The organism is Streptomyces sp. NPDC024555, from assembly GCF_055559335.1.
In genome coordinates, this window is sequence record NZ_JBVHKV010000010.1 from 113,130 (window position 1) to 335,030 (window position 221,901).

General features: G+C 72.7%; 194 protein-coding genes and 10 pseudogenes (1 of these 204 cut by a window edge). 100 read left to right on the forward strand and 104 right to left on the reverse strand.

Annotated features, from left to right (window positions below; genetic code table 11):
* The 3 genes in view from ACZ4FH_RS18865 to ACZ4FH_RS18875 are tightly spaced (at most 51 nt apart) and all read left to right on the forward strand, a layout consistent with a single transcriptional unit that may run on beyond the window.
* Positions 1–1,036: the 3' portion of an NAD(P)H-dependent flavin oxidoreductase gene (locus tag ACZ4FH_RS18865; RefSeq protein ID WP_467305952.1), read on the forward strand. It extends 74 nt beyond the left edge of the window; only the last 1,036 of its 1,110 coding nucleotides appear in the window; its start codon lies beyond the left edge, outside the window; the stop codon is at positions 1,034–1,036.
* Positions 1,033–2,574 (forward strand): acyl-CoA synthetase, encoded by a 1,542-nt coding sequence (locus ACZ4FH_RS18870; protein WP_467305954.1) that lies wholly within the window; start codon positions 1,033–1,035, stop codon positions 2,572–2,574. Before ACZ4FH_RS18865 ends, ACZ4FH_RS18870 begins: the two co-directional genes overlap by 4 nt.
* A gap of 51 nt (positions 2,575–2,625) precedes the next feature.
* On the forward strand, positions 2,626–3,732 hold the full coding sequence (locus ACZ4FH_RS18875) for a calcium:cation antiporter (protein ID WP_467305956.1): 1,107 nt from the start codon (positions 2,626–2,628) through the stop codon (positions 3,730–3,732).
* A gap of 36 nt (positions 3,733–3,768) precedes the next feature.
* Here ACZ4FH_RS18875 and ACZ4FH_RS18880 read toward each other — a convergent pair whose 3' ends face one another.
* Complete coding sequence (locus ACZ4FH_RS18880) at positions 3,769–6,189, reverse strand: penicillin acylase family protein (RefSeq protein WP_467305957.1); 2,421 nt, start codon at positions 6,187–6,189, stop codon at positions 3,769–3,771.
* A gap of 150 nt (positions 6,190–6,339) precedes the next feature.
* Here ACZ4FH_RS18880 and ACZ4FH_RS18885 point away from each other — a divergent pair, with 150 nt between their 5' ends.
* Positions 6,340–7,839, forward strand: coding sequence for an acyl-CoA synthetase (locus tag ACZ4FH_RS18885; protein WP_467305959.1), 1,500 nt, complete (start codon positions 6,340–6,342; stop codon positions 7,837–7,839).
* A gap of 47 nt (positions 7,840–7,886) precedes the next feature.
* Here the strand turns inward: ACZ4FH_RS18885 and paaK are convergent, their stop codons facing one another.
* Positions 7,887–9,182 (reverse strand): phenylacetate--CoA ligase PaaK, encoded by a 1,296-nt coding sequence (paaK, locus tag ACZ4FH_RS18890; RefSeq protein ID WP_467305960.1) that lies wholly within the window; start codon positions 9,180–9,182, stop codon positions 7,887–7,889.
* A 208-nt stretch (positions 9,183–9,390) separates the two neighbouring features.
* Between paaK and ACZ4FH_RS18895 the strand changes: the two genes are divergently transcribed.
* The gene (locus ACZ4FH_RS18895; protein WP_467305961.1) at positions 9,391–10,911 is read left to right on the forward strand and encodes an alpha/beta fold hydrolase; all 1,521 of its coding nucleotides are present in this window, start codon (positions 9,391–9,393) and stop codon (positions 10,909–10,911) included.
* Positions 10,912–10,929: 18 nt separating this feature from the next.
* On the opposite strand, the gene ACZ4FH_RS18900 is transcribed toward ACZ4FH_RS18895, so the two are convergent.
* Positions 10,930–12,564 (reverse strand): FAD-dependent oxidoreductase, encoded by a 1,635-nt coding sequence (locus ACZ4FH_RS18900; RefSeq protein ID WP_467305962.1) that lies wholly within the window; start codon positions 12,562–12,564, stop codon positions 10,930–10,932.
* A gap of 235 nt (positions 12,565–12,799) precedes the next feature.
* Between ACZ4FH_RS18900 and ACZ4FH_RS18905 the strand changes: the two genes are divergently transcribed.
* The 7 genes from ACZ4FH_RS18905 (at position 12,800) to ACZ4FH_RS18935 (ending at position 18,109) form a co-directional block, all read left to right on the forward strand.
* Positions 12,800–13,921: a SchA/CurD-like domain-containing protein gene (locus ACZ4FH_RS18905; protein ID WP_467305963.1), complete on the forward strand. Its 1,122-nt coding sequence runs from the start codon at positions 12,800–12,802 to the stop codon at positions 13,919–13,921.
* Between the two features lie 77 nt (positions 13,922–13,998).
* Positions 13,999–14,433 carry a cupin domain-containing protein gene (locus tag ACZ4FH_RS18910; protein ID WP_383633959.1) on the forward strand — a complete coding sequence of 145 codons (435 nt, stop codon included), beginning with the start codon at positions 13,999–14,001 and terminating at the stop codon, positions 14,431–14,433.
* Positions 14,430–15,698 carry a beta-ketoacyl-[acyl-carrier-protein] synthase family protein gene (locus tag ACZ4FH_RS18915; RefSeq protein WP_467305964.1) on the forward strand — a complete coding sequence of 423 codons (1,269 nt, stop codon included), beginning with the start codon at positions 14,430–14,432 and terminating at the stop codon, positions 15,696–15,698. The genes ACZ4FH_RS18910 and ACZ4FH_RS18915 overlap by 4 nt, the downstream gene beginning before the upstream one ends.
* Positions 15,695–16,933, forward strand: a complete 1,239-nt coding sequence (locus ACZ4FH_RS18920; RefSeq protein WP_467305965.1) for a beta-ketoacyl synthase N-terminal-like domain-containing protein — start codon at positions 15,695–15,697, stop codon at positions 16,931–16,933. Before ACZ4FH_RS18915 ends, ACZ4FH_RS18920 begins: the two co-directional genes overlap by 4 nt.
* Positions 16,934–16,972: 39 nt before the next feature.
* Positions 16,973–17,230, forward strand: coding sequence for an acyl carrier protein (locus ACZ4FH_RS18925; RefSeq protein WP_467305966.1), 258 nt, complete (start codon positions 16,973–16,975; stop codon positions 17,228–17,230).
* Positions 17,231–17,232: 2 nt separating this feature from the next.
* Positions 17,233–17,712: an SRPBCC family protein gene (locus tag ACZ4FH_RS18930; RefSeq protein WP_383633951.1), complete on the forward strand. Its 480-nt coding sequence runs from the start codon at positions 17,233–17,235 to the stop codon at positions 17,710–17,712.
* Between the two features lie 73 nt (positions 17,713–17,785).
* Positions 17,786–18,109, forward strand: coding sequence for a TcmI family type II polyketide cyclase (locus ACZ4FH_RS18935; RefSeq protein ID WP_383633949.1), 324 nt, complete (start codon positions 17,786–17,788; stop codon positions 18,107–18,109).
* A gap of 77 nt (positions 18,110–18,186) precedes the next feature.
* Here the strand turns inward: ACZ4FH_RS18935 and ACZ4FH_RS18940 are convergent, their stop codons facing one another.
* The 3 genes from ACZ4FH_RS18940 to ACZ4FH_RS18950 all read right to left on the reverse strand — a co-directional run bounded on the left by ACZ4FH_RS18940 (position 18,187) and on the right by ACZ4FH_RS18950 (position 22,143).
* On the reverse strand, positions 18,187–19,245 hold the full coding sequence (locus tag ACZ4FH_RS18940; protein ID WP_467305969.1) for a methyltransferase: 1,059 nt from the start codon (positions 19,243–19,245) through the stop codon (positions 18,187–18,189).
* 52 nt (positions 19,246–19,297) lie between these two features.
* Positions 19,298–20,371 carry a right-handed parallel beta-helix repeat-containing protein gene (locus ACZ4FH_RS18945; protein WP_467305971.1) on the reverse strand — a complete coding sequence of 358 codons (1,074 nt, stop codon included), beginning with the start codon at positions 20,369–20,371 and terminating at the stop codon, positions 19,298–19,300.
* 152 nt (positions 20,372–20,523) lie between these two features.
* Positions 20,524–22,143 (reverse strand): acyl-CoA synthetase, encoded by a 1,620-nt coding sequence (locus ACZ4FH_RS18950; RefSeq protein WP_467305974.1) that lies wholly within the window; start codon positions 22,141–22,143, stop codon positions 20,524–20,526.
* Between the two features lie 167 nt (positions 22,144–22,310).
* Here ACZ4FH_RS18950 and ACZ4FH_RS18955 point away from each other — a divergent pair, with 167 nt between their 5' ends.
* The 6 genes from ACZ4FH_RS18955 to ACZ4FH_RS18980 all read left to right on the forward strand — a co-directional run bounded on the left by ACZ4FH_RS18955 (position 22,311) and on the right by ACZ4FH_RS18980 (position 27,363).
* Positions 22,311–23,111: a crotonase/enoyl-CoA hydratase family protein gene (locus ACZ4FH_RS18955; RefSeq protein WP_467305976.1), complete on the forward strand. Its 801-nt coding sequence runs from the start codon at positions 22,311–22,313 to the stop codon at positions 23,109–23,111.
* Positions 23,112–23,163: 52 nt separating this feature from the next.
* Positions 23,164–24,108 (forward strand): Zn-ribbon domain-containing OB-fold protein, encoded by a 945-nt coding sequence (locus tag ACZ4FH_RS18960; protein WP_467305977.1) that lies wholly within the window; start codon positions 23,164–23,166, stop codon positions 24,106–24,108.
* Positions 24,109–25,161, forward strand: coding sequence for a thiolase domain-containing protein (locus ACZ4FH_RS18965; protein WP_467305979.1), 1,053 nt, complete (start codon positions 24,109–24,111; stop codon positions 25,159–25,161).
* Positions 25,154–26,320, forward strand: coding sequence for a thiolase domain-containing protein (locus ACZ4FH_RS18970; protein WP_467305981.1), 1,167 nt, complete (start codon positions 25,154–25,156; stop codon positions 26,318–26,320). The genes ACZ4FH_RS18965 and ACZ4FH_RS18970 overlap by 8 nt, the downstream gene beginning before the upstream one ends.
* An 83-nt stretch (positions 26,321–26,403) precedes the next feature.
* The gene (locus ACZ4FH_RS18975; protein ID WP_467305982.1) at positions 26,404–26,811 is read left to right on the forward strand and encodes an ACT domain-containing protein; all 408 of its coding nucleotides are present in this window, start codon (positions 26,404–26,406) and stop codon (positions 26,809–26,811) included.
* A 51-nt stretch (positions 26,812–26,862) separates the two neighbouring features.
* Positions 26,863–27,363 (forward strand): hypothetical protein, encoded by a 501-nt coding sequence (locus ACZ4FH_RS18980; RefSeq protein ID WP_018550733.1) that lies wholly within the window; start codon positions 26,863–26,865, stop codon positions 27,361–27,363.
* A 58-nt stretch (positions 27,364–27,421) separates the two neighbouring features.
* On the opposite strand, the gene ACZ4FH_RS18985 is transcribed toward ACZ4FH_RS18980, so the two are convergent.
* On the reverse strand, positions 27,422–29,638 hold the full coding sequence (locus ACZ4FH_RS18985) for a terpene synthase family protein (RefSeq protein WP_467305983.1): 2,217 nt from the start codon (positions 29,636–29,638) through the stop codon (positions 27,422–27,424).
* 403 nt (positions 29,639–30,041) lie between these two features.
* Here ACZ4FH_RS18985 and ACZ4FH_RS18990 point away from each other — a divergent pair, with 403 nt between their 5' ends.
* A complete protein-coding gene (locus tag ACZ4FH_RS18990; protein WP_467305984.1) occupies positions 30,042–31,373 on the forward strand; it encodes an N-acetylmuramoyl-L-alanine amidase in 1,332 nt (443 codons plus the stop codon).
* 76 nt (positions 31,374–31,449) lie between these two features.
* On the opposite strand, the gene ACZ4FH_RS18995 is transcribed toward ACZ4FH_RS18990, so the two are convergent.
* The gene (locus ACZ4FH_RS18995; protein WP_383633927.1) at positions 31,450–32,589 is read right to left on the reverse strand and encodes an aminoglycoside phosphotransferase family protein; all 1,140 of its coding nucleotides are present in this window, start codon (positions 32,587–32,589) and stop codon (positions 31,450–31,452) included.
* A gap of 232 nt (positions 32,590–32,821) precedes the next feature.
* Between ACZ4FH_RS18995 and ACZ4FH_RS19000 the strand changes: the two genes are divergently transcribed.
* Positions 32,822–34,318: a DNA-binding protein NsdB gene (locus ACZ4FH_RS19000; RefSeq protein WP_467305986.1), complete on the forward strand. Its 1,497-nt coding sequence runs from the start codon at positions 32,822–32,824 to the stop codon at positions 34,316–34,318.
* 40 nt (positions 34,319–34,358) lie between these two features.
* On the opposite strand, the gene ACZ4FH_RS19005 is transcribed toward ACZ4FH_RS19000, so the two are convergent.
* Complete coding sequence (locus ACZ4FH_RS19005; protein WP_467305988.1) at positions 34,359–35,852, reverse strand: PP2C family protein-serine/threonine phosphatase; 1,494 nt, start codon at positions 35,850–35,852, stop codon at positions 34,359–34,361.
* Between the two features lie 452 nt (positions 35,853–36,304).
* Here ACZ4FH_RS19005 and rpmG point away from each other — a divergent pair, with 452 nt between their 5' ends.
* A complete protein-coding gene (rpmG, locus tag ACZ4FH_RS19010; RefSeq protein ID WP_450684835.1) occupies positions 36,305–36,469 on the forward strand; it encodes a 50S ribosomal protein L33 in 165 nt (54 codons plus the stop codon).
* A 174-nt stretch (positions 36,470–36,643) separates the two neighbouring features.
* Here the strand turns inward: rpmG and ACZ4FH_RS19015 are convergent, their stop codons facing one another.
* The 3 genes from ACZ4FH_RS19015 to ACZ4FH_RS19025 form a co-directional block, all read right to left on the reverse strand.
* Positions 36,644–37,258, reverse strand: a complete 615-nt coding sequence (locus ACZ4FH_RS19015; protein ID WP_467306218.1) for a DUF1275 family protein — start codon at positions 37,256–37,258, stop codon at positions 36,644–36,646.
* A gap of 218 nt (positions 37,259–37,476) precedes the next feature.
* Complete coding sequence (locus ACZ4FH_RS19020) at positions 37,477–38,850, reverse strand: cryptochrome/photolyase family protein (protein WP_467305989.1); 1,374 nt, start codon at positions 38,848–38,850, stop codon at positions 37,477–37,479.
* Positions 38,851–38,919: 69 nt separating this feature from the next.
* Positions 38,920–40,434: an SDR family oxidoreductase gene (locus ACZ4FH_RS19025; protein ID WP_467305991.1), complete on the reverse strand. Its 1,515-nt coding sequence runs from the start codon at positions 40,432–40,434 to the stop codon at positions 38,920–38,922.
* 155 nt (positions 40,435–40,589) lie between these two features.
* Here ACZ4FH_RS19025 and ACZ4FH_RS19030 point away from each other — a divergent pair, with 155 nt between their 5' ends.
* The 5 genes from ACZ4FH_RS19030 (at position 40,590) to ACZ4FH_RS19050 (ending at position 44,631) form a co-directional block, all read left to right on the forward strand.
* Complete coding sequence (locus ACZ4FH_RS19030) at positions 40,590–41,273, forward strand: VanZ family protein (protein ID WP_467305992.1); 684 nt, start codon at positions 40,590–40,592, stop codon at positions 41,271–41,273.
* Between the two features lie 115 nt (positions 41,274–41,388).
* Positions 41,389–42,219 (forward strand): DUF4389 domain-containing protein, encoded by an 831-nt coding sequence (locus ACZ4FH_RS19035; protein ID WP_467305993.1) that lies wholly within the window; start codon positions 41,389–41,391, stop codon positions 42,217–42,219.
* A gap of 223 nt (positions 42,220–42,442) precedes the next feature.
* A complete protein-coding gene (locus tag ACZ4FH_RS19040) occupies positions 42,443–42,958 on the forward strand; it encodes a lytic polysaccharide monooxygenase auxiliary activity family 9 protein (protein WP_383633909.1) in 516 nt (171 codons plus the stop codon).
* A gap of 197 nt (positions 42,959–43,155) precedes the next feature.
* Positions 43,156–44,124 (forward strand): alpha/beta hydrolase, encoded by a 969-nt coding sequence (locus ACZ4FH_RS19045; protein ID WP_467305996.1) that lies wholly within the window; start codon positions 43,156–43,158, stop codon positions 44,122–44,124.
* Between the two features lie 108 nt (positions 44,125–44,232).
* A complete protein-coding gene (locus tag ACZ4FH_RS19050) occupies positions 44,233–44,631 on the forward strand; it encodes a DUF6221 family protein (protein WP_467305998.1) in 399 nt (132 codons plus the stop codon).
* A 66-nt stretch (positions 44,632–44,697) separates the two neighbouring features.
* On the opposite strand, the gene ACZ4FH_RS19055 is transcribed toward ACZ4FH_RS19050, so the two are convergent.
* Positions 44,698–44,886, reverse strand: coding sequence for a DUF6381 family protein (locus ACZ4FH_RS19055; protein ID WP_467305999.1), 189 nt, complete (start codon positions 44,884–44,886; stop codon positions 44,698–44,700).
* 238 nt (positions 44,887–45,124) lie between these two features.
* On the opposite strand from ACZ4FH_RS19055, the gene ACZ4FH_RS19060 reads away from it, so the two are divergent.
* The gene (locus ACZ4FH_RS19060; RefSeq protein WP_467306001.1) at positions 45,125–45,736 is read left to right on the forward strand and encodes a hypothetical protein; all 612 of its coding nucleotides are present in this window, start codon (positions 45,125–45,127) and stop codon (positions 45,734–45,736) included.
* 94 nt (positions 45,737–45,830) lie between these two features.
* Here the strand turns inward: ACZ4FH_RS19060 and def are convergent, their stop codons facing one another.
* Positions 45,831–46,490: a peptide deformylase gene (gene def / locus ACZ4FH_RS19065; RefSeq protein ID WP_467306003.1), complete on the reverse strand. Its 660-nt coding sequence runs from the start codon at positions 46,488–46,490 to the stop codon at positions 45,831–45,833.
* Positions 46,491–46,598: 108 nt separating this feature from the next.
* Between def and ACZ4FH_RS19070 the strand changes: the two genes are divergently transcribed.
* Positions 46,599–47,162, forward strand: coding sequence for a winged helix-turn-helix domain-containing protein (locus tag ACZ4FH_RS19070; RefSeq protein WP_467306005.1), 564 nt, complete (start codon positions 46,599–46,601; stop codon positions 47,160–47,162).
* Positions 47,163–47,179: 17 nt separating this feature from the next.
* On the opposite strand, the gene ACZ4FH_RS19075 is transcribed toward ACZ4FH_RS19070, so the two are convergent.
* On the reverse strand, positions 47,180–47,563 hold the full coding sequence (locus tag ACZ4FH_RS19075) for a MerR family transcriptional regulator (protein ID WP_467306006.1): 384 nt from the start codon (positions 47,561–47,563) through the stop codon (positions 47,180–47,182).
* Positions 47,564–47,617: 54 nt separating this feature from the next.
* Here ACZ4FH_RS19075 and ACZ4FH_RS19080 point away from each other — a divergent pair, with 54 nt between their 5' ends.
* Positions 47,618–48,733 carry an oxidoreductase gene (locus ACZ4FH_RS19080; RefSeq protein WP_467306008.1) on the forward strand — a complete coding sequence of 372 codons (1,116 nt, stop codon included), beginning with the start codon at positions 47,618–47,620 and terminating at the stop codon, positions 48,731–48,733.
* A gap of 75 nt (positions 48,734–48,808) precedes the next feature.
* A complete protein-coding gene (locus ACZ4FH_RS19085) occupies positions 48,809–49,318 on the forward strand; it encodes a DinB family protein (RefSeq protein WP_467306009.1) in 510 nt (169 codons plus the stop codon).
* 13 nt (positions 49,319–49,331) lie between these two features.
* Here ACZ4FH_RS19085 and ACZ4FH_RS19090 read toward each other — a convergent pair whose 3' ends face one another.
* From ACZ4FH_RS19090 to ACZ4FH_RS19100, 3 genes are all read right to left on the reverse strand, one after another.
* A complete protein-coding gene (locus tag ACZ4FH_RS19090; protein WP_467306010.1) occupies positions 49,332–49,979 on the reverse strand; it encodes a DUF1707 SHOCT-like domain-containing protein in 648 nt (215 codons plus the stop codon).
* Between the two features lie 86 nt (positions 49,980–50,065).
* Positions 50,066–50,773 carry a DUF2470 domain-containing protein gene (locus ACZ4FH_RS19095; RefSeq protein WP_467306011.1) on the reverse strand — a complete coding sequence of 236 codons (708 nt, stop codon included), beginning with the start codon at positions 50,771–50,773 and terminating at the stop codon, positions 50,066–50,068.
* Between the two features lie 155 nt (positions 50,774–50,928).
* A complete protein-coding gene (locus ACZ4FH_RS19100; RefSeq protein ID WP_467306013.1) occupies positions 50,929–51,183 on the reverse strand; it encodes a hypothetical protein in 255 nt (84 codons plus the stop codon).
* A 181-nt stretch (positions 51,184–51,364) separates the two neighbouring features.
* On the opposite strand from ACZ4FH_RS19100, the gene ACZ4FH_RS19105 reads away from it, so the two are divergent.
* Both ACZ4FH_RS19105 and ACZ4FH_RS19110 read left to right on the forward strand, forming a co-directional pair.
* Positions 51,365–52,036 (forward strand): DUF4232 domain-containing protein, encoded by a 672-nt coding sequence (locus ACZ4FH_RS19105; RefSeq protein WP_467306014.1) that lies wholly within the window; start codon positions 51,365–51,367, stop codon positions 52,034–52,036.
* Positions 52,037–52,343: 307 nt separating this feature from the next.
* A complete protein-coding gene (locus ACZ4FH_RS19110) occupies positions 52,344–53,897 on the forward strand; it encodes a pectate lyase family protein (RefSeq protein ID WP_467306016.1) in 1,554 nt (517 codons plus the stop codon).
* Positions 53,898–53,993: 96 nt separating this feature from the next.
* On the opposite strand, the gene helR is transcribed toward ACZ4FH_RS19110, so the two are convergent.
* Positions 53,994–56,144, reverse strand: coding sequence for an RNA polymerase recycling motor ATPase HelR (gene helR, locus ACZ4FH_RS19115; protein WP_467306017.1), 2,151 nt, complete (start codon positions 56,142–56,144; stop codon positions 53,994–53,996).
* Positions 56,145–56,349: 205 nt separating this feature from the next.
* Here helR and ACZ4FH_RS19120 point away from each other — a divergent pair, with 205 nt between their 5' ends.
* The gene (locus ACZ4FH_RS19120) at positions 56,350–56,925 is read left to right on the forward strand and encodes a DinB family protein (RefSeq protein WP_467306018.1); all 576 of its coding nucleotides are present in this window, start codon (positions 56,350–56,352) and stop codon (positions 56,923–56,925) included.
* Here the strand turns inward: ACZ4FH_RS19120 and ACZ4FH_RS19125 are convergent, their stop codons facing one another.
* From ACZ4FH_RS19125 to ACZ4FH_RS19145, 5 genes are all read right to left on the reverse strand, one after another.
* The gene (locus ACZ4FH_RS19125) at positions 56,926–57,354 is read right to left on the reverse strand and encodes a helix-turn-helix domain-containing protein (protein ID WP_467306019.1); all 429 of its coding nucleotides are present in this window, start codon (positions 57,352–57,354) and stop codon (positions 56,926–56,928) included. It abuts the gene before it with no gap.
* A gap of 36 nt (positions 57,355–57,390) precedes the next feature.
* Positions 57,391–57,801 (reverse strand): VOC family protein, encoded by a 411-nt coding sequence (locus ACZ4FH_RS19130; protein ID WP_467306021.1) that lies wholly within the window; start codon positions 57,799–57,801, stop codon positions 57,391–57,393.
* Between the two features lie 83 nt (positions 57,802–57,884).
* On the reverse strand, positions 57,885–58,688 hold the full coding sequence (locus ACZ4FH_RS19135; protein WP_467306022.1) for a methyltransferase domain-containing protein: 804 nt from the start codon (positions 58,686–58,688) through the stop codon (positions 57,885–57,887).
* Positions 58,689–58,706: 18 nt separating this feature from the next.
* The gene (locus tag ACZ4FH_RS19140; protein ID WP_467306023.1) at positions 58,707–59,927 is read right to left on the reverse strand and encodes an FAD-dependent monooxygenase; all 1,221 of its coding nucleotides are present in this window, start codon (positions 59,925–59,927) and stop codon (positions 58,707–58,709) included.
* A gap of 24 nt (positions 59,928–59,951) precedes the next feature.
* Positions 59,952–60,818 carry an alpha/beta fold hydrolase gene (locus ACZ4FH_RS19145; RefSeq protein WP_467306025.1) on the reverse strand — a complete coding sequence of 289 codons (867 nt, stop codon included), beginning with the start codon at positions 60,816–60,818 and terminating at the stop codon, positions 59,952–59,954.
* A 78-nt stretch (positions 60,819–60,896) separates the two neighbouring features.
* Here ACZ4FH_RS19145 and ACZ4FH_RS19150 point away from each other — a divergent pair, with 78 nt between their 5' ends.
* The 3 genes from ACZ4FH_RS19150 to ACZ4FH_RS19160 all read left to right on the forward strand — a co-directional run bounded on the left by ACZ4FH_RS19150 (position 60,897) and on the right by ACZ4FH_RS19160 (position 67,668).
* The gene (locus tag ACZ4FH_RS19150) at positions 60,897–61,757 is read left to right on the forward strand and encodes a helix-turn-helix domain-containing protein (protein WP_467306027.1); all 861 of its coding nucleotides are present in this window, start codon (positions 60,897–60,899) and stop codon (positions 61,755–61,757) included.
* Between the two features lie 376 nt (positions 61,758–62,133).
* A complete protein-coding gene (locus ACZ4FH_RS19155; protein ID WP_467306028.1) occupies positions 62,134–65,535 on the forward strand; it encodes a CARDB domain-containing protein in 3,402 nt (1,133 codons plus the stop codon).
* A 105-nt stretch (positions 65,536–65,640) separates the two neighbouring features.
* Positions 65,641–67,668: a prolyl oligopeptidase family serine peptidase gene (locus ACZ4FH_RS19160; RefSeq protein ID WP_467306029.1), complete on the forward strand. Its 2,028-nt coding sequence runs from the start codon at positions 65,641–65,643 to the stop codon at positions 67,666–67,668.
* A gap of 4 nt (positions 67,669–67,672) precedes the next feature.
* Here the strand turns inward: ACZ4FH_RS19160 and ACZ4FH_RS19165 are convergent, their stop codons facing one another.
* Entirely contained in the window at positions 67,673–68,380 is a 708-nt protein-coding gene (locus tag ACZ4FH_RS19165; RefSeq protein WP_467306030.1) for a hypothetical protein, read from the reverse strand.
* A 307-nt stretch (positions 68,381–68,687) separates the two neighbouring features.
* On the opposite strand from ACZ4FH_RS19165, the gene ACZ4FH_RS19170 reads away from it, so the two are divergent.
* Complete coding sequence (locus ACZ4FH_RS19170) at positions 68,688–69,971, forward strand: amidohydrolase (protein WP_467306032.1); 1,284 nt, start codon at positions 68,688–68,690, stop codon at positions 69,969–69,971.
* A gap of 137 nt (positions 69,972–70,108) precedes the next feature.
* Entirely contained in the window at positions 70,109–70,558 is a 450-nt protein-coding gene (locus ACZ4FH_RS19175) for a spore-associated protein (RefSeq protein WP_383633857.1), read from the forward strand.
* A gap of 85 nt (positions 70,559–70,643) precedes the next feature.
* Here ACZ4FH_RS19175 and ACZ4FH_RS19180 read toward each other — a convergent pair whose 3' ends face one another.
* The 8 genes from ACZ4FH_RS19180 to ACZ4FH_RS19215 form a co-directional block, all read right to left on the reverse strand.
* Entirely contained in the window at positions 70,644–71,111 is a 468-nt protein-coding gene (locus tag ACZ4FH_RS19180) for a DUF3291 domain-containing protein (protein ID WP_467306035.1), read from the reverse strand.
* Positions 71,112–71,160: 49 nt separating this feature from the next.
* Entirely contained in the window at positions 71,161–71,817 is a 657-nt protein-coding gene (locus ACZ4FH_RS19185) for a helix-turn-helix transcriptional regulator (RefSeq protein WP_467306036.1), read from the reverse strand.
* Positions 71,814–73,157, reverse strand: coding sequence for a VWA domain-containing protein (locus ACZ4FH_RS19190; protein ID WP_467306038.1), 1,344 nt, complete (start codon positions 73,155–73,157; stop codon positions 71,814–71,816). Before ACZ4FH_RS19190 ends, ACZ4FH_RS19185 begins: the two co-directional genes overlap by 4 nt.
* Before the next feature lie 79 nt (positions 73,158–73,236).
* On the reverse strand, positions 73,237–74,973 hold the full coding sequence (locus ACZ4FH_RS19195; RefSeq protein WP_467306039.1) for a dipeptide ABC transporter ATP-binding protein: 1,737 nt from the start codon (positions 74,971–74,973) through the stop codon (positions 73,237–73,239).
* Positions 74,970–75,890 carry an ABC transporter permease gene (locus ACZ4FH_RS19200; protein WP_467306040.1) on the reverse strand — a complete coding sequence of 307 codons (921 nt, stop codon included), beginning with the start codon at positions 75,888–75,890 and terminating at the stop codon, positions 74,970–74,972. Before ACZ4FH_RS19200 ends, ACZ4FH_RS19195 begins: the two co-directional genes overlap by 4 nt.
* On the reverse strand, positions 75,887–76,837 hold the full coding sequence (locus tag ACZ4FH_RS19205; protein WP_467306220.1) for an ABC transporter permease: 951 nt from the start codon (positions 76,835–76,837) through the stop codon (positions 75,887–75,889). Before ACZ4FH_RS19205 ends, ACZ4FH_RS19200 begins: the two co-directional genes overlap by 4 nt.
* A complete protein-coding gene (locus tag ACZ4FH_RS19210; RefSeq protein WP_467306041.1) occupies positions 76,834–78,450 on the reverse strand; it encodes an ABC transporter substrate-binding protein in 1,617 nt (538 codons plus the stop codon). The genes ACZ4FH_RS19205 and ACZ4FH_RS19210 overlap by 4 nt, the downstream gene beginning before the upstream one ends.
* A 123-nt stretch (positions 78,451–78,573) precedes the next feature.
* Complete coding sequence (locus ACZ4FH_RS19215; RefSeq protein WP_467306042.1) at positions 78,574–78,759, reverse strand: hypothetical protein; 186 nt, start codon at positions 78,757–78,759, stop codon at positions 78,574–78,576.
* A gap of 327 nt (positions 78,760–79,086) precedes the next feature.
* Between ACZ4FH_RS19215 and ACZ4FH_RS19220 the strand changes: the two genes are divergently transcribed.
* Positions 79,087–79,230 (forward strand): hypothetical protein, encoded by a 144-nt coding sequence (locus ACZ4FH_RS19220; RefSeq protein WP_467306043.1) that lies wholly within the window; start codon positions 79,087–79,089, stop codon positions 79,228–79,230.
* Here the strand turns inward: ACZ4FH_RS19220 and thpR are convergent.
* Both thpR and ACZ4FH_RS19230 read right to left on the reverse strand, forming a co-directional pair.
* Complete coding sequence (gene thpR, locus ACZ4FH_RS19225) at positions 79,220–79,852, reverse strand: RNA 2',3'-cyclic phosphodiesterase (protein WP_467306045.1); 633 nt, start codon at positions 79,850–79,852, stop codon at positions 79,220–79,222. The genes ACZ4FH_RS19220 and thpR overlap by 11 nt on opposite strands.
* Complete coding sequence (locus tag ACZ4FH_RS19230) at positions 79,849–80,469, reverse strand: TetR/AcrR family transcriptional regulator (protein ID WP_467306047.1); 621 nt, start codon at positions 80,467–80,469, stop codon at positions 79,849–79,851. The genes thpR and ACZ4FH_RS19230 overlap by 4 nt, the downstream gene beginning before the upstream one ends.
* Before the next feature lie 222 nt (positions 80,470–80,691).
* Here ACZ4FH_RS19230 and ACZ4FH_RS19235 point away from each other — a divergent pair, with 222 nt between their 5' ends.
* The gene (locus ACZ4FH_RS19235; RefSeq protein ID WP_467306048.1) at positions 80,692–82,287 is read left to right on the forward strand and encodes an MFS transporter; all 1,596 of its coding nucleotides are present in this window, start codon (positions 80,692–80,694) and stop codon (positions 82,285–82,287) included.
* A 172-nt stretch (positions 82,288–82,459) separates the two neighbouring features.
* Here the strand turns inward: ACZ4FH_RS19235 and ACZ4FH_RS19240 are convergent, their stop codons facing one another.
* Complete coding sequence (locus ACZ4FH_RS19240) at positions 82,460–83,155, reverse strand: hypothetical protein (protein ID WP_467306049.1); 696 nt, start codon at positions 83,153–83,155, stop codon at positions 82,460–82,462.
* A gap of 165 nt (positions 83,156–83,320) precedes the next feature.
* Positions 83,321–84,064, reverse strand: coding sequence for an AraC family transcriptional regulator (locus tag ACZ4FH_RS19245; RefSeq protein ID WP_467306051.1), 744 nt, complete (start codon positions 84,062–84,064; stop codon positions 83,321–83,323).
* 54 nt (positions 84,065–84,118) lie between these two features.
* On the opposite strand from ACZ4FH_RS19245, the gene ACZ4FH_RS19250 reads away from it, so the two are divergent.
* The 3 genes from ACZ4FH_RS19250 (at position 84,119) to ACZ4FH_RS19260 (ending at position 86,729) form a co-directional block, all read left to right on the forward strand.
* Positions 84,119–85,342, forward strand: coding sequence for an MFS transporter (locus ACZ4FH_RS19250; RefSeq protein WP_467306053.1), 1,224 nt, complete (start codon positions 84,119–84,121; stop codon positions 85,340–85,342).
* Between the two features lie 68 nt (positions 85,343–85,410).
* A complete protein-coding gene (locus ACZ4FH_RS19255) occupies positions 85,411–85,791 on the forward strand; it encodes a BlaI/MecI/CopY family transcriptional regulator (protein WP_467306054.1) in 381 nt (126 codons plus the stop codon).
* Complete coding sequence (locus tag ACZ4FH_RS19260) at positions 85,788–86,729, forward strand: M48 family metalloprotease (RefSeq protein WP_467306057.1); 942 nt, start codon at positions 85,788–85,790, stop codon at positions 86,727–86,729. Before ACZ4FH_RS19255 ends, ACZ4FH_RS19260 begins: the two co-directional genes overlap by 4 nt.
* A gap of 101 nt (positions 86,730–86,830) precedes the next feature.
* On the opposite strand, the gene ACZ4FH_RS19265 is transcribed toward ACZ4FH_RS19260, so the two are convergent.
* Positions 86,831–88,072, reverse strand: a complete 1,242-nt coding sequence (locus ACZ4FH_RS19265) for an MFS transporter (RefSeq protein WP_467306058.1) — start codon at positions 88,070–88,072, stop codon at positions 86,831–86,833.
* 55 nt (positions 88,073–88,127) lie between these two features.
* On the opposite strand from ACZ4FH_RS19265, the gene ACZ4FH_RS19270 reads away from it, so the two are divergent.
* Positions 88,128–88,745: a dihydrofolate reductase family protein gene (locus ACZ4FH_RS19270; RefSeq protein WP_467306059.1), complete on the forward strand. Its 618-nt coding sequence runs from the start codon at positions 88,128–88,130 to the stop codon at positions 88,743–88,745.
* Between the two features lie 318 nt (positions 88,746–89,063).
* On the forward strand, positions 89,064–89,876 hold the full coding sequence (locus ACZ4FH_RS19275) for an alpha/beta fold hydrolase (RefSeq protein WP_467306060.1): 813 nt from the start codon (positions 89,064–89,066) through the stop codon (positions 89,874–89,876).
* A 45-nt stretch (positions 89,877–89,921) separates the two neighbouring features.
* On the opposite strand, the gene ACZ4FH_RS19280 is transcribed toward ACZ4FH_RS19275, so the two are convergent.
* Positions 89,922–90,167 (reverse strand): hypothetical protein, encoded by a 246-nt coding sequence (locus tag ACZ4FH_RS19280; RefSeq protein WP_467306061.1) that lies wholly within the window; start codon positions 90,165–90,167, stop codon positions 89,922–89,924.
* A 121-nt stretch (positions 90,168–90,288) separates the two neighbouring features.
* Between ACZ4FH_RS19280 and ACZ4FH_RS19285 the strand changes: the two genes are divergently transcribed.
* Entirely contained in the window at positions 90,289–90,969 is a 681-nt protein-coding gene (locus tag ACZ4FH_RS19285) for a 2-phosphosulfolactate phosphatase (protein ID WP_467306062.1), read from the forward strand.
* A gap of 36 nt (positions 90,970–91,005) precedes the next feature.
* Here ACZ4FH_RS19285 and ACZ4FH_RS19290 read toward each other — a convergent pair whose 3' ends face one another.
* Positions 91,006–92,307: an MFS transporter gene (locus ACZ4FH_RS19290; RefSeq protein WP_467306063.1), complete on the reverse strand. Its 1,302-nt coding sequence runs from the start codon at positions 92,305–92,307 to the stop codon at positions 91,006–91,008.
* Positions 92,308–92,441: 134 nt separating this feature from the next.
* Between ACZ4FH_RS19290 and ACZ4FH_RS19295 the strand changes: the two genes are divergently transcribed.
* Positions 92,442–93,377 carry a LysR family transcriptional regulator gene (locus ACZ4FH_RS19295; RefSeq protein ID WP_467306064.1) on the forward strand — a complete coding sequence of 312 codons (936 nt, stop codon included), beginning with the start codon at positions 92,442–92,444 and terminating at the stop codon, positions 93,375–93,377.
* A 503-nt stretch (positions 93,378–93,880) separates the two neighbouring features.
* Positions 93,881–95,080, forward strand: a complete 1,200-nt coding sequence (locus ACZ4FH_RS19300; protein ID WP_467306066.1) for an oxygenase MpaB family protein — start codon at positions 93,881–93,883, stop codon at positions 95,078–95,080.
* A gap of 138 nt (positions 95,081–95,218) precedes the next feature.
* Here ACZ4FH_RS19300 and ACZ4FH_RS19305 read toward each other — a convergent pair whose 3' ends face one another.
* The 4 genes from ACZ4FH_RS19305 to ACZ4FH_RS19320 form a co-directional block, all read right to left on the reverse strand.
* Positions 95,219–96,415, reverse strand: coding sequence for a TetR/AcrR family transcriptional regulator (locus tag ACZ4FH_RS19305; protein WP_467306068.1), 1,197 nt, complete (start codon positions 96,413–96,415; stop codon positions 95,219–95,221).
* 120 nt (positions 96,416–96,535) lie between these two features.
* The gene (locus ACZ4FH_RS19310) at positions 96,536–97,627 is read right to left on the reverse strand and encodes an NAD(P)-dependent alcohol dehydrogenase (protein WP_467306069.1); all 1,092 of its coding nucleotides are present in this window, start codon (positions 97,625–97,627) and stop codon (positions 96,536–96,538) included.
* The gene (locus tag ACZ4FH_RS19315; protein WP_467306070.1) at positions 97,624–98,103 is read right to left on the reverse strand and encodes a DUF4334 domain-containing protein; all 480 of its coding nucleotides are present in this window, start codon (positions 98,101–98,103) and stop codon (positions 97,624–97,626) included. Before ACZ4FH_RS19315 ends, ACZ4FH_RS19310 begins: the two co-directional genes overlap by 4 nt.
* A gap of 73 nt (positions 98,104–98,176) precedes the next feature.
* Positions 98,177–98,863, reverse strand: coding sequence for a TetR/AcrR family transcriptional regulator (locus tag ACZ4FH_RS19320; RefSeq protein ID WP_467306072.1), 687 nt, complete (start codon positions 98,861–98,863; stop codon positions 98,177–98,179).
* Positions 98,864–99,147: 284 nt separating this feature from the next.
* On the opposite strand from ACZ4FH_RS19320, the gene ACZ4FH_RS19325 reads away from it, so the two are divergent.
* Positions 99,148–100,983, forward strand: coding sequence for an AMP-dependent synthetase/ligase (locus ACZ4FH_RS19325; protein ID WP_467306073.1), 1,836 nt, complete (start codon positions 99,148–99,150; stop codon positions 100,981–100,983).
* Positions 100,984–101,052: 69 nt separating this feature from the next.
* Here the strand turns inward: ACZ4FH_RS19325 and ACZ4FH_RS19330 are convergent, their stop codons facing one another.
* Positions 101,053–102,192: an acyl-CoA dehydrogenase family protein gene (locus ACZ4FH_RS19330; protein WP_467306075.1), complete on the reverse strand. Its 1,140-nt coding sequence runs from the start codon at positions 102,190–102,192 to the stop codon at positions 101,053–101,055.
* Positions 102,193–102,280: 88 nt separating this feature from the next.
* On the opposite strand from ACZ4FH_RS19330, the gene ACZ4FH_RS19335 reads away from it, so the two are divergent.
* Positions 102,281–102,907 (forward strand): TetR/AcrR family transcriptional regulator, encoded by a 627-nt coding sequence (locus ACZ4FH_RS19335; RefSeq protein ID WP_383633801.1) that lies wholly within the window; start codon positions 102,281–102,283, stop codon positions 102,905–102,907.
* Between the two features lie 108 nt (positions 102,908–103,015).
* Here ACZ4FH_RS19335 and ACZ4FH_RS19340 read toward each other — a convergent pair whose 3' ends face one another.
* Together ACZ4FH_RS19340 and ACZ4FH_RS19345 are read right to left on the reverse strand one after the other, a co-directional pair.
* Complete coding sequence (locus tag ACZ4FH_RS19340) at positions 103,016–104,521, reverse strand: aldehyde dehydrogenase family protein (RefSeq protein WP_467306076.1); 1,506 nt, start codon at positions 104,519–104,521, stop codon at positions 103,016–103,018.
* A 192-nt stretch (positions 104,522–104,713) separates the two neighbouring features.
* Positions 104,714–105,709, reverse strand: a complete 996-nt coding sequence (locus tag ACZ4FH_RS19345; protein WP_467306077.1) for an MBL fold metallo-hydrolase — start codon at positions 105,707–105,709, stop codon at positions 104,714–104,716.
* 206 nt (positions 105,710–105,915) lie between these two features.
* On the opposite strand from ACZ4FH_RS19345, the gene ACZ4FH_RS19350 reads away from it, so the two are divergent.
* The gene (locus ACZ4FH_RS19350) at positions 105,916–106,296 is read left to right on the forward strand and encodes a hypothetical protein (protein WP_467306078.1); all 381 of its coding nucleotides are present in this window, start codon (positions 105,916–105,918) and stop codon (positions 106,294–106,296) included.
* An 86-nt stretch (positions 106,297–106,382) separates the two neighbouring features.
* Here ACZ4FH_RS19350 and ACZ4FH_RS19355 read toward each other — a convergent pair whose 3' ends face one another.
* Together ACZ4FH_RS19355 and ACZ4FH_RS19360 are read right to left on the reverse strand one after the other, a co-directional pair.
* Positions 106,383–107,108, reverse strand: a complete 726-nt coding sequence (locus ACZ4FH_RS19355) for a DUF2625 domain-containing protein (protein ID WP_467306079.1) — start codon at positions 107,106–107,108, stop codon at positions 106,383–106,385.
* A 69-nt stretch (positions 107,109–107,177) separates the two neighbouring features.
* Positions 107,178–108,068 (reverse strand): NmrA family NAD(P)-binding protein, encoded by an 891-nt coding sequence (locus ACZ4FH_RS19360; protein ID WP_467306081.1) that lies wholly within the window; start codon positions 108,066–108,068, stop codon positions 107,178–107,180.
* A gap of 115 nt (positions 108,069–108,183) precedes the next feature.
* On the opposite strand from ACZ4FH_RS19360, the gene ACZ4FH_RS19365 reads away from it, so the two are divergent.
* Positions 108,184–108,936 carry a TetR/AcrR family transcriptional regulator gene (locus ACZ4FH_RS19365; protein WP_467306083.1) on the forward strand — a complete coding sequence of 251 codons (753 nt, stop codon included), beginning with the start codon at positions 108,184–108,186 and terminating at the stop codon, positions 108,934–108,936.
* A gap of 42 nt (positions 108,937–108,978) precedes the next feature.
* Here ACZ4FH_RS19365 and ACZ4FH_RS19370 read toward each other — a convergent pair whose 3' ends face one another.
* The gene (locus ACZ4FH_RS19370) at positions 108,979–109,428 is read right to left on the reverse strand and encodes a MarR family winged helix-turn-helix transcriptional regulator (protein ID WP_467306085.1); all 450 of its coding nucleotides are present in this window, start codon (positions 109,426–109,428) and stop codon (positions 108,979–108,981) included.
* 70 nt (positions 109,429–109,498) lie between these two features.
* Here ACZ4FH_RS19370 and ACZ4FH_RS19375 point away from each other — a divergent pair, with 70 nt between their 5' ends.
* On the forward strand, positions 109,499–109,906 hold the full coding sequence (locus ACZ4FH_RS19375) for a VOC family protein (protein ID WP_467306086.1): 408 nt from the start codon (positions 109,499–109,501) through the stop codon (positions 109,904–109,906).
* A gap of 30 nt (positions 109,907–109,936) precedes the next feature.
* Here the strand turns inward: ACZ4FH_RS19375 and ACZ4FH_RS19380 are convergent, their stop codons facing one another.
* From ACZ4FH_RS19380 to ACZ4FH_RS19395, 4 genes are all read right to left on the reverse strand, one after another.
* Complete coding sequence (locus tag ACZ4FH_RS19380; RefSeq protein WP_467306087.1) at positions 109,937–116,530, reverse strand: beta-ketoacyl synthase N-terminal-like domain-containing protein; 6,594 nt, start codon at positions 116,528–116,530, stop codon at positions 109,937–109,939.
* Between the two features lie 90 nt (positions 116,531–116,620).
* The gene (locus ACZ4FH_RS19385; RefSeq protein WP_467306089.1) at positions 116,621–122,884 is read right to left on the reverse strand and encodes an SDR family NAD(P)-dependent oxidoreductase; all 6,264 of its coding nucleotides are present in this window, start codon (positions 122,882–122,884) and stop codon (positions 116,621–116,623) included.
* Positions 122,885–122,952: 68 nt separating this feature from the next.
* Positions 122,953–124,536 (reverse strand): PfaD family polyunsaturated fatty acid/polyketide biosynthesis protein, encoded by a 1,584-nt coding sequence (locus ACZ4FH_RS19390; protein ID WP_467306091.1) that lies wholly within the window; start codon positions 124,534–124,536, stop codon positions 122,953–122,955.
* A 53-nt stretch (positions 124,537–124,589) separates the two neighbouring features.
* The gene (locus tag ACZ4FH_RS19395; RefSeq protein WP_467306092.1) at positions 124,590–125,756 is read right to left on the reverse strand and encodes an SDR family oxidoreductase; all 1,167 of its coding nucleotides are present in this window, start codon (positions 125,754–125,756) and stop codon (positions 124,590–124,592) included.
* A 637-nt stretch (positions 125,757–126,393) separates the two neighbouring features.
* Between ACZ4FH_RS19395 and ACZ4FH_RS19400 the strand changes: the two genes are divergently transcribed.
* The 4 genes from ACZ4FH_RS19400 to ACZ4FH_RS19415 all read left to right on the forward strand — a co-directional run bounded on the left by ACZ4FH_RS19400 (position 126,394) and on the right by ACZ4FH_RS19415 (position 129,897).
* Positions 126,394–127,773, forward strand: a complete 1,380-nt coding sequence (locus ACZ4FH_RS19400) for a WS/DGAT/MGAT family O-acyltransferase (protein WP_467306093.1) — start codon at positions 126,394–126,396, stop codon at positions 127,771–127,773.
* 35 nt (positions 127,774–127,808) lie between these two features.
* Positions 127,809–128,423: an ABC transporter ATP-binding protein gene (locus tag ACZ4FH_RS19405; RefSeq protein ID WP_467306222.1), complete on the forward strand. Its 615-nt coding sequence runs from the start codon at positions 127,809–127,811 to the stop codon at positions 128,421–128,423.
* The gene (locus tag ACZ4FH_RS19410) at positions 128,420–129,289 is read left to right on the forward strand and encodes an ABC transporter permease (RefSeq protein ID WP_467306094.1); all 870 of its coding nucleotides are present in this window, start codon (positions 128,420–128,422) and stop codon (positions 129,287–129,289) included. Before ACZ4FH_RS19405 ends, ACZ4FH_RS19410 begins: the two co-directional genes overlap by 4 nt.
* An 86-nt stretch (positions 129,290–129,375) precedes the next feature.
* Positions 129,376–129,897: a hypothetical protein gene (locus ACZ4FH_RS19415; protein WP_467306095.1), complete on the forward strand. Its 522-nt coding sequence runs from the start codon at positions 129,376–129,378 to the stop codon at positions 129,895–129,897.
* Between the two features lie 24 nt (positions 129,898–129,921).
* Here the strand turns inward: ACZ4FH_RS19415 and ACZ4FH_RS19420 are convergent, their stop codons facing one another.
* Entirely contained in the window at positions 129,922–130,560 is a 639-nt protein-coding gene (locus ACZ4FH_RS19420; RefSeq protein WP_467306097.1) for an HD domain-containing protein, read from the reverse strand.
* A gap of 89 nt (positions 130,561–130,649) precedes the next feature.
* Between ACZ4FH_RS19420 and ACZ4FH_RS19425 the strand changes: the two genes are divergently transcribed.
* On the forward strand, positions 130,650–131,663 hold the full coding sequence (locus ACZ4FH_RS19425) for a GlxA family transcriptional regulator (RefSeq protein WP_467306100.1): 1,014 nt from the start codon (positions 130,650–130,652) through the stop codon (positions 131,661–131,663).
* A gap of 99 nt (positions 131,664–131,762) precedes the next feature.
* Here ACZ4FH_RS19425 and ACZ4FH_RS19430 read toward each other — a convergent pair whose 3' ends face one another.
* The gene (locus tag ACZ4FH_RS19430) at positions 131,763–134,318 is read right to left on the reverse strand and encodes a phosphatidylinositol-specific phospholipase C domain-containing protein (RefSeq protein WP_467306101.1); all 2,556 of its coding nucleotides are present in this window, start codon (positions 134,316–134,318) and stop codon (positions 131,763–131,765) included.
* Between the two features lie 247 nt (positions 134,319–134,565).
* Positions 134,566–134,985, reverse strand: a complete 420-nt coding sequence (locus ACZ4FH_RS19435; protein WP_467306103.1) for a MarR family winged helix-turn-helix transcriptional regulator — start codon at positions 134,983–134,985, stop codon at positions 134,566–134,568.
* Between the two features lie 61 nt (positions 134,986–135,046).
* Between ACZ4FH_RS19435 and ACZ4FH_RS19440 the strand changes: the two genes are divergently transcribed.
* Both ACZ4FH_RS19440 and ACZ4FH_RS19445 read left to right on the forward strand, forming a co-directional pair.
* Positions 135,047–135,853, forward strand: coding sequence for an alpha/beta fold hydrolase (locus ACZ4FH_RS19440; RefSeq protein ID WP_467306104.1), 807 nt, complete (start codon positions 135,047–135,049; stop codon positions 135,851–135,853).
* 929 nt (positions 135,854–136,782) lie between these two features.
* Positions 136,783–137,223 (forward strand): VOC family protein, encoded by a 441-nt coding sequence (locus ACZ4FH_RS19445; RefSeq protein ID WP_467306106.1) that lies wholly within the window; start codon positions 136,783–136,785, stop codon positions 137,221–137,223.
* On the opposite strand, the gene ACZ4FH_RS19450 is transcribed toward ACZ4FH_RS19445, so the two are convergent.
* The 11 genes and pseudogenes from ACZ4FH_RS19450 to ACZ4FH_RS19500 all read right to left on the reverse strand — a co-directional run bounded on the left by ACZ4FH_RS19450 (position 137,195) and on the right by ACZ4FH_RS19500 (position 146,879).
* Positions 137,195–137,806, reverse strand: a complete 612-nt coding sequence (locus ACZ4FH_RS19450) for a DinB family protein (protein WP_467306108.1) — start codon at positions 137,804–137,806, stop codon at positions 137,195–137,197. The genes ACZ4FH_RS19445 and ACZ4FH_RS19450 overlap by 29 nt on opposite strands.
* A gap of 89 nt (positions 137,807–137,895) precedes the next feature.
* Entirely contained in the window at positions 137,896–138,474 is a 579-nt protein-coding gene (locus ACZ4FH_RS19455; protein WP_467306110.1) for a GNAT family N-acetyltransferase, read from the reverse strand.
* Between the two features lie 36 nt (positions 138,475–138,510).
* On the reverse strand, positions 138,511–139,140 hold the full coding sequence (locus ACZ4FH_RS19460) for a hypothetical protein (RefSeq protein ID WP_467306111.1): 630 nt from the start codon (positions 139,138–139,140) through the stop codon (positions 138,511–138,513).
* 75 nt (positions 139,141–139,215) lie between these two features.
* Positions 139,216–139,917 carry an urease accessory protein UreD gene (locus ACZ4FH_RS19465; protein ID WP_467306112.1) on the reverse strand — a complete coding sequence of 234 codons (702 nt, stop codon included), beginning with the start codon at positions 139,915–139,917 and terminating at the stop codon, positions 139,216–139,218.
* A gap of 83 nt (positions 139,918–140,000) precedes the next feature.
* A pseudogene (gene ureG / locus ACZ4FH_RS19470) lies at positions 140,001–140,782 on the reverse strand (urease accessory protein UreG).
* Between the two features lie 101 nt (positions 140,783–140,883).
* A pseudogene (locus ACZ4FH_RS19475) lies at positions 140,884–141,387 on the reverse strand (urease accessory protein UreF); the annotation flags it as partial.
* Positions 141,388–141,395: 8 nt separating this feature from the next.
* Positions 141,396–143,270 carry an urease subunit alpha gene (gene ureC / locus ACZ4FH_RS19480; protein WP_467306113.1) on the reverse strand — a complete coding sequence of 625 codons (1,875 nt, stop codon included), beginning with the start codon at positions 143,268–143,270 and terminating at the stop codon, positions 141,396–141,398.
* A gap of 33 nt (positions 143,271–143,303) precedes the next feature.
* Positions 143,304–143,708, reverse strand: coding sequence for an urease subunit beta (locus tag ACZ4FH_RS19485; RefSeq protein WP_467306115.1), 405 nt, complete (start codon positions 143,706–143,708; stop codon positions 143,304–143,306).
* Positions 143,709–143,914: 206 nt separating this feature from the next.
* Positions 143,915–144,301 (reverse strand): urease subunit gamma, encoded by a 387-nt coding sequence (gene ureA / locus ACZ4FH_RS19490; RefSeq protein ID WP_467306116.1) that lies wholly within the window; start codon positions 144,299–144,301, stop codon positions 143,915–143,917.
* A 455-nt stretch (positions 144,302–144,756) separates the two neighbouring features.
* Positions 144,757–145,911: a hypothetical protein gene (locus ACZ4FH_RS19495; protein ID WP_467306117.1), complete on the reverse strand. Its 1,155-nt coding sequence runs from the start codon at positions 145,909–145,911 to the stop codon at positions 144,757–144,759.
* 62 nt (positions 145,912–145,973) lie between these two features.
* Complete coding sequence (locus ACZ4FH_RS19500; protein WP_467306119.1) at positions 145,974–146,879, reverse strand: LysR family transcriptional regulator; 906 nt, start codon at positions 146,877–146,879, stop codon at positions 145,974–145,976.
* Between the two features lie 147 nt (positions 146,880–147,026).
* On the opposite strand from ACZ4FH_RS19500, the gene ACZ4FH_RS19505 reads away from it, so the two are divergent.
* Positions 147,027–148,478, forward strand: coding sequence for an MFS transporter (locus ACZ4FH_RS19505; RefSeq protein ID WP_467306120.1), 1,452 nt, complete (start codon positions 147,027–147,029; stop codon positions 148,476–148,478).
* Between the two features lie 19 nt (positions 148,479–148,497).
* Positions 148,498–149,049: a pyridoxamine 5'-phosphate oxidase family protein gene (locus ACZ4FH_RS19510; RefSeq protein ID WP_467306121.1), complete on the forward strand. Its 552-nt coding sequence runs from the start codon at positions 148,498–148,500 to the stop codon at positions 149,047–149,049.
* A 127-nt stretch (positions 149,050–149,176) separates the two neighbouring features.
* Here ACZ4FH_RS19510 and ACZ4FH_RS19515 read toward each other — a convergent pair whose 3' ends face one another.
* The 3 genes from ACZ4FH_RS19515 to ACZ4FH_RS19525 all read right to left on the reverse strand — a co-directional run bounded on the left by ACZ4FH_RS19515 (position 149,177) and on the right by ACZ4FH_RS19525 (position 151,627).
* Positions 149,177–150,001 (reverse strand): hypothetical protein, encoded by an 825-nt coding sequence (locus ACZ4FH_RS19515; protein ID WP_467306122.1) that lies wholly within the window; start codon positions 149,999–150,001, stop codon positions 149,177–149,179.
* 521 nt (positions 150,002–150,522) lie between these two features.
* The gene (locus ACZ4FH_RS19520; RefSeq protein ID WP_467306123.1) at positions 150,523–150,924 is read right to left on the reverse strand and encodes a DUF6896 domain-containing protein; all 402 of its coding nucleotides are present in this window, start codon (positions 150,922–150,924) and stop codon (positions 150,523–150,525) included.
* A 241-nt stretch (positions 150,925–151,165) separates the two neighbouring features.
* Positions 151,166–151,627: a hypothetical protein gene (locus ACZ4FH_RS19525; RefSeq protein WP_467306124.1), complete on the reverse strand. Its 462-nt coding sequence runs from the start codon at positions 151,625–151,627 to the stop codon at positions 151,166–151,168.
* Between the two features lie 381 nt (positions 151,628–152,008).
* Between ACZ4FH_RS19525 and ACZ4FH_RS19530 the strand changes: the two genes are divergently transcribed.
* From ACZ4FH_RS19530 to ACZ4FH_RS19540, 3 genes are all read left to right on the forward strand, one after another.
* On the forward strand, positions 152,009–152,854 hold the full coding sequence (locus ACZ4FH_RS19530) for a MerR family transcriptional regulator (RefSeq protein WP_467306125.1): 846 nt from the start codon (positions 152,009–152,011) through the stop codon (positions 152,852–152,854).
* A 315-nt stretch (positions 152,855–153,169) separates the two neighbouring features.
* Positions 153,170–154,033 (forward strand): DMT family transporter, encoded by an 864-nt coding sequence (locus tag ACZ4FH_RS19535; RefSeq protein ID WP_467306127.1) that lies wholly within the window; start codon positions 153,170–153,172, stop codon positions 154,031–154,033.
* A 117-nt stretch (positions 154,034–154,150) separates the two neighbouring features.
* The gene (locus ACZ4FH_RS19540) at positions 154,151–154,579 is read left to right on the forward strand and encodes a YunG family protein (protein WP_467306128.1); all 429 of its coding nucleotides are present in this window, start codon (positions 154,151–154,153) and stop codon (positions 154,577–154,579) included.
* 152 nt (positions 154,580–154,731) lie between these two features.
* Here the strand turns inward: ACZ4FH_RS19540 and ACZ4FH_RS19545 are convergent, their stop codons facing one another.
* Together ACZ4FH_RS19545 and ACZ4FH_RS19550 are read right to left on the reverse strand one after the other, a co-directional pair.
* On the reverse strand, positions 154,732–155,700 hold the full coding sequence (locus tag ACZ4FH_RS19545) for a hypothetical protein (protein ID WP_467306129.1): 969 nt from the start codon (positions 155,698–155,700) through the stop codon (positions 154,732–154,734).
* A 3-nt stretch (positions 155,701–155,703) separates the two neighbouring features.
* Positions 155,704–156,063, reverse strand: a complete 360-nt coding sequence (locus ACZ4FH_RS19550; protein WP_467306131.1) for a hypothetical protein — start codon at positions 156,061–156,063, stop codon at positions 155,704–155,706.
* 47 nt (positions 156,064–156,110) lie between these two features.
* Here ACZ4FH_RS19550 and ACZ4FH_RS19555 point away from each other — a divergent pair, with 47 nt between their 5' ends.
* Together ACZ4FH_RS19555 and ACZ4FH_RS19560 are read left to right on the forward strand one after the other, a co-directional pair.
* Positions 156,111–158,939: a CHAT domain-containing protein gene (locus ACZ4FH_RS19555; RefSeq protein ID WP_467306132.1), complete on the forward strand. Its 2,829-nt coding sequence runs from the start codon at positions 156,111–156,113 to the stop codon at positions 158,937–158,939.
* Positions 158,940–159,139: 200 nt separating this feature from the next.
* The gene (locus ACZ4FH_RS19560; RefSeq protein ID WP_467306133.1) at positions 159,140–160,459 is read left to right on the forward strand and encodes a tetratricopeptide repeat protein; all 1,320 of its coding nucleotides are present in this window, start codon (positions 159,140–159,142) and stop codon (positions 160,457–160,459) included.
* 178 nt (positions 160,460–160,637) lie between these two features.
* Here ACZ4FH_RS19560 and ACZ4FH_RS19565 read toward each other — a convergent pair whose 3' ends face one another.
* Positions 160,638–162,020 carry a M64 family metallopeptidase gene (locus ACZ4FH_RS19565; protein WP_467306135.1) on the reverse strand — a complete coding sequence of 461 codons (1,383 nt, stop codon included), beginning with the start codon at positions 162,018–162,020 and terminating at the stop codon, positions 160,638–160,640.
* 476 nt (positions 162,021–162,496) lie between these two features.
* Here ACZ4FH_RS19565 and ACZ4FH_RS19570 point away from each other — a divergent pair, with 476 nt between their 5' ends.
* Entirely contained in the window at positions 162,497–163,900 is a 1,404-nt protein-coding gene (locus tag ACZ4FH_RS19570) for a helix-turn-helix domain-containing protein (RefSeq protein ID WP_467306137.1), read from the forward strand.
* Between the two features lie 87 nt (positions 163,901–163,987).
* Here ACZ4FH_RS19570 and ACZ4FH_RS19575 read toward each other — a convergent pair whose 3' ends face one another.
* The 4 genes from ACZ4FH_RS19575 to ACZ4FH_RS19590 all read right to left on the reverse strand — a co-directional run bounded on the left by ACZ4FH_RS19575 (position 163,988) and on the right by ACZ4FH_RS19590 (position 167,716).
* Positions 163,988–164,764: a class I SAM-dependent methyltransferase gene (locus ACZ4FH_RS19575; protein ID WP_467306139.1), complete on the reverse strand. Its 777-nt coding sequence runs from the start codon at positions 164,762–164,764 to the stop codon at positions 163,988–163,990.
* A gap of 168 nt (positions 164,765–164,932) precedes the next feature.
* Complete coding sequence (locus ACZ4FH_RS19580) at positions 164,933–166,117, reverse strand: HEAT repeat domain-containing protein (protein ID WP_467306141.1); 1,185 nt, start codon at positions 166,115–166,117, stop codon at positions 164,933–164,935.
* A gap of 201 nt (positions 166,118–166,318) precedes the next feature.
* Positions 166,319–166,855: a GNAT family N-acetyltransferase gene (locus ACZ4FH_RS19585; protein ID WP_467306143.1), complete on the reverse strand. Its 537-nt coding sequence runs from the start codon at positions 166,853–166,855 to the stop codon at positions 166,319–166,321.
* A 72-nt stretch (positions 166,856–166,927) separates the two neighbouring features.
* The gene (locus ACZ4FH_RS19590) at positions 166,928–167,716 is read right to left on the reverse strand and encodes a VOC family protein (protein WP_467306223.1); all 789 of its coding nucleotides are present in this window, start codon (positions 167,714–167,716) and stop codon (positions 166,928–166,930) included.
* Between the two features lie 899 nt (positions 167,717–168,615).
* Here ACZ4FH_RS19590 and ACZ4FH_RS19595 point away from each other — a divergent pair.
* The 8 genes from ACZ4FH_RS19595 to ACZ4FH_RS19630 all read left to right on the forward strand — a co-directional run bounded on the left by ACZ4FH_RS19595 (position 168,616) and on the right by ACZ4FH_RS19630 (position 176,714).
* A complete protein-coding gene (locus ACZ4FH_RS19595; protein WP_467306145.1) occupies positions 168,616–169,353 on the forward strand; it encodes an AAA family ATPase in 738 nt (245 codons plus the stop codon).
* Between the two features lie 174 nt (positions 169,354–169,527).
* Positions 169,528–170,001 carry a hypothetical protein gene (locus ACZ4FH_RS19600; RefSeq protein WP_467306147.1) on the forward strand — a complete coding sequence of 158 codons (474 nt, stop codon included), beginning with the start codon at positions 169,528–169,530 and terminating at the stop codon, positions 169,999–170,001.
* Between the two features lie 157 nt (positions 170,002–170,158).
* Positions 170,159–171,850 (forward strand): DUF885 domain-containing protein, encoded by a 1,692-nt coding sequence (locus ACZ4FH_RS19605; protein ID WP_467306148.1) that lies wholly within the window; start codon positions 170,159–170,161, stop codon positions 171,848–171,850.
* A gap of 161 nt (positions 171,851–172,011) precedes the next feature.
* Positions 172,012–172,953, forward strand: a complete 942-nt coding sequence (locus ACZ4FH_RS19610) for a hypothetical protein (RefSeq protein ID WP_467306150.1) — start codon at positions 172,012–172,014, stop codon at positions 172,951–172,953.
* 140 nt (positions 172,954–173,093) lie between these two features.
* Positions 173,094–174,299, forward strand: a complete 1,206-nt coding sequence (locus ACZ4FH_RS19615) for an NAD(P)/FAD-dependent oxidoreductase (RefSeq protein ID WP_467306152.1) — start codon at positions 173,094–173,096, stop codon at positions 174,297–174,299.
* Positions 174,296–175,216 (forward strand): RNA polymerase sigma-70 factor, encoded by a 921-nt coding sequence (locus tag ACZ4FH_RS19620; RefSeq protein WP_467306153.1) that lies wholly within the window; start codon positions 174,296–174,298, stop codon positions 175,214–175,216. Before ACZ4FH_RS19615 ends, ACZ4FH_RS19620 begins: the two co-directional genes overlap by 4 nt.
* A gap of 202 nt (positions 175,217–175,418) precedes the next feature.
* The gene (locus tag ACZ4FH_RS19625; RefSeq protein WP_467306154.1) at positions 175,419–175,808 is read left to right on the forward strand and encodes a VOC family protein; all 390 of its coding nucleotides are present in this window, start codon (positions 175,419–175,421) and stop codon (positions 175,806–175,808) included.
* A 249-nt stretch (positions 175,809–176,057) separates the two neighbouring features.
* The gene (locus tag ACZ4FH_RS19630; RefSeq protein ID WP_467306155.1) at positions 176,058–176,714 is read left to right on the forward strand and encodes a CatB-related O-acetyltransferase; all 657 of its coding nucleotides are present in this window, start codon (positions 176,058–176,060) and stop codon (positions 176,712–176,714) included.
* A gap of 147 nt (positions 176,715–176,861) precedes the next feature.
* On the opposite strand, the gene ACZ4FH_RS19635 is transcribed toward ACZ4FH_RS19630, so the two are convergent.
* The gene (locus tag ACZ4FH_RS19635) at positions 176,862–178,166 is read right to left on the reverse strand and encodes a bifunctional folylpolyglutamate synthase/dihydrofolate synthase (RefSeq protein ID WP_467306156.1); all 1,305 of its coding nucleotides are present in this window, start codon (positions 178,164–178,166) and stop codon (positions 176,862–176,864) included.
* Positions 178,167–178,588: 422 nt separating this feature from the next.
* Positions 178,589–179,776: an MFS transporter gene (locus ACZ4FH_RS19640; RefSeq protein ID WP_467306158.1), complete on the reverse strand. Its 1,188-nt coding sequence runs from the start codon at positions 179,774–179,776 to the stop codon at positions 178,589–178,591.
* Between the two features lie 182 nt (positions 179,777–179,958).
* Between ACZ4FH_RS19640 and ACZ4FH_RS19645 the strand changes: the two genes are divergently transcribed.
* Positions 179,959–180,972, forward strand: a complete 1,014-nt coding sequence (locus tag ACZ4FH_RS19645; RefSeq protein WP_467306159.1) for an ArsR/SmtB family transcription factor — start codon at positions 179,959–179,961, stop codon at positions 180,970–180,972.
* A 124-nt stretch (positions 180,973–181,096) separates the two neighbouring features.
* Here the strand turns inward: ACZ4FH_RS19645 and ACZ4FH_RS19650 are convergent, their stop codons facing one another.
* Positions 181,097–181,621 carry a MarR family winged helix-turn-helix transcriptional regulator gene (locus tag ACZ4FH_RS19650; RefSeq protein ID WP_467306160.1) on the reverse strand — a complete coding sequence of 175 codons (525 nt, stop codon included), beginning with the start codon at positions 181,619–181,621 and terminating at the stop codon, positions 181,097–181,099.
* Positions 181,622–181,661: 40 nt separating this feature from the next.
* Between ACZ4FH_RS19650 and ACZ4FH_RS19655 the strand changes: the two genes are divergently transcribed.
* Positions 181,662–182,618, forward strand: a complete 957-nt coding sequence (locus ACZ4FH_RS19655; RefSeq protein ID WP_467306162.1) for an EamA family transporter — start codon at positions 181,662–181,664, stop codon at positions 182,616–182,618.
* Between the two features lie 97 nt (positions 182,619–182,715).
* Here ACZ4FH_RS19655 and ACZ4FH_RS19660 read toward each other — a convergent pair whose 3' ends face one another.
* Together ACZ4FH_RS19660 and ACZ4FH_RS19665 are read right to left on the reverse strand one after the other, a co-directional pair.
* Positions 182,716–182,931 carry a DUF6510 family protein gene (locus tag ACZ4FH_RS19660; protein WP_467306163.1) on the reverse strand — a complete coding sequence of 72 codons (216 nt, stop codon included), beginning with the start codon at positions 182,929–182,931 and terminating at the stop codon, positions 182,716–182,718.
* 23 nt (positions 182,932–182,954) lie between these two features.
* Positions 182,955–183,467, reverse strand: coding sequence for a GNAT family N-acetyltransferase (locus ACZ4FH_RS19665; RefSeq protein WP_467306165.1), 513 nt, complete (start codon positions 183,465–183,467; stop codon positions 182,955–182,957).
* 963 nt (positions 183,468–184,430) lie between these two features.
* Between ACZ4FH_RS19665 and ACZ4FH_RS19670 the strand changes: the two genes are divergently transcribed.
* The 7 genes from ACZ4FH_RS19670 to ACZ4FH_RS19700 all read left to right on the forward strand — a co-directional run bounded on the left by ACZ4FH_RS19670 (position 184,431) and on the right by ACZ4FH_RS19700 (position 192,647).
* Entirely contained in the window at positions 184,431–184,946 is a 516-nt protein-coding gene (locus ACZ4FH_RS19670) for a hypothetical protein (RefSeq protein ID WP_467306166.1), read from the forward strand.
* A 72-nt stretch (positions 184,947–185,018) separates the two neighbouring features.
* Positions 185,019–185,792 carry a DsbA family protein gene (locus ACZ4FH_RS19675; RefSeq protein WP_467306168.1) on the forward strand — a complete coding sequence of 258 codons (774 nt, stop codon included), beginning with the start codon at positions 185,019–185,021 and terminating at the stop codon, positions 185,790–185,792.
* Positions 185,789–186,625: a cytochrome c biogenesis CcdA family protein gene (locus ACZ4FH_RS19680; protein WP_467306169.1), complete on the forward strand. Its 837-nt coding sequence runs from the start codon at positions 185,789–185,791 to the stop codon at positions 186,623–186,625. The genes ACZ4FH_RS19675 and ACZ4FH_RS19680 overlap by 4 nt, the downstream gene beginning before the upstream one ends.
* A 387-nt stretch (positions 186,626–187,012) precedes the next feature.
* Positions 187,013–188,122, forward strand: coding sequence for a hypothetical protein (locus ACZ4FH_RS19685; protein ID WP_467306170.1), 1,110 nt, complete (start codon positions 187,013–187,015; stop codon positions 188,120–188,122).
* Positions 188,123–188,194: 72 nt separating this feature from the next.
* On the forward strand, positions 188,195–189,061 hold the full coding sequence (locus ACZ4FH_RS19690) for a DUF3592 domain-containing protein (protein ID WP_467306171.1): 867 nt from the start codon (positions 188,195–188,197) through the stop codon (positions 189,059–189,061).
* Between the two features lie 506 nt (positions 189,062–189,567).
* Positions 189,568–190,101, forward strand: a complete 534-nt coding sequence (locus ACZ4FH_RS19695; RefSeq protein WP_467306172.1) for a pyridoxamine 5'-phosphate oxidase family protein — start codon at positions 189,568–189,570, stop codon at positions 190,099–190,101.
* Positions 190,102–190,178: 77 nt separating this feature from the next.
* Positions 190,179–192,647, forward strand: coding sequence for an excinuclease ABC subunit UvrA (locus ACZ4FH_RS19700; RefSeq protein ID WP_467306173.1), 2,469 nt, complete (start codon positions 190,179–190,181; stop codon positions 192,645–192,647).
* A 56-nt stretch (positions 192,648–192,703) separates the two neighbouring features.
* Here ACZ4FH_RS19700 and ACZ4FH_RS19705 read toward each other — a convergent pair whose 3' ends face one another.
* From ACZ4FH_RS19705 to ACZ4FH_RS19720, 4 genes are all read right to left on the reverse strand, one after another.
* On the reverse strand, positions 192,704–193,057 hold the full coding sequence (locus ACZ4FH_RS19705) for a hypothetical protein (RefSeq protein WP_467306174.1): 354 nt from the start codon (positions 193,055–193,057) through the stop codon (positions 192,704–192,706).
* 38 nt (positions 193,058–193,095) lie between these two features.
* The gene (locus ACZ4FH_RS19710) at positions 193,096–193,245 is read right to left on the reverse strand and encodes a hypothetical protein (RefSeq protein WP_467306175.1); all 150 of its coding nucleotides are present in this window, start codon (positions 193,243–193,245) and stop codon (positions 193,096–193,098) included.
* Between the two features lie 698 nt (positions 193,246–193,943).
* Positions 193,944–194,954 carry a quinone oxidoreductase family protein gene (locus tag ACZ4FH_RS19715; RefSeq protein ID WP_467306177.1) on the reverse strand — a complete coding sequence of 337 codons (1,011 nt, stop codon included), beginning with the start codon at positions 194,952–194,954 and terminating at the stop codon, positions 193,944–193,946.
* Between the two features lie 475 nt (positions 194,955–195,429).
* Positions 195,430–196,131, reverse strand: a complete 702-nt coding sequence (locus tag ACZ4FH_RS19720) for an NAD(P)-dependent oxidoreductase (protein ID WP_467306178.1) — start codon at positions 196,129–196,131, stop codon at positions 195,430–195,432.
* A gap of 134 nt (positions 196,132–196,265) precedes the next feature.
* On the opposite strand from ACZ4FH_RS19720, the gene ACZ4FH_RS19725 reads away from it, so the two are divergent.
* Together ACZ4FH_RS19725 and ACZ4FH_RS19730 are read left to right on the forward strand one after the other, a co-directional pair.
* The gene (locus ACZ4FH_RS19725) at positions 196,266–196,985 is read left to right on the forward strand and encodes a TetR/AcrR family transcriptional regulator (RefSeq protein WP_467306179.1); all 720 of its coding nucleotides are present in this window, start codon (positions 196,266–196,268) and stop codon (positions 196,983–196,985) included.
* A gap of 701 nt (positions 196,986–197,686) precedes the next feature.
* Entirely contained in the window at positions 197,687–198,196 is a 510-nt protein-coding gene (locus tag ACZ4FH_RS19730) for a hypothetical protein (RefSeq protein WP_467306181.1), read from the forward strand.
* Between the two features lie 669 nt (positions 198,197–198,865).
* Here the strand turns inward: ACZ4FH_RS19730 and ACZ4FH_RS19735 are convergent.
* Complete coding sequence (locus ACZ4FH_RS19735; protein ID WP_467306183.1) at positions 198,866–199,630, reverse strand: SDR family oxidoreductase; 765 nt, start codon at positions 199,628–199,630, stop codon at positions 198,866–198,868.
* A gap of 127 nt (positions 199,631–199,757) precedes the next feature.
* Between ACZ4FH_RS19735 and ACZ4FH_RS19740 the strand changes: the two genes are divergently transcribed.
* Positions 199,758–200,096, forward strand: a complete 339-nt coding sequence (locus ACZ4FH_RS19740; RefSeq protein WP_467306184.1) for a winged helix-turn-helix transcriptional regulator — start codon at positions 199,758–199,760, stop codon at positions 200,094–200,096.
* Positions 200,097–200,213: 117 nt separating this feature from the next.
* Here the strand turns inward: ACZ4FH_RS19740 and ACZ4FH_RS19745 are convergent.
* Positions 200,214–200,441: pseudogene (locus ACZ4FH_RS19745) on the reverse strand (helicase associated domain-containing protein); the annotation flags it as partial.
* A gap of 307 nt (positions 200,442–200,748) precedes the next feature.
* Positions 200,749–201,045: pseudogene (locus tag ACZ4FH_RS19750) on the reverse strand (transposase); the annotation flags it as partial.
* 404 nt (positions 201,046–201,449) lie between these two features.
* Here ACZ4FH_RS19750 and ACZ4FH_RS19755 point away from each other — a divergent pair.
* Entirely contained in the window at positions 201,450–201,974 is a 525-nt protein-coding gene (locus ACZ4FH_RS19755; RefSeq protein WP_467306186.1) for a hypothetical protein, read from the forward strand.
* 55 nt (positions 201,975–202,029) lie between these two features.
* On the opposite strand, the pseudogene ACZ4FH_RS19760 reads toward ACZ4FH_RS19755, so the two are convergent.
* A pseudogene (locus ACZ4FH_RS19760) lies at positions 202,030–202,164 on the reverse strand (hypothetical protein); the annotation flags it as partial.
* Between the two features lie 530 nt (positions 202,165–202,694).
* On the opposite strand from ACZ4FH_RS19760, the gene ACZ4FH_RS19765 reads away from it, so the two are divergent.
* Positions 202,695–203,099 (forward strand): hypothetical protein, encoded by a 405-nt coding sequence (locus tag ACZ4FH_RS19765; protein ID WP_467306187.1) that lies wholly within the window; start codon positions 202,695–202,697, stop codon positions 203,097–203,099.
* A 92-nt stretch (positions 203,100–203,191) separates the two neighbouring features.
* Here the strand turns inward: ACZ4FH_RS19765 and ACZ4FH_RS19770 are convergent, their stop codons facing one another.
* Positions 203,192–203,761, reverse strand: coding sequence for a suppressor of fused domain protein (locus ACZ4FH_RS19770; RefSeq protein ID WP_467306188.1), 570 nt, complete (start codon positions 203,759–203,761; stop codon positions 203,192–203,194).
* A 182-nt stretch (positions 203,762–203,943) separates the two neighbouring features.
* On the opposite strand from ACZ4FH_RS19770, the pseudogene ACZ4FH_RS19775 reads away from it, so the two are divergent.
* Positions 203,944–204,261 (forward strand): annotated as a pseudogene (locus ACZ4FH_RS19775) (DUF2750 domain-containing protein); the annotation flags it as partial.
* 22 nt (positions 204,262–204,283) lie between these two features.
* Here ACZ4FH_RS19775 and ACZ4FH_RS19780 read toward each other — a convergent pair.
* The 3 genes from ACZ4FH_RS19780 to ACZ4FH_RS19790 all read right to left on the reverse strand — a co-directional run bounded on the left by ACZ4FH_RS19780 (position 204,284) and on the right by ACZ4FH_RS19790 (position 206,557).
* The gene (locus ACZ4FH_RS19780; RefSeq protein WP_467306189.1) at positions 204,284–204,769 is read right to left on the reverse strand and encodes a hypothetical protein; all 486 of its coding nucleotides are present in this window, start codon (positions 204,767–204,769) and stop codon (positions 204,284–204,286) included.
* A 60-nt stretch (positions 204,770–204,829) separates the two neighbouring features.
* The gene (locus tag ACZ4FH_RS19785) at positions 204,830–205,690 is read right to left on the reverse strand and encodes an IS5 family transposase (RefSeq protein ID WP_467306191.1); all 861 of its coding nucleotides are present in this window, start codon (positions 205,688–205,690) and stop codon (positions 204,830–204,832) included.
* Between the two features lie 37 nt (positions 205,691–205,727).
* A protein-coding gene (locus ACZ4FH_RS19790; protein WP_467306193.1) for an IS5 family transposase occupies positions 205,728–206,557 on the reverse strand; the annotation gives its coding sequence in 2 pieces (ribosomal slippage) (positions 205,728–206,215 and positions 206,215–206,557; 831 coding nt in all).
* 128 nt (positions 206,558–206,685) lie between these two features.
* Here ACZ4FH_RS19790 and ACZ4FH_RS19795 point away from each other — a divergent pair.
* Both ACZ4FH_RS19795 and ACZ4FH_RS19800 read left to right on the forward strand, forming a co-directional pair.
* A complete protein-coding gene (locus ACZ4FH_RS19795) occupies positions 206,686–207,612 on the forward strand; it encodes an IS5 family transposase (protein ID WP_467306194.1) in 927 nt (308 codons plus the stop codon).
* Between the two features lie 248 nt (positions 207,613–207,860).
* Positions 207,861–208,154, forward strand: a complete 294-nt coding sequence (locus ACZ4FH_RS19800; protein WP_467306196.1) for a hypothetical protein — start codon at positions 207,861–207,863, stop codon at positions 208,152–208,154.
* Between the two features lie 14 nt (positions 208,155–208,168).
* Here ACZ4FH_RS19800 and ACZ4FH_RS19805 read toward each other — a convergent pair.
* A protein-coding gene (locus tag ACZ4FH_RS19805; protein WP_467306224.1) for an IS5 family transposase occupies positions 208,169–209,049 on the reverse strand; the annotation gives its coding sequence in 2 pieces (ribosomal slippage) (positions 208,169–208,689 and positions 208,689–209,049; 882 coding nt in all).
* A 407-nt stretch (positions 209,050–209,456) separates the two neighbouring features.
* Between ACZ4FH_RS19805 and ACZ4FH_RS19810 the strand changes: the two genes are divergently transcribed.
* Entirely contained in the window at positions 209,457–209,999 is a 543-nt protein-coding gene (locus ACZ4FH_RS19810) for a hypothetical protein (RefSeq protein ID WP_467306198.1), read from the forward strand.
* A gap of 164 nt (positions 210,000–210,163) precedes the next feature.
* Here the strand turns inward: ACZ4FH_RS19810 and ACZ4FH_RS19815 are convergent.
* The 3 genes and pseudogenes from ACZ4FH_RS19815 to ACZ4FH_RS19825 all read right to left on the reverse strand — a co-directional run bounded on the left by ACZ4FH_RS19815 (position 210,164) and on the right by ACZ4FH_RS19825 (position 214,320).
* Positions 210,164–210,393, reverse strand: a pseudogene (locus tag ACZ4FH_RS19815) (hypothetical protein).
* Between the two features lie 357 nt (positions 210,394–210,750).
* Positions 210,751–211,464, reverse strand: a complete 714-nt coding sequence (locus ACZ4FH_RS19820) for a DUF5995 family protein (RefSeq protein ID WP_467306199.1) — start codon at positions 211,462–211,464, stop codon at positions 210,751–210,753.
* Positions 211,465–212,817: 1,353 nt separating this feature from the next.
* Entirely contained in the window at positions 212,818–214,320 is a 1,503-nt protein-coding gene (locus ACZ4FH_RS19825) for an MFS transporter (RefSeq protein ID WP_467306200.1), read from the reverse strand.
* 35 nt (positions 214,321–214,355) lie between these two features.
* Here ACZ4FH_RS19825 and ACZ4FH_RS19830 point away from each other — a divergent pair, with 35 nt between their 5' ends.
* A complete protein-coding gene (locus ACZ4FH_RS19830) occupies positions 214,356–214,823 on the forward strand; it encodes an RrF2 family transcriptional regulator (protein ID WP_467306201.1) in 468 nt (155 codons plus the stop codon).
* A 287-nt stretch (positions 214,824–215,110) separates the two neighbouring features.
* Here the strand turns inward: ACZ4FH_RS19830 and ACZ4FH_RS19835 are convergent, their stop codons facing one another.
* The gene (locus ACZ4FH_RS19835) at positions 215,111–215,395 is read right to left on the reverse strand and encodes a hypothetical protein (protein ID WP_467306202.1); all 285 of its coding nucleotides are present in this window, start codon (positions 215,393–215,395) and stop codon (positions 215,111–215,113) included.
* A gap of 393 nt (positions 215,396–215,788) precedes the next feature.
* On the opposite strand from ACZ4FH_RS19835, the gene ACZ4FH_RS19840 reads away from it, so the two are divergent.
* Positions 215,789–216,313 carry a hypothetical protein gene (locus ACZ4FH_RS19840; RefSeq protein ID WP_467306203.1) on the forward strand — a complete coding sequence of 175 codons (525 nt, stop codon included), beginning with the start codon at positions 215,789–215,791 and terminating at the stop codon, positions 216,311–216,313.
* 96 nt (positions 216,314–216,409) lie between these two features.
* Here ACZ4FH_RS19840 and ACZ4FH_RS19845 read toward each other — a convergent pair whose 3' ends face one another.
* Positions 216,410–217,120 carry a class III extradiol ring-cleavage dioxygenase family protein gene (locus tag ACZ4FH_RS19845; RefSeq protein ID WP_467306204.1) on the reverse strand — a complete coding sequence of 237 codons (711 nt, stop codon included), beginning with the start codon at positions 217,118–217,120 and terminating at the stop codon, positions 216,410–216,412.
* A gap of 144 nt (positions 217,121–217,264) precedes the next feature.
* On the opposite strand from ACZ4FH_RS19845, the gene ACZ4FH_RS19850 reads away from it, so the two are divergent.
* The 4 genes and pseudogenes from ACZ4FH_RS19850 to ACZ4FH_RS19865 all read left to right on the forward strand — a co-directional run bounded on the left by ACZ4FH_RS19850 (position 217,265) and on the right by ACZ4FH_RS19865 (position 219,280).
* Entirely contained in the window at positions 217,265–217,924 is a 660-nt protein-coding gene (locus ACZ4FH_RS19850) for a transposase family protein (RefSeq protein ID WP_467306205.1), read from the forward strand.
* 299 nt (positions 217,925–218,223) lie between these two features.
* A complete protein-coding gene (locus tag ACZ4FH_RS19855) occupies positions 218,224–218,457 on the forward strand; it encodes a hypothetical protein (RefSeq protein ID WP_467306207.1) in 234 nt (77 codons plus the stop codon).
* Positions 218,458–218,468: 11 nt separating this feature from the next.
* Positions 218,469–218,764 (forward strand): annotated as a pseudogene (locus ACZ4FH_RS19860) (NF041680 family putative transposase); the annotation flags it as partial.
* 39 nt (positions 218,765–218,803) lie between these two features.
* Positions 218,804–219,280 (forward strand): GNAT family N-acetyltransferase, encoded by a 477-nt coding sequence (locus ACZ4FH_RS19865; protein ID WP_467306209.1) that lies wholly within the window; start codon positions 218,804–218,806, stop codon positions 219,278–219,280.
* Between the two features lie 531 nt (positions 219,281–219,811).
* Here ACZ4FH_RS19865 and ACZ4FH_RS19870 read toward each other — a convergent pair.
* From ACZ4FH_RS19870 to ACZ4FH_RS19880, 3 genes and pseudogenes are all read right to left on the reverse strand, one after another.
* Complete coding sequence (locus tag ACZ4FH_RS19870; RefSeq protein ID WP_467306211.1) at positions 219,812–220,372, reverse strand: histidine phosphatase family protein; 561 nt, start codon at positions 220,370–220,372, stop codon at positions 219,812–219,814.
* 27 nt (positions 220,373–220,399) lie between these two features.
* Positions 220,400–221,520 (reverse strand): annotated as a pseudogene (locus tag ACZ4FH_RS19875) (IS630 family transposase).
* A gap of 299 nt (positions 221,521–221,819) precedes the next feature.
* Positions 221,820–221,901, reverse strand: a pseudogene (locus ACZ4FH_RS19880) (IS5/IS1182 family transposase); the annotation flags it as partial.

Consider the following 221,901-nt stretch of genomic DNA (forward strand, 5'->3'; position numbering starts at 1 on the left):
CGCGGCCATCACCCGGGCCGGGGGATTCGGCGTACTCGGTGCGGTCCGCTACACCGCCCCCGACGACCTCGCACGCGATCTCGACTGGATGCAGGCCCACACGGACGGCAAGCCCTACGGTCTCGACGTCGTCATGCCCGCCAAGAAGGTGGAGGGCGTCACCGAGGCCGATGTGGAGGCGATGATCCCGGCCGGGCACCGGCAGTTCGTCCAGGAGACGCTGGCCAAGCACGGCGTTCCCGAACTCGCCGAGGGCGAGGCGTCCGGCTGGCGCATCACCGGCTGGATGGAGGAGGTCGCCCGCACCCAGCTCGACGTGGCCTTCGACTACCCCATCAAGCTCCTCGCCAACGCGCTCGGCTCACCGCCCCCCGACGTCGTCTCCCGCGCCCACGGGAACGGTGTCCTCGTCGCCGCGCTCGCCGGCAGCGCCCGGCACGCCCGCCACCACGCGGACGCCGGCATCGACGTCGTCGTCGCCCAGGGCTACGAGGCGGGCGGCCACACCGGCGAGATCGCCTCGATGGTCCTCGTCCCCGACGTGGTGGACGCGGTGGGCCCCCTCCCGGTCCTCGCCGCCGGCGGCATCGGCAGCGGCGAGCAGATCGCGGCCGGGCTGGCGCTCGGCGCCCAGGGCGTCTGGCTCGGCTCCCTGTGGCTCACCGCAGAGGAGGCCGATCTGCACTCCCCGGCCCTGACCGCCAAACTCCTCGCCGCGGGCTCCGGCGACACCGTCCGCTCCCGCGCCCTCACCGGGAAGCCCGCGCGCCAGCTCCGCACCGAATGGACGGACGCCTGGGACGATCCGGCGGGCCCCGGCACCCTGCCCATGCCGCTCCAGGGGCTCCTGGTGGCCGAGGCCGTCTCCCGTATCCAGAAGTACGAGACGGGCGCCCTGCTCGGCACCCCCGTCGGCCAGATCGTCGGCCGGATGAACAGCGAACGCAGCGTCCAGGCCGTCTTCGACGACCTGACCCGCGGTTTCGAACGCGCCGTGGACCGGATCAACCGCATCGCCGGACGGAGCGCCTCATGAACCAGCCGCCCAACGGCTTCTGGGCCCAGGCCACCGCCGACCCCGACCGCACCGTCCTCGTCACCCCCGAGGGCGAGGAGTGGACGGCGGGACGGCTGCACGCCGACGCCAACCGCATGGTGCACGGACTGCGCGCGGCCGGCCTGGAGGAGGGCGACGCCTTCGCCGTCGTCCTGCCCAACGGGGTCGAGTTCCTCACCGCCTACCTCGCCGCCTCCCAGGCCGGCTACTACCTCGTCCCCGTCAACCACCACCTCGTCGGACCCGAGATCGCCTGGATCGTCTCCGACTCCGGCGCCAAGGTCCTCATCGCCCACGCACGCTTCGCCGACGCCGCGGCGGCGGCGGCCGACGAGGCGAAGCTCCCGGCGAGCCACCGCTACGGGGTCGGCGGGGCCGAGGGCTTCCGCCCGTACGCCGAACTGCTGGAGAACCGGCCGGTGTCACCGCCCGAGGGGCGCACCCTCGGCTGGGTCATGAACTACACCTCCGGCACCACCGGCCGCCCCCGGGGCATCCGCAGGCCGCTCCCCGGCAAGCTCCCCGAGGAGAGCTACCTCGGCGGATTCCTCGGCATCTTCGGCATCAGGCCGTTCGACGGCAATGTCCACCTGGTCTGCTCGCCGCTCTACCACACGGCCGTGCTCCAGTTCGCCGGAGCGGCCCTGCACATCGGCCACCCGCTGGTCCTGATGGACAAGTGGTCGCCCGAGGCGATGCTGCGGGCGATGGACACCCACCGCTGCACCCACACGCACATGGTCCCCACCCAGTTCCACCGCCTCCTCGCCCTTCCCGACGAGGTCCGCGCACGCTACGACGTCTCGGCGATGCGGCACGCCATCCACGGCGCCGCGCCCTGCCCCGACCACGTCAAACGGGCCATGATCGACTGGTGGGGGCACTGCGTCGAGGAGTACTACGCGGCCAGCGAGGGCGGCGGCGCCTTCGCCACCGCCGACGACTGGCTGAAGAAGCCGGGCACCGTCGGCCGGGCCTGGCCGATCAGCGAGCTCGCGGTCTTCGACGACGACGGCAACCGGCTCGGCCCGGGGGAACTGGGCACCGTCTACATGAAGATGAGCACCGGCGGCTTCCAGTACCACAAGGACGAGAGCAAGACCCGGAAGAACCGCATCGGCGACTTCTTCACCGTCGGCGACCTCGGCGTCCTGGACGAGGACGGCTACCTCTTCCTCCGCGACCGCAAGATCGACATGATCATCTCCGGCGGGGTGAACATCTACCCCGCCGAGATCGAGTCCGCCCTGCTCCGCCACCCCGCCGTCGCCGACGCCGCCGTCTTCGGCATCCCGCACCCCGACTGGGGCGAGGAGGTCCGGGCCGTCGTCGAACCCGCCGAGGGCCACGAGGCCACGGACGCGCTCGCCGAACAGATCCTCGCCCACTGCGCCGGGTTGCTCGCCGGGTACAAACGGCCCAAGACCCTCGGCTTCATCGAGGCGATGCCCCGCGACCCCAACGGCAAGCTCTACAAGAGGCGGTTGCGGGAGCCCTACTGGGAGGGCCGGGACTGAGCCGGTCCGCCCGGCGGGCGGGCCCCCGCCCGCTCTGGCAGCGTGGGACGCATGGACACGCGCGCGACGATCCGTTCACTGGCGACCCGGTGGACGGTCGTCGTGCCGCTGGTCGCCGCCCTCGCGCTGGTGTTCAGCTGGGGGCGCGAACTGCCCTCCGCCGCCGTCGCCGTGGTCGCGCTCTGCCTCGCCGGGGCGGTCCTGGCCGCCGTCCACCACGCCGAGGTGATCGCCCACCGCGTGGGCGAACCCTTCGGCTCGCTCGTCCTCGCCGTCGCCGTGACCGTGATCGAGGTCGCGCTCATCGTCACCCTGATGGCCGACGGCGGACCCAGGACGACCGCGCTGGCCCGCGACACCGTCTTCGCGGCCGTCATGATCACCTGCAACGGAATCGTCGGGCTCTCCCTGCTGGTGGGCGCCGTCCGCACCCGCGTCGTCGTCTTCAACGCGGAGGGCTCCGGCGGCGCGCTCGCCACCGTCGCCACCCTGGCCACGCTCAGCCTCGTGCTCCCCACCTTCACCACCGGCAAGAAGGGGCCCGAGTTCTCGCCCGCCCAACTGGCCTTCGCCGCCGTCGCCTCGCTCTGCCTCTACGGACTGTTCGTCGCCGTACAGACCGTCCGGCACCGCGAGTACTTCCTCCCGCTGACCCAGGACGGACACGTCCGGCAGGACGAGCAGCGGGCGCATCTGCCGAGCCGCGGTGCCACCGCGCTGAGCCTCGCCATGCTGCTCGTCGCGCTGATCGCCGTCGTCGGCGACGCCAAGGCCGTCTCCCCGGCCATCGAGTCGGGCGTCGAGGCCGCCGGTATGCCGCAGGCGGTCGTCGGCGTCGTCATCGCGCTGCTGGTCCTGCTGCCCGAGACCCTCGCCGCCGTACGCGCGGCCCGCCGCGAACGCATCCAGACCAGCCTCAATCTGGCGCTCGGCTCGGCGATGGCCAGCATCGGCCTGACCATCCCGGCCATCGCCCTCGCCTCGATCTGGCTCGACGGACCGCTCCACCTCGGCCTGGGCGCCACCCATATGGTGCTGCTCGCGCTCACCGTCGTGGTGGGGGCGCTGACCGTCGTGCCCGGACGGGCGACCCTGCTCCAGGGCGGCGTCCACCTGTCGGTCTTCGCCGCGTTCGTCTTCCTCGCGATCAGCCCCTGACCGCCGGGGCCAGGGGCCGACCGCGCCCTTCCGGGGTCAGCGGCGCTCGCGCACCCGCACCACCGTCAGCTCCGGTGACCGGGCGATGTCCTTCTCGCAGAACCGGGACGTCACCCAGCGCTCGCCCGAGTACAGCTCGGTCTGGTCGCTGTAGTGCGGCGACGCGGGGTTCGAGGACTGCGCGTACGTGAGCAGCGTCCGGGCCACCGGGCACCGGCTCCCGTCCCAGCCGACCGCCTGGATGTAGCTGGACCCGGTCGAGACGTCCGTGTACGACGCCGTGGCCGCGTCCCAGACGCCCTCCGTCTTGTTCCAGACGCCCAGCGCCTCCGTCCCGCCGCCGACCGGAATCCGCTTCGTGCCGCGCAGCACCGACTGGTGCGCGCCCAGGGGCGCGTCCAGCGCGACGCCCGCGCCCCGCAGCTCGGCCACCGCGTCGGCCAGGGCCGTCAGCACACCCGGCGCCGAGGTGTTCAGCGTGCGGGGGGTGGAGACCGGGGCGGCGGGGGAGAAGGGGACCTTCCACAGCTCCGCCGCCGGTACGGCAGCCGCCCGGCGCCAGAAGCGGTCGAAGAGCAGCGCGCCCCGGCTCCCCGTGTCGACGGTGCGGTCCCAGTCGCGCAGCACCCCGCACGCCCCCGAGACGTCGACCGCCGCGCCCGAACTCGCCGTCGCCGTACCGCCCGGCAGCGCCGCGCACGCCCGCGCCAGATCGGCCGCGGCCAGATCACCGGCCGGCGCCCGGTCGGCGAACTGCTGCTTCTGCAGGTCCGCGACCGTCAGCCGGCCCCGGCCCGCCATCGCGGCGACGTCCTCGACGGCACCCCGGGTCCGCATCGAACGCGGCGTCCCGACCGTCCCGAACACCCGCTCGTAGCCGGTCACCGGGGCGTCCGCGTTGGCCAGCCAGGCGCTGTCGTTGGAGTTCTCGACGTACGGGGTGTTCTCCACGGTCGGCATCCGGCCCGGCCCGAAGATCCCCGGCTGCACCGCGTCCGGGTCCGAGCCCGGCGCGCAGTCGCTCCGCGAGCCGTCCAGCACGGCGAGCCCCGACGACGGATAGGTGACCCGGCCCAGCGGCGTCGAGCAGCGCGCGGCGAGATCGTCGGTGATCCTCGGCAGCACCTGCGACTGCGAGAAGAAGGTGTGCCCCGAGGAGTCGGCCGCGATCGTGTTCACCCACGGCAGCCCCTGCGTGCGGCGCAGCGCCTCCTTGATCCCCGCCGTGCTCCGGGCCCTGCTGAAGCCCAGCGCGGTGTCGCCCGAGCGCAGATTGACGGCGTTCGGATCGTTCAGCGCGTACGCCGACTCCCGCGTCCACGGCAGCGGCAGGCCCGCGCCGAGCGAGGTGACGACCGGCCCGTAGGCGGTCCACCACTGGGTCCGCGTCACGTCCGGACCGCCCGCCACCGCGACCGACACGGTCCGTGCGGTCATCCTCCGCCGCTTCCCGTCCACCAGGTAGACGGTCGGATCGTCCGGGGCCAGGGTCAGCTGGTGGAGGTTGAGGGTGACGCCCGTGGCCACGGTGTGGCTCCAGGCGACGTCCGCGTTGTGCCCGATGGAGAGCGTCGCCGAGCCGAGCAGCGAACCGCCCGCCGCGTTCAGCTCACCGGGGATCGTCTGCTGCGACTGCCAGAACCGCCGCCCGCCCTGCCACGGGTAGTGCGGATTGCCGAGCAGCAGCCCGCGCCCGCCGGCCGTCGTGCTGCCCCGGAACGCCACCGCGTTGGACCCCATGTCCGCGTTCTGCGTCGAGAGCAGCTCCGCCGCCGCCTCCGCCGCCCGCTCGGGCGACGGCGTGGCGGGCACGGAGGGCGAGGGGGCGGCGGCCGGCGGCAGCGCGGCCGTGATCCCGTCGATGCCGCGTCCCTGACCGCCGAGCACCGAGAGCGCGAACGCCCGCTCCGCGACGTCCAGCGCGGTCACCGGACGCACCCAGCGGGCGCCCCGGCAGGCCGGATCGGTGATCCGGTTCTGTGCCAGCCAGGCGTTGTAGCCGGCCGCCCAGCCGCGCTGGAGCTCCTTCACGGCCCGGCCCGGCCCGGCCGGGGCCGGTGTCGCCAGCAGCTTCTCCACGGTCCGGCTGTCGCGCACCCCGCGGAAGTAGAGATCGCTGGAGAGGTTCTTCGCGGCCGAGGAGAGCGAACCGTCCGGCGCGGCGTCCGCCCCGAAGTACCGCGACCGCTCCCCGCGCAGCGTGACGAAGCCGTCGGCGAGCGTGCACACCTGGTCGGCCGCCTGCGCCCAGCCGTTGCCGAAGCCCAGATTCGCGTAGTCCCGGGCCACGATGTGCGGAATGCCGTATTCGGTGTAGCGGATCACGGCGGACAGCCCGCCGCCCGACGGACGGTGGGTCCGGGTCTCGTGCGCCGAGGCCGGCGGCAGCGACGCCGACACGGTGAAAAGGGCGAGGCCCGAGACGGCGAGCAGTCTCAGACGGTTCCGGAGAGGCAACGGTCCTCCCAACTCTGGGGGTGCGGACGACGGTTACTCGCGGGTTCGAGGTGTCGGGGGCAACTCAGCCAGTACAGCCGTGCGCCTGTCAACATCCCGGTCGGTATCCGGACCCTTGACCCCGGGGCCCGCGCCGCTCAGGATCACGCCATGACCGCAGTACGCAGCAGCACAGTCGACGGAGTCGTGACCCGCAGCGCCCGGCGCACCCCCGGGCGCACCGCCCTGCGGTACGGCGCACGGAGCTGGACCTACCAGGGGCTCGACGAGGCCGTCTCCACGGCCGCCGCCGTCCTGGCGGAGGACCACGGGCTGCGCCCCGGCGACCGGGTCGCCTCCTACGCCCACAACTCCGACGCCTATCTGATCGCCTACCTGGCCTGCGCCCGCGCCGGGCTGGTGCACGTACCGGTCAACCAGAACCTCACGGGCGACGACCTCGCCTACATCCTGCGCCAGTCCGGCAGCTCCCTGGTCCTCACCGACCCGGACCTGGCCGCCCGGGTCCCCGAGGGGTACGCCGTCCGGGCGCTGCGGGACGAGCCCGGCTCGCTGCTGACCGCGCTGGAGACCCCGCGCCCCTTCGTCCCCGAGCGCGCACCGGGCGCCGACGACCTCGTCCAGCTGCTGTACACCTCCGGCACCACCGCCCAGCCCAAGGGCGCGATGATGACGCACGGCGCCCTCGTCCACGAGTACGTCAGCGCCGTCGCCGCCCTCGATCTGCGCCCCGGCGACCGGCCCGTGCACGCCCTGCCGCTCTACCACTCCGCGCAGATGCACGTCTTCCTGCTGCCCTATCTCGCGGTCGGCGCGGAGAACACGGTGCTGGACGCCCCCGACGCCGCCCGGATCCTCGACCTCGTCGAGTCGGGCCGGGCCGACAGCCTCTTCGCCCCGCCCACCGTCTGGATCGGCCTCGCCAACCACCCGGACTTCGCCACCCGCGACCTGGGCGGACTGCGCAAGGCGTACTACGGCGCCTCGATCATGCCCGTCCCCGTGCTGGAGCGGCTGCGCGCCCGCCTGCCCGGCCTCGCCTTCTACAACTGCTTCGGCCAGAGCGAGATCGGCCCGCTCGCCACCGTGCTGGGACCGGACGAGCACGAGGGCCGGATGGACTCCTGCGGCCGGCCCGTCCTCTTCGTGGAGGCGAAGGTCGTCGACGAGGACGGCAAGGAGGTCCCCGACGGCACCGCCGGCGAGGTCGTCTACCGCTCGCCCCAGCTGTGCAGCGGCTACTGGGACAAACCGCAGGAGACCGAGGAGGCCTTCCGCGACGGCTGGTTCCACTCCGGCGACCTCGCCGTGCGCGACGCGGAGGGGTACTTCACCGTCGTCGACCGGGTGAAGGACGTCATCAACTCCGGAGGCGTCCTCGTCGCCTCCCGCCAGGTCGAGGACGCCCTCTACACCCACCCGGCCGTCGCCGAGGCCGCCGTCGTCGGACTGCCCGACGAGCGCTGGATCGAGGCCGTCACCGCCGTCGTGGTGCGGCGCGAGGAGACCACCGAGGCCGAACTGATCGCGCACGCCCGCGAGAAGCTCGCCCACTTCAAGGCCCCCAAGCGCGTCGTCTTCGTGGACGAACTGCCGCGCAACGCCAGCGGGAAGATCCTCAAGCGCGAACTGCGCGACCGCCTGGCCTGACCGGACGCGCCCCTTCCGGCGGACCCGCCCGCCGGAAGGGATGGCCCTCAGCCGCCCGGCCGGTCCCGGTCGTCCACGATCCGGCGGAACTTGCCCACCGAACGCTCCAGCGTCTCCGGGTCCAGGATCTCGACCCCGACCGACACCCCGATCCCGTCCTTGACGGCCGCCGCGACCGAGGCGGCCGCCGCCTCCCGCTGCTCCGCGCTCGTCCCGGCCCGCGCCTCCGCCCGCACCGTCAGCACGTCGAGGCGCCCGCGCCGGGTCAGCCGCAGCTGGAAGTGGGGCGAGACCCCCGGCGTGCGCAGCACGATCTCCTCGATCTGCGTCGGGAACAGGTTCACCCCGCGCAGGATCACCAGATCGTCGCTGCGCCCGGTCACCTTCTCCATCCGCCGGAACACCCGCGCCGTGCCGGGCAGCAGCCGGGTCAGGTCCCGGGTGCGGTAGCGGATCACCGGCATGGCCTCCTTGGTCAGCGAGGTGAACACCAGCTCGCCCCGCTCGCCCTCGGGCAGCACCTCGCCGGTGAACGGATCGACCACCTCGGGATAGAAGTGGTCCTCCCAGATGTGCAGCCCGTCCTTCGTCTCCACGCACTCCTGCGCCACCCCCGGACCCATCACCTCCGAGAGCCCGTAGATGTCGACCGCGTCGATCGCGAACCGCTCCTCGATCTCCCGCCGCATCTCCTGCGTCCACGGCTCGGCCCCGAACAGCCCCACCTTCAGCGAGGTCGACCGGGGATCCACACCCTGCCGCTCGAACTCGTCGAGCAGGGTGAGCATGTACGACGGCGTCACCATGACGACCTCGGGCCGGAAGTCCTGGATCAGCTGCACCTGCCGGGCCGTCATCCCGCCCGAGGCGGGCACGACCGTACAGCCCAGCCGCTCCGCCCCGTAGTGCGCGCCGAGCCCGCCGGTGAACAGCCCGTACCCGTACGCGACATGGACCAGCTGCCCGGGGCGGGCGCCCGCCGCCCGGAGCGAGCGCGCCACCACGTCCGCCCAGACGTCCAGGTCCTTCTCCGTGTAGCCCACGACCGTCGGCCGGCCCGTCGTCCCGCTGGAGGCGTGGATCCGGCGCACCCGCTCCCGGTCCACCGCGAACATCCCGAACGGATAGTTGTCCCGCAGATCGGCCTTGGTGGTGAAGGGGAACCGGGCGAGGTCGGCCAGGGAACGGCAGTCGTCCGGATGCACCCCCGCCCGGTCGAACGCCCTGCGGTAGTGCCCGACATGCGCGTACACATGGCGCAGGGTGGCCCGCAGCCGCTCCAGCTGCAGCGCCGCGAGCTCCTCGCGGCCCATCCGTTCCGCCGCGTCCAGCAGAGCCGTCATGCGGATCTCCCTCGTCCGTGCGCAGTCCGTGCGGTCGACCGATCATTCGGTCGTTCTCCTGGGGAGCAGTAATTCAGGATCTTGCACCGTGTGGCAAGAGGCGCGACGCAACCGGCGCGACCCCGTGCCCGGCCGCCCGTCCCGCATCGTGGATACGCCCGTACCGAACACGCCCGCATCACCGGGGCGGCCCTGTTTGGATGGGTCCATGCCGACTTTTCGTACGTACGACGGGACCGAACTCGCCTACCACGTCAAGGGAGAGGGCACGCCGCTGATCTGCCTGCCGGGCGGCGCGATGCGTGCCGGCGCGTATCTCGGCGACCTCGGCGGGCTCTCCGCCACCCGCCGGCTGATCGTGCTCGACCCGCGCGGCAGCGGGGATTCCGCCGTACCCGACGATCCGTCCACCTGCCGGTGCGACCGGCTCGCCGACGACGTGGAGGCGCTGCGCCGCCACCTCGGCCTCGAACGCGTCGATCTGCTGGCCCACTCGGCGGGTGCCGACCTCGCCGCGCTGTACGCCGCCCGCCACCCCGAGGCCCTGCGCAGCCTCGTCCTCGTCACCCCCGCCACCCGGGCCGTGGGCTTCGTCACGGGGGAACGCGAGACCCGGGAGGCCGCCGCCCTGCGCAGCGCGGAACCCTGGTACGAGGAAGCCCTACCGGCCCTGGAGCAGGTCAGGACCGGCCGGGCGTCCGACGCACTCCGCACGGCCGCCCGCCCCTTCCTCTACGGACGCTGGGACACCGCCGCACAGGAGCACGCCGCGAGGGCCGACGCGGGGAACAACCCCGCCGCCCGGGTCTGCGCCGGGGAAGGGGCCTGCGACCCGGCCGCGACCCTCCCCGCGCTGCGCGCCCTGCCCGCCCCCGTCCTCGTCCTGGCCGGAGCGCTCGACTGCCTCACGACCCCCGACCGGGCCGCCGAACTCGCCGCGCTCTTCCCGGAGTCGGAGTTCGCCGTCCAGCGGGGCGCCGCGCACTACCCGTGGATCGACGACCCGGGCGCCTTCGTCCGCACCGTCACCGCCTTCCTCGACCCCGAGGTGCGCAGCGTCCAGGCCGGCGGCATCCGCCTCGCCTACCGCGTCTGGGGCGACCCGGCCGCCCCGCCCGTCGTCCTCGCCCACGGCCGCTGCGGCTCCGGCGCCACCTGGACCACCGTCGCCGAACGGCTCGCCGCCACCCACCGGGTGTACGCCTTCGACTTCCGCGGCCACGGACTCAGCGACTGGCCGGGCCGCTACTCCTTCGAGCTGTTCCGCGACGATCTGCACGCCTTCCTCGAAGCCCGCAACCTGGCCGGCGCGACCGTCGTCGGCCACTCCATGGGCGGCGCCGCCGCTCTGCTGCTCGCCGAACGCCAGCCCGGACTCATCGGCCGCCTCGTCCTGGAGGAGGCGCCCCCGCCCTTCCCGCTGAACCCGCCCCGGCCGGTCCCCGAACGTCCCGAGGAGGAACTGGACTTCGACTGGGCCCTCGTCCCCGCCACCGACGCCCAGCTGAACAGCCCCGATCCGGCCGGGCGGGAACTCCTCGGCGAGATCACCGCGCCCACCCTCGTCATCGGCGGTGGACCGGGCAGCCATATAGCCCAGGAGGAGCTGGCCTGGATGGCCGGACAGATCCCCGACGGCCTGTTCGTCACCATCGACGCCGGCCATCTCGTGCACACCGAACGACCGGAGGAGTTCCTGTCCGTCCTCCGGTCGTTCGGCGTGGGCTGAGCCCCGGGGCCCGCCCGGTCAGTCCCGGCGCAGCAGCGCCGCCATGACCTCGTACAGCGCCTGCTCGGTGTTCCCCACGGCCGACTCCGCCCGCCAGGCCACGAAGCCGTCCGGGCGGACCACCACGGCGCCCTCCCGGTCCGTCCCGTGCGCCTCGGCCCAGTCCGCACCGGCCTCCGGCTCCAGATCGGCGCCGGGGCCGGTGCCGATCCCGTACGCGCCGAGCCGCACCCCCAGCCGCTCCGCGACCCGGGCGGCGGCCGCCCGCCACACCGTGTCCGAGGCGTCCGCGAGCAGCACGAAGTCCCGCTCGTACAGATCCAGCGTGGAGATCCGCTCCCCGCCCCGCCGCAGCCACAGATGCGGCGCCCGGCTGCCCGGCTCGCCCGTCAGCCGGACGCCCTCGGGCACCACCGGCCGGTCCGGCCCGACACCGAGGACCGCACCGTCCACATAGCGGTAGCCCAGCGCCACGTTCAGCATCCCGCCGCGCTTGCCGCCCCCGACGGTCGGCGGGGCCGCGTACCCCGGGTGGCTGTGCTCACCCGAACGGGCCGAGGCCCGCTCACCGGTCGCCCGCGCCACCGGAAGCCGCTCCGCCTCGTAGGTGTCCAGCAGCCGCGGCCCGGCGTCGCCGCGCAGCACCGCCGCCAGCTTCCACGCCAGGTTGTGCGCGTCCTGGATGCCGGTGTTGGAGCCGAACGCCCCGGTGGGCGACATCTCGTGCGCCGAGTCCCCGGCCAGGAAGACCCGGCCCCGGGAGTAGCGGTCCGCCACCCGCTCGGCCGCGTGCCACGGTGCCCGGCCGGTGATCTCCACATCGAGGTCCGGAGCCCCGACCGCCCGGCGGATGTGGTCCGCGCACCGCTCGTCCGTGAAGTCCTCCAGCGTCTCGCCCCGGTCCGGCTGCCACGGCGCGTGGAACACCCACTCGCTCGCGTTGTCCACCGGCAGCAGCGCGCCGTCCGCCTCCGGATTCGTCAGGTAGCAGACGATGAAGCGCCGGTCGCCCAGCACCTCGGCGAGCCGGTGCGAGCGGAAGGTGATGCTCACGTTGTGGAACAGGTCACCGGCACCCGAACGGCCGATGCGCAGCTGCTCCCGCACCGGGCTGCGCGGACCGTCGGCGGCGATCAGATAGTCCGCCCGAACGGTGGTGTGCTCACCCGTCTCCCGGTTCTTCACCGCGGCCGTGACCCCCGACCCGTCCGCGTCGAACGACATCAGCTCGGTCGAGAACCGCAGATCGCCGCCCTGCTCCCGGGCCCGGTCCAGCAGCACCGGCTCCAGGTCGTTCTGGCTGCACAGGCACCAGCCGCTCGGACTGAACCGGGCGAGCGCCCCGCCCGGGTCGATCTCCTTGAACAGCCACTCCTGGTCGTCACCCGTCAGCGAACCGGCCTGGAGGATGCCGTGGTTCTCCGCCAGGACCGTGGCCGCGGCCCGGATCGGCTCCTCCACCCCGGCACCCCGGAAGATCTCCATCGTGCGGACGTTGTTGCCGCGTCCGCGCGGGTGCGTGGAGGTCGCCGCGTGCTTCTCGACCAGCAGGTGCCCGACGCCGAGCCGGCCGAGGAAAAGGGATGCGGACAGGCCCACCAGCGAGCCGCCCACGATGAGGACCGGCACACGCACGTCGACGTTCTCGTTCATCAATCGCTCCTGCTCGGACGCCGTACAGATGCAGTGTTGATGCCCTCGCCGGAGGCCTTCGGACGCCCGCTCACCTGAACGGTTCATAAATCTCGCGTCAGCCGGACCAGCGTTTCACGATCGGTCACGGAGACGGCTCCCGCGCTCCCGGGCGCACCGGGCACCTCCGCCGGGAGACTCCCCGCTCCGGCCCCCCACTCGACGGTTCCCCCACCGTCTCGAAGGAGTTCGCACGATGACCACCACCCTCTCGGAACGGATCTCCCAGTCCGCCTTCGACGGATCCAGGCTGCGGGTCGTCCTGCTCCTGGACCTGTACGACGGCGCGCAGCAGCAGTTCCTGGAGGCGTACGAGCATCTGCGCAACCAGGTGGCGTCCGTGCCCGGCCACCTCAGCGACCAGCTGTGCCAGTCCATCGAGAACCCCTCGCAGTGGCTGATCACCAGCGAGTGGGAGAGCGCCCCGCCCTTCCTCGCCTGGGTCAACAGCGAGGAGCACGTCGCCACCGTGCAGCCGCTGCACAACTGCGTGCGCGACACCCGCTCGCTGCGCTTCAGCGTGCTGCGCGAGACCGGCAAGGGCTTCGAGACCGTGCCCGGCACCGAGCGGACGGGCCTCCAGCCCTCGCCCCGGGTCGGCGACGGCGTGGTGCGCCACGCGCTGACGTTCACCGTCCGGCCGGGCACCGAGGAGATCGTCGCCAAGATCCTCGCCGACTACGACTCCCCGCAGGCCCGCGTCGACGACCACACCCGGCTGCGCCGCACCTCCCTCTTCATGCACGGCAACCGCGTGGTCCGCGCCGTCGAGGTCGAGGGCGACCTGCTCGCCGCCCTGCGCCACGTCTCCCGCCAGCCCGAGGTCCGGGCCGTGGAGGAGGCGCTCAACCCGTACCTGGAGCAGGAGCGCGACCTCTCCGACCCCGACTCGGCCCGGATGTTCTTCACCCGCGCGGCCCTGCCCACCGTCCACCACGTCACCACCGGCCGGCACGCCCCCGACCTGATCGACCGTCACGCGCTGTACTACCAGGCCAAGGAAGGCTGCGGAATGGCGCTGGCCCGGCTCCTCGCCGGGCACGACGAGGAGGCCGCCGACGACCCCGGCAGCCCCATCGAGAGCAGCACGATCTTCCAGCGCGACGACGTCGTCGTCCGCCTCCTGGAGGTCAGCGGCCCGCTGGACGCGCACCCCGCCCAGGCCCTCGGCGTCGACGGCCCCGGCAAGGGCGCCCGCCTCGCCCGCCTCCTCGACGGCGAGGCCACGGCCGTCCCGGCCACCGACCAGGACGCCGCGCGCTTCCTCGCCCGGTCCGAGATGCGGCTCATCACCGACCGCCGCGCCGCCGATTCCTGAGACGCGCCCCGGCCCGCCCGGGGGGTTCTCGCTCGACCCGTCGTCGTACCCGCGCACAACGCCAGGAGGAAGCAGTCATGACCACGCACCGGCCACGCATCGTGGACCTCAGCGAGACCCAGCCCAACCGCAGGCGCGGAGGTGATCTGCGCGCCCTCCTCACCCCGACGGCCGTCGGCGCCACCAGCGGTTTCATGGGCCTGGCCATCGTGCAGCCGGGGGACCGCATCGGCGAGCACTACCACCCGTACTCCGAGGAGTTCGTCTACGTGGTCAACGGCCTCCTGGAGGTCGACCTGGACGGCGAGACCCATGCGATGCGGCCCGACCAGGGCCTGCTGATCCCCCCGCACGTGCGCCACCGCTTCCGCAACGTCGGCGACATCGAGGCCCGGATGGTCTTCCACCTCGGCCCCCTCGCCCCCCGTCCGGAACTCGGCCACGTCGACACCGAGGTCACCGAGACCGCCGAGCGCGGAGCGCCGCCAGAACGAAGCGAGGCCGCCTCGTGACCCGGCGCGTGGCCGTCACGGGAGTCGGTGTCGTCGCCCCGGGCGGCATCGGCACCCCGGCCTTCTGGGACCTGCTGGCCAACGGCCGCACCGCGACCCGGGGCATCACCCTCTTCGACCCGGCCGGCTTCCGGTCCCGGATCGCCGCCGAATGCGACTTCGACCCGGCGACGCACGGACTGGACGAGGACGAGATCGTCCGCGCGGACCGCTATGTGCAGTTCGCGATGGTCGCCGCCCGCGAGGCCCTGGCCGACGCCGGACTCGACATGGAGCGCACCGACCCCTGGCGCGTCGGCGTCTCCCTCGGCACGGCCGTGGGAGGAACCACCCGGCTGGAGCACGACTACGTCGCGGTCAGCGAGAGCGGCGCCCGCTGGGACGTCGACCACCGCCGGGCCGGTGCCCATCTGGAGCGGGCCTTCTCCCCGTCCACACTGGCCTCGGCCGTCGCCGAACAGGTCGGCGCGCACGGCCCCGTGCAGACCGTCTCCACCGGCTGCACCTCCGGCCTCGACGCGATCGGGTACGCCTTCCACTCCATCGAGGAGGGCCGCGTCGACGTCTGCGTCGCCGGGGCCTCCGACTCCCCGATCACCCCGATCACCGTCGCCTGCTTCGACGCGATCAAGGCGACCTCGCCCAACAACGAGGACCCGGAGCACGCCTCGCGCCCCTTCGACGCGCGCCGCGACGGCTTCGTGATGGGCGAGGGCGGAGCCGTCCTCGTCCTGGAGGAACTGGAGCACGCCCGCGCCCGCGGTGCCACCGTGTACTGCGAGATCGCGGGGTACGCCACCTTCGGCAACGCCTACCACATGACCGGGCTCACCCCGGAGGGGCTGGAGATGGCCGAGGCCATCGACCGGGCCCTGGGCCACGCCGGCATCGCCGCCCACGAGATCGACTACGTCAACGCGCACGGCTCCGGCACCAAGCAGAACGACCGGCACGAGACCGCGGCCGTCAAGAGGGCCCTGGGCGAGCACGCCCGCACGGTCCCGATGAGCTCCATCAAATCGATGGTCGGCCACTCGCTCGGGGCGATCGGGGCGATAGAGATCGCCGCCTGCGTCCTCGCCCTGGTCCACCAGACGGTGCCGCCGACGGCGAACTACGAGTCCCCGGACCCCGAGTGCGACCTCGACTACGTGCCCCGCACCGCCCGTCCGCTCACACTGCGCAACGTGCTGTCGGTCGGCAGCGGATTCGGCGGATTCCAGTCCGCGGTGGCCCTCACCAGAACCGGCGGGAGGACTCCATGAGCACCCGAAACGACCGGAAGGCCGTCGTCACCGGCATCGGCGTCGTCGCCCCCAACGGAACCACCACCGAAGCCTTCTGGAAGCGGACCCAGGAGGGCATGAGCGTCCTCGACAAGGTCACCCGCGAGGGCTGCGAGGACCTGCCGCTCCAGGTGGCGGGCGAGGTCCGGGGCTTCGACCCGGTCGCGCTCATCGAGGAGCGCTACCTCGTCCAGACCGACCGCTTCACCCATTTCGCGATGGCCGCCGCGGACATGGCGCTCGACGACGCCCGGCTCGGCCGCGCCGACTACGAGGACGCCCCGTTCGGCGTCGGCGTGGTGACCGCGGCCGGTTCCGGCGGCGGCGAGTTCGGCCAGCGCGAACTCCAGCGGCTGTGGGGCCAGGGCTCCACCTATGTGGGCCCCTACCAGTCGATCGCCTGGTTCTACGCGGCCAGCACCGGCCAGATCTCGATCCGCGGCGGCTTCAAGGGGCCCTGCGGCGTGGTGGCCAGCGACGAGGCCGGCGGGCTCGACGCCCTCGCGCACGCCGCCCGCTCGGTCCGCCGCGGCACCGACGCCGTGGTGGTCGGCGCCGCCGAGGCCCCCCTCGCGCCCTACTCGGTCGTCTGCCAGCTCGGCTACCGCGACCTGAGCACCGAACAGGACCCGACCCGCGCCTACCGCCCCTTCACCGCCGACGCCTGCGGCTTCGTGCCCGCCGAGGGCGGGGCGATGCTCGTCGTCGAGGCGGAGGCGGCCGCGCGCGGGCGCGGCGCCCGGATCCGCGCCGAGATCGCCGGCCACGCCGCCACGTTCACCACCGCGAGGCGCTGGGAGGAGTCCCGCGAGGGGCTCGCCCGCGCCGTCGAGGGGGCGCTGCGCGAGGCGCGGTGCGCGCCCGAGGAGATCGACGTGGTCTTCGCGGACGCCCTCGGTGTGCCCGAGGCCGACCGGGCCGAGGCCCTGGCGCTGGCGGACGCGCTCGGCGCGCACGGCCGGCGCGTCCCCGTCACGGCGCCGAAGACCGGCACCGGACGGGCCTACTGCGGCGCCCCCGTGCTGGACACCGCCGCCGCCGTCCTCGCCCTGGAGGACGGCCTCGTCCCGCCCACCCCCCACGTCTTCGAGGTCTGCCACGACCTCGATCTGGTGATGGGCCGGGCCCGACCCGCCGAACTGCGCACGGCCCTCGTGCTCAGCCGCGGCCTCATGGGCTCGAACGCGGCGATGGTGCTGCGGCGCCCCGCGTGAGCCCCACCGACACCCCCTCGTGAGCGAAGGAGAAGTCCCATGACCGACCGACTGACGTACGAAGAACTCGCCACCCTCATGAAGAAGGGCGCCGGACTGACCGTCGACCCCCGGGAGATGGAGCGCCGGCCCGCGACCGCCTTCGACGAGTTCGGCCTCGACTCGCTGGGACTCCTCGGCATCGTCGGCGTACTGGAGAACCGCCACGGCCGGCCGCTGCCCGCCGACGCCGACCGGTGCAGGACGCCTCGCGAGTTCCTCGACCTCGTCAACAACAGCCTCATGACAGGAGCCTGACCGTGCCCGGACACACCGAGAACGAGATCGTCATCGCCGCCCCCCTGGACCTGGTCTGGGAGATGACGAACGACCTGGAGAACTGGCCGCAGCTGTTCAGCGAGTACGCCTCCGTCGAGGTCATGGAGCGGGACGGCGAGCGCACCGTGTTCCGCCTCACCATGCACCCCGACGACAACGGCAAGGTGTGGAGCTGGGTCTCCGAGCGCACCACGGACCGCCCCGCACGCGAGGTCCGGGCCCGCCGCGTCGAGACCGGCCCGTTCGACCACATGAACATCCACTGGACGTACGCCGAGGTCCCCGGCGGCACCCGGATGCACTGGAAGCAGGACTTCGCGATGCGCCCGGACGCCCCGGTCGACGACGCCTGGATGACCGACAACATCAACCGCAACTCGCGCGTCCAGATGGAGCTCATCCGGGACCGGATCGAACAGCGCGACCGGGGGCGCCGCTCCGCCGCGGTCCCCGCCAACTGACGCCCCACCACCCCCCGTCCGGGACCCCGCCCCATGGCCGGGTCCCGGACGGCGTACGAGAAAGGCATCCCCGATGCACCACGCCCTGATCGTCGCCCGGATGGCGCCCGGATCGGCCCCGGACATCGCCGAGCTGTTCGCCGCGTCCGACGACAGCGAACTGCCGCACCTGGTCGGTGTCACCCGGCGCAAGCTCTTCCAGTTCGGCGACGTCTACCTGCATCTGATCGAGTCCGAGCGCCCGCCCGGCCCGGAGATCGCCAAGGTGACCGAACACCCCGCGTTCAAGGACATCAGCGACCGGCTGACCGCCTTCGTCAGCCCCTACGACCCGCAGACCTGGCGGGGTCCCAAGGACGCGATGGCGCAGGAGTTCTACCACTGGCAGCGCGGCTGACCGCGCCACCGGAAAACGCCCCGGGTCCGGCCGAACGGCCGGACCCGGGGCGTTTCCACGCGCCGGTCGCCCTCCCGTCAGTCGGGCACCACGCACTCGAAGGCGTGCAGATACGGATTGACGGGCCGGATCTCGCCGATCAGCAGACCGGCGTCAGACAGCCGGTCGACCAGGCTCTGCCGGGTGTGCTTGGCCCCGCCGACGTTCAGGAGCAGCAGCAGGTCCATGGCCGTGGTGAACCGCATCGACGGGGTGTCGTCCACCAGGTTCTCGATGACGACGACCCGCGCGCCCGGACGGGCCGCGGCGACGACGGCGCGCAGCGCCCGGCGGGTGCTGTCGTCGTCCCACTCCAGGATGTTCTTGATGATGTAGAGGTCGGCCGCGACCGGGATGCCCTCGCGGCAGTCGCCGGAGACGATGGCCGCCCGGCCGGCGAGCGCCCCGCCCTCGCGCAGCCGTTCGTCGGCGCGGGCCGCGACGCCCGGCAGGTCCATCAGCGTGCCGCTGACCGAGGGGTGCTTCTCCAGCAGGCTCGCCAGCACGTGCCCCTGGCCGCCGCCGATGTCCGCGACCGAGGACACCCCGGTGAGGTCCAGCAGCGCGGCCACGTCCAGCGCCGACTGCACGCTCGACGTGGTCATCGCCCGGTTGAAGATCTGCGCCGACTCGGGGGCGTCCTGGTGGAGGTAGTCGAAGAACTCCTTGCCGAACACGTCCTCGAAGACCTGGGTGCCCGAGCGCACCGCGTCGTCCAGCCGCGGCCACACCTCCCAGGTCCACGGCTCCGTGCACCACAGGGAGATGGCCCGCAGACTCTGCGGGTCGTCCTCGCGCAGCAGCCGGGACATGTCGGTGTGGGCGAAGGTGCCGTCGGCGTTCTCGGTGAAGACGCCGTAGCAGGACAGGGCGCGCAGCAGCCGGCGCAGCGGCGCGGCCTCGGTCCCCACCGCCCCGGCGAGTTCCTCCGCGGTGGCCGGGGTCTCGCCGAGCGCGTCGGCCACGCCCAGCCGGGCCGCCGCGCGCACGGCCGCCGCACGGGCCGCGCCGAACACGATCTCGCGCAGCCGCATGGCCGGCTGGGGGGTGTGCAGGGGCTGGACGGGGGTGGTGGGTGTGGTGCTCACGGTGGTCATGCCGTCTCGCTTCTCCTCGTGCGGGGGGAATCCGGTGTGCGGGGTGCTCCGGTCAGCACAGTCCGGCGGGCGCGGACGTGCCGCAGACATTGCCCGTCAGACGGTTGCCCGTGCCGGTGTCACGGTCGGCGACGTCCTCCGGGCCGTTGCCCAGGACCACGTTGCCGGTGACGGTGTTGTCGTTGTTCTTCGCACCGACGAAGCTCTTGAACAGCACGATGCCCCCGGAGAGCGGGGTGGCGCCCACGTTGTCGCGGATCACGTTGGACCGCACCTCGGTCGTCTCCGTGCCGGTCAGGACGATCCCCGAACCCTGGAGCGCGGGCAGCCGCTCGGTGGCGGCGCAGAACTTGTTGTTGCCGGTGATCAGGTTGGACCGGATGGACATGTCCCCGGCGTGCGGGGTGCCCTCGTCGCCCACGACGAAGACGCCCGTGCAGTTGGCCGTGAGGGTGTTGTCGCGCGCCGAGAGGTTGCGCACGCGCCGGGCGGTGAAGCCGATGCGGTTGTCGCTGAGGGTGTTGCCCCGGACCCGGGTGCCGCCGGTGTCGGTGGCGCCGGCCTCCTCGTCGACGCTGTTGGCGACGAAGATGCCCGCGTCGCCGTTGCCGTAGGCGTGGTTGTCCCGTACGTCGGAGCGGGTGGAGCGCTGCTGGGCGATGCCCCAGACGCCGTTGCCCGCGGAGGTCACCGCGCGGACCTCCAGCCGGTCCGTCCACGACGCCCAGACACCGCTCTTCGCGAACCCGGCGACGCTCAGGGACCGCAGCGTGACCCCGTCGACGGTGTGCCCCGCGGTGCCGAGGACGCAGATGCCGTTGCCCGCCTCCGCGCAGGCGTTGCCCGTGCGCGCGGCGCCCTCGGCCGGTTCGATGACGGTACGGTCCCCGGCGCCGCGCAGCGTGATCCCGGGCGTGGTGATCAGGACGCTCTCGCGGTACGTGCCGGGCTCGACGACGATCGTCTCGCCGGGCCGGGCGGCGTCCACCGCCGCCTGGATGGACTCGCCCGGACGCACCACATGGCCGCTCGTGGCGGCGGCGGGGACGGTCGGCGCGAGGACGCCGAGGCCGGCGGCCGAGGCGGCTGCGATGCCCACGAGGGCCTTGATGTGTCGTTTCCTCATGAGCCGAAGCTATGGGCGATCACCCTCCGGTGCCACGCAGGGTGTCCGCTCGTGCGCGGGGCGTGCCCGAATGGCTTACGCGACCGGCGCGGCCGCGCGTCCACGACGGGAGGCGGGGCCGCGCACTCGGGTGACGCCGCGCCGGCCGCCCGTCAGTCCGCGGCCGGAGTGATCACGGAGCGGGCCCAGCGGTAGTCCGCCTTGCCGCTGGGGGAGCGCTGGATGCGGGGCGCGATCACCAGCCGGCGCGGGATCTTGTAACCGGCCAGCCGGGTCCGGCAGTGCGCCTGCATCTCGTCGAGCGTGGGCGCCTGGGCCCCCTCCCGCACCTGCACCACGGCGGCCACCTGATTGCCCCAGCGGGCGTCGGGGGCGCCGGCGACCAGCGCGTCGTACACGTCCGGGTGGGACTTGAGCGCCTGCTCGACCTCCTCCGGATACACCTTCTCGCCCCCGGTGTTGATGCACTGCGAGCCCCGGCCCAGCACGGTCACGATGCCGTCCGCGTCGACCGTCGCCATGTCGCCCAGCAGCACCCAGCGCTCCTCGCCCTTGCGGAAGAAGGTCTCGGCGGTCTTGGCCGGGTCGTTGTAGTAGCCGAGCGGCACATGGCCGCGCTGGGCGATCCGGCCCGGCTCGCCCGGGGCCGCGGGCTCGAAGGTCGCCGGGTCGACGACCGCCGTGCGGGCGTTGACCTGGAGGCGGAAGCCGTTGCGGGGGCCGGAGTCGGCGGTCGCGGTGCCGTTGAAGCCGGACTCGGAGGAGCCGAAGTTGTTCAGCAGCATCACATGGGGGACCAGGGACTGGAACTCCGCCCGCACCGAGTCGGACATGATCGCGCCCGAACTCGACACGGAGAAGAGCGCCGAGCAGTCGGTGCCCTTCAGCGGTCCCTTCAGCGCGTCGATGAGCGGGCGCAGCATCGCGTCGCCCACCAGCGAGACACTGGTGACCTTCTCCTTCTCGATGGTGCGCAGTACCTCGTGCGGCACGAACTTGCGGTGCACCACGACCCGCTGGCCGAAGTTGAAGCCGATGAACGCGGTGAGCGTCGAGGTGCCGTGCATCAGCGGGGGAGTGGGGAAGAACGTGATGCCCTCGCCGCCCGCGGCCACCCGTTCGGCCAGCTCCTGCGGGGTCTTGACCGGGTCGCCGGTGGGCGCCCCGCCGCCGAGGCCGGAGAAGAACAGGTCCTCCTGGCGCCACATCACGCCCTTGGGCATGCCCGTGGTCCCGCCGGTGTAGATGATGAACTGGTCGTCCGCCGAGCGGGGGGCGAAGCCCCGCCCGGAGTCGCCGGCCGCGTCCACCTCGGCGAAGGCCGTGGCCGCGGGCCCGGACCCGCCGGCCGCCGGGGCGCCGACGCGGACCAGGTGGCGCAGCCCCGGGGCCTGCGGGGCGGCGGCCGCCACGCGCGCGTCGAACTCGGCGTCGAAGACCAGGGCCACCAGATCGGCGTCGCGGTAGAGGTAGACCAGTTCCTCCTCCACGTACCGGTAGTTGACGTTGACCGGGACGATCCGCGCCTTCAGGCAGGCCAGGACCGTCTGGAGGTACTCGACGCCGTTGTACAGGTGCAGACCGAGGTGTTCGCCGGGCCGGATGCCCGCGTCCAGGAGGTGGTGGGCGACGCGGTTGGCCGCCGCGTCCAGCTCCGCGTACGTGAGCCTGCGCTCGGCGCCCGTACCGGGATGGTCCACGTAGACGAGCGCCTCGCGTTCCGGGACAGCGTCGACGACCGATTCGAACAGGTCGGCAAGGTTGTACTCCACCGTTCCTCCTGACCCCGGTTGCTGAGTGGCCCGGCGGTCATTAGAGCGCCCGCCGGCACAACTGGGAAGGGGACCGGACGAAGAAATCTGACTGACTGTCAGAAAACTATTGAACTGCCTCCCGTACTCCTGCAACCTGTTCTAGCCTTGACGACGGGAGACAGACCATGGGCGGTACGGAACACCTCACCGTGCAGCGCGAAGGCGCCACACTGGTGCTCACCCTGAACCGGCCCGAGAGCAAGAACGCGCTCTCGCTGCCGATGCTGGTCGGCCTGTACGACGGCTGGCTGGCCGCGGACGAGGACGAGGAGGTCCGCTCGGTCGTCCTCACCGGCGCCGGCGGCTGCTTCTGCGCCGGAATGGACCTCAAGGCCCTCGCGGGCGGCGGCATGGAGGGCGAGCGGTACCGGGACCGGATGACGGCCGACCCCGATCTGCACTGGAAGGCGATGCTCCGCCACCACCGGCCCCGCAAACCGGTCATCGCCGCCGTCGAGGGCCACTGCGTCGCCGGCGGCACCGAGATCCTCCAGGGCACCGACATCCGCATCGCCGGCGAGAGCGCCGTCTTCGGCCTCTTCGAGGTCCGCCGCGGCCTCTTCCCGATCGGCGGTTCCACCGTCCGGCTGCCCCGCCAGATCGCCCGGACCCACGCCCTCGAAATGCTCCTCACCGGCCGCCCCTACACGGCCGAGGAGGCCGCGCGCATCGGACTCGTCGGCCGCGTCGTCCCCGACGGCACCGCCCTGGAGGCGGCCCTCGCCGTCGCCGAGCAGATCAACGCCTGCGGCCCGCTCGCCGTCGAGGAGGTCAAGGCGTCGGTCTACGAGACCGCGGAGATGACCGAGACCGACGGCCTCGCCGCCGAACTCAAGCGCGGCTGGCCCGTGTTCTCGACCGCCGACGCCAAGGAGGGCGCCCGCGCCTTCGCCGAGAAACGTCCGCCGGTCTACCGCCGGGCCTAGCGGTTGCCCCTCTCAACCCGCCGGAAGGCACCCCCCAACCAAGGAGGCACCCGTGCCCGACGTCCTCAGCGCACCGCTGGTGGTCGAATTCCCCTTCACCCGCTCCCTCGGCCCGGTCCAGAGCGCCTTCCTCACCGGACTGCGCGAACGCACCGTGCTCGGCGTCCGCACCGACGACGGCAAGGTCCTCGTCCCGCCCGTCGAGTACGACCCCGTCACGGCCGGGGAACTGCGCGATCTGGTCGAGGTCGCGCCCACCGGCACCGTCACCACCTGGGCCTGGAACCCGTCCCCCGGCCGCGACCAGCCCCTGGACACCCCCTTCGCCTGGGTGCTCGTCCGGCTCGACGGCGCCGACACCGCGCTCCTGCACGTGCTGGACGCCCCCGGGCCCGACGCCGTCGCCACCGGCATGCGCGTCCGGATCCGCTGGGCCGGGGAGCGCACCGGCGCCATCACGGACATCGCCTGCTTCGAACCGTACGACGGCCCGGCCGGCCCCGCCGCCGCCCCGCACGACGGCACGTTCGCCGACCCCGTCACCGGCATCGTCACCCCGGCCCGCCTCGACTACACCTACTCACCGGGCCGCGCCCAGAGCGACTACCTCCAGGCCCTGGCCGGCCGCCGCGTCGTCGGCGAACGCTGCCCGTCCTGCGCCAAGGTCTACGTCCCGCCCCGCGGCGCCTGCCCGACCTGCGGTGTCGCCACCGCCGAACAGGTCGAGGTCGGACCGCGCGGCACGGTCACCACCTTCTGCGTCGTCAACATCAAGGCGAAGAACCTCGACATCGAGGTCCCCTACGTCTACGCCCACATCGCGCTGGACGGCGCCGACCTCGCCCTGCACGCCCGGATCGGCGGCATCCCCTACGACCAGGTCCGGATGGGGCTGCGCGTCGAACCCGTCTGGGCCGACGGGGCCCGCCATCCCGACCACTACCGCCCGACCGGAGAGCCGGACGCCGACTACGACGCGTACAAGGAGCTGCTGTAGATGCGAGACGTAGCGATCGTCGCCTTCGCGCAGACCGACCATCTGCGGCGCACCGACGAACTCTCCGAGGTCGAGATGGTCATGCCGGTCCTGCACCGGGTCCTGGACACGACCGGCCTGCGGACCAGCGACATCGGGTTCACCTGCTCCGGCTCCAGCGACTACCTGGCCGGCCGGGCGTTCTCCTTCACCATGGCGCTCGACGGCGTCGGCGCCCACCCGCCGATCTCCGAGTCCCACGTCGAGACGGACGGCGCCTGGGCGCTCTACGAGGCCTGGGTGAAGATCCAGACGGGCGAGGCGGACACCGCCCTCGTCTACTCCTACGGCAAGTCCTCGCCCGGCCGGGTCCGCGACGTCCTCACCCGCCAGCTCGACCCGTACTACACCGCCCCGCTCTGGCCCGACTCCGTGGCGCTCGCCGCCCTCCAGGCCCAGGCCCTGATCGACGCCGGGGCCACCGACGACGCCGCGCTCACCGCCGTCGCCGCCCGCAGCCGCGCGGACGCCGCCGGCAATCCGCACGCCCAGCTCGCCGGGGACGTCCCCGTGGGCGACCCTCTCGTCGCACCGCTGCGGACCGGCCACTGCCCGCCCGTCGGCGACGGCGCCGCCGCCGTGATCCTCGCCGCCGGCGACACCGCACGCGCCCTCTGCGCGCGCCCCGCCTGGATCCGCGGCATCGACCACCGCATCGAGGCCCACGGCCTGGGCGTCCGCGATCTGACCGATTCACCCTCCACCCGGCTCGCCGCCGAACGCGCCGGGGTCTTCGAACGCCCCGTGGACACCGCCGAACTGCACGCCCCCTTCAGCTCTCAGGAGGTCGTGCTCCGCCGGGTGCTCGGCCTCGGCGACGAGGTCCGCGTCAACCCGTCCGGCGGCGCGCTGGCCGCCAACCCGCTCATGGCCGCGGGACTGATCCGCCTCGGCGAGGCCGCCGCCCGCATCCACCGGGGCGAGTCCGACCGGGCGCTCGCCCACGCCACCTCCGGCCCCTGCCTCCAGCAGAACCTGGTCGCCGTCCTCGAAGGGGAGAGTGCTCATGCCTAAGGAGCCCGTGGCCGTCGTCGGCATCGGCCAGACCAAGCACGTCGCCGCCCGCCACGACGTCTCGCTGGCCGGACTCGTCCGCGAGGCCGCCGTCGCCGCCCTGGAGGACGCCGGACTGACCTGGGCGGACATCGACGCCGTGGTCATCGGCAAGGCCCCCGACTTCTTCGAGGGCGTGATGATGCCGGAGCTGTACCTCGCCGACGCGCTCGGCGCGGTGGGCAAACCCATGCTCCGGGTCCACACCGCCGGATCCGTCGGCGGCTCGACCGCGCTCGTCGCCGCCAATCTGGTCGCCGCGCGCGTCCACCGCACCGTCCTCACGCTCGCCTTCGAGAAGCAGTCGGAGTCCAACGCGATGTGGGGCCTCTCGCTCCCCATCCCCTTCCAGCAGCCGCTGCTGGCCGGCGCGGGCGGCTTCTTCGCCCCCCACGTCCGCGCCTACATGCGCCGCACCGGCGCCCCCGACACCGTCGGCTCCCTCGTCGCCTACAAGGACCGGCGCAACGCCCTCAAGAATCCGTACGCCCACATCCACGACCCCGGCATCACCCTGGAGAAGGTCCAGGCCGCACCGATGCTCTGGGACCCCATCCGCTACTCCGAGACCTGCCCCTCCTCCGACGGCGCCTGCGCCATGATCCTCACCGACCGGGCCGGCGCGGACCGCTCGCCGCACCCGCCCGCCTGGGTGCACGGCGGTGCCATGCGCAGCGAACCGACCCTCTTCGCCGGCAAGGACTTCGTCTCGCCGCAGGCCGGCAAGGACTGCGCCGCCGACGTCTACCGCCAGGCAGGGATCAGCGACCCCCGCCGGGAGATCGACGCCGTCGAGATGTACGTGCCCTTCTCCTGGTACGAGCCGATGTGGCTGGAGAACCTCGGCTTCGCCGCCGAGGGCGAGGGCTGGAAGCTCACCGAGGCCGGGGTCACCGAACTCGACGGCGATCTGCCGGTGAACCCCTCCGGCGGGGTGCTCTCCACCAACCCCATCGGCGCCTCCGGCATGATCCGCTTCGCCGAGGCCGCCCTCCAGGTCCGCGGCCGCGCGGGGGAGCACCAGGTCGACGGCGCCCGCCGCGCGCTGGGCCACGCCTACGGGGGCGGGGCCCAGTTCTTCTCCATGTGGCTCGTCGGCGCGGAACCGCCCCCCGCCTGACCCGCACCGCCCCCGGACGGAGGGGCCACCCGCCCGCCGTCCGGGGGACGCACGCAGCGCTCACGATCGGTAGCGTGAGGGGCGTGACAGGTGAGAGCGATCTGCGGACCCTGCTGAGCGGACTGCGCCCGGAGCTGCACCCCGGCCGCCACGTCTACGCGACCGTGCCCGACGGAACGGTTCCGCCCGGAACCGAGCCGGTCGTCACGGTCCGTGAGACCGAGGGGCTGACCCTGGTGCTGCCCGAGGAGCAGGCCCGCGCGGCCGGTCTGGCGTACACCTACGCCGCCGGATGGATCACGCTGCGTGTGCACTCGGCCCTGGAGGCGGTCGGCCTGACCGCCGCCGTCGCGCTGGCCCTCACCGACGCCGGGATCAGCTGCAACGTCGTCGCCGGGTTCCACCACGACCACCTCTTCGTCCCCCACGACCGGGCCGGGGAGGCCCTCGCGGTCCTGGAGCGCCTGGCGGCCGAGTCCCGCACCGGATGAGCGGATCCGGCCCGGCTCGGCGGGGCGGGCCCGGACACGTAACATGTCTTCATGTCCTTCCTCCGCCGCCGTAGCGCCGCCACCCCCGCCGGCCCCGACTTCGACGTCCTGGCCATGGACCCGGGTGACTGGCCCGGAAATCTCGGCGCCGGTCTGCTGCCCGCCCCCGACGGCAGCTGTCAGGGCGTCTTCCTGCGCTACGACCTGTTCGGCGGCCGCGGCCCCGCGATGATCATCGGCAACCTCCCGGAGGGCTCGCCCGCCCGCGAGACCGAGGAGGGCCAGGTCCCCTTCGAGGTGGCCCAGCTCCTCCTCGCCCTGGAGAACGACGAGCCCGTCGAGGTCACCGGCACCGAGGACATGCCGGTGATGCAGGGCGACAACCTCCTGATCGTCCGCCGGGTGAAGCTCTCCGAGAGCCGCATCTCGTGCGTCCAGTTCGACCGCAGCGACGGCGTCCTGGTCACCATCGCCAGCTGGGACCGTCCGATCACGGACGACCTCTACACCCTGCTGAAGCCCCTCCCGGCCGAACTCTTCCAGCAGGGCTGAGCCGGCGCGGGGGAGCGCACGGGGCCCGGCGAGTCCACCGGGCCCGCGCTCCCTCCCGCTACACCCCCGCCCCCGAGAGACCCGCGAACAGCGTGGTCACCCGCGCCGCCGAGGTGCCCCGGCCCAGGGGCAGAGCGCCCAGGTGCCACGGGGCGGCCGTGCCGCGCCGCAGGTCCTCCTCCCGGTAGCGCCGGCAGCCCCGGTGCCAGATCAGGATGCCCGCGAGCCAGTGCTTCAGCTCCTGGACGTATCCGGCCAGGGTCTCCCGCGCCTCGGCGTCCAGATCGAAGTCGTCGTACAGAACGGGCAGTTCGTACTCGGCGACGTGCAGGAACTGCCGCAGCCGCGACGTCATCAGGTCGTAGAGGATCCGCATCCCCGTCGGATAGTCGACCCCGAAGAAGTTCTGCACGACGAGCACCCCGTTGTGCACCTCCCCCTCGTACTCGATCTCCTTCTGGTACGAGAACAGGTCGTTGAGCAGCGCCGCGTAGTCCGCCGCCGCGTTCTCCAGGGAACGCAGCGGGCCGCTTCCGTACACCTCCGGCGGCACCTTCCGGCCGTGCCCCAGCCGGCACAGGCTCATCGTCAGGTCCGAACCGAAGGTCATGCGCCGCATCTCGACGTAGTCCACCGGATCGGGGATCCGGTTCTGCGCCTGGTTGGCCAGCTCCCACAGCCAGCTCGCCGTCATCTCCTCGACGGACGTCCGGAACGCGCGCCGCCCCGCGTCGTCCATCGGCCCCGCCGTGCGCTGCCAGAGATCGCCGAGACCGCGCTCCAGCGCGTTGCGGGGTTCCGGCAGCGGCGAGTCGTCCAGCGGCATGAAGAGCGAGAGCCGTTCATTGGCCAGCCGGGCCCCGGCCAGATCGCGGGTGCGCCCGTGCACGACGGGGAACCAGTCGTCCCCGTACGTCCCCCACGCCAGCCACCCCGAGGACAGGTCGAGCCCGTCCTGCGTGGCGTCCGGATGGATACCCGCCGCGCAGAGCGGCAGATCGATCGCCCGCAGCCGCTCCTCGTCCCAGATGTGCGAGCCCGGCACCCCCGGCTGCGCCTCCAGGATGCCCATCCGCCGCGCCCAGACGACCATCCGCTCCCGGGCCCCCTCCAGATGCGGGCTGAGCGTCGTGTCGAAGGGCAGGTCGAAATCGGGCAGCAGGGAGGGGCCCACGTGCTGATACGGCACATGGGCGTGACTGCGCAGCCGCGCCGACTCCGAGCGCGGGGTGAAGCGCAGGGAGGCGGCGGCCATCCCGAAGCCCGGCTCGGCCTGCGGGGCGCCCCCGTCGTTCATGTAGCGGCTGGAGCGCATGTGCCACTCGTGGCCGCCCGACTGCCAGTCCTGGAGCCCCTTCACATACGCGAGGACCGCCGCGGTCTGCGCCGGGTCCAGGCCCTTGCCCGCGCACAGCGGGCCCAGCTCGGTCAGCGCCGTGTTCTCGAACTGCTGGAGCCGCGAGGTCAGCAGATCGTTGACCGCCTCGGCCGCCTCCTGCGTGGAACAGCCCAGGAACGTTTCGAGGACCAGCACCCCGTTGCTGTTCTCCCCCTCCTCCTCCACCTCGCGCTGGTACGAGAAGAGGTCGTTGCGGAGGTGGACGCCGTCGGAGAACGCGTCCCGCAGCACGCGCAGCGCCCGCTCCCCGGCCACGGCCTCGGGGACCTCGGCCCCCGCGGCGTACTCGACGAGCCCCGCCGACCACGGGGCACCGCCCACCTTGCGGCGCATCTCGATGTACTCGACGGGGTTCGCGATGCGCCCCTCGTTGATGTTGGCCAGCTCCCACAGGGACTCGTTCAGCAGGTTCTCCGTCGCCACCGCGAACCGGGCCCGCCACGCGTCCGACATGCTGGGCACCGTACGCGCCCACAGGTCCGCCAGACCGGCCTCGACCGGATTGGTCGGCTCCGGAGTCGGCGCCCCGCGCTCCATCGGCATGAAGGCCGGCAGCCGGTCCAGATACCGCTTGCCGCCCTCGCGGTCCGGGGTGCGCTTGAACAGCTCCAGGAAGTGGTCGTCGAAGAAGAAGACCCACACGTACCAGTCCGTGACCAGCGACAGTGCCTCGGCCGAGCAGTCGGGATGGGTGTAGGCACACAGCAGCGCGTAGTCGTGGGAGTCCAGGTCCTTCTCCTCCCAGATGCCGGAGCCCTCCAGCATCCCTATGGCCCGCGCCCATGTCTTCGTGTGCTGCCGCGCCTCCTCCACATGGGGATTGAGCCGCGCCGGATACGGGACATAGAAGTCCGGCAGGGTGAAGGGCTGTGCCATGTGCGTCGGGCCTTTCGCTGGGCCTCCGCGTGCCTGCCACGCGGAGCTGTCGTGTCCGCGCGAGCACTACCCTGCGTCCGTTCGGGGCATGTCTGACAGCCATTAGTCACACAAGAAGTACCCCCGTCCGAGTGAAGGCGGGCCCCGGGGCGGCCGACCGGCCGTCACGTAAAGCCCGGGTAACGCGGCACCGCCAGACTCCCGGCCCCGGCTTTCCGTCCGCAGGTCGGAGCACCTGCCAGTGGTCTGGTCCAGTGGCTCGACTCGCGTGTCCCCCACCACTCTTGACGCGCCATCATCACGGGCCGGAGAGTGTGCGCGCACCACTGATCACGAGATCGGAACACGCACACCGCACGGCACTGCACGGCACGGGAAACACCCGGCTCCGAGAAGGGTTGTCATGACGTCCAAGCAGAGGACCAGACGCGCACTCGCGTTCACCGCGGCCGGGGCCCTGAGCCTCGCGCTGCTCGCACCCGCCGCGCACGCCGGTGCGGACGGAGTGCGCCCGGAGTGCCCGCGGGGCCTCTCCTGCGACTGGGTGCCCGCCGCCTACCAGCAGACCGGCGACCCGGCCGACAAGGAGACGTACGGCAACTACGACACCGCGGACCGGCCCGGCACCAACAAGATCAGGTTCATCGTCCTCCACGACACCGAGGAGGACTTCGACACCACCCTGAAGATCTTCCAGAACCCCCTGAAGCAGACCTCGGCGCACTACGTCGTCCGCTCCGCCGACGGCCACGTCACCCAGATGGTGAAGAACAAGGACGTCGCCTGGCAGGCCGGGAACTGGTACGTCAACAGCCACTCCATCGGCATCGAGCAGGAGGGCGTCGCCACCGAGGGCGCCACCTGGTACACCCCCGAGATGTACCGCTCGACCGCCGCGCTCGTGCGCTACCTCGCCGCCAAGTACGACATCCCGCTCGACCGCCAGCACATCATCGGCCACGACGGGGTGCCGCCCACCAGCGCCGTCGGCACCAAGGGCATGCACTGGGACCCGGGAACGTACTGGGACTGGAACCGCTTCATGACCCTGCTCGGCAAGCCGCCCGTGCCGACGGCGGCCAAGAGCAGCCCGCTTGTCACCGTCAGCCCCCGGTTCGCGGAGAACCGGCAGGCCTTCCGCGACTGCGAGAAGGGCGTCGACCTCCCCGTCCAGGGCTCCAGCGCCGTCCCGCTGCACACCGCACCCTCCGACGACGCACCGCTCTTCTCCGACCCGGGCCTCCACACCGACGGTTCGCCCGGCACCAACTGCGCCGCCGACTGGGGCAGCAAGATCAGCGCCACCCAGCAGGCCGTCGTCGCCGGCCGCGCGCCCGGCTGGACCGCGATCTGGTGGTACGGCGAGAAGGCGTGGTTCCGCACCCCGGCCCACACCCGCACCACCCTTCCCACCGCCGGCACGGTCGTCCGCCCGAAGGCCGGAAAGACGGAGGTGCCGGTCTACGGGGTGGCGTACCCGGAGAAGTCCGAGTACCCCGCCGACTTCGCGGACAAGCGCGTGGGCACCGCCCTCCCGTACACGATCAAGGCGGGCCAGTCCTACCCCGGCGGCGGCGAGGCGCCCACCGGCTTCTTCTACGCGCCGACGATCGACGCCTCCTACCCCCTGGACCACAGCTACTTCCGGGGCGCGGAGAGGTATGTGACGGTCCAGATCGGACACCGGATCGCCTTCGTCAAGGCGTCCGACGTGGACATCGTCCGCGCCCGCTGACGCACCGCACAGCAGCGCGCCGCGGTCCCGGTGTGTCGGCACCGGAGCCGCGGCGCGCCTCCCCCGTCGGTCAGGTCTAACGCGTGCCGACCGCGGCCCGCACGGCACGCCGGGCCATGGCGCAGTCGTCATGGAGACGGCGCAGCAGCAGACGCTGCTCCTCGCCCGACGACAGCGCACCGGGACGCTCCTGGCCGGCCCGCACGGGCGCGGTGGAATCCCGCATGGCCCGCTGGACGGCCGTCTCGTACGTCCGGATCTCCCGGGTGAGCACCAGCATCAGATTGATGAGGAACGCGTCCCGCGCCGCCGTGCCGGGCGCCTGCGCCAGCTGGCTGATCTGGCGCCGCGCCACCGGAGCGTCCCCCAGGACCGCCCACAGCGTCGCCAGGTCGTAGCCCGGCAGATACCAGCCCGCGTGCTCCCAGTCCACCAGCACCGGACCGGTGGGCGACAGCAGGATGTTGGAGAGCAGCGCGTCCCCGTGGCAGAACTGGCCCATGCCCTGGCGGCCCCCCGCGTGGGCCAGGCCGTGCAGCAGCTTCTGCAGGTCGCCCAGGTCCCGGTCGGTGAAGAGCCCCAGCTCGTGATAGCGCGAGATGCGCGCCGCGTAGTCCAGCGGGGCCTCGAAGAGACCGGGCGGCGGGCGCCAGGCGTTGACCCGGGTGACCGCGCCCAGCACGGCCCGCAGATCGGCGCGCGGCGGGGCCTCCGAGGGATGACGGGTCAGCGCCGCCACCCTGCCGGGCATCCGCTCGATGACCAGGGTGCAGTTCTCCGGGTCCGCGGCGATCAGCCGGGGCGCCCGGACCGGCGGGCGGTGCCGGACGAACGCCCGGTATGCCGCTATCTCGTGCCGGAACCGCTCCGACCACGCGGGGGAGTGGTCCAGTAAACACTTGGCGACCGCGGTCGCGCGGCCGGTGGAGCCCACGAGCAGGACCGAACGGCCGCTGCGCCGCAGCACCTGCACCGGATTGAACTCCGGGCAGATCCGGTGGACCGAGGCGATCACCATCCTCAACTGCGCGCCCTGCGGCCCGGACAGGTCCAGCCTTCCGCCGAGCGAGGGGGCACCGGGCCCTGCCGCGCGCCGGGGCCGGCCGATGCCCGGCGCCGGGACGGTGGCGCGGGGATCGAGATACGGTCCGCCGCCCGCCCCGAGGGGTCGAAGCGGCCGGGGCGGGGCGGACACGGAGGACGATGCTGTGTACATGGGCGAGACAGATCCCTTCGTGCGCCGACAAGTAGCGTGCGCCGCCCCGTCCCGGCGGCCGTTCGGCACCCTGGGGAGTACCGAGGGCTGCCGGGCGGGGTGGCGCTTTCCTACCTGACACCGGCGCACGGGTGGGTAACCACGTAGCGCACCCTGGCGAAGCCTGGCGAATAGTCGCACGGCACCTGACACGGGGTTACTGTCAACACAGCCGAGAACCTGGGGGCTTGACGTGACCGGAGAACCCAACACCCGTCTGTCGGACCTGTTCGGCCTTGCCGGCTGGTCCAAGGGCGAACTCGCGAGAATGGTGAACCGGCAGGCGGCGGCCATGGGCCATCCGCAGCTGGCCACCGACACCTCGCGCGTGAGGCGCTGGATCGACATGGGGGAGTCCCCGCGCGATCCCGTCCCCAAGGTGCTGGCTGCCCTGTTCACCGAGCGGCTCGGTCGTGTCGTGACCATCGAGGACCTCGGGTTCGGCCGACGCGGGCGTGTGGGGAAACGGCGGGAGGCCGGGACGGAGCAGAATCCCGACCAGCTCCCGTGGGCGCCCGAGCGGACGGCAGCGGTCCTCACCGAATTCACGGGAATGGACCTCATGCTCAACCGACGCGGCTTGGTGAGCGCGGGCGCCGCGCTCGCCGCGGGCTCGACCATCGCCGGCCCCATGCACGACTGGCTCCACACCGACCCCGTCCTGGCGGCGGACGCCCCACGCATCGACGATCCCGCGCACGCGGACCCGGCCGGCTTCGACCGGTACGAGGCCGCGCCCATCGGCTCGGAGGAGATCGAGGCGCTGGAGCGTTCCGTGGAGGTGTTCCGCGCCTGGGACGCCTCCCGGGGCGGCGGCCTCCAGCGCAAGGCGGTGGTGGGCCAGCTCAACGAGGTGGGCGGCATGCTCGCCTACCGCCACCCCGACCATCTGCAGCGGCGCCTCTGGGGCGTCGCCGCCAACCTCGCCGTGCTGGCCGGCTGGATGTCCCACGACATCGGCCTCGAACCCACGGCTCAGAAGTACTTCGTCATCGCCGCGCACGCGGCACGCGAGGGCGGCGACCGGCCCCGCGCGGGTGAGGCACTCTCCCGGGCGGCCCGCCAGATGGTCCATCTGGGCCGTCCCGACGACGCCCTCGACCTGATGAAGCTCGCCAAGTCCGGTTCCGGCGACATGGTTCTGCCGCGCACCCGGGCGATGCTGCACACCATCGAGGCCTGGGCGCAGGCGTCGATGGGGCACGGCCAGGCGATGCGCCGCACGCTCGGCATGGCCGAGGAACTGTTCGTCTCCGACAAGACCAATGTGCCGCCGCCCAGTTGGATGCAGATGTTCGACGAGGCGGATCTGCACGGCATGCAGGCCCTGGCGTTCCGCACGCTGGCCGAGCACGACCCCTCGGCCGCCGTCCCCGCCCAGCGCCACGCCAAGCGGGCGCTGGAACTGCGGGTCAACGGACGCCAGCGGTCCAAGATCTTCGACTACATCTCGCTGGCCTCGGCCTGCTTCATCGGCGACGACCCCGAGCAGGCCGACCGCTACGCCCGGCTCGCCCTGATGACGATGGGGGAGACCTCCTCGCACCGCACCTGGGACCGGCTGCGCGAAATGTACCGGCTGACGGGGCAGTTCGCGGGATACACGAAGATCGAGGACCTGCGTCAGGAGATCAAGCGCTCCCTGCCCCAGAGCCACCTCGTCAAGCGGCCCAGGAGCGCGGAGATCTGAGGAGGCGCTACGGCCGGGGGCGTACCCCGGTGGCCCGTTCCTAGGCCGCGATGCGGACGACGAGCACGCTGGCGTCGTCCATCCGCTCGGTTCCGCCGAACTGCTCGACGACGGCTCGTACGCACTCCTGTGCCGAACGGGCCCGGCCGAAGCGGGGGGCGAGTCCGAGGAGTGTGTCCATGCCCGGACGCAGGCCGCGCTCCGCGCTGCCGCCGTCCCGGGCCAGACCGTCGGTGTGCAGCACCAGCACATCACCGGGCAGCAGGCGCAGTTCGTCCTGCTCGTAGACCGCCCCCGGGGCCGCGCCCAGCAGGATGCCGTCCGGCGGGGGAACGGGGCGCCCGGTGCCGTTGCGGAAGAGCAGCGGTGCCGGGTGTCCCGCCTGCGCCCATTCCAGGACGCGGGTGGCGGGGTCGAAACGGCAGCACACCGCGCTGCCGAGGGCGGGCTGGACGGACGTCTCCAGTAAGTGGTTGAGGTGCCCCATCAGTGCGGCGGGGGCGATGCCGGCCACGGCCATACCGCGCAGGGCACCCAGGACCATCGTCATGGCGGAGGTGGCCCGGATGCCGTGGCCGGTCAGATCGCCGACCGTCAGCAGCGTTCTGCCGTCGGGCAGGTCCATGGCGTCGTACCAGCCGCCACCGATGAGCGCGCCGGACTCGGACGGCAGATAGTGCGCCGCGATGTCGAGCGCTCCGGGACCCTGCTCCGGCAGACGCAGGGAACCGCGCCACGGGGGCAGTACGGCCTCCTGGAGGTCCTTGGCCACCCGGCGCTCGGCCTGGGCGATGTCCTGCTGGCGGCGGAAGGTGTCATGGGTGCGGCGGACGGCCTGCTGGCCGCGGCGCAGCGCGCTGACGTCCCGCATGACCGCCCACATGGAGGCGGTGCAGCCGTCGGCGTCGAGGACGGGCTCGCCCCTCATGTGCAGGGTCCGCGTCCGCCCGTCCGGGAGGAGGATGCGGAACTCGCCGTCTATCGGCTTGCCGTCGACGAGGCAGTCCGTCACCAGGGCGGTGAGAAGCGGCTGGTCCTCGGGGAGGAGGGCCGAGGGCAGTTCGTCGAGTGAGAGCGGTCCGGCGGCGGCGGTGCGGCCGAAGATCCGGAGCAGTTCCCCGGACCAGCTGACCTCGTCCGTCAGCAGGTTCCACTCGGCGTTGCCCACCCGCCCGACCGGCGAGCGGGGGCCGTCGTCCGAGGGCGTCTCCCGCCCGGTCCGGTCCGGTGCGGCGGCCGACCGCTCCGCGGGCTCCGCGGCCTGCGGGGGAAGACCTTCCCTGAGCTGTCCCAACTGCGCGCCGAGGTCGTCGAGCTGATGGACGGCCAGATCGCAGAGCGCGCGCTGCCAGCGCTGCTGCGGATCGTCCTCGTCGATCTGAACGGTGTCGCGCCGCACCGCGTCCACGTCCCCGCGCAGCCTGAGCGTCCGGTGGATCAGCGCGTCAACGGCACCGACGGCGCCGGGGGCACCGGCGGCGTCGTGCTCGGGCGGCTGGGACGCGGGCCGGTCCGCGGACAGATGGGGCGGCATGTCGTACTCCGATACGGGCGCGGTACAACCAGGTCTGAGGGTGGACCGAATACGACTGTCGCACAGCCGGCGGGAGCCCGTAAGTGCTTTGGCAACACTCGGTGCGTTCTTGCACGGGGCATATGTCAGCGGCGGACTGGAGGCCCGATCCGTCGAACACCTTTGCTGGCTCCGGGCGTTGATGCAAGTCAACCGGCGCGCGCGGACGTTTGAGCGCTGATGAGCGCCGTTTTTGCGCGGGGCGTACGCATCCCACAGCGGCATATGCGCGAGGGTCCCGGGCGGGTGCGGCCGATGCTCGCCCGGGGCCGTGGTGCCGGAGGCGTCCGGGAGGCGTGCCGGGGACCGGCGGGAATGCGCCGGGGCGTGGCCGCGTTGCACCGGCGTAACGAAAACGAATCCCGTTGCCGACAGGGGTGACGGGGGCGTGGAGTACGAGTCCGGAGGCGCCCATGGCCCGCAGTGAAGTCCGTCCCGTCGTCACCCTCCGCTCGACCGCGGGGACGGGGCACGGCTATGTGACGCGCAAGAGCCGCCGCAACACTCCCGACCGGCTGGTCCTGCGCAAGTTCGACCCCGTGGCGGGGCGGCATGTGCTGTTCCGTGAGGAACGCTGACGCTCGGCGACGGCGGCCCGTGCCCTGGATCACACTCCGGGGTGCGGGTGCACGGGAACGGAACCTGGTGGTTTATCGTTCACCTATATGTGGGCGGCGCGCCGAGCGCCCCCACCCCGAGACCGCCCCGGCTGGATTCCCCCGATCCGGCCGGGGCACATCTCTGTCCGGAGCTCACCGGTCACCCGCGGCCTTCACGCCGGACCGGCCCGCCGCCTCCACCAGCACGGCGGCCGCCGCGAGCACGGCCGCCGCCACCGCCCCGCCCTCCGGCCACAGCCGCACCGCCAGCGCCGCCCCGCCCGCGCCCGCGACGACGGCGGCCAGCCGGCCCAGCACCCAGCCGTCGCCGCGCCTCCGCGTCCCCCGGGCCAGACGCCCGACGAGCGAGGTCAGGGTGCCGGTGAAGTAGTTCGTCGGGGTGTCCCTGATCCGCGCCTGGATGCCCATCGCGAGCCCCATCGCCACCAGCAGTCCCAGCCGGTCCGCCTCCGACGCGACGAGCCCGCACGCCCACAGCACCGCGCCCGCCGAGAGCAGCGCCACCTCCGTCAGCAGCATCACCGGGAACCGCCCCGCGGTCCGCCCGCCCAGCCACGCCGCCCCCGCCACCCCGCATCCGTACGAGACGAGCGCGGCCACCACCCTCGGAGCCGTCCCGCTCTCGCCCGCCCCGGCGGCCGACGCCCCGAGCAGCACCAGATTGCCCGTCATCACCCCGGCGAAGACCTGGCCGAGGCAGAGGAACACGAAGGCGTCGGCCGCGCCGGAGGCCGCGGAGAGCAGCACCAGCGCGGCGCGGGCGCGCGGACGGCCGGGATCCGGCAGGACGGCGGGCTCGGCGGACACCGGGGGAGAGGGCACACCGGCATCCTCGCCGCCGCGCGGAGCGCCCCCGGGCACGGCGCGCCGGTCGTGCTCCAGGGGTGGCGCGACCCTTCGGAGCGTGGGGGCGAACCCGCGCCCGGGGCCCCGGCCCGGTCCGGACGACGGTGTTCCGCACGCTCTCAGTCCAGGTCGCGCGCCCGCCTGAAGCGCGCCAGCCCGTCGGCCAGTGCGACCAGCGGCGCGGGATAGGCGCGCACGCCCTCCGGCGCGTCCCGGAGCTTCCACGGCTCGTGCACCGCGCCGCCCGGCACCTCGGCCAGCTCCGGCACCCAGCGGCGCACATAGGCGCCGTCGGGGTCGTACCGCTTGGCCTGGGTCACCGGATTGAGGACCCGGTTGGGGCGGCTGTCCGTGCCGGTGCCGGCCATCCACTGCCAGTTCAGCTGGTTGTTGGCGACGTCCCCGTCGACGAGGAGGTCCAGGAAGTGCCGCGCCCCTACCCTCCAGTCGACGTACAGGGTCTTGGTCAGGAAACCGGCGGTCAGGAGCCGGCCCCGGTTGTGCATCCAGCCCTCGTGACGCAGCTGGCGCATGGCGGCGTCGACCACCGGATAGCCGGTCCGTCCCTGCCGCCACGCCTCGGTCTCCTCGGCCGCGTCCTTCCCGGAGCGCCAGCGGTCGTGCCGGGTGCGGTAGTCCGCCTGCGAGGCGGCGGGCCGGGCGGCGAGCACCTGGTGGTGGAACTCCCGCCAGCACAGCTGCCGCACGAACGCCTCGGCGCCGGGACCGCCGGCCGCGCGGGCCCGGTGCACGGTCTCCGCGGGGGACAGGGTGCCGAAGTGCAGATGCGGCGAGAGCCGGGACGTCGCGTCACCGGCCATGTCGTCGTGCCGCTCCTCGTACGCGTCCAGCCCCCGGCGCCGCCACGCGGTCAGCAGCGCGCGGGCCCGCAGTTCCCCGCCCTCGGCCAGCCCCTCGGAGACCCCGGAGACCCGGCCGCGCTCCGGCAGGGGCTCCGACGCGGCGGCGTCCGGGACGCGCACCGTGCGGGGCGCGCCGAAGGGGTCGCGGATCCGCTGCCCCGACCACCGGCGGAAGTACGGCGTGAACACGGCGAAGTGGTCCGAGCCGGCGGGCGTCACGGCGCCGGGCGCGACGGCGGTGACCACCGCGTCATGGACGTGCAGCCGCTGTCCGCCGGACTCCAGCGCGGTGCGCAGCCGTTCCTCGCGGCGGCGGGCGAAGGCACTGGCCCCGGCCGCGACATGGACGTCGGCCGCGCCCGTCGCGGCGACCACCCGGCCCACCTCCTCGACCACGTCGCCCGAGCGCACCACCAGCCGGCCGCCGCGTTCGCGGAGCCCGGCGTCCAGATCGCGCAGGCAGTCGGCGAGGAACGCCAGCCGGTTCGGGGCGGCGAACCCCGCCGCCTCCACGGCACGGTCGCGGACGAACAGCGGCACGACCTCGTCGGAGTGGGCGAGCGCCGCGCGCAGCGGCGGATGGTCGTGCAGCCGGAGGTCTGCGGTGAACAGGACGACCGCTACGGTCATGGCGTCAACTCCTGGGGAGGCCGGGACCCGTCATCGTGCCTCCTTCCGGGCGCGCCCCGGGCCCGCCGGTCAGCGCGACACCGCGGGCCTCGCCGGTTCGGGTGACGCCGCGGCGGCGGTGCGGGCGATGTTGCGGGCCATGCCGCCGAACACGACGGAGTGGAACGGCCATACGCTCCACCAGTACGCGTGGCCCAGCAGCCCGCGCGGATGGAACAGGGCCCGCTGCCGGTAGCGCGAGCGGCCGGAACCGCTCGGTTCGGCGTACATTTCCAGCCAGGCCAGACCGGGCAGCCGCATCTCCGCGCGCAGCCGCAGCAGCCGCCCCGGCTCGATCTCCTCCACCCGCCAGAAGTCCAGCGAGTCGCCCACCCGCAGCCGGTCGGTGTCCCGCCGGCCGCGCCGCAGCCCCACCCCGCCGACCAGCCGGTCGAGCCAGCCCCGCACCGCCCAGGCCAGGGGGAACGAGTACCAGCCGTGGTCGCCACCGATCCCCTCGATCACCCGCCACAGGGCGTCCGGCGGCGCGTCCACGGCCCGGACGCGCACATCCGTGTACAGGCTGCCGCCGGCCCAGTCGGGGTCGGAGGGCAGCGGATCGCTGGGCACGCCCGGCACCGAGGCCGACGACCACCGGGTGGTGACCCTCGCCTCCCGGACCCGTTGCAGCGCCAGCTCCAGCGCCTTGTCCAGGCCGAAGGGCTGTCCCGGCCCGTCGGGGACGTAACGCGAGATGTCGTGCTCCGCGCACACCACCTCGTACCGCAGCGATTCGGCCAGTGGACGGGCCAGGGACCTCGGCACCGGGGTGATCAGGCCGATCCAGTGACTGGAGAGACCGGGGGTGAGCATGGGGACGGGGAGGATCAGCCGGTGCGGGAGGTGGGCGATCTTCGCGTAGCGCTGCATCATGTCGCGGTACGTGACGATGTCCGGGCCGCCGATGTCGAAGGTCCGGTTCACCTCGCGGGGCAGCCGGGCGGCGCCCACCAGGAGGCGCAGCACGTCCCGGACCGCGATCGGCTGGATCCGGGTGGACACCCAGCTCGGCGTCACCATGACCGGCAGGCGTTCGGTGAGATAGCGCAGCATTTCGAAGGAGGCGGAACCGGACCCGATGATGACCGCGGCCCTCAGCACGGCGGTCGGGACGCCGGACTCCAGAAGGATGCGGCCGACCTCGGCACGGGAGCGCAGATGCGGCGACAGCTCCCGTTCGGGCACACCGGCCGGGGTGAGGCCGCCGAGGTAGACGATCCGGCCGATGCCCGCGGCGCGGGCCGCGTCGCCGAAGACGGTGGCGGCCCTGCGGTCGGTCTCCTCGAAGCCGGCGCCCGAGGTCAGCGCGTGCACCAGGTAGTACGCCACGTCCACGCCCGCCATCGCCGGGGCGAGCGAGCCGGCGTCGGTGACATCGCCCCGGACGATCTCCACGTCCCGGGCCCAGGGCTGGTCCCGCAGCTTCTCGGGGGTGCGGGCCAGACAGCGCACCCGGAACCCGGCCGCCAGCAGTTCGGGGACGAGTCGTCCGCCGATGTAGCCGGTGGCCCCGGTGACCAGGCAGACCGCTCCGTCGCTCGCCATGGGCATCTCCGCATCGATCGCCGTGCCCCACGGTGCGCGGGACCGTTCCGTACCGGACCTCTCCCGACCAGTCTTCCCCGCCTCGGCGCGCGGCGCAGGGCGCGGGCGCGCGGTCCCCGAGGCGTGGCACGGCCGCTCGGGGGCATCCGTCGTCCATGGACTCAGAAGCTGCGAACGGTACGGGCGGCGCCGCGCACCACCGCGCCGCGGGCCGGGTTCTGCTGCGGGTGGCCGTCCTGACGGCGGCCCTTCTCGCGATGACCGGATTCTCCGTCGTCCTGGCCGAGGTGACGCTCACCCCGTCGCCCGCGTCGGCGGACCTCGTGACGTCCAACCTCCGGCCGGGGCGCTCGCTGCGCCTCTACGCGGAGCACTACACCTTCCTCGCCGCCTGCGAGCAGATGGGCGGCAACGTGCTGCTGGGGGTGCCGTTCGGCGTGCTGCTGCCGGTGCTCCTGCCGAGGCGGCTGCGCGTGCTGCGGACGTTCCTGGTGACCGTCGCGGCGATCGTCGTGATCGAACTGGCGCAGGGTGCGCTGGTGGAGGGCCGGGCGTTCGACATCGACGACGTCATCCTCAACACCGCGGGCGCGCTCCTCGGCTATCTGCTGGTGGGCCGGTGGGTGAGCCACCGCTACCACGTCCTCGCGGCCGGGCCGGTGACCGCGACGGCCCGGCCCGCGCCCGAGAAGCGGACCCCGGCCCGGAAGCGGACCCCGGCCCGGAAGCGGACCGCGGCCCGGAAGCGCCGCGGGACCGGGCGCGGGAAGCCGTGGTGGACGCGGATGCGTGCCGGGACGCGCGAGCGGCTCCGGCGGTTCCGCGCCCGCCGGGGCTGAGGGCCGGGGCACCCGATCGGCCCGCGGGCGATTGCGGCCCGGACCCGCCGGTTCCAGCGTGGGGTGACGCCGTGTGTGCAGCAGGCGTACGGATCACCCGCCGAAGGGGAGCGACATGGCCGACGCGCAGTGGAGTCCGGGGCGCAGATCGGGGGACGCGCAGGAGTTCCTGCCCGTCCTGGACCTCATCGAGCCCGCGCGCCAGCGCCGGCTCACGGTCCTGTTCCGGCTCCTGCTGCTGATCCCCCACTTCATCGTGCTGTTCTTCCTGGGGATCGCCGCCTTCTTCACCGTCGTGTTCGGCTGGTTCGCCGCCCTGGTGCTGGGACGGCTGCCGGTTCCCGTCTTCGGGTTCCTCGCGGCCACGCTCGCCTACCGCACCCGGGTCTCCGCCGAGGTGATGCTGCTCGTCGACCGCTATCCGCCGTTCACTCTGACCCAGCCGTCGGACTATCCGGTGCGCATCGACGTCGTGCCCACCCGGCTCAACCGGCTGGCGGTCCTGTTCCGGCTGATCCTGGTCATTCCCGCGGCCATCGTGCAGAGCCTCGCCACGACCGGCTGGTTCGCGCTCGCGGTGATCTGGTGGCTGGTCACGCTCGTCCTGGGACGTATGCCGCGGCCGCTGTTCGAGGCGACGGCCGCCGTCCTGCGCTACGAGATGCGGGTCTCGGCCTATCTGTCGATGCTGAGCCCGGCCTACCCCAAGGGCCTGTTCGGCGAGGACGCGCTGTCCGTGCCGGAGCAGCAGGGACGGTCGGCGACCCGGCCGCTGGTCCTGGGCACCGGGGGCAAGGTGCTGCTCGGGCTCTTCCTCGTCGTCGGGTTCTTCGCCGATGTCACGACGTCCGTGACCGGCGCCTCGTCCGACGGCTCGTCCGGCTCGGACTACGGAATGCGGGCACCGGTGTCCGCCGGCCGGGCGGACGGCCCCGCGGACGACTGAGCACCGCCGGACGAGGCCGCACCCGTCTTGACGCGTACGCATCAATGAGTATGGTCTAGTCCAAGTGCAGGGCCGGTGCCGGACGCCCCTCGGGGCGGTCCGGTCGCGCATCCTGCCGTGCCCTTCGCGTCTCTTGGCCCCACACCTGAGAGGCACCACCGCCACGTCCGGGCCCCCACGCCCCGTCCGTGTGCGGCGACGCCTCATGTGAAGGAGAAGACACATGCACGCGAAAAGGAAGACCGCAGCCGTCGTCGGCGCCCTACTCGCCCCGGTGCTCGCCCTGAGCCTCCCGGCGGCCTCGGCCGACGCCCACGGCTACATCTCGTCCCCGCCCAGCCGGCAGGCGCAGTGCGCCGCCCGGACCATCAGCTGCGGCGCCATCCAGTACGAACCCCAGAGCGTGGAAGGCCCCAAGGGGCTGACCAGTTGCAGCGGCGGCAACAGCGGCTTCGCCGAACTCGACGACGACAGCAAGGGCTGGAAGGTCAGCCCCGTCGGCCGCACCGCCTCCTTCCAGTGGGTGCTCACCGCGCGCCACGCCACCAGCACCTGGCAGTACTACGCCAACGGCCAGAAGATCGCCGAATTCAACGACGGGGGCGCCCAGCCGGGGGCCACCGTCACCCACCAGGTCGACTTCGGCAGCCACACCGGCCGGCAGAAGGTCCTCGCCGTGTGGAACATCGCCGACACGGCCAACGCCTTCTACGCCTGCGTCGACGTCAACGTCGGCTGACCGGCGCCCGCACCCCGGCGCGCACCGTCCGGACCCGGCCGTCCCCACGCGCCGGGGCCGGACCGGAGCCCCCGCCCCCTCCCGGGCGGGGGCTCCGCCGCTCCGGCACCGTCACCCGGCTGCCCGCCGCGCCGCGCCGAACCGGCCCCGGCTCGCCACCCTGGAGGGACCACGGCGTCGTCAGAATCGGGTGCACCATGCGCATACCCGCCCCTCCCGGCCCCCGGCGGGCGGCGGCCCTCGCCGCCGTGCTCGCCGTGGCCCTCTCCACGGCGGCGGCACCGGCGGCGGCCGCCCCGCGCCCCGCGCCCGGACCCGCGCCGACCGTGGTGCTGGTGCACGACGCCTTCACCGGCGCCTCCGCCTGGAACGCCGTCGCCGCCCGCCTCCAACGCCGCGGCTACCCGGTCCTCGCCCCGGACACCCCGCTGCGCGGACCCGCCGAGGACTCCGCCGCCCTGCGTGCCGCGCTCGCCCGGATCTCCGGCCCCGTCGTGCTCGTCGGCCACGGCTACGGCGGCGCGGTCATCGGCGCTGCGGGCGCGGACGACCCGAAGGTGCGGGCGCTGGTCTACATAGCCGCCCTGATGCCGGACCGGGGCGAGACGCTCGGCCGGCTCTGCGCCCGCTTCCCGGGCGGGGCCCTCACCGAGGCGCTCACCCGCACCGCCGTCCGCGACACCGACGGCACCCGGGGCACGGCCCTGTCCCTCGCCCCCGGCCGGTTCCACGACATCGTGGCCGCCGACCGCCCCGCCGGCACCACGGCCGCCCTGGCCGGCGCCCAACGCCCCCTCGACGCCGCCGTATTCACCGAACCTGCCACGACGGCCGGCTGGCGCACCGTACCCTCCTGGGCCCTCGTCGCCACCGAGGACCGGCTGCTCCCGCCCGCACTGGAACGCTTCCAGGCCGAACGCGCCGGCGCGCACACCGTCGAGGTCGCCTCCTCGCACCTCGCCCCGGTGTCCCGCCCCGACGCGGTCACCGGTCTGGTCCTCGCCGCCACCGAGGGCACCGCGTCCGCGTCCCGGCGGCCCGTGACGAGTGCCCGCACCCTCGTTCTCGCGGCGGCGGGCTGCGCGGTGGGCCTCGCGGTCTTCGTGGGCGGCGGACTGCTGGCCCCCGGCCGGCGCCGCGCCCGGATCCGCCCCCGGAGCCGCTGAACGCCACGCGCCGCGTCCGCGCGAGGGCTGCGGCACGCGGGCGGCGTGACGGGATACTGTCCCCTCGGTCCCGGTGGTGCGGGACCGAGCGGAAGGATGCGGAACCACATGACAGACAACGCCGACCTGGTCGCGTTCGTCCGGGCACGCCTCGACGAGGAGGAGGACGTCGCACGGGCGGCCGGCGGCGAGGCGTGGCGCTGCCCGGCCGAGGTGCCCGGCGAGATCCACGACCGCGGCGGTGCCGTCGCGTTCGCCCTGCGCACGCACCCGTACGACCGGCACGTCGCCCTCCAGGACCCCGCCAGGACGTTGCGGCGCATCGAGACGAGCAGAGTCCTCCTGGACGAGTACACGGAGGTCGCCGCGCTCGACGTCGACCGGCCGCGGCGGGACTTCGCCTCGGGCCGGGCCGTCGGACTGGGCTTCGTGGTCCGGCAGATGGCCGCCGAGCACGCGGGCCACCCCGACTACCGGGTGAAGTGGCTCCCGCGGTTCGCCCAGTAACTCCGCACGGAGCGGCCGGTGTCGCCCCGCCCGACGGGGGCGGAGCGGCACCGGCCGCCGGGCGGATCAGAGCGGATTCGAGCCGCCCTCGCCCTTGGTGGACACCTGCTCGCTCCGCTCCTGAAGCCGCCGGGCCTTGTCCTCCAGACGGCGGCGCTCCCGGGGATCGGCGGCCCGCTCGGAGGCCTCCTTCATCTCCTGGGCCTTGGCACGGATCCGCTCGGCCCGCTTGCCGGTTTCGTCCGCAACGCTCATGGTCCACTCCTGGGTCTCGGGGGAGATCCGACCCCACCAGCGAATCAGCGCGCCCGCGCGCCTGCATCTCGAACGGTCACACGCCGCGACCGATGCCGAGGCGCACCGGCGCGGGGGCCCGGCTCGGGCACCCCGCCGCTTCTGGCAAGATCGTGCGCCTGAATCGCACAGGCCCGGCACAGGAACCGAAGACTCCGGCCGGGCGCACGAGCATGTTCGAACGGGGAACGAGGAAGTTATGCGTACGTGGACTCGGGCCGTTCCGGTGGCCGCGGGGGCCCTGGTGCTGGCCGTGGCGCTGACCGGCTGCAACGGCACGGACTCGGCCAAGGGCCGCAAGGGCCACGGCTCGTCGGGATCGGGATCGGGGTCGTCGTCGGACGACAGGAAGACGTTCCGCCTGGGCGAGGCCAGCCCGCCGCAGGAGAGCACCATGCAGAAGTCGAAGGGCAGCACCTACACGGTCACGCCCACCAAGGTGCGCACGGGCACGAAGGCCGACATGGACAACTCGGGCCTGGACAAGGACAAGGGGGAGGAGCCCAAGATCCCCGTGTACGTGTGGGCCACGGTCACGCACAAGAGCGGAAAGGCCATGGAGGTCGGCGACATGGACGACGACCTGGTGGTGAAGACCGACCGGGGTCAGCGCACCAAGGCCCTCATCGTCATCATGGGCGAGGCCAAGTGGCCCGACTGCCCGGCCCCCGACACGCAGAAGCAGCTGAACCCGGGCGAGTCCGCGGACATCTGCAAGGCCTTCCTGATCCCCGAGGGGCAGAAGGCCGCCGCGGTCCAGCTGAGCCAGGGCTTCACCAGCGAACCGCTGGAGTGGCCCGCCGCCGGCTGACCGGTGTGCGCCGCCCGGCCGTACGCGACCGCCGGGCCTCTTCGCGCGGTGCCCGTCCCGCTCCGCGGGCGGGCACCGCGTGTGCGTACGGCCGCTACTTGCCCAGCTTCTCGGCGGCGGCGGCCCGCCGGGCGAAGACCTCGTCCTTCGCGGCCGCCATCTCGCGCAGCGCCGACTTCCGCTCCCGCTGGGAGAGCCGGTCCAGGTAGAGCCGGCCGTGCAGATGGTCCGTCTCGTGCTGGAGGCAGCGGGCGAAGTAGCCGCGCCCCTCGACGACCAGGGGCTCCCCGTGCATGTCGAAGCCGTGGACCACCGCGCGGTCGGGCCGGGGCACCGTCCGGAACGGCCCGGGGACCGACAGGCACCCCTCACCCTCCTCGACCAGTCTGCGCTCCCCGGCCGGCACGTCCGCCAGGACCGGATTGGCGAGGTGGCCGACATGACGCACCCCCCACTCGTCCGTGATGTCCCAGACGAACAGCCGCAGATCCACGTCGATCTGATTGGCCGCCAGGCCCGCGCCGCTCGCCACCCGGTTCGTGGCGAACATGTCGTCGATCAGCCGGGCCAGTTCGGCGGTGCCGAACCGGGTCACGTCCTTGCACTCCCGGCGCAGGATCTCCTCGCCGACGACGGTGATGCGGCGCACGGTGCCCCGCTCCACCTCCGGCGGCAGCGCCGGGTAGGAGTCCACCGGCTCACCCATCACCCGCACCCGCCGGTCCGGCGAGCTCTCGTCGAACCCCACCGTCATAGAGGATCAGCGCCTTCCGTCCGCCGTGTCTTCCGCAGCGCCGAGCCGTGCCGCGACGGTTCGGGCACGGCTTGACTCAGTGCTTTGCAAAGTAGCACCCTTTGCAAAATGAGCGAGGAGAACCGGCAAGTCCCGGCCATGAAACCTCTGTTGCACCGCGTGCGGCGCCCCCTTCCGGACCACCCCGTGCGCACGGCCCTGCTGGACCTGCTGGCCGAGGAGGGCACGGTCACCTCCACGCGGGCCGCGGCCCGGCTCGGGTACAGCTCGGGGCTCTGTTCGTTCCACCTGCGTCAGCTCGCCCGCCACGGGCTCATCGAGGAGGCCCCGCACGAGGGAGGCAGGGTGCGGCCTTGGCGGCTGCGCCGGGCCCCGTCCCGGGAGGGGGAGCGGGCGGAGCCGGAGGAGTTCACCGCGCTCGCACGCGGGCTGGAGGACGAGAGCTACCGCTACTGGCTGGCGCACCGGGAGCAGGGGCCCGAGGCGTGGCGGCACGACGCGTCGTTCAGCGCCGTGGTGCATCTGACCCCGGAGGAGGCGGCGGAACTCGCCGCGTCCGTACGCCGGTTGCTGGCCGGATACCGGAACCGGGAGCACGATCCGGCCGCGCGCCCGGACGGGGCCCTGCCGGTCGCCGCCGTCACCCGGCTGTTCCCGCTGCTCGACTGCTGAGGGGCGCCGGGCGGCCGTCAGGCCGGCTTCGGCGCGGGGGAGGGGGCGGCCGACGCGGCGGTGATGACCTCGTCCAGGACCTCGCGCGAACGGACCAGCTCGCTGATCATCCGGTCGATCCGGTCCCGTTCGCCGGCCAGCTCGGTGACCAGCTCGGGGGTGGCCCGCACGGAGGGACCGCCGTCCTCGTCGCGCATGCAGGGCAGGATCCGGGCGATCTTCGCGCTGTGGAGGCCGGCCGCGTAGAGCTCCTGGATGCGGATGACCCGGTCCACGGCGCGTTCGGGATAGTCGCGTTGGCCGCCGGGCGTCCGGTCGGAGACCAGCAGGCCCTGCTCCTCGTAGTAGCGCAGGGAGCGCGCGCCGACCCCCGTGCGCGCCGCCAGTTCGCCGATCCGCATCCCGCACCTCACGACTTGAACCTGACATCAATGTGAGGTTCTACGGTACCCCGCATGACGCAGACCCCGCGGACGACCACCGCCTCCCGCCTCTTCGCACCGGCCCGTCTCGGCGGCCTCGACCTGGCCAATCACCTGGTCATGGCCCCGCTCACCCGCAACCGCGCCGACGCCGACGGCGTCCCCGGCGAGCTGATGGCCACCCACTACGCCCAGCGCGCCACGGCCGGTCTCATCATCGCCGAGGCCACCACGCCCAATGCCGTCGGCCGGACCTACCCGCACATCCCCGGGATCCACACCGCTGCCCAGATCGCGGGCTGGCGGCGCGTCACCGAGGCCGTACGGGCGGTGAATCCGGCCGGCCGGATGTTCCTCCAGCTCCAGCACGGCGGCCGGGTCGGCCACCCCGACACCAGCGGCCACCTCCCCGTCGCGCCCTCGGCGGTGCGCTTCCCCGAGACGCTCCGGACCCCGTCCGGCCTCCAGGAGACCGTCGCGCCGCGCGCGATGTCCGCCGACGACATCGCCGCCACGGTCGCGGACTTCGCCACCGCCGCACGCAACGCGGTGGCGGCGGGCTTCGACGGGGTGGAGGTGCACTCCGCCAACGGCCATCTGCTGCACCAGTTCCTCTCGGAGAACACCAACCGGCGCACCGACGCCTGGGGCGGCCCGGCCGCGCACCGGATCCGCTTCACCGTCGCGGTGGTGCGGGCCGTCGCGGAGGCGGTCGGCGCCGAGCGGACCGGCGTACGGATATCGCCCGCGAACAACGTCAACTCCGTGGCGGAGGGCGACAGCAGCGCCCTCTACGCCGCGCTCCTGCCCGAACTGGCCCGTCTCGCCCCCGCCTATCTGCACCTGGTGTACGCCGACCCGGACGAACCGCTCTACCAGCAGATCCGGGCGGACTGGCCCGGCACCCTCATGGCCAATCCCAAGCTCTCCCACGAGGACCTGGCGGCCGACGCCGGACTGCGGCACGCCGAGCGGCTGCTGGCCGGGGGCGCCGATCTGGTCTCCCTGGGGCGGGGGTTCCTCGCCAATCCCGACCTCGTGGAGCGCCTGCGCACGGGCGCGCCCCTCAACCCCCTGCGCCCGGAGTTCCTGATGCACGTCCACGGCGCCGAGGGCTACAACGACTACCCGGCACTGGCCGGCCGCTGACGGACCGGACGCGCGTCCTCCTTGAACCGCTCCCCGGCGATCGGTGAGGGTGGGGGCATGACATGGCGAGCACCGATGGTGGAACGAACCGTACAGCTGAGGGACTTGGGCGTCCTGTCCGAGCGCGGGACGCTGGAGGGATGGCTCACCTGGCACCGGGAGACGCTGCTGGTGAAGTGCGCCGGGCTGGACGGGGAGCAACTGGCGCGGACGGCCGTGGAGCCGTCGGCGCTGACCCTGCTCGGCCTGGTCCGGCACATGGCGGAGATCGAGCGGTGGTGGTTCAGGAGGAGCTTCGCCGGTGAGGACGTCGGCGAGGTCTTCACCGGTCCCTCGGACGGTGACGAGGGCTTCGAGGGCGTCCGCGGCGACCGCGCCGAGCACGACGTCGCGGCCTTCCACGCCGAGATCCGGACCTGCGACGCGCTCGTGGCGGGCCGCTCCCTCGACGAGACGTTCCCGTCCGTGGTGGGTGCCACGTTCAGTCTGCGCTGGGTCTACGTCCTGATGATCCAGGAGTACGCGCGCCACAACGGCCACGCGGATCTGCTGAGGGAGCGGACCGACGGCGCGACGGGGGACTGAGGACCGCCGTCGGTCATCCGCCTCGGCGGCCGTCCCCGCCCCGGTCACGGCGGCGCATCACCTGCGACAGGCTCCGCCGCGGGGGCCGGGCCGTGACGTCGCCGCCGCGGGACTGCCCGGTCAGCCGTACCCGCAGCACCGGCGGCACGTCCCCCTCGGTGCCGGGGCGGATCCTGATCTCGCCGCTGGACCGCTCCAGTCCGTCGGGGTCGACGGTGACGCCGGGCCGCGTCACCAGGATCAGGTTGCCCCCGACGCGCAGGTCGACGTCGATGTCCAGGGCGGAGTGGGTGATGACGGCCTCGGTGAAGTCGAGCTTCGCCTCGCAGAACATGAGCCGGAACTCCATCCGGCGCGGGACGAGCCAGCGGCCGGTGCGGGTGACGTCCCCGAACCGCTGGTCGATCCGGAGCAGTTCGGCGGCCTGCGGGGGCCGGCCGTCCAGGGGCAGATCGGCGGTCAGCCGCGCCAGCTCGTCCCGCGTCCGGGCCGACAGGGCCGCGTCGAGCCGTTCGTCCAGCTCGCCGATGGTCAGCCGGCCGTCGCCCGCGGCCGTCTGCAGGATCTCGACCACCTGGTCGCGTTCCCGGTCGGACGCCCGCAGCGCGGGCCTGTCGCCGTGGTCCGAGCTGTCGCCGGCCGGCCGAGGTTCACCCGTCATGGTCCGATTCTCGCCCGCGCCCCCAGGAGCCGCAACGGTCTCGATCACGCGTAGGGGTACGGTCCCGGTGGCCCCGCCCGGTTCCGTCAGGTCAGCAGCCGGTTGGGGTGGGAGGCGCGCCGCGCCGCCGTGAGCAGGGCGTGGATCCGCGCCCCCGCCTGCTCCCACGCGTCCACCGGCGTGGCGAACGGCAGCCGCACGTCCCGGCGCCCCCGCGCGTACTCCAGTCGCAGCGTCAGCCCGTAGCGGTCCAGTGCCACGGGAAGCGCGCGCAGCAGGGACCGTTCCGGCCTCGGCCGCACCAGGCGCAGGAGCAGCGGGACGAGTTCGCCGTGACCGTCCATCAGGTGGGTCAGCATCTCCGCCTCGTGCACGGCCACCGGGTCGGGCGTCACGTCCTGGAGCGCGGCCAGGGTGACGTAGGAGCGACCGGCCCGGTCGTCGATGACCGCCTGGCCGAACTCCATGCAGACGCTGTCGGCGGCGTCCGGATCGTACGGAGCGGCCAGCAGCCCGGTCAGCGTCACGCGGGCGCGCAGCCGGTCGCGCACGGGGGTGGGGGCGATGTCCGTGAACTCCAGCCGGACCGGCACCGGTGCGGCAGGGTGCGCGGGGCCGGTGGCGGACGGTTCGTGCAGGTGGATGTGGCCCATCGCGCCAGTGCCGTCGAGCCGGTGCACCTCGACGGGTTCGAGTCCGTCGCTGACCACGGTCATGGAGTGGGCGGACATCAGGACCGAGCGCAGACGTTCGGCGGGGGTCGGCTCCGTGCCACGGGCGGGGAAGGGATGCATCCGAGTGCTCCTGATCGGCGGGGACAAGACCTGCTGTCAGTTACTTAGGTATGCCTAACCTAACTCATGGGGGAGGGTGGTGGAACACGCCGGACGTCCGGGGGTGCCGGGCGGGGCCCGCCGCGCCCGTCGCGGCGGCCCCGCCGGTACGCCGTCTACGCCGGCGCGTCCGGCTCCGTTCGCCGGCCCGGTAGTACCGGCACGAAGGCGTACTGCGGACACGGTGTCGTGAAGCACTGCTTCGGCGAGGGGACGCAGACGTAGCCGAAGGGTGCGACGGCTCCGGCGCAGGGGGTGAGGGGCGAGGGCGGTCCCGCCGGTGCGGCGTGCGCGGCGCCGGTCAGGGCGAGGACGGCGGCGGCCGGGGCGAGGAGGCGTGCGAGGCGGATCAGATGGGTGTTCACGGACATCAGGGATATCCGCACGGCCCCGGCGGTGGCGGCCGGTCACGGTCCGCGTCACCCTTCCGGACCGCCGATTCCCCCGCAGAGGGGGCGAGTCGGCAGCGCCCCGCCGGCGCATCCCGCCCGGACGGGGTTCCGGCGGACGGGAAAAGGGTTCGCGGGGCGCCGGACCGAGCAGGCGAGAGGCATGAGCCTTCTCGCGCGCACCACACCCCCACGGCACGGCCGCCTGATGCTCCCCCTCGCCGCCGTCGCCCTCGCCCTGCTCGTGACCGGGTGCGACGGATCGTCCGGCCCGGCCGCGTCCTCCGGCACCGCGCCCGCCGCCACCGGCGCCGTCCAGCCGTCCGACCCGTCCGATCCCTCCTCGTCCCCGGCCCCGGACACGTCCGCGCCCCCACGGCGGACGACGGCGCCCGCGTCCCCCGGATCCGCCGCCGCTTCGAGTCCGGCGCCGGGCCCCGCACGCTGTACGGCCGAAGGGCTCGCCATGCGCCTGGGGCGGCCCGACGCGGGCGCCGGCCAGGTCCACTACCGGCTGACCTTCACCAACCGGACCGGCGCCGCGTGCACCCTGCGCGGTTTCCCGGGGGTCTCGCTCATCAAGCGGGACGGCGCGATGATCGGCGTGCCCGCCGCGCGCGAGGGCGGCACGCACCAGGTGCGGGTGATCCCGCCGGGCCGGAGCGCGTCCGTCGTCCTCCACACGGTGAACCAGGGCATCGAGCCCTCCGGCTGCTGGGACGCACCCGACTATCTGAGGGTGTACCCGCCCGGTTCGCGGGAGGCGCTGACCCTGCGCACCGCGCTGCCCCGCATCTGCGGCGACCGCTTCACGACGACCGCGGTCGACAGTTGATCGCTGACGTCGGGTCCCTCGTATAGAACGCGCTTGCTGTCCGATCCGAGGTGGCTCCCGGGGTTGGTCCATGGCCCCGGGAGCCCACTGTCGACGATGCGTCCGGTGCGTAACTCGGGAAAATATAGGGCAGTTGAGGTCACACCCGCACCCCGTCGCGTACGGGAAGTGTCGGGAGTATTGCCAGCCTGTTGAGCGTCGCCCTATTCTCCGAACCAGAAAGCGCTTTCCATATCAACGGCTATGGATGACAGGTGCATGTCATTCAGGGTGACGGGGCTCCGAGGATCGACAGGGAGACATGGACATGAAGAGACGAGTCGCGCTGCGTCTGTACGCGGCGGTGGCCACGGCCGCGCTGGCCGCCGGGGCCGGGGCCGTGGTGGCGATGCCCTCGGCGTCCGCCGCCACCGGCGGAGCCACCGGCTACGCGAGCCAGAACGGCGGGACGACCGGAGGTGCGGGCGGACAGACCGTCAAGGCCACCACCGGCACCGCGATCCACCAGGCGCTGTGCAGCCGCGCCAGCAGCAGCACCCCGATCATCATCCAGGTCGAGGGCACCATCAACCACGGCAACACCGAGAAGGTCTCGGGGGACAGCTGCAACACGGCGGCGGGGGTGATCGAGCTCAAGCAGATCAGCAACGTCACGATCGTCGGCGTCGGCAGCGGTGCGGTCTTCGACCAGCTCGGCATCCACATCCGCCAGTCCAGCAACATCATCATCCAGAACGTGACCGTGCGGAACGTCAAGAAGTCGGGCTCGCCGACCTCCAACGGAGGCGACGCGATCGGCATGGAGAGCGACGTCCGCAACGTCTGGGTCGACCACGCGAGCCTGGAGGCCTCCGGCGGCGAGGACGACGGCTTCGACGGCCTCTTCGACATGAAGGACAACACGCAGTACGTCACGCTGTCGTACAGCACCCTGCGCAACTCCGGCCGCGGCGGGCTCATCGGGTCGAGCGAGACCCAGCTGGACAACGGCTATGTGACGTTCCACCACAACCTGTACGAGAACGTCGACTCCCGCACACCCCTGCTGCGCGGCGGCATCGCGCACATCTACGACAACTACTACGTGAAGCTCAACAAATCCGGGATCAACTCCCGGGCCGGCGCGCACGCGAAGGTGGAGAACAACTACTTCAAGGACTCCAAGGACGTCCTGGGCACCTTCTACACCGACACGACCGGCTACTGGCAGGTCGGCGGCAACATCTTCGACAACGTGACCTGGTCCGCCCCCGGGACCGAGAACCACCCGGCCGGTCCGAACCCCCAGTCGAACACCACCGTCAGCATCCCCTACGCCTACAGCATGGACGCGGCGTCCTGCGTGCCCGGCATCGTGACCCAGACGGCGGGCGCCAACAAGGGGCTGAAGGTCTCCGACGGCAACTGCTCGACGCAGACGCCGACCCCGGACCCGACCGACCCGACGCCCGACCCGACCGATCCCACGCCCGACCCGACCGACCCGACCGACCCGACCGGCACCAACCTCAGCCTCGGCGCCGGCGCCGACGGATCGAGCAAGGCGTCCGGCACCAGCTACGGCAACGTCCGGGACGGCGATCTGAACACCTACTGGTCGCCCACCGGCACCACCGGTTCCATCTCGGTCAAGTGGGGCACCGCGACCTCCGTCTCCTCCGTGCGGATCCGCGAGGCCTCCGGCGCCACGGGCGTCGTCGGCAGCTGGCGGGTGCTCAACGGCGACACCGGGTCCGTACTGGCCTCCGGCAGCGGCGCGGGCACCGTCACCGTGCCCACGACCTCGCTGCGCAAGATCACCTTCGAGATCACCGGTGCCACCGGGACCCCGAGGATCGCCGAGTTCGAGACCTACGCCTGACCGTCCCGCGCGCCCGCTGCCGGGCCGGACCCCGTGTCCGGCCCGGCAGCGGCCGTGGCGGCAGCCGGTGCCGGTCACCGGGGGCGCCGGCCGGGTTCAGGAACGGGTCAGGACGACCAGACGCCGGGTCGCCCGGGTCATCGCGACATAGCGGTCGACCCCGCCCGCCACGCCGCCGCCGAAGGACTCCGGATCGACCAGGACGACCAGGTCGAATTCGAGCCCCTTCGACAGCGCGGGCGTCAGGGCACGGACCCGGGCCGTCTCCCGGAACGTCGGATCCCCGATGACGCAGGCGGTGCCCTCCGCGTGTGCGGACAGCCACGCGTCGAGGATCGGCTCCAGCTCCCCGACGTGCCCGTGGGTGACGGGAACGCCTCCGCTGCGGATCGACGTCGGCACGTTGGCGTCCGGGAGCACCGCGCGGACGACCGGCTCCGCCTCGGCCATGATCTCGCGCGGGGTCCGGTAGTTGACGGTGAGCGAGGCGCGGCTGACGCGGTCGAGGCCGACCCGCTCCAGCCGCTCCTCCCAGGACTCCGGGAAGCCGTCCCTGGCCTGGGCCCGGTCGCCGACCACGGTGAAGCTCCGCGACGGGCAGCGCACCAGCAGCATCTGCCACTGGGCGTCGGTCAGTTCCTGCGCCTCGTCCACCACCACGTGCGCGAACGGCCCCGCCAGCGGATCCGCCGTCCCCTCGTCCGGCACCGAACCGTCGGCCAGGGTGTCCCTGAGGTCCTGGCCCCGCAGCATCGTGACCGCGCCCTCCCCGTCCGCGTCGGCCTCCAGCAGGTCGTCGACGACCCGGGTCATCCGCGCGCGCTCCGCGGCGACGGCCGCGCGGTGGCGCCGCCCCCGGCGCGAGGCCTCCGGATCGCCGAGCCGCTGGCGTGCCGCGTCCAGGAACGGCAGATCGGCGACCGTCCACGCGCCGCCCGCCGGACGCCGCAGCCGGGCCGCGTCCTCGCGGTCCAGCCAGGGCGCGCAGAGACGCAGATAGGCGGGGACCGACCAGAGATCCCCGACCAGATCGGCCGGCTCGATCAGCGGCCACGCGCCGTCGAACGCGGCGAGCAGCTCCCGGTCGCCGCGCAGCGCGTCCCGCAGCCGCTCCTCGGGGACCTCGCCGCCGTGCCGGTCGGCGAGGATCGAGACCAGCTCCTCCAGGACCTGGTCACGCGCCTCGTTGTGGGGGACTCCGGGGGCGGAGGAGAAGGCCGCCGCCCAGTCGCCGGCGGTCAGCGCGACCTCGGACCACGGGGTCGTGACCGTCATCGGCGCGGTGGGCGGCTCCTCGTAGAACCGGACCGCGGCCTCGACGGCCCCGACCAGACGCGCGGACGCCTTGAGCCGGGCCGCCACCGGATCGCTCTCGGCCACCGCCGAGGCCCCCTCGGGCACCAGGTCGCGCAGGGTGCAGGTGCGGACACCGTCCTCCCCGAGGCCGGGCAGGATGTCGGCCACGTACCCCAGGTAGGGCTCGTGCGGGCCGACGAACAGCACCCCGCCGCCGCGCCGCCCCAGACGGGGATCGGCGTACAGCAGATACGCCGAGCGGTGCAGGGCGACGACGGTCTTGCCCGTGCCGGGGCCGCCGTCGACGACGAGCGTGCCCCGTGAACCGGCACGGATGACGGCGTCCTGGTCCGCCTGGATGGTGCCGAGGACGTCGCGCATCCGCTCGGACCGGTTCCCGCCCAGACTGGCGATGAACGCCGACTGGTCGTCGAGCGCGGCGTGCGGGGCGATGCCGCCGGGCGTGAACACCTCGTCCCAGAAGTCGACGACGCGGTCGCCGTCCCAGCGGTAGCGGCGGCGGCTCGCCAGCCCCATCGGCCGCGCGTGCGTGGCCCCGAAGAAGGGTTCGGCGGCGGGGGAGCGCCAGTCGAGCAGCAGCCGCCGTCCGGCGCGGTCGGTGAGCCCGAGCCGTCCCACGTACAGCGTCCCGGTGCCGTCCGCGCCGACCATCCGGCCGAGGCACAGATCGCGGCCGAAGCGCCGCAGGGTGCGCAGCCGGGCGGTGAGCCGGTGGATCTCGACGTCGCGGTCCATGGCCTGCCGTCCCACCCCGCCCGGCGACCTGCGGGCGGCGTCCAGGCGGTCCGAGAGTTCGGCGATCGACTCCTCCAGGCAGGCGGCGACGGCGGCGAGGTGCCGTTCGTCGTCCGCGATCAGCGCCGGGTCGTTCTTGGCCGCGAGCCGTGCCGGCAGAGCGAACGCGCCGGTGGTCGCAGAGGTGGGTGTCATCCGCTGTGCATCTCCCGATTCGATGGGCTTCAGGGCCTGGACCAGGGATTCTGCGGGAGAAGGGGGGCCTTGCCGCAAGCCCCCCGGTGCGCTATAAGTTAAGAGTGGCAAGAGGTGGCGGAGCCCCCTTGCCGAACTCCTCGCCTTCTCGCTCCACTTCCCCGTTCCCCCTTCCGGGCGCTCTCCGGCGGGGATGATGACGGGCATGAGCCCTTCGAGCAGACGCGCGGAACTCTTCCTCCCCGGCGGTACCGACTCCGCCGCGAACGGCGGAGCCGACGCGCGATTCACCGGATCCGGGATCTGCGACGAGCGCCGCATGCTGCGCGACTTCCTGGACGACCAGCGCCGGACCCTGGAGCTGAAGTGCTCGGGTCTGGACGGCCGGCTGGCCCTCCGCGCCGTCGAACCGTCCACGCTCTCGCTGCTCGGTCTGCTCCGGCATCTGGCGGACGTGGAACGCCGCTGGTTCCGGCGGGTCCTGGCCGGGGAGGACGCCCCGCCGCTTTACACCACCGAGCAGGACCCCGACGGCGACTTCGACGTACGCGACGCGGGTCCCGGCGCCGTCGCCGCGGCCCGGCGGGACTGGCACGCCGAGGTCGCCTTCGCCGACCGCTTCACCGAGAGGGCCCCGGACCTGGACGTCCGGGGACACGACGCCTGGCGCGGCACGGTGTCGCTGCGCTGGGTGCTCATCCACATGATCGAGGAGTACGCCCGGCACAACGGCCACGCGGATCTGCTGCGGGAGAGGATCGACGGGGCCCGGGGGCTGTGATCAGCCGGCCCGGACACCCCGGCGCACGCCCTGGGCGGGGACCCCGGCCGCCGGGCATCCGCCGGTCCGCCGCCGGTAGTCGCCCGGAGACATCCCGACGCGCGCGGTGAAGTGCCGCTCGAAGACGCGCGGGGACGGGCAGCCGACCCTGCGCCGGACCTCCTCCACACCCAGGTCGGTGCGGTGCAGCAGCACACGCGCCCGCTCGACACGACGAGCCATCAGATACGCGTACGGCGAGGAGCCGTAGGCGCGCCGGAACTCCCGGCCCAGCAGCCCGGCCGGCAGGCCCGCCGCGCGCGCGAGCGCCTCGACGTCCAGCGGCCGGGCGTACTCCCGGTCCAACCGGTCGCGCACGGGCCGCAGCCGGGCCAGTTCCTGCAGACGCAGCGCCGCCAGACGGGCGCGCCTCCACGCGGGGTGACACATGGGCTCTCCGTTTCCTCAAGGGGCCGTGCCCGCGGGTCAGCGCACTTCCTGGATGCGGACCAGATTGCCCGCGGGGTCCCGGAACGCGCAGTCGCGGATTCCGTACGGCTGGTCCGTGGGCTCCTGGACGATCTCGCCGCCGCCGTCGCGCACCTTCGCGAAGGCCGCGTCGAGGTCCGGGGCGGCCAGCAGGATCCAGCCGTACGTCCCCTTCGCCATCATCTCCGTGATGGTGCGGCGCTCGTCCTCGGTGACCCCGGGGTCGGCGGCGGGCGGTGCCAGCAGCAGGGAGGTGCCGGGGCTGCCGGCCGGGCCGACCGTGATCCAGCGCATCCGGCCCTGTCCGACGTCGCTGCGGACCTCGAAGCCGAGGACGTCGCGGTAGAAGGCCACGGACGCGTCCGGGTCGTCGTGCGGCAGGAAGCTGGTGTGAATGCTGATGTCCATGGCGATCATGCTAGGTCCGGCCCGCGGCCCGCCGCTTCTCGATTCCTGACCGAACCTCCCGTCGCCCTCGCGGTGTTGCCGCGTTACGGGCGGCGGCCCCAGGCCGAGACCATCGGGGCGGTGGCGAGGTCGAGGCGGCCCGTCGCCACGCTCGCCAGATGCCGGTCGATCTCCTCGTCCGTGGCGAGCCCCTCCGCCACCAGCAGTCCCCGGATCTGCCGCACGGTCGCCGCCTCCAGGACCGTGCACGCCGGGGAGGCGACCGGGAAGTACGCGTCGGCCTCGACGTCCTCCAGCCCGGCCTCGCGCAGCAGCCTCGGCAGCGTCCTCCCGTACGCGAGATCGGCGCCGCGCCCCGCCATCAGCGTCCGGAAGCCGGAGCGCAGCCGGTTGGCGAGCCGCTGCTCGGGCCCCGACTCGTCCGGGCACAGCAGCGGCTGGAGCCCCGGGTCGGCGTCCTCCAGAAGCAGCCGGCCCCCCGGCCTCAGCGCCCCGACCATCCGGCGCAGCGCCTCGGCCCGGTCCGTGACGTGGACCAGGACCAGCCGGGCGTGCACGAGGTCGAAGCCGCCCGGGGGCGGCGGGTCCGCCGCCACGTCGTGGCGCAGCACCTCGACCACCCCGTCCGCGGACCCCCGTGTCCAGGACACGTCGATGTCGGTCGCGACCACGGAGCCCGTGGGGCCGACCCGCTCGGCGAGCCCCAGCGGCACGGAGAGCGATCCGGCGCCGACCTCCCAGCACCGCATGCCCGTGGTGATCCCGAGCCGGTCGACGTGCCGGAACGTCACCGGGTCGAACAACTTGCTGAGCGCCCCGAAGCGGATCCCCGCCTCGGACTGCCGGTTGTCCAGCAGATAGCCCTGGTCCGCCGTGTGATCAGCCATGACGCCATCGTGGCACGGTCAGCCCCGGGCGAACCGCGCGGGCGCGGCCGGGGCGGCGACGGCCACCCGGTCCCACAGCCGCCCGCTCCCGGTCGTGAGCCGGACGAGCGCCCTGGCGGGGCGCGGGGGCAGGGACGAGATCAGCCGCGCGCCCCGGGCCAGCCCCCAGACCCCCGCCCGGGAGGCCGGTACCAGCGTCTTCGCCGCGCTGAGCGCCGACGCCCGGCTGCCCCGCACCGGCTCCGCCATGATCCGCTCGTACGCGGGAAAGGCACGTTCGTGGTCGCCGTCCGCCCGTGCCAGCTCCCCGGCCAGTACGTACGCGCCGAGGACGGCGAGGGTGGTGCTCCCGCCGACCGCCGGGCCGGGGGAGTAGCCCGCGTCGCCGACGAGCGTGACCCGGCCCCGCGACCAGGTGTCCATCCGCAGCTGGCTGATCGCGTCGAAGTAGAACGCCGGGGTGCCGTCGAGCGCGTCGAGCCAGCCGTCCACCCGGGGATGCAGCCCCGCGAACGCCTCGCGCAGCAGCTCCTTCTGCCGGGGCACGTCGTGAGGTCCGCACGCGTGCGGGTCCAGTCCCCGGAACAGGAACAGCGCCCGCGCGTCGGGCAGATGACGGGCCCGGTACATGCCGACGGTCCGGCCCACCCCGACATGCATGAGCAGTTCCCCGTCGGTGCCGGGGTCGTCGGGCAGGCTCGCCACCGCGAAGTGGGCGCCGATGAACTCGGTGCGGCGGGCGGACGCGTCGAAGGCCAGCCGGCGCACGACGGAGTGCAGCCCGTCCGCGCCGACGACGAGGTCGAAGCGGCGCGGAGCGCCCTTCTCGAACCGCACCTCGCCGTCGGGCGACAGGGCGGTGACCGTGTCGTCGAAGACGTACTCGACGTCGTCGCGCGTGGTGGCGCGGTAGATCTCGGTGAGGTCGTCGCGCATGATCTCGACGTGCCGCCGCGACACCGCGCCGAAGAGGTGCGAGAGATCGGCCCGGACCGGTCCGCGGGCCCCTTCGGGGTGGACCGTCATCCGGGTGGTGCCGGTGGCCCGCTCCTCGATCAGGTCCAGCACCCCCATGTGCTCCGAGATGTCCACGGCCGGCCGGAACAGGTCGACCGCGTGACCGCCCGTCCGGCGCGGGGCCGGGGCGCGTTCGACGACGGTGACCTCGAAGCCGTAGCGGATGAGCCAGTGGGCCAGTACGGGACCGGCCACACCGGCGCCCGAGACGAGAATCCGCATGACGCCCGTCCTCCTTCGTGTCGTTCAGTCCCGCCGCGAGGCGTGGAGCGCGGTGAAGCCCAGCAGGGGTGCGGCGGTCCGGGCGGGGTCCTCCATCAGCGGCGAGTGACCGAGACCGGGCAGCATGACGATCTCGGCGCCCTCGACGGCCCGGTAGTCGGCGGCGGACGAGGAGCGCCAGCGGCGGTCGTCCTCGCCGAAGAGGACCAGGAGCGGGACGCCGAGGTCCTTCAGCCGGTCCGGCAGGGTGCGCTCGGCCAGATAGGCGCGGGTGGCCCCGGTCGTCGTGGTCAGCGCGTGCAGGGTCATCCCGCGCACGTCGTCCAGGAGTTCGTCCGGGAAGACGTACCCCTCCCGGCTGAAGCCCGTGCCCGCGAACTCCCGCAGCTGCGCGTCGGACGGCGGCCACGCGGTGAGGCCGATGGCCGCCGCCTGCGGGGAGGCGATGAACGCGCCCAGGGACGGCCCGGTGTTGATCAGGACCAGCGCGTCGACCAGCCCGGGGCGCTCCTCGGCGAGCGCGGTGGCGACCACGCCTCCGCTGGAGTGCCCCACGACCACGGCCCGCTCGATGCCGAGCCGGTCCAGGACCTCCCCGGCCGACCGGGCCTGATCCGGCAGGGCGTAGTCCGCGTCGGCCGGCTTCGCCGACCGTCCGTGCCCGAGCAGATCGAGCCGGACGACGTGGTGGTGCGCGGTCAGCAGGGGCACGAGCGCGTCCCACGAGCGGACCGAGGAGGCCGTGCCGTGCAGGAGGAGGAGTGCGGGCAGCTCGCGCGGGCCGTCCCGCCGGACGTGCAGCTCGCCCCCGGCCGAGGCCAGGGTGAGGAGTTCGGTGGCCCCGGTGGCGGGGGCGTCCGTGGTGTGCGGTGCGGTGGAGGAATCCGTCATGGCACCCAGCCTCGCCCCCGTGCCCCGGCGCGGTATTGGACGAATGTTCCCCCTGCGCGCCGCGCGTAGCATGGAGGCATGCCGACGTTCGAGCACGGTGCGGCGGTGTGGGACGTGGCCGCCCCGCACCGGCCCAGCGCGGTGCCCGGTCTGACGATGGCCGGGTTCGGTGTCCGCGAACTGGACCGCCTCCGTATGGTTCCGCACCCCGCCGTGACGCTGCTCCTGGAGTTCGGGCGCGGGGCGCCGGTCCTCGACGGCGCGGGCGGCCCCCGCAGCGGCAGCCTGGTCGCCGGCGCCGGTCTGGGGGCGGGGGGCGCCGTCGTGGCGCGGGGACAGGACGTGGAGTGCGTCCAGGTCCGGCTCTCCCCGGTGACCGCCCGAGCGATCCTCGGCGTCTCGCCCGCCGAACTGGACGGTGCCGTGGTGCCGTTGGCCGGCATCTGGGGCCCGGAAGCGGCCAGGATCCGTGAACGGCTCGCCGACGTCCCTCTCTGGGACGCCCGGTTCGCCCTGGTCGACGCGCTGCTCGCCCGGCGGTACGCGGCCGGGCCGCCGGTGGACCCGGAAGTCGCCCTGGCCTGGCACCGGATCGTCACCGCGCGGGGCCCGGTCCGCGTCGACCGGCTCGCGGACGAGGCCGGCTGGAGCCGCAAGCGGCTGTGGTCCCGCTTCCGTTCGCAGCTCGGCCTGGCGCCCAAGCAGGCGGTGAAGCTGGTCCGCTTCGACCGTGCCGCACACCGCCTGGTCGCCGGGGAGGACGCGGCGCGGGTCGCGGCCGACACCGGCTACGCCGACCAGTCGCATCTGCACCGGGACGTCCGGGAGTTCACCGGGACGACGCCCGCCGCCGTGGCGCGCGAGCCGTTCCTCGCGGTCGACGATCTCGCGTGGCCGGGCCGGACGGCGTCGACTCCTCCGGGCGCGCCGCGCCGCTGACCCGGGCCGGACCGCGCCGGCAGCGGCACTGGTCAGCGCCGTACTCCTCGGTCCGGCAAGGGAGTTCGCCGTGTCCCGGGGGCGGGGAGCGGCCGGGGTTCCGCTGCGGGAACCGTTGACAAAACAGTGACCTCCTAGAAACCTGTCACCGCAACGCCGCAAAAAATTAACCAGATCACTCAAAAATCCAAGCAAGGTGCGAGAGTTCCCGGCGGTCGGCTGCTTTCCCGTCCGCCGGTGTTCCCCGATCGCCCCCCATCGGCGACCGGCGGCCCGTACCCGGTCGCCCCCGCCCGCACGACGCCGGAGCGCGTCGCGCGGCCGGTGACGGCTGCCCGCGCCCCGGTCCCGCGGCCCCACGGAACAAGAGGACAGCATGAGATGGAAGCAACGCGCCCAGCAACTGGCGGCAGCCGCGGTGACCGCCGCGCTGATGACCCTCGGGCTCGTCCCCGCCGCCGCCTCGTCGGCTGAACAGCCCGCCCCGGACCTGGCGTTCGGCAAGGCGGTGACCACCGGCGGCGCGCACGGCGCCTATCCGGCGTCGAACGTCACCGACGGCAGCCAGCAGAGCTACTGGGAGGGCTCCGGCGCCTTCCCGCAGTGGATCCGGATCGATCTCGGCGGCCGTTTCGACGTCGACCGGGTCGTGCTGAAACTGCCCGCCACCTGGGAGGCCAGAAGCCAGACCCTGAGCGTGCAGGGCAGCACCGACGGCACCGACTTCAGCACCCTCGCCGACCCGGCCGCCCGGACCTTCGACCCGGCGTCCGGCAACACCGTCACCCTCGGCCTCACCGCCGACGAGGTGCGCTACCTCCGGGTCCGGATCACCGCCAACACCGGCTGGAGCGCCGGTCAGCTCTCCGAGGTGGAGGTCTACGGCCAGGACGCCGGGGACGGCGGCGGACCCTCGCCCGCGGCCGGCTCCGATCTGGCGCTGAACAAGCCCATCGAGGCCACCTCGTCCGTACAGAACTTCGTGGCGTCCCACGCCAACGACGGCCAGGCCGGAACGTACTGGGAGTCCAACGGCTACCCGTCGTCCCTGACCGTGAAGCTCGGCGCCGACGCCGATCTGGAGGCCGTCGTCGTCAAGCTGCCCCCGGACCAGGCCTGGTCCACCCGGACCCAGAGCATCCAGGTGCTCGGCCGGGCCCAGTCGGCCACCGGCTTCACCTCGCTGAAGGACCGCGCCGACTACGTCTTCGACCCCTCGGGCAACGAGAACACCGTCACCGTCCCGGTCGACGGCCGCTACGCGGACGTACGCCTCACCTTCTTCTCCAACACCGGCGCCCCGGGCGGCCAGGTCGCCGGCCTGGAGGTCGTCGGCACCGCCGCGCCCAACCCGGACCTGACCGTCTCCGCACTGTCCTGGTCACCCGCCGCCCCGTCCGAGAAGGACGACATCACGGTGGACGCGACGGTGCGCAACACCGGCACCGCAGCCTCCGCCGCGACCACCGTCGACGTCAGCGTGGAGGGCGTCGTCGCCGGCAGCGCACCGGTCGGCGCGCTCGCCGCGGGCGCCTCCGCCACCGTCCACGTCGCGACCGGCAAGCGGCCCATGGGGGCGTACGCCGTCTCCGCCGCGGTCGACCCCGCCGACACGGTCGTCGAACAGGACAACACCAACAACAGCTTCACCGCCCCCGACCGGCTGAAGGTGTCCCAGAGCCCCGGCCCGGACCTCGAAGTGCTCGGCATCACCTCCAGCCCCTCGAACCCGGCCGTGGGCGCCGCCGTGAGCTTCACCGTCTCCGTGCACAACCGGGGCACCACCGCCGTCGACACCCCGACCGTCACCCGGCTGCTCGTCGCGGACACCACCCTGAACGGCGCCACCGGGACGGTCGCCGCCGGGGCCACCGTCTCCGTGCCCGTCAGCGGGACCTGGACGGCGAAGAGCGGGGGAGCCACCCTCACCGCCACCGCGGACGCCACCGGCCTCGTGGCCGAGACCAACGAGAACAACAACGTCTTCGCCCGGTCCGTCGTCGTCGGCCGAGGGGCGGCCGTCCCGTACACCGAGTACGAGGCCGAGTCCGGTGAGTACCGGGGCACCCTGCTGAAGTCCGACCCGAAGCGCACCTTCGGGCACACCAACTTCGCCACCGAGTCCTCCGGGCGCCAGTCCGTACGGCTGGACTCCACCGGAGAGTTCGTCGAGATCACCTCGACCGTGCCCACGAACTCCCTCGTCGTCCGCAACTCGATCCCCGACGCCCCGGGCGGCGGCGGGAGGGAGGCGACGATCAGCCTGTACGTCAACGGCACCTTCGCCAGGAAGCTGACCCTCTCCTCCAAGCACAGCTGGCTCTACGGGAACACCGACAGCCCGGAGGGGCTGACCAACAGCCCGCAGGCCGACGCCCGCCGGCTCTTCGACGAGTCCCACGCACTGCTCGGACAGGACTACCCGGCCGGGACCACCTTCCGCCTCCAGCGGGACGCGGACGACTCCGCCGCCTTCTACGTCATCGACCTCCTCGACCTGGAACAGGTGGCACCGCCCACCGCCCAGCCGGCCGGATGCACCTCCATCACCGCCTACGGCGCCGTCCCCAACGACGGCATCGACGACACCGACGCCCTCCAGCGCGCGGTGACGGCCAACCAGAACGGCGCGATCAGCTGTGTGTGGATCCCGCCGGGGCAGTGGCGCCAGGAGCAGAAGATCCTCACCGACGACCCGCTGAACCGCGGACCGTACAACCAGGTCGGCATCAGGGACGTCACGATCAAGGGCGCCGGGATGTGGCACTCCCAGCTCTACACCCTCACCCCGCCGCAGGACGCGGGCGGCATCAACCACCCGCACGAGGGCAACTTCGGCTTCGACATCGACGACCACACCACCATCTCCGACCTGGCCATCTTCGGCTCCGGCACCATCCGCGGCGGGGACGGCAACGCCGAGGGCGGGGTGGGCCTCAACGGACGCTTCGGCCAGGACACCAAGATCACCAACGTCTGGCTGGAACACGCCAACGTGGGCGTCTGGGTCGGCCGGGACTACGACAACATCCCCGAACTCTGGGGTCCCGGCGACGGCGTCGAATTCTCCGGCATGCGCATCCGCAACACCTACGCCGACGGCATCAACTTCGCCAACGGCACCCGCAACTCCACCGTATTCAACTCGTCCTTCCGCAACACCGGCGACGACTCGCTCGCCGTCTGGTCCAGCCGGTACGTGAAGAACCCCTCGGTGGACATCGGCCACGACAACCACTTCCGCAACAACACCATCCAGCTGCCCTGGCGCGCCAACGGCATCGCGGTCTACGGCGGCTACGGGAACACCATCGAGAACAACATCGTCTCGGACACCATGAACTACCCCGGCATCATGCTGGCCACCGACCACGACCCGCTGCCCTTCTCCGGACAGACCCTGATCGCGGGCAACGCCCTGTACCGCACGGGCGGCGCGTTCTGGGGCGAGGCGCAGGAGTTCGGCGCCATCACCCTGTTCGCGTCCGGGCAGGACATCCCGGGCGTCACGATCCGTGACACCGAGATCCACGACTCCACCTACGACGGCATCCAGTTCAAGTCGGGCGGCGGATCGGTGCCCGGCGCGCAGATCACTGACGTCCGCATCGAGAACTCCGTCAACGGGTCCGGAATCCTGGCCCAGGGAGGTGCGCGCGGCAGCGCCTCGCTCACCGATGTGACGATCACCGGCTCGGCCGACGGCGACGTCCTCGTCGAACCCGGATCGCAGTTCGTCATCAACGGAGGATCCGCGAAGGCCACCGCCCGGCGGTGACCTCCCCACCGGCGGCGGCCGGTGTCCCGCACACCGCGGGGCACCGGCCGCCGTCCCGTCCCCCGCGGTGTTCCACGGGACCCCACGACCCTGCACAATTCGATGATGATCGACAACGACCCGTACGCGTGGCTGGAAGACATCGAGGGCGAGGCCGCGCTCGCCTGGGTGGCCGAGCGGAACGCCGAGACGGAGGCGGCGCTCACGCGCGGCCCGGAATTCGCCCCGCTGCGGCAGCGGCTCAGAGACGTGCTCGACGCACCCGACCGGATCCGCTACACCGTTCGCCGCGGCCGTCACCTCTACAACTTCTGGCGCGACGCCGACCACCCCCGCGGGCTGTGGCGGCGCACCACCCTGGAGGAGTACCGCACGCCGACGCCCGCGTGGGAGGTCCTGCTCGACATCGACGCGCTCGCCGAGGCGGAGGGCGCCAAGTGGCTCTGGGCCGGGGCCCGGGTCCGCCACCCCGACTTCGGCCGCGCCCTGGTCTGCCTCTCGCGCGACGGGGGAGACGCGGTCGAGGTCCGGGAATTCGACCTGGCCGCCCTCGCCTTCGTGGAGGACGGCTTCCGGCTGCCCGAGGCGAAGACGCGCATCGGCTGGATCGACGAGGACACCGTCTTCGTCGGCACGGACACCGGCCCCGGCTCACTGACCGACTCCGGCTACCCCCGCACCGTACGACGCTGGCGCCGGGGCACTTCACCGGATACGGCGGAGACCGTCTTCGAGGCGGAGAAGGACGATGTGGCCGCGGCCGGCTGGCACGACCCCACGCCCGGTTTCGCCCGCGACTTCGTGTCGCGGTCCACCGACTTCCACCACAGCGAACTCCACCTGCTGACCGGCGAGGGCACGCTCGTCCGCATCGACGTGCCCGCCGACGCCGACGCCTACGCCCACCGCGCGTACCTGATCGTCGCCCCGAAGTCCCCCTGGCTCGGCCACCCCGCCGGATCGCTGCTGGCCTTCGGCTTCGACGCGTTCCTGGCGGGCGACCGCACCGCCCGGGTCCTCTTCACCCCCGACGCGCGTACCGCGCTCGCCGGCCACTCCTGGACCCGCAACCATCTGATCCTGGAGACGATGCACGACGTGAGCACCCGTATCGAGGTGCTGACCCCGACACCGGACGGGCCGTGGACGCGCGAACCGCTCGCGGACGTCCCGGCGCTCTCCGCCGTCTCGGTGACCGACACCGACCCCGATGTCTCCGACGAGTACTTCCTCGACGTCTCCGGCTTCCTCCAGCCCTCCACGCTCCACCGGGGGACGATCGGCGGCCCGACGGAGATCCTGAAGCAGGCCCCGGCCCGCTTCGACACGGCCGGACTGGCGGTGGCGCAGCACTTCGCGACCTCGCAGGACGGCACCCGGGTGCCGTACTTCGTGATCGGCCCCGACCGCACCGCCACCGGACCGGGCCCGGCCCTGCTCCACGGCTACGGAGGCTTCGAGGTCTCCCTCACCCCGTACTACGGCGCGGTCACCGGCCGGGCGTGGCTGGAGCGCGGCGGAAGCCTCGTGATCGCCAACATCCGGGGCGGCGGGGAGTACGGGCCCGCCTGGCACCGGGCCGCCCTGGGCGCCGACCGCCCCCGCGCCTACGAGGACTTCGCCGCGGTCGCCGCCGACCTCGTGGAGCGGGGCATCACCACCCCGGCGATGCTCGGCGCCTCCGGCGGCAGCAACGGCGGCCTGCTGATGGGAGCGATGGTGACCCGATACCCGGAGCTGTTCGGCGCCGTCGTCGCGGACGTCCCGCTGCTGGACATGCTCCGCTTCCACCGGCTGCTCGCCGGCGCGTCCTGGACCGCCGAGTACGGGAACCCCGACGACCCGGCCGACCGGGCCCATCTGGAGGCGCTGTCCCCGTACCACCGGCTGGCCGGGGACCGCACCTACCCGCCGGTGCTGCTGACGACGTCCACCCGGGACGACCGCGTGCACCCCGGCCACGCCCGGAAGGCCGCCGCGCGGCTGCGCGAGCTGGGCCACCGGGTCCTGCTCCACGAGAACACCGGAGGCGGCCACGCCGGCGCCGGCGACAACGCACAGGCCGCCCACAACAAGGCCCTGGCGCACACCTTCCTCTGGCGGCACCTGGCCCCGGCGGACCCCGGCCGGTGACGGGTCAGGGGGCCTTCGGCCACACGTAGAGGCGACCGGTGACCGACATGTCCAGCGTGGAGCCCCGGGCGATGTGGTCGATCAGTGCCATGGACACGGCGCCCCGGTCCGTCACCGAGCAGATCGCCGCGCCCTCCACGAAGCCCCGCTCCGTGGCGTCGTTGCCGTCCGACAGGGAGAGGGCGCCGAGGCCGGTGGCGGACGCGGCGGCGCAGGTGTCGGCGTTCTTCGGCATGTCCTCGCGCAGGATGCCCACCCGGGTGTTGGGCAGGGCGCGCAGCAGGTAGTCGCTGAGACCGCTGCACGAGTCGGGCCAGTAGAGCAGCTCCGCCCCGGCCGGGTCCTTCACGGCGCCGTCGTTCTCCTGCTCGACCCGGCTCGTCCCGTCGTCGAGGTCCACCAGCTGCTGTTCGTGCTGGGTGCAGGGCTGGGGCGCGATGCCCCACATGCCGGTGCGCGCCGTTCCGCGCCCGGCGGGCGGGGTCACGTCCACGCCGTCCGACGCCGAGGGCGACGCGGTCGGCGAGCCCGTGGGCAGCCCGACCGGGGACGTGCTCTCCTCGGGATCCGGCTCCTCGCCGGCGGGGTCCGGCGTGTCGGGCGTCCGGGTGCCGGGCGCCGGAGTGGAAGCGGCGGGCGCGGGCGCCGCGGCGGGCGGGTCCGACCGGTCCTGGCCGTTCCCGACGACCAGCGTGACCACGATGCCGATCACCGGGACGGCGATGGCCCCGACCCACCACTCCCACCTGGACGATCCCGTCCTCGGAGGCCTCGACGGGGGCGGCGGAATGTGCGGAGGAAGGGGTGGCGGCGGTCCGTATCCCCCTGCAGGCGTGCTCATGTACCCCTCGACCCGGCTCACTTCACGGACGATCAGGTTATCGATCTCTCCTCGAAAGTGCTATCGACCCCCTGCCGTTCCCGCTCCCGGCGGCCCCGGGCAGCGTGTCGGCCGACGCGCGCGCAGGGGGACGGAGGGTTACGGTGCCCCGGGGCCGGTACGGAGAAAGGCGTGGACGATGAGCGGAACGGTGACCGCGGGGCTGGCCGCGATGCGCGAGGACCTGGCGGACTTCTACCGCGATCTGCACCGCCATCCGGAACTGTCGCTCCAGGAGACGCGCACCGCCGCGCTCCTGGCCCAGCGGCTGAGGGACGCCGGGTTCGACGAGATCGCCGAGGGGGTCGGCGGCACCGGAGTGGTCGGTGTCCTGCGCAACGGGGACGGACCCGTGGTGATGCTGCGCGCCGACTTCGACGCCCTCCCGGTGGAGGAGAAGACCGGACTGCCGTACGCCAGCACGGTCCGCGCCGTGGACGGGGAGGGCCGGGAGGTACCGGTCATGCACGCCTGCGGCCACGACATGCACGCCGTCTGTCTGAGCGGGGCCGCCGCGCTCCTCGCCGGCGCCCGCACCCGGTGGAGCGGCACGCTCCTCGTGGTGTTCCAGCCCGCCGAGGAACTGGCGTCCGGTGCCCGCGACATGGTCGCCGACGGGCTGTTCGAGCGCTTTCCCGTCCCCGCCGTCGTCCTCGGCCAGCACGTGGGGCCGCTGCCGGCCGGATTCCTCGGCTACGGCTCCGGGCCGGTGATGGCCGCCGCGGACTCGCTGAACATCACCCTGCACGGCCGGGGCGGCCACGGCTCCCGGCCGGAGGCGGCGGTCGACCCTGTGCTGATGGCGGCCCATGTCGTCACCCGGCTCCAGGGCATCGTCGCCCGCGAGGTCCCGCCGGCCGAGACGGCCGTGGTGACGGTCGGCCGGCTACAGGCCGGGACGAAGGACAACATCATCCCGGACACCGCGGAACTCGGCGTCAACATCCGCGCGTTCACCCCGGCCGTACGCGATCTCGTGCGGGCCGCGGTCGAGCGCGTCGTCGAGGGCGAGGCGCGGGCCGGCGGGGCGGTGAGCCCCCCGGACTTCACCTGGTTCGCCTCCGCACCCGCCCTCGTGAGCGACCCGGAGGCCACGAAGCGGACCGTCGCCGCGTTCTCCGCGCACTTCGGCGCCCAGCGGATCCTGCCGATGCCGCAGGTGAACGCCAGCGAGGACGTCGGGGTCTTCGGCGAGGCCCTGGGCATCCCGACGGTCTTCTGGTTCTGGGGCGGCCTGGAGACGGAGCCGACGCTCGCCGCCTACGCGCAGGGACGGATGGACGAACTCCCGGGCAACCACTCCCCGTACTTCGCCCCGGTGCTCGAACCGACGCTCACCACCGGGGTCGAGGCCCTGGTGGTCGCCGCGCTGTCCTGGCTCGACGTGAACCTCGTGGGGGACGGCGCGACCACGGCACCGTAGCCGCGGTTCCGCCCGGTCCGTCAGCACCGCTCTCCATCAATCACCCGGATGGAGAGGGTATCGGGTGCAACCATCCGTACTGACAACGAGTCACACTAAGTGGTAACAATCGGCCCCCTCAAACCCAAAGGGGAAAAATGGGAATCATGCGTCACGCCGCGACCCTCGGAGCGGTCGGCGCCCTCGCGCTGAGTGCCACGGCCGCGTTCGGCACGACCGCGACGGCCGCGCCCAACGTCACACCGCAGACCGTCTGCGGCAGCGCCTACAAGACGGTGAACTCGATCGCCGTCGGCTCGCTGGGCACGGTCTACCTGACGTACAACCCGGCCAACGGGAAGAACTGCGTCGCGACCATCCGCACCAACCCGGGCACGGCGAAGGACATGTCCGTGTACATCAGCGTGCCCGACACCGACGCGTGGGCCGGTGACTCCGGCTCCTTCACGTCGTACGCCGGACCGGCCTACGTCTACGGCAAGGGCCACTGTGTGAGCTGGGGCGGGAACATCGCCAACGTCTACGTCTCCGTGGACAACTCCAACTGCGCCTCGCGCAGGGAACACCGCGTCACCGAAGTCCGCTGACCGGCCCGTTCGCGAGCGGCGGCCCGCCGGACCCGTGCCATCGGGTCCCGGCGGGCCGCCGCACCGTGTGGTGCCCCCGTGCTCCTCATACGGCCGGCGCGCCCGTCGGCGGCGGGTGCGGGTGACGGAAGGTGAAGGCCTCCGGCCCCTCGCCGGCCTCACGTATCAGGGCCACGCGGTCCATCGCCTCGGCCACGCTCGGGCGGTGTCCGGCGGGCACCCACCAGAGCGCCTGATGGAAATCGGCCAGACGCTCGAACCATTCGCGGCGGCGCGCCAGCAGCTCCAGATGCTCGCTGCGGTAGGTGAACTGCCGGAGCGCCTCGACCGATTCCCAGACCGAGCAGTTGATGAGCAGCATCGGATCGTCGGAGGGGCGCAGTTGTGTGGCGTCGGCACCGTCGTCGTCGACCATGCGCCAGACGAAGCCCGGCGTCCCCTCGGCGACGGCGTTGATGGCGGGCAGCCGGGCGACGAAGTCGGCCAGCCGGGGGCTGTCGAGCGGGGCGAGGATGCGCCCGACGTTGACTTGGGCAAGGTGGAAGTCGTTCACGCGGCCCAGCATGCCCGCGTGAACTTTCTAAAGTCAATGAATGTTGTTTTTAGGAATCGCCGGTGCGCTCCAGCGCGACACAGCACCCGCGGGGATGCGGATCCATCGCGGCCCGCCAGCCCCGCCCGCCCGGCAGCCCGTCGAGCAGCCCCTGGATTCCGGCCAGGTTCATCCCGCAGACCAGAGCCGGGAAACGGTCCGTCAGGGCGTGGAAGGGGCAGTTGTTCAGCCGCAGCGTCGAACCGTCCCAGTACGGCTCGTACCCGCGCTCGCGCAGCGCCTCCACGGGATCGGCCGCCTCGGACACGGCACCCTCGGCGCGCCAGGCGGCACGCGCCGATGCCTGCAACTCCCCGTCGAGACCGGCCCGTTCCACCACCTCCGCCAGGAGCGCGCCCGCCGCGTCGTACGCACGGGGCGGTACGGACACCGCGTGTTCGGCCTCGGCCCTGCGGTACAGCTTCGCCGGACGCCCGGCGCCCGGCCCGCCGCGCCCCGCCGGCCTGCGGAACGTGACGTCGAGCAGCCCGGCGTCGGCCAGCTTGTCCAGATGGAACGCGGCCAGCGAACGGGAGATCCCGACGGCCTCGGCCGCGGCGTCCCGCCCCACGTCGCCGGCCGCGCCCACGACGTACCGGTACAGCCCGCGCCGCACCGGGTCCCCCAGCGCGAGCACCGCGTCGAGGGAGGCGTCCTCGCCGCTCACGACAGGATGCCCAACTGCCGGGCGGCCCTCAGCCACGACGGGAACTCCGACAGCAGCCGGTCGTACAGCTCCGGGTCCGGCAGCTTCTCGATGTCGTCGGCGGTGAAGAAGCCCACGTTGTCCACGCGCCGTCCGGGCAGGGTGTCGAAGCGCTCCAGCACCCCATACCGTCCGCGGCCGAGCCCGATGAACTGCCAGAACACCGGCTCCTCCACGGCGGCCCGCAGCTCCCGCTCGATCTCCCGGTCGCGGTGCACGCCCCCGTCGGAGAAGAACAGGACCAGGGTCGGCGCCGGCACCGGGTGCGCGCGCACATGGGCGCGGACCTCGGCGATGACCTTCTGCTCCTCGTTCTGGATGCCGACGGTCCGCATGTCGACCTGTCCCGGCAGGAGGTTCCCGGGCGGCCTGGTCCGCCCGAACAGGGGCGGGGTCTGTCCCACCCGCACATGCAGGGCGAGCCAATCGGGCAGCTCACCGATGACCAGGTCGGGGAGGCGCGCGGGATTGCTCGCGAAGGTCCAGGCCTGCATCGTGCCGTCGTCGTCGAGCTGCGCGGCCACGGCCGCCATGCGCTCCGCGACCCGCGCCACCGTGCCGCGACGGTAGAGGCCGCCCATCGAGCCCGAGGCGTCGAGGACCAGGATCACCCGCGCGACGAGACGCGAGAGCCCGTGCTTCGTCAGACTGACCGCCACCTGCTCCTTGCGCAGCGACAGCCGCTTGCGCATGTCGACCGGCAGCCGCTCCTCGCCCCGGACCGGACGGACGGCCTGCTCGGGCGCGGGCGGCGGAAACACGGGTGCCGCGGGGGAGACGGGCGGCTCCTCGTCGACCGTGATCCCGAAATCGGTCGCGAGTCCGGCCAGCCCGGTCGCGTACCCCTGTCCGACCGCACGGAACTTCCAGGCACCGGCACGCCGGTAGAGCTCCCCGGTCACATACGCGGTCTCGTCGCCGGCCGTCATGTCGAAGCGCGCCAGCTCGGCACCGGACGCGGCGTCGAGCAGCCGCAGATGCAGGCCCGGGACGCGGCCGAACACACCGCCGTCCGCCGAGGCGCAGAGGGCCACCCGGTCGACGTCCGGGCCGAGCGACGCCAGGCCGACCTCCAGCGTGTCCTCCCCCGCGGCCTTGCCGAGGTGCCGCACGGCACCGGACGGATGCCGGGGCTGGTTGTAGAAGATGAAGTCGGCGTCCGAGCGCACCCGGCCGCCGGCGTCCAGCAGCAGCGCGGAGGCGTCGACGTCCGGCACGCCCGGACCGGCCGACCAGCCGAGGACGGCCCGGACGGCCGGGACCGGAACGGGCATATTGGCACCCTTGCTCAACGTCGTCACCCGGACAGTCTGCCTCGCGGCCGCCCGCACCGGCCCGCCCGGCCCGGCGGGAACGGGGAGCGGTGGCAGCCGCCGCGGCTCAGCCGACCGGGGCCGCGGCGCGCCGTGAGCCCGGAACGGCGGCCAGCAGCTCGGCGGTGTACGGATCGGACGGGGCGGCGAACAGGGCGTCCGTCGCCCCCGTCTCGACCAGCCGCCCGTGCCGCATCACCGCCACCCGGTCCGCGATCTGGCGCACCACGGCCAGATCGTGCGAGATGAAGAGATAGCTCAGCCCCAGATCGCGCTGGAGGTCGACGAGCAGCTCCAGGATCTGCGCCTGCGCCGACACGTCCAGCGCCGACACCGGCTCGTCGCAGACCACCAGATCGGGTTCGAGCGCCAGCGCGCGGGCGATCGCCACCCGCTGCCGCTGCCCCCCGGACAGCTCCGCCGGTCTGCGCCGCAGCACCGAGGACGGCAGCGCCACCCGGTCCAGCAGCTCGGCGGCCCTGCGCGCCCGCTCCTTGCGGCTGCCCACACCGAACGCCCGCAGCGGCTCCGCGACGATCTCCGCGACCGGGGGCCGGGGATCCAGCGAGGCGTACGGACTCTGGTGGACGATCTGCATCCGGCGCCGCAGCCGCCGCAGCGCACCGCCCCGCAGCCGGGTGATGTCCTCCCCGTCGAAGACGACCCGGCCGGACGTGGGATCCGCCAGCCGCACCACCATGCGCGCGGTGGTCGACTTCCCGGAACCCGACTCCCCGACCAGGGCGAAGGTCTCCCCGCGCCCGAGGGTGAAACCGACCCGGTCGACAGCCCGCAGCGTTCGCGCACCGCCCGTCCGGCGGGGCAGCGGGAAGTCCTTCACCAGGTCCTCGACCCGGACGAGATCCCCGCCGTCCCGCCCGGCCGCGCCCGCCCCGGCGGCCGGGACCGTCCGCTCCACGGTCCGCGCGGCAGGCCGCGTGCCCCCGCCCGCTCCGGACGCCCGGCGGTCCACGACCAGACGGCCGCCCGCGAGGCCGGGGGCGGCGGACAGCAGCCGCCGGGTGTACGGATGGCGCGGATCACCCAGCACCTGTTCGGTGTCGCCCGCCTCGACGACCTCGCCCCCGGACATCACCACGATCCGCCGCGCCCGGTCGGCCGCGACGCCCAGATCGTGGGTGATCAGCAGGACGGCGGTGCCCGACTCCCGGGTCAGCGCGTCGATGTGATCCAGGATCCGCCGCTGCACGGTGACGTCCAGGGCGCTCGTCGGCTCGTCCGCGACGACCAGCCGGGGCCGGGCCGCCACGGCGACGGCGATGAGCACCCGCTGCCGCATCCCGCCCGACAGCTCGTGCGGATACTGCCGGGCCCGCACCCGGGGCTCCGGGAGCCCCGCGTGCCCCAGGATCTCCACGGCCCGCTCGGCCGCCGCCTCCCGGTCGGCCAGGCCGTGGATCCGCAGGACCTCCGCGACCTGGGGGCCGATGCGCTGCACCGGGTTGAGCGACACCATCGGATCCTGGGGGATCAGCCCGATGTCCCGGCCGCGCCGGGCCCGCAGCTCCCGGTCCGGCACCCGGGCCAGGTCGACCCCGTCGAACAGGATCTCGCCGGACTCCAGCACACCACCGGCCGGCAGCAGCCCGATGAGCGCGTGGGCGGTGGTGCTCTTGCCCGACCCCGACTCCCCGACCACGGCGACCGTCTCGCCCGGCCGTACGGTCAGACCCACGTCCCGGACGGCCGGGACCCTCCCGCCCCGCGTGCGGTACGAGACCCGCAGACCGCGCACGTCGAGCAGCGGGGCGCCGGGCGCCGGGTCCAGTGGTTCGTCACTCATGGGATGAGCCTGCTTTCGCCGTCGAGCGCGCGCGAGATCCGGTTGGCGGCCAGCACGGTGGCCGCGATGGTCAGTCCGGGCAGGGTGGTCAGCCACCACGCCGTGGCCAGGTAGTCCCGGCCCCCGGACACCAGGGCTCCCCATTCGGGGGCGGGCGGGGTCGCCCCGTACCCCAGGAAGCTCAGCGCCGAGACCTGGAGCACGACGGCTCCGAAGTCGACGGCCGCGTAGACGAGCACGGGGCCCGAGGCGTTCGGCAGGACCCGCCGCAGCAGTACCGCGTACCAGCGCGTCCCGGCGGAGCGGGCCGCCTCGACGTACACCGCCCCGCGCACCCGCAGCACCTCGGAGCGCATGATGCGGGCGAAGCTCGCCACGCTCGTGAGCCCGACGGCGATCGCCACGTTCACCGTGCCGAAGCCCAGCGCCGTCACCACCGCCATGGACAGCAGCAGGTTCGGGACCGCGAGCAGCACGTCGGCGACCCGCATCAGCGCGGCGTCGGCCCAGCCGCCGAGATATCCGGCGAGCAGTCCGACGGCCGAGCCCCCGACGAGCCCCACCGCGACGGCCAGCACCGTCGCCCGCAGCGACAGTCCCGCCCCGTGCACCACCCGCGCGAAGAGATCACGGCCCAACTGGTCGGTACCGAAGAGGTGTTCGGCCCCCGGCGCCCCGAGCCGTTCGCGGGGGACCCCGGCCAGCGGATCCTGCGAGGTGAACAGGCCGGGCAGGAACGCCGCCACCAGCACCAGCGCCAGCAGCAGCACCGACAGGACCAGCCCCGGCCGGCGCAGCAGGAACCCGCCCAGCCGCCGCGCCCGCGCCCCGTACCCCTCCCGGACGACCTCGCGCGGGTCGGGGGCGCGCGGGCCGGGGTCCCGGCCGTCGAGCGCGCCCACCGCCACCCCGGTCACCGGGCCACCGCCGCCGTCGTCGTGATCCGGGGGTCGATCAGCGGATACACCAGATCGACCGCCAGGTTCGCCAGGACGAAGACGAGCGCCCCGAACACCACGAGCCCCTGGACCACGGGGATGTCCTGGGAACCCACCGCCGTGGCGGTGATGCGCCCCACCCCGGTCCGGGAGAACACCGTCTCCACCACCACCGATCCCGCCAGCAGATTGCCCACGAGCACCCCCACGACCGTCAGCGGCGGGATCGCGGCGTTGCGCGCCGCGTGCCGGAAGTGCACGCGCGCCCGGCTCGCCCCCTTGGCCAGCGCCGTCTCCACATAGGGCTCCTCCAGCGTGGTCCGCAGGCTCTTCGCGAAGACCTGCGCGAGGACCGCGCCGGTGGGCAGCGCCAGGGTGATCACCGGAAGGACCAGACTGTCGAAGCCCTCGTTCCCGACGGCCGGCAGCAGCCGCCAGCGGAACGACACGATCTGCACCAGCACCAGACCCACCAGGAACGTCGGCGCGGACACCCCGAGCGCGGGCAGCGACAGCAGCAGCTGCCGCAGCGGACGCCACCGCGTGTACGTGCCGAGCAGCGCGACGCCCGCCCCGATCACCAGCGCCAGCAGCAGGGCTCCGGACGTCAGTTGCAGGGTGGCCGGCAGCGCCGTGCCGATCATGTGCCGGACGCTCTCCCCGGTCTGCACCGAGATCCCGAAGTCCCCCCGCACCGCGTCCAGGAGCCGGTCGCCGTACTGCGAGAGAACCGGCTTGTCGAGTCCGTACGCCTGCTTCAGCTCGGCGAGCTGTTCCGGCGGGACGGTGGAGGTGTCGCCGCCGCCCGCCGCCATGATGGAGACCGGATCCCCGGGCAGCAGGTACAGCACGGCGAAGGACAGGGTGAACGCCGCCCAGAGGACGAACACCGCCTGGAGAAGCCGTCCGGCGAGATAGCGCGTCATGACAGCCACGTCCCGTGGAACTGGAGCCGCGACGACGCCTCGAAGTCCAGACCGTGCACCCTCGGCGACAGACCGAGCACCGTGGTCAGCTCGAACACCGGGATCTGATAGGCCCGGTCCAGCACGATCTCCTGGGCGCGGGCCACGTGCGCGGCACGCGCCTCCGGGTCGCTCGTGGACGCCTCCCGGTCCAGGACGCCGTCGAGTTCACGGTCGGAGAGATGGCCGGTGTTGAGCAGCCTGCTGGAGAATCCGGTCCGCAGGATGTCGGGGTCCACGCGCGTCGTGTTGCCCCAGGAGAAGTCGTAGTCGCCCTTCTGCCGCAGCGTCAGGAACTCCCCGATCGTCGCGGACCGCAGGGTGACGGCGATGCCGGCCTTCCGCAGCTGCTGCTGGATGAGTTCCAGAGCCGTCTGGTTGGGGCCGAAGTTGGCCCCCCAGATGACCTTCAGCGACAGCTTCCTGCCGTCCCTGACGCGGATTCCGTCGGGTCCGGGGCGCCATCCCGCCGCGTCGAGGAGTTTCGCCGCGCCCGCCGGATCGTGGCCGAGCCGGGCGTTCAGGTTCCGGTACCCGCCGGTGGTGCTCGCGAGGGCACTGGTGGCGGGCTCGTAGCTGCCGCTCAGCACGGTGTCGACGATCTCGCGGCGGTCGATGATCTTCTGGACGGCCCGGCGGACCCGGATGTCCCGGGTGGCCGGCCGGGCGACGTTCGCCGTCAGCGCGAAGGGAAGCCCGGGGTTGGCGCGGCTTCGGAGCGTGAACCCGGCCGCCTTCAGCCCGGCCTCGTCCTGCGGCGCGACCCCGCCGATGGCGTCGACCTGGCCGGACTGCAGGCTGCCGGTGCGGATCCCGGACTCGGGGACGACGGTGAACGTCAGCCGGTCCAGCCGGGCGGCGCCCTTGTGGGTCCACCGCGAGGAGCCCCACGCGTAGTCCGCGCGGCGGCGCTCCTCGACGGACCGGTTCGGCGTGTAGCCGGTGAGCGTGAACGGTCCGGACCCGGTCAGCCGGCCGGTGCACCGCCGCTCGGCGGGCAGACGGAGTGTGGAACGGGCGAGCAGACCGAGGGTGAAGGTCGAAGTCGCCTGGAGGAACTGGGCGTTGGGGGCGTCGAAGACCACCTTGGCGGTGTACGGGTCGACGACCGTGGTGCTCCGGTACCCGGCGAGGTAGCTGCTCCCGAGGACCGCCTTCGCACCGAGCTTCACGATCCCGTCGAAGTTGTCCTTCACGGCCCGCGCGTCGACGGGCGTGCCGTCGCTGAACGTCGCGTCCTTCCTCAGGACGAACGTGAACGTCGTGGAGTCCTTGCTGATCTGCCAGGACGTCGCCAGCCACGGCACGATCCGCCCGGTCTCCGGGTCCTGGTCGGTGAGCGAGTCGACGAGCTGACGGGCGGGGTAGATCGCGTCGTTGTTGCCGGCCTGCTGCGGGTCGACGCACATCGGGTCGGAGGCCAGGGCGAAGGTGAGGTGCCCGCCGGAGCGCGGGGCCGACGTGCCCGCGGACCCGGCGCCGGACGAGGAGCAGGCCCCGGCCGCGAGAACGAGGACGGTGGCGGCGGCGAGGGGTGCGCGCGTACGACGGAACCGGCGGCGTGGACCGGACATGAGTGGTTCTCCAGCTGCTGGGAGGGAGGCGGCCGGGCACCGCGGGCACCGGCGCGCACGACGGGCGTGCGCGTCCGGGGCGGGGCGGTGACCGGGGCCGGAGGGCCGGGCGGTGAGGAGACGTCAGGCCCGACAGATGGCGCTGGAGACGCGGTGCAGATCGATGTGGCGCCGGAGCGTGAAACGGCGACCGGGGCCGTTGCGGCGGGGCACGGGCCGTTCGGCCGGAGCGGCCGGGACGCCGTCCGGGCGCGTACCGGCGACACCGTCCGGGGCGGTGGCCCCCGGGGCGAGCGGCTGGTACGGCATGGGCGGCGCGGTCCTTTCCGGCAGGGAGACCTCGTCCGAGACGGACGATGCCGGGCAACGTACCAGCCCGAACACCCGTCTGAGAAGCGGTGTTTGGGGCCGCGGACCGTACGCGCGCGATCCGCGCGCGAACGGCCCGGACGCGGTCCCGCACACCCGGCGGCCGACCCGTACCACCCCCTCGCGACCTGCGAGGACGCGGGCGCCGGACATCCCGTGGGCGCTGCGGAGGAGGGGCGTGCGCGCCCGGCGGAACCCCGCGCGCGCCCCGCACGGCGGCGGTGCCGGCGCGCCCCGGCGCAGGTGGCGGCCACTCGTTACACCTGTGTGAAGAATTCCGGTCCGGGAGCCCGGATCCGCGCGTCGTCCGCCGCACCGCTCCGCCCCCGCCGGGAACGGGGCGTCTACCGCACCCCGTACGAGGGCCCCACCCTGCAGGACCTCCTCGACCTGCGGCCGGTCACGGCCTGAGGGGGGTCAGGGGCGGCGGCTCCGGGAGGTCCGGGGATGCGGCCGCCGGGCCGAGGGGCCAGGAGACGATGTCGCGGTAGCGGACCGGTCCGGGGCCGCGCGGGTCGTTGCTGCCGACGAGGTGGAGGCGCCCGGCGTCCCAGGCGCGGCCGGCGAACCCGGCGAGGTCCGCCGCGATCGCGCCCACCGAGGAGAGATCGCCGCGCCGGGCGCGCGCCAGCGTCAGATGGGGGCGCAGCACCCGGTCCCCGCCCGGGACGCCGCAGTCCCGGACCACGGAGCGCACGGCGTCGGCGAGCCGGTGCAGTGCGTCCAGCTCCCCGTCGATGCCGCTCCACAGCACCCGGTCGTCGAAGGTCCCGCTGCCGCGCAGCGCCAGCCGGGGCGGCCGGTGGACGCCGGCGACCCGGGCGAGGGGCGCGCACAGGCGCGGGACCAGCTCGGCCGGCACCTCGCCGAGGAAGGCCAGGGTGAGGTGCCAGTCCTCGACCCGGTTCCAGCGCAGCCGCGGGTGGGTCTCGTAGGCGGCGTGGAGCCGCCGGACCAGTTCCTCCTTCGCGGGGTCGGGAGGGGCGAGGGCGACGAACACGCGGAGCCGCGCGGAAGGGGGCGCGTCGCTCACCCGGCGACGTCCGTCGTGCCGCGCGACGCGGCGGGCGACGCGTCCGCCCCGTAGCGCAGCCCGTCGACGAGCAGGGTGATCATGCGGTCCGTGTACTCCTCGTCGTCGGGGGCGAGCAGATCACCGACCGCGCGCAGCAGATCGAAGGGCCGGACGTCCGCACGGATGCCGCCCGAACCGGCGGCGGCCTCGACCAGGTCCGTCACCACGGGGACGAAACGGTCCCGGAAGTAGGCGGGCAGGCTCTCGTAGGCGGGGTCGCCCGAGTGGAGAACGGTCTTCAGGCCGCGTTTGGTCGCCACGAACCGCGCGAAGCGGTGCAGCCAGCGGGACAGTGCCTCGACGGGCTCGTACCGCTCCGAGAGGGCCGGGGCGGCCTCGGCGCAGGCGTCGACCTCGTGGCGGAAGACGGCCGTGATCAGGTCGGAGCGCTGCGGGAAGTGCCGGTAGAGCGTGCCCGCCCCGACACCGGCCCGTGCCGTGATCCGGCGCACGGGGGCGTCCACGCCGTCGGTCGCGAACACCTCGGCGGCGGCCGTCAGCAGGGCGTCCAGATTGCGCTGGACATCGGGCCGCACACGGCGGGCGGCCGGCTCCCCGGCAGGGCTGTCAGGCATGGCGGATTTCCTTTTGCGCTCCGGAACAATGTTCCGTATTCTCATTGCTGAACGGCGTTCCGGTTTCATTCTAGCCGGGCCCGCACCAGGACGGCCCGATGCCGTCCTCCCCCGACACCCCGGGCCGATGGGCCCGCAGCGCGGGCCGTCCGGCCCGCCCCACCGCCGTCCGACCGGCCCCGCCGCGCGGACGTGCCACGCAGTCCAGAAGTGGGTACCTCCATGTCCGAATCAGTTCCGTCCGCCCGTCGGCGCGACACCGGCGGCCGTCCGGGTGCCGAAACCCTGCCGGGCCCCGGCGCGGCCACCGCCGCCGGCCCCGATCCGAGGCGCTGGAAAGCGCTGGTCTTCATCGCCCTGGCCCAGTTGATGGTCGTTCTCGACGCCACCATCGTGAACATCGCCCTGCCCTCCGCCCAGCAGGATCTCGGGATATCGGACGGCAACCGGCAGTGGGTCATCACCGCCTACGCCCTGGCCTTCGGCGGGCTGCTGCTGTTCGGCGGCCGCGTCGCCGACCTCTGGGGCCGCAAGCGGGCCTTCCTCGTCGGCCTGACCGGCTTCGCCGCCGCCTCCGTCCTCGGCGGAACGGCCAACGGCGAGGCCATGATGCTCGGCGCCCGCGCCCTGCAGGGCGTCTTCGGCGCCCTCCTCGCCCCGGCCGCGCTCTCCCTGCTCGCCGTGACGTTCACCGAGGCCAGGGAGCGCGCCAAGGCCTTCGGCATCTACGGCGCGATCGCCGGTGGCGGCGGTGCCGTCGGCTTCATCCTCGGCGGCACCCTCACCGAGTACCTGAACTGGCGCTGGACGTTCTTCGTCAACGTGCCCTTCGCGATCGTCGCCGCCCTCGGCGCGTACGTCGTGATCCGTGAGCCGGCCGGCGGGCGCAACCGTGCGCCGCTGGACGTCCCGGGCGTCCTCCTGTCCTGCCTCGGCCTGGTCTCCCTGGTCTACGGGTTCACCCGCGCCGAGTCCGCCGGCTGGTCCGACCCCCTGACGCTCGGCCTGTTCGTCGCCTCGGCGGTGCTCCTCGCCGCCTTCCTGGTGACGGAGTCGCGGGTCGCGGCGCCGCTGCTGCCCCTGCGCGTCCTGGCCGACCGCAGCCGCGGAGGCGTCTACCTCTCGCTCGGTCTGGCCGTCATCGCGATGTTCGGCACCTTCCTGTTCCTCACGTACTACCTGCAGATCGTCAAGGGCTACACCCCGGTCAGGACCGGCCTGGCCTTTCTCCCGATGGTCGCCGGCATGATCACCGGCTCCACCCAGATCGGTGCCCGGCTGATGACCCGGGTGCCGCCGAGGCTGCTGATGGGGCCGGGATTCCTGGTCGCGGCGACCGGCATGCTGTTTCTCACCCGGATGGACATCGGCAGCTCGTACGCCGGTCTCGTCCTGCCCGGACTGCTGCTGCTCGGACTCGGCATGGGCACCGCGTTCATGCCGGCCATGTCGCTGGCCACCCACGGGGTCGAGCCGCGTGACGCCGGGGTCGCCTCCGCCATGGTCAACACCTCGCAGCAGGTCGGCGGCGCCATCGGCACGGCGCTCCTGAACACCGTCGCCGCCTCCGCCACCACCGCGTATCTCACCGCGCACGCCGCGGACGCCACCACACCCGCCGCACGCCGACTGGTCGGCGCGCGGGCCATGGTGGACGGCTACGCCACGGCCACCTGGTGGGCGGTGGGCATCCTGGTCCTGGCCGCGACCCTCGCGCTGACGGTGATCCGCGCCGGACACCAGGGCGGTCCGGCCGCCGGTCCGAGGACGGTCGACGGCACGCGCGACGAGGACCGGATCCCCGTCGTCAGCCACTGACCCGCCCGCGTGGGTGTCCCACGCGGCGGAGGGCGGCCCGTGCCCGCCACCGGCCGCCCTCCGCCGTGGGGAAGCGGGGCCTCCTCGTACGACACGGGCCGCCGCCGCTGGATCGGCCTCGACGCCTGGACGGCCGGGGACCTCCCCGTACGACACGGCCGACGGGGAGGTGTCATCCCTGCGCCCGCTCCTCGTGGGTCACCTCGAACGGCCCGGTGGCGGCCGCCGCGCACAGGGTGGCGTCCGATGCCCCGCCCGCGGCGAGCCCCTTCTCGCAGAGCCGGCCGCCGCTCTCCCTCAGATCGAGGTAGAAGTGCGTGCCGGCCGAGTCCTGTCGCAGCCCGTGGATGTGCGCGTCGATGTAGCCGAGGCGGTTGAGGGCGGCGCGGACCGTGGCGGGCGTCGGCTCGTCGACCTCCTGGAGTGCCACGACGAGGCGCTGCGCGTGGTTGACCCCGGTGCACCAGTCGCGCGGGTTCAGCTCCGTCTCGGGACCCGGGGTCACCCGGGGCTCGAACGGCGCGGCCGGGGGAGTCCCGCCGGGCGCGACCTCGGGCTCCGGCTCGGCCGGCTCCGGAACCGGAGGCGCGACCGGGTCCCCGCCCGGCGCCGGGCACGCCCGCCCGAACGTGTCGAGCAGCTCCGCGAACGCCGCCTGCTCGGCGGAGGGCCGCGCCGGGCTCGCGTCGGCGACGCTCCTCGCCCGGGACGCGTCCTTCGCGGCGCCGCCGTGCGACTCGGTTCCGCAGCCGGTGAGCGCGAGGGCGGAGGCCAGTGCGGCGACGGTGAGACCGGTGGTGAGCGGGCCGCGTCGCGACGGCGTGAAGGCCCTGGCGGACGCGGTGCTGGACGTGCGGATCTGTGTCATGGGCAGAGTCTCCTGCCCGCGCGCCGCCTCCCGCGTGAGTACATCTACTCACTCGTACGAGTGATCGACTCAGGTGCGGATGTTCCGGCGGGCGACGCTCGGGACGGGCCGTGCGGCCCGCGCCGGTTCGACGCTGTCCAGGATGTTCGGTCCGGTGACGGTGCCTCAAGGAGCGGGCCGCGAACCGGGCGTATGCCCGAACGCGCGCCGGAAGACATCGATGAAGGTGCTGGCCGACGACCACCCGCAGCGGTGGGCGACGGCGGTGACGGGCAGGTCCTCGGCCAGCAGGACCAGGGCGTGGTGCAGCCGCAGCTGTGTGCGCCACTGAGGGAACGTCAGACCGAGATCGGCGCGGAGCCGGCGCGAGAGCGTCCGGGACCCCGCCCCGATCTGCCGGCCCAGCTCGTCCAGGGTCCGGGCGTCCGCCGGGTCGGCCCGCAGGATCGCGTGCAGGGAACGGAGCAGCGGATCGGTCGGGGTCGGCAGATGCAGCGGCCGCTCGGGGGAGACCGTCAACCGGTCGAGCAGGACCGCGCGCAGCCGGCCCCGGGCCGGGCTGTCGTCCTCCGGGGCGCCTGTGTACGCGACGAGAAGCTCCCGCAGCAGCGGGCCGACCTCGATGACGGCCGGTGCGCCGAGACCCAGCGGATTCTCCCCGGCGGGCAGCCCGACGAAGTGCAGATCGAGGTCGCCGTGCGCCTGATGCCGGTGGACGGTGCCGGCGGGGATCCAGAGCGCACGGGTGGCCGGGGCGACCCAGGCACCCGCGTCGGTGGTCACGGCGATCGTTCCCCGGCTCGCGTACACGATCTGGTGGTCGTCGTGCCGGTGCGCGTCGATGGCGCCACCGGACTCCAGACGCTGCGTCCGGGTCGGTGCGACCGGGGTGTGGCGGATTTTCTGCATCACCTGGCAATTTAACGAAAGCGCGACACCCACCGCGGCTTCCAGCATGAACGGGTGCGCAAGAACACACACATCACCCTGCTGTCCGTGGGCCATGCCTGCGTCGACCTCTACCAGGGCGCCGTCGCGGCGCTGATCCCCTACTTCGTGTCCGAACGGGACTACTCCTACGCCGTCGCCTCCGGCATCGTGCTGGCCGCGTCCCTCCTCTCGTCGGTGGCCCAACCGGTCTTCGGCGCGCTCACCGACCGGTGGGCGATGCCCTGGCTGCTGCCGGTCAGCACCCTGCTGGGCGGCGTCGGCATCGGGCTGAGCGGCCTCGGCGGCTCGTACGGACTCACGCTCTTCTTCGTCGCCGTCTCCGGCATCGGCGTGGCCGCCTACCACCCGGAATCCGCCCGGGTGGCCCGGCTGGTCACCCGGGGCAGCCACAGCGGAATGGGCTGGTTCTCCCTCGGCGGGAACATCGGCTTCGCCCTCGCGCCGCTCTTCGTCGCGGCCGCGATCGGCCACGGCTCGCTGCGCTGGACGCCGGTGCTCGTCCTGCCCGCCCTGGCCGGCACGGCCCTGTGCGTGCCGGTCCTCCGCGCCCTGGCCGGTCCCGCGACCGGCGCGGCCGCCGGGGCCGTGCCGAGGAGCGCCGACGACGTGCCCTCGTTCCTCCGGCTGTCCCTGGCCGTCGTCTTCCGCTCCGTCGTCTTCACCGGCCTGAGCACCTTCATCTCCCTGTACGCCACCCAGCGCACCGGAGGCGGTGCGACCGCCGGCACGATCGCCCTGTTCCTGCTGTTCCTCGGCGGCGCGGTGGGCTCCGTCGTCGGCGGATCCCTGGCCGAGCGCTTCGACCGCGTCCAGGTCTCCCGCTGGTCCTATCTGCTCTCGATCGCCGCCGTCGCCGGGGTGGTCTGGGTACCGGGCCCGGCCCTCTACCTCTTCGTGGCCCTCACCTCCGCCGGCCTCTACGTCCCCTTCTCGCTCCAGGTCACCCTGGGCCAGGACTATCTGCCCTCCCGCGTCGGCACCGCGAGCGGGGTGACCCTCGGGCTCACCGTGAGCATCGGCGGTCTCGTCAGCCCGCTGCTGGGGCACCTCGCCGACTCCGCGTCCCTGCGGACGGCGCTGACACCGCTGATCGCCATGCCCGTCCTGAGCTGGCTGCTCTTCCGCACCCTCCCCGAACCCGCCGTGCGGGGCCCCGAACCGTCCGGGGGCGCGGACGGCACCGGAGCCGCAGCCGCCGAGGGCCCGGGAACGGCGGCGGTGTCCCCAGTACAGTGAGATGACGGAAGAAGCGACGGCCGGGGCCCGGACACGGCGGTCCGCGACGGCGACAGGGCGGTAGCACGATGGTGGAGGACGGCGGCGATCCGAGACGCCCGCACGGCGGACTCGTCGCGGACGTACTGGCGGTGCTCTGGGCGGCCGAGGAGCCGCTCACCCCGCAGCAGATCAAGAACGCGCTCGACCGCGACCTCGCCAGGACGACCGTGACGACGATCCTCACCCGGCTCCACGAGAAGGGCACCGTCGTCCGCACCCGTGCGGGCCGGGGCTTCGCCTACGCCGCCGCCGACGACTCCGCGGGCCTCGCCGCCGGGCGCATGCACCGGGAACTGGAGCGCGAACCCCAGCGCGACCTGGTGCTCAAACGGTTCGTCTCGGCGCTCTCCGGCGAGGACGAGGCAGCCTTGCGCCGCCTGCTCATGAGCGCGGAGGACGGGGCGTGACCCTGGTCCTCGCCCTGGTCATGACCGCCCTGGTCCTGCCGTGGGGAGCGGCCGCCGCCACCCGCCGGCTGGCCGCCCTCCTGCCGCCCAGGGAGGCGAGCCTGGCCCTGACCGGTGCCTCCGTCCTCCTGGCCGGAGGCACCGTCGCCGCCCTGGCCGGACTCTTCCACGTCCCGTTCCTCGCGGCCCACGACTACCTCCCGCTCTCCCGTGTCGTCGCCGCGTGGCCGGCCGTCGTCCCGGTGGCCGCCGCGGCCGGCGCCGTACTGGCGGCCCAGGCGGTGCTGGTGGGCCGTCGCTGGCGCGCACACCGCTCCCTGCTCGCCCGCACCTGGGAAGGCACCGCGGGTGCGGTGGCCGACGGCGATCTGCTGATCGTGAGCGACGCGGACCCGCGCGCGTTCGCCCTGCCGGGACGGCGCGGGCGCGGCGGACGCGTCGTGGTGACCACGGGCATGCTCCGGGTCCTGGGGCCCGCCCAGCGCGACGTCCTCCTCGGCCACGAACGCGCGCATCTGCGCGCCCGACACGGCCTCCTCTCCCTCACGGCGCACCTGGCCGCCGCCGTGCACCCGGCGCTCCGCCCGCTCGGCACGGACCTCGACTTCCACCTGGAACGCTGGGCCGACGAGGCCGCGGCGTCCGAGGTCGGCGACCGCCGCCTCGCCGCCACCGCGATCGCCCGCGCCGCCCTGGCCGTCACCCCGCGCACCGCACCCGGACGCGTCAGGGCGCCGCTCCTCTCGGTCAGCACGGGCCCGGTCCCGCAACGCGTCGAAGCTCTGCTGCGCCCGCGTCCGGTCCTGCCGGCGACCCGTGCCGGCCGCGCGGTCGCGACCGGCCTCGTCACGGCGGTGGCCGGATCGGCCCTGCTGGCGGTGGCCCTGGCCTACGGGCTGCACGAGTACGCGGAGTTCGCCGTCGGCCTCGTCCGCTGACGGACGTACGCCACGCAGGCGGGGTGCGGCCGCCCGAGCTCCCCGGCTTCCCTACGCCGTACGCCTCGCGCCCCGGCCGCGGACCTTGTCCGGGCCCGGCATCACACCGGGGAAGCGCCTGAGCCGCCGCCCCCGCCAGGCGGCGGGCCGAGGACGGAGTAGGCCCCGGCCCCGGCGGCCAGCACGATCACACAGCCGGTGAAGATCAGCCCGGCCTCGCGCAGCCCGAGCCAGGTGGCCAGGGCGCCGACCCCGACCACGGGGAGCGAGATCCCGGTGTACGCGACCACGAAGAACGCGGAGATCGTGCCGCCCCGGTGCGCGGCCGGTGCTGCCTCGCCCACCAGGGTCAGGGCCGCGCGGAAGGACAGCCCCTGTCCGGTGCCACCGCACACGGCCCCGAGCACCAGCAGCGGCAGGGACTCGGCGATCAATGACGACGCCACCAGCGCCAGACCGACGACGAGGACGGCGCAGCCGAGGGGCAGCGCGCGGCGCACCCCGACGCGCCGGGTCAGGGACTGGCCGGCCGTCGAGGCCAGGAACACGGAGAAGACGACCGCTCCGGTGACCGCGAGGTTGTGCACGCCCAGCGTCTTCGCGGCGAAGCTCGGCGCGACGGCCGTGAACAGCCCCAGCAGCGCGAATCCGGCGAACGCCGCCAGCGAGGCCCGTACGAACACGCCCTTCACCTCCGCGGGCACCGCGATGCCCTGGGGCGTCAGCCGGGCCCGGCGTCGCGGATGCGGCACCGTCTCCGGCAGGCACCGGGCCACGACACCGGCCACCGCGACCAGACCGAGATGGACCCAGAACGGGGCGGTCAGGGGCCAGGGCGTGTACTCGGCCAGGAACCCGGACAGCAGCGGTCCGCAGCCGAGGCCGCCCATGTTCGCGGCCGTGGCGGCGAACGCGGCGCGTCCGGAATGCCGCGGACCGGCGAGCTCCAGGACCGCCGCCGTTGCCGCCCCGCTCAGCAGCCCGGCCGCGGCACCGGACAGCAGCCGTCCCGCGAACAGCCACGGCAAGCCGTTCTCCAGCAGGTAGCAGGCCGCGCTCGCCGCCGAGAACGCCATCGCGCACAGGAGTACGGGTCTGCGGCCGACCGTGTCCGAGTAGTTGCCCGCGACCAGCAGCACCGTGATCACCGCGACCGCGTACACGGCGAAGACGACGGTCACCATCAGCTCCGAGAAGCCGATCTGCTGCTGGTAGAGCCCGTACAGGGGGGTGGGCAGCGTGGTCCCGGCCATCCCGACGGCGAAGACGGCCGCGGCGGCGGGATAGCCGGGCCGCCACCTGCTGCCCGGGGACGAGGCGGTATCCGCAGGAACGATCACCACGTCACCTTAAGAGCGCGAGCGATGAATTCTCGCGCCGCACGCGGTCTGCCCTGGTATGACGCGCATCATCGCCGACATCTCGGTCTCCCTCGACGGCTACGTCACCGGCCCGGATCCCGGACCGGACAACGGTCTGGGCACCGGGGGAGACGCCCTGCACCGGTGGGCCTTCTCCGACGACCCCGACGACCGCCGGATCCTGCGGGAGGCGACGGTCCGCTCGGGCGCCGTCGTCCTGGGCCGCAGACTCTTCGATCTGGTGGACGGACCCGGTGGCTGGAGCGACGAGGTCGGGTACGGAGCGGGCGAGGCGGCGAAGCCGCCGTTCGTCGTCGTGACCCGCAGGCCCCCGGCTTCACTGAGGCTGACCGGGCTCGACTGGACCTTCGTCACCACGGGCCTCGCCGATGCCGTGACCGCCGCACGCGAACGGGTCGCGTCGGCGTCGGCGGCGACCGGCGCGGAGCGCGACGTGGTCCTCATGGGCGGCGGCGCCACCATCGCCTCGGCCCTCGCCGCGGGTCTGGTGGACGTCCTGTCACTGCACCTGGCCCCCGTCGTCCTGGGTTCCGGTACGCCCCTGTTCACCGGAGTGCCGCCCCGCACGCTCGTCCAGCGCACCGTGACCGCCACCACGACGGCGACGCATCTGGCCTACGACGTCCTGCCCTGAGCCCGCGGTCCTTGCGGAGGGACCCGCGGTCCTTGCGGAGGGAGCGGGGAAGCTCCCTCGCGCGGGGGAGACGGTTCCCTCCTGGGAAGGAGGTCCGCCGCCGGGGCGGCTGCGATCTTTGAAAGCACCCCGGGAGCGCGGTCCCGTGCAGCCCGCGCTCCATGACCTCGCGGGTAATCGCGTCCTTCCGGCGAGGAGGGCACCGTAGTACACGCACCGCACCGCACACACCGCGACCGTGGGGCCCGCAGGGTCGACGGAGGCATGACGTGCGCGTACACGCCGCGGTCAACGGACCACGACACCCAAGGAGTTGCCATGTTCTTCGAGACCCCCGACGGCGTCCGCCTCGCCTACCAGGACTACGGCCGGGGCGCACCCCTCGTGTTCGTCGCCAGCTGGACGCTGGGCGGCGACATGTGGGAGTACCAGATCCCCTTCTTCGCCGAACGAGGGTTCCGCTGCATCGCTCTCGACCGGCGCGGTCACGGCCGTTCCGACCGCCCGTCGGGCGGATACGACCTGGACACCGGCGCCGACGACCTGGCGGCGCTCCTGGACCACCTGGACCTGCGCGGAGTGACCTTGGTGGCCCACTCGCTGGGCGGCGCCGAGATCGCGCGGTATCTGGCCCGCCACGGGGAGGACCGCGTCGCGCGCGCCGTGTTCGTCTCCTCCACGACCCCGTTCCTCCTGCACACGGAGGACAACCCGGACGGCGTGCCGGAGGCCCGGCTCCAGGGCACCCTCCAGGCCTTCAGGACCGACCGGCCGAAGTGGTTCGCCCGGCAGGCGCAGATATGGTTCGCCACCCATGCCAACGAGGTCTCCCCGGCCACCGTCGACCACACCATCGCCCAGTGCCTGGCCACGTCCTCCTGGGCGGCCTCCCAGCTCTTCGCGGACGGGTTCCGTGCCGACCACCGGGCCGGTCTGCGCGAGATCGGCGTTCCGGCCCTGGTCGTGCACGGCACCATCGACTCCATGGCCGCGATCGCCCTCACCGGCCGGCGTACGGCCGAGCTGATACCCGGTGCGGTCCTCAAGGAGTACCCGACGGCGAGCCACGGTCTGTACTTCACGCACAAGGACCAGCTCAACGCCGACATCCTGGAGTTCATCGAGTCCTGACCGTTCGGGGATCAGCTCGCGGCCGGACACGGGGTACGCGTCCGCTCAGCGGCGCGATGCCTTGCGCTGAAGCGCCTCGCGGCGGTCGCGCAACCGCTTCTGCCGCTTCCGGCTCTCCTTGCGGCGGCGTGCGCGTGCGCGGGCGGCGGGGCTGCGCAGCCTGCCGGGATCGGGCAGGAGGAGCAGTGCGCAGACCAGCCCGATGATCATGGCGAGGACCAGGATGCCGCAGACCAGGGCAGCGGCGGGCGGCAGGTCGCCGACCTGCTCGATCCGGTTCCGGAGATTCATCCGGGCCTCCCCTCCTGCGCGCACGGGGACCACACGGTAGCAGCGGCGGTTCCGCCCGCAGGCCCCGCGTCTTCGGCGCGACCGGGCCCATGGGCGCCCCCGATGGGGGATGCTGTGCGGCATGGACACGCGCTTCGTCGGCATCCCCGAACTGACCGAGACGCCCGCGGTGGCGGTCGTGGTCGATGTCATGCGGGCCTTCACCGTGGCGGCCTGGGCCTTTGCCCGGGGCGCGGAGAAGGTGGTGCTCGCGGAGTCGCTGGACGAGGCGCTGGCGCTCAAGCACCGCCGTCCCGCATGGGTCGCGTTGAAGGACGGGGCTCCGGCACCGGGGTTCGACCTGGTCAACGCCCCGGGTCTGCTGCGCTCGGCCGACCTGGAGGGACGGACCGTCGTGCAGAAGACCACGGCGGGCACGGTCGGCGCGCTCGCGGTCCGGGACGCGCGGCTGGTGCTGTGCGCGAGCTTCGTCGTGGCGGAGGCGACGGCGCGGGTGCTGCGGGCGGAGGGTGGCGGCGACGGTGTCACGTTCGTCGTCACGGGTGAGGACGGACGGGCGGACGAGGACCTGGCCTGTGCCCAGTACATCGCCGCACGGGCCGCGGACACCGGAGCCGACAGCACGGACTACGTCCGCCGGGCCGCCGGTTCGCGCGCCGCCGCGGAACTGGCGGAGGGCGTGCGGCTGGGGGTTCACCCCGATGACATCGCCCTCTGCCTGGAGGTCGACCGCTTCGCCTTCGCCATGGTCGCGGCGCCCGAGGACGCGCTCATGGTGCTGCGTCCGTACGGCATGCCGTAGCCGCGCGCCGCAGGAACCGTGCCGGCCCGGCCCGGGTCACACCCGGCTGCGGACGGCCGTGCCCTCTCCTTCCGTGTCCTCCGGTCCCTCCGTGTCCTCCGGTCCTTCCGTGCCCTCCGTCTCGGGCCGCCGGGTGTGCGCGGCGCGGGGGAGCAGGAGCGGGGTGGCGAGGATGAGGAGTCCCGCGGCGGCGAGCGCGGTGCGCGGACCGGTCGCGTCGGCGAGGAACCCGGCGAGCGCGGTCAGCGCGGCGATGGCCGCCTGCTGGCCGACCGACCAGGCCGTCAGCGTGCGGGCCACGAGATCCTTCGGGGTGTGCTGCAACCGGTATGTGGCCAGGACCGGCGTGTACAGGCTCATATGGAGGATGATCGCCAGTTCGACGACGATCACGGTGACGAGCCCGACGACCCCGGGGCGCACGAACACCAGGCCGATCAGCCAGACGGCGCGCAGGGTGCCGACGGTCCGGAAGACCGTGTGGCGCCCGTAGCGGTCGACGACACGATGGGCCAGCCGGGAACCGATGAGCCCGCCGACGCACGGCAGCGCGAACGCGAGCCCGTACTGCCAGGGGGAGAAGCCCAGCGAACGGATGAGGAGCACGGCCAGCAGCGGTTCGGTGGCCATGATCAGACCGGAGACGAGCAGTTGATTGAGGTACAGCGCCCGCAGCACCGGATGGCCCAGGATGTGGCGCCAGCCGTCCAGGAGCCCGCCCGCCCGCGTCCGGCTCCCGCCCGCCCCGTCCGGCGGGTCCTCCCGGCCGCCGATCGCCGCGATGCCCAGGGCGGACAGCAGATAGCTGAACGCGTCGGCCACCACGGTGACGACCGGCCCGAACATCCCGATCGCCGCTCCGCCCAGGGGCGGCCCGACCGCGATGGAGCTCCAGTTCGTGGACTCGAACCGCGCATGGGCGACGAGAAGGTCGTCCGGCCGGACGAGCGCCTTGAGGAAGGCGCCGCTCGCCGCGTTGAACGCGATCCTGGACGTGGCCACCAGCGCCGAGACCACGAGCAACTGCACGAAGCCGAGTCGGCCGAAGGCGTACGCGACGGGAATCGACGCCATCGCCGCGGACCGGGCCAGGTCCGTCGCGATCATGACCGGCCGTTTGCGCCGGTACTCCACCCACGGGGCGAGCGGCAACGCCAGCAGCGCACCCACCGCGGGCCCCACCGCGGAAAGCGCGGACACCTCGGCGGGGCCCGCGTGCAGCACCAGCACGGCGATCAACGGGAAGGCCCCGAACCCGAGCCCCGAACCGTAGGCGCTCACCGCGTACGCCGCCCACAGCCAGCCGAACCGCCGACCCAAGCGCCTCCTGCCCCACACCCTGACGCGCTCCTCGTGTTCGCCGTACAAACAGACGTTGACCGAAGAGAGCTAACCGAGCACCCCGGACCTGGGTCAAACAACCATTCCCTTCGCGATCCACAACCAGATGTTGTTCATTAAGGTGGGCCGTCATGGACCTCGAAGCCGTACGCACCTATGTCGCCGTGGCGGAAACCGGCCAGTTCCGCAAGGCCGCGACGGACCTCTCGATCACCCAGCAGGCCGTCTCCAAGCGCATCGCCGCCCTGGAGCGCGATCTCGGCGTCCGTCTGTTCACCCGCACGGCCCGGGGTGCCGAGACGACCATCGACGGGCAGGCGTTCCTGCCGCACGCGCGCGAACTGCTGCGCACCGCCGAGCGCGCCGCCGCCTCGGTGCGCACCGACCGCCGTCCACTGCGCGTCGACGTGATCAACTCACGCGGAGCCTCCTCGGGCCTGCTACGGGACTTCCACCGCGCCCACCCCGGGATCGAGCTGGACGTGCTGATGCTGGTCGACATCGACCAGGCCCTCGACGCCGTCCGCTCGGGCACCGTCGACGCCACCTTCCGCGCGGTCGGCGCGCCGGGCCGGCCCCTTCCCGACGACCTGGAGTCCGTCCGGGTGGCCGACGAGCCCCTGGAGTTCTTCACCGGCCCCGCCCACGCACTGGCCGACGCCCCGTCCGTGACCCTCGACCGGCTCGTGGGCCACCGGATCTGGATTCCCGGCATCACGCCGGGCACCGAATGGGGCGCCTACTACGACGCCCTCGTGGCCGAGTACGGCCTCACCATCGAGGCCACCGGCCCCAACTTCGGCTCCGACGCCCTGCTCGACACCCTCGCGGACACCCCCGCCCTGGGCACGTTCATGGGCGGACTGACCCGCCTGATCTGGCCCGCCTCGTACGGACTCAGACGCATCCCCGTGACCGGCCCGACCCCCGTGTACCCGCACTCGCTCGTCTGGCGCCGCGACAACCCCCACCCGGCGCTCGCCACGCTCCGCTCCCATCTGACCACCACGACGACCGGCCACGGCGCCGAAGGCACCTGGGTGCCGGACTGGGTCCTCCCGCGCTGACGCGCCCCTCCGCCCCCGCCGGGCGTCCGCGATCTCCCGCTCGAAGCGGGGGCGGAACACGCTGTTCCCGGCGTACTCGGGCCGGATCACCTTGAGGGCCACGGGATCGTGCTGAGGCGTACGCGACAGATGGACGATGCCCATGCCGCCCGCGCCGATCCTGCCGAGCAGCGGGAACCCGGCCGTCGCCGAAGGATCCTCGTCGGTCAACTCCTCGGGTCCGCAGAAGACCTGATGACACCTCAACCGAATGCTCCCACCCCCGTGGCCCCGAGCCGACTGTTCGGCTCCACGGATCCGCGCGGGGTGATCGTCTACGGACGACGCGGCCGGAGCGCCTTCACGACGGTCCCGGCCGCCCCATTGCCGAGGCTCGCGCGCCTCGCTATGTTAATCGAAAATCACATCTGTGTGACCACGCTTGCCAGGCGGGAAGCCGCACAACCGGCGCTGCTCAGAAGGAATTACCAGCCGTCTGACTCGACACGGAAGCAGGTAAGTCAATGGGAAATCTCAGCAGGCGACAGGCGCTCTCACTCGGCGTCGCGCTCGGGCTCACCGGTGCCGCGGGCACCGCCCCCGCCTGGGCGTCGACCGGGGCGGCCGCGGACGCCGACGCGGGGACCGGACCGGAGTGGATCTGGGACGACAAGGCCGACCCGCTGATGGTGTCGATGATCGAGGGCGGCCACGTACCCGCGATCAACACGGCCTGGGCCTCCTGGGTCAACAACAACGACCCGCTGCCCGGCGGACTGCCGGCCGAGTTCGCCACCTACCTCCAGGACGTCAACCGGCTGCCCTCCTGGGCCGATCCGGTCAAGCTGACCCGCGCCGCGGACTTCAACCGGCGCCGGGACCTCTACCTCTTCATGCTGTACGGCCTGGGCAGCGGCATCATGAGCACCGTGATCCCGCGCGAGGCCAAGAGCGTCTACTGGTCCGCGGGCGGCGCGCACATGCAGGACCGCGCGGCCAAGACGTTCACCTTCGGCTACGACCTGTCCCAGCTGGGGGCGTTCGAGCCGACGGGCCAGTTCGTCGTCACCGCCAACAAGACGCGCGTGGTGCACGCCGCCGTGCGCCACCTGCTGCCGCAGTCGCCGCACTGGCGGGCGGTCGCCGACGAGACCGTCCCCATCAGCGCCGCCGACATCCTGGTCACCTTCCACAGCCTCGGCACCTTCGTGCGCCGGCGGCTGCTCGACTGGAAGGTGCCGTTCCCGGCCGCCGACCAGGAGGCCTTCCTGCACTCCTGGCAGGTCGCCATCCACCTGCTGGGCGTGCCCGACGAGCACATCCCGCAGACCTGGGCCGCCGCCGAGAAGCAGTCGGCACAGGTCCTCACACCGATCCTCACCCCCTCGACCGAGGGCATCGCGCTCGCCGAGGAACTGCTCGGCCTGACGGCCCAGCTCGACCTGGGCGTCACCCGGGGCTTCCTCAACGAGTTCGTGCGCTACGTCCTGAGCGACGACGTCGGTGACTGGCTCGGCCTGAAGCGGGACTACGTCTCGGCCGCTCTGGTCCGCACGGCGTGGCCGGCGTACATCCTGTTCCGCGAGGGACTGTCGCCGGTCATGCCCGGCGCGTTCTACGCCATCGACCAGATGGTGCGCGCCCTGGCCATGCTGTTCCTCAACGAGGGCTCGTCCGGAACCACGACCCCCATCACCATCCCCACCGGCAACAGGCAGGACTGACCCGGGACACGGCGCCCGCGCAAGCCCGAGGCCGGGGCATCCCGCCCGCCGCCCTCCCGGAGCCCGTCGCGAACCGGCCGGGCCCCGGGACGGCGACGCGGGGACGGCCGCCCGGCGGCCGGACGGCACGGCACCGGGTCACAGCCCCAGCGCGTCGACGACCAGGGCGGTCACGGTGCGCCGGTGCTCGGGCCGGTCCGCCCACCGCAGCCGCCGCCCGGCCTCGACGACCACCCCGAACCCGGCGTGCACCAGGACCCGGGCCTGGCGCGGGTCCAGTTCGGGGCGGGCGAGCCGCAACTGCTGCTCCCACACGGCGATGTGCTCCCGCTGCGCCAGCACCAGGGGCTGCCGCAGACCGTCCGGAAGGCCCGCCAGCTCGGCCTCGGCCACGCTGTTCAGCGCGGTGTGCTCGAAGCTGTAGGCGACGTACGTCCCGGCCAGGGCGGCGAGGGCGTCGTGCGGGCCCGTCACCTCGTGCAGGCTCTGCTCGACCCCCTGGGCCAGCAGCCCGGCCGCCTGGAGACAGGCCGCCGCCAGGATGTCGATCTTGCCCGGGTAGTGGCGGTACAGCGCGGACGGCGTGAGTCCCACCGCCCGCGCGATCTGCCCGTTCGTGACGCTCGCGAAGCCGTCGCGGGCGAACAGCGGCACCGACGCCGCCAGGATCTCCGCCCGTCGCGTCCGGGGCACCGGCAGCGCCGGCAGTCGCGGCGGGGGCGGCCCCGGCCGGTCCGCGGCCGACGCGCACGCGGCCACCCGCAGCGCGGAGGCCAGCAGCAACTCCTCGGCCCGTCGCTGCGCGATCGACGTGCGGTGCATCGTGATCGACGCGATCGCGCCGAGCGCCGCCACCGCCCGCAGCCGCCCGTCGGCGGGCGGATGCTCGCGCTGCACCCCGGCGTCGACGCGTCCGACCAGCCGGCCGAACTTCACCCCGAGCCGCCGGCGGTCCTCCCGGCTGAGATAACGGGCCTCCCACCGGTAGACACCGCCCGAGGCCCGATGGGCAACGGTGATCCGCGTGACCGCCGCCAGCACGTCCGTGAGCGGCGCCTCGGGGGCCACCCCGTCGAGCGCGACGACCAGCCCGTCCACCATGACATCGGCGCACTCCGCGAAGAGCGCGTACTTGTTGGGGAAGTGCCGGTACAGCGCGGCGGCCGTGATCCCCACCGCCGCCGCCACCTCCTCCATCGACGCGGTGTGGTACCCGCGCTCGCTGAACACCCGCCCGGCCGCCTCGATGATGAGCTGCCTGCGGTTGCGCGGACGCGTCGCCACGGTCCGTTCGGCGGTCGGGGCGGGACGGGCGGATCGGGAGGCGGAAGCCATGCGAATCAGTCAATCACACACGGTCAGACGGCCGGACCTCTCGGTACGGGACCCGCACCTGCACCGGTGAGCCGGGTGCTCCGGGCGCGGGACACCGGTCCCGCTCCGTGCGCCCGTACGTCAGTGGAACGTCAGCACCGCCTTGATCACCCGGCCCTCGCGCAGCGCCGCCACCGCCGCCTCGATCTCCTCGAACGGGAACGTCGTCACCAGCCGGTCGAGAGGGAAGCGCCCCCGCTCGTACAGCCCGACCAGTTCCGGGACGAAGCGCACCGGGTCCGCGTCCCCCTCGATCACGCCGTGGACGCGGACCCCCTTGGCGAGCAGGGACATCACGTCGAAGGCGACCTCGCCGCCGAGGCCGAGGAGGGCGAGGTCGCCGCGCGGGCGCAGGGCGGTGACGGCCAGACGGGCCATGCCGGGGCGGCCGGTCGTCTCCACGATGTGGTGCGCCCCGCCGCCGGTGGCCTCCCGGAGGGCCGCCGCCAGCCCGTCGCCGGGGGCGAGGGCCGTGGTGGCGCCGAGTTCGACGGCCAGGGTGCGACGGGCCTCGACCGGATCGACGGCGACCACCGGATCGCATCCGGCGGCGACGGCGGCCATGAGCGCGCTCAGCCCCACCCCGCCGGCCCCCAGCACGACGAGCGCCGAACCGGGTTCGGGGCGCAGGCGGTTGAGGACGGTCCCGGCCCCGGTCTGGGCGGCGCAGCCCAGCGGAGCGGCCACCTCCGCCGGCAGAGCGGCGGGCACCGCGACGACCCCGCGTTCGTGGACCAGGGCGTGCGTGGCGAAGCTGGACTGGCCGAAGAAGCCCGCGTGGAGCGGGGCGCCGCCGAGGGACAGGGGGCTCGTCCCGTCCGGCCGGCCTCCGGAGAAGTTCAGGAGCGGGGCCGCGTGGCAGTACGCCGGATGGCCCGCCGTACAGCTCTCACAGGTGCCGCAGCTGGCGAAGGAGAGGCAGACGTGGTCGCCGGGCGCCACGCGGGTCACCTCGGCCCCCACGGCCTCGACCACGCCGGCGCCCTCGTGCCCGAACACCATCGGGGTCAGCCGGCGCGGCCAGGTGTCCCGCATCGTCAGATCCGTGTGGCAGATGCCCGCCGCGCGCGTCCGCACCAGCACCTCGTGCGGCCGAGGGGCCTCGATCCGCGCCTCGCGCACGGTGAACGGGGCGCCCGGTGCCCCGGTGACCGCGGCGCGGACCCGTGTCACCCGTCCTCGCCGGCGCGGTCGAGGAAGAAGTAGTAGTACGGGCCCTCGGGCGGGACCCCCTTGGCGTTCATGATCCCCATCAGCGTCGTGCCGTCGACCCGTTTGAAGTGATCGAACACGGGCCGTCCGTCGTACACCATGGTGGCCGTCGACTCGCCCCGGAACTCGACCGTCCACAGACTGGCCTCGCCCTGCCCCAGCTCGACGTTCGAGTACAGCTCGCCCTCCGCGTTCCGGCACATCAGCGGTTTGGCGTCGTGCGCGGAGACGAACGTCTTGCCGTACCAGCCGGCCTCCTCCAGCATGCCGTCCAGCGGGTGGCCGGTGGGGAACTCGCCGCCCGACCAGGTGCCGAGGACGTCCTCGGGGCGGACGGTGTCCAGCACCGCCCAGATCGCGTCGAGTTCATCGGTGGGGACCGGGCCTTCGCTCGCGCGGAACTCCTGGAACCGGGCGCGTGCCTCGTCCACGTTCATGGGCAGGGGTGTCCTTTCGACTGGTCCGCCGTGACGGGCGGAGCGGGTGTACGGGTACGGGGGAGCGGCGGGATCAGGCGCCGGTCCGGGGGCGCGGCAGCGGACGGCCGGCGGCCAGGGGCTCGCCCAGGACCGCCCCGGGGTGGCCCACCGTGGCCAGGCCGAGCAGGACGTGCCGCTCGGCGACCTCCTCCGCGCCGAGCGGCCCGTCGGCACGGAACCAGTTGGCGACGCCCTGGCACATCACGAGGACGGAGCGCACGGCGTCGGCCGGGAACGGCGTGGTGAACACCCCCCGGGCGCGGCCCGCCTCGACCGTGTCCAGCAGCATGTGCTCCAGATAGTCGCGCAGGGCCACGTACCGCGCCCGGTTCTCCGGCTCCAGACTGCGGATCTCCGTGTCGAGGAAGGCCAGTTGCTGCCGGTGGGCCATGTACAGCACGATCGACTCGACCATGCCGCTGAACCGGGCCAGCGGATCGTCACCGGCCTCGGCGGAGGCGGCCCGGCAGCGGTCCAGGACGTCCCTGATCGACGTCTCCAGCAGGGTGGCGAGCAGCGCCTGCTTGTTCGCGTAGTGGTAGTAGAGCGCCGGGACCGTGACCCCCACCCGGGCGGCGATGTCCCGGACGGAAGTGCCGTGGTAGCCGTGCTCGTTGAAGGCCTCCATCGCGTGCGTCAGGATCGGGTGCAGCCCGAGGGGCCGGTAGGTGCGCCAGTGGTCCGGCGGCGGAGCGTCCTGACGGGGCTGGGTGTTCACGGCTCTCCTCGGAACGGATGGGACGGGACCGGGCAATCCACTCCTGAGCGATCGATCAGTCGAGGGCCCTGCCGGTGCGTGCCTCAGGGGGTTTCCCTCCTGCGGATTCGTGAAAACTAGTGTGGCACGGGGAGTTGACCGCTTGGAAGGTGTCCTTCTACGTTCTTTAGCGAACGCTCAGTAAAACGGTCCTGTCGCCAGGACCCGGGCCCGGATCCGGCCCCGACGCGGGCCCCCGCCCCTCCCTCTCCGACGTGTCCCTTCCGGCCCGCAAGGAGGCCCCGATGACCTCGGCACCCCGCACCACCGGCGAGCTGCCCGACGCCCCGGCACACCGCACCCTCCCGGAACTGCTGGCCCGCAACGCCCGGGAGCACCCCGCCCTTCCGGCCCTGTCCTGGCAGTCCGCCGGACCGGACGGCGACTGGACGACGCTCGACTGGGCGGAGGTCCACGCCCGCACCCGGCGGCTCGCCTCGGGCTTCCGCTCCCTGGGCGTCGCCCGCGGCGACCACGTCCTGCTCATGATGTCCAACCGTGCCGAGCACTGGCTGGCCGATCTGGCCCTCGTCCGCCTCGGAGCCGTGCCGGTCAGTGTCTACGGCACCGCCGCCCCCGAACAGATCAGCCACATCGCGCACAACTGCGGGGCCCGGCTGGCCGTGGTGGAAGGGGCCGCCCAGGTGGCCGTCTGGGAGCCGCTGGTGGCCGACCCCGGCATCCCGCTGGAGCGCCTGGTGGTGGCCGAGGCGGGGGAGGAGGGCGGCCATCTCCCGTTCGCGGCTCTGCTCGACGCGCCGACCGGGGAGGGGGACGCGGACGGGGAACTGGACACCGCCCGCCCCGAGGACCCCCTCACCGTCGTCTACACCTCCGGGACCAGCGGTGAACCCAAGGGGGTCGTGCTGACCCACGCCCAGGTGATGGCCAACGCCCTCGCCCTGGACGCCGTCGTCGAACTCCCCCCGCATGTCGAGCACATCTGCTACCTGCCCTTCGCGCACATCGCCGAGCGCATGCTGGGCATCTACCTGCCCTGCCACCGCGCCTCGCACGTCTACCTCTGCCCCGATCCGGCCGGCGTCGCCGCCGTGGTGCGCAAGGTGCGCCCCGCGCAGTTCTTCGGCGTGCCGAGGATCTGGGAGAAGCTCTCCGCGGGGGTGCGGGGGATCCTCTCCCTGATGCCCGCCGAGAAGCGCGCCGTCATCGACGACGCCTTCGAGACCGCCAGGGAGCACGTCGCCTGCCGGGAACGGGGCGAGGAGCCGCCCGCCGGACTGGAGAAGCGGTACGCCCGGGCCCGTGAGGAGGTGCTGCTGCCCATGCTGGCCGCGGGCGGCCTGGACCGGGTGACCTGGTCGGCGAGCGCCTCGGCGCCCATGTCGGCCGATGTGGTGCGGTTCTGGGCCGGGTTCGGCATCGTCATCATGGACGCCTGGGGGCTCACCGAGACCACCGGAGTCGCCACCAGCAACAGCCCGAAGGGCGGCTTCCGCCTCGGTTCGGTGGGCCGTCCGGTCGAGTCCGTCGAGGTACGCGTCGCGGACGACGGGGAGATCATGGTCCGGGGCTCCTCCGTCTTCTCCGGCTACCTCCAGCCCGACGGGTCGACGCGGTCCGCCCTGGACGAGGACGGCTGGCTCGCCACCGGCGACATCGGGCGCCTGGACGAGGACGGCTACCTCTGGCTCACCGACCGCAAGAAGGAGATGATCATCACCTCCACCGGCAAGAACGTCTCGCCGGCGCTGGTGGAGAACGCCCTCAAGGAACACCCGCTCATCGGCCAGGCCATGGTGCACGGCGACCACCACTCCTACCTGGTCGCCCTGCTGGTCCTGGACGCCGAGGCCGTCCCCGCCTGGGCCGCCGCCCACGGCGTGGAGACCACGGGGGACCTGTCCGCGCTCGTCGAGCACCCCGAGGTCCTGGCCGAGGTGGACCGTGCGGTCGCCGCCGCCAACTCCCGGCTCAACCGCACCGAGCAGGTCAAGCGCTACGAACTGCTCGCCCGCGAATGGGGCCCGGTCACGGGCGAGCTGACACCGTCGCTCAAGATGCGGCGCCGCGTCATCCGCGAGATGTACGCGGACCGGCTGACCCGGCTCTACGAGAACTGACCGGCACCGCGCGGAACACCGTGTGCGGCGCGGCGGGACCGGATTCCCGGCCCCGCCGCGCCGCCGGTCTCAGAGGCCGTAGGTCTTCCCGATGACGTCCCGCTGGATCTCGCTGGTGCCGCCGTACACCGTGGAGACCACCGCCGCCCGCAGATGGCGCTCCATGTCGAACTCCGTGGTGTAGCCGTAGCCGCCCATCATCTGCATCCCTTCCAGGGCGGCCCGCTTGGCGACCTCCGTGGCCTTCAGCTTGGCCATCGAGGCTTCGCGCGGGAACAGCTTCTCCGGCTGCGCGTCGCAGTCCGAGGCGATCTCGCGGACCAGCAGCCGGGTGCACTCGATCTCCGTGGCCAGATCGGCGACCCGGTGCCGCAGGGCCTGGAACGAGCCGACGGGGCGCCCGAACTGCTCGCGCTCGCGTATGTACGCCACGGTGTCGTCGAAGGCGCGGCGGGCCAGCCCCAGCATGTTCGCGGCGAGGAACAGCCGCTCGTGGTTGAGCCCGGCCATCAGCTGCCGCCAGCCGTTGTCCACCTCCCCGACCACGGCGTCCGCCGGCAGCCGGACCTCCGTCAGGAAGACGTCGTTGACCTCCCGGCCGCCCATCGTGTCGATGCGCCGCACCTCGACCCCCGGCGTCCCGGCCGGCAGATGGAACATCGTCAGCCCGCCGTGCTTGTCCTCGCCCGTCCGTGCCACCAGCAGGATGTGCCGGGCGCAGTGCGCGTTGGAGATCCAGGTCTTCTGACCGTCGATCACCCACCCGCCGTCCGCCTCCCGCCGCGCCCGGCAGCGCAGGGCGCCCACGTCCGAACCGGCCTCCGGCTCCGACATGGCGATGGACAGCACGTCCCCGCGCACGGCCCCGGACAGCACCTCCCGACGCTGCGGCTCGCTGCCGAACCGCTCGTACGCCTTCGCGGCGATGACGGTGGTGATGAACCCCCCGGCCGGGACCATCCCGTACGAGGTCTCCTCCAGAAACAGGCAGGCGTCGGCGAGCCCGCCGCCCGCACCTCCGTACTCCTCCGGCAGGCACACCCCGAGCCAGCCCAGGGCGGCGAGCCGTCCGTACAGCCCGGGGTGGTGGGCCTCGCGGCCGCCCAAGGTCAGCGCGTCGCGCTGCTCCCGGGTGCCGCACTCCCGTTTGGCGAAATCGCGGACGGCCGCGACGAAACCTGCCTGCTCCTCGGTGAGGCGACTACCCATCAGATCCTCCGGACGTCGACGGTGTTACTAAGTGATGCTAATCGTTTCACCGTATCTGCGAGAGGTGTTCGCCGGTATCGTGAGCGCCATGAGAACGGACACGAACGACTCGGCGCTCACCCGGGCCATCGCCGAGGCGGAGACGGAGGACCCGACGGCGCGGCGGATCCTGGACGCCGCGCTGGAGCAGTTCACCCTGCTGGGACTGCGCCGGTCCTCCGTGGACGACGTCGCCAAGCGGGCCGGGGTCTCCCGGGTCACCGTCTTCCGGCGCTTCCAGACCAAGGACAAGCTGGTCATGGCCACGCTGCTGCGCGAGCACCGCAGGTTCTTCCAGGAGCTGGACGCGGCCGTCGCGGCGCTGCCGACCATGGAGGAGCGGGTGACCGAGGGCTTCGTCGTCGCCCTCCGGTACACCCGCGCCCACCCGCTGTTCGGCGGACTGCTGCGTCTCGAACCCGAGGTCGTGCTCCCCTATATGACCGTGCGGGGCGGCTCCACGCTCTCGGCCACCGTCGCCTATCTGACGGCCCATCTGCGCCGGGCCCAGCAGGCGGAGGGCCGCCCGGACGGCGATCCCGGGCCGGTCGCCGAACTGATGGTGCGCGTCGCCGTGTCGTTCCTCCTCAATCCGGCCAGCTGCATCGAGATGGAGGACGAGGACCAGGCCCGCGACTTCGCCCGCCGCTACCTGGCCCCGCTGCTGACGGCGTGACCGCCGGAGCCGGCTCCCGCGGCGGGGCGGCCGGACCTCCGCCCCGCCCGCGCGGCCGCTGCTCCGACCCAGGCTCCGGCCCCGCGCGGCCCGGAGCGGTCCGTGCGCTCAGCGGCGGCGGTGCAGCGACCGGGCCATGCGCACGGCACGCTCCCGGGTGGCGGCCGGCACCTCGAAGGAGGTCAGGGCGAGCGGCGGGGTGAACCGCTGCACGGTGGTCGACTGCACCGCCGTGAAGGCGCGCAGCCCCTCCTCGCCGTGGATCCGCCCGAAACCGGAGTCCTGCGACCCGCCGAACGGCAGCGCGGGCACCGCGGCGAACCCCAGCACCGAGTTGACCGACACCGCCCCCGCCCGCAGCCGCGCGGCGATGGCCGCCCCGCCGCGCCCGCCGCGGCAGAACACCGCCGCCCCCAGGGCGTACCGCGAGGCGTTGGCACGCTCCACCGCCTCGTCCACGTCGGCCACCGCGTTGATCGCCACGACCGGCCCGAAGGTCTCCTCCGTCATCGCCGCCGCGTCCTCCGGCACCCCGGTCAGCACCACCGGGGCGACATACGGGGCGCTGACCGACTCCGGCCCGCCCAGCAGCGCCCGCGCCCCCGCGGACACCGCACCGCTCACATGCCGTTCGACCACCCCGACCTGCCCGGCGAGCGTCATCGGCCCGTACGCGGAGTCCGCGGCGGCCCCCGGGCGCAGCGCCGACGCCCGCGCGACGACGCGCTCGCACAGCTCCGCGTGGATCTCGCGCACCGCGTACACCCGCTCCACCCCCGCGCAGGTCTGCCCCGCGTTGCTCAGGGCGCCCCAGACGATGGCGTCGGCCGCGGCGGACAGATCCGCGTCGGCCGTGACGATGACGGCGTCCTTCCCGCCGCACTCCGCGAGGAACGGCGTCAGCGTCTCCGCGCAGACCGCCATGACCTTCCGGGCCGTTCCCGGCGAACCGGTGAAGGCCAGCTTGTCGACCCCGGAGCGGGTCAGCGCGTCCCCGGTGGAGGCCGGTCCGGTGACGGTGGTGAGCAGTCCGGCGTGGTCGGGGACGGCCGCGTCGAACAGCTCGGCCAGGAGGACACCGGTGCCCGGCGTCAGCTCGGACGGCTTGAAGACCACGGCGTTGCCGGCCGCGAGGGCGTACCCGATCGAACCCATCGGCGTGTACAGCGGATAGTTCCACGGCCCGATCACCCCGACGACCCCCAGCGGCCGGTGGACGAGCGAGGCCCGCTGGTGGACCGTGAACAGCCCCGTGCCCACCTTCCGCCGGCGCAGCACCCGATGCGCGTTGCGCGCGGCCCACGCCAGGTGCTCCAGGGTGAGGACGACCTCCAGCGCCGCGTCGCCCACCGGCTTCCCGGTCTCCTCGGAGATCGTCCGCGCCACGGTGTCCAGATCGGTCGCGAGCGCCTTCTTCCACCGCAGCAGATGCTCCTTGCGCCGGGCCGGCGGCAGCGCCCCCCACGCCGTCTGGAGCGCCCGGCCCCGGGCGGTGGCCGCGGCGACCTCCTCGGCCCCCGTCACCGGATGCTCGGCGAGCGGTTCGCCGGTCGCGGGGGAGCGGGTGGTGAAGACCGGCGCGGAGGACGGGACGGCTGGGGTGGTCTCGGTCATCGGGGTCTCCTGATGAGGGCGTGGGACGGTCCGCCATGAGTCGAAGATACTGAAAGTATTGAAGTGTTTCATCGAGCGTCAATACTTCCGACACGATGGAGGTGCGCTGAGACGTGGATGCACGGCCGCCCCACCGGCACGACCGGCACGCGGAGTTGACGAACAGTCAGGTCGATCCGGCCCCGCCCGGGATCAGGAAGCCCAGGGGTCGCTGCGGCGGCCCAGCACGGGAAGGGCGAGCGAGACGCCCGTGCGTGCGGCGGTGCGGGTGAGGAAGTCCATCGTGGCCGGGAAGTCGTCGAGGAAGGCGCGGAAGGGCTTCAGGGGCCGGTCGAGCGGGCGGAAGAAGTCGTCCCAGTGCACCGGCACGACGCGCCGCGCGCCCGTGGCCGTCACCAGCCGGTCCCAGTACGCCTCCCGGAACGCCTCGTCCTGCTTGCCGAGCGCCCCGACCCCCAGATACACCGTCTCGGCCACGTACCCGTCGAGAGCACCGGGAACACTGTGCGCGCTGGCATGCACCAGGAGTTCCCGGCCGTCGTGCCGCACATGCAGCGAATAGCACGCCCCGGTCCGGTAGTCCGTGGCCCGCACCGGGAGGCGCAGCGGCCGTTCGATCTCCCCGGGCGCGATGTCCCCCGGACTGTGCCGCGCCGGCAGTGCGGTGAGCGTGAAGCGTCCGATCGTGAACGGCTCGCCCACCACGACCTGTTGGAACCGCTCGTCCGGAAATCCCTGGCCGAGGGCGATGTTACGGGTGGAGGCCGAGCCGATCAGCCGGGCCCCGGTCACCGCCGCCACGGTGGGGGAGTCCAGCGCGTGGTCGTAGTGCGAGTGCACGACGAACACGGCGTCCAGCGCCTCGGTCCCCGCCCGGCGCAGCCCGTCCTCGATCCGCCGCCGGTCCGGCCGCAGCCGCCCGAACCGCATGCGCAGCAGGCCCGGACGGCTGAAGAACCCATCGGTCAGGACCGCCGTCTCCCCGTCGTGGAACAGCAGCGTCGACACCCCGAGGAACACACAGCGCAGCGCCCCGGGCCGGTCCGGCGCGCCCGCCTCGCACCACTGCGCCCACGGCTCCAGACGCGGCGCCCGCAGCCCGCGCAGCACCTCCGCCACCCCGGGAACACCGCTCCCGGCCCCGCCCTTCACGCGCGGAACCCCCTGCCTGTGCTCCTGCTCTCGCATGGCGCCCAGTGTCGCCGACGCCCGACGACGCTGTCAGCCCGTACGGAGGGGCCGCATGCCGCGGCACCCGCTCCTTGTTGGCCGGCGTTCCGCGACGGTCCGGCTTCCACCGCCTGGGACTCGGCCACTCGACCGCCGACCCCGCCTTCTGCCGCGAGCGCCCTCGCTCCCGGCCCGAAGCCTCCCCACTGTGCTAGACAGTCCCCGTGGCGGCATACATCGCGTTCTCCGAGACCTCCGCGCCCTCCTGGAGACTGACCGCGGACCTCACGACCTCCGCCCTCACGGACGCCGTGGGCGCATCCCGCGTCACGGTCGGGCCACCTCCCCGGACCGGGGACGACCCCGCCACCTGGACCGTCCGGACGGACGGCGAGCCCGGTGACGTCTGCCTCCCCACAGTCGGCACGGGCATCCGCATGGATGTTCCCTTGGAGACCTCCGCCCGCATCACCGCAGCCCTCCGCCGTCTGATGCCGGACGCGGCGGACCTCGTGTTCTGCGATCAGGGCTACTACTTTCATGTGCCCGTACCCCCCGGCGTCACCGCCGAGGAACTACTGGCCGCGGTGGACGAGGCGGAGTAGAGCACGGGGGCCCGCGCCGAGGCGGCGGACGCCGAGTTCCGACGAACCCCTCGGTCGACAGCATGCTCGGGCCGTGCCCGGAGGGGTCAGACCTCGCCGAGGAAACCCGGGTCCAGCGGCCCGGCTTGACGGGCGAAATCCGCCGCGACTCCGATGACTTCGCGCATGGGGACGGGGCGCCGGCTCGTACCGGCCAGGTCGTCGTGGGCCTCCTTGGTCCAGAGGAACGGGAAGACGGTGATGCCCTGGTCCGGGTCCAGGGCGGCTGCCTCCTCGCGCCACGTGGGCCAGCGCAGTTCCTCGTAGAAGCCGTCCAGACGGCCGGAGAGCATCCAGCGGATCCAGTCCGAGTGGCCCATGTCCAGGGCTTCCCAGGCGAGGGTGTCGGGCGCGAAGTACGTCATCTGCCCGGGTGCGCCGGGACGGCCGGCCGCCGAGGGGTTGCCGCCGTTCAGCGCGAAGACGCCACCGACGACGTCGTGGCCGACGATCAGACCGGCGGGCGGGAACCAGGCCGAGGTGGGGACGGAGGGGAACCGGTTGACCCGGGCCAGGCTCGGCAGCCCGCCGTCCCCGGGCGAGCCGCCGCCGAACACGCGGACCCAGCCGTCGTCCAGGAGCAGCCCGCCCGTGTGCCACGCCAGGGAACCCAGGGTCGAACGCGTCGTGACCTGCATCTGGAGGAGCGAGCGGCGAGCCTCCTCCGGAGCGGGCGGGAGGACGCGGACGGGTTCCGGACCCACCGCGATCATCTCCCGGAGCTCGGGCCACGCCGGATCGTCCACACAGGTCAGCTCGTCGATGTCACGCATCCGTGGATGATCGCACCGGGGACCGGCACCCGGGGCACCGGGCCTGCGCCCACCGCCCCGTGGAGGTGGTCAGCGGGCCCGCTCGCGCAGCAGGGCCGCGCCCGACTCGGCCAGCCAGTCGGTGAAGGTGCGCAGCCCCGGATGGATGACGCGCAGGGCCTCGATGTCGGCGTGCCAGCGGCGGCCGGCCGCCCAGGCGTCGTGGACGCGGCCGATCTCGGGGGCGAGTGCGGCGGCCTCCGCGCGGGTGAACTGCTCGTAGCGGAGGGGGATACCGGTGGCGGCGGTGATCGCGGCCACCGTGTCGAGCGGGGTCGGGGCGTCACCGGCCAGTTCGAGGGTGCGGCCGGCGAACCGCTCGGGCCGGTCGAAGGCGAGGGCGGCGAACTCGGCGATGTCCTCGACGGCGATGAGCTGGACGGGCTCGTCGGGCGGGAAGATGTGCCGGTGCACACCGCCGGCGACCCCGTCGAGGCCGGGGACGGTCGCTTCGAGGAAGTTGGACATGAAGCGCACCGGGCGCAGCACGGTGACCGTCGGGATCCGCTCGTGCAGATACTCCTCGATGCGCCGCTTGCCGTCGCCGCCACCCGGGCGGCCCGGAACGGACGCGATTCCGGTGAAGACGACCTGGCCGACGCCCGCCGCGGCAGCGGCGTCCGCGAGCGCCCGGCCACGGGCGAACTCCCGCTCCGTGTCCGTGCCGCCCGGTCCGAACGCGACGGGCGGCACGGCGAAGAGCGCGTCCGCGCCGCGCAGCGCCGCGGCGAGACCGGAGGGTTCGTCGAAATCGCCGACGACGAGTTCGGCCCCGGCCCTCTTCAACTCCCCGGCGGCCGGGGCGGCCGCGTCACGGACGAGCGCGCGCACCCGCCTCCCGTCGGCCAGCAGCCTGCGCGCGGTGGCCCCTCCCTGACGGCCCGTCGCACCGGTCACCACGATCGTGCGGTCCTTGCTCATGACGTACTCCTCCTTCGTCGCGCACCCGGCCGGAACATGACGAACGGGGTGAGGGACCGGGTGCGATGTGGAATGCTGGACCCGGTTGAGCCGGACGGGCAAGGGATTACGTGACATGACCGCTACGCACCCGGACGGCGGCCGCACCGATGCCCGGCGCAACCGGGCCAGGGTGCTCGCCGCCGCGGTCCAGGCCTTCGACGCACACGGACCGGATGTCTCGCTGAGCGTCATCGCGCGCCGGGCGGGCGTCGGCGCGGGGACCGTGTACCGGCACTTCCCCGGCAAGGAGATCCTGCTGGAGGCCGTACTCGTCCAGCAGATCGACGGCCGTGTCGAATCGGCCCGCAGATGGGCGGCGCGCACCGACCCCGTCACGGCGTTCTTCGGATTCCTCGTGGAGATGGTCGATCTGTCGTACGGACGCAGCCATGTCTGCGACGCCCTGACCACGGAGACGAGCTGGCCGCGCCCGGGTCTCGCCGCGTCCGCCTTCCGGTTCCGGCAGGCGCTAGGCGACCTGCTCCGCGCCGCCCAGCGCGAGGGCGGGGTGCGGGTCGACGTCGGGCCGGAGGACGTGGCCGCGCTGGTGATCGGCTGCGCCGCGACCCGGGCCGCCCACCCCGACCCGGAGGGAGGGCTGCGGATGGTGCGGATGACCCTGGACGGGTTGCGCAACACCGCCTCCGTCACGAAAGGCGCCTCTTTCCGTGACGTTCCGGGGCTGCCCCGCTCGCCCTCCGCCCCCGCCTGCGCGGAGTGCGGCACCCGCCTCCCCGAGCGCTCCGTCGGCCGCCCCGCCCGCTACTGCGGTGCGACCTGCCGCCAGCGGGCCCGACGCCGTCGACTGGCCGGCCCGGACGCATGAGTTGGTCGGGCGTCTGAACCGGCCCGACCCGCATAGCGGTTCCTAACGTGCGGCGTGCACGCGCAGCAGCAGGGCGTGGAGTTGAGTGCGCTCGTCCGTCGTGAGCGGGGCGAGCAGCGCGTCCTGCACCTCCTCCGCCTCGGAGGTGAGAGCGGCCAGGGCCGCGCGGCCCTCCGCGGTCACGGTGACCAGGACGCGGCGGCGGTCGGTGCTGTCGCGGTCGCGGGTGAGGTAGCCCAGATCGGCCAGCTCGTCGAGGACCTTGGTCATGTCGCTGACGTGGATGGCCAGGCGTGCGGCCAGATCACGCTGGACGTGGGGCCCGAAGTCCGCCAGCGCGGCCAGCGCGGCCATGTGCCACAGGCGCAGGTTCTCGGCGGCGAGGTGGTCGGCCAGCCGCCCGCGCGCGTCCTTGCCGACCTTGGAGAGGAGGTAGGTCGTGAGGGCGGTGAGCGTGGGAGGGGCGGCGGAAGGAGGAGGCGTGGTGGACATGAGGCAATGATAGGTTCTCGCCTATCATTAGTGCACACCTATCATTCAGCTCTCATGGGGGACTTGTTCCATGGACGTGATGCACCCTCGGCTCCTCGTATCCCGGTTCGGCGACTGCTTCCGCTTCTACGACGCGGTGCTGCCCGCACTGATCGGCGCCCGTCTCACGCGCGGTGACGAGCAGGGCCCTTACGCGAGTTGGGACGTCGACGACCAGGGCGTCGTGATGCTCTTCGACCGCGCGGCGATGGCCGCGGAGGTGGCCGGGACCGCCGCGGCACCCGAACCGCGACCCGCGCAGGACGCCGCCATGCTGGTCAGCAGGGTCCCGGACGTCGCGGCCGCCCACGCGCTGTGCCTGGCCCACGGCGCGCGGGACGTCGCGGGTCCGGCCGACCGGCCCGCCTGGGGGCCGACGTGCCGCACCGCCCATGTGCGGGACCCGGAGGGGAACCTGCTGGAGTTCCAGTCCTACTGAGACCGGCGCCCGCCTCCGGCCCCGGCGGCCTCACCGTTCCGGATCGTCCGACACCACCCGCATGCCCAGCCCCCGTACGCGGTAGATGCAGACGTCGTCGCCCCAGAGCGAGGCGTCCGCCACCGTGTACGGGCGGCCGCGGTCGTCCGTGCCGCGTTCGACGATGTCCATGTCCACCCGGATGAGCCGGTTCGCCGGGGTGATCTGGCCGCGGTACGTCCACGTCGCCTCCCGGCCCGGAAGCACCGGCTCGAACCGGGGACGGGGCACACCCCGCGCCGCGTCCCGTTTCAGCAGGTCGAACCGGAGCAGCTGGCACATGGCCTCGACGCCCAGCGAGCCCGGCTGGACCGGGTCCTGGAAGAAGTGGGCCCGGAAGAACCACGCGTCGGGGCGGACGTCCTTCTCCGCGCGCAGCCGGCCGAGCCCGGCGCAGCCCCCCTCGGGCCAGTGGCCGGTGATCCGGTCGAGCATCATCAGCATGGGCCCGGGGAGGCGCAACTCCCCGGCGCAGTACCGTTCCGGACGCGCGGTCAGGTCCACGGCGCGCCCGCCCGGCGCGACGAGCCGGGCCCGGTCGTCGGCCGACACCGGGAGACCGGGCTGATCGGCGAAGGCCGACCGGGGAAAGAAGCCGAACACCGTGTCCAGGGCGAACACGGGCACCCCGTCCGCCGTGCACGACACCCGGAACGACTCGATGATCAGGTCCCCGCTCCGGGACAGCCGCGTCAGCTCCGCGCGGGTCCGCAGCACCCGTGTCGTCGGGGTCACCTCGCCGGTGACCGTCCCCGTCCCGTCGAGATTGCGGAACAGCAGGTCCGCGTCGGAGGTCAGGGCGCTGCCCACGTACGAGGCGAGCCAGCCGCAGGGCTGGAGGGCCGCCTCCATGAGCACGGCGAACGGCATGGTGCGGCCGTCGCCCTGCTCGAAGAACCAGGCCCGCTCGGGCACGTCGTACTCCGCGACGACCGCGCTGCCCTCCCGCATCCCGGCCTGCGGCCCGTCCACCGAGACGATCCGGCTCATGAAGTGGTACGGCGGCCCGGGAAGCCGTGCCACGCCCCGCGCCCCGTCGAACCGTTCGTACATCGCGCCGAACGCCTCGCTCGGCCGGCCCCAGGCGCAGGCCAGCAGCGAACGGTAGTCGAACGGGAAGCCGTCGGCCGCCCCGGCCACGGGCTTCTCCTCCCGGTGCCCGACGAGCCCGCCCAGCCGGGGGAGCGGAACCGGGTCGCCGCCGGTCTGCACGGCGGGCGGGCCCGAGTGCCGCCACTGGGACAGCGGCCAGTCGGGCACCAGCCGCAGCGCCATGTCCCGGCCCAGGAACGCCCTGGTCCCGTCCACCGAGCCCAGCACATCGGCATGGAGCGTCGGCTCGGGACCCGCGGACACCCCGCGCACGAACACCTCGTAGACGACCCGGCGCCCCTCGGGCGTGGCCTGTCCCCGGCACATGGCCCGGTACGGCTGTCCGGGCACCGGCTCGAACCGCCACCCGTCGCGCCCCACGGTGTGCCCCAGGGCCGTCAGATGGAACGCCATCGCCTGGAGCCCCCCTTGGAGCATCAGGGTGCCCGGCATGCACGGGTCGTTGGCGAAGTGCCCGTCGAAGAACCAGTCGTCCGGCCGGAGCGCGGTCTCGGCCCGCAGATAGCCGCGCCCCCACGGGCCCCCGGCCGGCTCGAAGACGCTCACCTCGTCCAGCAGGCGCAGCCGTTCCTCGTCCAGCCTCGGTGAGCGCACATGGGCCGCCGTGGCCTCCCAGCCGGGCCCGAAGCAGTCCGCGGGCCGTCCCTCGGCGAGGGCCCGCAGGTGTTCGGTGCCGAACCGGTTCCGGGTGCACCGCACGGCCGGCGGGTCGGACGGCAGCTCGTCCCCCGGGGCGTGCTCGGCCGGGTCCCACCGGACACCGCCGCCCGCGGCCAGTTCCGCGGGTGTGAAGAATCCCGCCCGGCCGTCGCGGACGCTCAGACGCAGTTCGCCGTCCACGTAGCAGTCGTAGTGGAAGAAGGCCAGCCGCACCCCGTGCGCCTCCGCGTGGCCGTCGACATGGATGTCGTACGACAGCGTGTCACCGGCCACGGGCGGGGTGCCGTGGAAGGTCACCTCGCAGCCGAGCAGCCGGTACGCACGCTCGCCCCGGTTCAGCAGGTCGGCGCCCAGCCAGCTGAGCAGCAGCAGATCGGCCTGCCCCGCCTCGATCAGCACCCCGGCCGGCATGCGTCCCGTGGAGTCCAGGTACCAGCTGTCCGCCCGGACGTCGGTCTCCGTCCAGATCCTGCCGTCCGTCCGCACCGGACCCGGCATCGCCAGCGCCGCCGGAACCGCGTCGATCCCGGTGACCCGGTCCGCCAGCAGCATCGGAGGCCCCGGCATCCGCGTCTGCACCGCGTACCCGTCCTGCTCGGCGAACCGGGGACCGAACAGGGCGGACACCCGGTGCCGGGCCAGGTACTCCAACTGCGCGCGGTCGAACTTCGGCCCCGGCCTGCCTTCCGGCCCCGGAACGCGGGGCTCGGGAGGACCGGGTTCCGGAAGTGACGGAAGCGGCGGCCCGGCAGCCGGACGCCCGACGGCCGGGACGGGGGACTCGGGCGCGGACGTGGCCGGCGCGAGCAACGGCGCTCCCGGCTGCCGGCCCAGCGCCGCCGCACCGCGCGCCGACATCCGCAGGAACCGCTGATGGGCCTCGGCGTGACGGGACATCACCTCGCGGTGCGTCTCGGCCGCCCGCGCGCTCACTGTGGCCAGCGCGGCCGCCCGCACACGCGCGGCGCTCTGCTGCTCGGTAACGGAGAGCGCGGCGGCCGGGTCCGTGGGGCCGGAAGCGGCACGGCCGTGCGGGAGCGCCGGGGTCTCGGTGGGGCCGGGGCGGTGGTCCGGGACGGGAGCGAGCTCGGGGGCCGGGGGCAGGGCGGTCACGGAGGGCTCCGGTTCGGGGAGGCACGGGAACGGGAGCGCGGGGACGGTGATTTCGGGGCCGGGGCGCGGGCGCCGCGTCGCGGCGCCCGCGAGCCGGGCGAACAGTTCCTCCGCCCGGACCGGGACCCCGGCGACGACGAGTTCGCCCACGGCCAGGCACAGCTGCCGCAGACCGCCGTCCTCCGGGGAGTCCAGGGCGACCGCCACATGCTCCCGGTCACCGAGAACCCGTTTGATCCACCCGGTGCACAGCTTCTGGGGACCGTGCTCCACGAAGACCCGGACCCCGTCGGCATACGCCTGCTCGATCGTGGCCGCGAAATCGATCGTGCCCATCCCCTGGGCGGTGACCGCGTCGGCGGCCAGCTCGGCCGTGGGCACGTACGACCGGCCGGTCGCCCCGCTGTAGAAGCGCACACCGGGCACCTCGACGGTGGGCCGGTAGTGCACGGCCCGCCACAGGTCCCGGACCTCCGCCAGCTCCGGGGCGTGGGCGGCGATGTCGTAGTCCAGTTCGACGGCGAGATCGGCACCGATCGCGGCGACCGCCGCCGCGCACGCCCGGGACTCGCCGCCGATCACGCAGACCCCGGGAGCGTTCACCGCCATCAGATGGACCGCGGAACGCCCGGAGAGCTCCGCGCGCACCCGGTCCAGGGGCGCCGCGACCAGATGGCTCGACCACCGCGTCCCCGCGATCCCCTTCCGCCGCCACTGACGGCGCACCGCCCGCAGTTCGCCGGTGAGTTCGGTGGTGAACAGGCCGCTGTCCCGGGTGGCCTCGTACAGCCCCATGGCGTCCGGCCAGGCGCCGAGCGCCACGAGGGCGGTCGACTCGCCGGAGGAGTACCCGACGGCCGCGTCCGGCCGCAGCCCCAGGACCTCGCGACTGAGCACGGTGTGGACGGCGGCCACCTCCGCGGCGGACCAGATCTGACGGAGCACCCCGAGCCGCGACCCGGTCCGCACCCGCGCCGCGACCCCCCGGTGACGGGCCCGGAAGGACGCGCCGAGCGAGGGCAGCGCCAGCATCAGTCCCTGGCCCATTCCCTCGTACGCGGCCGAGCCGTTGGTGTACACGAACGCGACCTGCCCCTCCACCGGCGCGTCCCGGAACAGCACATCGGCCGGCCGTGCCCCGCCCTCCATCAGCCAGCGGCGCGCGGCCCGCCCGCACTCCGGGTACCGGGCGTCGTCGGCGACGAGGGCCAGCCGGGCCGGCCCCGTGCCGGACTCCGCGCCGGCGTCCAGCGCCGCCAGGACCTCCTCGCGGTCCGCCCCCGAGAACACGCGCAGACGGGGCGCGGCACCGTCCAGCCACGGCAGGGCGTCCCCGGCGCGCAGCCGTACGCGCACGGGCGGCCCCTCCACCGGTGTCACCACCACCCGCGCGGTGTGGGGGACGGCCGCGGTGTCGGCCGGAGCGTCCGGCCGGGGCGCCGCGCGGTGCCGCAGCGCGAGCGCGGCCACCGCGACCGACACCAGACCGGACGCCGCGTGGGCCCGCCCGAACAGCGCGCAGGGGTCGAAACCCGCGTCGGGACCGTCTCCGACGATCAGGTCGGGTTCCTCGGCGGACTCCTCGTCCAGCAGCGCCACGACCGGGTCCCCGTCCTCGCGGGCGGTGTCGAGCAGTTTGAGGACCAGGACGACGGCCGCGTCACCCGGAGCGTCCTCGCGGCCCAGCTCCCGCAGGGCGGCCCGGTGGACCGCCTCGTCGGACACGTCGCAGGCCCCCACGAGCACGGCATCGGCCTCGCCCGCGCGCAGGGCCCGCGCCGCCAGACCCAGCGCGACCGGACCGGAGGCCTCCTCGGCCGAGACCGTGAAACCGGGCCCGCCGAGGTCGAGCTGGGTGCTGATGCGGTTGGCGGCGAGGTTCGGCATGCTGCCGACCACCCCCTCCGCCGTCATCGGCGGTCCGAACGCGTCCCGGGCCGCGCCGGCCGGGACGGACGCGGCCCGCCCGGACTCCTCCAGCCAGTGCGGCACCCGCCACCGGGCCCCCGCCCGCGCCACCTCCGGATCCACCCCCGTCCCCACGACGACCATGGTCCGCTCACGCGGCAGCCGCACCGCACCTGCGGCCTCCCGCGCGGCCTCCAGCACCAGCAGCTGATGACGTGCCGTCCGCTCCAGACCCGACGGGGGGAAGCACAGGTCCGTCAGCGCCACCGCGAAGTCCCGGGCGGGCACGCCCCGTTCGCCGCTCAGCACCGCCCGCCGCAGATCCTCCGCGGACCGGCCCCCGCCGACCCGCGCCCCGACCGCGACGATCGCCACCGGAGCACGCCCCCCGGCTGCCGGGGACGCCCCGGCGCGAGCGGGCACGGACACGGGCGCCGCCTCCCGGGCCCGTCCCCGCGCGGGCACCGCCGGATCGTCCGGGAGGTCCACGATCAGATGGGCGTTCGTGCCGCCGAAACCGAAGGCGCTCACCGCCGCCCTGCGCGGCCCGGTCCACTCCTCCGGCTCCGTGAGCACCCGCAACGGCGTCCCCGCCAGGGACTCCAGCGGGCGCTCCGCGCCGAGCGACGCCGGACGCACCCCCGCCCGCAGCGCGCCGAGCACCTTCAGCAGACCGGCCGCACCGGCCGCCGCCAGCAGATGCCCCACATTGGACTTCACCGACCCGATCGGCACGTCGTCCCCGGCCCCGAAGACCTCGGCCATGGCGCGCGCCTCCACCGCGTCCCCGACCGGTGTCCCCGTCGCGTGGCACTCGACCAGCGACACCGAACCGGGGGCGACCCCCGCCCCGGCGTACGCGAGGCGCATCGCCCGGATCTGACCCTCCTCGGACGGGCTGATGAGACCGGACCCCCGCCCGTCGTTGGAGAGCCCCACGCCCCGGACCACCCCCAGCACCGGCACCCCGGCGGTCCGGGCGTCGCGCAGGCGCATCAGGGCGACGAACCCGGCGCCCTCCCCGTGCACCAGCCCGTCCGCCTCCGCGTGGAAGGGGCGGCTGCGGCCCGTCCGGCTGCTCGCGGACAGTCCGCAGAACCCGATGTGCAGATAGAGCGGGTCGGGCCGGCTGACCGCACCCGCCACCATGAGATCGGCCGTGCCGTCGTGCAGCCGGTCGCACGCCAGCTTCACCGCGTACAACGACGACGCGCACGCCGCGTCCAGCGACCACGCCCCCGCACCGAGCCCGAGGGCACGGGCGGCCAGCGCGGCGGGCAGCCCCGAGGAGAAGCGGTTGCGCGCGTCGGGACGCGTCCGGCGACCGCCCGTCAGCAGGGCGTCCCGCAGCGGCGCCCGCTGCCCGGACAGCCAGACGTGCTCGGCGAACGCGGCCCCCGACTCGGTCGGGTACGACAGATTGCCCAGCACCAGTCCGCCCCGCGGCAGCGGACCCTCGCGGCCCGCCTCCACCAGCGCCTGGCGCGCCCCGTACAGCACCCAGTGGAACAGCGGGTCCAGTCCCGCGATCCGCTCCGGGGAGATCCGGAACCCCTCCGGATCGAAGACGGAATCGAACCGCTCCACATACCCGGCGACGTCCGACCACGTCCGGTCCAGCGCGTTGTCCACCGTCCCCGTCACCCAGCGGCGCGGCACCCGCCAACGGCCCTCCGGAGCGGCGGACAGACCGGAGCGCCCGGCGGCGACGTTGTCCCAGAACGTGTCCGGATCGAGCGCGCCGGGCAGCACACAGCCCCGGCCGACGACGGCGATCGGTTCGAAATCCATACGGCTGCTCACTTAGCGCGGGGTACGGGGGAGGGGGAGGAACGGCAGGGGCGGCGGGCACGGGCCGTGCCCGCCGCCCCGGTCACCGCGTCAGGAGGGGACGCGGACCAGTTCGACGCCGATCAGTTCCAGCCGGACCGCGCCGTCGGCGTCGATCAGCGCCGCGTCGCACCGCGCCCCCGTCGCGTGCGTCTTCCGCCCGCGGACGACACACCGCACGCCGTCGGCGGCCACCGGACCGCGCCGGTGCACCCGGCACTCGGCGACGGCCATCGGCAGCGTGCCCGCACCGAGCGTGCCCTCGGCCCACAGCAGCGCGAGCTGGAGGGCGCCGTCGACGGCGGCCACGTCCAGCGGCCCGTGCGGGGGCGCCCAGTCCAGCCCCCGCACCCCCGCCACCACGGCCTCGGCCCCGTGCTCGGACCTGCCGTCCACCGCGCGCAGCGCGTGGAACCGGCCCCCGTGGAAGAGGACCGTGCCCTCGTACGGATCCGGCGCGTCCAGCGGCTTCAGACCGGCGGGCGTCTCCCACACCCCGGGGGCGGGCACATCGGCCCCGGCGTCGACGACCGCGCGGAAGTGCGCGGGACCCTCCCCGGCACACAGCTCCGTCTCCACCGCCGACGGAGCGCCGGGCGCTCCCCGGCTGCCGCGGACGGTGACGGGATGGCCCGGTCCGTCCAGGTCCGGCAGCGCCAGCGTCCGGTACACCCGCAGGTCCCGCACGACGACGGGGCCGCCGCCGGGCGCCGGAAGCCAGGAAACCGCCGCTCCCGCGAACCAGTCGAGGACCATCGCCACGGGCAGCACCGGGACTCCGGCCGGTGCGTGGTCGGCGAGCTGCGGCAGCGCGTCGGCGCGCACCAGCGCCTGCACCGGGGCGGGTTCACCGGCCGGGGCCATCGCCGCCGGGTCGTCCCCGGCCACGAGGACGACACGCGCCTCGTCACGGGACGCGCCCAGTTCGGCCGTGAACGCGGCGGCCCCCCGCTCCAGCGGGATGAGCGGCACCCCGGAGCGGCCGAAGTGGGCCGCGAGCGACGGGGTGACCATGCCGCCCCGCCAGGGCCCCCAGGCCACGGACCGCACCAGGCAGCCGGGGCGGCGCACCTGTTCGGCCGAGGCCACCTGCTGAAGGATCTCGTTGGCCATGGCGTAGTCGCCCTGCCCCGGGTTGCCGTACACGGCGGCCACCGACGAGAACAGGCAGACCAGCTCCAACGGATCGTCCGCCGTCGCCGCCAGCAGCGCCCGCAGACCGTCCACCTTGGCCGACATCACGAGCTCCGCCTGCGGGTCGCTCTTGTCGGCGATCCGCTTGTCGGCCAGGACCCCCGCCCCGTGCACGATGCCGGTGACCGGCCCCCAGTCGGCCCGGACACCGTCCAGCGCCGCGGCGAGCGCGGCGGCGTCCCGGGCGTCCGCCACCACGTACCGCACGGGTGAACCCGCCGCCTCCAGCGCCGCCACCGTGGCGCGCACCTCGCGCGCCGCGAGGATCTCCCGCGCCCGCGCCGCGATCCGGGCGGGCGAGGACTCCGCCGAATCCGCGTCGGCGCGCTCCGCGAGCAGCCGGGTGAGCGCCGCCGCGTCGGAGGCGGACGGGAAGGCGTCGGGCCCGGTGCCCGGATCGGTCCGCCCGACCAGCACGATCCTGGGACGGTACGCCCTGGCCAGGTCCAGCAGGGCCGCGGCGGTCACCCCGCGCCCGCCGCCGGTGGCCACGACGACCGACGCGGACGTGAGGATCCCGGCCCCGTCGCCGCGGGACTCCGGCGGGCGCGGCACCAGACGCGGTACGGCACGCGCCCCGTCCGCCCGCAGCCCGACCTCCGGATCGCTCCCGCCGTCGAGGAGTTCCCGGACGACGGCCTCGGCGACCTCCTCGTCCGTCCGGTCGCCGCGTTCGCAGTCGATGACCCGGCAGGAACTCCCCGGCCACTCCTTCGCCGCCGTCCTCACCAGCCCGGCCACCCCGCCCAGCCAGGCACGGCCGGCCGCGCGCCCGCCGAGGCCGAAGTCGCCCCCGGTGTCCTGGACCGCCACGAACAGCACGCCGTCCCGCGTTGCGTGCGCCGCCACCGTCCGCGCCGCGCGCAGCGCCGACCGGTGCACGTCCCGCGCCTCCTCGGCGGCGTCCGCCGCGCCGGACGCGGTGAGCGCGCCGAGGTGGACGACGGCCCGCGCCTCCGCGGGCACCTCGGCCGCGGCGGTCGCCCTGACGCCGTGCCCGGCGAGCTTCGCGGCGACGAGACCGGTCAGCGCGCACCCCTCCGGGCCCTCCCCGGTCACCACCACCGGACCGTCGAACAGTCCGGCCGTCGCCAGTCCGGAGACCGGAGCCACGGCCATCCGGGGCACCAGCCGGGTCAGCCCCCCGGGCTCCTGTGTCCGGGCCGCCGGCAGCCCGGCCGCCGGATCCGGCTCCGCAATGCTCCCGGTGCCCGTGAGCGGTGTGTGCTCGGTGCTCAGCAGCCGGCCGTCCGCGTCCGGGCCGCGAAACCCGGCACCCTCGCCGGTGCCGGACCCCGCGCCGAGGCCGTCGGACGCCTGATCGCCGCGGGGTCCCGGAACGGCCGGACCCGTCTCCGAGGAAGCCGCACCGGACTCCGGGCCGGTCGCGGTGATCGCGCCGACGATCTCCCGCAGCGTACGGAGCCGGGCCAGCTGCCCGAAGTCGCTGCCCGGCAGATCACCCACCCGCCGGCGCACGGCCGACAGGATCTCCACGCGCTTGATCGAGTCGACCCCCAGATCCGCCTCCAGCTCCATGTCCAGGGTGAGCATGTCGGAGGGGTAGCCGGTCAGCCGGGCCACGACCGACAGCAGAAGCTCCTCCAGCTCCGGCACCGACAGGGCCGACGGGACCGCCCCGTCGTCCGGGGACGGGGACGGGGCTGGGGCCGGTGCCGGAACCGGATCCGGGACCGCGAGCGGAACGTGCGCGGAAGGCGCCGGCGCGGGCGGGGGCACGGAAGGCACCGGGGACAGCGGAGGCGCGGACACCGGAAGCGGGGGCGGCACCGCGGGCACGGGCGCGAGCGACGCGTACGGCACGTCGGGCAGCGCCGCCGGGAGGTCCGGCAGCGCCTCCGTCAGCGCCGGGACGGGCAGCGGCTCCCCGGAAACAGGCACACCGAGCAGCGCCGAAAGACTCGTCTCGGTCATCCGCAGGAACGCCACATGGCTCTCCACCAGCATGCGCTGACAGGCCGCGTGGGCCTCCGCGGTCTGCCGGTGGATGCGGTCGATCGCGGTGTACAGACCGGGGCCGTGGACGGGAACGTCCGCGGACACCGGCGGACACGGTGCCGCCGTCGCGTCGGCCGCGGGCTGCCACGGGGCGTCGTCGGGGGCGACGGCGGGGGTGGGGACGTACGGGGTCATGGGGGCCGCCTGGAGGTCGGGCTCGGATACGTAGGGGGGCCGGGGCCGGTCGTCCGGCACACCGTCGGGTTCGGGAAGCGGGCCGGTGGGGGCGGGGGACGTGCGCCGCTCCGTCCCGGCCGGTTCGGGGGCGGCGGCCACGGCCGACGGGGCGCGGGGCGGGGGGAGAGGGTCGGTGCGGTTGCCGCCGCTGATCCTCACGGTCATCCGGGGCGCACGCGCCGGCTCCGGCGGCCCGGACGAGCCGTAGGGCGTCCAGAGCGCGTCGAGCCGGAGCGGGACGCCGAGCACCGAGAGTTCACCGAGCGCCGCCGCCAGACCGCCGGCCCGGCCGGGCCGGTCCAGGGGGACGGCGGCGTGCGGGCGGTCACCGAGGATCTGCCCCACCAGGCCGCTGAGCGCGTGGCCCGCGCCGACCTCCACGAACGTCCGGACACCGCGTGCGTACATCGCCTCGATCTGGTCCCGGAAGAGGACCGGCGAGGCCAGCTGACCGGCGATCCGGCGCCGCACCTCGTCGGGGCCCGCCGGATACGGGGCCGCGTCGGCGTTCCCGTACACCTCGATGCGCGGCTCCGTGAGCGGCACCTCCCGCAGATACGCGGCCAGCGGCTCGGCCGCGGACGCGACGAGCGGGCTGTGGAAGGCGGTTGACGTGGCCAGCCGCCGGGTGCTCACCCCCTCGGCGCCGAAGGCCTCCTCGGCGCGCGCGACCGCCTCGACCGAGCCCGAGAGGACCACCTGGCGCGGCGCGTTGTGGTTCGCCTCCCACAGAGCGCCGTACGCGCCGTCGGCCAGCACCCGCGCCACGTGCTCCCGGTCCGCGGCCACCGCCAGCATCGCGCCCGGGGTCACGGCCGCGTCCCGCATCAGCTCACCCCGGCGCCGCGCCAGCCCCACCAGCGCCGGGGCGTCCAGCACGCCCGCGCAGTGCAGGGCCACCAGCTCACCGAAGCTGTGCCCCGCCACGCAGTCCGGCCGCAGCCCCAGCTCCCGCACCACCTCCAGCAACGCCACCGCGTGCACGGCGAGCGCGGGCTGCGCCCACTCCGTGGCCTCCAGCAGCGCGCTTCGGCCGGCCCGTTCGGCGTCGGAGAAGGCGGGCGGCGGGAACACCACCCGGTGCAGCTCACGGCCTTCGAAGCGGACGCCGCCGAGCCGGTCCCAGACGTCCTGGGCGGCCGGCACCTGCATGGCCGCATCGGCGCCCATCCCGACGTACTGCGCCCCCTGGCCGGGGAACAGGAAGCCGACGCGCCCGAGTGCGGCCCCGCCGTACGCGTACCGGATGCCGGACGGAATGCCGAACGCCGCCTCGGGCCGCTTCCGGATCAGAGCCAGGGCCCGGCGGTGCTTCTCCCGCAGATCCGCCGTGTCGGTGGCCACGACGGCCAGACGCAGCCGGCCGGCGGGGGAGAAGGACGCCTGGCTCTCCCGGGCGAGCGCCGCGAGGGGACGGTCCTCGTCGGTCCCGGCCGGCAGGACCAGATCCGCCGGGGACGCGCCGCTGAACAGCACGAGTTCGTCCGGCGCCACCCGATGGCGCGGCACCGCTCGTCCCGCGCCGGACGCGGGCACGTACTCCTCCAGCGTCACATGGAAGTTGCTGCCGCCGAATCCGAAGCTCGACACCGACGCGCGACGCGGATGCCCGGCGGGCCGCACCCACGGGCGGGCCCGCGTGTTCACGTAGAACGGGCCGCCCGGCACGGCCGCCGCCGGATTCGGCCGGTCCACCTTGACGGTGGGCGGCAGCACCTTGTGGTGCAGGGCCATGACCGCCTTCAGGAGGCCCGCGGCCCCCGCCGCGCACTTGGTGTGGCCGATCTGCGACTTCACCGAGCCGATGGCGCACCAGGGCCCGTCGCTGCGGCCCGTCTCGCCGAACACCTCGTTCAGGGCGGCCAGTTCGGCGGTGTCCCCGGCCTTCGTGCCGGTACCGTGCGCCTCGACCAGCTCCACCGTCTCCGGACCGTAGCCCGCGTCCTCGTAGGCCCGTCGCAGGGCCCGCGCCTGACCCTCGGGCAGCGGCGCGTAGATCGCCGTGCTCCGGCCGTCCGACGAGGTGCCGATGCCCCGGATCACCGCGTGGATCCGGTCGCCGTCCCGCTCCGCGTCGGCCAGCCGCTTCAGCGCGTACATGACGACGGCTTCGCCGAGCAGGGTGCCGTCCGCGTCGGCCGAGAACGGCCGGCAGTCACCGCTCGGGGACAGGGCGGGCGTCTTGGAGAAGCACAGGAACATGCCCACGTCGTTCCCGGTGTCCACACCCCCGCTGATCACCAGATCGGCCCGGCCCAGCGCCAGTTCACCGACCGCCGTGGACAGCGCCGCCAGCGAACTGGCGCACGCCGCGTCCGCCGTGTGGTTGATGCCGTGCAGATCGAAGCGGTTGGCGACCCGGCCCGCGACCACATTGCCCAGCAGCCCGGGGAACGTCGTCTCCCGCCACGGGGAGAAACGGTCCGCGATGCGGTCGCACACCGCGTGCGCCTCGGCCTCACCGAGCCCGTGCTCCCGCAGCGCGGCGTGCCACAGCGGACGATGGGTGCGCCCCACCATGTGCGGAAGCAGCTCCAGGGCCGCCGCGCCGAGGACGACGCCGGTGCGGTCGCGGTCCACCCGGTCCGGGCCGCCGGCGTCCGCCAGCACCTGGTCGGCGACCATCAGCGCGAGGAGCTGCGAGGCATCGGTCGACGCCAGGGCGGTGGGCGGCACACCGTAGGCCATCGGGTCGAAGTCCACCTCCGGCAGGAAGGCACCGCGCCGGGCGTACGTCTTGTCGGGGGCGGCCGGATCCGGGTCGTAGTGGTCCTCCCACCGCCACCGCGACGCCGGCACCTCGGTGACCTGGTCGCGTCCGCCGCAGATGATCCGCCAGTAGCCCGCCGCGTCCGTCGCGCCGGGCACCAGCGCGCCCACACCGACGACGGCGACAGGGGTCCGGGAAACGGGGGCGGCGGACACGGGTTCTCCTCGGGGTACGGGCCGGGACGGGACGGGCGGGGCCTCGGGCGGGCCGCCGGGGCGGGCGTTCACGACGGCTCGCACGGCACATGGCGGAAGGCGTCGGAGGGCAACGGGACTCCGTAGGTCCGCAGCTGATGGGCGCGGGTCAGCACGGCCGCCCCTTCGAGCAGATGGAGGGCGATGCCCACCACGGTCCGGTGCGCGGGCGCGGCCAGCGGGGTGCCCGCCACCCACTGGTTGAAGGCGCCCATCGACGGCCCGCACCAGATCTGGTAGTCGGTCCTCCGCGCCGTCTCCCCGGTGATCGCCCACCGGCTGGAACTGCCCAGGTACCAGCGGAAGACCAGCGCCATCCGGTGCTTCGGATCCGCCTCCGCACGGGCGGTCTCGGCGGGGTCGCGCCGCTCCCAGAACGCCCGGGTGCGCTGCCAGACCTCGTCGAACGACGCCCGCAGCACCTCGCGTTCGAGCGCGGAGCGCAGGGCGGCCGGGATCTCCTCCAGCGAGGCGTGGTCCCGGTACGCCGCGTACAGCCGGCCGGCCCGCCGGGCGAACATCGTGCCGCGCGACAGCACCTGGAGCTTCACTCCGAGTTCGAACATGTCGGCCGCCGGGGCCATCGCCACATCGGCGATGTCCGCCTCGCACAGCATCGCCTTGGCCTCGTCGGACAGACCCGCCTCGACGGCGGTCTGGTTCACCGACCCGGTCACGACGTACGAGGCGCCGAGCGCGAAGGCGGCGGCCACCGCGCCGGGAGTGCCGAGGCCGCCCGCCGCGCCGATCCCGACCGGCCCGCGGTAGCCGTACCGCCGGCCGAGCGCGTCCCGCAGCGCGGCGATCCTCGGCAGCAGCACCGACAACGGCCGGTTGTCCGTGTGGCCGCCGCTGTCGGCCTCCACGGTCAGGTCCTCGGCCACCGGCACCCGGGCCGCGAGATCCGCCTCCTCGCGGGTCAGCCGCCCCTCGGCCACCAGCGCGTCCAGGACGGCGGCCGGGGCGGGGGAGAGGAACCGCTCGGCGACCTCGGGACGGGACACCTTCGCGAGGATCCGGGTCGGCCGGACGACGTCCCCGTCCGGCCCCCGCCGCAGCCCCCGGGCCGCGCACCACACCACGGCCGGGGTCAGGTCCATGAAGGCGGACGCGGAGATCCGGGGCACCCGGCAGCGCACGAGGAGTTCGGCGACCCGCGTCTCCAGCGCGGGTTCGGTCGGGGAGTGGAGCAGGTTCACGCCCCAGTTGGCGCGGCCCTCCAGCTCCCGTGCCAGTCCGTGCACGGCCCGCTCCACGTCCGCGTACGCCAGTCCGCCCGCGCCGAAGAAGCCCAGCATCCGGGACCGGGCCATCGCCGCGACCATGGACGTGGTCGCGATCCCGTTCGCCATCTCGCCCGCGACATAGGGGAACCGCACCCCGTGCGCCTCGCAGAACGTCCGGCCGCCCAGCCATTCGGGATAGAGCGGGGGCAGCGTGCCGAGCACCCGGAAGCCGGGCGGGGGACCGAGCGCCAGCCCCCGCTCGCGGCCGTCCGGCGTGCTGACGACATGGACGGGCTCCCGGATCCGCCGCGCGAGGGCGGCGATGCCGTCGAGGGAGAAGGCCGGGGCCGGGGCGGCGGGGGAGCCGGAGGCGGCGAGGACGGACACGGAACGGCTCCAACACGAGAGGGGACGCGGGGCGATCGACGGAGGCTGCGGAATCAGGTGCGGAGCGCGGAGCGGGCACCGGCGGCCGGGGGGCCGGGCGGTGCCGGGACACCCTCCGCACGCGGCGCGAGACCCGACCACAGATAGGCGGGACCGACCGGCGCGGACACGGCCGAGGCCCCCAGCAGGGACCGCACCCGCGTGTCGTCGAACCGCCGCCGGTGCGACAGGTACGCCGTCATCCCCGGATACGACGCCAGCAGCGCCTCCAGGGCCGTCGGCGGGTCCGGCGCGGCGTCGACCAGATCGATCGCGAGCGGGGCGAGACGTTCCAGCAGACCGAGGACCACCGGTCCGGGAACGTCCCGGTCGTGCACGACGTGATACGTGTCGACCCCGCCGGACGGTGTCCGCGCGGCCAGCCGCACCATCACCTCGGCCGCGTGCTCCACCTGGAGCAGGTTCAGCCGGCACGCGGGGTGCCCCACCAGCCGCACACGCGGCCGGCCGGCCCGCGCGCCGCCGTACGGAACGGGCGGATGACCCGCGGCGCGGGGCGCGTCCCGCAGGATCCGCTCGACGACCAGCAGCGGGTGCGCGGGCAGTTCGGGATGCGGCGGCCGGTCGGTGACCAGGATGCTCGGCCGCAGGACCAGCACGGGGCGGCGGTGCTCCGCGGACCAGGCGCGCACCAGCAGCTCCGCCTCGTACTTCGAGCGCTCGTACGCGTTCTCGAAGCCGTCGTCCGCGTCCAGCTCGTCCTCGTACGCCACCCCCTCGCGCCGCGCCCCGGCGACGAAGGCGGTGCTCACATGGATGACGCGCGTACGCAGCCGGCCCGCCGCGGCCAGCTCCAGCACCTGCCGGGTCCCCTCGACATTGGTCCGGCGCAGCCCGGGGAGATCCCCTTCGAGGTTGATGCTGCCCGCGCTGTGCCAGAGCGTGCCGACGGTGTCGGCCAGCTCCTGGAAGGCCCGCTCCGTCAGGCCCAGCCTCGGACGCGCGAGATCGGTCTCCACGACGCGCAGCCGCGTGGGGAGCTCCGCGGTCAGCGCGGCCGGGGCGCCCGTCAGTTCGAAGAACCGGGTGATGCGGTGCAGGGCGTCCCCCGACCCCGCGTGGGCCAGAACCGTCAGTGAGCGGTGCGTGTCGAGCAGCAGGCGCAGCAGGCGCAGTCCGAGAAATCCGGTGGCGCCGGTGAGGGCGACGTGCACGGCCATGGCTCCAAGGGCTTCGGAAGGGGGAAGGGCCCGCACCCGGACGCGGGAGCGACGAGGACGCGGGCGGCGGACGGGCCGGCTCCGCACCCCCGGACGGCGGCGGGGAACGGAGAGCGGCGCACCGGGCGACCCCGTGGACCGCGCACCGGCCGACACCGTGCCGTCGCACGGAATCCTCCGGTCGCACCGCCATCTCCACGGCCCCGGAGGCCCGTTGATCCCGGCGCACGGCACACAATGGCAGACGGCGAACGGGACGAACCCCCTCCTCCGGCCCGCTCACCCGAAGGGATGACGAGGCGGACGCCCACGTCAACAGCGGTACGGCACCTGCTCCGCACCGGCCCGGAAGGCGCCGGTCACCCCCGAGCGCGACGCGTCGTCCGGCAACGCCCCGACGGACATCCCCCCTTCGGGGGAATCCGTACCGGCACCCCCGGGACGGGGATCCCGCGCTCCGGACGGGCACGGACCACGGCGTACGGCACGCGCCCGGGACGGTCCGTGCGTACGGGCGGTCATCCTGAGGGGCTGTGCCGGAGGAACCGGGCGGAAACGGAACACGAACCGTCCGCCGCGCGGACCGTCCCCCGGCCGTCCCTGCCGCTCGTCCGCCACGCATTGGAGCCACGAACCCGTGTCCGATCCCGAGACGTCCGCCACGACGGCGACGCCCCCGCCCGCCGAGCCCCACGTCCCGTCCCCCCGCCCCGACGCCGGCTCCGGATCGTCCCCCCGCCCCGAACGGGCCGCCCCGCCGCCCCACAGGCCCGCCCACCCCGTGGACCGCGCCTTCCTCGGCCTGGAACGCAGCCGCCCCGACATCCGCTGGGACGGGGGCGGCGTCGTCGATCTCACGGGCCCGCCCCCGACCCTCGCGGAACTCCGCGCCTATGTGGCGCACCGCGTCGCGCGCCTGCCGCTGCTCACGAGCCGGATCACGGACGCCCGGCCGCCGCGCTGGCGGACGGACCCCGGCTTCGCCGCCGACCGGCACGTCGACGAGGTCGTCGCCGACGGCCCCGACGGCGCGGACGCCGCCCTGCACACCGCGCTCAACGCCCCGTTCGCCCCCGGCGCCTACTGGGGGCTGTGGCTGATCCACGGCCACGCTCCGGACGCCTACCTCCTCTGCTACCGCTTCCGCCACGCCGCCCAGGACGGCGGCGCCGCCGCCATGACCTTCCGCGCGCTGCTCGGCGACGGCGAGCCCTCCCGCCGCCCCGTCCCCGCCCGGGGCGGCCCGGCCACCGCACCGCGCCGCACCGTCGTGGCCGCCGGACTCGCGGCGAGGTTCCTGGCCCGCACCTTCGCCGGACGGCGCCCCGCGGTCGCGTACACGCCCACCGGGGAACGCCGGTTCGGGCGGGCCCGCGTCCCGGCCGACACCCTGCGCCGCATCGGCGCCGCCCGCGGCGGTTCGGCGCACGACGCCCATCTCGCCGCGCTCGCCGGGGCGTTGCGGACCTGGGCGGACGAGCAGGGCGTGCCCCTGCCGCGGGCGACGGCCCTGCTGCCCGTCGACGCCCGGCGCCCCGACGACGAACAGATCTGGGGCAACCGCTGCTTCGCCCTGCCGCTGGACCTGCCCCTCGGCCCGAGGGGCGCGCCCCCCGGCGGAACGGCCGGGGCGCGGCGGCTGGACGCCGTGATGGCCGTGACCCGGAAACTGCGGGGCGCCGTCTGGCGGCGGGCCATCGGCGACCTGGTCCGCCACATGCCCGCCCGGCCCACCGCGTGGTACATGCGCCGGCTCCTCTCCCCGCGCGTCTCGCACGTCATGGCCACCTCGATGCCGCTCGCCGACCGGGGCGGCCTCGGCGAATCCCGGGTGACGGGCACCGCCCTGGTGCCGCTGTTCGTCCCGGGCCAGCTCTGCGCGGTCGGACTCGCGTTCTACGGGGAGTGGGCCGAGGTGTCCGTCGTCGCCGACAGCGGACTGCCGGGCGCCCACACCCTGCCGGGGCTCTGGGAACGGGCCGTGCGGGAACTGGAGGAGAGCGTGGCACCCCGGTGAACCCCGCACAGGACCCGTCGCGACGGACCGCCGCCCTGAATGTCGCGGACGTGCACCACGCGTACCGCACCCACGCCGTTCTGCGCGGCGTCGACCTGGTGCTGCGCCCCGGCACCCTCGCCGGGATCGTCGGGGAGAACGGGGCCGGGAAGTCGACCCTGCTCAAGATCCTCGCCGGTGAACTCGCCCCCGACCGGGGCACGGTGCGCCACGCCGGCCGGTTCGGCTACTGCCCGCAGGCCGTGGTCCTGGACGACGCCTTCACCGTCCGCCAGCACCTCGACTTCTTCCGCGGCGCGTTCGCCCTGCCGGACCTGGGCCGGGCCGAGGAGGTGATGGAGATCCTGGGGTTCACCTCCTACCTCGACCAGCGGGCCGGACGCCTCAGCGGCGGTTCGCGCCAGAAGCTCAACCTGACGCTGGCCCTGATGCACGACCCCGACGTCCTGCTCCTGGACGAGCCCTACCAGGGCTTCGACTGGGAAACGTATCTGCGCTTCTGGGACCTGGCGACGGCCCTGCGCGACGCGGGCCGCTCCGTCCTCGTCGTCTCGCACCTCGCCTACGACATCGACCGGCTCGACCAGCTGTGGCGCCTGGAGGACGGACGCCTGCACCGGCAGCACACCCGTACGGAGGCGATCGCGTGAGGCGGCACTGGTCCCTGTTCACCACGGCGTCCCGCTACGCGCTGATCGGGCACGCCCGCAACCGGTTCGCGATGCTCCTGGTCGTCGTGTACATCCCCGTCTGGATCGGGCTGGCCTATGTGGCCATCCCCGGCCACCCCGCCCCGTTCCGGCTCCGGGCCACCGGCGAGATCCTCTCCCCGCCGGGCAACCACCTCACCCAGATCACCGGAGCGCTGAACGCGGTCACGCTGATCGCGGGCTTCATGATGTTCGCGGCCACCTTCACCGGCGGCGCCTTCGACCGCAGGCTCGCCATGGCCGGCTACCCGCGCCACCACCTGGTCCTCGCCAAACTCACCGCGCTCACCCTGGTCTGCTCGGCGGTCGCCGTGTACGCCACCGCGGCGGCCGGATTCGCCTGGACCCCGCACCAGCCCGCCGCCCTGGCCGTCGCGCTGTTCTGCGCCGCCCTGACCTACGGGGCGCTCGGCGTCGTCCTCGGATCGGTGCTCCGCCGGGAGGTCGAGGGCATGTTCGCCATCCTGATGATCAGCATCCTCGACGTGGCCCTCCAGAACCCGCTCTCCAGCTCCGGCTCGGACAGTGCCGTCGTGCGGTTCCTGCCGACCTACGGAGCCGTCCAGGCCGCCATGGCCGCCGCCTTCTCCGACGCCCCCGTCGGCCAGGGGCTGGCCGTACAACTGCTCTGGCTGACCGGCGCGGCCTGCGCCGGCTACCTCGTCTTCCGCAGACGCACCCGCAACGCGCTACCGGCCCGGCGAACGGGCCGCATCCCGGCCCCGGCCCGGCCCCGGCGGAGCCGGCACAGCGGCGGACCACCCCGTCGGAGCGCCCCCGCACCACCGGCCCGGGGGCGGCCGTGACCTCACCGCACGAGTGATCGTTCTGTAGCCGTCGGGCGCCGCTGCGGTGCCACGACGCCACCCCCCGTACAAGGAGCTGACCCGTCATGACTCTTTCGCGCACCTCGCGCGGCGCCGTCCTCGCCGCGGCGCTCGTCTCCGTCTCCGTGCTGGCCGCGCCCTCCCCGGCCCGCGCCGCGTCCCTGCCGCCCGCCTGCCAGGAGGCCCTGCTGGAGACCATGGACAAGTTCCCCGTCGTCGACTACACCGTCCCGGACAAGGCCAAGAACGCCCTGATCGGCGAGGTCCTGGGGCTGAGCGAGGCCGACCAGCAGGCCTTCACCGAGAAGGCGTGCGCCGCCTGGAACACCTGGGCCACGAACAACGGCACGGCCGTCGCCGGTGACCTCGACACCCGCTACCGCAGCGCGGCCGGCCCCGCCTGCAACAAGTTCACCAAGTCCTCCCTGGCCGCGCTCAAGAAGTACTCCCCGAACGTGCCCGCCGAGACCCGCGACCTGGAGAAGCTGGCCAAGAGGATCTGGCAGAGCGCCATGGAGAAGCTGGCCGCCAACGCCACCAACGCCGACTGCCGCACCGCCTACGACAGCGCGAAGTCCGGCTGGTAGCGGGGACCGGCCCGCGGGCGCGGCCTACTCCGGCCACGCGGACGCCCTGATGACCTCCACGAAGTCCTCGCGTACGAAACCGGGCACGAAGTGCGCGAGGACATCCGCCTTCACATTGCCGAAGGCCGTCCCGGGCCGGTCCCGGATGCCCTCGGTGAACGCGGCCAGGATCCGGTTCTTGAAGTCGGGCCGCGGATGCGCGGCCACCACCGCCGCGCGCTCCTCGTCCGTGACCGCTCCGTAGCCGATCCCGAGGACGTCCAGCTCCACCCCACGGGTGACCAGGGCGATCTCGGGTGCCATGTGCAGCGGGATCTGCGGGGTGGTGTGCAGGGCGATCGCCGTCCACACCCGGTCGGCCCGCTCGCCGTCGATGCCGTGCCGGCCCAGGAACGCGCGCGCCTCGTCCGCGCCGTCGATCTCGAAGCGCTGGTCGGTACGGCGATACCGCTCCGTGAGCCCGAGGTCGTGGAAGAGCGCCCCCACGTACAGCAGCTCCGGATCGAACGCGAGCCCCTGCCGCCTCCCGCGCAGCGCCCCGAAGAGGAACACCCTCCGGGAGTGGTCGTAGAGCAGCGGTGACGCCGCGTCCCGCACCAGCTCCGACGCCTCGCGCGCCAGGGCGCTGTCCGGGATCCGTACGCCTGCGACGATCTCGCCCATGCCGACGGCCCTGCCTCTCCTGCCGGGCCGGCCGTGTCCGGTACGGCCGGCGACCCCTCCACCCTCGCTCCCGGGCGTACCCTGATGCCATGTCCCTGGAGCCACACACCCCACAGATCCGGACATCGGAGGAGGGGCACCGCGTCGCGTTCCTGGTGTTCGACGGGGTGACGCTGCTCGACGTCAGCGGCCCCCTGGAGGTCCTGCACCGGGCGGGGGCGTTCGGCCGTCCGTATGTTCCCGTGCTGGTCTCCCCGGGCGGCGGCGACGTGACCACGGCCTCGGGCCCCGTCCTGACCCGTACGGTCCGGCCGGCCGACGCCGGACCCGTCGACACCCTCGTCGTCGCGGGCGGCGACGTCCTCGCCGGGGCGCCGCCGGACCCGGAGCTGCTGGCCGCGGCGTCCCTGCTCGCCGGGCGGGCCGCGCGCGTCGCCTCGGTGTGCACCGGTGCCTTCGTCCTCGGCGCACTCGGTCTGCTCGACGGGCGCCGCGCCACGACGCACTGGCGGCACGCGGCGGCGCTCGCCCGCCGCTGCCCCCGGGTCCGGGTGGAGCCGGACGCCCTGCACATCCGCGACGGCCGCTACCTCACCTCGGCCGGGATCAGTGCCGGGATCGATCTGGCTCTCGCGCTCGTCGAGGACGACCACGGGGCGGAGGCGGCACGCGAGGCCGCCCGCGAACTCGTGGTGTTCGTCCAACGGCCCGGCGGCCAGTCCCAGTTCTCCACGGCCCTCGCGACACCCGCGCCGCCCGGGGAGGTCCTGCGCACCGTCACGGACGCGGTGCTCGCGGACCCGGCGGGCGACCACGGCCTCGCCGCGATGGCGGCGGCCGCCTCCGTCAGCCCGCGCCATCTGGCCCGGCTGTTCCGCGCGGGCCTCGGCACGACGCCCGGCCGCTGGGTCGAACGGGTCCGCCTGGACCGCGCGGCCCAGCTCCTGCTGGACGGACACAGCGTGACGTCGGCCGCCCGGCACAGCGGCCTCGGCAGCGACGAAACCCTCCGGCGGGCGTTCGCCCGCCACTTCGGCACGACCCCCAGCGAGTACCGCACACGTTTCGCCACGACACGCACCTCCGGCACGCGCCGGAGGTGACGTGGCGCGGCAGGGTGCACCCCGCCGCCCGCCTCGCCCCGCCGGAGACCCGACGGGGCGAGACGCGCGCGAGGGGTGCGGACGGAACCCGGATCCGTCTCAGATGTGGACGCGGAAGCCGGGGGAGCCGGTCCCGGTGGCGATGACCCCCTGATCGGCCCACTTGAGCGCGCCGGACGCGTTCGTCGTGTGGAGATAGGCGCGGATCGCGCCGTTGTCGTCCACGACCAGATAATCGGCGCGTCCGTCGGCGTTGATGTCGGCGAAGCGGATCTGGGAGGCCAGCCAGCCGGAGGAACCCGTGGCGACGACGCCCTGGTCCGACCAGCCGCCGCGGCCGTCGCCGCCGGTGTTCACGTACGCGTGGGTGGCGCCGTTCGGGCTGATGACGAGGTAGTCGGCGCGCGCGTCGCCGCCGATGTCCGCGAAGCGGACCTGGTCGCCGGTCCAGGCGGACGAACCCGACGCGATGACGCCCTGGTCGGCCCACTTGATGGCGCCGGTGGTGGCATCGGTGGTGTTCAGCAGGGCGCGGGTGGCGCCGTTGGCACCGACGACGAGGTAGTCGGCGCGTCCGTCGGCGTTGATGTCGGCGAAGCGGACCTGGTCGCCGGTCCAGCCGCTGGACCCGGTGGCGATGGTGCCGATGTCCTGCCAGCCGCCGCGTCCGTCGCCCCCGGTGTTGAGGAAGGCGTGGACGGCCCCGTTGGCCGGATCCACGACCAGGTAGTCGGCGCGCGCGTCCCCGCCGACATCGGCGAAGCGGACCTGGTCGGCCCGCCAGGCGCTGGAGCCGGAGGCGATGACGCCCTGTTCGCTCCACTCCACGGCGCCCGTGGTGGGGTTGGCCGTGTTGGTCCAGGCCCGGACGGCGCCGTTGTCGTCCAGCACCAGGTAGTCGGCCCGTCCGTCGCCGTTGATGTCCACGTCGTAGTCGCCGAAGGCGGACGCCTTGCGGGGCGGCGCCGGTTTGACCTCGACGGTCTCCTTGATCCAGCCGGCCCCGGCGACGGCCGTGATCCCGTGCAGGAAGGCGTTCATCATCTTGGTGTAGCCGGCGTTGTTGGGATGCAGGTTGTCGTTGAGGTCGGCCGTGGTCAGCGCGCCCATGCTCACGCGGGCGATCTTGTACCCGCGCTGGGCGCGGTCCGTGACGATGCCGGGAATGGCCGCGTTGTACGCGTCGACCCGGGCCTGGACCACCGGGTCCGTGGCGGGCACCAGCGAGGCGACGACGACGACGGTGTCGGGCGAGGCCGTGTGGATCTGGTCGATGAGCGTCGCCAGCCGCTGGGGCGCGGTCGCCACCTGGTAGTCGCGGTTCATGTCGTTGGTGCCGATGTGCAGCGTGACGACATTGGGCTTCGCCTCGGCGAGCCAGGTCTCGATGTTGGCCTGCAACTCGTCGATGCGCCAGCCGGAGTGGCCCTCGTGACGCGTCACCCCGTCGGCGTCGACCTGCGATCCCACGAACTCCAGGGTGCCCGCGTGCCCGGCGAGCTTCTGCGCCAGCGCGGGACGGTAGCCGGTCCGCGTACTGCTGCCCACGCCGAGCGTGATCGAGTCCCCGAGCGGCATCACGGCCAGTCGCGGAACGCTCCAGGCGGGGCCGTCCCAGGGCCGGTTCGCGGCGATGATCGTCTCGATCATCGCGTAGCCCGGATAGTCCATCATCACCTCACCGGTGCGGTTCGCCACGCTGCCGAGCGGCCCCAGGACCTTTTCGTTGACCCGGTCCGCGACGGCCTTCGGATAGGCGGCACCGCTCGACCCGCTGGTGTAGTTCACATAGATGTGCTGGGCGTCGGTGTCCGTGTTGGCGGCGTTCAGATGGGCGACGACCTTGTCGACCTTGTCGTTGATGGCCCCGGGGAGGAGGTTCGGCACGGTGTAGTCGTCCTGGATGCGGAGGCTGTCACCGACGAGGCCGTACGTGCCGCTGGCGTCGCCCACGTTGCGGAAGCGCTCCAGGACGATCTTCCCCCGTACGTCCCCGAGCGTCGGCACGGCGGCCTGCTTGTCCCCGCTGACCGAAGGGCCCCAGAAGGAGGCGGCGTTGGGGTCCTCGGCGAGGTACTTGCGGAAGACGGCGACGCGGTCCGCGTCGGTGGTGGACGAGGGATCGTCCTTGCAGTCCACGCTCAACGGACCGCTGCTGTTGTCGCACTCGGCCCGCAGATGCATCATCACCGTCTCGCGGGGGTGCGCCCTGAGGAAATCGGCGAGCACCCTGAGGACGTCGGCGAAGTTCGCGTCCTGGTAGACCTTGCTGTGATGGATCGTGAAACTGCCGCCGATCACCCGCACGCGGATGTCGATGGAGCGGATGCCGGCCTGGAGCTGGCCGGCGAGCGTCTCGGCGCTGGGACCGCCGTTCTGCTGGGTGTACGTCATGTCGCCGCCGCGGATCGACAGCGTCTCGTGCGTTCCGGGAACGGAGAGCCAGCCGAGCGGCGTCGCGTCACCGATGCCCCGCATCCAGTCGGGGTTGTGCGTCTTTCCGATCGACCGGTAGGCCGGGTTGTCCGTGTCGTCGTCCAGGGCATGGGCGAATCCCGGACTCAGGACGGTGAGAATTCCGGCCAGGGCTATGAGTGTGGAGAGGAGGGCGGCGATTCTTCGCCGGCCGTACGTCTCCGTCAGGTGATGTCTCACGCGAGGTCTCCAGAAGGGTGGGCGCGCATGTCCGTCCATTCGGGCCGATGCCGAATCGACGGGACGCGTCGGACGCGTCGGGAACATGCCGTCTGTGGGGGAGAGCGTCGCGTGCCGTGCTGACGTTTCGATAACGCGCGGCTAACACCGCCCACGGCGCCTGACTCATCAACTCAAGCCGGTACGGGGTTACTTGTCGAGCCCTCAGGAGACACGGATACGGAACGGCCTTCCGCCCGCCGCCGGTTCAGACCTCCGGCTGCGCGGCGAGACGTCGCAGAAGACCGAGCAGTTCCGTCCGGTCCTCGTCCGGCAGGGGGGCGAAGTGCGCGGCGAGCACGGTGTCGGCGACCTTGTGCCCGGCGGCCAGGAGTCGTTCGCCGGCCGGGGTGAGACGGTGCTCGATGCGCCGGCCGTGCCCCGGCCGCCGTTCGACGAGGCCGGGCGCCGTGAGGCGGCCGATCAGCGTGCCGAACGCCTGCTCCGTCTGGAACGTCGCCGCGGCCAGTTCGCGCGCGGACGCCCCGGGGGAGCGGCCGATCGCCCGCAGGGCGTCCCACTGGGCCAGCGTCGTGCCGATGTCGCCCAGGGCGCGGTCCAGTGCCCGGTGCTGCCGGTACTGCACCTGCTTGACGGCCCTGCCGAGTTCCTGCAGCTCACTGTGCATGGGTCGAGTCTACGCCATGACCAAGCTAGCTTATATAAAGATGTTTAGTTACAGTGCCGTCATGCCCCTCACCACAGCGCACACCCGAACGGCCCCGCCCCTCGTCCCGGACGAGGCCGGGACCGGCCGGCCGGTCCTCGTCCTCCACGGCGGCGGAGGACCCGCCACGGTCGCCGGCCTCGCCCGGCACCTCTCGCGTACCACCCACACCCTCACCCCCGTGCACCCCGGCTGGGAGGGCACACCCCGCCCCGACACCCTCACGACCATCGGCGACCTCGCCCACGTGTACCTGAGCCTGCTGCGCGACCGCGGTCTGCGGGACGTCCTCGTGGTCGGCTCGTCGCTCGGAGGCTGGACGGCCGCCGAAATGGCCCTCCGGGACGAGGACGGCCTCATCACCGGACTCGTCCTGATCGACGCCGTCGGCATCCACGTCCCCGCGGAACCGGTCGTCGACTTCTTCGCCCTGGACGCCCGGGGCGTCGCGGAGCACTCCTGGTACGACCCGGACCGCTACTACCTCGACCCCGCCGACACCCCGGCCGGGGAGTCGGCACGCAGGCGGGCCAACATGGAGACCATGCGCGTCCTCGCCGGCGAGCCCGCCATGCAGGACCCGGCGCTGCGGGAACGCCTGGAACGCGTCGATGTCCCCGCCCTCGTCCTCTGGGGCGAGGCCGACCGTATCGTCACCCCCGCCTACGGAGCGGCGTACGCGAAGGCCTTCGGCGACGGGCGGTTCACGGTGGTGCCCGAGGCCGGCCACCTCCCGCAGATCGAACGGCCGGACGCCACCTTCGCCCTGATCGACGCCTTCCTGGACGAGACCGCCGGCCGCCCCGACGCCCCGGCCGCCAGGGGCTGACACGACCGGACACCCCTGCCGCGTCGGCGCGAGGTCCCCCACGGGGCGCGGCGAATCCGGCGTGACCGTGCGCAGCGGGGCCTCCGGCAGTCCCTGGCCGACCTGTGATCCCCAGGCTCCGGAGGCCCGCCGCGCGGCACGGTTCCGCGGTCAGCCGTCCGTGGTCAGCAATTGATGTACTGCATCGACAGGCTGGAGATGTACGTCCCCTTGGGCGAGCTGAGATTCACCGGCGAGGAGTCCCCCTTCGGCCCCGCCCAGTCGCTGTCCACATGACGTCCATTGCTGAGATGACCGCGTACGAACGGACACTTTCCGTCGGACTTGGTGTCCGTGACCGTTCCCTGGGCGGAGGTGTAGTTGTTGCACCACTTTCCGCTCGCGATTCCCTGCCCGGACGAAAGGCTCCAGTTCTCGGTGCAACTGGCGGCCGGTGCGGACGGACTGGCCGACGCGACCGGTACGAGCGAGAGAGCCCCGAAGAGTCCGAGAGAAGCGGTCCCCAGGGCCAGTTTTCTGCGCACAATCATTCACCTTCCCGTGCTTCGATTTCTCCGAAGGGTGCGGGTCCATGATTTATCGGCGAATTCCGGGGCCACCACGGTTGCTGCGAGAAATCACGCGGATCGGTGACAGCGTGCATCGGACGAGTGAGAAAGAAGCATGAAATCCACAGCCGGTGCCGTTCTTGCGCCGGGGCACGCGCCCCGCCGGAATCCCCGCCCCTGATTCCGGCGATCCCGCCTCTCCGGCCCGGGAGCGCCGTACGATCCCCTGCGCGCCGTCCCCCGCCGTCGAGGAGCATGGAGGCGAGCGGAGCCGCACACCGCGGCCGATGTCGAGAACGGACCGTCGGCTCCGTCCCGGAAGCATCGGCACCGCCGCCGGCCACCGCACGGCCGGCCGGAGACAACGAAGGGACCACCGTCATGGCGATTCAGCGGATGGACAACGTCGGCATCGTCGTCGAGGACCTGGACGCGGCCGTCGCGTTCTTCGAGGAACTCGGCCTGGAGCTGGAGGGCCGCGCGGACATCCGGGGCCCCTTCGCCGACCGGTGCACCGGCCTCGACGACGTGCACTGCGAGATCGCGATGGTCCGGACCCCCGACGGCCACAGCCGCCTCGAACTCGCGCAGTACCACAACCCCGCGCCCCTCGACATCGACCCGCGCGACCGCCCCCACAACATCCTGGGCACCCACCGCGTCATGTTCGCCGTGGACGACCTCGACGACACCCTCGCCCGTCTGCGCCCGCACGGCGCCGAACTCGTCGGCGAGATCGCCCGCTTCGAGGACAGCTACCTCCTCTGCTACCTCCGCGGCCCGAACGGCATCATCATCGGACTGGCGGAACAGCTGAACTGAGGCGCCCCGCCCCCGCAGCCCGTTCCGCGGCGTCCTCGATCTTCGCCCGGTGGGCCGCACGGGCTTCCTCGTCGATCCGCTGCTCCTGTTCGGGACGGAGCCCGGTGCGGCCGTCGAGGCCTTCGCGGAGGATGTCGGCGTGTCCGGTGTGGCGGACGGTCTCGCCGAGGACATGGACGAGGACGGCGAAGAGGTTCGTGTCGGAGTAGGGCTCCGGCCACCACGGCACATGGCCCACGGCGTCGAGGGGAAGCTCGTCGATGGTGGCGTCCGCGTGCTCCCACGTGCGGCGGCAGAACGCGATGATCTCTTCGCGGGTCTCGTCCTCGGCCGCCCAGTGGTCGCTGCCGTCGGAATCCTGCCAGGGGCACAGCGCCTCGGGGGACGGGCGGCCGAAGACCTCGCCGAAATACCGCGCCTCGACGGTCGCCACGTGCTTGACGAGGCCGAGGAGACTGGTCCCGGTCGCGGTCAGCGGCCGGCGCGCGTCGTACTCGGACAGGCCGTCGAGCTTCCAGAGCAGCGCCTCGCGGTCCCGGCGCAGCCGCCCGTGCAGGGTGCTCTTCGCGAATTCGTCGATCATGTGGCACGAGCCTGCCACGGGAAGCCCACGGCCTCAAGATCTCCCGGAGCATCCTCCGTAGTCGGCCCGAGGCGAGGAGGCGCCGCGCATCAGGGGCCCGGCGGCGTTTCGGACGACGGCGACCACTCCCGCCTGAGCAGCCCGAAGACCCAGGAGTCGGAGACCTCGCCGTCGACGACGCAGTCCTCCCGCAAGGTCCCTTCGCGGACGAAGCCGAGCTTCTCCAGGACGCGCGCGGACGCCGCGTTGCGCGTGTCCGTCTCGGCCTGCACGCGGTTGAGGTCCAGCGTGTCGAACGCCCATCGGAGAAGGGCGCGCGCCGCCTCCGTCGCATAGCCGTGGCCCCACGCCGCATCGGAGTAGCAGTAGCCGAGCGAGGCGCTGCGGTGGACGGGATTCCACCGGGCCACGGTGCACCAGCCGATGAACGCCCCGTCGGACGCGCGGTCCACGGCGAGCCGCGTTCCCGTGCCCTGCACCTCCATGTCCCGGCAGACCGCGATGAACCGCTCGGCACGCCCGCGGTCGCTCCACGTCGGCGAGTCCCAGTAGCGCAGCACATGGGCGTCGCTGTGAAGGGCGAACAGGGCGTCGGCGTCCGTGGGTTCGAAGGCACGGAGACGGAGGCGATCGGTGTGCAACGAGGGGGCGGGCAGTGAGGTCCCCATGGTCCCTTCCCGGTTAGGTCCTGTCGGGTGACGAGTTCATGAGATATCCCGGCCCGGCCCCCCGCAAGCAGGTTTCTCCGACCGCGAGGACTCCGGTGCCCGCCGCGCGGGCGTGGCGGAAGGAGCCGGCCCGTGCGGCGAGGTCGGGGTACGAGGGGGTGGCGCGGAGTCGACCCGCCGCGGCCCCGGCTGTCGGGCGGACCGGGCGACGCGCTTCCGTTCACCGCCCACGCGGACATCGGCCAGTTCGAACCCGTCCTCGTGGCACACGAGATGCTGGAACCGGCCCGACCCCGAATCGCGTACGTATCCGGCCCACCCCCGCGTGGTCGCGTAACGCAGCAGCCATTCCACGACCTCCATCATGATGCCGAAGTCGTCCTCGTGGACGCATGTCCGGACGGTCAGGGCCCAGGGCTCGCCCCCGTCCGCGTCCGGGCGCTCGACGGCGCGGACCAGCAGGGAGACGTCCGCCCCGTCGAACGCGTGGCTCGCCGTGCCCCCGTCGAAGGCCTGCCAGGGGCCGCCCCACGACTCCCAGTCGGCGGACACCGGCTCCGCCGGTCTGTCCCCCTGCCCCAGCAGCCACCGCAGTTCCGCCAGCACCGGTCCGGGCAGGCCGGGAACCAGGTCCACCGCCAGGAACAGGTCGTAGTAGTCGCTCACGTCACCGACCCTAGACCGGGCCTCCGACAACGCACCCCGGCGCCCGTTCACCCGGGCCGGCGGGGCGAGCAGGCATCACGCGGGACAACTCGCCCCGTGCGCCGACCCGATGAGACCGCCGTCGCGGTGGACGCGCATCGCCTCCGCGCTCCAGGCCGCGAACGTGGGATCGCACAAGCGGTCACGGAACCGGCCGATCCCGATCCAGCGCAGAACGGAACCGGCCCGGTCCAGACGGAAGAACGTCTCGCCGGGCCCGGTGGTGCCGGCCACCGGCACCCCGGCCGGTTCGGGCGACCACCCCAGCGCGGTCACCGTGTCCATGGACCGCAGGCCTCCGAGGACGCCAGGCATCGTGCGCACCCGCCGGGTCAGCTCCAGGTGCTCCACCTGCACCGGCCCGGTGTCGTCGGTCGCGGTGAGGGACAGGGTCAGGTCACCGCCCGTCTGCCCGGCCCGCCCCAGGACGATCTTCTCCTGCATCAGGACCCTGCCCGTGCCGTGCAACCGGATCCGGGTGTCGCGATGGGTGGCGATCCCGTCGGAGACCACGAACGGCCTGCCCGCCCAGGTGAGCAGCGCACCGTCGCCCACCGTCGCGTCGACCGACCAGGACGACGGCGCGTCACCCTCGTACGCGACCGTGCCGGTCGTCTCCACCACGTCGAGCCACGCGCCGGGAGCGACGTCCACCTCGATGCGGACGGAGTCGCCGGACAGCAGCAGCGCCTGCGTGGCGAGCAGGCCCACACGGGCGCCGCGCGCGTCCTGGTCCATGATCCGTACGGTGAGATGCCCGGACGTCCGGCGGACGCGGCAGCGGCTGCCCGTGGGAGTGACGCCCAGACGGGTCGGTCCGGTCACGCGCGCTGTCCCGCGTGCGCGGCGGAGGCGCCGTCGGGTGCGTGCGTGGTGCCGTCGGCATGGACGTGCGGGGCCATCGGGCCGGGGTCGACGGGGGTGTGCGCACCGGAGCGGTAGTGGGCGAGGGTGGCGCGGACCCAGTCGGTGAGCAGCCGGACGGACGCCTCGTCGTGCCGGGACAGCGCGACGACCGGAGCACCCTGCCGTGCCTCGCGGCCCTCACGCGTCATGCGCTCCACGTCCACGCCCACGTGAACGCCCAGATCGGTCTTGTTGATCACGAGCAGATCGGCGCGTGCGATGCCGGGGCCTCCCTTGCGGACGACGTCTCCGCCGCCGGCGACGTCCAGGACGAACACCTGGGCGTCCACCAGCGCGGGGGAGAAGGTCGCGGTGAGGTTGTCGCCGCCGGACTCGATGACGACCAGATCCAGCGGGCCGAAGTCGGACTCCAGGTCCTCGGCCGCCAGCAGATTGGCCGTCACGTCGTCACGGATCGCCGTGTGGGGGCACGCCCCCGTCTCCACCGGGCGGATCCGCTCGGGGTCCAGCACCCCGGCGCTCCTGAGGAAACGGGCGTCCTCGTCGGTGTAGATGTCGTTCGTGATGACGCCCAGGCTCAGCTCCCCGGCGAGCGCCCGGCACAGCGTCGCGATGAGTGAACTCTTCCCGGTGCCGACGGGACCGGCGACGCCCAGGCGCAGGGCACGGGTGGGGGCGGTGGCGTTCTCAGGCACGGAAGAGCCTCTCTGTGGTGGTGTCGTGGGTCTCGGCCCAGCGTTCGACGAGGGGAGCGCCGTGGGCGGGGATCTGTTCCGGGCGGCGCAGACCGGCGACCCGTCCGGCCATCTCCTCGATGTCCGGAAGGAGGTCGCTCAACCACACCGCGACGGCCAGCGGGTCCTGCGGTTCGAGCTTGAGCAGGGCCGACGTGACGGTCTGGGCGTCGTCGTAGCCGACGAGACGGGCCACGTCGGCCGGGTCCATGCCGGTGCGGTGCGCGAGCAGACCGAGGACGACGGGGCGCGACCAGGTCCGTGCGCGGTCGTCGACGGGGCCGGGCCGGAGCGCCTGCAGCACTCGCAGGCAGCCGCGCCCGAGCCGCCGCCCGTTCGCCCGCAGCGCCGGGCTGGGGGTACGGGCGGCCCAGGCGGCCTCGACCGCGGCCAGATCGCCGCCGTCCGCCGCGACCGCCCGCGCGACGACGGCGGTGCCCGCCTCGACGAGGGTGACGGTCCGCAGCCGCGCGCGCAGATACGCGGGCACCTCGGCGGGCGACGTTCCGGCCCGCAGCGCGGGCTCCAGCCCGGCGGACTGGGTATGCCCCCCGGAGGGGAGCCGGGCGTCGCCCAGGAGGGCGAGAAGGAGCGGGGATGTGCTCACCGGGCGCCTCAGAAGAGCAGGTACCGCTGGGTGAGCGGCAGGCTCTTCGGCGGTTTCGGCTGGTCGAGATACCAGTAGCCGCTGAGGCTCTTGTGGCGGTTGAGCCCGTGCCCCGCCGCCGGGTCGACCCCGGGAATCTCCACCGCGATCTTGAACGTGCTCGGGTCGATGTCGATGCCGAACCGCCCGTCGTTGAAGACCATGTCCGCCTTCCCGACGTCCTTGACCGGTTTCGCGCCCCGCAGCTCGCGCCGCAGACCGAGTGTGTCCCGCAACGAGCCCTTGAACACTCCCGTGCCCCTCACCTCCTCGTACGGGTCCATGTCGGCGGGCGGGTCGAGCACCTTCTCCGAGACGAACGTGTACGAGAGCCGGCACGCGATCGCGTCGGCCATCGCGGGCCGCAGGAAGGTCGGCTGAGGGGTCGACACCGAACCGTTGGGATCACCGAGGTTCCCGACGACCATGGCACCGCCCTTGATGACCACCTCGGGCCGGACGGCGAAGAACCGCGGGTCCCACAGCACGAGATCGGCCAGCTTGCCCGGCTGCACCGAACCGACGTACGCGTCGATGCCGTGCGCGAGGGCCGGGTTGATCGTGTACTTGGCCACGTACCGCAGCGCGCGGGCGTTGTCCCCCGGCCCCCGGTCGGGCCCGTAGAAGAACCCGGCGTCCTTGAACACCTGATGGCTCCACTCCTTCATGACGTGGGCCACCTGCCAGGTACGGGTCACGACCTCCCCGATCCGCCCCATGGCCTGCGCGTCGGAGGAGGTGATGGAGATGGCGCCCATGTCGTGCAGCACGTCCTCGGCGAACATGGTCGTGGAGCGGATCCGGGAGTCGGCGAACGCCTGGTCGTTCCGGTTGCTCAGATCGAGGTGGTGCGCGGAGGCCAGCATGTCGATGTGCTCGGCGACCGTGTTCACGGTGTACGGCAGCGTCGGATTCGTCGACGCGGGCAGGACGTTCGGCTCCGCGGCCACCTTCAGGATGTCCGGGGCGTGCCCGCCACCGGCGCCCTCGGCGTGGAAGACGTGGACACCGCGCCCGTCGATCGCGTCGAGGGTGGTCTCGACGAAGCCCGCCTCGTTCAGCGAGTCGGCGTGCAGGGTGACCTGCAGACCCCACTTCTCGCCGGCCCGCAGCGCGGCGTCCAGCGCTGCCGGGGTGGCCCCCCAGTCCTCATGGATCTTGTAGCCCCCGGCTCCCGCGAGCGCCTGCTCGTCCAGGGCGGCCTCGCTGACGGTGTTGCCCTTGGCCAGCAGCATCACGTTGACCGGCAGATCGTCGAAGCTGCGGTGCAGGTTCACCAGATGCTGCGGGCCGGGCGTCACCGTGGTCGCCTTGGACCCCTCCGAGGGGCCCACACCGCCGCCGATCAGCGTGGTGGTTCCGGTGGAGAGGGCCTCCCTCACGGCCGACGGCGAGATGTAGTGCACATGCGTGTCGACGGCTCCGGCGGTGAGGATCCGGCCCTCGCCGGAGATCACGTCCGTGGAGGGGCCGATCTCCAGCCCCGGTGTGACCCCGTCCATGACGTCGCTGTTCCCGGCCTTGCCGATCGCGACGACCTTTCCGCCCCTGATCCCCACGTCCGCGCGGACGACGGAACGGCCGTCCCCGCGCTCCAGCGCGGGCCCGGCATCGAGAACGACCACATTGGTGATCACGGTGTCGGGGGCACCCTCCGTGCTCGTGGTCGTCCCCTGGAGCATCGACTCGCGGACGGTCTTCCCGCCGCCGAAGATCGCCTCGTCGCCCCCGAAGGTCAGGTCCTCGGTGACCTCGATCCAGAGGCCGGTGTCGCCCAGGCGGACCTGGTCGCCCACGGTCGGGCCGTAGGACTTCGCGTACTGCGCGCGCGTGATGTGCGCCATTGCATTCCTCCAGCTGGATGTACGGGTGCCCGGTCAGCCGAGAGCGACGTCGTCGTCCGGCTTGCCCTTGCGCAGGCCCGGGACACGCCGCCGTCCACCGATCGGCACGACCTCGATCGCCTCGCTGGGCGCGTTCTCGGGGCTGAACCGCATCGAGTCCCCCGGAGCGATGTCCAGACGGCACCCCCAAGGGGCCGTCCCCGGAGTCTTCGAGCGGTCGTACGCCAGCGCACGGGCGGCGGCGATCTGCTCGGACCGCACCCGCCGGGGATCGGTCAGCACCGCCTCGGCCTCGGTGGCGGCCTCCGGATCGGTGAAGAACAGCAGGTCCTCGTTGACATCGGCGAGATGGAAGTGCGAGCCGATCTGGATGTCGCGGTCACCCACGTTGACCACATACACCACGGCCTTCCCGCTCCCCGCGTTGAGCACGTGCACGCCCTCCGGATCCCTGACCCACACCCCTCCCACCGGGTACCGGCGGACGTCGCCCGCCCGGTCCGGGTCCAGTGCGGACGGTGGGCCGGGTTCGGGCCTCTGACAGGGGTCGTCCGCGCAACAGGGGCACGGGGGCGGGCACGCGGCCGGCGCGGAGCCCGTCGGCTTCGGGGCGGGCGGCTGGAAGTACGGCATGGGCTTCGACCTCAGCGAATGGGAGCGGGCAGCGGAACGGGCCTCGGCGCGCGGATCGGTTCGTACAGGGTGACGAGCTTGCGTCCGTCGGGGAACGTCGCCTCGACCTGGAGGACGTCGAGCATCTCGGCCACGCCGTCCATGACGTCCTCGGTCGTCAGCACGCTCTCGCCCTCGCCCTGCGTATCGCCCTTCCGCTCCTCCAGCGGGACCCCGGCGTCGCTCATCATCCGGTCGACGGTGTAGTTGCCCGCCCGCGCCTCCTCGATGACCCAGCAGCTGATGTAGGCCACCGCCTCGGGGTAGTTGAGCTTGATCCCGCGTTCCTTGCGATAACTGGCCAGCATCCCGGCCACGCTCAGCAGCAGCTTCTCCTGCTCCGAGGGAATCAGATGCATCCGTACTCCTCTGCGACGGTGAGGGCGCCCCCTGCCCCCGGAACGACCAACGGCACCGTCTGCCCCGGCCACCCTCGCCCGCCCCGGCCGAACCACCCGCGCCGCAGTCGATCATGATGCGGAGAACGGCCCCGCCACCGCATCACCACACCCGGAACCCCGAACGGATGCCGAGGCGAGCGTGTGACCGAAATCGGGGGCGCCCCGCGTGTCGGCGGGGCACAGCGACCCCGCGCATCCCCGGCGACGAACACCGCCTGCCGAGGACGCGCCCACCTCCCCTTCGACGACGCGTACGGCATCTTCACCGGGGACCGGCCACCAAGCGCCGCTTCGCCTCCCCGACCCGGGACGACGCACGCCGGTGCGTGGTGCGCCGGGACCCGGGGCGGGGAGCGGTGGACGGCGGAGCCTCCGCATCAGGGACCGGCACGGAACGGCCCGGCGGATACGAGTCAGGAACGCTCCCGCCACGTATACGGCCGCACGCTCCCCGTATCGACATCCGCATCGGGCCAGCGTCGGCGCAGCTCCACGGCGGTGGACCGGCACCAGCCCGCCAGATCGGGCAGGACGCCGTAGGTCTCGGCCGTCCGGGCCCCCGCGTCCAGCAGCAGCACCAGCTGGGCGCGGGAGGCGTCGCCCGGCCGGCGGGCGTCCCGCCGCCCCACCTCACCGGCGCGGACGGCCACCCAGATCATGGCGGCACTCGCGAGCCCGAAGCCGAACCGGCCGTCGTCCCGCGCCTCCGGAACGGCACGGGCCAGCGCGCTCCGGAAAGCGGCCAGCTGCCGCGGCCCCGACACCGCCATCCAGTAGGGACCCGGCACGCAGAAGACGGCCGCGGCCGTCAGCGCGTGCCGGAACCCCGCGCCTTCGAAGTCGACGAATCGACCGCCGCCCTCGCCGGAGGTCCCCCGTCCCTGTCCGCCTCCGTCGGGCGGGGTGAGGTAGTTGTGCGCCTCGGGATCGCCGTTGGTCAGGGCCAGGAACGGTCCGGGACCGGCGAGTTCGGCCCCGGCCAGCCGAAGATCGCGTACGGCGGCCGTTGGCATTGGCACACCGAACCCCGCGACGTGTTCGGCGGTGGTGCGCCAGGCGCCCGTCCAGGCGTGCTCGCCGTCGCGGAGCGCCCGCGGCGGGCTTCCCAGCGCGGTGCGGCGTGCGGCGAACCATTCGCCGCGGCCGACGGAGGCGGCGGCGAGCGTGCCCGCGGCGGTGGCGAAGCCGGTGAGACGGTCGTCCAGCTCCGGGGTGAGACCGTCGCGGCGCAGCAGCTCGGAGAGTGCGACCCGGGGGCCGAGGTCCTCCAACACCAGCATCCGGCCGTCGGACGAGGCGGCGAGCAGCCGGGGCGCGCACCCGGCGAGCCCCGGCTCTCCGCCGATCAGCTCCAGCGCCGCCCGTTCACAGCGCATCAGTTCCGCGGCCGAGCGCAGCCCGTACCCCTCGGGGCGTAAGCGCTTGACGATACGGGTGCGGCCGTCGGCGAGCGTCGCGCGCAGCACCCACGCACGCCCGTCCAACGCCTCCAGCCGCACGACGGGCGTACCCAGCAGCGCCCGGGTCTCGGCGGACACGGCGGCGAGGGATTCCCCGGGGGAGGCCATCGGGGGATCATCGCACGCCGCCGGCAGCCGCAGCGGCCACGGACCGGCGCGGCCGAAGAGCGTTACGCCCGGGGGGACTCCATGGTCCGGGCGATCTCGCGGATCGTACGGCCGAAGACCTCGATCGCCCGGGTCCCGCCGTCGGAACGCCACATCAGCCCGTAGCCGAGGGGAGTGTCCTCCTTCACCGGGACGTAGGAGACGCCGGGCCGGCCGTGGTACAGGGCGATGTGAGCCCCCGCCAGCAGGACGCCCTTGCCGCCGGCGACGAGCGTCAGCGCCTCCTGGAGGTTGGTGACGGACGGGCCCTGCCCGATCGGCCGGCCGCTCGGTGTGTGCGTCGGCAGATGATGCTCCATCCAGTACTCCGGGATGTCACCCGCGATGGTCAGCACCGGCATACCGGCCAGATCCTCCAGCGTCACCGCGGCCTGCCCGGCGAGCGGATGCCGGGACGCCACCGCGAGCACCCTTCCCTCGGCAAGGAGCGTGGGACCGCGCGTCAGATCCGCCTCGTGCACGGGGAAGTCGGTCAGCTGGACGTCGAACTCGCCGTTGCGCAGCATCCCGTACGGGTCGGCGAGCGGCACCTCGCACACCTCGACCGCGAGTTCCGGATGGCTCGAACTCAGCCGCTCGGTCGCCCTCATCACCATCTCCCCGGCGAGCGGTGTGGAGAATCCGACGTGGAGGACCCCCTCGATGCCCCGTGCCGAGGCGACCGCCCTGGCCAGCGCGTTCTCGATGCCGCGGTAGTGCGGTTCGAGGTCGTCGCGGAGACGGCGGCCCAGGGGCGTGAGGGCCACCCGCCGGCTCGTACGCGTGAACAGGGGCGCGCCGACCCGGCGCTCCAGCTTCTGCACCAGCTGACTCACCCGGGCACGGGACAGATGCAGCCGGGCGGCCGTATGCCCGAAGTGAAGCTCCTCGGCCAGGACGAGAAAGCATTCGATTTCGCTCTGGTCCACAGACGTCTCCGGATGGCGCGCGGCAATGGATCGGATCGGTAACTCCGGCTGAACGAACGTTGCGATGACCGCTGTTGTTCCCGTGCCCGCGGTGGCGAAGGCTTGAGGCACCGACCACACCTCACACTCCGGAAGGAGTACCTCGTCATGAGTACGCTGAACGCCTCGGGCGGACTGGGCACACGCAAGTGGGGCATCCTGCTCGTCCTGTGCGGCGCGATCTTCCTCGAAGGCATCGACGTGGCCATGCTCAACGTGGCCCTGCCGTCGATCCGCACCGATCTGGGGCTCTCCACCGGTGAACTGCAATGGGTCATGAGCGCCTACGTGCTCGGCTACGGCGGCTTCATGCTGCTCGGCGGACGGGCCGCCGACCTCTACGGGCGCCGTCGGATGTTCGTCCTCTGGCTGGCCGTCTTCCTGCTGTTCTCCGGACTCGGCGGCTTCGCCACCGAGGGATGGACCCTGATCCTCGCCCGCTTCGTCACGGGCGTCGCCGCGGCCTTCATGACCCCGGCCGGCCTGTCCGTCATCACCACCGGCTTCGCCGAGGGACCGGAGCGGAACAAGGCCCTGCTCATCTACTCCGGAACCGCCGCGGGAGGCTTCACGATCGGCCTGGTCGCCGGCGGGCTGCTCACCGCCGTCGGCTGGCGGTGGGTGTTCTTCGCCCCGGTCGTGCTCTCCTTCCTCGTCCTCGTCGCGGCCCTCGTCCTCGTCCCCCGCTCGGCCCGCCCGGACAGGACCGGCAGACGCATCGACGCGCCCGGCGCACTCACCATCACCACCGCCCTCCTGCTGACCGTCCTGGGCATCGAGCGCGCCACCCACGCCGCACCGGCCGTCACCGCCGTGACGCTGCTGGGCGGTCTGCTGTTCCTCACCGCCTTCGTCGCCATCGAACGACGCACCGCCGAACCCCTCGTCCGCCTGTCGATCCTCCGCCACGGCCCCCTGGTCCGGGCCAACCTCTCGGCGCTGCTGTTCGCCGCCGGATTCTTCGGATTCCAGTTCCTGGTGGTGCTCTACCTGCAGGAACTGCGCGGCTGGTCCACCCTCCAGACGAGCTTCGCCATGCTGGTCGTCGGAGTCGACGCGGTCCTCTCGCCGACGCTCACCCCCCGACTGGTCACCCGGTTCGGCAACGCCAAGGTGATCCTGGGCGGCCTCCTGCTCGCGGCGCTCGCCTACGGACTGTTCCTCCCCCTGGCAGCGGACTGGAGCTACGCGACGATGTTCCCGAGCCTGATCCTCCTCGGGCTCGCCTTCTCCCTGGCGTACGGTCCCCTCACCATCGTGGCGACGGAGGGCATCGCGGAGGAGGAGCAGGGACTCGCGGGCGGTCTCCTCTACACGGCCTTCCAGTTCGGCGCGGCACTCGGCCTCTCCGCCGTCACCGCCGCCGGCACGGCGGCCTCGGGCGCCGCGACCCCCGCGGCCCAGCTCGACGGCTACCGCGCGGGCCTGCTCGTCCCGTTCGCGGCCGCCGCCCTCGCCGCCGTCATCAGCGCCTTCGGCCTGCGCACCCGGCCACGCACGACCGCGCCCGCACCGGCCGGTCCTCCCGCCGAGCACGCCGACGTCCCCGCCTCCCGCTGACAACCGAAAGGACACCCGCATGACCACCGTCGTCACCGCGTTCTCCGAGATCCAGCGCACCTTCGCCGACCACGTCCGCGACATCGGCTGCGCGACCATGGTCACCGTCGACCACCGCAACCGCGCCCGCGCCCGGACGGTGATGCCGGTGCGGGAGGTCGTCGACGGCGCCCCCGTCGGCCGGCTCGCCGCATTCCGCACCCCCGTCAAGAGCGCACACCTCGCGGCCGACCCCCACACGACCTACGCCTCCTGGAGCCCCCGGCAGAACGCGGTCTTCGTGGACGGCGTCTCCACCTGGGCCGAGGACCGGGTCTCCAGGACCCACGCATGGGACCTCTACCGACGAGGCGGCCCACCCGGCGCCGGCTACGACCCCGTCCGCTACTGGCCAGGCGGCCCCACCGACCCCGGCCACCACGTACGGCGCATCGACCCCCGGCGCGTACAACTCGTCCGCGGCACCGACCTGCGCGGCACCCTGTGGAGCAAGCCGGACCAGGCCCGGACCCCAGCCCCGGTCGCTGCCGGCGCCCCGGCACGGCATCCCGCGGAGCCCGACGCCGGCTGACCCCGGGAACGGCCGACGGCCCCGCTCCGGCAACCACGGGGCGGGGCCGTCGCGCCGACCGGAACCGGCGGGTGCCGAGCACTCCCTCAACCGCGCCGTCCGGAACCGGCGCGTACGGAGCACTCCCTCAACCGCGCCACCACGGATCGCGTACGAACAGGCTCTCCTCGCCTGTGCACGCGGCGCCGTCGGAGATCTCCCCGGTGTCCAGATTCCAGCCGACGACGCCGTTGCCCTTGCGGCCGAGTTCGATGAGGCGGTTGCTCTCGGTCCGGGTCCCGGCGGTGACCTGGCAGCGGACGATCGACGTCCATGCCTGTCCGTCGAGCGCGGCGACGAAGGACAGCACGGGAAGCACGAGCGCCGTCAGACACAGGGCCGCCCACTGTTCCAGCGCCGCGGCCCGGCGCAGCGCCCGTGACGGGCGATAGCCGCCGTCGTGGTCTCCCGCAGTGCTGCGGTGACCGGAATGCCCGTGCGGGCGCCGTCTCCCGGTGCGGTACTCCACAACGACGCCCTTGCGCAGCACGTACGCGGCCACCCCCGTCCCCACGCCCCACCACGGACCGAAGAAGCACGCGATCACCACCCCCATGGCGGCCGGATCGACCACCGTCAGGGCCGCGCGCCGGAGCCCCCGCAGCACGCCTCCCTTCACGGGAACAGCGCCCCGCGCCGCGAACAGGGCGAAGACGACCCGGGAGACGACGACGGCCAGCACCGAGGCGAGAAGCGGATCGGTGAGCACCATCCCGATGACGACATCCGGCCAGTTCGCCGGCTCCATCCCCACGAACACATCACGCGCCGCCGCCCCGCCCCCGACCGTGTAGGCGACCTTCGTCACCGGCACCGCGAGCGCGATCGCCAGCAGCACCGTGTGCCCGGGACCCCCCTGACGGTCCGCCGACCGGGCCTCGGCCCCTTCGTCCCGTCCGGATTCCGTCTCCACGTCCTTCCCCGCCACGACGCCTACCGACCGCCGCGAACAGCCACGCCCCGCCCCCGGACGACCGCACCCCCGAGACCCCACCGCCTCCCCGGAGCACCATCGGCCGTACGCCGCCCCTCACCCGGGACCCCTGTCCCACCCATGAACCCTCCCGCCTCCGAACGACCGCGGTGCCCCATGGCATCGCCGCACCTGCCCGCCAGCCTCGCCCGCCCCGCGCCCTCCGGCCATCAGCACTACTCCGACGGGCCCAAGCGGAACGCGTACGGGAGTGGCGGGGACATGGTGCGGGCGCACGAGGCACGATCCCGGGGGAGCAGGGAAGCGGAACGACCCACGGGCACGGGCAGCACGGCCGCGCTGCGTACGACCGGGTCCGGGCCGTCGAGCCCACCTGCGTCCCGCCGCACGAGAGCAAACCGCTCCGCACCCGCCCCACGCGCCGCACTCCACCAGGGCCTGCTCGAACCGGCCTGCAGCCTCAATGCCCCCCGCCGCGTGCGAACCGCGCCCCGACGCGATCAGTCGACGACGCCGAACCAGCCCGGCCGCACCTCGACCAGCAGCGGCCGCAGCGACAGCGCCGCCGCCCGCAGATCCTGATCCGTGGCGTCATGGGGCTCCGGCAGACTCAACCCGTACTGGCGCAGTCGCCAGAGGTCGAAGATCTGGCCTCCGTCGGCGGCGAAGTCCACATCGATCTCCGTGCCGTCGTCGGCGACGAAGCGGCAGCCTGCCCCGTGAACGGTGTAGGAGTAGGCACCGATGCGACCACTCGGCCTGATCCGGCGCGACCGGACCAGGCCGAGGACATCTGCGAGTCGGTCAAGCGAGGGGATCGCCGCCTTCATGGCCCCGTCAACCGCGTTCAGAGCATGGACGTAACCGTGCACAAGGTCCCGTGCGTTCTCAGCGCGTTCCATGCGGCGTCACTCCCCCGAGCCCGTGGTTGAAGGGATTGTTCCACGGGGTCGCGAGCTTCTGCGCAGGACGGCATTCTGAACGATCACTCAGCCCCAGCGCGTCCGTTCAGTGGCGCGGAAGACCTCGGCGGTACCTTCCTCGTGCTCGCTGTCGCCCGCACGCCGCACCGGCTCCGCAGCGCCTCCGGCTCAGCGGCGCTGACCGTCCTCGCACACGGGTCGCGCCTCGCAGCGTGGTGCCTCATGGCAGCGGCGCGGACTCGACGGCCTCGGGGAACCCCAGTTCATCCAGCAGCGCATCGAACTGTTCCTCCACGAAGGTCTCGTCCCTGCGCAACAACTCCTCGATCCGGGACTGCGGCGCGGCAGCACGGACACCGGCCGCCGCAGCCCATGCGGTCGCACCTCGTGCGTCGGCCGGCACCTCCGCGTCCAGCTCCGCCCGCTTGTGTGCGACGGCCTCCTCGAACTCCGGGGTGGCCGCCCACAGACTCACATCGTCCACGTCCTCGGGTTCCTCGACGAGCAGAGCCGCGGCCGTGCCCAGGTTGAGCCACGCCTGCCACCGCCGCCCTTCCGTGTCCAGACCGGTCACGAGGGCAACGCTGCTGTCGGAGACGTCGGCGACACAGACCGGTGCACCGGTCCACTCGACCAGGGCCGGGAGATACACGTCCTCCCAGATTCCGTGCTTGAGCTGCACGGTTCGCCAGCCGTCCGGTCGCGACCCCCACTCGTGTACATCGTTCTTCAGGCCTGGACCGCGGCCACGGAAGACGGGCGCGTCCAGCAGCCCGTACGCGCTCCGCGCAAAGACCAGATGACCGGAAAACCCCATGGAACCCCCTCGTCCGATATCAGCGCACCCTACGGGTCGGCACTGACACCACCGGCTCGGCCGCGTGCCGGCCGGCCGGCACGCCTGAGTGGTCGGCGGCCATCGGCCAGACCCACGGCGGTGCCGGGACGGATGGGAGAGCGGTCGCCCCGGGTTCGCAGGTGCCCCGGAGGCACCCCAGTGGGGCGTGCGTCCTCCCGCGACGGACTTGACTCTCAGGTGGCGGGAGACGGCACAGTCGGTGCCGTGGACAGGAAAAGCATGCTGCCGATCGGGCAGTTCTCGCAGGCCAGCGGCCTCTCGATCAGCGCGCTTCGGCACTACGACGCCACGGGCGTGCTGGTGCCGGCGTTCGTCGATCCGGTGAGCGGCTACCGGTACTTCCGGCGTGACCAGGTGCGTACGGCGCAGTCGGCGCGGGCGCTGCGGCAGTTGGACATCCCCGTCGAGGAAGTGCGCCGACTGCTCGATGGCGGGCAGGAAGCGCTGGCCACCGCTTTGCAGGCGCATCTGGCGGCGGCCGAACGGCGGCTGGAGATTCAGCGTTCCCTGGTCCACGGCCTGTTGAGCCGACTGACCGAAGGAGCAGAGATGACCCATCAGGTGACCGTCCGCCAGGGACCGGCCGAGCGGATTCTCGTTCTCGGGGCGACCGTGGACCATTCCGGGCTCGACCCGTTCCTCCGCCGTGCCTATCAGGAGATGTACGCAGTCGCCGGCCGTGGCCCTCTCACCTTCACCGGGCCCGCCTTCGTGCGCTTCCACGGCGTGTGCGACGACGACAACGAGACGCTCGTCGAGGCGTGCCTGCCGTTCCGGGAGGACGGCGCGCAACCCACCGGCCTGTCCGAGGACATGAGCGTGCGCGACCTGCCCGAGAACACGCTCGCCTGCACACGGATCGAGGGGGACGCCGCCGCGTTCCCGCGGATCCTCGGCGCCTACGACGCCGTCGCCGACTGGATCACCGAGCACGGCTTCTCCTTCGCGGGCCCGGTCCGGATGATCTACCGCCGCTGGACGGGGACACCCGACGACCCGGGCAACCGGCTGGAGATCGCCTGGCCGATCGACGAGCCCGCCGACGACTAGGGGCGGTCCGGAGCCTGGGACACGGTCGGCAGCACTGTTGTGATCGCCGATGGTGCCTGCCGCACCCCGGTCCGACCATTCCGCATCACCGCACACCCGGCCCGCCGCCGAGAACCCCGCCCGGCAGGGCTGCCGGACCGGCAGGAAGCCCACGGCACCTTCCACCGCAATGGTCCGTGTCCGCGGCGGTGAGGCCGTATGGACCAGCGCCCCGTGCGGGGGATCGTTCCCGATGTGAGCATGTAGTCCGACCGTGACCCCGGACTCCGGGCGGCTGGGCCCCGGCCCGCGTGCGTCCGCGGAGGTGATCGCCCCGTGCTCGTGCTGAGCGTCCTGGCCGCCCTGCTCGGCGCGATGAGCAACGCCACGGGGACCGTGCTCCAGCGCAAGGCAGCGCTCAACGTTCCCGCGAGTCATGCGCTCAAGCCCCGGCTGTTCGCCGATCTGGCGCGGCAGCCGGTGTGGGTGGCCGGGATCGGGGCGGTCGCGGCGGCCGCGGCGTTCCAGGCGCTCGCTCTGGCCGCCGGGCCGCTCGCCCTGGTCCAGCCGGTCTTCATCCTGGAACTGCCGTTCGCTCTGATGATCGGCTCGTACGTGATCCGGCGGCGCCTTCCGGCGTCCGGCTGGCGGGCGATCGGATACATCGTCGTCGGGCTGGCGGTGGTCCTGGTCGCGGCCCATCCGCACGGCGGGAACGCGCAGGCGCCGATGACGCTCTGGGTGCCGGCGATCGTCGTGTGCCTCGGGGCGATCGCGGGCCTCGTGGCCGTTGCGCGCAGGCTGCCGTCGGGCCTGGGACGCGCCGCGTGTCTGGGCACGGGGTCCGCGGTGGCGAACGCGCTGACCGCGGCCCTCATGAAGTCGGCCGCCCGCACCTTCGCCGACGACGGGGCCGTCGCGTTCCTGTCCGTCTGGCAGACGTACGGCTTCGCCCTGTGCGGCGTCCTGGCGATCGTCCTGCTGGAGAACGCCCTGCAGTCGGGACCCATCACGGCCTCCCAGCCCGCGCTCACACTCGGCGACGCCCTCGTCAGCCTCGTTCTGGGGGTCGTGCTGTACAAGGAGGAGATCGGCGACGGCTGGTGGCTGCTGCCGATGGGAGCGGGACTTGCCGTGATCGTGCTGGGAACCCTGAGGCTGTCACGTGTCGCCTCGCAGACGCGCATCCTGCCGTCGTGACCAGCAGCCGGCCCTCCCCGTACGGGAGGAGGCGAACGGGATTCCTCACCCGGCACCGCCGCGTGTGAGGCCCTCGGTCCTCGGCCCGTTGTCAGTGGCGGATGCGATGCTGGCGGCATGACCTCGTGGAACCTGCTCGACATCGACAAGGCTCTGCGCGCCGCCTGGGCCGCCGACACCTGTTCGCCGGACGACCTCGATCGGTGCGGATGGCGGCCGGACAACCCCGCGTGGGGTCACTGCGACATCACCGCTCTGGTCGTGAACGACATCTTCGGCGGGGATCTCGTGGTCGGCGAGGTGCACTGCAGAGGAGAACAACAGGGCTTCCACTGGTGGAACCGGCTGGCCAGCGGTGTCGAGCTGGACCTGACCCGTGAGCAGTTCCGGGACGGCCAGATCGTCACCGGGGCCCGGGTGGTCTTGCGCCCGCCGGGGCCCCTGCCCAGACGCTGGGAGGAGTACCTCCTGCTGCGCGAGCGGGTCGGCCGGCAGGTCGGTCACCTCCCCGAGCCCGCCGTACGGCCGACCGCGCCCGCCGGGTGACGGCGGATCCGGATCCGCAGCCGTCGGGCACCGGCGGTGTCGCTGTCCGGGCGGGGCCTCGTGCTCCGAGGGTGTTCCCGATGACGCGGTGACGGCGAAAGACCCTAGGTCCCGGGGCACTGGCGGTGGCCGTGGACGACGAGGACGGCGGATCACGTCCCCTTGCGGAGGGTACGGGTGATCTCCAGGCCCTCGGCGGCGGTGAGCCGTTCCTCGCAGGGGATGCCCAGGGCGGTCGCCAGGTCCCGGCCGTGCAGGTCCACCGCCGCTTCGACGAGCTCGGCGAACTCGTGGACCGCCAGCCGGGCCTGCCGCCAGGCCCCGGTGAACGTGACGGCGACGATCAGCGCTGCGGGCCACCACCACAGGGCGGGCAGTACGTACAACAGCCCCCAGGCGGCACGGCGTGCCGCTGCGGTGAGTGCGGTCCGGGCCGCCTGTATTTCGCTGTGGGCGGTCTCCGGAAGCAGGAGCCAGAGCCTGGGCCAGGCCGAGGCGAGGTCGATGGCGTACGCGCGGTGGACCCGGGCGTCCGCCGCCAGCAGCCGGTCGCCCATCCAGGTCGGGCGGGCCGGGCGGGAGAGGGCGATGAGGTTGCGGGCCTCGCCCAGTTCGGCAGTGGTCGGCGCGGGGGTGCGGTCCGCCGGGTCGTCGGGGACGGAGGAGCTGTCCGGTGCGTCCGGTCCGGGGACGGCACGGGTTTCCGCAGCGGCGCGCAGCGCCCGTCGGGTCAGTGCCTGCCGGTAGCGCGCGTCCGCGGCGCTCCACCGCTGTGCGCGACGCCGGGTCAGGGCGCGGGCGGCCGGGTGCAGGGGCCGGGGCCAGTCACCGAGCCAGAGCCTTTCGACGCCGCCGCCGAGCGCGCCGGCCAGCCGGCTGGTCCCGGCGGAGGCCGCGAGGACGAGGGCGGCGACCAGGACGACCGTCCCGGGGGAGTGCGTGGCGGGGGTACCGGCCAGGGTGTCGATACGGTCGACCAGCAGACCGTGGCCGAAGGGGTCGCGATGGCCGAGGACCGAGCCGGCCGCGGCCACGGAGAGGTAGAGGAGACCGGGCAGCACGAGCAGCGACAGCCAGGTGTCGGCGAGCTTGCCGCCGAGCGTCGCCAGGAACGCCGTCATCGCTCACCACCTCACCAGGCGCAGCGGAAGGGCGAACAGCTCGCACCGGCCGGCGCCGTCGAGCACCACACGGTCGCAGACGCCCGCCGGACACACATGGGCCTCCTCCACGGGATGCCCGGGGCCCAGGTAGGGCAGCGCCGCACCCCCGGCGGCCCGCAGTTCACCGAGGCCGCGGGCCATGCCGCACCGGCGGAGCAGCTCGTCCATGTCCGCGAGGAGCCGCTCCGCGTCGCCACCCGCGCGGAGCCCGGACAGGATCGTCTCCAGCGCAGGCAGCTGGCCGCGGCGTGCCACGACGGCCCTGATGCCCGTGAACTGGTCGCAGAGTTTCGTGAGTTGAGGCGAATTCCGATCCGTCATCCCGCATTCCTCCCGCGATGCCGATGCCGCCTCGTACGGTAACTCCTATGACGGCCGCGGGGCGTGACGACTTGGTACGGGCCCTTGGCGCCAGGGTGCTGTTGTACCGGTCCTCCCTGGACCAGGACGCGATTGTCTCCCCGCAGGCACTGGTCGAGGTACGGGAACTGATGCGGCTCGTGGCCGACCCCTCGGCCGACCCGGAGGCCGTCCGGGCCATCGCGGACCTCCATCTCTGCCGGAGCGTGGTGCTGGGCGGGGAACGCGGCCGGGAGGACTCCGTCATCGCCGCGGCGCTGGCCCGGTACCTGGAACCCGGGGGACAGCCCGACGCCGTGGCCGAGCCGGTCGACGGGCGCCCGGCCCACCTTCTGGCGCAGGCCGGTGACCGGGTGGCGGCGGCCGAACGGCACAGGGATGCCGCGTTGCTGCAACAGGCCCTCCACGCGGCGAGGGCCGCGGTCGACGGCATCCCCGTGCGGGCGGGCCCGGTCCGGGCCTCCGCCCTGGCCCTGTGGGGAATGGCCCTGAGGCTCCGTTACGAGCGCGGCGGTGATCCCTCGGACCTGGACGCGGCCATCGGCGCCTTCCGCGAGGCCGACGCCGCGGCGGGCAGCCGGCACCCCGACCGCGCGGGCATACTCAGCGGGCTCGCCGCCTCGCTGCGCGAACGCCACGAACGCACGGGAGGTTTCGAGGACCTCCTGGAAGGAGTACGGACGGCCCGCGCGGCCGTGGAGGCGGGCGGCCCGGCCGGCCGCGGAGGCAGGCTGCACAACCTCGGCCTCGCGCTCAGGCTGCGCCACGAGCGGACCGGGGAGCGGGCGGACCTGGAGGAGGCCATCGCCGTACACCGCGAGGCCGTCGCCCTCACACCCCCGGGCGACCGCGATCATTCCCTGTTCCAGCAGGGCCTGGCCAACGCATGGGACGCCCGATTCGAACGGACCTCCGCCACCGAGGACCTCCAGGCGCGCATCCACGCCCTGCAGGCAGCGGTCGACTCGACGCTCCGGACCGCACCCGGAACCGGGGACGAGGCGGCCCCGGACACCGGCGGCAGGGCAGCGGCCGACGCCCTGACACGGGCCGGAGCCCTGGTCAACCTCGCCTCCGCGCTGACCCGGCGCTACGAGCTGACCACCGACGACGAGGACGCGGACCGCGCCGAGGGCCTGTTGCGGGCCGCGGCGGCCGTCCTGCCCGCCCCGCACGCGCGGCACGCCGCGATCATGTACCAACTCGGCCTGGTACTGGCTGCCCGCGACCGGCCGGGAGCGGAGTCCTGTCTGCGGGCCGCCGCCCTCCACCCCTCGGCCGCGCCCCGGCTGCGGCTCCGGGCGGCCCGTGGCTGGGGGCACGCGGCGATGAAGGACGGCCGGCCCGAGGAGGCCGTCACCGCCTACAGCGCGGCGATCGCCCAACTGCCCGCACTCGTGCCTCGCCACCTGCACTTCGCCGATGCCGAACACGCCCTCGGGGAGAGCGGACTCCTGGCCGGCGACGCGGCGGCCTGCGCCTTGTCGGCCGGTGACCCGGCCCTGGCACTGGGCCTGCTGGAGCTCGGCCGCGGTGTCCTGCTGGGGCAGGGGATGAAGGACGGCGACGAACTGGCGGAACTGCGTGTCCACGCACCCCGGACCGCCGACCGGCTCGTGCGGCTGCGCACCCGACTCGACGGCGCGGACGACGGGACGACCCCCGACGAACGTCATGCGCTGGCAGCGGAATGGGACCGGCTCCTGGCCGAAGTCCGCGCCCGGCAGGGCTTCGAGGACTTCATGCGCCCTCCCCGCCCCGAGAGACTGCTGCCTCTGGGCGAGCAGGGACCGGTCGTCGTCATCAACGTCAGCCGCTACCGCTGTGACGCGATCGCGGTCACCACCGAGGGGCTGCGCGTCATTCCCCTTCCCGGCCTCGCCCTGTCCGGGCTCGTCCACCGGACGGCGGATCTGCTCACCGTCCTCGACCGGCTCCAGGACCCCGCCGGAGCCGGTCCGGAGGCCCAGGTGGCGGCCGAGGACGACATCGACGGACATCTGCGGTGGCTGTGGGACACGGTGACGGGTCCCGTGCTCGACGGCCTGGGCATCACCGGCCCGTCGAAGACCCGGCCGCCTCGGGTGTGGTGGATTCCCACCGGACCGCTGGCCTTCCTCCCCCTGCACGCCGCCGGACACCACGAGGAGGCGGCGGGCCGCACGGTGCTCGACCGTACGGCCTCCTCCTACACGCCCTCCCTACGGGTCCTCGCACGGAGCCGCCGCCCCGGCACGTCAGCGGCCACCTTCCTGGTGGTCGCCGTGCCCGAGGCGCCGGCGGCACCGCCCCTGCCCGGAGCCGCCGAGGAGGCGGCCGTACTCACCGGGCTGCTGCCCGGGGCGCGGTTGCTCACGGGCGGCGCAGCCACCCGCGACGCGGTCGTCGCCGCCCTGCGCGACCACGCCTGGCTGCACTTCTGCGGACACGCCACCGCCGAACCGGGCACGGGCTCGGGAAGCCGGCTGATCGTCCACGACCACCTCGACCACCCGCTGACCGTCGCCGGGATCTCCCGTCTCGATCTGGCCGGCGCCGAGCTGGCGTACCTGTCCGCATGCCACACGGCCCGGACGGGCTTCACCGCCGTGGACGAGGCGCTCCATCTCGCGGGCGGCCTTCAGATCGCCGGATTCCGCCATGTGGTCGCCACGCTGTGGAGCATCGACGACACGGTGTCCGCGCGGATCGCCGAGCGGGTGTACGCGGGACTGGGCGCGCCGCGGCCGAGGGCCGACCGCGCCGCGTATGCCGTCCGCGAGGCGGTCCGGGACATGCGCGACCGGTATCCGCTGACGCCCTCCCTGTGGGCGGCCCACCTTCACGCAGGCCCGTGAACACCAAGGGCATACAGGGGAGTTGGCTCGGGAATATCCTGTCCTGGGCGTGATGACGGCATACCGGCGTGGGGGGCGGCATGGGCGCGTGGTGGAGGAGAGCGGGCAAGGCCGGAAGAGGCGGGGGGCGGAGCGCGCGGGGTGGTGCGGCACCGGACCGGGACGACCTGATCAGGGCGGCCCATCGGTACGGAACCCCGGTGCCGGAAGACCTCGTCCGGGAGGCCGCGGAGGCGGGCGGGGTCGAGGCCATGACCGTCTACGGGATCGGCCTGGGCAACCGGGGACTCCTCGACGAGGCCGAGGTCTGGCTCCAGCGGGCGCGGGCGGCCGGTGACCCGATGGCGTCCATGGCGTTGGGCACGATCCGCATGGACCGCGGCGACTTCGACGAGGCCGAGCGCTACTTCCGGCCGGTCGCCGACACCGGGAACAGCGGGGCCCGGCGAGCCATGGAGGAACTACGGGCCCTGCGCGCCGCCGAGGCCCGCAGGGCCCCGAGGCGGCCTGCGCCGACGCCCGCTCCCGCACCGCGTCCCCCGACCGCTCCGGCGGCCCCGGCGCCTTCGGCGACGGCCGGCACGTCAGCGGCTTCCGCCCCCTCCGCCTCCTCGGGGACACCGGCCGCCGCGGGCGCTTCGGCGCCGCCGCCGGGGTCCGCCGTGGAATGGGCCGGCCGACTCCTGCTCCTCAACCTGGACAACGACCATCCCCACGCGCATCTGGCCATGGCCGTCCTCAAAGCCGACGCGGGGCACTGGGACCAGGCCCGCGCCCACTTCACGACCGCGCTGAGTTCCGGCGACCCCGAAGTGCTCTTCTGGATCGCCCAGATGCACATCGCCAACGAAGGACTGCACACGGCGAGACCGCACATACAACGGGCGGCCGACGCGGGGCACCCGCCGGCCCAGCACACCATGGGGGCGCTGCTGGCCGAGGAGGGCCGGACCGCGCGGGCGGAGCACTACTACCGCCTCTCCACCGCCGCCGGACACACCGACTCGTACGTCAACCTCGGCGTCCTGCTGCGCGAGCGCGGCGACCTCGACGGCGCGGAGGCCTGCTACCACAAGGCGATCGCGGCGGGAGACGTCGACGGCATGAACAACCTCGGCAACCTGCTGCGCCAACGCGGCGACCTGGCCGGGGCGGAGCGGTGGTGGCGCCGGGCGGCCGACGGCGGCAGCACCGACGGACTCGTCAGCTACGGCGCCGTCCACGCGGAACGCGGCGACTGGGACCGCGCGGAGGAACTGTGGCGGAGCGCGGCCGAGGAGGGCCACCCCGCGGCGAAGCTCAACCTCGCGTCGGCCCTGATGCGCAAGGGCCGGGCGAAGGAGGCGGAGCACTGGGTGCGCTCCGCCGACATTCCTGCCGCCCCTCCCTCACCACCGGCGGACACCCCGGCCGGCCCCGACCTCGCCGCGGTGGCGAGCTGGCTCAGTGGCGCCGCCGGAGCGGGCGACGCGGACGCCCGCGCGGCCCTGGACCTCATGAACCTCCCTGACGAGAAGTGATCCACCCGGTACATCCGGAGCCCGGCCGGGGGAGGCCCCGCCCGACGCGTCCGCACGCGTAGGACACCGAGGTGCTCGGGGCGTCTCGCGCTGCCCCGCACCCGGGCAGTTCTCCGCCGGGAGGGTGCGACACCCTCCCGGCGGCGTGCCCGTCGTGAGGGCTCGGGGGCGTCGGCCGTCAGTGCCGCGGGCCGGGCCCGTGGGCGGGCTTCGAGCCGGCGGAGGCGGAGATTCTCCAGGTCAGCCTCTCGGTGGCCTCGGCACGGATCTCGGGGTCGCGGATCGAGGCCGTGGTGTCCACCGACTCGACCGTGACGGTGTGCCTCCTGCCGTCGGCGGGCACACCCAGCGCGGCGGGCACGGCGGAGGTGAGGCCCTGGGCCCGCTTCACCCGGACCCCGTCGACGTACCAGCGCAACTCCGGCGCGGCGAGCCCGGTGAGCGCGGCCTGCGTCACGCTGATCCGCTGCTTCCTGCCGATGGTCGTGCCCGTGGCGGTGTCGCTGCTCAGCGCGTTGGCCTCGCGGTAGAACCCGGCGATCATGGCCTCGCGTCCGGGCAGGTTGAACTCGCTGATGTTCAGCGCCCTCATGAGCGAGTTCTCCGTCGGGCGGAACGTCCCGAACGGGTAGTAGCTGCTGCCCTCGTACGTGCCGACGGTGCTGCCCGTGGGGTCGCTCTCACCGAGCCAGCGGTACCACTTGCTCCGGTTGTCCTTCATCCGTGCCGCGGTGAGGATGCTGGAGTTGGGCTCGGTGAACTCGCCGCCCGTCCAGGTGCCGTAGCCGTCGTAGGTGTACTCGTCCGCGAGGAGACCGACCGAGTGGGCGATCTCGTGCGTGGCGATCATGCTCGACTGCGCGTTGTCCGAGGAGAGGGTCGAGACGCCGTCGAAGGGGTAGCCGTACTCCTCGAGACCGGAGTATCCGGCGCCGCCGTACTTGGTGGAGTGGGAGACGACGACGACCAGGTCGGCGTCGGGCGCCTTCTCGGCGTACGAGGCGACCTTGTCGATGTCGGCGCAGATCAGCCGTTCGGTCTGGGAGCACCAGAAGTAGCTGCCGAGTGCGGTGTTCCTGGTGACGTCGGCGGTGGGGTCCCCGGTGATCCCGGACTCGGCGGAGACCGCGTCGACGGTCCAGACGTTCATCAGGCCCTGGTAGCTCGCGTAGGGCTCGACGGCCGTGATGTCCGCCCACTTGGCGGCGGCGGCCGCGTGGAAGGCGTCCTGATCGTCGGCCGTGTAGCCGTCGCCGACGATCACCACGTCCAGCCGGTCGTCGGACGAGCCGGTCACGGCCAGCTCGCCGACCGTGCCGTCGGTCGTCGCCGCGGCCGGCGCGGCGCTCCTGGGGGCGGCGCTCCCGCTTCCCGTCCCGGCGGAGAGCGGGACATCGGTCCGGTGGCCCTCGCCGCCCGGTTCGGGGAAGTACTCGACGCTGACGCTGGGCGTCCGCGCGGGTTCCGGGTCCGCGGCCGAAGCCGGCGCGGCGAGCGCCGCCCCGAGCACGGCCGTGAGCGCGACGCCCGTGGATATGACGGCAGTTCTTCTTGTGCGCATGTCACCCCTTGCTCTGGTGTGCGGGCCGGGCGAGGGGCGGTGGGGAGCTGTCGAGCCGCCGGCGGTCGGGCCCGCCGGTGGCCGGAAGGGCGTCCTCCGACTCCTTCGCCGTATTAAGTTTTGGGTTCACTCTGCTTGAGTTGGCGTTTAACTTAGGGTGTGGGCGGGAGCCGCACAACGGTGAAGGGCGGTCAGCAGGTTGCGTTTGGATAACTGGCGTCTCGGCGCGGTCCTCGGAGCAGCCGGCCCCGCGCGCACCTCGGGGACGTGGCCGATCCGTGTGGGACCATGCGAATCGCTACGGGCAGGAGTCGCGTCGTCGCACCGGACCGAAGTGCCGTACGGCGCGGAAGACGGGAGCGGCGTGCCTGCCCCGCCCGCCGGCACCGAGGTGGTCGGCGGGCCGGCACACCACAGGACAACAGATGACACACACGAAGTCGGGAACTCCGGTGGACGAAATGCGAGGGGGCGGCATGCCCCAGGCCGACGGGGCGGAGACGAGCGGCGTCGGGACGACCCGCCCCGGGTGGACGGGTGACCCCGTCGCGATCGGCCGAAGGGTGAAGAGGCTGCGCAAGGAGCGCGGGCTGACTCAGCGGCAGCTTGCCGAGCCGGAGTACACCGCCGCGTACGTCTCGACACTGGAAGCCGGCAAGGTGCGGCCCTCCGAGGCGGCGCTGCGGCACATCGCCGAACGGCTCGGGGTCGCCGGTGAGGAACTGGCCACGGGCCGCCCCACCCACCTCGCCGCGGAGCTGCGCATGCAGCTGACCGACGCGCAGCGGGTGCTGGCCGCCGCGGACGCCGCGGATGCGCGGTCCGTCTACGCACAGGTTCTCGAACGGGCCGACGAGTACGGGCTCACCGAGGAACGAGGCGCCGCACTCATCGGTCTGGGGGAGTGCGCGCTGGAGACGGGCGAACTGACCGAGGCCCTGGCCCGGTTCGAGGCGGCCGAACAGGCGCTGGCCGGCGAGCCGTTGCCCGCCCGCGCACGGGCCGTCCGGGGCAGGTCCATCGTGCACTACCTGGCAGGGGAACTCCGCTACTCCTGCTACCTGCTGGAAAGCGCGATCGACGAGCTGAACACCTCGGGGCTCCACGACCCGAGCGCGTTGCTCCAGCTCTACACGGCCTCGATCGCCCCCTACATGGACATGGGCGCGCACGCCCGTGCCGCGCAGGCCGCCGAACTCGCGCTCGCCCTGATGCCGCAGGTCTCCGACCCCGTACTCGTCGCGGGCATGCACCGCACCGTGGCCCGCACCCTGATCGCCGAGGGCAGGGCCGACGCGGCCCAGACCTCGTTGACGCGCGCCGCCGAACTCTACGAGCAGTTCCAGATGCGCACCGAACTCGCCCACTGCCACTGGATGCGCGGCTACGTCTGCGCCCAGGACGGCGACCTCGCCCAGGCCGAGGCGGCACTGCGGACCGCACGCTCCATGCTCGTCTCCAAGCGGGCGGCCCTCTACGTCTCCCAGGTCGAGGTCGAACTCGCCGACGTGCTCCGCAGGCGCGGGAAGTCGCAGGAGGCCGCGGAGTTGCTGGAGAACCTGCTCAGCGGTCTCCAGCACGATCGTGGCGCGGTGCACGCCGGAGGAGCCCACCGGCTGCTCGGCCTGATCGCCGAGGAGGCCGGCGATGCCGAGTCCGCCGAACTGCACTACGCCAGTGCGCTGACCCTGCTCGAACAGGCCGGGGCCGCCGGTGACCTGGCCGACATCTGCCGGCTCCTCGGCGACCTGATGCGTCACGAGGGCCGTACGGAAGAGGCACTGAACGCCTACCGGACGGGGCTCGGCCACCGCGCCGAACCCGGAACCACCACACTCGGCCCCGCCCCCGCCCGCCCGCCGGTCACCCCCTGGACCTGATGCGGTGGGACGGGCGGGGGCCACCTGCCGGACGGGCGCCGAACGCCGGGCCACCCGGTCGGAGCGGTCCTGGGGCGGTGGGGTCGGCTACTCGCCGGCGCGGGCCACGAGCAGAGGCTGGAAGAAGCCCGTCTCCTGCGGCAGCCGCCAGCAGGGGTCGGCGAACCCGGCCTTGGCCGCGAGGTCGGCCAGGCGATCCTGGCCGAGTGCCCAGTAGGTGGTCCGACGGACCTGGACGCCCCATTCCCCATCTGTCGGCAGGAGTTGGAAGTGCTCCAGGTCGTAGTGCTCGCCGTCGTCGTGCCAGTGCCAGAGCTGGAAGGTGACGGTCCGTTCTCCGTCGTCGACGCGGTCGGCGGTCCGGTGGACTTGCGGAGGCGTCGAAGCGGGGCGGTCGCGCAACAGGTCTTCGTAGGGGCGCGTGCTGACCAGCAACAGACCGTCGGGACGCAGCACGCGGCGCATCTCGGACAGGGCGGCGTGCACGTCCTGTTCCGTCAGCAGGTGAGGCAGCGAGTTGTCGGCGCAGACGACGGTGTCGAAGTGGTCATCGGGAAAGGGAAGTCGTCGCATGTCGGCGGCGGCCGTGCGCAGGCTCAGGCCCCGACGGGCGGCCTCACGGGCAGCGCGGGCGGCGGCGCGTGGGCTGAGGTCCGTCCCGGTCACGTGGTGCCCGTGCAGCGCCAGGCCGATGGCCTGCGTGCCGATGCCGCAGGAGCAGTCGAGCACCGCCGCGCGATCCTGCCCGATCAGGGCGTCCAGAGCGTCCCCCTGCCGGCGGATGCTCGCGTCCCAGTCCGAGTAGATCAGGTGGTAGTCGTCGGCCAGTTCGTCGTAGAAGTGCGTCACTGATGTCCCGGGCATGGCCCGAGATTATCGTGCCGGGTTGCCGAGAGGCGCGGGCCGCCGCAGCAGCGCGATCACGGCCGCGCGGACCCGCGGCGGCGCTGTGCGTGGGCGGCGGGGAGCACGGTGCGGGTCGCGTGGCATTCCCCCCGCCTCCGGAGCACCTGCCGGGGCGAGGTCGGGGCGTCAGGGGCGGGCGTGGCGCCATTCGTAGCGACGTGCCGCGTCGAGGCAGTGCTCCTCTTCCAGGGAGCCGCGCCGCGGCGGGCCCAGAAGGCGTGCTGCTTCCACGCAGCGCACGTCGTCGTGGACGGCGAGTCCGTAGACGGCCGTCAGCTGGACCGGACGGTCCGCGTCCGCCAACGCAGCCGCCAGGACATCGGCGAGGGCGGGATCGTCGTCCCTGGCCTGGGCAATCGTGCTGCAGGCGGCCTTCCGGACCACGGCGTCGGAATCGGTTGTCAGCCGCACCAGTGCCTCGCGGGCATCGCCGGACAGGGCCGGGGGCGACGACCACTCACGGAACCCCTGCGCCACCGCATGCCGTACCCGGGCATCGGGGTGACCGGCATGGGGGAGGAGAGCCGCCTCCGCCCGGGAGTCGGTGTGTTCACCAAGAGCGACCAGGATCTCGGTGAGCACGGAGACGTCCGTTTCCTCGGCCGACCAGTCGGTGAACATGTCCAGGGCGGGACCGGCGAAGGCGTCCTCGTCGCTGTCGTCGAACAGATGGGTCAGCCGGAGCACTTCGGCACCGAACAACCGGCGGAACGGGTCCGGGTCGGTCCGCAGGGCCGCGGCGGCCGTCCAGGTCGCCTCGTCGCCGCGCCTGCCCAACTGAATGGTGACAGCCTTCCACGTCGCGTGGTTCTCCTGGCCGGCGTGGGCCAGCGCCCGGACCGCCAGCTCGTCGAACGAGGTCCGGGCCCCGAGCAGGTTCTCGACGAACGTGAGGATCGCCCCATGGCCGTCCCGCACGGTGGTGCCCCCGAGGGCGAACGCGTCGACATCGCTGTACTCGTCGTCCTGAACCCGCGTACGGACGAGGGCGTCCCGCGATCCCGTACGGTGTCGCAGTCCGGCCTCGGTCCCGGTCTCGTGCCGGCGGCGTGCGAGGTCCCGCGCCTCCAGGAGCTCGGCCTCGGGATACCTGCCCGAAGTCCCGTGGTCCAGGAGTGCCTCGAACAGAGCGGGCGAACCCGAGTCGACCGCCTCGCTCAGGGAGATGAGGTCCTCGGGCCTGCTGCGGCCGACGTCCGCACCGTACTGGAGCAGCAGTTGCGCGATGTGCCCGGCGTGCAGCCGGACGGCCAGGCAGAACGCGGCATCCAGATGGTCGGTGTCGCTCTTCTCGTGGAGAAGGGTCCTCACCGAGTCGGCGTCTCCAGCCCGGACCGCGGAGATCATGGCACACCCGCCGCCCACCGCATGGCCCGTACCCGCGCTCGTGTCCACACCCATGTCCATGCTCCCCCCAGGCGTTCTCGCACCGCAGTGTAGATATCGGCCAGGAGGAGACGATCCCCACTGCCGCACAGGCCGGCGGGCACGGGTCGCTCGATCCGTGCCCGGTCAGCCCGTCAGGGTCTTTTCGAGGAGTGTGAACGACTTCGGCGTCCCGCCCGGCTGCGGTTTGCCGTCCTTGCGGCCGGCGACGCGGTAACCGGCGTCCAGGTAGTACGCGGTGAGGGGCTCGTTGCCCGCCAGGCAGTCCAGGCGCACCAAGGTCCGGCCGGTGGCTGCGATGCGGTCCTCGGCGGCGTGCAGGAGGCGGCGCCCCGTTCCGGGCGGAACGGTGGCGTGGTCGACCATCAGCCGGTGCACGTATCCGGCGGGCAGTGACTGCGGGCCCCAGGCGTCCTCGTCCTGCCACCACAGCTCCCAGGCCCCGACCGCTCTGCCGCCGGATTCCGCGAGCCATACCTCTCCGGTCTCCATGATCCGGCGGAAGTGATCGGGACCCAGCTCGCCGGGCTGCCACTGGCCGGTGACTCCCCGGGCGAGCAGCCGGCGGGCCGCGTCGTCGCGCAGCCGTACGAGGGAAGCGAGGTCGGTGTCACGGGCGAGGCGGAAGCGCAGCTCGTGGAGGCGCGGGTGCGGGGTGTTCACGAGGTGATCGTCGCACGGGTGTACGGGGCCGGGTGCGGGAAGCGCGGGACGCCTTCCCGCACCCGGGCCGTGTCAGGCCGAGCCCTTCGGGGCGATGACGGAGAACGCGCCGCCCTGGGGGTCGGCGAGGACGGCCATGCGGCCGGCGACCATGTCGAAGGCGGGGGCCAGGACGGTGGCCCCCGCCCGGACGGCGGCTGCCTGGATGTCGTCGACGCTGTCGACGTTGAAGTACGGCTGCCAGTGCGGTGAGACGCCGGGCGGCATGGTGCTCATGTCCATCATTCCGCCCACCGCGCGCCCGTCGACCTGGAACTCGATGTAGCCCTCGGCGCCCTCCATCTCGGAGCGTGCCGTCGTGACCGGCAGCACGGCGGAGTAGAACGCGGAGGCCGCCGCCGGGTCGGGCGTGGCCAGCTCGCTCCAGATCAGCGCGCCGTGCTCGTTGACGATGGCAGCGCCGCCGAAGGTGCCGGGCTGCCAGAGGCCGAGGACGGCGCCCGCCGGATCGGCGATCACGGCCATCCGGCCGAGGTCCATGACGTCCATGGGGGCAACGACGACCTGGCCGCCCGCCTTGGTGACGGCGGCGGTGGTGGCGTCGAGGTCGTCCGTCGAGAGGTACGTCGTCCACGCCGTCGGCGGCATCGGGTCCGGCACGGTGCCGTCGGGGTTCATCGCCTTCATGATCCCGGCGACCGCCTTGCCCTTGAGCGTGCAGACGGTGTAGCCGCCCTGTTCGGGCGGGCCGACCTCGCCCTGCCAGCCGAAGAGGTCGCAGTAGAAGTCGAGGGCGGCCTGCTGGTCGGGAACCATCAGGTCGATCCAGCAGGGGGTGCCGGGCTTGTACGGGCTGTTCATTTCGGGCACGGATGCCTCCGGGAGGCGCTCGGGGACGGACGGGCCGTCCTTACCCGCACCGCGCGCGAGCGGAATCGACCCGTACGGGTGATCGGCACCCGGCCCCCTGACCTCAGGCCGTGATTCCCGGCACCGCCGGACCCGATACGTACGCGATGACCACCGCGTGGGCGCGGCCCTGCGCGCCGGGCCCGGCCACCACGCTGCCTCATGCGGCGTGACCGGCTCCAGGCCCACCCTGCACAGTCCGGCGGTCTCCGGAGCGGACCGGCCGGCCGCCATCACGTGACAGCACCTCCTCTTCCTGGACCGCCAGGGCCGTCGCAGCAGCGCTTCGGCCGAGCCGCGCGGGCGGACCGAGGGGCGGTGACCATCCGGACCGGGGACGCCGGGAAGAGGGGACCGCCTCGCCGTCGGCGACCACCCGTACGGCCCCGCCATCCGGGGGACGGGGGCCGTTTCAGGACGACGCCGCCGGCCCCGGCGGACCGCCTCGACACCGTCGGCCGCCTGCCGAACAGGGTGCGCAGCCCTCTGCGGGGCACCGCGAACCACAACGGGGTGAGCGCGTACGCCGCCCGCGCCTGGCTGGCCCCCCATGCCATCGCTCGCAGCGCCACGAAGGGCAGCAGCGCAACGCTCACCAAGGCGCCGAAGGAGGCGAACAGCGCACCCCGCGCAAGCGATGTCGTACAGCCGCGGCCGGATTCCCCTGAACGCGATCAGAAACCCCGGACCCCCGTTCGCAGGCCGCGCCTCGCACCATGCCCCCGGACCCGGCCAAGGCCCTCGGCAACTGCTCGCGGCGCGGGCAACACCACTGCCGCGCCCGCCCGTTCGCCATCCCATCACGGCCGGCAAGCGCAACGATTCACCACCGCGTGCGGCAGGCTGGGTCCATGCACAACGAAGCCCCGGAACCGACGCACCCCCACCACGTGCCCGACGGACCGCAGGCCGGCTCCCCGACGGAGGCTCCCGACCCGGTGGGCGATGCCTGCCCCGGCCCGCTCGCTCTTCCCCTCCGGGTTCCGGCAGGGCTGGTCGTCCTCGTCGGCCCGCCCGCGTCGGGCAAGACCAGCTTCGTTCGGGCCCTGGTCGCGCGCCGGCGGATCGACGCGGCAGCCGTGGTGTCGAGCGACGAGATCCGCGCGGAACTCTTCGGCAGCGTCTCACCCGCCGAAGCGGAATCGGACGCGGCGGACGCACGGATCTTCGAGGAACGAGACCGCAGGATCGTCGCCAGGCTCGCCGCCGGCCTCACCGTGATCGCCGAGTCGACCAACGTCACGCCCCGGGCGCGCGCACGGCTCGTCGCCCTCGCCGGACGGTTCGACGCCCCGGTGACCATGCTGCGCTTCGACCCCGAGGTCACCGACCTCCTCCACCAACACGCCGAACGAGGCCGTACGGACCTCACCGCCGCCGACGTCCGTGCCTACGCTGCCCTCATGTCCCGGGACGCCGGCGCCGACCGGCTCCGCTCCGAGGGCGCGACCATCGTCCACGACGTCCCCGGACGCCGAGCAGCGACCACACCCACGGAAGCCGCCGCCCTCTTCTCGTTCGCCCGCCGCACCCCACCACCGCCCGGCCGGTCGAGCCGGTCGGGCCCCGGCAGGCGACCGGGCGTGTGACCCGGCCGGTCCGGGCGCAGCACCCAGAGGCGTCGTCGGCCCGGCCGCGGGGCCGGCACAACGAGGTGCGGGAGCAGCCATCTTTCCGGTGTCCACTCTGGGCACCGCGATGTGCGCGCCGCTCTGAGTACGCGTACTCATGCGCATCCCGTGCCCCGCAGGAACGCTCGGTCCATGACAACGGGTAGAGGACCACGCATAGCCCTGCACCTGTTCCTTGTCTGGGTGACGATGACGCCCCTCGTGTCGATGCTCGGCTTCGCGTTCCTGCTGGCGGCATGGGCCGGCGGGACCGCCGCCACCGTGCTCGTACTCGCTCTGGGCGCGCCCCTCGCGATCGGCCTGCTGACCCTGACCGGTCTGCCGGTGGCCGACCTGTGCCCGATGTGCGGCTCCGCCTCGCAGCGGTGGGGCTGGGCGGTACTGGTCTTCGTCCTCGGCACGCTCGGGTTCCTCGCCGGCGTGGCCGCGTACGCCCAGCATGTCGATCTGGGCAGCGCCGGCACGCGGATCGCTCTGACCGGCGTGCCCTACGTGGTGGTCGCCGTCCTCTTCGTACCGAGCCGGCCGGTGCGCCTCGGAGCGCTGGCCTCGCTGGTCGGGGCGGTGGTCTACGCGGCGACGGCCGTACCGGCCATCGGGCCGTAGGCACGGCCCGCGTCTCGTGGTGCAGCCGCCACGGCGTCTCCTTCCTCCGGTCGACGCAGCTCGCGGGCGACCCCGTGGCGGCTGCACCATGGCCCTCTCCGGCTCCCGCGACCGCCCGGTCACGGCCTGCGGGCGGGCAGCACGGGAGGATGACCGCATGACGCAGACCGACAGCCCGCTTCCTCGTCACGTAGCCGACGCATACGTCGACGCCCTCATCGAACTCGACCCGATCACAGGCACGTTCCTCGGCGTACCGGAGAGCTCCAGCCGCCTGCAGGACACCTCGCCGGCCGGCGCGGACGCGCTCGCGGCCCTCGCGCGGGAGACCCTGGCGCGTCTCGGCGAGGCCGAGCGCCTGCCCGGAGCCGGGAGCGGGGCCGAGCGCCGCTGCGCGCGCCTGCTGCGCGAACGCCTCACCGCCGAACTCGCGGTCCACGAGGCGGGCGAACACCTGCGCGCCGTGGGCAACATGGCCACGCCCCCGCACTTCGTCCGCGACGTGTTCACGGCGACGCCGACCCGGACCGAGGAGGACTGGAAGGCTGTCGTCGAGCGTCTGAGGGCCGTACCCCGGGCGCTGGCCGGCTATCGCGAGTCCCTCGCCCTCGGCCTGGAACGCAAGCTGTACGCGGGCCCCCGCCGCACCGCCGCGTTCGCCGGACAGCTCGACGAATGGGTCGACACCGACGGCCGGGGCAACGGCTGGTTCGAGGAGTTCGCGGCCGACGGCCCCGACGCGCTGCGCGACGAGCTGGCCAGGGCGGCCCACGCCGCCACCGCCGCCGTCGCCCGACTGCGCGACTGGATCCGTGCGGTGTACGAACCCGCCGTCCAGCACGCCCCGGACACCGTCGGCCGCGAGCGCTACGCCCGCTGGGCCCGCTACTACAACGGCACCGACCTCGACCTCGACGAGGCATACGCGTACGGCTGGTCGGAGTATCACCGCCTGCTCGCCGAGATGCGCGCCGAGGCCGAACGCGTCGTCCCCGGTGCGGAGACCCCGTGGACCGCCCTGGCCCGGCTCGGTGAGCACGGCCGGCACATCGAGGGCGAGGACGCGGTCCGCGACTGGCTCCAGAAACTGATGGACGAGGCGATCACCGCCCTCGACGGCACGCATTTCGAACTCGCCGACCGGATACGCCGCGTGGAGTCCCGCATCGCACCTTCCGGAGGCGGCGGAGGCCCGTACTACACCCCTCCCTCGGAGGACTTCTCCCGGCCCGGCCGCACCTGGCTGCCCACCATGGGACAGACCCGCTTCCCGGTGTACGACCTCGTCTCGACCTGGTACCACGAGGGCGTCCCCGGCCACCACCTCCAGCTCGCCCAGTGGATACACGTCGCAGGAGACCTCTCCCGCTACCAGGCGACCGTCGGCATCGTCAGCGCCAACATCGAAGGCTGGGCCCTCTACGCCGAGCGGCTGATGGACGAACTGGGATTCCTCTCCGACGCGGAGGAACGACTCGGCTACCTCGACGCGCAGATGATGCGGGCACTCCGGGTGATCGTCGACATCGGCATGCACCTGGAGCTGAACATCCCGAACGACTCCCCGTTCCGTCCGGGCGAGCGGTGGACGCCCGGCCTCGCCCAGGAGTTCATCAGCGCGCACAGCAGCCGCCCGGCGGACTACGTGGAGAGCCAGCTCATCCGCTACCTGACCATGCCGGGGCAGGCGATCGGCTACAAACTCGGCGAACGGGCCTGGCTGCTCGGCCGCGAACGAGCCGAGCGGCGCCGGGGCGAGTCCTTCGACCTGAAGGCCTGGCACATGGCCGCCCTCTCCCAGGGCTCACTGGGACTGGACGACCTCGTCGACGAACTCTCCCGCCTCTGACCACCGGCCCGCCCGGTCGTCCCGGCAGGGGTGGGCCGCGCCGAAGCGGCTCCTCGCGAGACGGGCAGGTGACGGATCGGCACCGGAGCCGCCCTCTGGCCAAAGTCCCGCGCGCGGCGTTGACTTGCCCGGACACGGCAACGGCAGCAAGGGACACCGACGTGCGCGCACGGGGCATCAACTACGACACGGGGTTCCTTCCGGGGGACGGAATCTCCCGGAAGAACTTCACCGCCGAGACGGTCCGGCACGACATGGCGGTGATCTCCGGAGAGCTCCACTGCGACTCCGTACGGATCTCGGGTCGGGAACCCGAGCGGCTGAGCATCGCCGCACAGCACGCCGCGGACGCCGGTCTGGAGATCTGGTTCGCACCCTTCCCCGTGGACCTTCCCCACGACCGGCTGCTCCCGTTCTTCGCCGACTGCGCCGCTCGGGCCGAGGCCGTTCGGGCGGCCGGCGCCGACGTGGTGTTCGTCGCCGGCTGCGAGATCAGCGCGTTCTGCGGCGGATTCATCCCGGGTGACACCTACGGCGACCGTCTACGGGCCATGGCCGACGCCGACATGGAGTGGTGGACCTCCCTCGGACCGGTGCAGGAACGCCTCAACGACTTCCTCGCCCGGATCGCCGCGACCGTCCGCAGGTACTTCGGCGGACGGATCACCTATGCCTCGGCCCCTTGGGAGTCCGTGGACTGGGACGCCTTCGACTTCGTCGGCATCGACGCCTACCGGGCCTCCTACAACGCCGACGGCTTCCGTGACGAGCTGCGCGGACACCTCGCCCACGGCAAGCCCGTCGCGGTCACCGAGTACGGAACCTGCGCGTACCGGGGCGCGGGAGAACGCGGCGGCATGGCCTGGCAGGTGCCGCACGGAGCGATCCCGGACGAGGACGAGCAGGTGCGCTACCTCACCGAACTGCTGGACGTCTTCGAGGACGAAGGAGTCGACACCGCACTCTGGTTCACCTTCGCCGGCTACAGCAGACCCGGGGAGCACGACCTCGGCTCCTACGGTGTCGTCAGGATGCTCGACGAGACGCGCTGGGAACCGAAGAAGGTGTTCCACTCGATGGCCGCCCGGTACCGGCGCGGCTGACACTCCAGAACTCCGGCCCCCGGCAGCGTCGGCACCCCCGATACGACCTGTGGCGCGCGTCACAGTCGGCCCATGTCACGTTCAGGCCTCCTGCTCCCATCTGGTGGGCGTCAGCAAGCGTGCAGAAGGAGGACGGAACCATGAGCACACGGCAGGAGACCGGTACGGCGATCGCGCACCGCGTGGTGATCCTGGGGGCGGGGTACGCGGGCATGGCCGCGGCCGTACAGCTCGCCGCCCGGGTGAAGGGGCGCGACGACGTGCGGGTGACCCTGGTGGACGCGCAGGAGCGGTTCACCGAGCGGATGCGGCTGCACATGGCGGCGAGCGGCCGGCAGCTCGCCGAGCTGAGCATCCCGGAACTTCTGGAGGGCACGGGCGCGCAGTTCGTGCGCGGCTGGGTGACGGCGGTGGACCCGCGAGCGAGGACCGTCAGGATCGACGGCCGGCGGATCCTGCACTACGACACCCTGGTGTACGGGCTGGGCGGTGTCGCCGACACCTCGACGGTGCCGGGAGCCGAGGACCACGCGTACACCCTGAACAGCGCCCAGGACGCCGAACTGCTGGCCGACCGGCTGGCGCGGCTCGGCAGCGGCACGGTGCTCGTCGCGGGCAGCGGGCTGACCGGTGTCGAGGCGGCCGCGGAGATCGCCGAACGGCACCCGGACCTGAACGTGGTGCTCCTGGGCCGACAGGAGCCCGGGGCGGCCATGAACGCGAAGGCCAAGGCGTACCTCCGTGCCGCCCTCGGCCGGCTGGGCGTGCAGGTGCGCGCCGGTGTCGAGGTCCTGAAGGTGCTGCCCGGCGCGGTCGAGCTGGCGGGCGGGGAGAGCATCGCGGCCGACGCGGTCCTGTGGACGAGCGGCACCCGGACCGCGCCGTTGGCGGAAGCCGCCGGACTGGCCGTCGACGGGCACGGACGCATCGTCACCGACACCGCGCTGCGGTCGGTGTCCCACCCCGAGGTGTACGCGATCGGCGACGCGGCGGCGATCCGCCAGGGCTACGGCCTCATGCACGGCACCTGCCAGAGCGGCATGCCGACCGGAGTGCACGCCGCGCTGTCGATCGACCAGATGCTCAGGGGCAAGCACCCCAAGCCGTTCCGCTTCGGCTACTACCACACGCCGGTGAGCCTGGGGCGCGGCGACGCCATGGTCCAGTTCACACGCCCCGACGGCAGCCCGCGCCGAATCTGCCTGACGGGGCGCCCGGCCGTCCGGTACAAGGAAACGGTGACGGCCTCGCCCTGGCCGACGTACATCCGCATGAAGAAGACCCCCGCGTCGGGCGCGTTCTGGCCCCGCGGAGGCCGCTTCACCCGGCTCCAGGAGACCATGTGACCGCCGCGTCCCCCCACCCCGGCCTGCAGGTCTTCCACGAGCACCGGCGGCTGCTGTTCTCCGTGGCCTACCGCCTCCTCGGCAGCGCCGCCGACGCCGAGGACGCCGTGCAGGACGCCTGGATCGCATGGTCCGCCTCCGACCGCCCGCACGTGACCGACCCCAAGGCGTATCTGACGCGCATCGTCTCGAACCTGGCACTGGAACGGCTGCGCTCCACCCGCCACAAGCGGGAGACCTACGTGGGGCCGTGGCTCCCGGAACCCGTCCTCACCGCAGGGGACGCATCCGAGACCGTCACGGACGCCGAGTCGGTGTCGATGGCCATGCTGGTGGTGCTGGAGACACTCAGCCCGCTGGAGCGCGCGGTGTTCGTGCTGAGGGAGGTCTTCGACTTCAGCCACGCCGAGATCGCCGAGACCGTCGAGCGTTCCGAAGCCGCGGTGCGCCAGGCCGCGCACCGGGCCCGCGCACACGTACGCGCCCGGCGGCCACGCTTCCCGGCCGACCGGCCGCGCCGGCGCCAGGCCACCGACCGGTTCCTCGCCGCCGCGACCGGCGGCGACATCAACGCCCTCATGGACCTGCTCTCCCCGGACGTCACCCTGTGGACCGACGGCGGCGGCAAGGTCCGCCAGGCCCTGCGCCCGGTCGTGGGCGCGGCCACGGTCGCCTCCTGGTTCGCGGCCATCGGCACCGTCACCTACCAGGGCGTGGAGCCCGCCGACATGAAAGCCGAACGCGTCGAGATCAACGGCGGTCCGGGCATCCTGTTCCGCGGCCCGGGACGCGTGATCGCCACCGTCACCTTCGACCTCGACAGCGACGGCCGCATCACCACCATCCACAACGTGGCCAACCCGGACAAACTCCATGCCATCACCAACGGCGCCACTCACGACCTCACCACGCGGTGACCATCGCCACCGGGTGCGGGCCGGCAGCGCTTCGGGTGGCCGACCGCACATGCGCCCTGTCGGCGGCGTGTTGAGGCCGGGGCGGGCAGCAACTGCCCTTGATCCATTGATCGGATAGCGTTATGATCTACGGCAACATCGCGTGTCGGTCACCGGCTGGGTGAGACATGGAGGTGTCGGGACATGCCTTCGGAGGCATTCCTTGTCAGTCGAGTTGAATCACACGATCGTTCACGCCCGGGACAACCGGGAGTCCGCTGACTTCTTCGCGGACCTTCTCAACCTTGAGATCACCGCCGAGTGGGGTCCGTTCATCGCGGTGGGCCTGAGCAACGGCGTCACGCTGGACTTCGCGACCATCCCCGCGGACAGCATCACCCCTCAGCACTACGCCTTCCTCATCTCCGAGGACGAGTTCGACGCGGCGTACGCGCAGATCACAAGCCGCGGCATCGAGCACTACGCCGACCCTCAGAAGAAGCAGCCCGGCGCCGTCAACCACAACGACGGCGGTCGCGGCGTGTACTTCATGGACCCGGCGGGTCACGCCATGGAACTCATCACCGTTCCGTACGGCGGCTGGACCTCGTAACCGCACGCATCGTCGAGTACCGCGCCCCGTTCCGAGGCGCGGTACTCGGGCCGCTGCCTGTGTCCGACGTGGCGGTCATCCGTGGAGTCCGTCCCGTGCCCCGTCGCGGCACGCCGTAGTACTTCACCGAGCCCGACCTCGACGAGGTCACCCCGTGGCCAAGAGGCGTGCCGCCGACCCGGGTCGGACCGGAATCGTCCTCCCACCCCCTCCACAACAACCCTCATCCCCCTTCCCGAGGAGTAGCACTTGTCACCTGACCCGACCACCCTTCACCCCCTGCCGGCGTACGACCGGGTGGTGTTCCTCAAGCCGTTGATCACCTCGCCGAACATCGCCGTGGGCGAGTACACGTACTACGACGATCCCGACGGTGCCACGGAGTTCGAGCGCCGCAACGTCCTCTACGCCTACGGGTCCGAGCGTCTGGTGATCGGCAGGTACTGCGCGCTCGCCACGGGGATCCGCTTCCTGATGGCCGGCGCCGAGCATCCGACGATGGGCCCGTCCACCTACCCGTTCACCATGTTCGGCGGCCGGTGGGCCGAGGAGACCCTGGACATCGTCACCTCCATGCCCAGCCGCGGCGACACGGTCGTCGGCAACGACGTCTGGTTCGGCTACGGGGTGACCGTCATGCCGGGCGTACGGATCGGCGACGGCGCCGTCATCGCGGCCGGCGCCGTGGTCACCGCCGACGTCCCGCCGTACACGATCGTCGGCGGCAACCCGGCTCGCCCGATCCGTCAGCGCTTCGACGACGCCGACATCGAACGGCTGCGGCGCGCCGCCTGGTGGGACTGGCCCTCCGACCTCGTCACCGAGCACGCCCGCACCATCATGGCCGGAACACCGTCCGACATCGCCCGGATCGCAGCCGACCACGCACTGGAGAAGCCCTTGTGACCTGGATGACCCGAGTGACCCCTGTGCGGCACCCTCGGCCGGGGAGGCCGACGGGGGTCGCCGTGAACGAACGTGCGGACTCCGGCGCGGGCGCACGCTTCTGGTGCTCGTTGCGGGCCGTCGACGTTCCCGGCAGCAGGGGCAGCCTCATGCGGGCGGCAGTCCCAGCACGGTGCGGCTCTCACCCACCAGACGCAGTGAGCCGAGGACGACGACCAGGCCGCCGGTCCCGGCGTGTGCGGCTGCCCTGCGCAGGGCGGATGAGGTGTCGTCGGCGGTCAGACACGGTCCCTGACGGGTCGGCGAGAGCTGGTTGTGCAGGGCGGCGGGGTCCGCGGCCTGGTGGGAGCCGGTGCGTGTGAGGACCAGCGGCCAGTGGGTGGGGAGCGGGGCGAGCATGCCGGAGACGTCCTTGTCGTTCATCGAGGCGAAGACCAGTACGGGCGGTGCCGGGTGGTCGCCGCTACGGGCGTGTCGCAGGATCTCCGGGGCGACGGTGGCAACGCCTTGCGGGTTGGTGGCACCTTCGAGCAGGACGCGGCCCGTCCAGTGGTCCAGCCGGGCGGGATCGACGAGTTCCAGGCGGCCGGGCCAGCGGGTGGCCGCCAGCCGGGCGCGGAGCCGGGCGCCGTCGGGCTCGTGGATGTGCCCGCGTTCGGCCATCGCGTCCACGGCGGCGATGGCGGTGGCGAGGTTGTGGTGCTGATGGGCGCCGGCCAGCGGGCAGGGCAGGCCGCGGTGGACGGCGCGGGGGGTGGTGACGTCCACGAGTGTGCCCGTGCCGCAGTCGGAGGCACGGGCGGTGTAGCGGATGTCGCGGTCCATACGCCACACGGTCAGCCCGGACCGCTCCCGCAGGACCTGCTCGGCGCCGGCGGCGGCCTCGGGGGCCAGACGCCCGAGGACGACGTGGTCCCCGTCCTGCGCAGCCGCGATCTTGGCACGGGCGATCTGGTCCAGGGAACCGCCGAGCAACCGGGTGTGGTCGAGCCCGATGCCGGTGACCACCTTGACGTCCAGGCCCAGCTCCGCGGCCGCTGCCCTGCTGCCGCCGATGCTCGCCTCGGCCACCGCCAGGTCGACGCCCGCCCGCCGGAAATGCACGGCCGCGGTGGCCGCGAAGATGCCCTGGGCCAGCACGGGCAGCCCGTGCCGCTCGATCGCCTGCCAGACCTCGGCGAACGCCTCCGTGTACTCCGCGCGCGTGACCGGCACCCCGTCGATCCGGATGCGTTCCCTCGGTTCCTGGAGATGAGGGCTGGGCATGCTGCCGACCCGAACGCCGGCCGCCGTCACCGCCGCCACGGCGAAGGCACAGGTCGACCCCTTGCCGTTCGTCCCGACCACCAGCATCCCGCGCAACGACCGCTCGGGCCGCCCCAGCGCCTCCAGCAGCAGCGGAACATTCTTCTGGCGGACCGTCCGGGTCAGCCTGTGGGGATTTTCGTGCACCGCGGCGAGGAGCTCTGTACATCGTTGGTAGTCCACGCGGCAGATCCTGCCACTTTTGGCAATTGCGTGAGTGCAGAGAGTGACTGCCTGGTTGGCCTTGGCAGGCAGATTCGCAGCCAAGGGCACTGCGCCTCGGCCTCGGGGAACATCAGTGCAGCGGTGACGCCCCAGGGCCGCTACCGCGCCGCGGAGTGGGCCCCCGGCACCTTCTGGCTCGACGATCAGGAGGCGACCCGACAACGCGATGTTCCCGCCGCCACGCCTCGGGCGCCGGGACCGTCCGGTGCGATGGCGGTCGGTGGGCTCCGTGGCGACGGAGCCCACGCCTGCCACGACGGCCCCGTGGGGCGCACGCCCCTGTCGCGTCCGGGCGAGGCGCGGCGCCACGGCCCTGAGGTGTGACGGGTCCCGGAAGCGGACTGTCACTCGACTTCGGTGTTCCGGTGTCGTCCGGTGTGTCGCACGACGACGGGCAGGGCGAGTGCCGCGGAGCCGAAGACGGCACCCAGGACCCACCATCCCCACGTGCCGTGGGGGAGTACCAGAGCGGTGACGGCCAGCGGGCCCAGCGCCTGGGTGAGGGAGATACCCGTCTGGAAGACGCCTTGATAGGCGCCTTGGGCGTGATCCGGGGCCAGGGCGTAGCCGAGGGTCCAACTGCCCGCCTGGGAAGTGACCTCACCGAGTGTGAGGAGCAGGACGGCCGTCAGCAGGATCGCGGTCGCGGCGGCGGGGGAGCGGTGCGGGGCAGCGGCGGCCGTGACACAGGCGAGGGCGGTGAGCAGGCCGCCGAGACGGAAAAAGCGTGCGGCTGCGGGCAGGCCGGCGGCGGATCGGGCGGCGCGGACCTGGAGGAGGACCACCAGAACGGTGTTGAGAACCAGGAGCACGCCTGTCAGGGCGCGGGGCGCGCTGGTGTGCTGGACGAGCCACAGCGGGAGCGCGACCTCCAGGACGACGTACAGCGTGTTGACAATCGCGTTGAGGGCTGTGACGGCGAGGTAGGGGCGGTCACGCAGCACACTGCCCGGACCCCCTTGGCCGCCGGCGGGCCGCAGCGCGGAGGGGCGTATGTCGGGGACGGAGCGCAGCGGGACCAGGGCGAGCAGGAACGTTGCGGCGTTGGCCAGGATCGCGGCCTGGTAGGCGACGGGACGGTCGAGGGCGACGGCCGCGGCACCCAGCGCCGCCCCGGCACCGATGCCGGCGTTGTTGACGGCGCGCAGCAGGCCGAGCGCGGGGGCGCGCACGGAGGCGGGCAGGCTGTGGGCGTACAGGGTTCCGCGCACGGCGGCGTTGGCCCTGCTGCCGGCGGTCACCGCGCAGGCCAGCAGCAGGAAGGCGGCGTAGCCGCGGGCGACGGAGAAGCCGGCCATCGCCGCAGCCTGGGCCAGGTGCAGGGCGACCAGGACGGGTTTGGCCCCAAAGCGGTCGGCCGCGCGCCCGGCGGGAAACGCGGTGAGGACCCCGCACAGCCCGGCCACCGTGAGTGCGAGGCCGACGTCGGGCGCGGAGTAGCCCAGGCCGCGGGTGAACCAGAGCGTGCTGACGGCCAGGAACAGGCCGTTGCCGGTCGCGTTGACCGCCAGCAGGACTGCCAGCGCCCGCACGACAGGGTGAGCCCTGAGGGACGGTGCCCGTTCCGGCTGGGCAGGTGGTGCGGATGTCGGATCGGGAGCCCCGGGCCGGCCTGCGGGGAGGGGAGCGCGAGCGCCGGAAGGCGGTGTGGTGGTCATGCGGGCCAGGTAATCCGCCTCGTCCCCTCGGCAGAATGGGTTAAGACTGGAGCTTAATGATCCGATTCCGCCTTGAGCTCGCCGACCTCGCCGCGACGTCCTTCGCGTACTCCCCGCTGCAGGAAACCGTCCTGAGCCTGCGCCTGTGGGGCGGACACGCCGTCCGTCTGCCCCATGTACGCGTCCTGCGCACTGCGATGCGGCCGGCCTTCGAACGACTCGACCGCGCATTGCTGACGTCACTGGTGGCACGCAGCCGCTACTGGGTGCCCGACCTGCTCACGCCCCGCCCCGACCGGCCCGCACCCGACATCCGCGCGGAGTTCGCCGCGCTGCGCGCCACCGACCCCGCCCTGCTCCGCCCCGACCTGGAGCGCACCTTCACGCCGCTGGGCGAACCTCTCCCGCCCGGACTCGCGGCCGGACTGCACGATCCCGCCAGGCTGCTCGCCGACATCGCCGACGCGCTGGAGGCGTACTGGGAGGCGTGCATGCTGCCGTGGTGGCCGCGTATCCGTGCCGTACTCGAATCCGATCTGGCCCACCGCTCCCGCACCCTGACCGAATACGGGGCCGGCCACCTGTTCTCCGGCATCAGCGAACGACTGGCCTGGGCCGAGGGCGTCCTCAGCATCCAGCGCAGCGGCCCCTGGCCGGGCAACGCCACCGATATCCCCATCGACGGCCGACGCCTGCTGCTCACCCCCAGCTGCTTCGTCGACGGGGTCTCCACCATGCTCAGTCCCCAAGCCCCGCCCCACATCGTCTACGCGGCCCGCGGCCAGGCCCTCCTCGGCGAAACACCCGCACCCCCGATTCCCCGGTCCTTGGAACGGCTCCTGGGCCGACCGCGCGCCCAGATCCTGGCCCTGCTCTCCGAACCGGCCTCCACCACCGAACTCGCCCACCGGCTGAAGGTCTCACCTCCGGCCATCAGCCAGCACCTGTCCGTTCTGGCCGCCGCCCATCTCGTCGACCGCACCCGCCACGGTCGGCACGTCCACTACCGCCAAAGCCCTCTCGGCGCCGCGCTCCACACGGCCCAGAACACCCCACCACCCCATCCTTGACGCCCGCCGCGGAGACCGCCGTGGACTCGACGGCAGGCAGCCATGAAGTCGATGAGTGCGCCGATGCCTCGCGGAGTCCGTGAGCGGTTTCCGCGTAGATTCGGCCGCTCGGCGGCCGGGTGGCTCACGTACGGTCCGGCGGGCTCGCATGCTCCACGTGAGAGACCCAGGTGGTCAGCAGCCCTTCGAGCGCCTCGGCCTCGGCGGCGGTCAAAGGGCTCAGCAGGCGGCGTTCGTTGTGCATGTGGTCGGTGAACGCCTCGTCGATCAGTGCGCGGCCGGGCTGGGTGAGGGCCACGATCCGGCCGCGCTGGTCGTCGTCGGAACGCCGGCGGGTGACGAGGCCGGCCCGTTCCAGGCGGTCGATGCGCTTCGACATCGCGCCGGTCGTGACCATGGTGTGCGTGGCGAGTTCTCCGGGCGCACGCTCATAGGGCTCACCGGCGCGGCGCAGCGCGCACAGGACGTCGAACTCTCCCTCGCTGAGCCCGTAGCGCTCGTAGACGAGGCAGAGCTCCTGGGTGAGATGGCCGGCCAGGCGGTGCAGTCGGCCGATCACGCCCTGCGGGGAGACGTCGAGGTCCGGCCGCTCGCGGCGCCAGTCGGCCTGGATGCGAGCCACGCGGTCCAGCGGTTGCGGAGTGTCCATGCCCGCCACAGTACCTTCCATGGAAGCTATATTATCTTCCATGGAAGGTAATCTTCGATGGGTGGCACTCACGGCTGCCGCACCGGTGGCCTGGGGCACGAACTACTACGTCACCCGTGAGTTCCTGCCGCCCGGCACGCCCCTCTACGGGGCGGCTCTGCGAGCGCTGCCCGCCGGCCTGGTGCTGCTGGGGCTGTGCAGACAGCGGCCGCGTGGTGCGTGGTGGTGGCGGTCCGCGGTGCTCGGACTGCTCAACGTGAGCGTGTTCTTCGTCCTCGTCTACGCCGCATCCCAACTCCTGCCGACGAGCGTCGCCTCGACCGTCATGGCGTTGTCCCCCCTGGCGATGATGCTCATCGCCTGGGTCCTGGTGTCCGAGCGGCCCGGCATCGCGCACCTGGCCGGTGCCGCGGTGGGGCTCGGCGGGGTCTGCCTCATGCTGCTGACAGGAACGGAAGGAGTGAGCGTGCCAGGGGTCCTCGCCTCGGCCGCCGCCATGCTCGTGTCGTCCTTCGGCCACATCCTGACCAAGCGCTGGAACGACACCGGAACCGACGTGCTCGCCTCGACCGCCTGGCAGCTCACCGCCGGAGGACTGTTCCTGCTGCCGGCCGCCGCAGTCGTCGAGGGCCCTCCACCCGCACTCTCCGCACCGGCTCTTCTCGCGTTCGGCTACGTCGCCGTCGTCGCCACCGCGCTGGCCTTCGTCGCCTGGTTCACCGGACTGAGGCACCTGCCCGCGGGGACCGTGGGCCTGGTCGGACTCCTCAACCCCGTCACAGGCGTCCTCCTCGGCACGGCGCTCGCCGGAGAGATGCTGACCGCCCAACAACTGTGTGGCGTGGCACTCGTTCTGACCGGAGTCGTCCTGGGCCGTTCCGGCTCCGCAGGGCGACGCGGCGGCACCAGGCTCCGCTCCGCCCCGCCTTCGCCCGGGTGCGAGGTCGTTGCGAGCCGGGCGCCCCGCGCCACCGTGCCCCGGTCGCCTCACCCATGAGGGGGCTGCGACGAGGACAGGGCCGGGAGCGTTCGGCTTCGCCGTGAAAGTGCGTCTGGAGGCGCAGCGCACACTTCCGGGGACCGAGCCGTCGAGGTCATGCGCACGGGTCTGTCAGCGCCGGGAAACCGGAGGACCCCCCTGTCCGTCGCCCAGTTGCAAGCCTGAGGTGCTCTGGTTGTTGGGCCAGGCGCAGGGCCGGCGCCTGACAGTCCGGGCAGCGCCCGGTGAGACCGGGGCCGGGCCCGTGGACGCGCAGCTGCGCAAGCGAACGAGTCGGCCCCGCAGCGCGGGCAGTAGCCCGAATGCCCACGGCGTGCGGTGGCGCGGGCGGACCTACATCGCTTCTGGATGACCGGCCAGGTCGGTGATGAACGCCACGCGGTCGAGTCCGGGGCCGTCGTAGTCCGGCTGAACGGGCCCTGCCTCGAACCCGAGCCGGGCGTGGAATGCCTGAGAGGCGGTGTTCTCCGGGCTGGTGATGCAGTGCACATACCGGCGGCCCTGCGCCCGGACCGACCCGGCAAAGGCGCGGTAGAGGGCGCGCCCGACCCCTTGCCCGTGCAGTGCCGGGTCGACGCCGACGAAGTGCACATAGGCGACGTCCGGCTCGGTCTGCGACAAGAAGCCGACGAGGAACGCGGCGAGTTCTCCGTCGGGACGCTCGACGAGATAGCTGGTGGTGGAGAAATGCTGGAAGTACAGGCGCGGAAGCAACAGCGCGCGTTCGATCGCGCCTGCCTCACCCTTGAGTCCGTCCCACCACCTGTCCAGCACGGTCAGCACCCGCGCGTGATCCTCGGCAGCAGGGTGTCGGGCCGTCAGTCCGGCAGGGAGATCGTCGATCACCCGGGCAGTGTAGAGGCGCTGGAACGGACCGTGCCAAGACCCGGTGACCGGACACGGATTCCGCCCCGCAGTCAGCAGGCCCTACGCGGGCATCGCTCTTCCGCGCATTGGCCGATGCGGTCCATTTCGCGGCGGGTCGGACGAGAGAATGTGACGCGTGGTCAGATCCACGGGCCCGGGTGACTCTCGCGGGAGGCCATCGCCGCCGCAGTCCTCACCGCCGCCGTCCTCCGCCGCCCGCGGACCTTTCGCCGCCTGCTGCCGGGGGCGTACGACCCGGAGATGACCCCTCGTCCTCGCGATGGACCGGCGCACCTGTGTGGAGGGCGGTCCCTGCGCCGGCTACGCCGGACGGGCAAGTAGGGTGAGGGGGACCACTACTACGGGCCTATGTGCCCTGTCCGGCAGAGGAGGAGCGGTGCGCCGAGCTCGTACGACCGACCGGCCTCTGAGTTCCGTCCTTCTGCTGCTGCTCGCCCTGCTCATCGCGCAACTGTGCGTTCACGGACACACCGGCCTGCACGACCAGTCCGGCACGGCAGTCCTCGGCGGTCCCGGGACCGGTGTGGTGCTGCCCGCGTCAGTCGAAGAGCAGGCATCCGTAGGACGAGAAGCCCTCGTTCCCACCGCCGGCGAGCCGGACGAGGAATCCGCCGCAAGCTCCGACGCTGCAGGCGGTGCCTGCCCGGAACGCCAGGCACCGGAGCAGTCGAGCAGCCCGCACCTCGCCATTGCTGCCGCGGCGGAGTCGCCCTCCCTCAGTGAAGCCACGGCCCCGCAGACTGCACGGTGGCCCGAGCACACCGAGGCCTCGTCCGCCAAGTCACCACCTCCGCACGTCTGTGTCCTGAGGATTTAGACCGGCCCACGCCGCCCCCTCACGCCGACCCCAGCACTGCTGTGGGCTGCGACGGTGAGGAACGGCTTCGTGCCCGCGTCCCTCCTCAGCAACGGAGACACCGTATGGGCCTGGCGCCCACTTCTCCTGAACCCGTCCCCACCGCCGCCCCCAGCAGCCGCTCGCCTCGCGCCGCCCTTGACGCCTTGCGGCTGTGGGGCCCCCGGCAATGGGCGGCCGTAGTCGCCTTCGCCGTGGCCACGGCGCTGGCCGTCGGCGTGCCGACCGCCGTCGTCCCCACCCCGTTCTTCGGCCGGGAGATCCCCGTCCAGTGGTGGAACTACCCGACCCTCGCCCTGACCGCGCTGCTCGCAGGGCTGGTCCTCGGCACCTGTATGCGCCCGGGGCCGCCCGCCGCACCCGGCGGTCGGCTCGGCTCGATCGGCGGCATGCTGTCCTTCTTCGCGATCGGCTGCCCGGTCTGCAACAAGATCGTTCTGCTGCTGCTCGGCACGGGCGGTGCGCTCAGCTACTGGGCGCCGCTGCAGCCCCTGCTCGCCCTCGCCTCGCTGGTGCTGCTCGCCGAGGCGGCGCTACGGCGCCTCAACGCCCGGACAAGCTGCCCCGCGCCCAGCGCCTGACAACCTCGCCGAGCCCGCCCCTCGGGGGCGGCCGGGCTCACCTGATCTTCTGCTCACAGGAGCGTGTTCTCCATGCCCGAAAAGTCTTCTTCCGTATCCGCCACGCGACAGGCCCGCGCACGGCGCAAGCGCACCGTATGGGCCGCCGGCGTGCTGGTGGCCGCCACCGCTACCGCTGCGGTACTCGTCGCAACCGGCGGCTCCGACCCCGATCCGCGCCCCGACTCCTCCCGGTCCGCGGCAGCGGTGGAGTCCGTACCCGGAGACTCGGCGCCGACGGGCCCCGACCTGGCACGCCGCGACGCCGACGACCCGCTGGCCGTCGGTCCGGTCGACGCTCCCGTGGTGATGATCGAGTACTCCGACTTCCAGTGCCCGTTCTGCGGGCGCTTCGCCCGCGAGACCGAGCAGGAACTCCTTCGCACACACGTCAAGAAGGGGGCACTACGCATCGAGTGGCGGAACTACCCCATCTTCGGCAAGGAGTCCGAAGACGCGGCCCGTGCCGCCTGGGCCGCCGGCCGGCAAGGAGCGTTCTGGGAGTTCCACGACCGCCTCTATGCCGAACCACGTGAGCGCAACGCCGGCGAGTTCTCCAGGAGCAAGCTCATCGCCCACGCGGAAGCGGCCGGCGTCGCGGACCTCGACCGCTTCCGTGAGGACATGGAATCGGACCAGGCGCACCAGGCCGTGGAGCGTGACAGGCAGGAGGGGTACGCCCTGGGCGTCACCAGCACGCCCGCCTTCCTCGTGAACGGCACCCCCGTCCTCGGCGCACAACCCACCGAAGTCTTCGACAAGGCCGTGCGCGACGCCCTCATCCGGAGCGGGAAGGAGACGAAGTGACCGACGCCGGCCCTCTTCTCGCCTTCCTCGGCGGGCTGCTCGCCCTGCTCAGTCCCTGCAGCGCTCTCCTCCTGCCTGCCTTCTTCGCCTACTCCTTCACCAACAGGACGCGTCTGCTGCGGCACACCGCGGCCTTCTACGGCGGGCTGTGCCTGACGCTCGTCCCCCTCGGGGCGGCCGGGGCCCTCGCCAGCCGCCTGTTCATCGGCCATCGGGACACCCTCGTCCTCCTCGGCGGATGGACCATGATCGGCCTGGGGGTTCTGCAACTCCTCGGGCTCGGCTTCGGCTTCCGCCGCCTCCAGCAGCGAGCCGGCGCCCCCAGCGGCTCGACCTTCTCCACCGTCGCCCTGGGCGCGGTGTACGGGCTCGCTGGATTCTGCGCGGGCCCCATCCTGGGCAGCATCCTCACCGTCGCCGCACTCGGCGGCAGCCCACTGCGCGGCGGCTTCCTCCTGGCGGTCTACGCCCTGGGCATGGCCGCTCCGCTGTTCGTCCTCGCCCTTGCGTGGGACCGCTGGCACCTGGGACGACGCGCGTGGCTGCGAGGACGAGGGTTCAGGCTCGGCCCCCTGCACCTCCACAGCACCTCCGTGACGGGCGGCCTGCTCTTCATCACGCTCGGCGCAGTCTTCCTGGCCTTCGACGGGACGTCCGCGCTCCCGTCGGTACCGGACGTGGACACCGAGTACGCCTGGGAGCAGCGGGTCAGCGCTCTCGCCGCCGCCGTCCCCGGGCACCTCGTCTGGGCAGCCCTCGCCGCCGCGGTGGCGGTGGGAGCCGGCGTCGTACTGATCAAGAACCGCCGGGAGGACAGCGGCGACCGGCACTGAGCCGCTCGCGGCGGCCCTTCTTGCTGAGCAGGCCCGGCATCAGGCCGGGCAGCCGAACCCCGGCGCCCGCTCCTGCTCGGCAAGAGGGCACCCCCGAACGGTGAAGAGCGCGAGCACGGGCCCGTGCGGCGTGAACCAGTACGCAGCGGCTCGCGGCCGTGTCCGCGGTGACGCCTCGACCGATCAGGGAACGAGGGCTGCCGGGTGCGTCCAACCGCGCCCTGACCGTAGTCGCGGTTTCCCGGTGCCCGGAACGGTCATCACCATCGGCCACCTGCCCGTGTTGTCCAGGAGGCGACAACACCCTTCCCTGGAAACGCGGTTGGGGGAGGGAGAAAGACACCCGGACGCCTACCGGGCCGCGGCCCGGACCGCCACAATCTCGGTATGACGATCACGCCGGCCCCTGCGAGCGCACCGCCGACGCGCCGCACCCCCCTCGACCTCGCCCGCGGGATCCTCACGGGTGCGGTGATCGGGAGCTCGCTCGCCGCACTCGTCGTCGGCACTGTCCTCGAACGCGTTCCGCTGCTGGTCGGCGGCCTGGCCGTCCCCATCGCCTACGGACTGCTGGTCCTCGCCGCTGGGGCGCCCGAGCGCGCACGCCAGGCGGCCATCGTCCCCTGTACCGCGCTCGCCAGGATCGAGAGCCTGCGCGCCACCGGAGGGGAGACCAGCGACGTGCCCGTCCGCTTCGACCTCACCGTCGCCCCGGACAGCGGACCGGCCTACCGCGTCGAGTGCACCCAGTCCGTCAATCTCGTCGACCTGTCCGACTACAAACCAGGCGGCACCGTCGTCGTCCGGTACCCACCGCACCAGCCGTGGGCGGTGAAGCTGGTGAAGCGCCCGACACCGGAATGGGAGGACCGCGCGACCGCGGCCCGCATCGACTCAGCGCCCGGCCCGGCCCTGACCGACGCGCCGGCCCCGGACGGCACCGTCGGCGGCTACCTCACCCTCCTCGCCCTGCTGCTCGGAGCGGCCGGCGTGGTCTTCGCCTTCCGGGCCGACCTCTTCGGCCCGGAAGACCCGACCGACCGGCCCCCTTCGGCCGCCGGGCCCGCCGCCCCCGGCACCTCGTCCACCACAATCGTCTCGGCCGCGTCCGGCACCGTCGCCCTCGGCCCCGGACAGTCCCTGTTCGACGAGGGCCGGCTGCGTTCGGCGGTCGATTCGCTCACCAAGGGCGACGTCAGAAAGCGCCAGGCTCTCACCGTCGTCGTGCAGGACCGCCTCCTCACCGTCGTCTTCACCCCTGCGGGTTCGCAGGCGCCCGGCTTTGACTTGAACGCGCTGCCCTACCCGCGTATCCCCGCCCTCGTTCGGGAGGCCAGGACCACGCTCGGCGTCCGCTCCCCGCGGACCTGGCAGCTCACCGCCGAGAGCCTGTCCGGCGCCCTCACCCTCAGGGTCGGGGTGGCCGGGGCCGACGGCGCCGCCTCGTTGGAGGCGAACGGCAACGGCGAGATCGTGCGGCGCGTCCCGGCGCGCTGACGGACGGGACGGGCACCCGAACGGAACGGGTGAGCCGGGCGGGGCAGGCCATGAGGACCAGGAGGAGCACGGATGGGCTGGCACGGATATCTGGCGGTGTGGTGCGTCGTCCTCGGCGCCGTCGCGCTCGTCGGATACGGACGGGCGCTGGCCGGGGTGACCCGCGGCCAGCGGGCGGTCCGCGTCATGGGCCGGATCGAACGGATCACGGGACCCCGGCACGGGAGCTCGGGACGCGAGGGGATCGCCGTGGTCGTCACCTTCCGCGATCCCGTCACGGAACAGGAGTTCACCGTCACCAACGACGGCGAGTGCGGCGACCGCATCAGCACGGCCTGGACGGGCCGGGAGATCGGCATCCGCTACCCTCCCGGCCGCCCGCACGCCTACCGCTTCACCGCCGATCCGGACGCCGGACGGAGCGGCCTCGGCTGGCCCAATTTCGCGGTCTTCCTCATCTACGTCGGGCTGGTCGTCGTCGCCTCGATCGACCGGGGCTGGCCGTGGGCCCTCATCGGCTTCGGCGTGCCCTGGACGCTGCTGGGCGCGAAGTACCTGCCCGGGACCGTACGCGACACACGCCTGCGCATCGAGGGCCTCGCCTCCGGCGGCCCGGTCCCGGGCCGCGTCATCGCCGTACTGAAGGACGTCACCGTCGACGAGGACAGCGGAACCGCCACCAGCCACACCCCGGTCGTCGCCTTCACCACCCACGACGGCACCGCCGTCACGGCCTACCGCACCACAGGGCTGAGCGATCCCGCCTCCGCGCGCGGCCGGGACCTCACGATCCACTACCGCCCCGACAACCCGGCCGTCTTCACCACGGACCTCGCCGCCGAACACCGCTCCCGCGTCGGCGAGATCACCTTCGCCGTCGGCGCCCTTCTCGTGGGGGTCGCCGCGGCCGTGGCGGGAGGGATCTTGATCGCGGGCTGACGCCTACCGCCCCTGACGAGCCGGCCCCGCGACCCGCACGACGCCAGGCGACAGCCGCCGCCTCCGCATCGCCGGTCACTCCCTCGTCGTAGCCACCCGGCCGCCGACTGCCGTCGAAGGCCGGTTCAGGGACGTCACCCGGGCCCTCGCCCTGGTCGACGACGTTCCGCCCGTCACGGGACGGGCCGACGCCCTGCTCGGCGACAAGGGCTACGACTCCCATGCCCACGGCGACGAGTACAAGTGCCTGGGCAAGGTCTGCCACGTCGTCGAGCAGACCTTCGCTCTGCTCCACCAGTTCGAACGTTTGCCGTCCGCTGGGAACGCCGCACCGAACTCCACGACGCCTTCGGCTCCCCACCCGTCGTGAACAGGGCCACACCGCGACAGAGCCACACCACAGAAAAAGCACGACAAGGGATGTCGGGTTTTGTGGAGAGAGTGGGGCATCGGCCGGTGCCGCGTGCGTGGTGCGGGCCGGGACAACGGACGGACAAAGGATTCCCATGCGTGAAACACCCGCCGATCTGCACCGGCTCCAAGCCCTCCTCGATGCCTCGCTCTCCCGCTCCACGGCGCACCTGCGGTCGATCATCAGCAGCGAACGCACGCTCACGGCCGAGCAGCTCACTCGCGTGCTCACCGGCATGTGCACGCTCGCGCTGTCCACCGTGACGGCCAAGGGCGAGCCGCGGGTCAGCGGCGTGGACGGGCACTTCCTGCACGGGAAATGGCACTTCGGCACCGCGCGCGGCGCCGCGAAGGCCCGGCACCTCGCAGCCCGTCCGAGTGTCAGCGCTGCGCACCTGCGGGGGGAGGATCTGGGCGTGTTCACACACGGCACCGCGGAGATCCTCAACCCCCGTCGCGGCGAGCCGCACCCCGACTGGCCGGACCTGCTCGCGTACTTCCGCGACTTCTACGGTGACGACGCCTTCGACTGGGACAACGAGGTGGTCTTCTACCGACTGCGCCCCCAGTGGATGACCGTCTACGCCCCCGACTTCGCCAAGCTCGGCCGGCAGGCGGACGAGGCGTGACCCGGCCCGAGGCGGACACGCGCGCACCGGAGCCCGGCGCTGCCGGGTCCGGCAGGAGGCGCGACACCATCGAGGTCGTGCGCGCCCGCACGAACAACCTGCGCGACGTGTCCGTGAGCATCCCGAAAGGCAGGCTCGTCGCTTTCACCGGCGTCAGCGGCAGCGGCAAGACCTCACTGGCCATCGACACCCTGCACAGTGAGGCGCAACTGCGCTACCTGGAGGGCCTTTCGCCGTTCGTACGCCAGTACATCACCCAGCGCAACCGGCCCAAGGTCGACCGCATCCTCGGCCTCGGTGCCACCCTCGCGGTCGACCAGCGCCGGCTGAACCGCAACCCCCGTTCCACGGTCGCCACCATTACCGGGATCGACGGGCACCTCGGGCTGCTCTACTCCCGCCTCCCGAGGACGGGCCCGGACACCGATCCGGGCCCGGCCGGGGACACCGGCCCCCTGACCACGGCACACTTCGACCGCCACACTCCCGAAGGCAGCTGCCCGGACTGCCACGGCACCGGCGGACGTTGGCGGGCAAGCGCAGACCTCGTGATCACCCGCCCCGACCTTCCCCTCTTCGAAGGCGCCTCTCCCTGGTACGCCAAGTGGCGTTCCGGAGAGCACATGTTCATCCCCGCACTCGCCGCCCAACGCGGCGTGGACCTCGGCCGCCCCTGGCAGTCGCTGCCCGCGGCCTTTCAGCACGCGATCCTGTACGGCACCGGCAAGGAACCGGTCGAGGCCACCGTCGACATCCCGAACAGGAACCAGACGGCGCGCATGACCTACACCTCCAGCCAACCACTGCGCGGCGCACTCGCGGAAGTGGAGCGGGTGTTCGCCAACGCCCGTACACCCAACGCCAAGCAGCGCTACCTGCCGTACATGCGCAAGCACGCGTGCGGCATCTGCCACGGAACGGGCTTCGACCGCGTCGCCCGGTCCGTACGCCTCGGAAACCTGACCTACCCGGATCTGCTGAACGTGGATGTACACGAGGTCCGGCGCTGGGCCGACCACGTCGCCGACTCCCTCGACACCCGGCAGCGCACCATCGGCGAGCCCCTGCTGCACGACCTCGGACGCCGGCTCCGCCTCCTGGACCGGCTCGGCCTCGCCCACCTCCAGCTCTCTCGCAGCGCGACCACACTCTCCGGCGGTGAATTGCAGCGCACCCGGCTCGTCGCCCAGCTCGGAACCGAACTGAGCGACGTCATCTTCATCCTGGACGAACCCGGCGCCGGGCTGCACCCGGCGGACAAGGAACACCTCCTCGACATCGCCCTGGAGCTGCGCGAAACCGGCAACACCGTCCTCCTCGTCGAACACGACCCCGAACTGGTCGCCCGCGCCGACTGGATCGTCGACATGGGCCCCGGCGCGGGCCACCTCGGCGGCGAGGTCCTGGTCTGCGGACCGCCCTCCCTGGCCGCCGCCGACCCCACCTCGGCCACCGGCCGCTACCTGGCGAACAACCCGCCGAGCCTGCGCCGCACCCCCCGCCAGGTCCGCGATGACGTCGGCTGGGTGGAACTGTACGGACTGCGCGCCCACAACGCGGCCGCAGAGGTGCTGCGCCTGCCTGCCGGGTGTCTCACCTGCCTGACCGGGGTCAGCGGCAGCGGCAAGAGCAGCGTCCTCGGCGCACTCGCGGCGGGCGTAGAGGCCGCCCTCGAAGGCGCGGCCGCCGATGCCGTACGAGAGGTGACCGGACTCGACGGATTCGGCTGGGTCGCCGTGGTCGACCAGGAACCCCTCGGGCGCACGCCGCGGTCCAACCCGGCCACGTACAGCAAGGCGTTCGACATCATCCGCAGGCTGTTCGCCGCCACCGACGCGGCACGCGCCCTCGGTCTCGGCGCCTCCTGGTTCAGCTTCAACACCGCCGGCGGCCGGTGCGAGACCTGCACCGGATACGGCCGCAGGCTCGTCGACATGCACTTCCTCCCCGACATGTGGGTGGTGTGCGACACGTGCGACGGCAGGCGCTACGGGCCCGAGGTCCTTCAGGTCACCTACCAGGGCCTGTCCATCGACCAAGTGCTGGGCCTGACCGTTGCCGAGGCCGGGGAGGTGTTCACCGAACCCCGGCAGCTGGCGGAGACCCTCGCCGCACTCGACCGGGTCGGGCTCGGCTACCTCCGACTCGGCCAGAGCGCCACCGAACTGTCCGGCGGCGAGGCCCAGCGCCTCAGACTCGCCTCCGCGATCCAGCGCGGAACGGCGAGCCGCAAGGCCGGACTCGTTGTCCTCGACGAACCTGTCTCGGGTCTCCACCCGTCCGACGTGCAAAGGATCGTGGACGCGCTCGACTCGCTGCTCGACTCCGGTAACACCGTCGTCGTGGCCGAACACGACATCCCCGTCGCCGCGGCCGCGGACTGGGTGATCGACCTCGGCCCGGGAGCCGGCCCCGACGGAGGTGCAGTGGTCGCGCAGGGCACTCCGGACACCGTCGCCGGCGCTGACACTTCCACCGCGGGATACCTTCGCCGGTATGCGGCCGGTCTGCCACTCCTGGGCACCGCGAAGGACACTCGGTTCTGATGCCGGGCGTTGCGACGCGACCGGAGTCGCATGTCATGTGTGGTCCGTAGCGGATGTTAGATCCCCACGGACCGCTCCTGGCCTGTCGCGGGAGCGTGCGGAGCCTCAGTCGCCCCATCCGGCATGGCGCCTGCCAACGCGCCGTACGAGCTGCCCTGCGCGGCGTGCCGACGCACGACGGCTTCCCGGATGCCCTCCACCCGGGTCATCGGTCCGTTGGACATCAGGATGCAGGTCGCAAGGTCCTCGGTGCTCGACCCGCCGGCGCACAGCTGCGCGACGCCGTGCAGGGCGGCACCGAACTGCACGGCACGCTGTCCGCCGTCGTCGCCAAGCGCCCGGGCGACGACGGCGGACAGAGGGACAGTGAGGTCGGGGACAGGTCCGGTGTGCTCCGCCTCGGTGGTCACCCGACCCTTCTCCTGACGAGTCCGACGTGGGGTGGTGATCAGCGGTCGACGACGACCTTGTCGAGGCTGCGGCGCTGGAGGTGGATGGCCAGGCCGTGTTCCCCGTGCCGGTCGGCCCGGTCGGCTACCCGGTATGGGGCAGCAGTCCCGGTCTCGCCGGACAGGCCGGCGGCGAGCGCGTCGGCCACTGTTGCGGAGCTTCTCCAGAATGACGGACGGCCGCGCGAAGGGTCTGCGGCGTAGGTTCGGAGAGTGACGACTGCCGCACCGCCAGAGGCATGTCTGCAGGCGTTCCACGCCGAGTACCCGGCAGTGACCGCAGAGGCGTTCGGCCGTGCCCATCATCCAGGCGGCGGGTCAAGCTAATGAGATCTTATGTGATCAGGTAGTTGGAAGCATGCGCGTGCTGGACCTTGGCAGCGGTGATGGCCTACTGCTTGAGTTGCCGGCTCGCAGGGTCGGGAGACAACTTGCGGGAGTGTCCCTGTCCTCGCACTCTCTGGCGCTTGAACGACGTCGACCGGCGCGGGCGGCCGTCGGGGGAGGTCCGGTTGAGGCCGGTGGGCTTGGCCATGGCGGCGTTGGGGCTGACCTGGAGTGTCACCTCGCCCACGTTCTGCGCGGCCGCCCCCATCAGCCTGGTCCACACACACCACCCCTGCCACGCCACCTACCCCACCCGCAAGATGAAACCGGCCCTGGCGACTCCTCACCTACCAGGACTGGTTCACCCCCGGCAGGCGAATCCCCACAACGACGTCCCTGCCGGCGCGGGCGCATCATCTTCATGGGTGAATCCGGTGTTCTGCCCGCGTACGGCAACCGTTGCCCTGCCATCCGCGTACGGACGTCTCGGTCCTCACGCTCCCGACCTGGTCACCCGCGATCAGCTCTGTGTCTCCTCGCGGCTTGCGGAAGCGGCCGCGGCGGGTATGACGAGGAGCTTGCCGGTGGTGCGCCGAGCCTCCAGATCGCTGTGGGCTCGGGCGGTCTCGGACAATGCGTAGCGGCCGGTTACGGTGACCTCAAGTGCCTTGGAGCGTACCCACTCGAACACGTCGGCGGCCCGTTGGAGCAGTTCGGACCGATCGGTGATGAAGTCCCCGAGGCTGGGCCGGATCAGGGTCAGCGAACCGCCGTGGGCGAGCCGGATCGGATCGAACGGCGGCACGGCACCGCTTGCCGCGCCGAAGAGTACGAGATGGCCGCGGGGGCGCAGGCTGGCGAGGCTCGCGTCGAAGGTGTGCGCGCCGACGCCGTCGAAGACGACCGGCAGTCCCTGACCGCCGTTGGCCCGCCTCACCTCGGCTGCGAGATCGTCGACTGCGGAGGAAAGGATCACCTCCGCAGCCCCGGCACGCTTTGCCAGCTCGGCCTTCGCCGTGGTCGACGTCGTGCCGATCACCCTGCCGCCGAGATCGGTGATGAGCTGGGTCAGAAGCAGCCCCATGCCACCGGCGGCCGCGTGCACGAGCACCGTGTCGCCGGCCCGGACCGGGTAGGCGTCCTTGATGAGGTAGTGCGCGGTCATGCCTTGGAGGAGCACGGCGGCGGCGGTCTCGAAGTCGATGTCGTCGGGCAGCGGTACCAGCCGGGAGGAGTCCACGACGGCCCGCTCGGCATACGTCCCGGGGATCTCCACCCAGCCGACCCGGTCCCCGACCGCTACGTCAGCGACGCCGGGCCCCACTTCGACGACGGTTCCGGCGCCCTCGGAGCCCGGGGTGAAGGGCAGCGGCAGGCTGTACCGGCCCTCACGGTGATACACGTCGAGGAAGTTGACCCCGGATGCGGCCACTTCCACGACCGCCTCGCCCGGCCCCGGCCGCGGCTGGTCCACCTCGGCCTCCCGCAGCACTTCGGGACCGCCCACTTCGTACACCTGAATCGCTCGCATGACCCCTCCGATATCGGCTCGTCTCCCACCAACCCCGCTGATGGCGATCCGATTCCCGGCAGGGAGACCAGCTTGTTGCCCCGCGAGAGCGGAGACGCCTGCTTCGCGCCCGGGGCTGGGTCAGGCGGCCGAAAGGAGATCAAGTGGATTGAGGCGGAGCCGTTCACCGCCCTGCTCAACCCAGCGGAGTAGAACGACTGACCGACCAGTCGCGGGCGAGCGAGTCGGACAGCCCGACTCAACTCCCTCCAGGTCCTCGGTGTCCGCACCGCTCCGTCCTCGGTAGACGTCGAGTCGCCGCCTGACGGTTGTCTGCGCCAGTTCGACCAGCACAGCAGCATGTGTGGGGGAGGTGTTCGGCAGGGAGCCGGGCAAGCGGCGATGCGTGTCCGTCTTCGGACCGGATCGGGTCGTTGGAGGCGGCCCGATCCGGCCTGCGGGCGCCGGTAGGAGGGACGCCGAGTCAGTAGCAGACTCAGTAGCCGACGGTGAACCGGCGCTGGACGAAGCGAGGCAGCTCTGCCTCGTCCACCAGGGCGATCGCGGCGTCCTCCGCCGAGATCCGGCTCAGGCCGTCGGCGTTCAGCACGGGCTGGTCACCGCCGATGCGGAAGCGGCCGGTGCGCTCGCCGGGGGCGATCTGCTCGGCGGGGCTGAAGTAGGTCCAGAGCCGGTTCGAGGCGCGCAGGACGTTCAGCGCCTCTCGGTGGCCGCGTACGGCGGCGGCGTACTGGCGGGGCAGGCCGAGTTCGTCGAGCGACGCGTGGATGAGCTCCTCGTGGTCGGCGCGGACGACGCCCGGCTCGATCTCCAGACTGCCGGCGCCACCGATGACGATCAGCCGGGTGCGGGGATGGCTCTCCAGAGCCTTGATCAGGGCCCGAGCAGCAGCCGCATAGACGGTCGGGTCCGCGATCGAGCGCTGGACGGTGTCGGCGAAGTCCTTCGCCGCGTTCCCCGGCTGGAAGCCACTGATCAGGACGTCCAGGCCGGGCAGGGCGGCGGCGATGCTCGCGGCGTCCAGAACGTCGACGCTCGCCCAGCTGAGGTTCTCCCGCCGGTCGGTGATCGTGGAGGCGTCCCGGCTGAACGCCGTGACGTGGTGTCCGCGTTGGAGGGCCTCAGTGACGACCCGGCTGCCGATGGTGCCGGTGGCTCCGATGACGCCGATGTGCATGGTTCTCCCCTTGGTTCATGCCGTAGTCATGCCGGATGGACGGCATGAGGCCACATAACCGCACGCCGTGCGAAAACTATATGGTGTGAAGTCTTTGTGCGGCAATCGGTTCAGTGACGCTGTAGAGTGAGTGCGTGGCAGGCACCCGAAGCACCGGACGACGTGAGCGACTGCGCGCCGAGACGACCACCGAGATCAAGCGCACAGCACTGGAGTTGATGGGCTCGGGCGGCCCCGACGCGATCACCCTGCGGGCGATCGCCCGCGAGATGGGTATGACCCCCAACGCCATCTACAGCTACTTCGCCACCCGCGACGACCTGGTCACCGCCCTCATCGCGGACGTCTATACCGCGCTCGCCGACGCCGTCGACGCCGCCTGGGCAGCCTCCGCGCAAGCCGCCCCGGCCGAGCGGATACGGTCCTGGGCGCACGCCTTCCGCAACTGGGCGCTGGCCAACCCCGAGGGCTTCCGGCTGATCTACGGCGACCCCGTCCCCGGCTACCGCGCCCCAGCCGGCGGCGCCGCGCCGGACGCCGCCCGGCGCGTCTGCATCGGCATCGCCGCGCTGGCCGACACGGCCTGGGGCTGCGCCGAACAGGCTAACGGGGAGGGCGACTTCGGCTGGGACGACTTCGACCCCGGCCTGCTCGACAAGGTCCGCCCGGCGTTCCCGGTGCTACCGCCGGCCGGAGTGGCCCTGGCGTTGCGGATCTGGGGGCACCTGCACGGCCTGGTCACGCTGGAGATCTATGGCCACCTGCGTGCCCAGACACTCTCACCGGACAAGCTCTTCCACGCCGAACTTACGCAGTTGGTCAGATCGTTGAATATCGACGCTACTCACATGTGACCTCGCGATTCCGTCCAGGAGCTGCTCGGTGTCGGACAGGCCGGCCCGGTGCAGGAACTCGGTGACGTCGTGGTCATCGTGGGCGAAGCGGGCGATCCGCCCCCGTACGGTGTCCCTGTGCTCGCCGGTCGGTGAATCACGATGGGCGAGTCCACGCAACCACCGTGCATGTTCCACCGTGCATGTCGATCCTGTCGCTTGCGATCCGGCAGGAGCCAGCAGCCGGCTCCCGTGCCCGCCCGCCCTTCGATCTGCGCGTCGCGAAGGTCGCCCGCGGATACGCGGCCGCCGAGCGCGCGAAGCCGGACGCCCTCGATTTTTGGTCCGGCAAGACATCGCCGCCAACGGCTGTCCGGGCCGCGGAGCGACACGGAGGGCCTGGGCCTGTCCGACTTCGACCTCGACTTCCTGCTCACCGTGGACAAGGAGGTCTGGCGCGAGGAGGCGGCCCTGGTCCCCGAGCACTTCAAGACCTTCGGCGACCACAGGCCCAAGGGGCTGTGGGGCGAGTGCCGGGCTCTGGTCCAGCGCCTGTGATGAGCACCCCGCACCCGCCCTGCGACGCGGCCCCCGGAGCCCGAGCGGGTCCGGGGCTGCGCCCGTTCGTAGTGCGGCCGTGATCCCTCCGAGCTGTCGGCGGGAGCATGCCACGCCTACCGTTGGAGCGGGCCGTACCGGGGGGTGCGGGAGGGGCGGGGGCCATGACCTACTCGATGTATCCCGGTGCACCGTTGTCTCCGCGGCCCCGGCCGGGGCTGCCCGTCTGGATGGTCGTCCTGATCGGGGGGATCGGCGTGCTGGTGGTGCTGACGCCGATCGCCGCCATCAGCCACGGCTTCTCCCAGATGGGCAGCGCCCATGAGAACACGCGCTCCCCGTCCGACGACGTGACCCTCTCCTCCTGCCGCCGCGACGCGACGACCGGTGCGCCCATGGCCCTGGTCCGGGTGGAGAACCGGAGCGCCGCGCCCGTCGGTTACGAGGTGCGTGTCGGATTCCGCGATTCTGCGGGCAGGGACGGGAGCCGGGGTGTGGCGGCCGGGACGAGCACTGTGGTCGTGGGGGAGGTGGCGGCCGGTGCCGTGGCGGACCGGGACGTCGCCGGCCCTGTTCCCGTGCGCGGCCGTCCGGTGTGCGTCGTCCTCGACGATGTGTTCCGGCCGTCGGAGCCAGCGGCCCACGGGCCCCCGTTCCGGTCCGTCGATCCCTGAGCGGACCGTCATCCGGCCGATGAACTTCGCGTGCTGGTCGCGGATCAACTTCGCGGTGCTGGTGATCTGCTTTCCGGCCACGGACGTCCTCGCCGAGTAAGGGTGTGACGGGGCGAGGCGGTCCGGCGGCTGCGAGGGTCGCTGCCCCAGGTGTCCAGCCGGACCGGGCCGTGGAATGCCACCTCGACACGGGGCCCGAGGGACGACGGAGCGGCACAACCACACCGCGCCGAACCGCGCCGACCACATCTCACCGGGCGTCGGCACCGAGGGCCGGCACCGTCGGCACAGCGATCGGCCGGCGTGTTGCTCGGCGGAATCGTGCTCCCGGCCTCCTGACCCGTGCTTTCGATGCTCACGCGGTGCCTCCCTGTTCTGTGTGTCGGGGTGGGGAAGGTATCGGCTGCCCAGGTCACGCCGAACGCGTCGAGTTACGCGCGCTGGGCGGTGCGGAGACAGCCCTGGCGGCCGCGGGTGTCGCTGATCCAGGTGCACAGCCCGGCCGGGCGCGGGGTGTCTCCTCGACGTGGGCCCAGGTCGCTGAACGAGGCGACCACGAGGGGCCTCGCTGAGCACGCGTGCTGACGGGGGCGCAGGGACGAAAGCGGACCGCTGCCAGGTGCGCCGCTCAATACTGTCCCCGAGGCCGTTCGTTCCGAGCGGCAGTGCCTAGCTGGCCGGGCCGCCGATGAGGACCGACCAGCCGCCGTCGATCCGCAGTGTCGTGCCCGTGGCCGCGCGGAGCGCAGGGTCGGCGGCGAGCGCCACCGCCGCGGCGACGTCTTCGGGTTCAAGTACCCGGCCCAGGACGGACTCGCGGGCGAGGACGGTGCCGCGATCGCCCGCCAGGATGTCCGCGGTGGCCGGTGTCCGGACCGCACCGGGCGCCACGACGAGAACGCTGATGCCGTCGCGCGCGCTCTCCGCGGCGACGTGGCGGGCGAAGGTGGCAAGAGCGGATTTCGCCGTGCCGTGCGCGAGCCGGCCTTCGCCGACGTAGTCCGCGGCGGTGCTGCCGATGTAGATGATCCGGCCCGCTCCCTGTGCCCGCATCGGCGTGAGGACGCGCTTGGTGACGTGGAATGCACCGGCCAGCTCGCCGGTGACCTTTGCCGCGAAGGCCGCCCACGACAGCTCGGCCAGTGAGTCGAATGGCGGTGGGGCGGTGTTGGCGTTGACGACGAGGTTGTCGATCCGCCCGTGGTCGGCGAGGACGGCGGTCACCAGACCGTCGACGGCAGACGGGTCGGTGATGTCGGCTCTGGCGCTCGATGCGCGCCCGCCGGCGGCCTCGATGCCGCGGACGACTTCGGCCGCGTCGGCGGCAGCAGTGCGGTAGTTGACGATCACGTGGTGCCCGTTCGTTGCGAGTTGCCGCGCGATGGCGGCTCCCAGGCCACGGGCTGCGCCGGTGACGAGTGTGGTCGGTGGCATGCTGCCTCCTTGGTTGTGACCAGGTCACTAACCTAGGGAGAGCGGCGGTGCGGCGGAATGCGCTTACCACGTGGTGCGGTGCTCACCCGGTGGTGAGCGTGCACCCCAGGAGCCTGGGAGAGAAGTGATGAGTGACGTGTTCCACAAGGACTGCCCGGCACGCGAGGTGCTGGGACACCTCGCCGGCCGGTGGACGATTCTGGTCCTCACGGCACTCCTGTCCGGACCGCTCCGCTATTACGAGCTCCGTACGGCAGTCGCGGGAATCAGTGACAAGAGCCTCGCAGCCACGCTCCGCTCACTCCAGCGGGACGGCCTGGTGCACCGCCAGGTCGGCACGGGACAGCCGCCGCCGGTGACGTACTCCGTCACCATGCTGGGCCACGGCGCGGCGGCGGCACTGGATCCGCTGTTGCAATGGATCCGCGCCAACGCGGTGGAGATCGCCGCACGCCGCGATGCGTGACCGGACGTATACAGAACGCGCCAGACGCCTGCCAACTTGGGGGAGCTGCGATTCCCATGAGGACCTGGAGGATCTCCGCCCCCGCAGCGATGTCACTTCCCATCCCGGCTTCCGCACTCACTGCCCCAGCCGGTCCGGGAGCCGTCGCTCGGCTGCCCAGGTCACGCCGAGCGCGGCGAGCTGCGCGCGCTGGGTGGTGCTGAGACGGTTGCGTCGGCTGCGGGTGTTGCTGATCCAGGTGCCCAGGCGGATCGGTCCGTGGGGCGTTGCCTCGATGTGGGTCCGGGGGCGGGCGACGGTGCGGCCTTCGCGTTCCGCGTACTGGGTGAGCGCGGTCAGTCCGCGCTCGAAGGAGTTCGTCTTCTCGGCGGTCGGCCCGGAGACGGTCCCGGCCGGAACAAGAACTCAGGGCGGGGCCCCGGGTCGGTCGGGCGGGGGTGGGCCGAGGTGTTTGAGGCGTTCGCGTTGTCCGGGGGGGGCCCCTATGTCTTTGGTCAAGGTGGTCGGGTGGCAGTGTGGCTGTCATGAGCGATGACGTGTCGGTTGGGGATTCGGCGGGCGAGGGCATGCGTCCGTGTGACTTCTGCGGTCATCCGGTCGTGATCGACTCGGTTGACGAGCGTGACTGCTCTGTGTGGGGCGAGGCTGAGGGTCAGGCTGCTGCGGCTGGTCGCGACTCGTAGAAGGTTCCGTCGCGGAGCATGGCGAAGAGGACGTCGGCTCGGCGTCTGGCAAGGCAGAGCAGGGCCTGGGTGTGGTGCTTCCCTTGGGCGATTTTTCTGTCGTAGTAGGTCCGGGAGGCCGGGTCGGCGAGGGAGGCGAACGCGGCGAGGAAGAAGGCCCGTTTGAGCTGCTTGTTCCCCCTGCGGGAGGACTGTTCGCCGCGGATCGAGGACCCGGAACTGCGGGTCGCGGGGGCGAGGCCGGCGTAGGCGGCGAGGTGGCCGGCACGGCGACGAGCGGGCAGTAGCTGGGGAGGCCGTCATGTCCTGCGGGTCCTCGCCGGGGCGCAGGAAGACGGGCACGATCAATCGGGCGGTCTTGCCCTCGCCGGGCTCCTGCCGCAGCCCCCGTCCGGTCTTGTGCGGGGCCCGGACGGGCCTTACGGATCTGGGAGCCCCATGACTCCGACGTTCACAGAGGCCGCCAGGATGCCGCCCCGCCCGCACCTGCCGGATCAACGAAACCGCACCGGCTTTGTAGGTGAGAACGGGGTTCTGACACAGATCTTGGGGAGTCGTTGCAGAGTGTCACCGGGGCAACAGCACGAGTCGGGTCAGCCCGCAGGGCGGCTTGCAGGGACAGTCGAAATTTCCGCGCACTCTCGCGAGCCGCCCGGGCATCGTATGAATCATGGCAGCGATAGATGACACATCCGAACCTGACAGTCCTGTCCGCAGCGCTTATCCGCCGCTGGTGGAGGCAGCGTGGCTGTATCAGGCGGATCAGGCGTGTCCGGAAGACCTGCCGATGGCCGCTGCTCAGGCACTCGCAATCGGAATGGACTCGCCGGCCTTGTGCGAGCTCGCCGGTCTGCCTCGTCATGCTGACCCCCGAGACATCCGTGACGCATTCGAGCAGGCTCTTCAAGAATTGGGGATCAATCTGCCCGATCACCACCTGGCCCGACGATACGCGCTGCGCAGGCTGGCCGCGCGATTCACCGCCGGGGAGGTGGATCTTGCTGAGTTGGCATCGGACGAGTGGTCGGAGGCGGAGGTCGAGACTGCTGAGGAGCAAGCATTCTTGGCACTGCTCCCGTCATGCGCGTGCTGTATCGAGTACACGTGGGGGCTCGACGAGGCGGCATGGGAAGCGCGACTGCGGATCGCCGCCTGTGCCTTGGTCTCACATCCCACTGTCGGGCCGCGCTTCTGACGACTGGGGTCAGAAGACGTTCCGACGCAACCTCTGGGGTCGCGGTCGCGGAGACTCACTGGAGCAGGATCATCTTGCGCAGCAGCGCGAACCCGGCTCGGCCGTAGAGCTGCCTCTTGATCTTCTTGATCCGGTTGACGGCGCCCTCGATGCTCCCGGAGCCGCAGTCGAGCGTGAGCCCGGCGGTCACGGGGCGAAGGTGGCAAGAGCGGATTTCGCGGGTCACAACTACCGCGCCCAGCACCGCACCGACCACATCCCGCCGTCCGGCACGGCACGGAGGCTGGCATTGCCGGCTGGCCACGTCGCCCGCGAACAAGCAATCGCCGAAGCTGCCCGCCGTCAGGCCGCCGCCCCGCCGGTTCCGTAGGACGGCCCCGGGCCTGAGCAGGGCCGTGGCTGGTTTCGCCGACGGGCCTGACCGTGTTCCTCGCCGTGCGGTCGGCGGCCGCCGGCACAGCGGGAACCGACTCGACCACGTCGGACACCTGTGAGCCTTCGCCTGCTTCGGTGGTCCCTCAGGCGCGGACTCCGGCGCCGCCGGGCAGGAGGGGACTGGCACATGCAGGAGCTGCGGCACCTGTTCAATGGGTTGCTCGGCCGGCTCCACCACTGCCTGCCGACCCGCACTCCCTTCGACGAGGCGGTGGCCTCTCCTCTCAGGACGGAACGTCATCCACCCAGGCCGTGCCGGACATCTGATCGACTAGGCTCCTGGCGGTGACCAGTGAATACCCGCCCGCAGACCGCTTCCTCGGCGAGTTCTGGGAACTGCAGCATGGAAGTTCAGAGGGCCCCTCCCTGATTGCTGCAGTGCGCAGTGAAGGCGACCCGTACGAGGAGGACCTCGTGCGATACCTGCGTGCCGGCAGCGTGATTGCTGCGACTGGATCAGCTGTTTACGACTTCCTCAGCCCGGACAAGCAGTTCATCGATGGTCTTCGGCTTCTCACCGATGGTGAGTGGTTCTGGCACACCGACCTCGCCCACTACGTCGAGCGCTACCACGTTTCCGTCGACGACCGATTCGTCGATCATGCACGCCACCGTGGGTGGACGCCTCCACAGCTGAGCGACGACCAACTCGTGCAGATCGCAGATACCTTCTTCCCGGATGAAGAATGAGATGCCAGTCGGCGCTACCTCACCGACGCCGAACTTGACGCCTAATCGCATGAGGTGTCTCCGCCCATGTGTCGGCGGCGTCCTTCCTCGGATCAGATGGCGGGGCGCCGGAGGACGTCGGTGGGCTCCCAGCTGCTCTTCCAAAAGGATTCAAGCCCGTGCTCGTTGATGAACTGTCGTTCGATCTCGTGGATGGGGTACATCCCTTGGATGGTGATCACGTCGTGGCTCTCGTGTCCCGGAATGCCGACGTCGATGCCCAGGTAGTCGTCTCGGTCGAGGACCAGCGGAGCGAACACGCAGAATGCCGTCATCTCTGACTCGGGCACGATGCGCTCACCGAAGTCGATGGTGCTGCCGTAGCTGAAGGGGCAGGTTCCACGGAGCTGCTCGGCGAGGTAGCCCACCGCGTGGGCCCAGATCACGTTCGTCGAGTTCACACTGAGACAGAGTTCCGGCGAGCCGTGCTGCCAAACCGGATGCTCTGCCAGCGACAAGCCGTAGGTGAGCGCCGTGAGAAGCCCGTCCGGGACGTTGTCGTAAACGATCTCCGCCACGCCGTGCAGCCCCTGCTTGGTCGATTCGACGGGGAAGAAGCGGGGCTCTCTTCCACCGGAACGTCGATCAAGATGTGCGAGGTACTTCTCCACGCGGCTGGTCATGTGCTCAGCCTGCACGATCGCTCACCGTTGCACGCCACCGGGCCAGCGTTAATAGCGTTCGGAACTGATCCATGGAAGTGAGCCAGGGGCTGTTCTCATGGACAAAGCCAAGCGACGAGCGCTCGACGCGCGCTTAGAACTCCTAACGAAATGGGTCTTGGGGAACGCTAGGCTCGGTGGCCATGAGTCAGAGCGGTTCGCAAGCGGCGGCATTCTTCCGAGACGTCCGTGAAAACAGAGTGGTCTGGCTTGTCCGGGATGATGACGGAAGCCCGACTCACCTCTCCGCGGACGGCACACGAAGTTTTCCCTTCTGGTCGACCTCGCCCCGGGCTCAGAGGGCGGCGAAGATCTGGGGTCGTGGGCTCCGCGTCGATTCCATGCCCTTGGACACCTGGTGTGATCTTGTACTGCCCGATGCTGCCCGGGACGGACTCGTGATCGGCGTCAACTGGAGTGGGCCGCGTCTGGTCGGCTGGAGCTTCACGCCCAGGGAAGTCCTCAACCGGCTAGCGCAGATAGCTAGGTCCTGTCTCCTTGACCGTCTACAAGCTGGGGCGTTTGCGGGGGGTTCATGGTGGTGCCGTCAGGATTTCGTCCGAAGGCGGCTTCTAGAACGTCGGGGAGGTCTTCCTCGGGGACCGTGGTACGCACGTCCGCCAGCATCTGGGGAAAGTCGTCATCGCCGATGACGCCCATGTGCTCCTGACGGAGTTGGTAGATGATCTCGACGAGCTCCGGTCTCAGCTGCATCCAGGCTCGGGAGGTACGGATCTCTTCATCGACCTGGTGCATAAACCAGCGCATGACCTCGTACGGGACGTCAGTGTGTCCTGCGTTCGGGGTGAAGCACACCGTTGGTTCCCGTGCCGGATCCTCGTCGGGGACGATTGCGGTCACGAGCGTCCGTTGCCCGGCCACGAGATCCAGTTCCAGATACCAGGCGTCATCGGGCACGGAGTACATCGCGGTGATCGCGTAGTCGCCGTCGGGGTGTCGAAGGGCCATTGCTGCATGCTGCCATGCTGGCCTGAGAAGGTCGTCTCCAAATTATGCGGCCCGACGCCCCTATGCCCGGGCCCAGATGAGGATGGCAGCGAGGTAGAGCGCTGCCCGGTAGGCGATGGCGAGCTTGTCCGTTCGCATGGCCAGGCCCCGCCACTGCTTGAGTCGGCTGATGCATCGCTCGACCGCGTTGCGCTGCTTGTACGCCTCGGCGTCGAAGGCGGGCGGCCGGCCACCTGAACGGCCTCGGCGCCGACGGTGGCCGGCCTGGTCGGACGGCTGGGGAATGACAGCGCGGATCCCGCGTTGGCGGAGATGCTTCCGGATCGCGCGTGACGAATACGCGCGGTCCGCCAGAACGGTGTCCGGTCGGGTTCTCGGTCTTCCCGGCCCGCTTCGCGGAACACGGATACCGGCCATGACAGCCTCGAAGGCTGGTGCGTCACCCGCCTGGCCCGCGGTAACACGGAGGGTCAAGGGGCGTGCATGGCTGTCGCTGGCGAGACGGACCTTCGTGCTTAGGCCGCCGCGGGAACGACCAAGCGCGTGATCGTCGGGCTCAGCTCGATCGGGCGCCCCTTTTTTTCTGGCTCCGGCGGAGTGCTGGTGGGCACGGCAGACGGTGGAGTCCACTGACACGGTCCAGCCGATGTCAGCAGCCTCGTCGGCCGCTGCCAGGAATGCGGAGAGGATCCGTTCCCAGGTGCCGTCCACAGCCCACCGGAGCAGCCGTTTGTGAGCGGTCTGGAATGAGCCGAGCTCGTTTGGCAGGTCCCGCCAAGGCGAGCCGGTGCGGTACTTCCACACGATGGCTTCCAGGGTGCGACGGTGATCGGCCCACCGTCGACCGCGGACCGGATCGGCAGGCATCAACGGCTTGATCCGGTCCCACATCGCATCAGTGATCACTAAGCGGACAGACATGTCCGATCAACCGACAAGCGGATCAAGGAGACACGCTCTAGCCCACGGCATCGGTCGCCAGAGCGCGCAGGCGGCGCCAGCAGATAAGTGCGCATCCGAGGGTGAGGAAGGCTTCGTGGATGTCGTTGCTGATCTCCCAGCGGCTCCGCAGCCGGCGGGACCAGTGCAGGTGGGCGAAGGCGCGTTCCACGACCCAGCGTTGGGTGCCCAGGCCGGAGTCGTGTTCCGTGCCGCGGCGGGCGATCAGCGGCTTCACGCCGAGGTCCCATACGAGACGGCGGTACTTGTCGTGGTCGTAGCCGCGGTCTGCCAGTACCACGTCCGGTCGGCGTCGGGGCCGGCCGCGTTTGCCCCACACAGACGGCACGGCCTGGAGGAGTGGGATCAGCTGGGTGACGTCGTTGCGGTTGCCGCCGGTCAGGATGGCGGCGAGCGGGATGCCGGTGGCGTCGGTGATCAGGTGGTGCTTGCTGCCCGTCCTGCCCCGGTCGACGGGGCTGCGTCCGGTCTTGGGTCCCCCTTTAACGCGCGGATATGGGAGCCGTCGGCGGCCGCCCGGGAGAAGTCCAGGGCGTTCGCGCTGCGGAGCTTGGCGAGGAGGGTCTCGTGCAGTCGCGGCCACACCTCGGCTTCGGACCACTCGGCCAGGCGGCGCCAGCAGGTCATGCCCGAGCCGAAACCGAGTTCCTGCGGCAGGTGTTCCCAGGCGACCCCGGTGTGCAGGACGAACAGGATGCCCTGGAACACGAGCCGGTCCGGATGCCGCTTGCGCCCAGGGTGCCGGGTCCGGCGCTCAACCTTGGGCAACAGCGGCTCGATCACCGCCCACAACTCGTCATCGACTACCCACGGCTTCGGCCGAGCCACCCCGCCCCCCCCCCCGGATCATCAGTCCCGGAACGATCCAACCACCTCGAAGATCATTTCGTTAGGAGTTCTTAGGGGCTGTCCGGCGGATCATGTGACTTTCCGACCGGTCGCTCGTTGGTTGGGTCATGGGTCGGGGGGATCTGACGAATCACGAGTGGTTGCTGCTGGAGCCTCATCTGCCTTTGCCGGGTGGTCGGGGCGGCCGGTGGAACGACCACCGGCCCGTGCTCAACGGGATCCTGTTCCGGGTCCGTACCGGTGTCCCGTGGCGTGACCTGCCCGAACACTACGGCTCCTGGAAGACCGTCTACGAGCGGCATCGCCGCTGGTCGGCGGACGGCACCTGGGACCGGCTCCTGCAGGCGGTCCAGGCCGACGCCGACCATGGTCGGCGTCGACTCGACGTCCTGCCGGGCCCACCAGCACGCGGCTGGCGCCCGCAAGACCAAACCACGGGTCCCGAAAAAAGGACGACGCCCCGGCACCACCGCCCCGACGAGGGACTCGGACGGTCCCGGGGCGGTCTGACCTCCAAAATCCACCTCGCCGGTGAAGGCGGCTGCCGCCCCATGGCTCTACTGATCACACCGGGTCAGTGGGGTGACGCCCCGCAGATGATCGAGGTCTTAGACCGGATCAGGGAGCCCCGCCCACTGGTCGGGCGGCCCCGGACCCGGCCCAATCACGTCAGCGGCGACAAGGCTTACAGCTCCCGCCGAATCGCCGCTACCTGCGAAGACGCCACATCAAGCACACGATCCCCGAGCCGAAGGACCAACGGGCCAACCGCCAGCGCAGAGGCAGCGCGGGCGGCAGACCTGCCAGCTTCGACCGCCAGCGCTACCGGCGGCGCAACGAGGTCGAGCGGACCATCAACCGGCTCAAGAACTCGCGCGCGGTCGCCGCCCGTTACGACAAGAGGGCCTACGTCTTCCACGGCACAGTCACGGTCGCAGCGATCCGACTCTGGCTTCGACCCTGAGCGGGCTCACTCTTTCCGAGTCGACGCCCGGGAAAACAGCAGCAGCCCAACAAACAAGACCACGGGATAGACACCCGCGCTCCACGGTTGCGGCACGATCTTCCCGGCCGCAACCGCCACGACTGCGAGCACAGCCCAGCGCACGATCAGCCATGGACGCTTGACCAGCGTCCTACCCACGAACACCCAACGGCTCCGGAAACTATCCCCCGCTGATCCCATGGCCAGACGATAGTCCTCGCGGGGAGCAACCATCCAAGATCCGCCGGTCAGTGCCTAGGTTCTGTCCGGCGGATCATGAGGCCATAGGGTCTGACCGTGATTAACCTCCAGGTCCGAGGCGAGAACGGCACGATCGAGGCCCGCGCGAAGCATGATGTGCTCTGGGGTCCTGAACTGGCTGGTCTTGATCAGTCAGTGTTTCCGATGCTGGGACACCTGCTCCCGTACGCGGACACCGTTTTCAACCACCGGCAGGTGTCCACCCTGCTGGAGGAGGTACCGCGGCTGCCTGCAGGCGTGCTGACTGATGAGTTCGTGCGCGAGTTGATCGAACTGGGGCAGGTGGTCCTGGACGGGCAGGGCCTGTACCTGTGGTTCCTAGGAGACTGAGACTGCAGGCCGGCTCAGCCTCGCAGCCATAGCCGGACAGCCGCGGTGGTGACGGTGCCGTGGAATACGTAGGCCCTCTTGTCGTAACGGGTGGCAACGGCCCGGGAGTTCTTGAGCCGGTTGATCGTCCGCTCGACTTCGTTGCGGCGTTTGTAGATCTCGCTGTCGAAGCCGGTAGGCCGACCGCCCCCACTGCCGCGGCGTTTGCGGTTGGCCCGCTGGCCCTTCGGTTCGGGGATTGTGTGCTTGATCTGGCGTCTTCGCAGGTAACGCCGGTTCCGACGTGAGCTGTATGCCTTGTCGCCGCCCAAATGGCCTGGCCGGGTGCGGGGGCGACCGCCCTGAGCGCGGGGGACACGGATCCGTTCGAGGACCTCGATCATCTGCGACGCGTCACCCCACTGGCCGGGTGTGACCAGGAAGGCCAAGGGTTTGCAGCCGCCTTCACCGGCGAGGTGAACCTTGCAGGTCAGGCCGCCCCGGGACCGTCCGAGTCCTTCGTCGGGGCGGTGGTGCCGAGGCGTCGTCCTTTTTTCGGGACGCGTGGCTTCTTCTTGCGAGCGCCGGCCGCGTGCTGATGGGCACGGCAGGACGTCGAGTCGACGCTGACCATGCTCCAGTCGATCCGCCCCGCGAGGTCGGCGTCGGCCTGGACCGCCTGCAGGAGCCGGTCCCACGTGCCGTCCGCCGACCAACGCCGGTGCCGTTCGTAGATGGTCTTCCAGCTGCCGAAACGCTCGGGAAGGTCCCGCCACGGTATGCCCGTCCTGACCCGGAACAAGATCCCGTTGATCACTCTGCGATGGTCGTTCCACCGGCCCCCACGCAGCCCTGATGCCGGCAAGTGCGGCTCCAGCCGGACCCACTCGACATTCGTCAGATCACCCCGCCCCATGCCACACACAACGAGCCAACAGTCCGACAGCCACATGATCCGCCGGACACGCCCTAGTCGAGCCGTTCCTGCCGGAGACGTGTCGGCGTGGGGGCACCTGACACGCCGACGGCGCCGCCCGCGAGGAAGCCGCCCGCTGCCAGGCCGCCGCGCCGCCGGAGCCGGAGGACGGCCCCGAGCTGGACCGTGGCCGGGCTGGTTCCGGCGGCGGGTCTGACCGCGTGTCCCGCTGTGCGGTCGGCAGCCGCCGGGCTGCGCAGCGGGACCGGTCACCGCGTTGCCGGGCGTGACCCTTTCGCGTGTTCGGTTTTCACCGAATGCCGGACTGGTGCATTGTCGGGTGAACGGTGCTCGTCGATACGCAGTAGGGGTGGGGCACGATGTGGCAGACCGCGGAGTTCGGAGCTGTGCACGAGGGACGTCCGGGCGCGGTGCTCGCCGACGGCACCGAGCCGCCGCCGGTGTACATCGACGCCGGCGGCGGCAGTTTCGTGCACAAGGTCACCGACTGGCCCGTCTACGACGGCACGCGCCCTGGCGCCCCGAAGGCATCCGCGCTGCGGGGGGTGTGCTCGTGCGGCTGGAGGAGCGAGACCCACCACTCCCTGGACTGGGAGGCGGTCGACCGGGAAGACCCCTACGCGTACGACACCACCGGCCCCGAGACGGACTGGGCCCAGCACATCGCCGACACTGAAGCCCGTGCGGTTCCGGTTCCTGAGGACCTCGCCACCCTCCTCGACCAGCTCGACCTGCGTCTGGCTCACCTGGCCGTGGACGCACCGCTGGCCGCCCTACGGATCGCGGCCCGCCTCGAACGTCTGATCGCCGAGACCGGCCAGCAGGCGGCAGCCCGAGCCCTGAACTCCAGGACACCGCTGGGGCCCGCCCTCGGACTGCCCGAGGACATCGCCCGCTCCCGCCTGCGCCGCTACACCCTGAGCCACTGACGCCGGTCCGAGAACCGCAGGCTGAGCTGGGCTGCCGGGTACCGGCCGGATCGAGCGGTAGGTCCTGGACGGCGGCGCCGGGACCTGGCGAGCGGCCGAGCACGGGCAGCACGAAGCCTGTGCGCGGGTGGTGTGGCCATTGGCCACCGCTATCGCCGGGGACGTCATGCCGCCTCGTACCGGTGCGCGCGGCCTCCCTGCCACTCGACCCACGAGGGACCGTCCAGGAGTTGCTCGGCGTCGGGCAGACCGGCCCGGCGCAGGAACTCGGTGACGTCGTGGTCCTCGTGGGCTAGGCCGGCGATCTGTCCGCGGTGACTCTGCGCCCGCCGGTCGCGGACGGGCGGTGGATCACGATGGGCGCGCTCGTGCATCCACCGTGCCTCTTCCGCACCGCCACACGCGATCCGGCCGCCCTGGGCGGAGCCCGCGTCCAGAGATCGCGTGCCCTGCCCAGCTCGCTATCCGTGCCCCCGCATGGGATTTCGCCCGTTGTAGCGGCGGCGCGGCCGTCCGGCGGGTCACCGTGTGTGGCGGTGCGCGAGAGCCAGGCTGAGATGGCTGCGTACTCCGGCGTGTGTCACACCGGTTCAACGGGAACGGCCCCCTTTCGCGTGGCCGGCCGCGGTGTCGGAGGCGGTGCTGTGGGGGAGGGATGGCGCGCCCTCCTCTTCCGAGTGAGGCAGCGGCCGAGCGGGCTGTACCCGGCTGTGCGGGCTGCGGCGGGCGGACGGGAGGGCCGTGTGCCGGACTAATGGGTGGGTGGGGGGACGACGGGCAGGAGGATGCCGTGGCTGGCGGCGCCGACGGTGGAGGCGAGGGCGGTTTCGTGGACGGTGTAGGCGAAGGGGTCCGGGCCGGTCTTCTCGTGCCAGAGTGCCTGGGCGTTCATCCAGGCGGCCTCGCGGGCCGTGGCGATGGTGAAGCCGGAGACGGCGTGCTTGAGGAGTTCGGCGTCGCGGGTGGCGAGCTTGATGATCTGGGTCTCGAACTCGGCGCGTACTTCGGCCTCGACGCTGGCGAGGAGGTCGTTGACCTTCTCGTAGTCGGAGTGGACCGGCGGGGTGTCGGGGGTGGTGCGGCGTTCCTGGCAGGTCTCGACGACGCTGAGGGGCAGGTCGTGGTTGATGTGGGCGTTCATCCCGGCGAGCGCGAACTGGATGGGCCAGATCGTACGGTTGCCGCGGGCGGCGAACAGGGGCTCCCACGCGGCGTCGACGGGCTCGTGGGCCGTGGCGGCGTCGACGTTGTGCAGGTAGAGGCCGGCGAAGAGGATGTCCATGCGTTCCAGGAACGCGGGGTCGGTGAAGGTTCCCTCGCTGATGTGTTCCTTCACCAGCTTGGTGACCTTCAGGTACATGTGGTTGAAGCAGGCCACCCCGTCGCGGGGGTCGAGCTCGGTTTCGATCTGCTCCATGCGTGCGATGACGTCGTCGATGGTGGTGGGCAGCTGCAAGGCCGTCACGATGTCCTCCTTGAAGGGACGCTGTTCACGAGAGAAGAAGGGCCGGCGACGCCTCGGTGAGGCCCGGGTCCGCCCCGGGGCGGTTCCCGAACCAGCGCACAGGCTTCCGACCGGGGTGCCGGCGGCCGCAATGAGCCGGGCGGGCGAACGAGCCGGCTCCGGCGCCGTCCCCTGCACCCCGCGGCTGTGACGGCAGTCCGGTTCCCGCGCGCCGGGCGCGCCCGCGCAGTGCCTTCCGTCCGGCCTGGGGGCGGGGGTTGTGGCTGGTTGGTGTCAGGGGAGCGCTGGCTCACGGCTTCGAGGTGGCGGGGGTTGTCGAGGTAGTTGGCGTAGGGGAGGCGCTTGTCGTGGGTCCTGGCCTTCGCGTGGCTGTCCCATGCCTGGGCGAGCGGGACGACATGGTCGATGTCGGTCGCGGTGGCGTCCTGGTCGTCCTACCAGCTGTGTCAGGTGCCCTCGGTCAGGGTGCACCGCCCAGTGACGGTGGGCGGAGACTGCTTCGGCGAGCAGGACTTCCTCGCGGGTGTTGCACCCGTCCCGGTCTGCGTCAATCCAGGTGAAGCTGAACACGCGGGCGCGGTCGTAGCCGGTGCGGCCCTCCACCGCGGCGCGCAGAGTACGGATCGCTTCGTGCAATGGCAGGGTGACCGCGGCCGCGCAGACATGACGGTGGGGCGTGTACGGGGCGCCTGCGGCGCCGGTGCCGGTAGCGGGGGAGCGCTGGGCCGGGGGCGGTGTGGCGGCGGCCGAGGGCTCTGGGCGAGGGACCGGCGCCCAGGAGTGCCGGCGTCCAGGCGGTCAGCGCGGTCGCAGACCGTGCTGACCGAGTCGTCGTACACATAGGGGGAGACCTCCCGTGGAACGGTGGAGGGTTGGCCCCCATCAGTACCGCAGACCCCGGTGCCACTCTCCCGCCTCGGGCGCGCGCAAACCCGTCGAAGGAGGGAGGCGGGGGCGTCAGCCGCTCCGTCGTACGTGCCGGTCGTGCGCCGGGGCAGGCATGTCCGGGCCACACTTCACCAACATGTTCACGTCTCGTGATTGTGGAGATGCTTTGACTGACAGGCTGGATCGGGATAGCGGAAAACCGCTCGGCCGGAACACCCGCAGGAACAGGATCGAGGTACCCGTTCTCTGCGAGCCCTTGTGAAAGATCATTTGGAGATGCTGCCGAACGAGCTGGTGCACGGGATGTAGTAGGCGTTGAGGGCTGTGGTGGGGCTTGGTGTTCACATCTGCCATACGAGGCAGGTCTGCAGTTTGCTGGTGGGGCAGCAGGCTTGCGACGGCTTGAACCATGTCGCTCATGTGCTCACGGTGGCCGAGGTGGCGGGCCAGTGCCCCGCCAGTACTTCAGGTGGGCGATGCCCAGCTCGTTGGTCCGGTTGGACCGGTTGGACCCGTTGGGCCTGGTCGGCCACGGTGGACGTTCTCGCCTCGGTGCGTTGTGGCTCCGTCCGCACCTCCTGCCCGGGGGGCCTGTGCATTCCGGCCTGTGCTCACCGCGACCGTGGCGAGGAGCAGCAGATCGAACGGCAGCGTCCAGGCCATCGCCCGCTCGTATCCGCTTGTCGTGGTGAGGGTGAGGAAGAGGGTCCCCAGCAGGGCGACGCCTGCGGAGGCGGCGAACTGCTGGGCTGCGGTGACGAGGCCGGAGGCCACGCCGGCCCGTGTGGGCGGCACGGCGGAGAGCGCGTACCCGATGAGGGTCGGCAGTACCAGTCCGTTCCCGAACCCGGTCAGGCAGACCGCGGCCACGACGACCGGCACGGTCGGCAGTCCGGGTGCGAGGAGACCGGTCATGGCTGTCGCCAGTCCGAGGCCGGTGACGAGGGTTCCGGTGCGGATCGCTCGTGTGCGGTTGCGCGCGACCCAGCCGCGCATGAGCAGCGAGCTGGTCACGAACGCGATCCCTGAGGGCACGAACACAAGTCCCGTGTGTAGGGGCGACAGGTGCTCGCCCTGCTGCAACAGGATCGTCAGGCGGAACATGAAGCTGGCGAAGTACAGCATGAACGCGATCGACGCCAAGGTTCCACGCCGCAGCGACTCCACCCTCATCAGTGCGGGATCGAGAAGGGGATCGCCCCCGTGGGCGGCCAGCCGGTGCTCCGCTCGCCACACCCACGACAACAGCCCGATCCCGGCGAGTGCGGGCAGCCACAGCCACGCCGGCCAGCCCCATTCCCGGCCGAGGACGCACGGAGTCAGTACCAGGGCCAGCGAGAGCCCGATGCCCGCAGCCGCGGCGCCGTCGAGGCGGGGCGCGTCCGCTCGGCGAATGTGAGGCATCAGGACTGCGGCGGCAGCGATGGTGATCACGGCGATGGGCAGGTTGATCAGGAAAATGGCCCGCCAGCCCAGCCCGGCGAGATCGGTGCCGACGAACCAGCCGCCGAGGATCTGCCCCGCGATCGAACCCGTGCCCGTGGCGGCCCCGTACCAGCCCATCGCCCAGCCGCGCCGTTCGGCGGGCAGCGACGTGCTGATCGTGGCCAGTACCTGCGGGATCATCACCGCTGCGGCGAAGCCTTGCAGCACACGGGCAGTCACGAGCCAGGCCGCGGTCGGTGCGAGTCCGCACAGCCCGGACGTGACGGCGAACAGTGCGAGGCCGGTCAGATAGACGCGCCGGTGTCCGTAGAGGTCGCCGAGTCGGCCGCCGGTGATCAGACCGCTGGCGTAGGCGAAGGCGTATCCGCCGACCAGAAGCTCCAGTTCGGCGTCCGTTGCTGCCAGCGACTCGTGGATCGCGGGGGCGGCGACGTTGACGACGAAGAAGTCGAACTGGCCCATGAACGCGGCCACCAGCACTACGGCGAGCAGCGGCCCGGACCTAGGTGTCATGGATGTCATGTGTCCACGATATCCAGGTCGGATAGCATGGCTGTATGCAGGTGTCACAAGGGGTTGAGTGGGCGATGCACATCTGCACCCTGCTCGCCGAAGCGCCCGAGGGCAGACCGGTTCCGCGGCGCACGCTCGCAGAGGCGTACGCGTTGCCCGAGCCCTATCTCGCGAAGTACCTGAAGCGCCTGGTCGCCGCAGGCGTCCTCGTCTCAACGAGCGGCCCCCGCGGTGGCTACCGGCTGGCGCAGCCCCCGGACCGGACTACCGGTCTTGCAGTGGTCGAGGCCGTGGAAGGGACGGCCCGCACGTTCACATGCCGTGAACTGCGTCGCCGCGGCACGATCGCGGCGACGCGCGAGGAATGCCGCGAGAAGTGCGCGGTGCACGCGTTGATGGACGCCGCCGACGCGGCCTGGCGGGCGCGCCTCGCCGAAACCACCCTTGCCGACATCCAGCGGCACCGCCCGGCCACCCTTTCCGCGCGTGCCGCCGACACGCTTGGATGGTGAACGGCCGGCGGACCAGGGGTAGGCGGTATCCGGTGGCCCATGCCCCGTTGTCATCATGAATGCGACGAGCGGGCAGGAGCTGATTCCCGACGGCTACGGTACGGACCACCGGGACGAGATCGTCGTGTGGGCGAACAGGTTCTAGGAGCGGCCGGGCGGCAAGCGATGGTCGCCGGAGAGGCCCGAAAGCGGTGTGTGGCGTATCCGGAAACCGGAACAGGGACACGGGCAAGTGCCAGTTTCTTCAGGCCGGGAGACCACCCGCGCCACGCCACCCACCGGGCCCATCAGCAGCGGCACGGACTGGAACGGCCGGAGCCGGCTCGGGTGGAGACCCCCGGAGGCAGGAGCGAGGTGGCCCCGGCGGTCCCGGAGATGCCACCACCGCCCGCGTCGAAGGGCGGAGCGGCGAGCATATCGGCGAGGGACGCGTCGATGCCGCAGTCCACGCCCATGGTGCACGAGCATTGGTTGCTCTGGCCGGACGGGTCCGACAGCGTCACCGGGGTGTTCTCGGCGCACCCGTAGCAGTTGAGGGACTGGTGCTTCTCCGGTTCCAGCAGCGGATCCACGCTGACCTAGTTGCCGAGCACCGGGTCTTACTCGCGGGCCCCGACGTGGGTCAGGCCGGTGTCCTTGTCGTGCGTCTTGCCGAGGAACCCGCGGTCGTCGACCCAGCTGCCGCCGCCGGTCTGGGCGGGCTCCTCGCCGAAGGCGTTCAGAAAGCGCCGGGTGATGCACTGCGTGACCGCCTCGACGGCCAGGTTCTGCGTGCCGTGGTGGTCGGCGCACGGCTTCCTTGCTCGCGTTCAGGCCCTCCCTCTGCCGCTCCACCTTCAGGTGCCGGGTCGATGGGGGCTTCGCGGCATCCAGATACCCGTTGAGCCGGGCCGCCGTGCGGTGCGCACGTTCGGCGAGGTGCGTGACGATCAACCGACCGAGACAGCCGCACCGTCGAACGTCTCGTGCGCGAGATCGGCATCCAGGGCGCGGTCAGAGGCAAACGCGTGATCACTACACTGCCCGGGCTGAACATGAGTATCTCGAAAGGGGCTGTCATGCCTGACCCGTCATTCGGCGGTGCGGTGGGCGCCATGTCTTCCCGGGCGCTGAGTTGCGTGACGGCTCTGAGGCTCGGCGGAGCGGTGTACATCCTCGCGGAAGCCGCTGGGCAGGAGGACTTCTTTCACCAGGCGGATGCGGGTGTGCGTGCCGGACTGAGGTCGTGCGAGGGCAGGCGTCTGAACGGCGATGTGCTCCGTCTCGCCAAGAAGGCCTGCCGTCGTCTGAACACCGAGTTCCCCGGTGCCGAGGACACGCGGCCATTCGCCCTGGGTGGATTCACGCTCATGGAAGAAGTGCTGGTGTCGATCGAAGACGGTGACAGCCGGGTCGCGGAGCCGCATATCGCGGTGTTCGACAAGGCGTTGGAGGTTGCCGCCCTGTGGCCGAGGCCCGTGGACATCGACGGGTGCGCCGACAGGGCTTGATCAAGTTGCGTGGTTGCACGGTTGGCTAGGTATCAGGTGCATGGCATGGCAGGCACGGACGTCGTGATCATTGTGGTGAGTACTGCGGTCGGCGCTTCAGGGTGACCAGGTCGCCACGAAGCAACTGACGCTGTCCACAGTCTCGGCGTACAGGAGCCGGTGGGTAGCCAGGCCCTCGTCGGCCCCGTCCAGCAGCTGCCAGGGCGAGCGACCTGACACTCCCAGCTCCCGAGCGAGGCCCGCGTTCATGTTCGGGAAGAATCCGTCCACGTCACCGCTTGCCAGCGCGGCGGCGATGCCTGAGTCGATCTCCTCGGCCCTCGGGTCGGGGCGCCGAGTTCCGCCCGCGCCAGGGCGGGTCGCACCGTTGCCCATCACCAGCAGCCCGACGCGGTCTGCCCACCTGGCAAGGTGGACGCCGTCCTCGCCGTTCGCGGGCCAGCTCCGGGAGTCGTCCAGCTCATAAGCACGCATCGGACCGGTCCAGCCTGCCCGCTGCAGCAGACGCGCACCGACGCTGAGCGCCATCGGCACCCCGCTCGCTGTAGCCTCCGCGGCTTGTCCCTGCCCGAGGTACTGATGCACGGGGCCCCCGAGGCCCCGCGAGGCCCATGGGGCGCCCACCTCGTAAAGAAAGGATCGCGTGCCCTGGCCGACCACGGCCACGATCTCGGGATCCTCGCTCAGTACGGCTGCTACTGCTTCCTCACACGCCGCGCGCAGCCGCTCCGGCGCTGCGGGCGCGCCTACGCCCGCCGCAAACGCGAGCGACAGCAAGGAGGGACAGATGGCAGCGGCCACGAGCATGCCCCGTAGCGTAGCCGCCGCCTCCAGATGGTCAGTCTCGCCGACAGGTGGGGCCTCATCAGTCACCCTCAATTGCCCACCTCAGTGAGCCCGATGATCACGAGCCGTTCTGTGCCTGCAGCTGGATCTTCTCCCATCCCTGCCGTGCTGGTGAAGCTGGGTCCCCTGTACGCCGGTCGGGTGGCTGACCTGCGCCCCTACCTCGACTCGGTGCCCGACCCACGCTCGCGGCAAGGCCGGTGGTACTCGCTGACAGCGATCCTGCTGGTGTGCGCCTGCGCAGTCGTCTCGGGTGCGAGGAGCATCGATGAGCTCGCCGAGTGGGGCCAGCGCGCCTCGCCGACGCTGCTGGCGGTCATCGGCATCCGCCGCCATCTGCTCAGGTGGCGGCGCACTCCGTCTCCGGCCACGATCGGGCGCGTGCTGGGGGCGGTTGACAGTGATGCGCTGGACCGGGCGGTGGGTGCCTACCTGGCAGACCGGCACCGCGCTGCCACCGAGCCCCCTGCAGCACCGTCCGAGTCCGGGCAGCGGCGCGTCGTCGCCGTCGACGGCAAAGCACTCAAAGGCTCAGCCCGACTCACCTCGCCTCGTCGGCACCTGCTTTCCGCAGTCACCCACGGCACCGTCGTGACCCTCGCCCAGGCCGAGGTCGGCACCAAGACGAACGAGACACGCACTTCAGGCCGCTGCTGGCACAACTGGACCTCGCTGACGCCGTGGTCACCTTCGGCGCCCTGCATTCGGCCAAGGCGAACATCTCCTGGCTGGTCCAGGACAAGAAGGCCCATTACATCGCCGTGATCAAGACCAACCAGCCGACCGCCCATCGCCACCCTGCCCTGGCGCGACGTCGCAGTCCAGCACACCGCCTCCGCCACCGGGCACGGCCGCCAGGAGTCCCGCTCGATCAAGACCTGCGGGATCGCGGACGAACTCGGCGGGATCGCCTTCCCCCACGCCCGCCTGGCCATCCGCGTCCACCGCCGCCGCAAGCAGAGCGGCAAACGCGAGACCCGCGAGAGCGTCTACGCCGTCACCAGCTTGGACGCCCACAGACCAGCCCCTGCGACCTGGCCGCCGCGATTCGCGGACACTGGGGAGTGGAGAACTCATCGCGCCACATCAGAGACGTCACCTTCGCCGAAGACGCCTCCACCGTCCACATCGGAACCGCACCCCGCGCCATGGCCACCCTCCGCACCCTCGCCATCGGTGCGCTGAAAACGCTCGGAGCCGGCAACATCGCCAAGACCACCCGGGCGATCCGAGACAACCCCGAACGAGCCCTTCCCCTCCTGGGAATCACCAGCAATCCGGACGCACCCGGAACTTGATCAAGCCCTGCGCCGATCGCTGGACGTGGCTGGTGATCGCCGCTCACCCCCAGCTCCAGGTCGCCCGTCCGCTCGCAGTCGACTTGCGGCGGCCGTGGGAGAAGAAGGCCGAGCCGAACAAGCTCACCCCGGCCAGAGTCTGCCGGGGGTTCTGCAACCCACCACGCCCGGCCCCGGCCGCCCACACGGCTCCAAGAACCGCCGACTGGCACCACGCCACGATGTGGGACGCGTCCTGGCCACAGGCGAGGCACATACTCGCCCCGCCCACCACAAGAAGGGCACCAAGCCCCGCCGAACGCAATAGACGAGCAGTCCAACACATCGTGCTGCCACGATGCACCCCATGGATCTTGAGAACCCCGACAGACTGGTGATACGCCACGCGGATACCTCGGACTGGCCCGTACTGGCCGGCATCGACTCCATCGCGGTATCGGGCGACGAAGCGCGGCGCGTGAGTATCCGCCGCTGGTGCGAACAAGGCTCAGTCCTCCTGGCCGAGGGCGCATCCGGCCCCATGGGCTACAGCGTGCTGGAATACACCTTCTTCGAGCAGGGCTTCATCACCATGGTGATGGTCGCGCCCACCGCCCGCCGACAAGGCGTGGGCGCACGTCTCCTTAAGGCCACCGAGGCCGCGTGCACCAGCCCGAAGCTGTTTACCTCGACCAATGTCTCCAACTACCCCATGCAACTGCTGCTACAGCGCGTCGGCTGGAGCCCGGTCGGCCTGCTCCACGGCCTGGACGAAGGCGACCCCGAACTCTTCTACCTCTGCCCAGGCGCCCAACCACGCCGCCTGGTCGAGGCCGAAGATTAAACGCCAAGCTAAGGGCTTGCCGGAAAACAAGTCGGCTGATGCACCGGCTCGGCTTCAGCCCGCAGGCCCCCGCACGCGCGTAGATCCAGCGATAGCAGGCACGATCCGGCCCGAAGGCCCCGCCCTGGCCCCGCGGCAAGAGCCTCATCAGCATCGTGGCGACACCGCGCAGACGGACCAGCTCGACGAACTTCGCGTTCAGGCCGCGCACCGCGACCTCGATGTGCAACTCCTGCTCGCCGGCGCGGGACAGGTCACGGCCTGGAGGAGAATGGCCAGGTGCCCCGGCGGCGCGGGCCCGCGTCCGGCCGATGCTGCCCGCCGCCGGGGCCGTCCCCTATATATGGGACGGCCGTAAGACCCATCAGCGCGACGAGGAGGCCCCTGTGGTGTGGCCGCACAGCCCGACCCGCCAGGCAACACCCCGGCGCCTGCCGGGGTACCGCAGGCTGGGCGCTGACGGCCGCTCAGCCGGGAGCCGAGGGAGCCGCATTCTCAGTGAGACGTAGCTAGTGCTGTGACCGGGAAGGTTTACCGGGTCGACGGGGTCCAGCCAGCGGGAAGCATGTAGTGCCAGCCCGGGCGCCAGGCGGGTGGGGCTTCGACGAGGTCTTCCAACGAGGCGCCAGCGAGCAAGCAGTCCAGGGCCCATCGCTTGGCCGAGTGGGCGATCACCAGGATCCGGCCGCCGTCCCAGCACGTGGCCAGGTCGTACAGGAACACCTCGGTGGCCGCGAGGACCTGGCGGTAGCTCTGACCGCCGGGGAAGGGTTCGTCGATGCGGCGAACCCGCTGGGCGGCAATGCCGACGACAGGGGTTCTGTTGAGGTCCCCGTAGTTGCACTCGCGCAGCCGGATGTCCTGGTGGATCGAGGGGGTGCCGTCGGGGAACGCGATCCGGGCCGTCTCCACAGCTCGGTGGAGGTCGGAGGTGAACACCGCGGCAAAGCCGCCAGCGCCTCGGCGTTCGCCGAGTTCCGCGGCCTGACAGCGGCCGAGTTCCGAGAGCTGGCCGGGGAGCCAGCCGGTGGCAATGCCCGCCTCGTTGTCGGTGGTGGTGGCGTGCGTCTCGTAGACGATCTCTACTGCCATCGCGGGTCTCCTGCTTGCCGGGGCGGGTCAGGCTGCTTCGGTGAGTGGTCGGCCTCCCCAGCGCAGGCCCTTCTCGCTGCGGATGCGTGCTCGTTCGCGGCGTTGGGCGGAGAGGACGTCGGGGTGGCGGGCGTTGGTGTTGCGCCAGCGCAGGTAGGCGTGCAGGGCCCGGGTCTGGACGGTGTGGTTGCGGTGGTTCGAGTTGGCGATGGTGAGCTGCCGCAGCGGCCCGAAGTGGGCCTCGATCGGGTTCGCCCACGAGGCATAGGTCGGGGTGAAGCACAGCTCGACCCGGTGCTTCCTCGCCCAGCTCCGGATCTTCTCGCCCTTGTGGGCGGACAGGTTGTCCATGATCGCGTAGATCGGGGCGCCGTCAGGGCGGGTGGCCCGGATGGACTTCAGTGCGGCCAGGGTGTTGCCGCGCCCTTCTTGCGGCGGTTGACGCCCCACAGGGTGTCGTCGCCGATCGAGTAGCAGCCGTGGAAGTACCGGATCCCGTGGGTGCGGTGGTAGGTCGCGGGGTGCCGCTCGGGGTGGCCGGCGGGGGCCCAGCCCGAGCCGGCGGTGGGTCGGATGCCGAGGGGGCCGAACTCATCGAAGGCGAAGACCCGGTCCGGGAAGCGTTCCAGGACCTCCTCGATCCGGTCCAGCTTCGTGTCACGGTCGGGGTCTGGTGACTCCTTCCAGGTCTTGGTGCGTTGGAAGGTGACGCCGCGTCGGGCGAGCAGCCTGCGTAATGCCTCGCGTCCGATGCGGATGACCCGGCCGTGGACTTTGCGCGGGTAGGCGGCGATTTTGCGGATCGACCAGCGGGTGAAGGGCTGGCCAAGTTTGGTCGGTCGGGTGGTGGCCGTCTTGATGACGAAGTCCTCGTCGTCAGGACTGAGCAGGCGGGGACGGCCTCCCGCCCACTGAGGGTCCAGGCAGGCCAGGCCGATCTCGTTGAACCGGTGGATCACGTCGCGGACGGTGTCCTCGTCGGCCTGCACCAGTTGGGCGATCACCGGGACCCGATTCCCGCCAGCCGAGGCCAGCAGCATCATCGCGCGCCGGTAGCGCACCGCACTGGTGCTGCCCCGGCGCACAATCTGCTGCAGCTTCTGCCCCTCCTGATCGGTCAGTCTGCGCACACGGACAGGCTTAGCCACCGCACCTCCAGCGGTCGGATCGGACGTCACCGCACCTCCAACTGCCCCGACCACCAACCCGGCCAACCTATGCGGTGACAGCACTAGCTGTACGACCTGTTGGCCCAGATGAATGCGGGCTTGTTGCCGTAGCTGTCCGTTCTCGGTTCGGAGTCCCTGGGCCGGTCGATGTCCGTCTCGACAGCAGCGCCACCCAGCGCCATCTCATCACCAGGCTGCGCGGTGCCCGAGAGTTCCTCGCTCCCCGGGACTGAAGCAACGGCGCTCGGCGGCACCGGCCTGTTCGACAGTGAGCGTTTTCAGCGTTGCCTCTCCAGGGTGAGGATGGCTCTGGCGATGACGGTCATGCGGTTGGGGCTGATGCGGGATCTGCGGAAGATC

Excerpts from the sequence above, each read along its gene's own strand:
- ACZ4FH_RS18870 (WP_467305954.1), top strand. The coding sequence starts at position 1,033 with ATGAACCAGCCGCCCAACGGCTTCTGGGCCCAGGCCACCGCCGACCCC.
- ACZ4FH_RS18875 (WP_467305956.1), top strand. The coding sequence starts at position 2,626 with ATGGACACGCGCGCGACGATCCGTTCACTGGCGACCCGGTGGACGGTC.
- ACZ4FH_RS18885 (WP_467305959.1), top strand. The coding sequence starts at position 6,340 with ATGACCGCAGTACGCAGCAGCACAGTCGACGGAGTCGTGACCCGCAGC.
- paaK (WP_467305960.1), bottom strand. The coding sequence starts at position 9,182 with ATGACGGCTCTGCTGGACGCGGCGGAACGGATGGGCCGCGAGGAGCTC.
- ACZ4FH_RS18895 (WP_467305961.1), top strand. The coding sequence starts at position 9,391 with ATGCCGACTTTTCGTACGTACGACGGGACCGAACTCGCCTACCACGTC.
- ACZ4FH_RS18900 (WP_467305962.1), bottom strand. The coding sequence starts at position 12,564 with ATGAACGAGAACGTCGACGTGCGTGTGCCGGTCCTCATCGTGGGCGGC.
- ACZ4FH_RS18905 (WP_467305963.1), top strand. The coding sequence starts at position 12,800 with ATGACCACCACCCTCTCGGAACGGATCTCCCAGTCCGCCTTCGACGGA.
- ACZ4FH_RS18910 (WP_383633959.1), top strand. The coding sequence starts at position 13,999 with ATGACCACGCACCGGCCACGCATCGTGGACCTCAGCGAGACCCAGCCC.
- ACZ4FH_RS18920 (WP_467305965.1), top strand. The coding sequence starts at position 15,695 with ATGAGCACCCGAAACGACCGGAAGGCCGTCGTCACCGGCATCGGCGTC.
- ACZ4FH_RS18925 (WP_467305966.1), top strand. The coding sequence starts at position 16,973 with ATGACCGACCGACTGACGTACGAAGAACTCGCCACCCTCATGAAGAAG.
- ACZ4FH_RS18935 (WP_383633949.1), top strand. The coding sequence starts at position 17,786 with ATGCACCACGCCCTGATCGTCGCCCGGATGGCGCCCGGATCGGCCCCG.
- ACZ4FH_RS18940 (WP_467305969.1), bottom strand. The coding sequence starts at position 19,245 with ATGACCACCGTGAGCACCACACCCACCACCCCCGTCCAGCCCCTGCAC.
- ACZ4FH_RS18945 (WP_467305971.1), bottom strand. The coding sequence starts at position 20,371 with ATGAGGAAACGACACATCAAGGCCCTCGTGGGCATCGCAGCCGCCTCG.
- ACZ4FH_RS18955 (WP_467305976.1), top strand. The coding sequence starts at position 22,311 with ATGGGCGGTACGGAACACCTCACCGTGCAGCGCGAAGGCGCCACACTG.
- ACZ4FH_RS18965 (WP_467305979.1), top strand. The coding sequence starts at position 24,109 with ATGCGAGACGTAGCGATCGTCGCCTTCGCGCAGACCGACCATCTGCGG.
- ACZ4FH_RS18970 (WP_467305981.1), top strand. The coding sequence starts at position 25,154 with ATGCCTAAGGAGCCCGTGGCCGTCGTCGGCATCGGCCAGACCAAGCAC.
- ACZ4FH_RS18980 (WP_018550733.1), top strand. The coding sequence starts at position 26,863 with ATGTCCTTCCTCCGCCGCCGTAGCGCCGCCACCCCCGCCGGCCCCGAC.
- ACZ4FH_RS18985 (WP_467305983.1), bottom strand. The coding sequence starts at position 29,638 with ATGGCACAGCCCTTCACCCTGCCGGACTTCTATGTCCCGTATCCGGCG.
- ACZ4FH_RS18990 (WP_467305984.1), top strand. The coding sequence starts at position 30,042 with ATGACGTCCAAGCAGAGGACCAGACGCGCACTCGCGTTCACCGCGGCC.
- ACZ4FH_RS18995 (WP_383633927.1), bottom strand. The coding sequence starts at position 32,589 with ATGTACACAGCATCGTCCTCCGTGTCCGCCCCGCCCCGGCCGCTTCGA.
- ACZ4FH_RS19005 (WP_467305988.1), bottom strand. The coding sequence starts at position 35,852 with ATGCCGCCCCATCTGTCCGCGGACCGGCCCGCGTCCCAGCCGCCCGAG.
- rpmG (WP_450684835.1), top strand. The coding sequence starts at position 36,305 with ATGGCCCGCAGTGAAGTCCGTCCCGTCGTCACCCTCCGCTCGACCGCG.
- ACZ4FH_RS19020 (WP_467305989.1), bottom strand. The coding sequence starts at position 38,850 with ATGACCGTAGCGGTCGTCCTGTTCACCGCAGACCTCCGGCTGCACGAC.
- ACZ4FH_RS19025 (WP_467305991.1), bottom strand. The coding sequence starts at position 40,434 with ATGGCGAGCGACGGAGCGGTCTGCCTGGTCACCGGGGCCACCGGCTAC.
- ACZ4FH_RS19030 (WP_467305992.1), top strand. The coding sequence starts at position 40,590 with ATGGACTCAGAAGCTGCGAACGGTACGGGCGGCGCCGCGCACCACCGC.
- ACZ4FH_RS19035 (WP_467305993.1), top strand. The coding sequence starts at position 41,389 with ATGGCCGACGCGCAGTGGAGTCCGGGGCGCAGATCGGGGGACGCGCAG.
- ACZ4FH_RS19040 (WP_383633909.1), top strand. The coding sequence starts at position 42,443 with ATGCACGCGAAAAGGAAGACCGCAGCCGTCGTCGGCGCCCTACTCGCC.
- ACZ4FH_RS19045 (WP_467305996.1), top strand. The coding sequence starts at position 43,156 with ATGCGCATACCCGCCCCTCCCGGCCCCCGGCGGGCGGCGGCCCTCGCC.
- ACZ4FH_RS19050 (WP_467305998.1), top strand. The coding sequence starts at position 44,233 with ATGACAGACAACGCCGACCTGGTCGCGTTCGTCCGGGCACGCCTCGAC.
- ACZ4FH_RS19055 (WP_467305999.1), bottom strand. The coding sequence starts at position 44,886 with ATGAGCGTTGCGGACGAAACCGGCAAGCGGGCCGAGCGGATCCGTGCC.
- ACZ4FH_RS19060 (WP_467306001.1), top strand. The coding sequence starts at position 45,125 with ATGCGTACGTGGACTCGGGCCGTTCCGGTGGCCGCGGGGGCCCTGGTG.
- def (WP_467306003.1), bottom strand. The coding sequence starts at position 46,490 with ATGACGGTGGGGTTCGACGAGAGCTCGCCGGACCGGCGGGTGCGGGTG.
- ACZ4FH_RS19070 (WP_467306005.1), top strand. The coding sequence starts at position 46,599 with ATGAGCGAGGAGAACCGGCAAGTCCCGGCCATGAAACCTCTGTTGCAC.
- ACZ4FH_RS19075 (WP_467306006.1), bottom strand. The coding sequence starts at position 47,563 with ATGCGGATCGGCGAACTGGCGGCGCGCACGGGGGTCGGCGCGCGCTCC.
- ACZ4FH_RS19080 (WP_467306008.1), top strand. The coding sequence starts at position 47,618 with ATGACGCAGACCCCGCGGACGACCACCGCCTCCCGCCTCTTCGCACCG.
- ACZ4FH_RS19085 (WP_467306009.1), top strand. The coding sequence starts at position 48,809 with ATGGTGGAACGAACCGTACAGCTGAGGGACTTGGGCGTCCTGTCCGAG.
- ACZ4FH_RS19090 (WP_467306010.1), bottom strand. The coding sequence starts at position 49,979 with ATGACGGGTGAACCTCGGCCGGCCGGCGACAGCTCGGACCACGGCGAC.
- ACZ4FH_RS19095 (WP_467306011.1), bottom strand. The coding sequence starts at position 50,773 with ATGCATCCCTTCCCCGCCCGTGGCACGGAGCCGACCCCCGCCGAACGT.
- ACZ4FH_RS19100 (WP_467306013.1), bottom strand. The coding sequence starts at position 51,183 with ATGTCCGTGAACACCCATCTGATCCGCCTCGCACGCCTCCTCGCCCCG.
- ACZ4FH_RS19105 (WP_467306014.1), top strand. The coding sequence starts at position 51,365 with ATGAGCCTTCTCGCGCGCACCACACCCCCACGGCACGGCCGCCTGATG.
- ACZ4FH_RS19110 (WP_467306016.1), top strand. The coding sequence starts at position 52,344 with ATGAAGAGACGAGTCGCGCTGCGTCTGTACGCGGCGGTGGCCACGGCC.
- helR (WP_467306017.1), bottom strand. The coding sequence starts at position 56,144 with ATGACACCCACCTCTGCGACCACCGGCGCGTTCGCTCTGCCGGCACGG.
- ACZ4FH_RS19120 (WP_467306018.1), top strand. The coding sequence starts at position 56,350 with ATGAGCCCTTCGAGCAGACGCGCGGAACTCTTCCTCCCCGGCGGTACC.
- ACZ4FH_RS19125 (WP_467306019.1), bottom strand. The coding sequence starts at position 57,354 with ATGTGTCACCCCGCGTGGAGGCGCGCCCGTCTGGCGGCGCTGCGTCTG.
- ACZ4FH_RS19130 (WP_467306021.1), bottom strand. The coding sequence starts at position 57,801 with ATGGACATCAGCATTCACACCAGCTTCCTGCCGCACGACGACCCGGAC.
- ACZ4FH_RS19135 (WP_467306022.1), bottom strand. The coding sequence starts at position 58,688 with ATGGCTGATCACACGGCGGACCAGGGCTATCTGCTGGACAACCGGCAG.
- ACZ4FH_RS19140 (WP_467306023.1), bottom strand. The coding sequence starts at position 59,927 with ATGCGGATTCTCGTCTCGGGCGCCGGTGTGGCCGGTCCCGTACTGGCC.
- ACZ4FH_RS19145 (WP_467306025.1), bottom strand. The coding sequence starts at position 60,818 with ATGACGGATTCCTCCACCGCACCGCACACCACGGACGCCCCCGCCACC.
- ACZ4FH_RS19150 (WP_467306027.1), top strand. The coding sequence starts at position 60,897 with ATGCCGACGTTCGAGCACGGTGCGGCGGTGTGGGACGTGGCCGCCCCG.
- ACZ4FH_RS19155 (WP_467306028.1), top strand. The coding sequence starts at position 62,134 with ATGAGATGGAAGCAACGCGCCCAGCAACTGGCGGCAGCCGCGGTGACC.
- ACZ4FH_RS19160 (WP_467306029.1), top strand. The coding sequence starts at position 65,641 with ATGATCGACAACGACCCGTACGCGTGGCTGGAAGACATCGAGGGCGAG.
- ACZ4FH_RS19170 (WP_467306032.1), top strand. The coding sequence starts at position 68,688 with ATGAGCGGAACGGTGACCGCGGGGCTGGCCGCGATGCGCGAGGACCTG.
- ACZ4FH_RS19175 (WP_383633857.1), top strand. The coding sequence starts at position 70,109 with ATGGGAATCATGCGTCACGCCGCGACCCTCGGAGCGGTCGGCGCCCTC.
- ACZ4FH_RS19195 (WP_467306039.1), bottom strand. The coding sequence starts at position 74,973 with ATGAGTGACGAACCACTGGACCCGGCGCCCGGCGCCCCGCTGCTCGAC.
- ACZ4FH_RS19205 (WP_467306220.1), bottom strand. The coding sequence starts at position 76,837 with ATGACGCGCTATCTCGCCGGACGGCTTCTCCAGGCGGTGTTCGTCCTC.
- ACZ4FH_RS19210 (WP_467306041.1), bottom strand. The coding sequence starts at position 78,450 with ATGTCCGGTCCACGCCGCCGGTTCCGTCGTACGCGCGCACCCCTCGCC.
- ACZ4FH_RS19215 (WP_467306042.1), bottom strand. The coding sequence starts at position 78,759 with ATGCCGTACCAGCCGCTCGCCCCGGGGGCCACCGCCCCGGACGGTGTC.
- ACZ4FH_RS19230 (WP_467306047.1), bottom strand. The coding sequence starts at position 80,469 with ATGCCTGACAGCCCTGCCGGGGAGCCGGCCGCCCGCCGTGTGCGGCCC.
- ACZ4FH_RS19235 (WP_467306048.1), top strand. The coding sequence starts at position 80,692 with ATGTCCGAATCAGTTCCGTCCGCCCGTCGGCGCGACACCGGCGGCCGT.
- ACZ4FH_RS19240 (WP_467306049.1), bottom strand. The coding sequence starts at position 83,155 with ATGACACAGATCCGCACGTCCAGCACCGCGTCCGCCAGGGCCTTCACG.
- ACZ4FH_RS19245 (WP_467306051.1), bottom strand. The coding sequence starts at position 84,064 with ATGCAGAAAATCCGCCACACCCCGGTCGCACCGACCCGGACGCAGCGT.
- ACZ4FH_RS19255 (WP_467306054.1), top strand. The coding sequence starts at position 85,411 with ATGGTGGAGGACGGCGGCGATCCGAGACGCCCGCACGGCGGACTCGTC.
- ACZ4FH_RS19270 (WP_467306059.1), top strand. The coding sequence starts at position 88,128 with ATGACGCGCATCATCGCCGACATCTCGGTCTCCCTCGACGGCTACGTC.
- ACZ4FH_RS19275 (WP_467306060.1), top strand. The coding sequence starts at position 89,064 with ATGTTCTTCGAGACCCCCGACGGCGTCCGCCTCGCCTACCAGGACTAC.
- ACZ4FH_RS19280 (WP_467306061.1), bottom strand. The coding sequence starts at position 90,167 with ATGAATCTCCGGAACCGGATCGAGCAGGTCGGCGACCTGCCGCCCGCC.
- ACZ4FH_RS19285 (WP_467306062.1), top strand. The coding sequence starts at position 90,289 with ATGGACACGCGCTTCGTCGGCATCCCCGAACTGACCGAGACGCCCGCG.
- ACZ4FH_RS19295 (WP_467306064.1), top strand. The coding sequence starts at position 92,442 with ATGGACCTCGAAGCCGTACGCACCTATGTCGCCGTGGCGGAAACCGGC.
- ACZ4FH_RS19300 (WP_467306066.1), top strand. The coding sequence starts at position 93,881 with ATGGGAAATCTCAGCAGGCGACAGGCGCTCTCACTCGGCGTCGCGCTC.
- ACZ4FH_RS19305 (WP_467306068.1), bottom strand. The coding sequence starts at position 96,415 with ATGGCTTCCGCCTCCCGATCCGCCCGTCCCGCCCCGACCGCCGAACGG.
- ACZ4FH_RS19315 (WP_467306070.1), bottom strand. The coding sequence starts at position 98,103 with ATGAACGTGGACGAGGCACGCGCCCGGTTCCAGGAGTTCCGCGCGAGC.
- ACZ4FH_RS19325 (WP_467306073.1), top strand. The coding sequence starts at position 99,148 with ATGACCTCGGCACCCCGCACCACCGGCGAGCTGCCCGACGCCCCGGCA.
- ACZ4FH_RS19330 (WP_467306075.1), bottom strand. The coding sequence starts at position 102,192 with ATGGGTAGTCGCCTCACCGAGGAGCAGGCAGGTTTCGTCGCGGCCGTC.
- ACZ4FH_RS19335 (WP_383633801.1), top strand. The coding sequence starts at position 102,281 with ATGAGAACGGACACGAACGACTCGGCGCTCACCCGGGCCATCGCCGAG.
- ACZ4FH_RS19340 (WP_467306076.1), bottom strand. The coding sequence starts at position 104,521 with ATGACCGAGACCACCCCAGCCGTCCCGTCCTCCGCGCCGGTCTTCACC.
- ACZ4FH_RS19345 (WP_467306077.1), bottom strand. The coding sequence starts at position 105,709 with ATGCGAGAGCAGGAGCACAGGCAGGGGGTTCCGCGCGTGAAGGGCGGG.
- ACZ4FH_RS19355 (WP_467306079.1), bottom strand. The coding sequence starts at position 107,108 with ATGCGTGACATCGACGAGCTGACCTGTGTGGACGATCCGGCGTGGCCC.
- ACZ4FH_RS19360 (WP_467306081.1), bottom strand. The coding sequence starts at position 108,068 with ATGAGCAAGGACCGCACGATCGTGGTGACCGGTGCGACGGGCCGTCAG.
- ACZ4FH_RS19365 (WP_467306083.1), top strand. The coding sequence starts at position 108,184 with ATGACCGCTACGCACCCGGACGGCGGCCGCACCGATGCCCGGCGCAAC.
- ACZ4FH_RS19370 (WP_467306085.1), bottom strand. The coding sequence starts at position 109,428 with ATGTCCACCACGCCTCCTCCTTCCGCCGCCCCTCCCACGCTCACCGCC.
- ACZ4FH_RS19375 (WP_467306086.1), top strand. The coding sequence starts at position 109,499 with ATGGACGTGATGCACCCTCGGCTCCTCGTATCCCGGTTCGGCGACTGC.
- ACZ4FH_RS19380 (WP_467306087.1), bottom strand. The coding sequence starts at position 116,530 with ATGGATTTCGAACCGATCGCCGTCGTCGGCCGGGGCTGTGTGCTGCCC.
- ACZ4FH_RS19395 (WP_467306092.1), bottom strand. The coding sequence starts at position 125,756 with ATGGCCGTGCACGTCGCCCTCACCGGCGCCACCGGATTTCTCGGACTG.
- ACZ4FH_RS19415 (WP_467306095.1), top strand. The coding sequence starts at position 129,376 with ATGACTCTTTCGCGCACCTCGCGCGGCGCCGTCCTCGCCGCGGCGCTC.
- ACZ4FH_RS19420 (WP_467306097.1), bottom strand. The coding sequence starts at position 130,560 with ATGGGCGAGATCGTCGCAGGCGTACGGATCCCGGACAGCGCCCTGGCG.
- ACZ4FH_RS19425 (WP_467306100.1), top strand. The coding sequence starts at position 130,650 with ATGTCCCTGGAGCCACACACCCCACAGATCCGGACATCGGAGGAGGGG.
- ACZ4FH_RS19435 (WP_467306103.1), bottom strand. The coding sequence starts at position 134,985 with ATGCACAGTGAGCTGCAGGAACTCGGCAGGGCCGTCAAGCAGGTGCAG.
- ACZ4FH_RS19440 (WP_467306104.1), top strand. The coding sequence starts at position 135,047 with ATGCCCCTCACCACAGCGCACACCCGAACGGCCCCGCCCCTCGTCCCG.
- ACZ4FH_RS19445 (WP_467306106.1), top strand. The coding sequence starts at position 136,783 with ATGGCGATTCAGCGGATGGACAACGTCGGCATCGTCGTCGAGGACCTG.
- ACZ4FH_RS19450 (WP_467306108.1), bottom strand. The coding sequence starts at position 137,806 with ATGATCGACGAATTCGCGAAGAGCACCCTGCACGGGCGGCTGCGCCGG.
- ACZ4FH_RS19455 (WP_467306110.1), bottom strand. The coding sequence starts at position 138,474 with ATGGGGACCTCACTGCCCGCCCCCTCGTTGCACACCGATCGCCTCCGT.
- ACZ4FH_RS19465 (WP_467306112.1), bottom strand. The coding sequence starts at position 139,917 with ATGGACCAGGACGCGCGCGGCGCCCGTGTGGGCCTGCTCGCCACGCAG.
- ureC (WP_467306113.1), bottom strand. The coding sequence starts at position 143,270 with ATGGCGCACATCACGCGCGCGCAGTACGCGAAGTCCTACGGCCCGACC.
- ureA (WP_467306116.1), bottom strand. The coding sequence starts at position 144,301 with ATGCATCTGATTCCCTCGGAGCAGGAGAAGCTGCTGCTGAGCGTGGCC.
- ACZ4FH_RS19495 (WP_467306117.1), bottom strand. The coding sequence starts at position 145,911 with ATGGCCTCCCCCGGGGAATCCCTCGCCGCCGTGTCCGCCGAGACCCGG.
- ACZ4FH_RS19505 (WP_467306120.1), top strand. The coding sequence starts at position 147,027 with ATGAGTACGCTGAACGCCTCGGGCGGACTGGGCACACGCAAGTGGGGC.
- ACZ4FH_RS19510 (WP_467306121.1), top strand. The coding sequence starts at position 148,498 with ATGACCACCGTCGTCACCGCGTTCTCCGAGATCCAGCGCACCTTCGCC.
- ACZ4FH_RS19520 (WP_467306123.1), bottom strand. The coding sequence starts at position 150,924 with ATGGAACGCGCTGAGAACGCACGGGACCTTGTGCACGGTTACGTCCAT.
- ACZ4FH_RS19540 (WP_467306128.1), top strand. The coding sequence starts at position 154,151 with ATGACCTCGTGGAACCTGCTCGACATCGACAAGGCTCTGCGCGCCGCC.
- ACZ4FH_RS19545 (WP_467306129.1), bottom strand. The coding sequence starts at position 155,700 with ATGACGGCGTTCCTGGCGACGCTCGGCGGCAAGCTCGCCGACACCTGG.
- ACZ4FH_RS19550 (WP_467306131.1), bottom strand. The coding sequence starts at position 156,063 with ATGACGGATCGGAATTCGCCTCAACTCACGAAACTCTGCGACCAGTTC.
- ACZ4FH_RS19555 (WP_467306132.1), top strand. The coding sequence starts at position 156,111 with ATGACGGCCGCGGGGCGTGACGACTTGGTACGGGCCCTTGGCGCCAGG.
- ACZ4FH_RS19565 (WP_467306135.1), bottom strand. The coding sequence starts at position 162,020 with ATGCGCACAAGAAGAACTGCCGTCATATCCACGGGCGTCGCGCTCACG.
- ACZ4FH_RS19570 (WP_467306137.1), top strand. The coding sequence starts at position 162,497 with ATGCCCCAGGCCGACGGGGCGGAGACGAGCGGCGTCGGGACGACCCGC.
- ACZ4FH_RS19575 (WP_467306139.1), bottom strand. The coding sequence starts at position 164,764 with ATGCCCGGGACATCAGTGACGCACTTCTACGACGAACTGGCCGACGAC.
- ACZ4FH_RS19590 (WP_467306223.1), bottom strand. The coding sequence starts at position 167,716 with ATGAACAGCCCGTACAAGCCCGGCACCCCCTGCTGGATCGACCTGATG.
- ACZ4FH_RS19595 (WP_467306145.1), top strand. The coding sequence starts at position 168,616 with ATGCACAACGAAGCCCCGGAACCGACGCACCCCCACCACGTGCCCGAC.
- ACZ4FH_RS19600 (WP_467306147.1), top strand. The coding sequence starts at position 169,528 with ATGACAACGGGTAGAGGACCACGCATAGCCCTGCACCTGTTCCTTGTC.
- ACZ4FH_RS19605 (WP_467306148.1), top strand. The coding sequence starts at position 170,159 with ATGACGCAGACCGACAGCCCGCTTCCTCGTCACGTAGCCGACGCATAC.
- ACZ4FH_RS19615 (WP_467306152.1), top strand. The coding sequence starts at position 173,094 with ATGAGCACACGGCAGGAGACCGGTACGGCGATCGCGCACCGCGTGGTG.
- ACZ4FH_RS19645 (WP_467306159.1), top strand. The coding sequence starts at position 179,959 with ATGATCCGATTCCGCCTTGAGCTCGCCGACCTCGCCGCGACGTCCTTC.
- ACZ4FH_RS19650 (WP_467306160.1), bottom strand. The coding sequence starts at position 181,621 with ATGGACACTCCGCAACCGCTGGACCGCGTGGCTCGCATCCAGGCCGAC.
- ACZ4FH_RS19655 (WP_467306162.1), top strand. The coding sequence starts at position 181,662 with ATGGAAGGTAATCTTCGATGGGTGGCACTCACGGCTGCCGCACCGGTG.
- ACZ4FH_RS19670 (WP_467306166.1), top strand. The coding sequence starts at position 184,431 with ATGGGCCTGGCGCCCACTTCTCCTGAACCCGTCCCCACCGCCGCCCCC.
- ACZ4FH_RS19675 (WP_467306168.1), top strand. The coding sequence starts at position 185,019 with ATGCCCGAAAAGTCTTCTTCCGTATCCGCCACGCGACAGGCCCGCGCA.
- ACZ4FH_RS19685 (WP_467306170.1), top strand. The coding sequence starts at position 187,013 with ATGACGATCACGCCGGCCCCTGCGAGCGCACCGCCGACGCGCCGCACC.
- ACZ4FH_RS19690 (WP_467306171.1), top strand. The coding sequence starts at position 188,195 with ATGGGCTGGCACGGATATCTGGCGGTGTGGTGCGTCGTCCTCGGCGCC.
- ACZ4FH_RS19695 (WP_467306172.1), top strand. The coding sequence starts at position 189,568 with ATGCGTGAAACACCCGCCGATCTGCACCGGCTCCAAGCCCTCCTCGAT.
- ACZ4FH_RS19715 (WP_467306177.1), bottom strand. The coding sequence starts at position 194,954 with ATGCGAGCGATTCAGGTGTACGAAGTGGGCGGTCCCGAAGTGCTGCGG.
- ACZ4FH_RS19720 (WP_467306178.1), bottom strand. The coding sequence starts at position 196,131 with ATGCACATCGGCGTCATCGGAGCCACCGGCACCATCGGCAGCCGGGTC.
- ACZ4FH_RS19730 (WP_467306181.1), top strand. The coding sequence starts at position 197,687 with ATGACCTACTCGATGTATCCCGGTGCACCGTTGTCTCCGCGGCCCCGG.
- ACZ4FH_RS19735 (WP_467306183.1), bottom strand. The coding sequence starts at position 199,630 with ATGCCACCGACCACACTCGTCACCGGCGCAGCCCGTGGCCTGGGAGCC.
- ACZ4FH_RS19740 (WP_467306184.1), top strand. The coding sequence starts at position 199,758 with ATGAGTGACGTGTTCCACAAGGACTGCCCGGCACGCGAGGTGCTGGGA.
- ACZ4FH_RS19755 (WP_467306186.1), top strand. The coding sequence starts at position 201,450 with ATGGCAGCGATAGATGACACATCCGAACCTGACAGTCCTGTCCGCAGC.
- ACZ4FH_RS19770 (WP_467306188.1), bottom strand. The coding sequence starts at position 203,761 with ATGACCAGCCGCGTGGAGAAGTACCTCGCACATCTTGATCGACGTTCC.
- ACZ4FH_RS19780 (WP_467306189.1), bottom strand. The coding sequence starts at position 204,769 with ATGGCCCTTCGACACCCCGACGGCGACTACGCGATCACCGCGATGTAC.
- ACZ4FH_RS19785 (WP_467306191.1), bottom strand. The coding sequence starts at position 205,690 with ATGTCTGTCCGCTTAGTGATCACTGATGCGATGTGGGACCGGATCAAG.
- ACZ4FH_RS19795 (WP_467306194.1), top strand. The coding sequence starts at position 206,686 with ATGGGTCGGGGGGATCTGACGAATCACGAGTGGTTGCTGCTGGAGCCT.
- ACZ4FH_RS19825 (WP_467306200.1), bottom strand. The coding sequence starts at position 214,320 with ATGACATCCATGACACCTAGGTCCGGGCCGCTGCTCGCCGTAGTGCTG.
- ACZ4FH_RS19830 (WP_467306201.1), top strand. The coding sequence starts at position 214,356 with ATGCAGGTGTCACAAGGGGTTGAGTGGGCGATGCACATCTGCACCCTG.
- ACZ4FH_RS19845 (WP_467306204.1), bottom strand. The coding sequence starts at position 217,120 with ATGCTCGTGGCCGCTGCCATCTGTCCCTCCTTGCTGTCGCTCGCGTTT.
- ACZ4FH_RS19865 (WP_467306209.1), top strand. The coding sequence starts at position 218,804 with ATGGATCTTGAGAACCCCGACAGACTGGTGATACGCCACGCGGATACC.
- ACZ4FH_RS19870 (WP_467306211.1), bottom strand. The coding sequence starts at position 220,372 with ATGGCAGTAGAGATCGTCTACGAGACGCACGCCACCACCACCGACAAC.